Origin of the sequence: Pseudomonas mohnii, assembly GCF_900105115.1 — a bacterium.
GTDB classification, from domain to species: domain Bacteria; phylum Pseudomonadota; class Gammaproteobacteria; order Pseudomonadales; family Pseudomonadaceae; genus Aquipseudomonas; species Aquipseudomonas mohnii.
Genome location: NZ_FNRV01000001.1, coordinates 1204326 through 1425153, shown reverse-complemented (window position 1 = coordinate 1425153; position 220828 = coordinate 1204326). Strand labels below are relative to the sequence as shown.

Below are 220828 nucleotides of genomic sequence, written 5' to 3'. Positions count from 1 at the left end.
CGATACCGCCTTCGGAGAGGATCACCGGCTGCGGTTCACCGATCTGCCCGAGTACGGTGATGGCGACCACCTGGCTCAGCAAATCGATGCGTTTGTTCTGGGACTTGAGGAACGCCGCGAGGTTGCGGTCACGCTCGCTGATCTGGCGCAACAGGTGCTGCGACTCGAATTCGCTCAGGTGCAGTTCACTGAGCACGTTGAAGAGTGGGGAAGCATCCTGCAACACTTCCTGGCCTGCGGCTTCGGGAGCGGACAGGGGCCGAATTTCCAGTGCGATCGTGTCCTCGATACGGTAGTATTCGCGGCGATCTTCTTCATCTAATGTCGACATGGCGAACCCATGGTAGCGGCGGTGGTCTGAGTGTAAAGCTGGTTATCAACCCCCGCCACAAGGACGTTCCTTTTCCCTCCGAACAAGCCCCGACATGTTCAGACCTCTCTTCGTATTTATCGGCACGCGTTATACCCGTGCAAAGCGTCGCAATCATTTTGTGTCATTCATTTCCCTGACCTCGATGATCGGACTCGCCCTCGGCGTGGTCGTGATGATCGTGGTGCTGTCGGTGATGAACGGCTTCGATCATGAGATGCGCACCCGCGTGCTGGGCATGGTGCCCCATGCGACCATCGAGTCCGGCGAGCCGATCAGCGATTGGCAAAGCCTTGCGACCAAGGTCAAGCAGAATCCGCAGGTGACGGCCGTTGCGCCGTTCACGCAAATGCAGGGGTTGCTGACCAACAACGGCAAGGTCTCGAAAGTCCTGCTCAATGCCATCGACCCGGCGCAAGAACGCCAGGTGTCGATCATTGATAACTTCATGCAGCAGGGCAAACTCGACGACCTGGTGCCGGGCGAGTTCGGCATCGTCATCGGTGACAAGGCGGCGGCCAAACTTGGCGCGGCGATCGGCGACAAGCTGACCTTCGTGGCGCCGGAAGTCACCGTGACCCCCGCCGGGATGTTTCCGCGCATGAAGCGTTTCACCGTGGTCGGCATTTTCCACGTCGGCGCCGGTGAGCTCGACGGTTACCTGGGCGTCACCAACCTGCAGGACCTTGCGCGGTTGCATCGCTGGAAGCCGGACCAGGTCCAGGGCCTGCGCCTGAAGTTCGATGACCTGTTCCAGGCGCCGCGCACCGCGTGGAGCATCGCCCGCGAACTCGGCGAAGATCGTTACTACGCCCGCGACTGGACCCGTACCCACGGCAACCTGTATCAGGCGATCCGCATGGAAAAAGCCATGATCGGCCTGTTATTGCTGCTGATCGTCGCCGTGGCCGCGTTCAACATCATTTCCACGCTGGTGATGGTGGTGAACGACAAGAAGAGCGACATCGCGATTCTGCGTACCCTCGGTGCCACGCCTGGCACGATCATGCGCACGTTCATGGTGCAAGGCACGGTCATTGGCGTGGTCGGTACGGCCATCGGTGCCGTGGTCGGGATCTTCGCCGCGCTGAATGTCAGCGCCGCGATCTCGGCGCTGGAAGGCCTGATCGGGCACAAATTCCTCAACGCCGACGTGTATTTCATCGATTACCTGCCGTCGCAGGTGCAGAGCCAGGATGTGTTGATGGTCTGCGCCGCCGCGTTGGTCCTGAGTTTCCTCGCCACCCTGTATCCAGCCTGGCGTGCCGCGCGCACCCAGCCTGCGGAGGCGCTACGTTATGAGTGAGTCGGGCATGAGTGATAAAGCAATCTTGAGCTGCCGCAACCTGGGCAAATCCTACGAGGAAGGCCCGGAGTCGGTGCAAGTGTTGGCCGGCCTGCAACTGGAGTTGCACCCGGGTGAGCGCGTGGCAATTGTCGGCACCTCGGGTTCGGGCAAAAGTACCTTGCTCAATCTGTTGGGCGGCCTCGACACGCCGACCAAAGGCAGCGTCTGGCTCGACGGTGAGGAACTGTCGGCCCTCAGCGAGAAGAATCGCGGCCTGCTGCGCAACCGGTCATTGGGTTTCGTTTATCAGTTCCACCACTTGCTGCCGGAATTCACCGCGCTGGAAAACGTCTGCATGCCGCTGCTGATCGGCAAGACCGCTATCCCGGAAGCGCGCCAGCGTGCAACGGCGCTGCTGGAGCGTGTGGGGCTGGGCCATCGCCTGGAGCACAAGCCGGCCGAACTGTCCGGTGGTGAGCGTCAGCGTGTCGCCATCGCCCGCGCCCTGGTGAACAAGCCAGGCCTGGTCATGCTCGACGAGCCGACCGGCAACCTCGACTCCCACACCGCCCAGGGCATTCAGGACTTGATGCTGGAACTCAGCACTTCGATGCGCACGGCGTTCCTGGTGGTGACCCACGACATGAACCTGGCCCGCCAGATGGATCGCGTCCTGCATTTGCAGGAAGGTTGTCTGACGCCTATCTGATTGGCTGAAACCCGGCGGGGATGAAAATCACGTCGGGTCTTTTATTTTTATACGGTGCCCCAGCGAATGTTCAGACCGTTATCGATCTTTATCGGCACGCGCTATACCCGCGCCAAGCGCCGCAATCGCTTTGTTTCCTTCATCTCGATGACCTCGATGATCGGCCTCGCCCTGGGCGTGCTGGCGATGATCGTGGTGCTGTCGGTGATGAACGGCTTCCAGCGCGAAATGAGCTCTCGCATCCTCGGCATGGTGCCGCACGCCACTATCGTCGGTGTAAACCCTATCGATGATTGGCAGCCGGTAGCCGCCGCCGCGATGAAAAATCCCGAAGTGACGGCGGCCGTGCCGTTCACCGAGATGGAAGGCATGCTGTCCTATAAAGGCACGATGCAGCCAATCCAGGTCAGCGGCGTTGATCCGGCGCTGGAAGGCCAGGTGTCGATCGTCGCCAAGCACATCGTCCAGGGACGTCTCGATGCGTTGAAGCCAGGTGAGTTCGGCGTGGTGATCGGCGAAATCACCGCACGGCGCTTCCGTTTGAACGTGGGCGACAAGATCACCCTGATCGTGCCGGAGGTCAGCAATGCGCCGGGCGGTATCACCCCGCGCATGCAGCGTCTGAACGTGGTCGGCGTGTTCAAGGTAGGCGCCGAGCTCGACGGCACGATGGCACTGATCCACATGGCCGACGCCGCGCAAATGCAGCATTGGGCGCCGAATCAGGTGCAGAGCGTGCGCCTGGCGGTGAAGGATCTGTACGCCGCGCCGCAGGTTTCCAGCGATATCGCCAGCGGTCTGGGGGCGGCCTACAAGGCTGACGACTGGACCCACACCCAGGGCAGCCTGTTCAGTGCGATGAAAATGGAAAAAACCATGATCGGCCTGCTGTTGTTGATGATCGTCGCAGTGGCGGCGTTCAACATCATCGCGACCCTGATCATGGTCGTGAACGACAAGGGCGCGGACATCGCGATCCTGCGCACCATCGGCGCGACGCCGCGTCAGATCATGGCGATCTTCATGGTGCAGGGCACGGTCATCGGGATTGTCGGCACCCTGATCGGTGGTGTACTTGGCGTGATCGCGGCGCTGAACGTCAGTGAAATGGTGGGTTGGATCGAGCGGGTCAGCGGGCAACACATCTTCAGTTCCGACGTGTATTTCGTCAGCAACCTGCCGTCCGAGTTGCAGGGCGGGGATGTGTTGTTGATCTGCTCGGCGGGGTTCGTGTTGAGCTTCCTGGCAACGGTTTACCCGGCGTGGCGTGCGGCGAAGATCGAGCCGGCTCATGCGTTGCGTTATTCGTAAGCGCTGAAATCGCATTCGCCGGCAAGCCGGCTCCTACAGTGTTGTGGACAGCGCAAAAACCTGTGGGAGCTGGCTTGCCAGCGAAGAGGCCGGTCCTGCTAGCCTCATACCTCCTTCGGCAACTCAATCACAAACCGCGTCCAGCCGTTTTCCGATTCGCAATGAATCGTCCCGCCGTGGGCGTTGACAATCGACTGGGTGATCGCCAATCCCAGTCCCGCATGCTCGCTGCTGCCTTCGTGGCGTGCAGGATCCACGCGGTAGAAGCGATCAAACAGGCGCGGCAGCAAATCCTTTGAAATCCCGTCGCCGCTGTTTTCAACTGTCAGGCTCAGGCCTTTGGGTTGATCGATTATCTTCACCCGTACCTCGCCATCAGCGGGCGTAAACCGCAACGCATTGTCCAGTAAATTGGAAAGCGCCCGTCGCAACATGTTCCGATCACCCATCATGTGCCCGTGACCTTCGCGGTTCAGCGTCACCCGAACGTCCTCGGCCAGCGGTGCGAAAAATTCCAGTAACACATCCGCCTCTGCCGCCAGATCCAGCGCTTCGCGTTTGGGCATCAACAATCCATGGTCGGCTTTCGCCAGGTACAACATGTCGTTGACCAATTGCGCCATCCATTGCAGTTCTTCGAGGTTGCTGTGCAGCGCTTCGCGGTAGTCCTCGATGGGGCGAGGGCGGGTGAGGGTGACTTGGGTGTGGGTCAGCAGGTTCGACAGCGGTGTGCGCAGTTCATGGGCAATGTCGGCGGAGAACGCCGAAAGCCGTTGAAAGGCGTCGTCGAGTCTTCCAAGCATTTCGTTGAAGCTGTGGGCCATTTCCGCCAGCTCCGACGGCATGCTCTCTTCCGGCAGGCGTGCGTTGAGCGAATGCGCTGAAACACCGCTGGCGATCGTGCTCATGCGTCGTAGTGGCCGCAACCCGCTGCGTGCCGCCCAGGCGCCGAGCAGGGCGGTGGCCAGGGCCGACAGGCCGACCGTCATCCAGATCAAATGCTGCATGCGTTGCAGGAAGTGTTGGTGATGGGTGATGTCCAGCAGCAGGGTCAATTGCGGTGAGTCGGGTTTGTCGTCAAACAAAGGTGCATTCAGGACGCGGTAGTCGGTTCCATGGTCGTTGATGGTCGATAACCCCGGTTTTTGCGGCAGCAGGTCCGGCAGGCTTGCGGAACTGTCATACCAGCGCCGGCCGTCGCTGCCGGTGATGCGCAATGAGAGATCGGCCTGGGGGCTTAATTCATCGGCCAGTTTGACTTCACTGTCCCGCGACTGAATGTCATGCAGCGCTCGCCGTACGCCGATCAGCTTGCTGTCGAGCAACTGCTGATCAAGCTCAACGAAGTGCGCCTCGCTGGCGCGGCTGAACAGCACCCCGGCGAACAACGACACCACCGCCGTGCACGCCGCGAAAAGCAGTGCCAGGCGACTGCTCAGTGAAAGTCGTGGCATCAGGCTGGACGCTCTTCGAGTACGTAACCCATGCCGCGTACGGTGTGGATCAGTTTGTTGGGGAATTCATCGTCGATTTTCAGGCGCAGGCGGCGGATCGCGACTTCGATGACGTTGGTGTCGCTGTCGAAATTCATGTCCCAGACCTGGGAGGCGATCAGCGATTTGGGCAGCACTTCGCCCTGGCGTCGCAGGAGCATTTCCAGCAAGGCGAATTCCTTGGCGGTCAGGTCGATGCGCTGGCCACCGCGTTCGACCCGACGGCGGATCAGGTCCAGGCGCAGGTCGGCCAGTTGCAGGCTGGTTTCCTGGGGCGTCGCGCTGCCACGACGCAACAGGCTGCGAACCCGGGCGAGCAACTCGGAAAAGGCGAAAGGCTTGACCAGGTAGTCGTCGGCACCGAGTTCGAGGCCGTGAACCCGGTCTTCCACGGCATCCCGCGCCGTCAGAAACAGAACCGGCGTGTCCAGGCCGGCACTGCGCACGGCCTGCAGAATCTGCCAGCCATCGCGACCTGGCAGCATCACATCGAGAATCAGCAGCGCGTAGTCGCCGCTCAACGCCAATTGCTGGCCGGTGCTGCCATCGGCCACCAGTTCGGTGTTGAAGCCGGCCTCGCTCAGGCCTTGGCGCAAGTACTGGCCGGTTTTTGGTTGGTCTTCGACGATCAGCAGTTTCATGGGCGACTCGGGCTAAATGGAACGACAGCTTTATACCGTGGGCGGCAACGGGGCAGGCCAAGCTGACAAAGTTGTAATCTGGCTGTCAGGTTGCGGGCAGCGGTAGCAGTCTAGAGTTTTCCACAGGCTGAACCTTATCTTGTTGGAGTACGACCATGTTTTTGCGCAAATCTTTGGCATTGGCCGCTTGTGTGTTGGCACTGAGCTCACCGGTCTGGGCCGCGCCAGCGAGTACCTACGACTTCGGCCAACCGGCACCCGCGTCCAAGGCGACCCGCAGCGTCGAGGTGGTGATGGGCGACATGTCGTTCACCCCCAAGGCCATTGATATCAAGGCCGGGGAGACCATTCGCTTTGTCCTGGTGAATAAAGGTCAATTGCTGCACGAGTTCAACCTCGGTGACGCGGCGATGCATGCCAGACACCAGCAGGAAATGTTGCAGATGCAGCAAAGCGGCATGATGACGCCTACAGGCATGATGAACATGGATCACGGGTCGATGGCCGGGATGGATCACTCATCTCAAGGGCATGCCATGAAGCACGACGACCCCAACAGTGTACTGGTAGAACCGGGTAAAACCGCCGAACTGACCTGGACCTTCAGCAAAGCCGCCAACCTGGAATTTGCCTGCAACGTCCCCGGTCATTACCAGGCCGGCATGGTAGGTAAATTGACAGTCAGTCAGTAAGCACTCAAAGGCGGGAACAAAGGCTGGTAGAATCCGCTGATTCTTCAGTCAGGTTTCCGCCATGCATCCCGCAGCCGAACACTCGCCGCTGGGCAAATCCAGCGAATACATCGCCACTTACACGCCGTCCTTGCTGTTCCCGATTCCGCGTACTGCGAAGTGGGCCGAGCTGGGCCTGACGGCTGAAACCCTGCCGTACAAGGGCGTGGACTTCTGGAACTGCTTTGAATTGTCGTGGCTGTTGCCGTCGGGCAAGCCGGTGGTGGCCATCGGTGAGTTCAGCATTCCGGCGGATTCGCCGAACATCATTGAGTCGAAGTCGTTCAAGCTGTACCTCAACTCCCTGAACCAGACACCGTTCGCCGACACTGCGAGCCTCGAAGCGACGCTGGTCAAAGACCTGTCCGCCGCCGCCGGCAAACCGGTCGGCGTGCGTATTCGCAGCCTGAAAGATGTCGAGGCCGAAGGCGTCGTGGCGTTGCCGGGTGTGTGCATCGATGAGCTGGATATCAGTGTCAGCAACTACGAGCATCCACGTCCGGAACTGCTGCGGTGCGATGAAAGCCGCATTGTGGAGGAGAGCGTGCACAGCCATCTGCTCAAGTCCAACTGTCCGGTCACCCGTCAGCCTGACTGGGGTAGCGTGGCGGTGGAATACCGTGGCGCGGCGCTGGATCATGCGAGCTTGCTGGAATACATCGTCAGCTTCCGTCAGCACTCGGATTTCCATGAACAGTGCGTGGAACGCATCTTCCTTGATCTGCAGCGCTTGCTGAAGCCGGAGAAGTTGACGGTTTATGCGCGTTACGTTCGTCGTGGCGGACTGGATATCAACCCGTATCGCAGTACTGAAGAGGTGCAGTTGCCGAACCATCGTCTGGTCCGTCAATGACGATCTAATGAAGGAGCGAGCAAGCTCGCTCCTGCAAGGTTCTTTTTCAGATCCCCATGTTGCCCAAGGCTTGCGCGATGTTGCGCAGGGTGCCGGCCAGGGTCGGGTGTTCGAGTTCGAAGCGTTCCACCGCCAGATTGACGCCATCGGCGAGGTTGACATCCTTGGTCTTGGTTTCGAGTTCAAGTTCAAGCGAGATCTGTTGCATCAGCGCGTGCAGGTCTGCGCGCTCGGCTTCTGTCAGCGGAGGATTCTGTTCCAATTGCTCGCGCAGGGCATTGAGCTGTTCTTGCAGTTCGCGGGCAGGCATTGCGTTCTTCCTTTTATCGATTGGCATTGGCATAGACCGCGATGGCGCGCCAAAGGTCTATGGCTGACCTTTAGATTAATCCACTCCCGCCTAACCTGCATGATCTCGATCAGGGCTTTTCGCCTTTGAGCCGGCGCAGGCTGATATCGGCCAGGCAGGTGTCGAGCTCATCCAGGTGATCGATCACCGAATGCACGCCCAGGGCGAAAAGTTGCATCGTTGCCTTACCGCGTTTCAGATCGCGCTCTTGAGGCGACAGCGCCTGCCATTCGATGGGCGACATCCCGCAAAGCGAGCCGCAGGACGCCAGGCCGATCGTCCACAGGCCGGCATTGAGCCCGGCTTGCAGCAAGCGCGGTTCGCCGCTGACCAGCACGCAGCCATCCAGCTTCTCGACGTTCAGCGCCATCAACGCTTGCCAGCAGGCGTGCGGCGCCGGCCAAGGATTGATTGTTTCGAGGTGTTGCGAAGGTTTGATCCATTCCGGCAGGGCGGCGGCCAACGGAAGGCTGAGGGAGGAGGGCAGTTCGTCGAGCCAGGCGCAGGGAATCTGTTGATGCTGCAAGCTGCGCAGACTCTTCAGGGCGCCGGGCGTGGCCTCGGCGTGCTCGGCCGCGTGGCCACCGTTCAGGCGCGTACGGGCGCCGAAATCCACCAGGCAGCCACTGAGGCCGAACAGCACGGCGGTCAGGCGCGGCGCAGGTTGAGGTGAGGTTTCAGCGTGCGGCATGTCAACGTCCCTGAAATAGCCTCAAGGCTAAGCGACGACGGTGACAGTTGAGTGACATGGGTGTGAATGGCTCGCAATCGATGCAGAATCATCTGCGGCGCCAGTGGCCTGATGATGCCTAAAGCAGTCTTTCCGTCTTATACTGATGGTCTTTCCGCCGGGCCAATGCGTCCGTGTCAGTACAATCCAAGGAGTTTTTCTATGCGCTGGAGCAATCATCTAGCTCAGCTTTGTGTGTGCGCCAGCGCGTTGCTGGTTCCGTTCGTTGCCCAGGCAGCGTCGGAAGACGATCCTTGGGAAAGCATCAACCGCCCGATCTACAAGTTCAACGACGTACTCGACACCTATGCGCTGAAGCCTTTGGCCCAGGGCTATCAGTACGTGACGCCGCAGTTTGTCGAAGACGGCATTCATAACTTCTTCCAGAACATCGGTGATGTGCGCAACCTGGCCAACGACCTGCTGCAAGCCAAGCCAGCCGCCGCCGGTGTCGATACTGCACGCCTGATTTTCAACACCACCTTCGGCCTGTTGGGTTTCATCGATGTCGGCACCAAGATGGGCTTGCATCGCAATGATGAAGACTTCGGCCAGACGCTTGGTTATTGGGGCGTGGGCAGTGGTCCTTATGTGATGCTGCCGTTCTTCGGCCCGAGCACCGTGCGTGACGCGCCCTCGAAATTCGTCGACACCTACACTGGCGCTTACCGCTATGTGAATGACGTGCCGGTGCGTAACTCGTTCTTCGTCCTGGATGTCACTGACACCCGCGCCAACCTGCTGTCGAGCGAGAAATTGATCACTGGCGACAAGTACACCTTCATCCGTAACGCGTACTTGCAGAACCGCGAATTCAAGGTCAAGGACGGTCAGGTCGAAGACGATTTTTAAATCCTGACCGATAAAACAAAAAAGCGGCCGTCATCGGGCCGCTTTTTTTCGTCTGGAGCGACGTTATTTCATTCTCAATATTGTAAGGCCGAGTTTCTGATTGCCGTCTTCCGGTTCGTTCACCCACACCACCTCGGTGTCGGCTTCGAGCCCTTTCAACGCTTGATGCTCGGATTCGATGCGTACAAGTAGCCGGTCACCGACCCTGAACGAGCGCTGCGCCTGAAGCTGCATGCCACTGCTGGAAAGGTCGATACAGACGGCTGGCACCTCATCCCCCTCATGAATCAGTGACACATCGGCATCGACCCGCATGCGGATGTAATCGCGCTTTTCGCTATAGTCTCGACGGGTTTGGCTCATGGGTTTGATCCTTCCATTGGGTTACGGTTTTGACGGTTCTTATAACTCTCGGTGATTTGACAAGTGTAGACCTCAAGCGACCATCGGCGTGAGCTTGAAACGCCTCGCGGATGGGAGTACCGTCTGCGCCTTAGAAGGGCACCTCTGGTGTACATGCGTGTAGGGCAAATGCTCGAAAACAGTGCGACAGAGAGGCTAGAAAGCGAATCCAGTAGTTTGAGCCGGGCCAAAACCCGAGCCGCTACGCCAACCTAATTCTGGCGCCGTTTGCCCACATGCCAAAAACCAGTGCCACGCTGCTGATAATCGATGATGACGAGGTAGTGCGCGCGAGTCTCGCCGCCTATTTGGAAGACAGTGGTTTCAGCGTCTTGCAGGCCAGCAATGGCCAGCAGGGCCTTCAGGTATTCGAGCAAGACAAGCCCGACTTGGTGATCTGCGATCTGCGCATGCCGCAGATGGGCGGGCTCGAACTCATCCGCCAGGTGACCGAGCTGTCGCCGCAAACGCCGGTGATCGTGGTGTCGGGCGCCGGTGTGATGAACGACGCGGTCGAAGCGTTGCGCCTGGGCGCAGCGGATTACCTGATCAAGCCTCTCGAAGATCTGGCCGTGCTCGAGCACTCTGTGCGTCGGGCCCTGGATCGTGCGCGCCTGCTGCTGGAAAACCAGCGCTACCGCGAGAAGCTGGAGAAGGCCAACCGTGAGCTCGCCGCCAGTCTGAACCTGCTCCAGGAAGACCAGAACGCCGGTCGCCAGGTGCAGATGAACATGCTGCCGGTCAGCCCCTGGACCATCGACGAGTTCAAGTTTGCTCACCAGATCATCCCGTCGCTGTACCTGTCGGGTGATTTCGTCGACTATTTCCGCGTCGACGAGCGCCGGGTGGCGTTCTACCTGGCGGACGTTTCCGGGCATGGCGCCTCTTCAGCCTTCGTCACCGTGCTGTTGAAGTTCATGACCACGCGCCTGCTGTTCGAGTCCAAGCGCAGCGGTACATTGCCGGAATTCAAGCCTTCAGAGGTTCTTGGTCATATCAACCGGGGCCTGATCAGTTGTAAGCTGGGTAAACACGTCACAATGGTCGGTGGAGTCATCGACGAGGAGACAGGTTTGTTGACCTATAGCATCGGTGGTCATTTGCCGTTGCCAGTGTTGTACACACCCGACAGTGTTCGTTATCTGGAAGGGCGTGGCCTGCCGGTGGGCCTCTTCAACGAAGCCACCTACGAAGACCACGTGCTGGAACTGCCACCGACCTTCAGCCTGACGCTGATGTCCGATGGCATTCTGGACCTTTTGCCAGAACCCACACTCAAAGAAAAAGAAGCTGCATTGCCCCAACGGGTCAAGGCGGCGGGCGGCAGCCTGGATGGTCTGCGGCAGGTTTTTGGATTGGCCACGCTAGGGGAGATGCCGGATGATATCGCCCTGTTGGTGTTGAGCAGGAATCTTTAATGAGTACCGGTAGAATCCAGTTCGCCGAGCAGGACGGCACCTTCGTCCTCAAGTTCGTCGGTGAAGTTCGCCTGACCCTGTGTTCGGCGTTGGATGCGACTATTGATCGGATCTTCACGGCGTTGAATTTCAACACCATCGTGATCGACCTGACTGAAACCCGCAGCATCGACAGCACCACCCTTGGCCTTCTGGCCAAGCTGTCGATTCTCTCGCGGCAAAAGGTCGGTCTGCTGCCGACCGTCGTCACCACCCACGAAGACATCACCCGGCTGCTGCAGTCCATGGGCTTCGAGCAAGTGTTCAACATCGTTGACAAGCCCGTGCCGTGCCCGGAATGCCTGGACGACCTGCCGGATCAGGACCAGTCGGAAGAAGTGGTGCGAATCAAGGTGCTGGAAGCGCACAAGATCCTCATGGGGCTGAACGACCATAATCGCGAAGCGTTCCATGATCTGGTGAATGCGTTGGAGCGGCATTGATCCCCTGAGGCCCTTGCGAAGCCAACCTATTGCCTGATGCGCAAAAAAAGGGCGAACCCAATGGTTCGCCCTTTTTGCACGTGCGCTGAACTAGATCACAGCTTGGCTTGCAGCAATGCTTCGAGTTTCTCCTGATCGCGCGCGAACTGACGAATACCTTCAGCCAGTTTCTCGGTCGCCATCGCGTCCTCGTTGGACAACCAGCGGAACTGCGCTTCATTCAGGCTCAAACGTGCTTCGCCGGCATGCCCTGGCGCCAGTTTGCGCTCCAGCTTGCCAGTGTCCGCCGCCAGCTTGTCGATCAGGTCCGGGCTGATGGTCAGACGATCGCAGCCGGCCAGTTGTTCGATCTGGCCCAGGTTGCGGAAGCTCGCGCCCATCACGACGGTTTTGTAGCCGTTGGCCTTGTAGTAGTTGTAGATGCGCGTCACCGACTGCACGCCCGGATCGTCCGCGCCGGTGTAGTCGTTGCCGTTGGCTTTCTTGTACCAGTCGTAGATACGGCCCACGAACGGCGAAATCAGGAACACCCCGGCGTCAGCGCAAGCAGCCGCCTGAGCGAAGGAAAATAGCAGGGTCAGGTTGGTCTGGATGCCTTCCTTTTCCAGAATCTCCGCCGCGCGGATGCCTTCCCAGGTGGAGGCGATCTTGATCAGCACACGGTCGCGGCCGATGCCGGCCTTTTCGTACAGTTCGATCAGACGATGCGCGCGCTTCAATACGGCGTCAGTGTCGAACGACAGGCGCGCATCCACCTCGGTGGAAATGCGACCCGGGATCACTTTCAGGATTTCTTGACCCACTGCAACGCCAAACCGGTCGCTGGCCAGGCCCACATCGCCCTTGCAGTCGTTGGCGCAAGCGTTCAGCAATTCGGCGTAAGCAGGAATCGCCGCCGCTTTGAGCAGCAGGGAAGGGTTGGTGGTGGCGTCTACCGGTTTAACCCGAGCGATTGCTTCGAAGTCGCCGGTGTCGGCAACGACGGTGGTCATTTGTTTGAGTTGTTCCAGCTTGGAAGTCATGGGCGTGCTCTGTCCTATGGGTCTGATGACATTACCCGAGCGCTGACAGCCACTCAAGGGCGCTTACGTGTATCGATGGCCCCTGCGGCAACAACCTGAAAACGGCTGTTTGAAAGGCGGGGCGCGGTATCGGTAAATACGATGCCAAAACAGACCACAGGTTCAAAGCAACCGACCGTCAGCGCCCTTCGAGCAACGCCGCCGCCTGATCCAGCAACGCCAGCGGGTCTTTGGCCTTGTGGATATCCACCGACAGCAACTGCCGGAATTTGCGCGCACCCGGAAACCCGGTGCCCAGGCCGAGCACATGCCGGGTAATGTGGTGCATCGAACCGCCGGCATTGATGTGCGCAGCAATATAAGGCCGCAATTGCGCCAACGCCTCGGCGCGAGTGATCACCGGCGCCTTGCTGCCGAACAACTGCTGGTCCACCTCGGCCATTACATAAGGGTTGTGATACGCCTCACGACCCAGCATCACACCGTCGAACGTCTGCAAATGCTCGTGACAGGCTTCCAGCGTCTTGATGCCGCCGTTGAGAATGATCTCCAGCTCCGGAAAATCCGCCTTCAACTGCGCCGCCACGTCATAACGCAGGGGCGGAATGTCACGGTTCTCCTTCGGCGACAACCCCTCCAGAATCGCAATCCGCGCATGCACGGTAAAACTGGTGCACCCGGCATCCCGAACCGTCCCCACGAAATCACACAACTCTTCGTAACTGTCCCGCCCATTGATACCGATGCGATGCTTCACCGTCACCGGAATCGACACCGCATCACGCATCGCCTTCACACAATCAGCCACCAACTGCGGATGCCCCATCAGGCACGCACCGATCATGTTGTTCTGCACCCGATCACTCGGGCAGCCGACATTCAGGTTCACCTCGTCGTAGCCGTGGTCCTGGGCCATGCGGGCGCAGGCGGCCAGATCCAGCGGAACGCTGCCGCCGAGCTGCAACGCGAGCGGATGCTCGGCTTCGTTATGGCGCAGGAAACGCTCGTGATCGCCATTGAGCAGAGCGCCGGTGGTGACCATTTCGGTGTAGAGGAGGGCGTTTTTTGAGAGTAGGCGCAGGAAGAAACGGCAATGGCGGTCGGTCCAATCCATCATCGGTGCGACGGAAAAACGACGGGAGAGCGGGGCAGGCTTGGCGTTGGTTACGGACATTGGGGATCTGGAATCGGTGAGGCTGGGAGGTGGGGGAGTTTAACAGGATTGGGCTATTCGCTGAGATTCACGTTCGAGGTAATGCAACCGCGCCTTGTGAACTTCCACGCCGTTGATGCCATATCGCAAATGTAGGAAATCTCCCTCAACTCGCGTCGACATTGCCCATATTGTTATTCCTCTAGCCACCCCGATAGATACCCTTCTACAGTCGCTGCAAAATCAGCGACAAGGGTGTGGAAGCCCTTCACAAGATCTAGGCGCACAAGGCGCCACCTGAATTTAAGCAGGCGCTTTTTTCATGTCTGCTGTTAAATTATGGCGGCTGTGCGCGGGGCACTTTCGGGTGCGCCGGGTTCCTAGATCTCCGGTCTTCCACACCTACGCACAGCTGCCACCCATCATGTGGAAGTGATGCTGGCAGTTCCTTTATCAATTCTAGGAACGATACTGATGAAGAAGATCACTCCTTTTTTCATTCAGAAACTGCACTACCTGAACCAACGCTGTAACCAACAAAAGTTTCATAATCCCCGACACACCTGCGGCCTAGGATGAACGGACAAGACCCAGCCTCCGCTTACCCACCCCACAGGAACCCGAAAAATGATCTCAAACCTCTTCAAAGTCTCGCTCATCGCCGGTGCTTTGCTGTTGAGTGCCTGTTCGGGTGTGACGTCTCATGAAACGTATTCGGCCGAATCCGTGCCGTCCGCTGGCTTTGGTCCGGGGCCTACCAATAGCAACCCCAACAAGATGAGTTTCCATGGCAATGCGTTGAGCAACAGCTTCGGCGAGTACAGTTCGGGGTTGCTGCACGACGACTGACGGTGTTCGGTTTGACCTCTGTAGGTGCCGGCAAGCTGGCTCCTACAGTGCTGTGTTCTTTCACCGTAGTCAGGCGTGACGCGTTACTTCGCGTCAGGCACCGCCAGCCACTGCCGCAGAATCTTCTGGTAATTGCCTGTCACCTTGGCCAGGTGCAGCCACTGATCGACGTATAGTTTCCAGGTCATGTCGTCGCGGGGTAGCAGGTAGGCTTTTTCGCCGTATTGCATGTATTGCGTCGGGTTGACCGCGCACAGCCCCGGTTTGAGTTTCTGCTGGTACAGTGCTTCCGAGGCGTCGGTGATCATCACGTCAGCCTTCTTGTCCAGCAGCTCCTGGAAAATGCTCACGTTGTCGTGCAGTTGCAACTGCGCCTTGGGCAGCAATGCGTGAACGAAGGCTTCGTTGGTGCCGCCGGCCGGTTCGACCAGGCGAACCGAGGGTTGGTTGATCTGCTCGAGGGTCTGGTACTGCGCCTGGTCTTCGCAGCGCACCAGCGGGATTTTGCCGTCGACGTCTAGCGTGGTGCTGAAGAAGGCCTTTTTCTGCCGCTCGAGAGTGACCGAGATACCGCCCATGCCGATGTCGCATTTGCCGGCGAGCATGTCCGGCATCAGGGTTTTCCAGGTGGTGGGCACCCACTCGACCTTGACACCGAGGCTGTCGGCCAGGGAGCGGGCCATGGCGATGTCGATCCCGGCGTATTCGCCGTCTTCGCCTTTGGAGGTGTAGGGTTTGTAATCGCCCGTCGTGCAGACGCGCAGTTGGCCTTGTTGGATGACGCTATCCAGGTGTGAGGTGCCTTCCGCCGACGCACCAAGGGATAGAGCGAGCAGGCCGCTGAGCATTATCGCGCTTTGTGGGATTTTCATTTTTTCGGGCTTTTGTGAGGGTCGAAGAGGACTGAGTGTAGTGAACCCGTCTCTTTGCTGTCATTGGCAACAAAAAGGGCGTTCCACTTCTGTGGAACGCCCTTGTTCAAGTGCGGTTGCCGTCTGGATGATCGGTTTTACAGGCGACGCGGTTTTAGTGACAGCAGCAACCTGAACCGCCGCAGCCAGGCTTTTTCTTCGAGCCTTCGCAATGATCTTCTGTCTTCACGCTGGCCGGATAGCCGGCGTCCTTCAGTGCCGACAGGAGAACATCGCTTTCGGCATTCCCGGTGACCTTGACTCGACCGGACGCTAAATCGACGTTGACCTCACCCACTCCAGCGAGCGGTTGCAGTGCAGCGGTGATGTGTTTGACGCAGCTACCGCAGCTCATGCCTTCGACTTGCAGTTCAGTACCGTTCATTGCGTAAACCTCTTTGAGCGTGAGTAGCGGGCAGTGCCTGCCAGCGCTGTGATGACGTGAGGTGATGTTTGGCCTTGCCACGATGGCAAGGTCAAGCGCTGTTCTCGGGAGGCTATTGCCCCATCGGCATCTTCATCATGCTCGATTGCTGATCCATCATTTTCATCATCATGTCCATCATCTGGTTCGAGCGGTCCTGGCCACCGGCCATGCCTTTGCCCATCCCCATGCCTTGGCAATGGCCGTGCATCATGCCCATGCCGCCGCGCATCGCGTCCATGCCTTCCTGCATGGCGATCTGACGTTCAGCCGGGGTTTTGGCAGCGGCCATTTTATCGTGGGCGGCCTGCATTTTTTGCATCTGCTCGCTCAACGCCTTGTCTTGCGGGGTGGCGGTGGCCGATGCGGTTGGCGAGGTGCTGGCGGGCGGTTCATTCGCCGCCAAAGCAATCAATGGGCTGCAGATGAGCAGCGCGGCGACGAGTGATGTGAAGTGCTTGTGCATGGCCGTGTACCCTGACGGAGGAAGTGTTCTGAGCTTATTCCCCGGCGAGTGGCTGCCATTGATTCATATCAAACGATGCCTTTTTGATTACTGGCGTTTAGTGGCCTGTTCTGACGACGCCACGGTGCCGCTCCCACAATTAATGTAGGAAGAAGACTTCAGCCAACGCTGATCCGGGTAGTAGGAAAACAGCAGTTGCCCATCTTTCATCGAGTCGATTAGCCGATGGGCAATCGCCGGCCTGACCGCCGGGCAACCCAGGCTTCTGCCGATGCGGCCGTTGGCGCGTGCCAGGACCGGGCTGACGTACGGTGCGCCATGAATGACGATTGCTCGCTCGAACGCGTTATCGTTAAAGCCTGGCTCCAGGCCTTCCATGCGCAATGAGTAACCGTTCGAGCCGAGGTAGCTTTCTTGCGTGCGGAACAGGCCCAAGCTAGTGGCGTAACTTTCATTCTGGTTAGAGAATTGGGTGGCCATGTTTTCGCCGCTGTTGCGGCCGTGGGCGACGAGTTCGTGAAAGAGCAATGTGCGCTTTTTCAGATCGAACACCCACAGGCGTTGTTCGGTCGAAGGCAGTGAGTAATCGATCACTGCCAGTCTCTGCGCGGGGGCTGCGCCTTGGGCGCGGGTGCATTGGGTGGCGTGTACCGCCAGGGCGATGACTTTGGCATTGGCATTTGGCGCGGCTTTGGCCAGAGCGATTTCAAGAGAATCAGCGTAGGCTGCTGGCAGGAAAGCCGACGTCAACAGCAGGGCTGTGAGCGGGAGGCCAAAGCGATGTAGCGCCATAAGTCAGTCTCATCAGGAATAGTTCGAGTCTAGCAGCGAATAGGACGCTAGCCTTTTGATTTGCAGGAGATTAAGGATTATCCATGGGGCAATTAACAAGGTTATTCGTCATAAGCCGCGTATTTTTTATGGTCTTTCTGATCAGCGGCACGGCACTCGGTGAAACTTCGGCAATCATGCCGGAAACTCCGCCAATCGTGGTTCAGGGCGCCGGGCCCAATGATATCGTTGGCCAAGCCATACAAGCGGTGCTCGAACCCCTGCAATCGGCCTTTCCTCCGTTGCTCACTGCGCGCAGGCATCAGCGGCTGGATATCAATCGGGTCGTCCTGGATTTCTATTCCCATCGCAACTATCGCGCGGCGTGGACGGATGGGCGCGACGTCGCCCAGTTGCTGAAGAGCCTCAACGACACGCAAATCGACGGTCTGGTCCCGCAGGATTTCCGGATTGCCGAACTGGAGCAGGCACGACTGGCGTTGCAGGCTTCCGCGCCGACCCCCGCGCAATCGGCGGCGTTCGACCTGGCGGCAACCCGTACCTACATCACGGCGTTGCTGCAGTTGCGACGCGGTAAAGTCGACCCGTCGCGGCTGGACTTCCACTGGAACTTCGACCCCGTCGGTGTCGATCCTCGCGAGGACATGAACAGTTTCTTCGCCGCACTCGATGCCCACGATGTCGCCCGGGCCTTCGCCCAGGCACCGCCGCAGGAAACGGTTTATCGCAACATGCGTGAAAGCCTGGCGCAGCTGCGCAAGGTTCGGGACGCTGGCGGTTGGCCGAAAGTTGCCGAAGGGCAGTCGCTCAAACCCGGCATGGACGGCGTGGCGGTCGCGCAGTTGCGTGCCCGTTTGGTGGCAGCCGGCTACCTGGCCCCGACCAAGGGCAAACGAAGCGACTACGACGACAGCGTCATTGCTGCCGTGAAGAAATATCAGACCGAACAATACCTGGGCGCCGATGGCGTGGCGGGGAAGACGACGCTGGAGGCATTGAATGTGCCTGTTGAAGCGCGGATCGATCAGGTCCGGGTGAACATGGAGCGGGCGCGTTGGTTGCTCTACAAACTGCAGGGCACCTTTGTGGTCGTCGACATCGCCGGCTACAAGGTCGCGCTGTACCGAGATGGCCAGCCGATCTGGCGCTCCCGGGTACAGGTCGGCAAGCCGTTTCGCAGCACGCCGGTGTTTCAGTCCGAGATTACCTACGTGACGTTCAACCCGACCTGGACCGTGCCGCCGACGATTCTGGTCCAGGATATGTTGCCCAAGATTCAACAGAATCCCGGCTACCTGGCCGCCAACCGGATCCGCGTGCTCGATCGCCAGGGCAACGTGCTCGAACCGTCAACCGTCGACTGGTCCAGCGCAAAGGGCCTGACCTTGCGCCAGGATGCCGGCCCCGAGAACTCCCTCGGGCAGGTGGTGATTCGTTTCCCCAATGACTACGCCATTTACCTGCACGATACGCCGCACCGCGAGCTGTTCGCCAGGTCCGTGCGGGCCACCAGTTCCGGATGCATCCGGGTGGAAAACCCGCTGCAACTGGTCGAGTTGCTGTTCAACGACCCGGTGCGCTGGAATAGCGAAGGCATTCAAAAGCAGCTAGCCAATGGACGAACCGAAAACATTATGCTGCCGGTCAAGGTGCCGGTGCTGCTGGCTTACTGGACCGTCGACCTGAGCAAGGATGGCCGGGTGACCTTCAAACCTGACGTCTATGGCTATGACTCCCCGGTACTGCGAGAGTTGAACCTGCCCACGAAGCTGCCAGCCCTGGAGTTGCCCCGAACGGAAACGGCGTTGGTGGTGACTGAACAAAGCAAGCAGTGAGCGGAGTGTTGGACCGGTAGGGTCCGGCTTGCCGGCGAAGGCGCTCTCAATGACGCTTTCGCCGGCACGCCGGACGCCTATGAAAAGCGGTGACCCGCTACAGTTCCAGCCCTTGTTGCACCACCGACAGCAGTCCGTTTTCAGTCAAGGCCACCGCATCCGCTTGTTGTGCGGCTTGCTCGACGACTTGAAGCCACCAGTGGGTTTCACCGTGTTCGTCAAGGGTGCGCAACAGTGCCATTTCGTTGCTATCACAGTGGATCTCGACACGCCCTTCGCCATCTTCCGTGAAGCGGGCGACGGGGTCGAAGATCATGCTGTGGTCGTGGCCGGTGATCACCAACTGATCGATGGCATAGTCGTACGTCTCGCCATCGGGGTGGCGCTCGAACACGTGCGTGGGATTGCGCCGCAGGGTCAAGCCGGCCTCTATCAAGGGCTGCAGCCAGGTCTCGATGCGGTGATACAGCTCGTAGACCTGGCCCGGCCAGCTGTCGATGACCTGATCAGCGCTGGTATGCCGGGTGTGTTTGAGCTTTGCGGCGAGTTCGTCTGCCTTGGTCATTTCGATTCCCTGTCTTGATGTATGACTAATCGTAGCTCCTCCCGGGGGATGCAGCTTTTGCCTTGGGTCATGTCCGCGTCACCACCGGGCAAGTGGTTGCCATTTATCCCCGATAAACCCGTAGACTGCGCGCACAAAAATGAGGGGGTTTTGGGCCGGTGCCCATGCATTGCCCCTACAGGATGATTTTTTTGCTCTTACGCCCAGATGATCCGCATCACGCCCCGAGCGTCGCATCGAAACGCCTGCCGTTGCGCAAGGCTGCGGTGCTTTTCATCGCCGCCGTGTGTCTGTGCCTGTGTGGTTTGCTTTACCTGCAACTGGAGCAGTCCCGCAGCCACGACCTGCGCCAGGCCCAGATCGCTTCGTCGAACCTGACGCGAGCCATGGCGCAGCAGGCTGAAGATACGTTCATGAAGGCCGATCTGGTGCTCACCAGTCTGGTGGACTGGATTCAAATCGACGGGTTTGGCCCGCCCCAGCGACCTCGCCTGCAGAAAACCTTTGCCCGACGCGTGCAGGCGCTGAATCAATTGCACGGCATCTTTCTGTTCGATCAGAAAGGGCAGTGGGTGGTGACTTCGTTCGACAACATGCCTCGCGGTTCTGGCGTCGCGGATCGCGAGTACTTCAAGTTCCATCAGCAAAATGTGTCGACCGTGGCGCACATCGGCCCGGCGATTCGCAGCCGGGAAAACGGTGAGTGGATCATTCCGGTTTCCAGGCGGGTGAACGACAAGAACGGTCAGTTCCAGGGCGTGTTGATGGCCGGGATCAAAATGTCGTACTTCGACCAGTTCTTCAAAAGCTTCAGCATCGACGACAACGGCTCGATGTTCCTCGGGTTGACCGATGGAACGTTGCTGGCACGCCGGCCCTTCATCGAGTCGAAGATCGGCACGTCATTGGCCAGGAGCGAAGTCTTCGAGAAATTCCTGCCCCGGGCGCCCTCCGGCAGCGCCATGTCGACTTCGTTGGTGGACGGCGTTGTCCGCTTGTTTGGCTACCGACAATTGGAGGCTTATCCACTGGTGGTCTCGGCGGCTTCGTCGAAGGACACGATTCTTGCGGGGTGGTACGAAACCGCGTTTCATTCCTGCCTCATCGTTGCCCTGGTCATGCTCGGTGTGGGGGTGTTCGGTTGGGTGTTCATTCGCCAGGTGCGCGTCGGCGAGCGAGTCGAGGCGGATCTGCGCAAGGCCCAGGAAGCGCTGGAGCTGATTGCCACCCATGACAGCCTGACCGGTCTGGGCAATCGCCGCTTGTTCGAGCGTGCGCTGGACATCGAGTTCGGGCGTGGCGCCAGGCAGCAGAGTGCGCTGAGCCTGATCATGATCGATATCGATTTTTTCAAGCGCTACAACGACACCTATGGTCATGTGGTCGGTGATCACTGCCTGGCCCAAGTGGCGCGATCGGTGAAAAATTGCTGCCATCGCAAGGCCGATCTGGCGGTGCGGTATGGTGGTGAAGAGTTTGCCGTGCTACTGCCCGACACGGACATCCACGGCGCCATGACCATTGCCGAACACATTCGCCGCAGCGTCATGGACAAAAACATCAAACACAGCGGGTCGCCTACCGGTTATGTGACGGTCAGCCTCGGTTGTTACTCGTTTGTGCCGACGGGGCACGACAGCATGGAAGTGTTCATCCAGCGGGCCGATGCGGCGCTCTATCAGGCCAAACACTCGGGGCGCAATCGCTCGGCGGTGCTGTCGATGGAGGGCGGTGTCGAGGTGTTGGCGCGTTCGGATCGTTGAAGTCCGCCCGTGGCTGTTTCTACCCTGCAACACATTGAGCAACCGATTGTCTGCCTGTCAGATCTCGTTCATTTGATCGTCTAGAGTTCGGTTAGCTTTGCCGAGCCCGGCAGACCTCCTTATGCCTCTGACGATCGCTAACAGGATAGATCGCCGACCTGCAGGCCAGTCAGGAACCCTGTGGGAGCGAGCTTGCTCGCGATGATCGTCAACGATGGCGCGTGCTTGCAGGTTAAACGCGGTGTCCTTGGGTCTATCGCGAGCAGGCTCGCTCCTACGTTGGTCTTGGTCGAGCCCGGAATCCAATTCTTCTGTGGGAGCTTGCTCGCGAAGGCCGTGCTGTTACGCCGTATACGCGCCAGCCAGCGCAACCACTGCGAGCCATCAGGGTCACAATCAGGACACCCTTGGTAACAGGACTGATGGCCATGAAAAAGTTGCGAATCGCGACGTTCAACGTCAACGGCATGCGCGCCCGGTTGCCGAACCTGCTGGCCTGGCTCGCACGTGAGCAACCGGACATCGCCTGTTTGCAGGAACTCAAGTCGGTGGACAGCATGTTCCCCGCCGCTGAGCTGGAGGCCATCGGTTACGGTGCCGTCTGGCAGGGGCAGACCGCGTGGAACGGCGTGGCGATTCTGGCGCGGGATGCGCAGCCCTTGGAGAGCCGGCGAGGCTTGCCGGGCGATGACGGCGATAGCCAGAGCCGGTACCTGGAAGCCGCCGTTCACGGCGTGCTGGTGGGCTGCCTGTACTTGCCCAATGGCAACCCGCAGCCGGGGCCGAAGTTCGACTACAAGCTGGCGTGGTTCGAGCGCCTGATTACCTATGCCAGGGACCTTCAGCGCAGCGAGCATCCGGTGGTGCTCGCCGGTGACTACAACGTGGTGCCCACTGACCTGGACATCTACAACCCGCGTTCGTGGCTCAAGGATGCGCTGCTGCAACCCGAGAGCCGCGAGTGTTATCAGCGCCTTCTGGATCAGGGCTGGACCGACGCCTTGCGACACCTGTATCCGCAGGATCGGCTCTACACCTTTTGGGATTATTTTCGCCAACACTGGCAGAAGAATTCAGGCTTGCGCATCGACCACCTGCTGCTCAATCCGGCCTTGAGCCCTTATCTGCAGGCGGCTGGCGTCGATGCCTGGGTGCGCAACGAAGCCCACGCCAGTGATCACGCACCGACCTGGATTCAACTGGATTCGCGCAAACGTCGTTGACATTAGGAGTGGGGGCGATTGGTTAATTCAATTGTCGGCCACGGCGGTTCTTCCCTTATACATAGCGCCCATCGGCGGAACGATCCGCAGCCTGCGTGCATAAGGACTGAACAATGAGTGAGCCACGCCTGACCGACCTCGCGTTATACCTGCGACGCCTGGGTTTTGGCGCGCCCCCGGCGCCGACCCTGGAAACCCTGCGACAACTGCAATTGCGCCATACCGGCGTGTTCCCGTTTGAAAACCTGACCACGTTATCCGGCGAACCCGTGCTGATCGACTTGCCCTCGGTCGAGAAGAAAGTCCTGCACGAGGGGCGAGGCGGGTACTGCTACGAACTCAATAATCTGTACCTGGCCTTGCTTCAGTCGCTCGGATTCGAGGCGCGTGGGATCAGCGGCCGGGTGGTCATGGGCCAGCCCGAAGGCGCGTGGACAGCCCGCACTCACCGCTTGAGCCTGGTCACCCTGGACGGCGTGCGTTACATCAGCGACGTTGGCTTCGGCGGCATGGTGCCGACTGCGCCGCTGCTGCTTGATATCGCCGATGAACAACTCACGCCACATGAGTCGTATCGCATCGAACAGCACGCCGATGGCTACATCCTGAGCGCCAGGGTCGCGGACGAATGGCGAGCGATGTACATCTTCGACCTGCAGCGCCAGGAAGACATCGATTACGCCGTCGGCAACTGGTATGTCTCGACTCACCCCGAATCAACGTTCGCCAGGCAATTGATGGTGGCGCGGACCGGGGAGGGGTGGCGACGTACGCTCAACAACGGCAGTTTTGCGATTCATCGCCTGGGACGTGACAGCGAACGCCGGCAGGTGGCCGATGTACAGGAGTTAATCGACTTGCTGGAAAGCGAGTTCGATATACGTGTGCCACCCCAAGCGACGTTGGTGCGCACACTTGAGCGATTGATAGTGACGCAATAGGCGGTTAATCGTGCACACAAGAAATGGGCGAACTGGATCATTCTGCCCCTTTTTCGCGCTTTTTCAGGACTGAGCTTGAGGCGCCATCACCTTATGAATTTCACTGAGGGCTTGCCAAAGCCGGTTTTCAGGCTTTCCAGACCCTGTTGGTCTCTGCTTTGTCAGGCTCGGTCAGCACGCCCGGAGCACTTGATGTGCCGATGAAAACGGCTGATGGTCGCCAGGAACTCAAAAGACAGGTGGACGCAGGAGTGATGGGCGCGACGGATATGTTCCGTGGTTTTTTGGATATTGCACACAGTGGCACACAGACTGCATGGGCAACCGTTCATAATTTGACTTGCCAGTTGTATACAATTCTATAGACAGTTGTCGTGAGTCTTGAATACAGTGTGCGCATAACAAAAACCAGGGAACCCCCTAACATGAAAACGCCCCATGTTTCACACCAACGGCCTGAAGATGAGAATCTCGGGGTCGGCGCGAATATGGCTTACGGCCTGCAACATGTTCTGACCATGTATGGCGGCATCGTCGCGGTGCCTTTGATCATCGGTCAGGCAGCCGGGCTTTCGCCGGCGGACATCGGTTTGTTGATTGCTGCTTCATTGTTTGCGGGGGGGCTGGCCACGTTGCTGCAAACCCTGGGTCTACCGTTTTTCGGCTGTCAGTTACCGCTGGTACAGGGCGTGTCGTTCTCGGGTGTCGCGACCATGGTGGCGATTGTCAGCAGTGGCGGCGAGGGCGGGTTTCAGTCGATTCTGGGGGCGGTGATTGCGGCGTCCTTGATAGGTTTGCTGATTACCCCGGTGTTCTCTCGAATCACCAAGTTCTTCCCGCCGCTGGTCACTGGCATCGTGATTACCACCATCGGTCTGACGCTGATGCCGGTGGCTGCACGCTGGGCCATGGGCGGTAACAGCCATTCGCCCGAATTTGGCAGCATGGCCAACATCGGTCTGGCTGCGGTGACGCTGGTGCTGGTGCTGTTTCTGAGCAAGATTGGAAGCGCGACCATCTCCCGTTTGTCGATCCTGCTGGCCATGGTCATCGGTACGATCGTCGCGGTGGTGCTCGGCATGGCGGATTTCTCGTCCGTGACCCAGGGCCCGATGTTCGGTTTTCCTGCGCCGTTCCATTTCGGCATGCCGACTTTTCACTTTGCCGCGATCCTGTCGATGTGCATTGTGGTGATGGTGACCCTGGTGGAAACCTCGGCCGATATCCTGGCCGTCGGTGAAATCATCGGTACCAAGGTTGATTCCAAGCGCCTGGGGAACGGTCTGCGTGCCGACATGCTGTCGAGCATGATCGCGCCGATTTTTGGCTCATTCACCCAAAGCGCCTTTGCCCAGAACGTCGGGCTGGTGGCGGTGACCGGAATCAAGAGCCGCTTTGTCGTGGCCACGGGTGGGCTGTTTCTGGTCATCCTCGGCTTGCTGCCGTTCATGGGGCGAGTCATCGCCGCAGTGCCGACCTCTGTTCTTGGTGGTGCCGGTATCGTGTTGTTCGGCACAGTGGCCGCCAGCGGTATCCGTACGCTGTCCAAGGTCGACTACCGCAACAACGTCAACCTGATCATCGTCGCCACCTCCATCGGCTTCGGCATGATCCCCATCGCCGCGCCGAACTTCTATGACCACTTCCCAAGCTGGTTCGCCACCATTTTCCACTCCGGCATCAGCTCCTCGGCAATCATGGCCATCGTGCTGAACCTGACGTTCAATCACCTGACCGCCGGCAACTCCGACCAGCAGTCGGTGTTTGCCGCAGGGACCGAGCGGGTGCTGCGTTATCAGGACCTGGCAGCGTTGCGCGAAGGGGATTACTTCAGCGACGGCAAGCTGCATGACTGCGATGGCAAGGAGATTCCGGTGGTGGAGCCCGACCATGGACATGGAGAGCCGCGGGCGATGCATGCGAAAAGTAGCGAGCATGTCTGACACGTTCCGCGAATGAAAAGAGCCGATCTGTTGAATAGACAGATCGGCTTTTTCTTTGTGGATCAAAAAAACGCAGCCACAAAAAAGCCCCTGATCTTTCGATTCAGGGGCTTCTTGATGTTGCTGTCTGGCTCCACGACCTGGACTCGAACCAGGGACCCAGTGATTAACAGTCACTTGCTCTACCAACTGAGCTATCGCGGAATGGCGCCTATGTTACTGATTCAGAAAGGGAAGTCAAGCGTCTGATAGCAAAATGATGGATTCGTCGGGACGGACGGTGGTTTATCGGTGATTGGCAGTTACCAGAACCGCAGCAGAGGACTACCATGACCGCCCGGAAGCGGTTACACGCGCTACCGGCCATTCGCCGAAAAGGTACGCACCATGAATCACCCTGCCACCTCACCCCGACAAAACGGGGTACTCGCATGAGCATCGCTCAGATCAGCCTGCCCAAGGGTGTCGGCCCGCACGCCGAAAAACTGTTTGATGCGATCGTCCAGGCCAGCAGTGCCGACGAATTGAATCGCGCCGGCGGCAAGGCCGAAGGTTTTGTCCTCGGCCTGGAAAGCACCAAGGCGATCAAGAGTCAGGTCGCTGAATCGCTGTACGTCGCCTACGATGACGCGGCCAGCCAGCGGGCGACCGAACTGGCCTAGCCGCCGAAAGTAAAGGTGCCGAGCATCAGCTTGGCGTAAAGCGCTGTGGCGCCCAGTTGCACCAGCCACAGCGCCAGGCCGCCGAGGAATACGCCGGTGGCGACTTGCATCACCAGGTTGTTGCCGCGTTTGGCCGGGGCGCGGGGGACGAATTCATCCAGGTCATCGCGGTCAGCGCGTAGGTCATCGTTTTTCATGTGGGATCTCGTCGAATCTCGGGTGGGCATCAAACCTTTAGGGGCGAGCCGGGTGAAGTTTAGAGGGCTGGGCCTCTGCTTTGAGAATTATCTGCGACAAATAAAAAACGGGAAGCCAAAAGGCTTCCCGTTTTTCGTATCAGCGCGCGATTCAGATCACCTGAACAATGGCATCCGTCACGACATGGATGTTGCTCTGGTTCAGCGCCGCCACGCAGATGCGGCCGGTGTCCAGGGCGTAGATGCCGAACTCGTTGCGCAGACGATGAACCTGCTCAACGCTCAGGCCGGAGTACGAGAACATGCCGCGCTGACGACCAACGAAGCTGAAATCGCGCTGCGGAGCGTGTTTCGCCAGCAGTTCCACCATCTGAGTGCGCATGCCGCGAATCCGCAGGCGCATTTCGGCCAGTTCCGCTTCCCATTGGGCGCGCAGTTCCGGGCTGTTCAGTACGGCGGCGACGATGCTTGCACCGTGAGTCGGCGGGTTGGAGTAGTTGGTGCGGATGACGCGTTTGACTTGCGACAGTACGCGCGCGCTTTCTTCTTTTGATTCGCTGACGATCGACAGGGCGCCGACGCGCTCGCCGTACAGCGAGAAGGATTTGGAGAACGAGCTGGAGACGAAGAAGGTCAGGCCCGATTCAGCGAACAAGCGTACAGCGGCGGCATCTTCGTCGATGCCATCGCCAAAGCCTTGGTAAGCCATGTCGAGGAACGGCACGTGACCCTTGGCTTTCACCACTTCCAGCACGTTTTTCCAGTCCGCCGGGCTCAGGTCGACGCCGGTCGGGTTGTGGCAGCAGGCGTGCAGCACAATGATCGAGCCGTTTGGCAGCGCGTTCAGGTCTTCCAGCAGGCCGGCGCGGTTCACGTCATGGGTCGCGGCGTCGTAGTAGCGGTAGTTCTGTACCGGGAAACCGGCGGTTTCGAACAGCGCGCGGTGGTTTTCCCAGCTCGGGTCGCTGATGGCCACGACGGCGTTCGGCAGCAGTTGCTTGAGGAAGTCAGCGCCGATTTTCAGTGCGCCAGTGCCGCCAACGGCCTGGGTGGTGATGACGCGGCCAGCGGCGATCAGTGGCGAATCGTTACCGAACAGCAGTTTTTGCACGGCCTGGTCGTAGGCGGCGATGCCGTCGATTGGCAGGTAGCCACGAGAAGCGTGTTGAGCGACGCGAATGGTTTCGGCTTCGACAACGGCGCGCAGGAGTGGAATTTTCCCCTCCTCGTTGCAGTAAACACCGACTCCCAGGTTGACCTTGTTGGTACGGGTATCGGCGTTGAATGCTTCGTTGAGGCCCAGGATTGGATCGCGTGGTGCCATTTCGACAGCGGAGAACAGGCTCATTTTTGCGGCGGCTCTGAATGGAGAGTGGAGGGACGTGTCGCGCTCCAGCCGAATGCACTAGAGCGGTGCACAAACGGGGAGCTAGTATAGAGGCCATCTGCGATTGATGGCGACAGACGATTCAGCTTTTACGGTAAGTTTTTCCGATTATTTTCCGACCGTTAGTCGATTGGCATCGTCAAAGACTTCGAGGGATGTAGGACGTTTGCCTTGAAAGCGAGTGCAATCGGCTCCACATTGAGCACAATCCAGTTTTTTCCTCGGGCGACGTGCGTCGTTTGCGGCCTTTTTCGTTCCTGCCAGTTTGACTGTGCAGGCGCGAATTCCTGCACCGAGAACCGAGAGGTACTACATGTCTGAATTTCAGCTAGTCACCCGTTTCGAGCCCGCCGGCGATCAGCCGGAAGCCATCCGCCTGATGGTCGAGGGCATTGAAGCCGCGTTGGCGCACCAGACGTTGCTCGGTGTGACCGGCTCGGGCAAGACCTTCAGTATCGCCAACGTCATCGCCCAGGTGCAGCGCCCGACCCTCGTGCTGGCGCCAAACAAGACCCTGGCCGCGCAGTTGTACGGAGAGTTCAAGGCGTTCTTCCCGAACAACGCCGTGGAGTATTTCGTTTCCTACTACGACTACTATCAGCCCGAAGCCTATGTGCCGTCGTCCGACACCTTCATCGAGAAAGACGCGTCGATCAACGACCACATTGAGCAGATGCGGCTGTCGGCAACCAAGGCGCTGCTGGAGCGCAAGGACGCGATCATCGTCACCACCGTGTCGTGTATCTATGGCTTGGGCAGTCCGGAAACCTATTTGAAGATGGTGTTGCACGTGGATCGCGGCGACAAGCTCGATCAACGGGAATTGCTGCGGCGTCTGGCCGACCTGCAATACACCCGCAACGACATGGAGTTCGCCCGTGCGACCTTTCGTGTGCGCGGCGATGTGATAGATATCCACCCGGCCGAATCCGACTTCGAAGCGATCCGCATCGAGCTGTTCGATGATGAAGTGGAAAGCCTGTCGGCCTTCGATCCGCTGACCGGTGAAGTCATCCGCAAGCTGCCGCGCTTCACCTTCTACCCCAAAAGCCACTACGTGACGCCACGGGAAACCCTGATGGGCGCCGTTGAAGGGATCAAGGTCGAATTGAAGGAGCGCCTGGAATACCTGCGTTCCAACAACAAACTGGTGGAAGCCCAGCGTCTGGAGCAGCGCACCCGTTTCGATCTGGAGATGATCCTCGAGCTGGGCTACTGCAACGGCATCGAAAACTACTCGCGCTACCTGTCCGGTCGTGAAGCCGGCGCGCCGCCGCCGACCCTTTACGACTACCTGCCGGCCGACGCGTTGCTGGTAATCGACGAGTCCCACGTCAGCGTGCCGCAGGTCGGGGCGATGTACAAAGGTGACCGCTCGCGTAAGGAAACCCTGGTCGAGTACGGCTTCCGTCTACCGTCTGCGCTGGATAACCGGCCAATGCGTTTCGACGAATGGGAAAGCATCAGCCCGCAGACGATTTTTGTCTCGGCGACCCCGGGCAACTATGAGGCCGAGCACGCGGGGCGCGTGATTGACATGGTGGTGCGTCCGACCGGGCTGGTGGACCCGCAAATCGAGATCCGCCCGGCACTGACCCAGGTCGACGACTTGTTGTCGGAGATCAGCAAGCGTGTCGCCGTCGAGGAGCGGGTGCTGGTCACCACACTGACCAAGCGCATGGCCGAAGACTTGACCGACTACCTGGCCGACCACGGCGTGCGCGTGCGCTACTTGCACTCGGACATCGACACCGTGGAGCGGGTTGAGATCATCCGCGATTTGCGCCTCGGCACTTTTGACGTACTGGTGGGGATCAACCTGTTGCGCGAAGGCCTGGACATGCCGGAAGTGTCGCTGGTGGCGATTCTCGATGCGGACAAGGAAGGCTTCCTGCGCTCCGAGCGCTCGCTGATCCAGACCATCGGCCGGGCGGCGCGTAACCTCAATGGCCGGGCGATTCTCTATGCCGATCGCATTACCGGCTCCATGGAGCGCGCGATCGGCGAAACCGAGCGCCGTCGCGACAAGCAGATCGCCTTCAACCTGGCCAATGGCATTACGCCCAAGGGCGTGTTCAAGGATGTGGCCGACATCATGGAAGGCGCCACCGTGCCGGGCTCGCGCAGCAAGAAACGCAAAGGCATGGCCAAGGCCGCCGAGGAAAATGCCCGATACGAAGCCGAGTTGCGGTCGCCGGGTGAGATTGCCAAGCGGATCAAGGCGCTGGAAGAGAAGATGTACCAGCTGGCACGTGATCTGGAATTCGAAGCCGCAGCACAGATGCGTGACGAGATTGCCAAGTTGCGCGAGCGGTTGATTACGGTCTGATGGCGTGTGGCGAGGGGGCAGCCCCTCGCCACAGTGTTGAGCGCATGATCGGTATCAATGCGCTTCGCCGGCTTTAAGCCCCGCTGGCAACTTCCTGGTCAGTAACACCGCCAGCATGCTGACCCCCAGCGCGATCCCGACAAGATGAAACGCATCGTTGTAGGCCATGATCGACGCCTGTTGATGGGCAATCTCGCTGAGCTTGCCCAGCGCCGCTGTTTCATTGCCCAGGGTGTTGGTCAAAGATGCCAGGCGCTCGGCCACCTGCGGGTTACTCGGCACGATGTACTCGCGCAAATAATCGAAATAGGTCTTGGTTCGCGCATCCAGCAGGGTGGCGAGCAGGGCGATGCCGATGGCGCCGCCGAGGTTGCGCAGGATGTTGAACAGGCTCGACGCCGAGCCCGCGTCCTGGGGCAGGATGTAGGCCGTGGCGATCAACGAGATGGTGACCATGATCAGTGGCTGGCCCAACGCGCGCACGATCTGAATCTGATTGAACTGCGGTCCGGCGAAGTCCGGGTTCAGCACGCCCGATGAAAAACTCGCGAAGCCGAACAGGCCGAAACCCAGCGCGCACAGCCATTTTGGCGAGATGTATTTCATCAGCTTGGGCACCAGCGGAATCAGAAACAGCTGCGGCACGCCCATCCACATGATCACTTCACCGATCTGCAGGGCGTTGTAGTTCTGGATCTGCGCCAGATACAGCGGCAACAGATAAATCGAACCGTACAAGCCGACCCCCATCCCGACGCTGGAAATGCTCGATAGACCGAAGTTGCGATTGCCGAGAATGCGCAGGTTGATCAGTGGATTGGGCTTGGAAAACTGCACGATCACAAAGGTAATCAGACTGAGTAACGCGATGCTGCCGAGGCTGACGATCAGGTTCGACTCGAGCCAGTCCTTGCGATGGCCTTCTTCCAGAAATACCTGCAAACAGCCAAGGCCCATGCCGAGGGTGACGATCCCGGCGTAATCGGTGCTTTTGAGCAGTTCCCAGTGTGATTCCTTCTTTTCCAGGCCGTACATCAGGCCCGCGATCATGAGCAGGCCGGGGGGGATGTTGATGTAGAAGATGTATTCCCAGCCCCAGTTTTCCGTCAGCCAGCCGCCCAGTGTCGGGCCGATCGACGGTGCGAAGGTGGCGGTCATGGCGAACATGGCCATGCCCTTGGCGCGGTGGTGTTCGGGAAGTTTGATCAGGGTGAGGGTGAACGCCAGCGGGATCAGCGCGCCACCGGTGAAGCCTTGCAAGGCGCGGAAGACGATCATGCTCTCCAGGCTCCAGGCCATGGAGCAAAGGAGGGAGGCGGCGAGGAACCCAAGGGACACCCACACCGCCAGGCGTCGCGCCGACAATAACTGCACCAGCCACGCGGTCAGCGGGATCATGATGATTTCCGCCACCAGGTACGAGGTGGAAATCCATGAGCCTTCTTCCAGGGTCGCCGACAGCGCACCCTGAATATCCTTGAGCGATGAGTTGGTGATCTGGATGTCGAGCACCGCCATGAAGGCACCGAGCATCGCGCTCATGACCGCGATCCAGTCCCGCCGGGTCGGTTCCCCGGCCGGACGGATCAGCTGATCACCGGCCATTGTCAGGGGCGTCTTTGATATTCACTTTGACCGTGACCGACATGCCCGGCCGGATTTTGCCGCGCAGGGGATTGTCCGCGGCGAAGGTCAGTTTTACCGGAATCCGTTGTACGACTTTGGTGAAGTTGCCCGTGGCATTGTCCGGCGGCAACAGGCTGAACTGCGCGCCCGACGCGGCGAACAGGCTGTCGACCCGCGCTTCGATCGGGGTATCGCTGTAGGCGTCGAAAGTCAGCTCGGCTTTCTGACCGGGTTGCATATGGCCGATCTGGGTTTCCTTGAAGTTGGCCTGAATCCAGATGTCTTCATCCGGCACGATCGACAGCAAATAGGCGCCGGCCTGTACGTACTGACCTTCGCGGGCGGCGCGTTGGCCGATCAGACCGCTGATAGGGGCGTGGATTTCGCTGCGGGTGAGGTTCAGTTCAGCTTGGGCCAGATCGGTTTTGGCGTTGGCAATTTGCGCGTCGAGGCGTTTGATCTCGGCGGTCAGTGCGTTGATTTGCTGGCGCTGACCCTGGGCATCTGCCTGGGCCTTGGCCAGTTGCGAGCGGGCAATGTGGGCGTCGGCGGAGAGGGTGGTGACCCGTTCCTCCGAGACGTAACCGGGCTTGCGCAAGGTCTCGGCGCGGTTCAGGTCGATCTGTGAGCGACCCAGGCTCGCTTGCGTGGACGCGACTTGCGCATCGCTGGCGGCAATCAGGCTGCTTTGTTGCGTCAGTTTGCTCTGGGCTTGCAAGCGTTCGGCTTCGCGAGTGGCGAGGGCTGCGTTGGCGCGGTCGACGGCGAGGTGGAAATCATCACCTTCGAGCTTGATCAGTAACTGACCTTTCTCGACATGCTGGTTGTCCTGGACCAGCACCTTGTCGATGCGTGCCCCCAACTGGCTCGACACGCGGGTGATCTCGCCCTGCACGTACGCGTTGTCAGTGCTTTCGTAAAAACGCCCCTTGAAAAACCAATGGGCAAAAAAGCCTCCGGCGATCAGCAGGACAATTAACAGGAAAATAGACAGGCGACGCTTGAGTTGGGCAGGCATGGGGCAAACTGTAGTCGAGAAATTGTCAGGAAAGTTATCAGCAGGCGAATCTTGCATACAGCCGATAAACGGTAAATGCCATTGGCTGATATTCAGTCATTCACCGCGGCAAACGGTCGTTGTAGACGCAACCTTGGCTTAAATGCCCTGCTGACTGGAGCCGGGCGGGTGTCGCCTGTTACCATTCGCCCCTTGTCTGATCCTCGCTTTCTATTCTTTTGTTGAGACTTGCCATGACCACCGTCCGCACGCGCATCGCGCCATCGCCTACAGGGGACCCCCACGTAGGTACCGCTTACATCGCATTGTTCAACTACTGCTTTGCCAAGCAGCACGGCGGTGAGTTCATCCTGCGGATCGAAGACACTGACCAGCTGCGTTCGACCCGTGAGTCCGAACAGCAGATTTTCGACGCCTTGCGCTGGTTGGGCATCGACTGGAGCGAAGGCCCGGACGTGGGTGGCCCGCACGGTCCTTACCGTCAGAGCGAGCGTGGCGAGATTTATCAGAAGTATTGCCAGCAGTTGGTCGATATGGGCCATGCCTTCCCGTGCTTCTGCACCGCCGAAGAGCTGGACCAGATGCGCGCCGAGCAGATGGCTCGCGGCGAGACGCCACGTTACGACGGTCGTGCGCTGTTGTTGTCCAAGGAAGAAGTCGCGCGTCGCCTGGCCGCTGGCGAGCCGCACGTGATCCGCATGAAGGTGCCGAGCGAAGGCGTCTGCGTGGTTCCGGACATGCTGCGTGGCGACGTCGAAATCCCGTGGGACCGCATGGACATGCAAGTCCTGATGAAGACTGACGGCCTGCCGACCTACTTCCTGGCCAACGTGGTCGATGACCACCTGATGGGCATCACCCACGTGTTGCGTGGTGAAGAGTGGCTGCCGTCGGCGCCGAAACTGATCCTCTTGTACGAATACTTCGGTTGGGAGCAGCCGGAGCTGTGCTACATGCCGCTGTTGCGTAACCCGGACAAGAGCAAGCTGTCCAAGCGCAAGAACCCGACCTCGGTGACGTTCTACGAGCGCATGGGCTTCATGCCGGAAGCAATGCTCAACTACCTGGGGCGCATGGGCTGGTCGATGCCGGACGAGCGCGAGAAGTTCTCCCTGCAGGAGATGGTCGATAACTTCGATCTGAAGCGTGTGTCCCTGGGCGGGCCGATTTTCGACATCGAGAAATTGTCGTGGCTCAACGGCCAGTGGCTGCGCGACCTGCCGGTGGAAGAATTCGCCGCGCGCGTCCAGAAGTGGGCCTTCAATTCCGAATACATGATGAAGATCGCGCCGCACGTGCAGGGCCGCGTCGAGACCTTCAGCCAGGTTGCACCGCTGGCCGGATTCTTCTTTGCCGGTGGCGTGAATCCGGACGCAAAACTGTTCGAATCGAAGAAGCTGTCCGGCGATCAGGTTCGTCAGTTGATGCAGTTGATCCTGTGGAAGCTGGAAAGCCTGCGTCAGTGGGAGAAGGACAGCATCACCGCGACCATTCAGGCCGTGGTCGAGTCCCTGGAGCTGAAGCTGCGTGATGCCATGCCGCTGATGTTTGCCGCGATCACAGGTCAGGCGAGCTCGGTGTCTGTGCTCGATGCGATGGAGATCCTCGGTCCGGACCTGACGCGTTTCCGTCTGCGCCAGGCGATCGACCTGCTGGGCGGCGTGTCGAAGAAAGAAAACAAAGAGTGGGAAAAGCTCCTGGGCGCTATCGCCTGAGCACGTCTGACTCTGCGGTAGCCGTCGGAGGCCGGGATCTTTTGCTCCTGTCCTCCGGCGTTTTCTCCTGAATTTACGGGGGAAGGGCGGTAAGTGGTTGTTATGCCGACAAAAAATTTTGAAATTTTTCAAAAATAAGTTTGACAGGCTTTCGATACACCCTTAAGATTCGCCCCGTCCTCAGCGATGACATCAACGATGAGGGGCTATAGCTCAGCTGGGAGAGCGCTTGCATGGCATGCAAGAGGTCGACGGTTCGATCCCGTCTAGCTCCACCAATTTACACTTCAAGGTCTGGCCACACCGGCCTTGAAGCGATCAACACTCAGCGTTGATCAGTTGTATAGAAGGGTTTGCGTCCCCTTCGTCTAGTGGCCTAGGACACCGCCCTTTCACGGCGGTAACAGGGGTTCGAGTCCCCTAGGGGACGCCAGTTTTACAGAAGCGATGTTGCAAGATGTCGCTCCGCCGCGAGGCGAAAAATCCGGGGCTATAGCTCAGCTGGGAGAGCGCTTGCATGGCATGCAAGAGGTCGACGGTTCGATCCCGTCTAGCTCCACCAATTTTACAGTTCAAGGTCTGGCCACACCGGCCTTGAATCGATCAGTTCTCAGCACTGGTCAGTTGTATAGAAGGGTTTGTGTCCCCTTCGTCTAGTGGCCTAGGACACCGCCCTTTCACGGCGGTAACAGGGGTTCGAGTCCCCTAGGGGACGCCACGATTACCCGCTCTGCGGGATTTTATAAGGGTCATTCAATTATTGAATGGCCCTTTTGTTTGTCTGGCGTTTAGCCAAATTCCCCCATTTCTTTCAAACTGTTCTTCAGACCAGCGGTCACATCTACGACTTGCAGAAAATTATTATGAGAATAATATTCTAGTCGTAATATTCGGAGGCAACGATGAACGATAAAAAAGCTCAAACCCGTGAACGCATCCTCAAGGCTGCCAGCGCAGCGCTGATTCAGCGCGGCCCGGCCGAGCCTAGCGTGGGCGAAGTAATGGGCGCAGCCGGCCTGACCGTCGGCGGCTTTTATGCGCACTTCGAAAGCAAGGACGCAATGATGCTGGAGGCGTTCAAGCAATTGCTGGGTCGCCGCCGTGACCTGATTGCTGACATGGATGCCGAACTGACCGGTGAAGAGCGTCGCGCCCTGGTCGCGGCGTTCTATCTGTCGCGCAAACACCGTGATTCCAGCGAGTCTGCGTGCCCGATTCCGGCCTCGATCGGTGAGCTCGGACGTCTGCCCGATGCCTTCCGGATCGCACTGAATGAACACATGGAACTGATGGTCGCGCAGTTGGCGGCCAGTCCCGAAGACACCGATAAAGCCCTGGCCGACATGGCCTTGATGGTGGGCGGTCTGGCGCTGGCACGGGCGCTGGGCCCCGGTGATTTATCCGACCGATTGCTTCGCGCTGCCAAGTCAGCAGTGCGTTGACCTGAAGGCTACAGCCTGAGGAGAGAGCGATGAGCGCGTTAAAGTGGGTTCGTGGCGTCAATGGCACCTTGGGTTGGTTTGCTCCAAAACTGGTTGCAAGAAAAATGCGACTGGCGTTCATGACGCCGCGAGATTTGCCGCCGCGTGATTGGGAATTGCCGCTGCTGGCCAAATCCGAACGGATCACTTTGCGTTTCGGTCTCTCGGCATTGCGCTGGGGGCAGGGCCCGGCAGTGCTGCTGATGCACGGTTGGGAAGGCCGGCCGACGCAGTTTGCCAGTCTCATCACTGCCCTGGTCGATGCCGGGTACACGGTGGTTGCCCTCGACGGCCCGGCGCACGGTCGCTCGCCGGGAACCGAGGCGAATGTCGTGCTGTTCGCCCGCGCCATGCTCGAAGCCGCCGCCGAGCTGCCACCGCTTCAAGCCGTCATCGGTCACTCCATGGGCGGGGCCAGTGCCATGCTCGCTGTGCAACTGGGCTTGCGCACCGAAACTCTGGTGACAATCGCAGCTCCGGCGCGAATCCTCGGTGTACTACGTGGCTTTGCGCGCTATGTCGGGTTGCCGCCAAAAGCTCGCTCGGCATTCATCCGTCAGGTTGAGAAAGACGTCGGCATGCGCGCTGCCACGCTGGATGTGGCGCACTACCAACTGGACATGCCCGGCCTGATCATCCATGCCGAAGACGACAAGTTTGTTTTGGTGAAGGAATCGCAGGCGATCCACGAAGCCTGGTTCGACAGCCGTCTGTTGCGTCTGCAAGAAGGCGGTCATCAGCGAGTATTGGCCGACCCTCGGGTGATTGATGGCGTGCTATCACTTCTGGCCGGACGAAGTCTGCAATCGCGCCAATCGGCCTGAGCATCCGTTACACTGCCCCGGTCGACATCATTTGACCGGGAGTGGGGCATGGGCTGGGATCGGGCAACGCCATTTATCATTGATCTGCAAGTGGGCGCCGAGGACATCGACGGGCTCGGGCACGCCAATAATGCGGTGTACGTCACCTGGCTCGAGCGCTGTGCGTGGCGCCACTCCCAGCGCCTGGGCCTGGATCTGGTCGAGTATCGTCGACTGGACCGGGCGATGGCGGTGGTGCGGCATGAGATCGATTACCTGGCGGCCGCTTATGAGGGCGACGAGCTGCAATTGGCGACCTGGATCGTCGATTGGGATCAGCGCCTGAAAATGACCCGACACTTCCAGTTGAAGCGCCCGAGCGACAACACCACGCTGCTGCGGGCGCAAACCACCTTTGTTTGCATCGAACTGTCCACCGGTCGGCCCAAGCGCATGCCAGTGGAGTTCATCGAGGGTTATGGCCCGGCGTTGCTGTCGCTCCAACTATCGTAGGAACGAGCTTGCTCGCGATGGTGGTCAACGATCACGCGGACTGTCTGGTTCCCCGTGGTGTTTTTGAATCCATCGCGAGCGAGCTCCTCCTACAAAGGATCTGCGATGTTCTGCAGATTTCCTGCGTAATCCAGTAAACTGCCGCACGTTTTTCGTTGAGTGTGTTTTTCATGCAAATTGCCTTGGCGCCCATGGAGGGGTTGGTTGACGACATCCTGCGCGACGTGCTGACCCGCGTGGGTGGCATTGATTGGTGCGTAACCGAGTTCATTCGTGTCAACGATCAGTTGCTCACGCCTGCCTATTTCCACAAGTTCGGCCCGGAATTGCTCAACGGTGCTCGCACCGCTGCCGGTGTGCCGCTGCGCGTGCAGTTATTGGGTTCCGATCCGGTGTGCCTGGCAGAGAACGCCGCGCTGGCCTGTGAGCTGGGGTCCGAAGTGATTGATCTGAACTTCGGCTGCCCGGCCAAAACCGTGAACAAGTCTCGTGGTGGTGCAGTGCTGCTCAAGGAGCCGGAGCTGCTGAACCAGATCGTCGAACAGGTCCGTCGCGCCGTTCCGTCGCACATTCCCGTGACCGCCAAGATGCGCCTGGGCTTCGACAGCCCGGATGGCTCACTGGTGTGCGCCACGGCCCTGGCCGAAGGTGGCGCTGCGCACATCGTGGTTCATGCACGAACCAAAACCGACGGCTACAAGCCTCCAGCGCATTGGGAGTGGATTCCGCGGGTTCAGGACGTGGTCAAGGTGCCGGTGTTTGCCAATGGCGATATCTGGAGTGTCGAAGACTGGCGCCGTTGCCGCGAAATCAGCGGTGTGGAAGACATCATGCTCGGTCGCGGCCTGGTTTCACGTCCGGACTTGGCTCGGCAAATTGCTGCGGCAAGGGCCGGTGAAGAGGTCATTGAGATGACCTGGGCCGAGCTGCTGCCTCTGATTCAGGATTTCTGGCTGCAAGCCAAGGCGCAGATGACGCCTCGCCAATCACCGGGCCGTTTGAAGCAATGGCTGGCGATGCTGACCCGCAATTATCCCGAAGCGGTGGAGCTGTTCAGTGTCCTGCGTCGTGAGACCGAGCTGGATCAGGTCTCGCGCTTGTTGGGGCTGCAGGTCGCTGAAGCCGCCTGAAAATCGTTAAAAAAAATTTGAAAAAAATCTCTTGAAAAGCAATTGGCGGTCCCTATCTAAGGGTTACGCGATGCCGAATTCGGGTCGCGGAGACAAATAACTTGCTGATTATTTTCAGGAGATTTGAATCATGAGTACTGCATTTTCCCTGGCGCCTCTGTTCCGTTCCTCGGTAGGCTTCGATCGTTTCAACGACCTGTTCGAAACCGCCCTGCGCAATGAACCAGGCAGCACTTACCCACCGTACAACGTCGAAAAGCACGGTGACGATCAATACCGCATCGTCGTGGCGGCGGCCGGTTTCCAGGAAGAAGACCTGGAGCTGCAAGTCGAGAAGGGTGTGCTGACCATTAGTGGCGGCAAACGTGACAGCAACGAAGGCGTGACCTTCCTGCACCAAGGCATTGCCCAGCGTGCGTTCAAGCTGTCGTTCCGACTGGCGGACCATATCGAAATCAAGGCTGCTGGCCTGAGCAACGGTCTGTTGAGCATCGACCTGCTGCGGGTGATTCCGGAAGAGGCGAAAGCCAAACGCATCCCGATCAACGGGACGGAAAAACCGGCTCTGCAGCACTGAGTCAGAGCAACAAGAAGGGGCGCCATGGGCGCCCCTTTTTTGTATCCCATTCCCGCAAAGATCTGATTACCTCAGGAGTTTCTGAAACTCCTCCACCGGCAACGGCTGGCTGTGCAGGTAACCCTGATAGAAATGGCACTCCAGCCCCTGCAGGAACGCCAGTTGCTCCGGCGTCTCCACGCCTTCGGCAATCACCTTCAGATCCAGGCTGCGAGCCATGGCGACGATGGCGCGGATGATTTCGGCGTCGTTGGGGTCGGTGGTGGCGTCGCGGATGAACGATTGGTCGATTTTCAGCGTGTCGACCGGCAGGCGCTTGAGGTAGGTCAGCGAGGAGTAACCGGTGCCGAAGTCGTCCATGGCGAAGCTCACGCCGAGTTTTTTCAGGCGGCGCATCTTATTGATGGTGTCTTCCAGGTTCTGGATGACGATGCCTTCGGTGATTTCCAGTTTCAGCAGCGAGCAGGGCAGGCCATGGCTGGCGAGGCTGTTTTCGATGCGTTCGACAAAGTCGTTCTGGCGGAACTGCCTTGGGCTGATGTTGACGCACAGGCTGAAGTTCAGCGGGTCGATCAGGCGATTGGCGATCAATTGCCGGAAGGCCTGACAGGCTTCGTCGAGAATCCAGGTGCCGACCTCCAGGATCAGCCCGCTGTCCTCCAGCACCTTGATGAATTCGGTTGGCGATTGCGCGCCGAGTTCGGGGTGGGTCCAGCGCACCAGGGCCTCGGCACCGACGATACGGTTATTCCGGGCGTCGAGCTGGGGTTGGTAGTGCACGCGAAACTCACCCCGGGACAGCGCCAGGCGCAGATCGGTCTCCATGCGCAGGCGCTCGCTCGCGGCCTTCTGCATGGTGTTGTGATACATCTGCGCGATGTTGCGCCCCGAATCTTTGGCGCGATAAAGGGCAATGTCAGCGCGTTTGAGCAAATCCGTCGGCGTGGAGCCATGGTCGGGAATCAGAGCAATGCCAATGCTCGGCGTCACTTGCAGGCGCTGGCCATCGAGGAACATCGGTTCTGACAACAGTTCGCGCAAGGTGTCAGCCAGTTCGCGCACCTGCTCACTGACTTCACTGCGCGAGCCCTCTAGACCGCTGAGCAGGACGACGAATTCGTCGCCGCCCAGGCGCGCGACGGTATCTTCCATGCGCACACTGGCTTCCAGGCGTGCGGTGATGATCTTCAGCACCGTATCGCCCACCGGATGGCCGAGGGAATCGTTGATGTGCTTGAAGTGATCAAGGTCGAGAAACATCAATGCGCCGCGCAGGTTGTGGCGTTTGAGCAGGGCAATCTGCTGGCTCAAGCGGTCCATCAGCAGCGCGCGGTTGGGAAGGTTGGTCAGTGGGTCGTGGTACGCCAGGTGGCGGATCTGCGCTTCGGCGTTTTTCAGCAAGCTGACGTCTCGGGCGGTCAGCAGCAGGCACGCGGTTTCGTTCAGGGTGATCGGTTCTACCGACACTTCCACCGTCAACAACTCGCCGCGCTTGTTGCGCCCGAGCATTTCCTGGTGATGAACCCGGCCCTTGATCTGCAATTCAGCCAGCAATGCCGCGCGTTGTTTTTCTTCGGCCCAGATTCCGACCTGATACACCGTGCGCCCGATCACTTCGTCGGCGCGGTAGCCGGTCAGGCGGCAGAACCCGTCGTTGACCTCCAGGTAGCGGCCGGTGTCGCGTTCGGTGATGGTGATGGCGTCGGGGCTTGAGTGGAACGCCTTGGCGAACTTCTCTTCGCTGGCCTTGAGCGCTGCTTCCGAGCGTTGTTGCTGGGTGATGTCGCGTAACGTAGTGACGATGCATGGCTGGTCGCCGACGTTGATCTGACGGCTGGAAATCACGCAGGTCAGCGACTGCCCGTCCTTGTGCTGGACGAGGATGGCCACGTTATTCAGGCTTTGCTCGCGGATGACCTGTTCGATGCGCTGCAGGCTTTTGGCCGAGGCGTCCCACAGGCCGATTTCATCAGCGCTGCGGCCAATCACATCGGCGGTGCCCCAGCCAAAGGTCTGGGTGAAACTGGAATTGATCTCGATGAACTGACCGGTGTCCTGGCGGGTGACGCAGATCGGGTCCGGGCTGACCTGGAACAGGGTGGCGAATTTTTCTTCGGAGGCCACCAGCTGTTGTTCGCGTTCGACTTGATCGGTGATGTCCAGCAGGGTCCCGGCCATGCGCAGCGGCGCGCCATTTTCATCGCGGTACAGCCGGGCGCGACTTTCCAGGTAGCGCGAAGTGCCGTCTTCCAGTTGTACGCGGTAAGTCAGTTGATAGTTGCCCGCCGGGCCTTCGCGCAAGCTGCGGTAAGCGTCGCGCATGTTGTCGCGTTCTTCGCCGGGAACCCCTTCGAAAAATTCGTCGAAAGATTCATGAAAAGGCTTCGCATCCATCCCGTGCAATTGGGCGGCGCGGGCCGAACCGTAAAGCATGCCGCTGGGAATGTGCCAGTCCCAAGTGCCCAGCTGTGCCGAATCCAGTGCCAGGTCGAGGCGTTCCTGACTGTCTTTCAAGGCGTGCTCGGCGGCTTTGCGTTCGGTAGTGTCGAGGAAGGTGCTCAACAGGTACGGCTGGCCTTCGAGCTCGACCTTTTGTGCGCTGAGGATGCCGTCGTGGATCTGGCCATTGCTGGCGCGAAACTGCACCTCCATGTTGATCAGTTCGCCCTTGGCCTTGGTGGCTTTGACCAGTGTCGCGCGTTGTTCGGGATTCACCCAAAGGCCCAACTCCAGGGTGGTGCGGCCGATCGCGTCTTGCACCGGCCAGCCAAACAGGCTTTCGAAATACTGATTGGCTTCGGTGATCAGGCCGTCTTCCTGGCGTGTCAGCAGCACCATGTTCGGGCACAGATGGAACAGGGTGGCGAACCGCTTTTCCGAACTGCTCAGCGCCTGCTCGCGCTGACGTTGGTGGGTGATCTCGCGAATCACGCCGATCATGCGTGGTCGGCCGTTTTTGTCCGGCAGCAGGCTGCCGTTGATCTCCAGCCAGTGCAGGCTGCCGTCGGGCCAGCGAATGCGGTGGTGCATCGCTTGCTCCAGCGGTGCGCCGGCGATCACGGCATGGAAGGCACGAATGGTTTTCGCCCGGTCTTCCGGCGGCAGCAAATCGAGGTATTCCAGATCGGCGGGCAACGGTTGGCGCGGATCAAAGCCGAACAGCGCCTGAGTACCCCGTGACCAGCTGATCTGACCGCGTTCGATGTCCCAATACCAGGCACCCAGCCGGGCGCCGTTCAAGGCGGCCAACAATTGGGGGGCACTTTCCCAGCTCTGCTCGGATCGTTGTGGATCAAGTGCCTGAATACGCGGCATCGGCGGAATACGGTCAACAGATTTCGGCATTGGCAAGCCTTAGGCTGATTTGGGCATTTTGCACAGGAATTTGCGGCTCTATAGCACTAGCACAAGTTAACCCTGAATCCCTGGCAGATCGATTTGAGCATCCAGCAAGGCCATGAAGGCCCGTGCTGCATTCGATAGCGTCCGTTCTGTGTGCAGGATATAGCCTAGCTGGCGAGACAGTTGTATGCCCGGCAGGGGTATTCGTGCAACTTGATCGTCGAGCATGGTGCGCGGCAACACGCTCCAGGCCAGGCCAATCGACACCATCATCTTGATCGTTTCCAGATAATTGGTGCTCATGGCGATGTTCGGCGTCAGCCCCTGGGCTTCGAACAGGCGCTGGACGATGTGGTGGGTGAAGGTGTTGCCGCCGGGGAACACCGCCGGATGCCGGGCAATGTCCGCCAGGCTGACCGGGCCATTGTTGAGCAGCGAATGCTCCGGCGCGACCACGAAGTCCAGCGGGTCGTCCCACACCGGCGTGGCCTTGACCAGTGCGTGGGGTTCCGGCGCCAGGGTGATGACGGCCAATTCGGCACGACCATGAAGGATTTCTTCGTAGGCCACTTCCGAATCGAGGAATTGAATATCCAGCGCGACGTCGGGGTAGCGTCGAGTGAACTCCCTGAGTAACGGAGGCAAACGGTGCAGGCCGATGTGGTGACTGGTGGCCAGGGTCAGACGGCCGGTCACTTCGCCGGTGAGGTTGGTCAGGGCGCGGCGAGTATCATCCAGTACGTTCAGAATCTGATAAGCACGCGGCAGCAGCGCGCGGCCTGCCTCGGTCAGGCCGACTTCACGACCCAGTCGATCGAACAGCCGCACCTTCAATTGCTGCTCCAGCCCGGCGATGCGTTTACTGATGGCGGGTTGGGTCAGGTGCAGGCGCTCGCCGGCGCCGGAGAAGCTTCCTGTCTCGGCGATGGCAATAAAGGCATTGAGGTTGGCCAGGTCCATGGTTGTATTCCAGTTGGTTATCCAAAGCATAAAAAATATGAATTTGAGTTATTTAATGTAACCCCATAGGATCAGCCTCACAAGCCAAGGGGTTATTGAGAAATCAAAGCCCGGGGCATAGAAACAAGCTGATGAGGAAAACGTCTGATGGCCGGCAAAACGCTCTACGACAAGCTCTGGGATTCGCATTTGGTCAAGCAGCGCGATGATGGTTCTGCGCTGATCTACATCGACCGTCACATCATTCACGAAGTGACCTCGCCGCAAGCCTTCGAAGGCCTGCGTCTGGCCGGGCGCAAGCCTTGGCGCATCGATGCCAACATCGCGACCCCGGACCACAACGTACCGACCACGCCGGAGCGCAAGGGCGGCATCGACGCCATTGTTGACCAGGTCTCGCGCCTGCAGGTCCAGACCCTGGACGACAACTGCGATGAATACGGCATTGTCGAATTCAAGATGAACGACGTGCGCCAAGGCATTGTCCACGTCATCGGCCCGGAGCAGGGTGCAACCTTGCCGGGCATGACCGTGGTCTGCGGCGACTCCCATACGTCGACCCACGGCGCCTTCGGTGCCCTGGCTCACGGTATCGGCACCTCCGAGGTCGAGCACGTGCTGGCCACCCAGTGCCTGGTCGCCAAGAAAATGAAAAACATGCTGGTGCGCGTCGAAGGCCAGTTGCCGTTCGGCGTGACCGCCAAGGACATCGTGCTCGCGGTGATCGGCAAGATCGGTACCGCCGGCGGTAACGGCCATGCCATCGAATTCGCCGGCAGCGCGATTCGTGACCTGTCCGTCGAAGGCCGCATGACCATCTGCAACATGTCCATCGAGGCCGGCGCCCGCGTAGGTCTGGTGGCGGCCGATGAAAAAACCGTGGCCTACGTGAAGGGTCGTCCATTCGCCCCGAAAGGCGCGGAATGGGACCTGGCGGTCGAAGCCTGGAAAGACCTGGTGTCCGATGCCGATGCCGTGTTCGATACCGTGGTCGAGCTCGACGCGACCCGGATCAAGCCGCAAGTCAGCTGGGGCACTTCGCCTGAAATGGTCTTGGCCGTTGATCAAAACGTGCCGGATCCAGCCAAGGAAATGGACCTGGTCAAGCGCGGCTCCATCGAGCGCGCCCTGAAATACATGGGTTTGACCGCCAATCAGGCGATCACCGACATTCAACTGGACCGCGTGTTCATCGGCTCCTGCACCAACTCGCGGATCGAAGATTTGCGCGCGGCTGCCGTCATTGCCAAGGGCCGCAAAGTGGCCTCGACCATCAAGCAGGCCATCGTCGTGCCGGGCTCGGGTCTGGTGAAGGCGCAGGCTGAATCGGAAGGCCTGGACAAGATTTTCCTCGAAGCCGGTTTCGAATGGCGTGAGCCGGGTTGCTCGATGTGCCTGGCGATGAACCCGGACCGTTTGGAGTCCGGCGAACACTGCGCCTCGACGTCCAACCGTAACTTCGAAGGCCGTCAGGGCGCGGGTGGCCGTACCCACCTCGTGAGCCCGGCCATGGCCGCGGCCGCCGCCGTGAACGGTCGTTTCGTCGACGTCCGTGAATTGATCTAAAGGAGCGCAGCATGAAAGCTTTTACCCAGCACACTGGACTTGTCGCGCCTCTGGATCGTGCCAACGTCGACACCGATCAGATCATTCCGAAGCAATTCCTGAAGTCGATCAAGCGCACGGGTTTCGGCCCGAACCTGTTCGATGAATGGCGCTACCTGGATGTGGGGCAGCCGTATCAGGACAACTCCAAGCGCCCGCTGAACAAGGACTTCGTCCTCAACGCCGAGCGTTATCAAGGCGCCAGCGTGTTGCTGGCCCGCGAGAACTTCGGTTGCGGTTCCAGCCGTGAACACGCGCCGTGGGCCCTGGAAGAATACGGTTTCCGCAGCATCATCGCGCCGAGCTATGCCGACATCTTCTTCAACAACAGCTTCAAGAACGGCTTGTTGCCGATCATCTTGAGCGATGCCGAAGTCGACGAACTGTTCCAGCAGGTAGAAGCCAATCCGGGCTACCAGTTGCAGATCGACCTGCAAGCCCAGACCGTGACCCGCCCGGACGGCAAGGTCCTGAGCTTCGAAATCGACGCCTTCCGCAAACATTGCCTGCTCAATGGCCTGGACGACATCGGCCTGACCTTGCAGGACGGCGACGCGATTGCGGCGTTTGAAACCAAGCACCGTGCGAGCCAGCCTTGGTTGTTTCGCGACGCTTGATTGATTCGAGATTTTTGTAGTCAGGGCCGGCCCCATCGCTGGCAAGCCCGCTCCCACAGGGATTTACGGCGTTCAAAAAACCTGTGGGAGCGGGCTTGCCAGCGATGAGGCCGTAACAGGCGCCACAAGACTAAAAGGAAGTGACCATGACCAGCACCGCCCAGCACAGCCAGGTAGTCCAAAAGCAATTCGGTGAACAGGCTTCGGCCTACCTGAGCAGCGCCGTACACGCTCAAGGCACTGAATTTGCGCTGCTGCAGGCCGAACTGGCGGGGCAGGGCGATGCCCGCGTGCTGGATCTGGGTTGCGGTGCCGGTCATGTGAGTTTTCACGTGGCTGGGCTGGTCAAGGAAGTGGTGGCTTACGACCTGTCGCAGCAGATGCTTGACGTGGTCGCCGCAGCCGCCACTGATCGTGGATTGAGCAACGTGTCCACGGTCAATGGCGCCGCCGAACGCTTGCCGTTTGCCGACGGTGAATTCGATTTCGTCTTCAGTCGCTATTCGGCGCACCATTGGAGCGATCTCGGCTTGGCCCTGCGGGAAGTGCGTCGGGTGTTGAAACCGGGTGGCGTGGCGGCGTTCATCGATGTGTTGTCACCGGGCAGCCCGTTGTTCGACACTTACCTGCAAAGCGTCGAAGTGCTGCGTGACACCAGCCATGTGCGTGATTATTCCGCCGGTGAATGGTTGCGCCAGATCAGCGAAGCGGGGCTGCACACCCGTAGCACCACGCGACAGCGCCTGCGTTTGGAGTACAACTCCTGGGTCGAGCGCATGCGTACGCCGCAGGTGATGCGTGCGGCGATTCGCGAGTTGCAACAGTCAATGGGCAACGAAGTACGCGAATATTTCGAGATTGAGGCCGATGGTTCGTTCAGCACGGATGTGTTGGTGCTGTTTGTAGAAAGATAGGTACCGATCGATAGATTTTTTCCGGGCGCGCCCCAGGGTGCACCGACTGATGACATGAGGAAAGCATGAGCAAGCAGATTCTGATTCTCCCGGGTGACGGTATTGGCCCGGAAATCATGACCGAAGCGGTCAAGGTGCTGGAACTGGCCAACGACAAGTACGCCCTGGGCTTCGAGCTGAGCCACGACGTGATCGGTGGTGCCGCCATCGACAAGCACGGCGTGCCGTTGGCCGATGAAACCCTGGAACGTGCCCGCGCAGCCGATGCCGTGCTGCTGGGCGCTGTTGGCGGCCCGAAATGGGACACCATCGAGCGTGACATCCGCCCTGAGCGTGGTCTGCTGAAAATCCGTGCGCAACTGGGCCTGTTCGGCAACCTGCGTCCGGCGATCCTGTACCCGCAACTGGCCGAAGCTTCGAGCCTGAAGCCGGAAATCGTCTCCGGCCTGGACATCCTGATCGTTCGTGAACTGACCGGCGGCATCTATTTTGGCGCGCCGCGCGGCACCCGCACCCTGGAAAACGGCGAGCGTCAGTCCTACGACACCCTGCCGTACAGCGAAAGCGAAATCCGCCGTATCGCCCGTGTCGGTTTCGACATGGCCATGGTCCGCGGCAAGAAGCTGTGCTCGGTCGACAAGGCCAACGTACTGGCCTCCAGCCAGCTGTGGCGTGAGGTGGTCGAGCAAGTGGCCAAGGATTATCCTGAAGTCGAACTGAGCCACATGTACGTCGATAACGCCGCAATGCAGCTGGTGCGTGCGCCGAAGCAGTTCGACGTGATCGTCACCGACAACATGTTCGGCGACATCCTGTCCGACCAGGCCTCGATGCTCACCGGCTCCATCGGTATGCTGCCATCGGCGTCCCTGGACACCAACAACAAAGGCATGTACGAGCCGTGCCACGGTTCGGCGCCGGATATCGCGGGCAAAGGCATTGCCAACCCGTTGGCGACCATTTTGTCGGTATCGATGATGCTGCGTTACAGCTTCAACCAGCAGGCCGCGGCCGATGCCATCGAAAAAGCCGTCAGCCTGGTGCTGGACCAGGGCTTGCGTACGGGCGACATCTGGTCGGCCGGTTGCACTAAAGTCGGTACGCAGGAAATGGGTGACGCAGTAGTCGCCGCGCTGCGGAATCTGTAATCTCTCGGGCCCGCTGCCACTTTCATCCCCGAAAGCAGCGGCCCACTTTTCAAGAAGGTGTAGTTGCGATGAAACGTGTAGGTCTGATCGGTTGGCGCGGTATGGTCGGTTCCGTGCTCATGCAGCGGATGCTGGAAGAGCAGGATTTCGATCTTATCGAGCCGGTGTTTTTCACCACTTCCAATGTCGGTGGCCAAGGCCCGTCCGTGGGCAAGGACATTGCTCCGCTCAAGGACGCTTACAGCATTGAAGAGCTGAAAACCCTCGACGTGATTCTGACCTGCCAGGGTGGTGACTACACCAGTGAAGTCTTCCCGAAACTGCGCGAAGCCGGCTGGCAGGGCTACTGGATCGACGCCGCTTCCAGCCTGCGCATGCAGGATGACGCGGTCATCGTCCTGGATCCGGTCAACCGCAAGGTCATCGACCAGCAGCTGGACGCGGGCACCAAGAACTATATCGGCGGCAACTGCACCGTCAGCCTGATGCTGATGGGCCTGGGCGGTCTGTTCGAAGCTGGCCTGGTGGAGTGGATGAGCGCCATGACCTATCAGGCGGCGTCCGGTGCCGGCGCGCAGAACATGCGTGAGCTGATCAAACAAATGGGTGCGACCCACGCAGCGGTCGCCGATCAACTGGCCGACCCGGCGAGCGCGATCCTCGACATCGACCGTCGTGTCGCCGAAGCCATGCGCAGCGACGCCTACCCGACCGAAAACTTCGGCGTACCGCTGGCCGGCAGCCTGATCCCGTGGATCGACAAGGAGCTGCCGAACGGTCAGAGCCGTGAAGAGTGGAAGGCCCAGGCCGAGACCAACAAGATCCTCGGTCGCTTCAAGAGCCCGATCCCGGTCGACGGCATCTGCGTGCGCATTGGTGCCATGCGTTGCCATAGCCAGGCGCTGACCATCAAGTTGAACAAAGACGTGCCGATCGCCGATATCGAAGGGCTGATCAGCCAGCACAACCCTTGGGTCAAGCTGGTGCCGAACAACCGCGAGATCAGCATGCAGGAGCTGAGCCCTACCAAGGTCACGGGTACCCTGAATGTGCCGGTTGGCCGTCTGCGCAAGTTGAACATGGGGTCGCAATTCGTCGGTGCGTTCACCGTCGGCGACCAACTGCTCTGGGGCGCGGCCGAACCGCTGCGTCGCATGCTGCGGATCCTGCTTGAGCGTTGATCGATTGAAGCTGTGAAGGAACCCGTGCCTTGAAAGAGGCGCGGGTTTTTTATTCCAGGCCGTCAGATGTTGATGAGGTACCTGATGTTCCGTGATCGCGGGCAGAACAGACGCCACATAATTGCCTGCATCCCCACCACCCGGTAAAGTGCCGCTCCCCCGTTTCGCCTGAGGTTGAACCATGAGCCAGTCCTTCGATATTGCCGTGATCGGCGCCACCGGTACTGTCGGCGAGACGCTCGTGCAGATTCTTGAAGAGCGCGACTTTCCGGTCGGCAACTTGCACTTGCTGGCCAGTAGCGAATCCGCCGGGCACTCGGTGCCGTTTCGTGGCAAGAACGTTCGGGTGCGGGAAGTCGATGAGTTCGACTTTGGCAAAGTCCAGTTGGTGTTCTTCGCCGCGGGCCCGGCCGTGACCCTGAGTTTTGCCGCACGCGCCACGGCTGCCGGTTGCTCGGTAATTGACCTGTCCGGCGCGTTGCCGGCCGACCAGGCGCCACAAGTGGTGCCGGAAGCCAACGCGCAGGTGTTGGTCGGCCTGAAAAAGCCATTCCGGATCAGCAGCCCGAGCCCTTCGGCTACGACGCTGGCGGTGGTGCTGGCGCCGTTGCTGGGTTTGATCGATTTGCAGCGCATCAACCTGACCGCGTGCCTGGCGGTTTCCGCCCAGGGCCGCGAGGCCGTGACCGAGCTGGCCCGGCAGACCGCCGAGTTGCTTAACGTGCGCCCATTGGAGCCGACCTTTTTCGATCGACAGATGGCGTTCAATTTGTTGGCCCAGGTCGGCAAGCCGGACGAGCGAGGTCATACGCTGCTGGAAAAGCGCCTGGTGCGTGAGTTGCGCCAGGTCATGGCCCTGCCTTCATTGAAGATTTCCGTGACTTGCATTCAAGCCCCGGTGTTTTTTGGCGATAGCTTTAGTGTCAGTCTGCAATCAGCGAGTGAGATTGACCTGGCTAAAGTCACCGCCGCTTTGGAAGACGCCCCAGGCATCGAGCTGGTTGAAGCCGGTGATTACCCGACGCCGGTAGGTGACGCGGTAGGGCAGGATGTGATCTACGTTGGTCGGGTACGCCAGGGTATCGACGACCTGTCGGAACTTAATTTGTGGCTGACGTCAGATAACGTACGCAAAGGTGCTGCGCTCAACGCTGTGCAGCTGGCTGAGTTGTTGATAAAAGACCTGCTGTAAAAGATACTTGGCAACAATTTTTCGAATGGTTCCGACCCAGCGCTATGCTTGGCAGGAATGCTGAAGGCGAGCCACCCTGTGGGGCTTTCCGGGGCATGCATGAAACGATCGCGCGCGGCGACTTCTCGCCGCCGCGCAATGCCTTACGGCAGCGGCTATCAACACCTTCTCGCTGGCCGAGGAATGTTCAAACTAAGGATGAGCTATGGTTCAAGTTCGCAAACTGGTGTTAGCAATAGCGGCCGCCTCGGCGCTGTCCTCCGGTATGGCGCATGCCCTCGGGCTTGGGGAGCTGACCCTGAAATCGACGCTGAACCAGCCGTTGGTGGCAGAAATCGAATTGCTCGACGTCAAGGAACTCACCGCTGCCGAAGTGGTGCCGAGCCTGGCTTCACCTGAAGATTTCGCCAAGGCCGGTGTCGACCGCCAGGCGTTTCTCAACGACTTGACCTTCACTCCGGTGCTGAGTACCGGTGGTAAAAGCATCCTGCGTGTCACTTCCAGCAAGCCGCTCTCCGAACCCATGGTGAAATTCCTGGTTCAGGTGATGTGGCCCAACGGTCGACTGCTGCGTGATTACAGCGTTTTGCTCGACCCGTCCAAATTCTCACCGCAAACCGCTGAAGCAGCCGCGCAGCCCACGCCGACTCAGGGTGTGACCGCGCCCGTCACCGGTGCGACCAAACCTTCCCAATACACCACTACGCCGCGCGATACCCTCTGGGAAATCGCGGCGAAGGCGCGTAACGGCGGTTCGATTCAACAAACCATGCTGGCCATCCAGGCGCTGAACCCGGATGCCTTTATCGACGGCAACATCAACCGGCTGAAAACCGGGCAGGTGCTGCGTATGCCGGATCAGGCGCAAAGCACCAGCATGCGGCAACCCAAGGCGATTGCCGAAGTCGCTGCTCAGAACACTGCGTGGCGTCAGGGGCGTCGCTATGTCGCTAAGCCGGCCGCGGGGCAGCAGCAACTCGATGCCACCAAGCGTGTTCGTGGTGAAGCGACTTCGTCGCAGCCCGCTCGGGACAACCTGAGCCTGGTCTCGGCCGAGTCGGGCAAGGCCCGTGGCAAAGGCGCCGCAGGCGATGCGAAAGCCTTGAACAACAAGCTGGCGGTGACTCAGGAAAGCCTCGACACCACCCGCCGTGACAATGCAGAGCTGAAAAGCCGCATATCTGATCTGCAAAGTCAGATGGACAAACTGCAACGTCTGATCGAACTGAAGAACAATCAGCTGGCCAAGTTGCAGGCTGAGGGGGCGGCGGGTGCCCCGGCACCGGCTGCTGCGCCGACGCCGGCGATGACGGCTGAACTGACGCCTGGAGCTGTGCCAGCGCCAGCGCCAGCCGAGATGACGCCTGCAGCGGTTCCGGCGCCCGTTCCGGCCGAGACACCTGTCGAACCGACCCCGGCAGCTTCCGACGACAAGCAATTCAACGAGCTACTGACTAATCCTTGGTTGTTGGGCCTGGCCGGTGGCGGGGCCTTGGTTGTGTTGCTGTTGTTGCTGTTGCTGGCCCGTCGTCGCAAAGCCCAGCAAGAAGCCGAGAAACACTTACGCATGGCCCGCGCCCTGGCAGAGGAACAGCCGTTTTCTGCCGATCTTGACCTGCCGGAAAGCAGTTTCGAAGGCCTGGAGGTCCCCCCTCCGAGCGTAAAGCTGGCCACCGCGCCGACTCCTGCGCCCGTTCCGGCTCCGGCTCCGGCCCCGGTTGTGGTCACGCCACCCATCGCCGCGCCACTGGTGGCGCCAGCCGCCGACCGCTCGGACGACGTGTTGGACAAAGCCCAGTCGCACATCGCCGCCGGCCGTCTGAATCAGGCTGCAGCCCTGCTGGAAGAGGGCATCAAGCAAGAGCCTCAGCGCAGTGATCTGCGCCTGAAGCTGATGGAAGTCTACGGCCAGCAAGGCGATCGCGATGCGTTCGTTGCCCAGGAGCGCCAATTGGTGGCCAACGGCGACAATTTCGCCCAGGTCGAAAAACTGAAGAGCCGTTTCCCGGCCATGGCGCTGATTGCTGCCGGAAGTATCGCCGCCGCAGCGGTCGCGGCCGAACTGGACGCGCAGTACGTCAAGGACCTGTTGCAGGACGAGTCGCCAGCACCGGCACCAGAGCCAGCGCCAGAGCCAGCGCCGGCTCCGGTCGAAGACGATTTCGACAGCGCTTTCGATCTGAGCCTGGATGACCTGGAAAACATTACTCCAGCAGTCGTTACGCCTGCGCCGGAGCCTGAAGCATCGACTGTGGCCGATCTGGAAGATTTCCCTCTGGACGATGACCTGAGTTTCGGGTCGGTGTTGCAGCAGGCTGAGATCAAGGAAAACCTCGACGACCTGTCGGAGTTCGATCTGGACATGGATCTTGGTGCGGAGCCGTCGACAGCGACGCTGGCTGAAGATGACTTCCTGCTCGACCTGGACGAAGGCGTGAAGGATTTGCCAGTCGTCGAAACACCGGCAGCCCCCGAGTTGGCATTGGATGATCTTGAGCTGCCGGCCGATTTTGATCTGTCGCTGGCTGAAGAAATGGATGCGCCGGATGCTTTCGCCGCGGAGCTGGATGACGTCAACGCCGAGTTGGAAAGCTTGTCTGGCAGCATCGGTGAGCCGACATTCACGGAGCAAGACGCTTTGGCTTCTGCCGAAGACGAGCCGGAATTCGATTTCCTTTCCGGCACCGACGAAGTCGCCACCAAGCTCGATCTGGCCCAGGCCTACATCGATATGGGTGACAACGACGGCGCCCGGGATATCCTCAATGAGGTGGTGGTAGAAGGTGATGACGGCCAGAAGAGCGAAGCCAAGGAGATGTTGGCGCGTCTGGCCTGAGTGATCGGCTCTTGGTAAACAATGCGGCAGCCCGGTGAGGCTGCCGTTTTTGTTTTATCGCGGGGCGATGCTGTTGTACTGGTATCCACGTCCCACGGCTTTATAATGCCCGCCTTCGCGTACATCAGCAGGCTGTCACTCCTTGGCAAATATAGATAACCCGGCCGCCGAAATGGCGGCCGACGGCTTTTTCCGGATCGCGTTGGGCGTTGAATACAAAGGCTCGCGCTATCGCGGCTGGCAGCGCCAGGCCTCCGGCGTGCTCACGGTGCAGGAAACCCTCGAAAACGCCTTGTCGAAAGTCGCCGACTCGCCTGTGTCGCTGCTGTGCGCAGGGCGCACCGATGCCGGTGTGCATGCCTGCGGACAGGTGGTGCATTTCGATACGCCGGTCGAGCGCTCGATGAAGGCCTGGGTCATGGGCGCCAATATCAACTTGCCGCACGACGTCAGTGTTAGTTGGGCCAAAGTCATGCCGGCGCATTTCCATGCGCGGTTCAAGGCCATTGCCCGGCGCTATCGCTACGTGATCTACAACGATCAGATCCGCCCGGCGCACCTGAACGAAGAAATCACCTGGAACCACCGTCCGCTGGACGTCGAACGCATGGCCGAGGCGGCGCAGTACCTGGTGGGTATCCATGACTTCAGTGCCTTTCGCGCTGGTCAGTGCCAGGCCAAGTCGCCGATCAAGGAGCTGCATCATCTGCGCGTCACCCGTCATGGCAAAATGATCGTATTGGATATCCGCGCCAACGCTTTCCTGCATCACATGGTGCGCAACATTGCTGGTGTGCTGATGACCATTGGGGCCGGCGAACGCCCGGTCGAGTGGATGAAGGAAGTGCTGGAGAGCCGAATCCGCCGCTCAGGCGGGGTGACGGCTCACCCGTTTGGTCTGTATCTGGTGCAGGTCGAGTACCGCGACGAGTTCGAATTGCCCGAGCGTTACATCGGCCCGCATTTCCTGACCGGTTTCACCGAACTTGACGGCTGACGCCCTCGAACGCTTTTGTTACCATCCGGGACTTTCTCGGATTTGCCGTGGGGTTTTATCGACATGTCAGCCGTTCGCAGCAAGATTTGTGGGATTACCCGCATAGAAGATGCGTTGGCGGCGGTTGAGGCCGGGGCCGATGCCATCGGGTTTGTGTTTTACGCCAAGAGTCCGCGGGGGGTGACCTGCCAGCAGGCGCGCGCGATCATCAAGGCGTTGCCGCCATTCGTCACCACCGTGGGCCTGTTCGTCAACGCCGGTCGCGAAGAGTTGGCAGAAATCCTCGAGGCGGTACCGCTGGATCTGTTGCAGTTCCATGGTGACGAAGGCGCGGCAGAATGTGAAAGCTGGCATCGCCCGTACATCAAGGCGCTGCGGGTCAAGGCCGGTGATGACATTGCGGCAGCCTGCGACGCCTATCCGAGTGCCAGCGGCATCTTGCTCGATGCCTATGTCGAAGGTGTTCCCGGTGGAACCGGCGAAGCGTTCGACTGGTCACTGATACCGCAAGGTTTGAGCAAGCCCATTATTCTGGCGGGAGGCCTGACCCCGGATAACGTCGCCGAGGCAGTTGACCGGGTTCACCCGTATGCGGTGGATGTCAGCGGTGGGGTAGAGGAGAGCAAGGGCATCAAGGATCATGCGAAGATTCGGGCATTCATCAACGCGCTACGTTGATGTGACGGCTGGCAGACTGCCGCCGTCCACTGCTCTGTACAAAAAGGCTGAGGGTTGTTGGGTGGTACGCAGGTCACGTCTCGCTGACCCGGCCATCGACTGATCATCGCCGCACACATGAATTTAGCTCAAGGGCATACACGGGGCTGCGAACCAGAGCGTTCGGGCCGCCGGTACTGGAGAAAGAAAGCATGAGCAACTGGTTAGTAGACAAACTGATCCCTTCGATCATGCGTTCCGAGGTCAAGAAGAGCTCGGTGCCTGAAGGTCTTTGGCACAAGTGCCCGTCTTGCGAGGCTGTGTTGTATCGTCCGGAGCTGGAAAAGACCCTGGACGTTTGCCCCAAGTGCAATCACCACATGCGTATCGGCGCACGCGCCCGTATCGACATTTTCCTCGACGCCGAAGGCCGTGCCGAGCTGGGGGCGGACCTGGAACCGGTTGACCGTCTGAAGTTCCGTGATGGCAAGAAGTACAAGGATCGCCTGACTGCTGCGCAAAAGCAGACTGGCGAAAAAGATGCGCTGATCTCCATGAGCGGCACCTTGCTGGGTATGCCCGTGGTGGTTTCGGCGTTCGAATTCTCCTTCATGGGTGGGTCGATGGGCGCCATCGTCGGCGAGCGCTTTGTTCGCGCCGCCAACTACGCGCTGGAAAACCGCTGCCCGATGATCTGCTTCTCCGCCTCCGGTGGTGCGCGGATGCAGGAAGCGCTGATCTCCTTGATGCAAATGGCCAAGACCTCCGCGGTGCTGGCGCGTCTACGTGAAGAAGGCATTCCGTTCATCTCCGTGCTGACCGACCCGGTCTACGGCGGTGTTTCGGCCAGTCTGGCGATGCTCGGCGACGTCATCGTCGGTGAGCCGAAAGCGCTGATCGGCTTTGCCGGCCCACGCGTGATCGAGCAGACCGTGCGCGAAAAACTGCCGGAAGGCTTCCAGCGCAGCGAGTTCCTGCTGGAGCACGGTGCCATCGATATGATCATTCATCGTCAGGAGCTGCGTCCGCGCCTGGGCAACCTGTTGGCACAGATGATGGGCCTGCCGACGCCTAAGTTCGTCGCGACCCCCATCGAGCCGATCGTGGTTCCACCGGTGCCAGCCAACGTATGACCCAACGTACCCTTGGCGAGTGGCTCGCCTACCTCGAGCAGTTGCATCCCTCGGCCATCGACATGGGCCTTGAGCGCTCGCAACAGGTAGCGTCCCGCATGGGGCTGGGTAAGCCGGCGCCTCGGGTGATCACGGTCACCGGCACCAACGGCAAGGGTTCTACCTGTGCGTTCGTGGCCTCGTTGCTGCGGGCCCAGGGCCTGAAAGTCGGTGTCTACAACTCTCCGCACCTGCTTCGTTACAACGAGCGGGTGCAGGTCAATGGCGTTGAAGCCACTGACGCCGAGCTGTGCGAAGCCTTCGCGGCGGTCGAGGCGGGGCGCGGCGACACGTCCCTGACCTATTTCGAGATGGGCACCCTGGCGGCGTTTTGGCTGTTCCAGCGTTCCGGGCTCGATGCCGTGGTGCTGGAGGTGGGGCTGGGCGGACGTCTGGACACGGTCAATGTGGTGGACGCCGACATGGCACTGGTCACCAGTATCGGGGTCGATCACGCGGATTACCTCGGTGATACCCGTGAGTCCGTGGCCTTCGAGAAGGCCGGTATCTTCCGCCAGGGCGCGCCCGCGCTCTGTGGCGACCTGAATCCTCCGCAGCCCCTGCTGGATAAAGCACGAGAGCTTAAATGCCCGTTTTTCCTGCGCGGGCGCGATTTCGATCTCGGTATCACCGATCACGACTGGCAATGGCGAGGTCTGGACGCTCAGGGGCGCGTGGTCGAGCTGCATGATCTGCCGTTGCTTGATCTGCCGATGGAAAACGCCGCGCTGGCGTTACAGGCTTATCTGTTGCTCGGGCTGCCGTGGGTGGATGCGCAGATTATTCAGGCGCTGCAGGCGACGCGGGTGGTCGGTCGTCTCGATCGTCGGTCGTTCGATTGGCAGGGCAAACGTCTTAACCTGTTGCTGGATGTGGGGCATAACCCCCATGCAGCGGAGTATTTGGCCCGGCGTCTGGCCAGTCGGCCACTGGCTGGCAAGCGTCTGGCGGTGTTCGGGTTGCTGGCGGACAAGGATCTGGATGGCGTCATTGCTGAGTTGAGTGCTAGTGTCGAGCACTGGGCTGTCGCGCCACTGGATTCGCCTCGGGCGCGGCCAGTGGCCGATTTGCGCGAAGCGCTGCATAAGCGCGGCGCTTCGGTAACGTCCTATGACAGCGTGGCCGCCGCCCTGGAAGGGCAGTGTGCGCTGGCGACGAGCGACGATGAAATTCTGTTGTTCGGATCATTTTATTGTGTCGCCGAGGCCCTTGAGTGGTTGGCTCGGCGCTCCACGGAGGAAGCGGCAAATGGCATTGCTGGATAAGGCTTACAAACAGCGCATGGTCGGCGCCCTGGTTCTGGTCGCGCTGGCCGTGATTTTCCTTCCGATGCTGTTTTCCCGTCAGGATGAGCAGCGCCAGGTGACTGTCGAGGCACCGACTGCGCCGCAAGCGCCGGCGATGGCACAAGTGCAGGTTGAACCGGTGGTCGTGCCTGAGCCCCAGGTTTTGCCGCAGGAGCCGGTGCCCAGCGACGATGAGATTGCCCAGGAAGCCAAGCCGACGCCACCTGTCGCGCCGAAAGTACCAGCCTTGCCGGTTCCGGCCGTAAAACCGGTCGCTCCTGCTCCGGCGCTGGCCGCCAAGCCTGCGACCGCACCTGCCCAGCCAATCACGGCCGCTCCGGGCAAGCCGGACACCACGCAAAGCCGTGTCGACGCCAATGGCCTGTCGATCAGCTGGTCGGTGCAACTGGCCAGCCTGGCTAATCGCGAAAGTGCGGAAAAGCTGCAGAAAACCCTGCGCAGCCAAGGCTACAACGCCTATATCCGTTCCACCGATGGCAAAAATCGGGTGTTTGTCGGTCCGCTGATCGAGCGTGCCGAGGCCGATCGCCTGCGCGATTTGTTGAACCGCCAGCAAAATCTCAAGGGTTTTGTGGTGCGTTTTCAGCCTGAGCGCGGCTAAATCTATCGCCTCGATTTGAAATGCACTGACAATCGCAGCTTACCGATAAGCATGGGCTCTGCTAAAATGCGCCGCCTTATCCGTCTGTAGGCTGCACTGTGCCATTTACCTGGGTTGACTGGGCGATCGTTGCAATCATCGCCATCTCCGCATTGATCAGTCTGAGCCGCGGCTTCGTCAAAGAAGCGCTGTCGCTGGTGACCTGGATCATCGCAGGAGTCGTTGCCTGGATGTTCGGTGGCGCATTGTCCGAGTACCTCGCCGGATACATCGAAACGCCGTCGGCCCGTGTGATCACGGGCTGTGCCATCATGTTTGTCGCCACGTTAATCGTAGGCGCAATGATCAATTATCTTATCGGCGAGTTGGTACGCGTCACCGGGCTTTCCGGGACCGATCGATTCCTCGGCATGGCCTTCGGTGCCGCGCGTGGCGTGTTGCTGGTGGTCGTGGCGGTCGGGCTGTTGAGCCTGGGGCCGGTACAGCAGGACGGGTGGTGGAAAGAGTCCCAACTCGTGCCAAAGTTTTTATTGGTCGCAGACTGGTCCAAAAACCTGATTCTCGGGTGGAGCAGTCAGTGGCTTGCCAGCGGTATCAGCGTACCCGCTGAAATACCGTTCAAGGAGCATCTCTTGCCGACGGCGAAAACGCCTCAGTGAGTTGTGTTCAGTTCAGATCCATTAAGTAGGGGTTGCGTCGCATGTGTGGCATCGTCGGTATCGTCGGTAAGTCGAACGTCAATCAGGCGCTGTATGACGCGCTAACCGTCCTCCAGCACCGCGGCCAGGACGCTGCCGGTATCGTGACCAGCCATGAAGGCCGGTTATTCCTGCGCAAGGACAACGGTCTGGTGCGTGACGTGTTTCATCAGCGTCACATGCAGCGTCTGGTCGGTCACATGGGCATTGGCCATGTGCGCTACCCGACTGCGGGCAGCTCGACCTCGGCCGAAGCTCAGCCGTTTTACGTCAACTCGCCTTATGGCATCACCTTGGCGCACAACGGCAACCTGACCAACGTTGAACAACTGGCCAAGGAGATTTACGAATCTGACCTTCGCCACGTCAACACCAGTTCCGATTCGGAAGTGCTGCTCAACGTGTTCGCGCACGAACTGGCCCAGCGCGGCAAGTTGCAGCCAACCGAAGAAGACGTATTCGCCGCCGTGACTGACGTGCACAACCGTTGCGTCGGTGGTTACGCCGTCGTGGCGATGGTGACCGGCTATGGCATCGTCGGTTTCCGCGACCCGCACGGCATCCGTCCGATCGTGTTCGGCCAGCGTCACACTGACGAAGGCGTCGAATACATGATCGCCTCCGAAAGCGTTTCCCTGGACGTACTCGGTTTCACCCTGATTCGCGACCTGGCACCGGGCGAAGCGGTCTACATCACTGAAGACGGCAAGCTGCACACCCGTCAGTGCGCGACCAACCCGTCCCTGACCCCGTGCATCTTCGAACACGTCTACCTGGCGCGTCCGGACTCGATCATCGACGGCGTGTCGGTCTACAAGGCCCGTCTGCGCATGGGCGAGAAGCTTGCCGAGAAGATTCTTCGTGAGCGTCCCGAGCACGACATCGACGTGGTCATCCCGATCCCGGACACCAGTCGCACGGCTGCTCTGGAGCTGGCGAACCACCTGGGCGTGAAGTTCCGCGAAGGCTTCGTGAAGAACCGTTATATCGGCCGCACCTTCATCATGCCGGGCCAGGCCGCGCGGAAAAAATCCGTACGGCAGAAACTCAACGCCATCGAGCTGGAATTCCGCGGCAAGAACGTGATGCTGGTGGATGACTCCATCGTGCGCGGCACCACTTGCAAGCAGATCATCCAGATGGCGCGTGAAGCGGGTGCCAAGAATGTCTACTTCTGCTCCGCAGCGCCGGCCGTGCGTTTCCCGAACGTCTACGGCATCGATATGCCGAGCGCCCACGAACTGATCGCCCACAACCGTTCGACCCAGGACGTGGCTGATCTGATCGGTGCCGATTGGCTGATCTATCAGGACCTGCCTGATTTGATCGAAGCGGTCGGCGGCGGCAAGATCAAGATCGAGAAGTTCGATTGTGCAGTCTTCGACGGCCAGTACGTGACCGGCGACGTCGACGAGGCCTACCTGAACAAGATCGAGCAGGCACGTAACGATGCCTCCAAGGTCAAGACCCAGGCGGTCAGTGCGATCATCGATCTGTATAACAACTGAATCATTACCGGCCCCTAGGGGCCGGTTTTGTATCTACCAACGAATTCTTATTTTTCAAGAACGGGGCAAGGAGTGACAGCATGAGTCAGGATTGGGATGCCGGTCGGTTGGACAGCGACCTCGAAGGCGTAGCGTTCGATACCCTGGCCGTACGTGCCGGTCAGCACCGTACGCCGGAAGGCGAACACGGTGATCCGATGTTCTTCACTTCCAGCTACGTATTCCGCACTGCCGCCGACGCGGCCGCACGTTTTGCCGGGGAAGTGCCGGGCAACGTTTATTCGCGCTACACCAACCCGACCGTTCGCGCTTTCGAAGAGCGCATTGCCGCGCTGGAAGGCGCCGAGCAGGCCGTGGCCACCGCGACCGGCATGGCCGCGATCATGGCGGTGGTGATGAGCCTGTGCAGTGCTGGCGATCACGTGCTGGTATCGCGCAGCGTGTTTGGCTCGACCATCAGTCTGTTTGAAAAATACTTCAAGCGCTTCGGCGTCGAAGTCGATTACGTCCCCCTGGCGGATTTGTCCGGCTGGGATGCGGCAATCAAGGCCAATACCAAATTGCTGTTTGTCGAGTCGCCGTCCAACCCGCTGGCCGAGCTGGTGGATATTGCCGAGCTGGCGAAAATCGCTCACGCCAAAGGCGCGATGCTGGTGGTCGACAACTGCTTCTGCACCCCGGCGTTGCAACAGCCGTTGAAATTGGGGGCGGACGTCGTCGTTCACTCGGCAACCAAGTTCATCGACGGCCAGGGTCGTTGCATGGGCGGTGTCGTGGCCGGTCGCAGTGAGCAGATGAAAGAAGTGGTCGGTTTCCTGCGTACCGCCGGGCCGACCCTCAGCCCGTTCAACGCCTGGATCTTCCTCAAGGGTTTGGAAACCCTGAATCTGCGGATGAAGGCGCATTGCGCCAATGCCCAGCAACTGGCCGAGTGGCTGGAGCAGCAGGACGGCGTCGAAAAAGTCCATTACGCCGGGCTCAAGAGCCATCCGCAGCATGAGTTGGCCCAGCGTCAGCAGAAGGGCTTTGGTGCGGTGGTGAGTTTCGAGGTCAAGGGTGGCAAAGAGGGTGCCTGGCGTTTTATCGACGCGACCCGCCTGATTTCGATCACCGCCAACCTGGGCGACAGCAAAACCACCATCACCCACCCGAGTACCACCTCTCACGGGCGTCTGGCGCCCCAAGAGCGTGAAGCTGCGGGCATTCGGGACAGCCTGATCCGCGTTGCGGTGGGGCTGGAAGACGTGGCTGACCTGCAAGCCGACCTGGCGCGCGGGTTGGCTGCCTTGTGATCGAAATGTCCACGCCAGCCGGCTCCAATGGCCGCGTTGCACTGGTTACCGGTGCCGCGCGGGGCATCGGCCTGGGGATTGCCGCCTGGCTGATCAGCGAAGGCTGGCAAGTCGTGCTGACGGACGTGGATCGGGTGCGTGGTTCGAAAGTGGCGAAGGTCCTTGGCGAAAACGCCTGGTTCATCGCCATGGACGTGTCGAACGAAGGGCAGGTGGCGCTGGGTGTTGCCGAGGTGTTGGGGCAGTTTGGGCGTCTGGATGCGTTGGTGTGCAATGCGGCGGTAGCCGATCCGCATAACATCACCCTGGAAAGTCTCGACCTGGCGTACTGGAATCGGGTATTGGCGGTGAATCTCAGTGGGCCGATGTTGTTGGCCAAGCACTGTGCGCCTTACTTGCGTGCTCACAGCGGGGCGATCGTCAATCTGGCCTCGACCCGCGCCGGGCAATCGGAACCCGATACTGAGGCTTACGCAGCGAGCAAGGGCGGTTTGCTGGCCTTGACTCATGCGTTGGCGATCAGCCTTGGCCCGGAGATTCGCGTCAATGCGGTCAGCCCCGGCTGGATCGATGCGCGAGACCCTTCGGTGCGACGCGCCGAGCCGTTGACCGATGCCGATCATGCGCAGCATCCGGCAGGCCGGGTAGGGACGGTCGAGGACGTGGCGGCGATGGTCGCGTGGCTGTTGTCGAAGAACGCCGGTTTCGTGACAGGCCAGGAGTTCGTGGTCGACGGCGGCATGACCAAGAAGATGGTTTACGAGTAGCCGCTGCAGGTCTCACGCTTCAAGCTGCCAGTTAAGGCCGCCCGAGTCAGTCCTGCTTACGCAGCTCCGCTCTACTCTTGCAGCTTGAAACTCGTCGCTAAAAGCTGTTTCTGAAAAAAACTTCAATCCTGCTATTGACTTAGGTTCGCTACCTGCGTAAATTTCGCGGCCTCGGAGATGCAAACGGGTGATTAGCTCAGCTGGGAGAGCGTCTGCCTTACAAGCAGAATGTCGGCGGTTCGATCCCGTCATCACCCACCACTCTCGAGAGTCTTGCGAAAGCAAGATGGAAGCTGAAATGCCTCCACCGACGCGCAGCGGTAGTTCAGTCGGTTAGAATACCGGCCTGTCACGCCGGGGGTCGCGGGTTCGAGTCCCGTCCGCTGCGCCATATTTTCCGAGTCAGATTCATCTGGTTCGAGATTGAAAAGCTACTGAGTTTTCAATCAGACGAGTTACCTGGACGCAAGTCCACAGCGATACGCAGCGGTAGTTCAGTCGGTTAGAATACCGGCCTGTCACGCTGGGGGTCGCGGGTTCGAGTCCCGTCCGCTGCGCCATATCTGCTCCGAGGCCCACTGAACGCCTTGGAGCTACGAAGAAAGCCAACTGCGCTACTTCGAGTCGATAGCAAAGACCCTGGTCGAAAGACCGGGGTTTTTTGTGTCTAAAATTTGACCTTTCTCCTGTTTTCCTCCTGGCTGCAACCCTTTATCCAGCACGCATCCCTGTAGGAGCGAGCTTGCTCGCGAAGGCGTCGGCACATTCAAAATTTACATCAGCTAGAACGGCGCTTTCGCGAGCAGGCTCGCTCCTGCAGGGAGGGTAGATGTGAGTTAGTTCAGTGGTTTGCTGCGGTGCAAAGTCGCAGTTTTTTGATTCTTTAGTCAGTTTTTTGTGTCTGGTTATTTGCCGCGAGCGCATAAGCCTATAAACTTAACCTTTCGGTCAGCTTTGCACTGCCACTACAGCCCTTTGCAGCGTCAAGGAAGGGCTTCTGCAAGACTCGAGATTTCCAGTACATAACCAGAAGGGCGGACCCCATAACCGCCCAGAGGATGATCCATGTCCAACCGTGAAATATCCCGGCGTTCGTTCCTTCAGGGCGGGCTGGTAGCGGGTGTGAGCGTGACGCTTACACCGCTCAGCAGTCAGGCGCTGGCCGCCTTGATGGAAAACAGCGTGACCGTGCCATCCGAGCAATGGCTCGGCAACAACGGCAAGGCGCGTGCCCGTAACGATGCCTTGTCCAAGGTCTGTGGCAGCAAGGTTTTTGCCCGTGATATCCGTTCCAGGGACATGCCGGGCTGGCCGCAACAACAAGGCCACGCGATGCTGCTGAAAACCGTCAAGGCTGATCGCATTTACGACGGTTACGACCTGTCATGGCTCGCTACCGATCTGCAGCCGGACCGCATCGTCACCGCCGAGGATCTGGTCAAGGACGGCATCGTCTTCCCGGAAGAACACGCCCCCGATCCATTGTTGCCGGTCGGCAAGGTACCCATGTTCATCGGTCACCCGGTGGCGATCCTTATCTGGAATGACTTCGAGCGTTTCCGCCAGGCCAAGGCCAAACTCAAGTTCAATGACAAGGCGATTCGCTACGGGGCCCAAGTGCCGTACTACGAAGGCGATCCCTATGGCAGCTTCCGCTACGTGCGGGTGGGCGGCGCGACCTCTGCGGACGAAGACGAATTCGCCAGCCTCAAGGATTCGATCCTGTTCCCGATGCTGCGCAATCGCCGTCCGGTGTGGAATTCCCAACCGAACCTGCACGGTAACCTGACCGAGCGCGGCTTGTTCTACGCCGAGCGCATGAAGCAACAGCTCGAGACGCCGCCAGACAACTGGCTGGTGTTCGACGAGCGCTACAAGACCCCGTCGATCGAACCGGCGGCGATGGAGCCGGACAACGGCAACGGCTGGTATGACCCGGCGAATAAGACTCTGCATTTCGTGGTGGCGACCCAGTGCCCGCTGGAAGCTGCAACCGAGACCGCGAAGATGATCGCGCCGTCGCGTTTCGGCCTGGCGAACCTGAACATGCACCCGGGTTACACCGTTGGCTACGGCTCGAAAGACCACAACATTTTCGTTTATTACGCCGCCTTGGCAGCGCTGTACGGCGCCGGTGTGCCGGTGCGTCTGGCCAACGATCGCTACGAGCAGTTCCAGAGCGGCATCAAGCGTCACCCGTTCGACATTCGCTATCAGCTGGCGGTCGACAAGAACGATCACAGCTTCAAGATTTTCCGCGCCGACATGAGCGTCGACGGTGGCGGACGGGTCAACTACAGCCCTTCGGTGGCGGCGGTGGGGGCCACGGCGGCGCAGTCGATCTACTACATGCCGCAGAACGATTTACAGGTCACGGCCTATCATTCCCGCGCCGTTGAAGCCGGGTCGATGCGTGGCTATGGCACCCTGCAGAGCATGGCGTCGACCGAGATGATGGTCGACGAAATCGCCGGTCGCTTGGGCGTCGATGCCATCGACCTGCGCAAGAAAAACGCCCTGCGTTCGGGCATGAAAAACACCCAGGGTGCAGTGCCGGCAGGGGCGTTGCGTCTGCACGAGATTCTCGACAAGGCGGCGGTTCACGAGGTCTGGAAAAACCGCGACGCGATCAAGAAGCAGCGCGAGGCGGCTGATCCGGATCACTGGTATGGCATCGGGTTCGCCATTTGCCAGAAAGACTTCGGCACCGGCTCCGAAGCGCCGATGGCCAGCATCGAATTCACTGCCGAAGGCCGCATCACCCTGCGCCACATAGGCATCGAAATCGGTACCGGCATGTCGACTTCGCAAGCGATGGTCGTGGCCGATTTCCTCGGTAACCCGGCGCACGAAGTAAAGACCGGCGAAACCGAATGGAAAGAGATGCAGCTGATGACCGGCGGCAACCCTTACATCATGAGCCAGGCCGAGCAGGACAACTTCCTGCGCAATCCGCGCTGGGTCGGCAAAATCGCTTCGGCCTCGTCGGCTACCAATTCGGCTTACTACTTCAGCCACGCCACCCGTGAAGCGGCACGTGTGCTGTTCAACCACGGTTTGTGGCCGGCGGCGCTGGAGATCTGGCGCCAGGGCCCTTATGGCGGCCAGGCCAACCCGTATGTGGTGCGTCGCGAGGATGCTCATTGGGTCGATGGCAAGCTGACCGCCAACGGCATGGAGCCGTTGCCGTTCGAAGTGCTGGCCAAGCGTGCTCACGAGCGCGGTCTGGTGACGGCCGCCACGGTGCACGGTTTCAACCGCTGGAGCTGGGCCGAGGCCGAGTTCAGCATCGATGGCGTGCGTGAGCGCTTGCCGCTCGATGGCCTGGCGGTCAAGTACGGCGACGGTGCACCGAAGGCGAAGCTGGCGCAAATGAACAGCGCCGGTTTCCATTTGCTGGATCGGCAGAACATCGCCTACCCGGCGACCCAGTTGAACAACGCAGCCGTGACCTACTACAGCCCTGTCGCCACGCTGGTCGAGTTGAAAGTGAACAAGGGGTCGGCGGAAGTCGAAGTGCTCAACCACCACTCGTGGGTCGAGTGCGGTCGGGTGCTGGTGCCCGAGCTGGTCAAGGGTCAGATCGAAGGCGGCATCGCCATGGGCATCGGCCATGCGCTGATGGAAGAAATGCCTCTGTACGAAGGCGGACCGGGGGAGGGTGACTGGAACTTCAACCGTTACCGCCTACCCATGGCGCGACACGTGGCGGTGTGGAAACAGACTGCGGAAATCCTGCCGCCATTGTCGCCGAGCGACCCGTCCAAGGGCATCGCCGAGGTGGTGATGATCCCGGTGGTCGGTGCCATCGGCAACGGTGTGGCTCACGCCATCGGCAAACGCGTACGCGACCTGCCTATCACTTCTGCACGCATCAAGGAGGCCCTCAATGGCTAACCGTCCACTTCAACTGACCCTCAACGGTCAATCCGTCGGCCCGGTGGACATCCCTGATGACCTGCCGATGATCGACTACCTGCACGAATACAAGAACCTTACCGGCTCGCGCCTGGGTTGCGGCCAGGGCATTTGCCATGCCTGTGTGGTCATCGTCGACAACCCTGACGGCACCAGCGAAGAAGTGCGCACCTGCATCACTGGCGCGCATTATTTCGAAGGCAAGAAAGTACGGACCATCGAAGGTCACGCGACCCGCGACGAGCAGGGCAAGGTCACCGAGCTGAATCCGATCCAGCAGCGTTTCGTCGACGAGTTCGCCTTCCAGTGCAGCTACTGCGCGCCCGGTTTCGTCAACGCGGCGACCGTGCTGGTGGAAAAGCTGCAGCGCCAGCCCATCGTCAAAAGCCAGTTGGAAAAGGTCATCGAGGACAGCCTTGGCCACCACATCTGCCGCTGCACCGGGTACGTGCGCTACTACAGCGCCACGCGCAACGTGCTGACCGATCTCGGCCTGGTCAAGGAGGGTTAAGCATGAAGCACCTACTTACCCGCCTGGCGCTGGCGGTCGGCTTGGCTGCGCCGGTGTTTTTGGTTCATGCCGATGATCAGGTTAAACGCGGCGAATACCTCGCTCGCGCCGCCGACTGCATGGCCTGTCACACCGCGCCGGGTGGCGCGCCGTTCGCGGGCGGTCTGCCGATCGTCTCGCCGTTCGGCACGATCTACGGCACCAACATTACCCCGAGCAAAGAGCACGGCATCGGTCTGTACAACGATGACGAATTCTTCGCCGCGTTGACGGAAGGCAAGCGCCGCGATGGTGCGAATCTGTACCCGGCGATGCCGTACACCTCGTATCACTTGATGCCGCGCGAGGACTCCGACGCGATTCATGCGTACCTGAAGACCGTCGAGCCCATCGAGCGTGCTGCGCCGGTGACCCGCCTGAGCTTTCCGTTCAACGTGCGCCTGGGCCTGATGGGGTGGAACATGCTCTACGGCAATGGCGTGAAACTGGCGCCGGCTGAAGGCAAAAGTGAAGCCTGGAAACGTGGCCAGTACATGGTTGACGTACTCGGCCATTGCGGCGAATGCCATACCCCACGCGGCTTGCCTGGTGCGATGCAACAGGACAAGCGCATGACCGGCGGTCTACTCAATGGCTATCTCGCGCCGAGCCTGCTGGCCACTGACCTGGCGGCTCGCGGCTGGAATCATCAGGACCTGAGCTCGTTCCTCAAGCACGGCATGAGCGCCCAGGGCACGATGTTCAACGAGATGTTCCCGGTGTTCCACAACAGCACCCAAGGCCTCAATGACCCGGACCTGGCAGCCATGGCGACCTTCCTGCTCGGCGATCAGCCGCCGACGGCAAAAGTGCTGACCGAAGTGCCATTGGAGCAATTGACTGCGAGTGCCCAGCGCGGGCGTCAGGAATATTTAAATGTTTGTGCCGGTTGCCATGCGGTGGGTGGTGAAGGCAAACCGCACATCGCTGTGGCCATGCGCGGCAACACAACGCTGCGCCTGGAAGATCCGCGCAACCTGGTGCGGGTGATCGACGATGGTATCGGCGAACAGAAATTTACCGGGTTCGAACACATGCAACCGATGCCGGGTTTTGCCCGGAAACTCAGTCAGGAGCAGCTCACTGATCTGCTGAACTACCTGCGTCAGGGCTGGGGCGGGCAATCGGGTGACCTGGCGGTAAACGACGTGCAGAAGCTGCGGGCAGAAGCTTCGCCGCTCGAGCACAAGGCGCACTGACATGCAGCATCTCGACCTGCAAGTGGTGCGCCGGGCTCTGGAGTGGTCGGCGGCCGGTCAGCGCGTCTGGCTGTGCACCGTGCTCGCCACCTACGGCTCGGCGCCCCGAGCGCCGGGCTCGCTGCTGGCGGTGAACGCCGAAGGGCTGTGGATCGGATCGCTGTCCGGCGGCTGCGTCGAGGAGGACTTCCTTGAGCGCGTCGCCGAGGGCGCCTTTGAGCAGGCGGTCAGCGTCGTTCGCTACGGTGAAGGCGATGACCCGCGCTCGCGGGTGAGCCTGCCCTGTGGCGGCGTGCTCGATGTGCTGGTGGAGAAGCTCGAGCCCGGTTGCGAGGAGCAAGCGCATTTGCGGGCGTTGGAGGCGGCGCTGTTGGGTCGACGCCGGTTGATCCGCGAAGTCGATCTGGCCAGCGGCGCGCGCAGTCTGGTCGATGATCGCGAGCAGGGCGTGCGGGTCGAGCGTGAGATCGACCGGGTCCGACTGCGCATCGGCGCGGCTCAGCGTTTGTTGCTGGCCGGGTATTCCAGCGTGGCGCACGCCTGCGCGGAGTTTGCCGTGGGCCTGGGCTTTGAAGTGATCCTCTGTGATCCGCGCGACGAGGTGCTGGAAGGCGTGGTGCTGGAGGACGTGGAGATCCGTCGCCAATTGCCCTCGGTGTTCATCGCCGATGGCGGCTGCCATAGCGATACGGCGGTGGTGGCACTGACCCACGATCCGCGCATCGATGACCTGGCTATGATGGAAGCGGTGCGCACCGAGGCGTTTTACATCGGTGTGATGGGGTCGGTGCAGACATCGCAAAAGCGCTTCGAACGGCTGCGGCGCATTGGCGGGCTGGGGGATGTCGAGCTGGCGCGGATTCATGCGCCGATCGGTCTGAACCTGGGCAGCAAGACGCCGGCGGAAATTGCGCTGGCCGTGCTGGCAGATATCTTGCGGATTCGCAGTGGAATTGCACGGGATCGACTTTGACGCGCTGTTAAAAGAAGGGGCCGCATCAAGCGGCCCTTTTCGTATCTGACGATCAGTACCCGAACTTGTCCCGCAATCCGTAATACCAGGCGCCCAATGCCGCAAAGGGTGTGCGCAGCAATTGGCCGCCAGGGAACGGGTAGTGCGGCAGGTCGGCAAAGGCGTCGAAGCGCTCCGCCTGACCGCGCAATGCCTCGGCCAGCACCTTGCCCGCCAGGTGCGTATAGGTCACGCCATGGCCGCTGCAACCCTGGGAATAATAGATGTTGTCGCCCAACCGTCCGACCTGAGGCAGGCGGGACAGGGTCAGCAGGAAATTGCCGGTCCAGGCGTAATCGATCTTCACGTCCTTGAGTTGCGGGAAAGCCTTGAGCATTTTGGGTCGAATGATGGCTTCGATGTTCGCCGGGTCGCGCGCGCCATACACCACGCCGCCGCCGAAAATCAGGCGCTTGTCACCGCTGAGGCGGTAGTAGTCGAGCAGGTAGTTGCAGTCCTCGACGCAGTAATCCTGAGGCAGCAGACTTTTCGCCAATGCATCGCCCAAGGGTTCAGTCGTAATGACCTGTGTGCCGCACGGCATCGACTTGGCGGCCAGCTCGGGTACGAGATTGCCCAGGTAGGCGTTGCCCGCCACGATGATGAATTTGGCCCGGACCTTGCCCTGCGGCGTGTGCACCACCGGGTTCGTGCCGCGTTCGATGCGCACTGCCGGCGATTGCTCGTAGATCGTGCCGCCCAGCGACTCGACCGCAGCTGCTTCGCCCAGCGCCAGGTTAAGCGGATGAATGTGCCCGCCGCTCATGTCGAGCATGCCGCCGACGTACTGATCGCAGGCCACTACCTCGCGGATGCGTTTTTGATCCATCAGCTCAAGCTGCGTGTGACCGAAACGCTCCCACAGGCGCTTCTGGGATTCCAGGTGACCCATCTGCTTGGCGGTGATGGCAGCGAACACGCCACCGTCCTTCAAGTCGCACTGGATGTTGTACTTGGCCACTCGCTCACGAATGATCCGCCCACCTTCGAACGCCATTTGCCCCAGCAACTGAGCCTGCCTGGGGCCGACACTGCGCTCGATCACGTCGATATCGCGGCTGTAGCTGTTAACGATCTGGCCGCCGTTGCGTCCCGACGCGCCGAAACCCACCTTGGCCGCTTCAAGCACCGTTACCCGAAAGCCGTTCTCCAGCAGAAACAGAGCCGAGGACAACCCGGTATAACCGGCGCCGATCACACAGACATCAGTCTCAACGTCATGCTGCAAAGCCGGACGCGGTGGGGTCGTATTGGCCGATGCGGCGTAGTAGGACTCTGGGTAGGGGGTGTGCGCCATCCTGCAGCCTCTGTTTAATATATTTTACGAGTGTGTTGATCCTACCCGAGTTAAAAAACGACCGCCAGCCACCGGAAAATCTTCTTTGCAGCAGCAAAATTAAATATTTTGCATATTCATAGGGTTAGCTCGAAAAAAGGTGTTGACACCCCTCCGGAATTCCGTAGAATGCCGCCTCACAGCAGGCACGTAGCTCAGTTGGTTAGAGCACCACCTTGACATGGTGGGGGTCGTTGGTTCGAGTCCAATCGCGCCTACCAAACAAAATCCGCTCTGCTGGGCGGTCTAGAGGGGTCACCGGAAACGGTGACCCCTTTTTGCTTTCTGCGTTTTGCAAAACTTTTGCAAAACTTTTGCAAAACCCCCACCTCAGAACGCCAATTCGGCGCCCACTTCGACGTACTCGATCGTCTTATCTCCGTGTCCTTCCTGATAATGCTTCGTCATCTTCTCGTCCGCATGACCCAACAACGCCTGGATGTATTCCATCGGGAAATTCTGCTGCTCATATAGCCATGCCCCTAAAGCGCGGATCTCGTGAAAAGTGGGGCGCTCGCCGGTCGGCAATTCTTCGTCAGCCTTCGAATCGTCCCGCGCCTGGGCGAAGGACTTGGTCAGGTAGTCAGGCGTCACCGCATTCCAGTGTAGCTTGGCGCCCCGCTGTGTCCGTTTGCGTGCCTTCGGCGAGTAGTGGGGACGATCAGCCTGCAGCAGCATAAAACCAGTCAGGTACAGGCCGGTACCGGAACGAGTGGGGTACCTGTGCCATGAGATACCGAAAGCTCGACGCCAACGGTGACTACACCTTTGGCCACCAGCAGGCTGACTTCTACCACGACACACCGCAGGCCCCGGCCCAGGCCGTGAGCACACGATTGAAGCTCGAGCAGGGCGAATGGTTCCTCGACAAAACCGAGGGTATGCCGTGGAGCACCCAGGTGCTGGGTGAACGAACTGTTGCCACGCGTGACTCTGCCGTTCAGCGGCGTGTGCTTGGCACGCAAGGCGTTACCCAGATCGACAGCTACGACAGCACCTTCGATCCAGAAACCCGAACCTTCATTCCCACGGTGGAAATCACCACGGACTTCGGGCAGACGACCATCAGCGAGACACTTTAAATGGCCTCTCCAACTGCACCGACCATTTCGGCGACCGGTATTTCCGCGCCGACTTACGCCGAAGTCCTAGCCTATCTCCAGTCAAAGTACCGATCGATCTACGGTGACGACATCTATCTTGAATCCGATTCGCAGGATGGTCAGTTTCTCGGTGTGATCGCCCTGGCCATCAGCGATGCCAATGCCGCGACGATTGCTGCCTATCTGTCGTTCTCGCCGGGCACCGCGCAAAAGGCCGCGCTTTCCAGCAACGTGAAGATCAACGGCATCAGTCGGGCGGTGCCGACGAACTCCCAGGCAGATCTGACCATTGTTGGCCAGGCGGGCACCGTGATTACCCAAGGTTTCGCCCAGGACCAGAACAACAACAAATGGGTGCTTCCGGCGACAGTGACCATCCCGCCTTCGGGCTCGATCATTGTTACGGCAGTTTGTGCGACGGCCGGCGCCATTTCGGCCGGGCCTGATCAGATCAACAAGATCGCCACGATGACGCGCGGCTGGCAGAGTGTTTCCAACGCCTTTCCAGCCAGTGAAGGCGCGCCAGTCGAAACTGATTCAGCGCTTCGCCAGCGGCAGAAGACATCTACGGCATTGCCGTCCCGAACCGTGCTTGAGGGCACCATCGGGGCCGTAGCCGGTGTTGCCGGTGTAACCCGGTACGTCGCTTACGACAACGACACCAAAGTCACCGACGTGAACGGAATTCCCGGAAACAGCCTGGCGATGGTAGTGGAGGGTGGTGATGTATCCGCTATCGCCTCAGCCATCGCAGGCAAAAAAGGCCCGGGTGGCGGGACCTACGGTACAACATCAGCGACGGTGATGAATGTCTACGGTATGCCGATCCCGATCAACTTTTTCAGGCCGACTTATCGCGCCATCACAGCGGCGGCATCCCTCAAGGCTTTGCCTGGATACACCTCGGCTATCGGCACTGCGCTTCAGCAGGCCGTATCCGACTACGTCAACCTGGTGGCAATCGGTGGCGGCCCCAGCGGAACGGTCGAATGGGCGGACGCGCTCACAGCGGCGAACAGCATTCCAGGCAGCAACACGTTCAAGCTGACCGCGCTCACGCTATCAGGCCCGGGCGGCCCCGGCACTCCTGACGTGCCGCTGGCATTCAACGAAGCAGCCTCCTGCACGCCGGCGAGCATTGTCCTAACGGTGACCTGACATGGCAGATATCAAGGACTACACCGGGAAAATTACCAGCCAGCACGCGGATAAGCCCAAGTACATGGCGATGGTTGAGGGCATTGCCCAGTGCTTTGTTGACACGAATGAGGTCGCCGCGGGGCTGCCTGAAGACTTTGATCTCGATAGTGCTGAAGACGCGCAACTTGATGATGTAGGTTTGTGGGTCGGGATATCGCGGAACATTTCTACACCGCTGACCAATGTTTATTTTGCGCTGGACACTGACGGCCTGGGGTTTGATCAGGGAGCATGGAAAGGGCCATTTGATCCGGATTCGGGCATAACCACGCTCGACAACGAAACCTATCGTACGTTGCTCAAAGCCAAGATTGGCGCCAACCGCTGGGATGGCACGCTCGAACAGTCGAAAGAGATTCTGGATTCGGTGTTCAGTGGTGATTCGCAGGTGTTCATCCAGGACAACCAGGACATGACCATCACCATTGGTGTAGCCGGCAAGGCGCCAAGTGCGATCGAGCTGGCACTGCTCACTGGTGGGTACATCCCCATCAAGCCACAAAGCGTCGGCGTTCTCTATTACATCGCACCAACCACTGACGGCCCGCTCTTCGGGTTCGATGTCGCCAATCAATACGTCGCCGGCTTCGATCAAGGAAGTTGGGGAAAAGTCTACTCATAACTCGGGGTTTTTATGCCAACGAATGACTTCTTGCCGTTCGGCTCTGCCGTGGGCGCCAATGTTATGTCTCAAGCAGACTACTTGGCTCTTGCAGCTCGTCTTAACGGATTTTCTTCGGGTACCGCCAACTCTGCTCAGTTGAACAAGGCCTGGCGCCAATCATCCATTGTGGCTGCCGTGATCGGGCAATTGATCGCCAACCGCTCTGGGCAGAACGCAGTCGACGACGGTACTACCGCTACGCTGCTGGCCAACCTCGAACTGGCAATCAACGGCCTATCGCAAATTGGCAGCGGTTCTTACGCCGCTGGAGGTGGCACGGCGAACGCGCACACAGCGGCGTTCAACCCGCCGGTTGCCGCGCTGACTGACGGCATGGTTCTCAAGTACAAAGCCTCCGTAGCCAACACCGGTGCCTGCACGTTCAACCCAAACGGCTTGGGCGCAAAACCCCTCGTTGGCTTCGGGCACAGCGCCCTTCAAGGTGGCGAAATCGTCGTCAACAGCGATGTTTGGCTGCAGTACAACACTTCGATTGGTGGCGGATCATGGGTTCTGATTGACAGTTCCGGGGGGGGCGTTGCAGGTCGCACCAGCAACCCGAAGCCAGCATGCTGTTCAATTCAGCCAGGTTGCGGGGGTTGTTGGGCAGGCCAGAAACCTCAGGATGTCAGTAGCAGCTGCATCCGCGACTGCGACGCTGACTGCTGATGAGATCGTCGTAGAAACCGCGCTTGGCGGACTGCGTTACTGTCTCGCAAGCTTCAACAAGACAATCAACCTGGCGACCACAGGCGCTGGCGGTATGGATACCGGCACAGCTCCGGTAAGTGGGTTTGTGGCCATTTATGCCATTTCCAATCCCACCACTGGGGTTTCAGCGCTTCTCGCGTCGAATGCCACGGCCGCGGCAGCAGCAGAGGTCTATGGCGGTGCAAATATGCCGGCTGGTTACACGGCGTCGGCGCTATTAACCGTTGTTCCAACCAACGCAAGCAGTCAGTTTGTGGCGTGTTACATAGCTGACAGACAGATCTTCATAGTTGGCGTGTACATTATCACCACAACAACGCAATCAGGGTCGCCAGTTCCGTTCTCGATTGCCGGTGTTGTTCCGAAAAATGCTAGGACTTGTCGAGGGAATATTCAGGTGGTTTCCAGTATTTCGGGTGCTACTATTGCAGCTACGTTTATGGGGTCAACTTCTTTTATTGGTAGTGGCGGAATTAACACAAACAACACTGCCGTGAATGGCGGACTAAACGTTCCATTTACAGATGTTCCTATAGTCACAGCGCAAACACTATTTTACACTGGTACGTCGACAGCCGGTACAATGACTATTTCCGGGACTATCACCTGCTACTCTATTTGAAGGATGGATTATGTTTGTACAATTTGAAGATGATAGTGAATCGGTTATTTTCTCGCTTTTTAGTTGTCCCCAAGATACTGATGTGTGGCTTAATCAAGGAGAGGTGCAAACATCTGACCCCCGTTACAAGACCTTCTATGAGTCACAAGCAGGATCTATACAGGCGATGCTACCATCTCCCGTATAATCCATAAGATATTTTTGTGTGCTATACGGCAAGGTAGCTATTAAGTAGTTCGATTCTAGGAACCATTTGGCGTTCGAAGCTAAATTCTCGAAGGATTGCCAGGCGTCCAGTTTGGCCGAGATTGCGCAACGCTTCCCTATCTCCGATGTAATACTGGAGTCGGTTGCAGATCATTTCGCAATCACGGGTAATAATCTCCATCTCGGCTGACGAGAAAATTGGCGTTCCGTCCAGATTCTGGTTCATGTTCTGATAGTCCGTCAAAAACATCGCTACTCCTTGCAGGCTAGCCTCGACGACGCAGGTTGTCGGGAATCCATCGAAGGTTTCTGGGTGGGACGGATCAAGTGCTGAGCGCTGGATGTTGGGAGACAGTATGACGTCCATAGATGCGTAGAACTCAGGGAAGAATGTCGACGGCCTTGTACCATAAAAGGTTACGTTGCGAGCATCTCCAAGATCTATCACTGAAGCGTCGAATCCGCCAACGATATGGAAGTTGATAGAAGGGTTGTTAGAGAATTTTTTTATGACATCGGCAAAAACGTCATACCCCTTTTCCGCTCCTATAGCTGAATAGCGTTGCGCAACGAAGCAAACATTGATCGCCGTTTGATCGATCGGTCGCGGTAAGGGTGGGGTATTGGTATATAGTTCTGGGATAATTCCGCCGAAAATATGAACGATTCGTTCAGGACTGCAAAAACGGTTGTCTACCAGATAGCGATATGATGTTATTTGAGTGGTTATGATCTTGGAGACCTTTGGGTTATCACAAAGTCGACGTAGCGAAGCATCAGATCGCGGACAGTTCGGAGCGAAACCACCACCTGGATAGAGGGTAAATATTAAATGCTGAGCTGAGGGGACCCCGATTTGCGTAAAGAAAAGGTCGGCGAGGTTCAAGAATACGCAATAGGCAACCTTAGGATTGCCAATATTATTTATATCAAAGCGCTTTATTCTTTCGTTGCTAACATCGCTTTTTTTTGCGAAGTCGTCAATCTGAGTTGCCAGCGCGCTTGATTCCCCGAAGTTGAACAGGTTTCCGTCAGGACGGCAATGAATCTCGCTATCTTCGATTGCAGTAAGATATGTTGAAAATTCCCCAAATCGGAAAGACGAGATCTTCGACGGAAACGCCGAATCCAAAAGAAGGAGTCCTTTATCTGAGGCTGATCGAACATTTACTGCTTCTGCATCCAGAATCTGCCGCATTGCGCGTTGGCAAATATCAGATATCTCGGGCGGCAGGTTCTGCATTGTTTGATTCTTGAAAAATTCTTGCTGTGCTAAGTGAAGTTCGCCTCGCTCGAACAACAAAATCGCATTCAGAGCAGATAGGACCCTTGACTCTGGGAAAATATTTAGAAGGTTTGAAATCAGTTCTTTTACGTCATTGATCCCATGCAGGCATTCATGCCTTATCCAACGTCCGACGACGAAGAACGCGGCCTGTTCGAAGTGCCCAATTAGCGATGGTGACTGCGAGAAGTCTTTTAGGGCGTCTTTGTATAGTGTAGCGGCAGCAGAAACTCGGTCGACGTCCCCAGACTCTAAGTCCAAGACAATACGCAATGTAATTGTCATCTGATCTGCTGGATTGTATTCGAGTGCGCGAGCAATTTTCGATTCAGCGTTAGGGGCGCGCAGGTTGAGTGGGTGCCTCCCCTCGGCATGTCCTGCGTCAATATAGTGTTGGAGCGGATCGACGCCCGCTGCGCCAATATCTGGATATTGCGTAAGGTAAAAATCTTTATCGAAAAGCGCTTCGCACATCAGGACATGCGTGCTAGGTGTGACGGTTAAAACTTCTTGCGCTGCCGGAGCAGAAGAGCTCTTCGTAAGCAGGCTATAAGCTTTGTTGGCACGCCCAAAGAGAAAGCGAAGTAACCTGTTCATTGTGCAGCTTTCCATAACGGATAAACCGTCGATCGTAGCACGCCACCCTCTATCTGAATTTTCACGACCGCCATCGCGTAGGTATTCCCTGGAGAAAAGCATGCCCCTCACCGCTCAGCAGTTGCTGCAGAGCCTCCCGAACGCCCGCAGCCCAGCGGGCGTTTTTGTTTCCGCGCTCAACACTGGGATGCGGCATTACCAAGTCGTAAGTCCAAAGCGCATGGCTGCCTTCATTGCCCAAATCGGTCATGAGTCAGGCCAGTTGCAGTATGTGCGAGAAATCTAGGGGCCTACCCCGATCCAAGCCAAGTACGAGGGCCGGGCAGATCTGGGTAATACCATGAAGGGCGACGGCTCCAAGTACCGGGGGTGGGGCCTGATCCAGATAACCGGCCGGGCCAACTATGCCGAGTGCGGCGAAACGCTTGGCCTGGACCTGATAAATCAACCCTAGCTGCTGGAACTGCCACAGCATGCGGCGATGTTGGCGGCCTGGTTCTGGGCAACGAGTGGCAGGCGAAGTGGGATAAGCTGGACGCCGACGATGCACAGGCAAAAGCAACCAACGAGGCCACCGAGCGCACCAGAACGCCGGAGACGGGTGGCCAATCTTTCGGATGGATGCGGACGACCTGGGGAAGGTGCAAGGATTTTATGGTCGCCAGAAGAAGCGAGATTACTGTAGGAATATACAACGCTAAATTATTGATTCTTATAGGGTGATTTGTCTGATTTTTACCTATGGAAAAAATCGAATATATCTTTAAAAATCAACACGTTGTGTTCGTGTCTTGGACACCTTGACGTGGTGGGGGTCGTTGGTTCGAGTCCAATCGCGCCTACCAAACAAAATCCGCTCTGCTGGGTGGTCTAGAGGGGCTCACCGAAAGGTGGGCCCTTTTTTGTTGCCTGGTGTTTGGACAAACGTCGGGAATATTTTGGGCACACGAACCACCGCGCGACATCTTCAGGTGGGCTTTCACGTTCATGAGCGCTGCTTGGCTATCGCTGCCCCGTCTTGGTATTGCGTACTCACGGAAGGTCGCCTGGTTGGTCCTGGGGGTCATTGCAGGCGTCGCGAGACCTGTCCAGTGGATGATCGTCATGGCGACCACGACCTATAAAGATGGCGTGATCGGTTAAGACGCCTGCGTCTTTGTTTCTCTTTACTGGGGCTGCAGGTGAGGTCAGCGAAGTGAGGAGGGCAGCTTTGAGCCTTTCGCAAACTCGACTGCCGCGGTAATGGCAGCCCGGGCTTGAGGGCTATTCTTCCAGCATGTCGAGCCTGACGCTGCGGATGCCTGGGCCAGGATGTCACCAACATTCGATGTGCCGAGTTCGGCAAGCGATTTGATCCCCATCTGTTCAAGCCGGGCAATGACAGCCGGGCCTACACCCTTGAGCGCTAAAAGAGCGGTTCTTTCTTCCAGTGAAAATGGCATCCGTGAAGTCCTTTTGATCAGTGAGCCCTATTAAGTTGGCCCAACGCTGCGGGTAAAGTCGGCAGGTTGCCGAATAATTAATGCAAAAACCAGTAGATGTCACTGTCGTCGCGCAGACTGGCCCTCGGGCCTTGAGCATTGATGAAAAACTGAATAAAAATCAGTTCCAGCTACATTGAACTGTCATCGTTGAATTGCATCCAACTAAAACAGACCACCCAACGTTTGTTTCGCGAAATTAAGCGGGAGGGCAAGTTGATGGGGCGGCGAGCGATGATTCGTTTTTTTGCGGCTTACTTGTCCATTTGCCTCTTGCTCCAATGGGCGGTGGTTCAGGCGTCCCCCTGGATTGCCTCTCGTGTTCTTTTGAGGTGGATCCTCTAACGCCGTAATTCAGGCGTAAAATGAGCCGTGCTACCTCCCCACGAGGAGTCTCCCATGATTTGCGACCCAACAAACAAACAGGCATCCGACGACAAGCTCGTCTGGGATCAATACTTCTGCGCTGCCTTGATTGCCGAAAGTCACCTGACCGCTCCGGTCGTCGGCGGCACCACTGGCGCTACTCACGAAGACAGACAGAATATGTTGATCGAAAGGGCCAAGGCGCTCGCCGACAAAATGATGGAAAACAGAAAGTGAACAGAGCCCAGCCATCGCGCTGGGCTCGTTTTTTCTACGGCCTGCCATGAATGGCTTTTCGGCTCAGGCGATCAGCTCGACTTTTCCGGTCGCCAGGCGATAGATGCCGCCCACTATTTTCAATTTGCCTTTGCTCAGCGCATCAGTCAGCAGGGGCGTGGCCTTCTTGAGGCGTTCGACCGAGTTTTTGACATTTTGCACGGTCGCATTTTCCACCAGATCCCCTGGTTGTTTGAGGACGGTCTCGACAGATGACTTGAGTGCGTCAGTCAGTTTCGGAATATGCCCTGGGAATACGGTGTGGTCTTTGACGGCTTTTATGCCGGCTTCGATGGCGCCGCAACTTTCGTGTCCCAGTACGAGAATCAGTGGTGCACCGAGCACGGCGACGCCGTATTCAATGCTTGCCAGTCCTTCGTCGGTAACGAAGTTACCGGCAACGCGTATGGCGAAAAGATCACCTCGCGCGGTATCAAATGCGTATTCGGGTGCGATACGCGAGTCAGAGCAACTCAGTACGGCCACGAAGGGATTCTGGCCGGAAACCAGTGCTTCGCGCTCGTCCTTGAAGTCGTGGGTCTTTGAGTTGCCGCTCACGTACCGTTCATTTCCCTGGATCAGCCGTTGCAGTGCCTCGTCAGGGTTGATTGCATTTTGTGGTTTTGGAGGGGTGGATGTTTTTTCGGCTGCCTGGATGATTCGGTTGGGCAGTGCGCCGGCGAGAAGCAGAGCGCCTGCTCCCAGTCCGGCAAGCCGAAGAAAACGGCGGCGATCATTTGTGGGTGGAGCAGAGTTTGAATCACATGATTCACACATGATTTTGTGTACTCAAGTCAACACGGTGGGAGTGACTGCTGTTGGGGGGGTGGTGGCTGCAGGAGCCTGCAATTGCCAGCGTGTTGGAGTCTAGTCGGTCCGGGGCGCCGCGTTCTCCAAGGGTGGGCCTCGAATGTCGACAGTTTGCGAGGCGGCGCAATCCATCGATTCATGGGCTACTACTGACAGGCTGTTTCAACTTTGTCCTGACAGGAGTTTCTCGATGCTGATTCACTGGATCCTTGCCGCCGTTCACCTATTGGCTGTTGCGCTGGCTTTTTCGGCGGTCCTGGCCCGTGGCACGGCATTTCGGCGGTTGATGGCTGGTACGGGGGAGGTGCGCAGCGTATTGCTTGCCGATAATCTGTGGGGGATTTCGGCCCTGATTTTACTGGTTAGCGGCGGGATGCGAGCCTTCGGTGGCTACGAGAAAGGCACGGACTACTATCTGCACCAACCGTTGTTCCACCTCAAGATAGCGTTGTTTGTGATCATCCTGCTGCTGGAGATTGCGCCGATGATCACGCTGATCAAATGGAGGATCGCGTTGGCGCGCGGCACCGCTATCGACATCGGGCGCGCGAAGCTGTTTGCCAGGGCCAGTCACATCGAAGCGCTGCTGGTATTGCTGATCATCGTGGCGGCCACGGGCATGGCGCGGGGGGTGACCTATGGTTGAGCGTTGGGAGGGGGCGGCGAGAATATCTGGCCGTCATGGCCTGCGACTTGGCCTGAATCAGCCAGGTCAGCGACTGAGCGGAGTTTGTGGTGACACCTGAATCTTTAGCCAGCCGTCGTTACGGAGCGAACGGGCTGGCTACTGACGGCGCAGGGTTCAGGGGGTTTGCGGTTTGTCGGGCGCGGTCAGGCCGGCCTGAATGCGCTGGTAAATTTCTTCGCGATGCACCGCAACGTCTTTCGGAGCGTTGATGCCGATCCTGACTTGCTGGCCGCTTACGCCCAGGATGGTGATCGTAATGTCATCACCAATGTTTATGCTTTCACCGACTTTGCGGGTGAGTATCAGCATGGTCTTCTCCTTGATTGCTTTGTGGGGCACCTGATTCGGACAGTGCAGAGGTCGGTGGTATGTATAGATTAGTGCGAAGTCTCAAAGTTTGGGTGCCTCTTTCTGACGTGCAGATGCAGCATTAATTCCCAAGGCGTAACTATACAGAGGCCGCATCCATCATTCTCGTTGTTTTAAGCCCATTTTGCGGCACTCGAGAAGTATTCATGAATGTTAAAATCGCCGGTTTAGGCATTCAGAGGGAAACGCTGTGCGCAAAATGGTCTTGGTTATGGCAGTGCTGGCGCTGGCGGGATGCGGTGAGGGCAAGCGCGTTGAACCACCTAAGCCTGTGCCGGCAACGGCCGCTGCTCCAGTGCAGGCCTCAGGTCCTCAATGGGATCTCGAGGTTCGAGGTGAAACGCCTCAGGCTGTCAGCGACCTCAGCGGCTGGTTGATCGAACACAATTTCATGTCCAGTGTCGTCAAGGAGAACGGCAAGGTCCGCATTCTGATGGGCCCATACAGTTCGAAAGCCGAAGCCGAGGCTAAACAGGCCGAGGTGAATGCGGCCATCGTCCGTGCGAAGAAACAGAATGTTGAAGTGCTGGTCCTCGAGCGTCCGACAGCTCAGTAACGATCCATTTTACGGGTGATGTTCGGTGGAGCCTCTTGGAGGATGTCCACAGTGACTCGTTTTTCGGCGGTCTGAAAACAACAAGGCCTCGGGTGTTGAGCCCGAGGCCTTGTTCGTTTCGCAAAGCGCTTAACCGCAGGCTTTCATGTCTACCGGCCCGACAAACTCGTTACCGCGCCCCATCACGCACGCCACGCTCTGGTTACGCTGACGTTCCCAGGCCTGGACCGGATAGGTTTTGTCCCAGGCTTCGTACAGTTGCCGATCCTGTTTCGATAAACGCAAGCCGTACTGTTTGCTCATGTAGAAATAAGTCCGGGCGATCATGCCGCGAATGGAGGGGCGCGGCATGACTTTCTTTGCCTTGAAATCGATTTGGGTCAGGCACGAGCCATATTGGCCAGGCTGTTCCGGCAGCCAGCCGAAACTGAAGTTGCTGCGATCGCCATTCACCTCCCCGATGCTCGGCACCAGGTTATGCAGATCCGCCTCGGCCTTCTGATAGGTCGGATCGTAGCGCGTGCAATTCTTGCGGCCTCCCTCCTGCCAGCACTGGCGCTGGTGACCGATTTGCCAGGCTGGAACAATGTGTTCCCACTCGATGCGCGCCGCGCGTTTGGCATTTTTACGCGGCACATAGCCGCAGGCCGAGAGATTCACCCGGTTACCGGTGTATTTGCAGCCGCAATAAAATTCGGTGGACTGTGGGGCGTACAGCTTCCAGGCAACTTTCTTGGCTTCGTTGAAGGTGCGCGGTGCGTCAGCCTGGGCCCCCATGGCGAACAGCAGCAACAGCAAAGCAAAACAGCGGACACTCATTGACTCAGTCTTCCTTCGGCACAACCCAAAAAATCTGCACGCCGCCATCGTCGCGATAGGCGAGGGTCACGTTGTCGTTCTCGTCAATTTCTTCGAGCAAGCGCTCCCACTCATCCACCGGCTCATCGGGAAGTCGGAAGATCAGTGCGGCCTTGGCTTTTTGGGCAGTCGGGGAGTTGATGATTTTCTGAACGCGCAGACCCATGCGTACATAGGCGTCATGTGAGGCGGAGGTGGTGTCCACAGAATTATCCTTATTAAGCTGTACGTGCATACAGTATTTAACTGTAGGCAATTTCGCAACTGCTTAAAATTCAAGAAAATCCTCTGACAGCATTTTTTTCGATTTGGTGTAGGGCGCTGTTTTTTTTTCAGGAGAGGTGCGAGCCACTCGCCAAACATCGGCGAGTGGTGAAGCAGTGCCCGACCGGGACCGGTCAGGCGAGGACGAATCAGTATTCCCAGAACATCCGTTGCAGCTCTTTGCTGTCGTTGGTCTTGGTCAGGGCGACCATGGCCAGGATGCGGGCTTTTTGCGGGTTCAGGTCATGTGCCACGACCCAGTCGTATTTGTCGTCAGGCTGTTCGGCGTTACGCAGGACGAAACCACCGGCATTGACGTGGGACGAACGAATGATCTGCACGCCGTCCTTGCGCAGTGCCTGCAGGGCTGGAACCACACGCGAAGAGACCGAGCCATTGCCGGTGCCGGCGTGGATGATGGCCTTGGCGCCTGACTGAGCCAGTGCCTTGTAAGCGGTGTCGCTGACGTTGCCGTAGGAGTAGGCGATTTCAACATCGGGCAAGCTCTTGATGGTCTTGATGTCGAATTCCGAGTCCATGGTGTGGCGCTTGGCCGGCAGGCGGAACCAGTAGGATTTACCTTCAACCACCATGCCGAGAGGCCCCCAAGGGCTTTTAAACGCCTCGGTCTTGATGTTGATCATTTTGCTGACGTCGCGACCCGACTGGATTTCATCGTTCATGGTCACCAGGACGCCTTTGCCCCGCGCATCTTTACTGCTGGCCACGGCCACGGCGTTGTACAGGTTCAGCATGCCGTCGGCGGACATCGCGGTACCTGGGCGCATGGAACCGACGACGATGATCGGCTTATCGGTTTTTTCCACCAGGTTCAGGAAGTAGGCGGTTTCTTCCAGGGTGTCGGTGCCGTGGGTGATCACGATGCCATCGACGTCATTGCTGTCGGCCAATTCGGCCACGCGACGGCCCAATTGCAGCAGGTTCTCGTTGGTGATGCTCTCGGAGGCGATTTGCATGACCTGCTCGCCGCGAACGTTGGCCACTTGACTCAGTTCGGGGACGCCGGCGATCAATTTGTCGATACCGACTTTTGCCGCTTGGTAGGTCGCGCTGTTGGCGGCGCTGGCGCCCGCGCCGGCGATGGTGCCACCGGTGGCCAGAATGACCACGTTTGCCAGTTTTTGTTGGGTTTCAGCTTCTTTTGCCTGAAGAGCGGTCGGCAAAAGCAGAAGGAGGGCCAAGGCGCCCGGCACAAAGGTCTTGAAAGCAGATGTCATTATTTTTCTCTCTAGGGGTGACGGTGCAGATGCAAGTTCATCTAGATGTGCCCCAAACGAATCTGAACGCCTGGGGTGTCGGGTCAAGAGCAGGATCTGTACCAGACACTCTTTGAATGGAGAAAATGGCTTAACTGCCTGATTTTTATAATGAATTTAACAATCTGTCGGCGCGCGATGGCCGTTGAGTGTCCGGGTTTCCGATTTTTTGCAGCTTCCGTGTTCGGCTCTCCGACAGCCTTGTTGAACTCCCCCTGTTTCAATTGTGAATCATTGCTAAAGAAACTCGCGCTCAGGTCGATGCTCTTTCAATGGATTTTATTTAAGGAGTTCACATGTCGTTATCTGTAGGTTTTCCAAACGCGGCGGGCATCACCATTGGTGGACAGTCAGCCGCGACGCTTCGTGCACTGAGTGATGCGGCGGCCGATGCCGCTGCTCAAGCGCTAGGCACGAAGGAGGATGACGACAAACAAGTCAGGACCGGCCCTGTTGGTTTGGACAAAAGCGCAGACACTCAAAAGTCCGAAGCCGACGATAACACCAGTGTCGCCGTGAAAGTCTTGCTCAAGCGTCTGAAAGAGCTGCAGCAACAGTTGCGCGAGCAGCAGCAAACACTGGCGGCAGCTCAGGCAGCGAGCTACCCCACGCCGGAAACCAAGATAGCCATAGTGTCAGGCATTCAAGGGCAGATCGCGCAAACCAACAGCGCCATTCTGGAAGTCAGCGCCAGCTTGATCAAAGAAATGGCCAAGGGCAGCGGCACTGGGTCGGTGGTCAATACAACGGCCTGAGGTGAATGCCGGCCGTCGCGCTATTCAGCGCGTTACGGTCGTTGACAAATGTCAGCAGGGTTCGCATAGTCCGATCTACGCAAACGTTTGCGCGGCGTCATCGATGAGTTAAATCCATCGCCGGGCGCCATCAAGCCAAACGCCAGCGCAAGCATTGCTCAAAATAATCATAAGATCGGAGTGAACCCATGAAGCTGCCATTCGCTGGACGCCTTCTCGCTGTCGCTATGCTGGCTGCCGCATCCGTCGCGCTGCCTGTTTCTTCGGCCTTCGCCGAGACGCCTGCAAAACCAAAAGTCGCGCTAGTGATGAAATCCCTGGCCAACGAATTCTTTCTGACCATGGAAGACGGCGCCAAGGCCTATCAGAAAGGCCACTCCGATGAATTCGATCTGATTTCCAATGGCATCAAGGACGAAACGGATACGGCCGGCCAGACACGTATCGTCGAGCAAATGATCCTGGCCAAAGTCAATGCGCTGGTCATCGCCCCCGCTGACTCAAAAGCCATGGTGCCGGTAATCAAGAAAGCCGTTGATGCGGGTATCACCGTGATCAACATCGACAATCAGCTGGATCCAGCCATCGTCAAAAGCAAGAACATCAATGTCCCGTTCGTAGGGCCGGATAACCGCAAAGGTGCGCGTCTGGTCGGCGAGTACCTGGCCAAACAGCTGAAGGCCGGTGATGAAGTCGGCATCATCGAAGGCGTGTCCACCACCACTAACGCTCAGGCTCGTACTGCAGGTTTCAAGGACGCGATGGAAGCGGCGCAGATCAAGGTTGTGTCCGTACAGTCCGGCGACTGGGAAATCGACAAGGGTAATAAAGTCGCCGCTTCGATTCTGAGCGAGTACCCGCAAGTGAAAGCCCTGCTGGCTGGCAACGACAGCATGGCCGTGGGTGTGGTGTCTGCCGTGCGTGCCGCAGGCAAGGCCGGCAAGGTGCAAGTGGTGGGGTATGACAATATCAACGCCATCAAGCCGATGCTCAAGGATGGCCGGGTCCTGGCCACTGCCGACCAGTTTGCGGCCAAGCAAGCGGTGTTCGGCATCGAGACTGCGCTCAAGATCATCAAGGGTGAAAAAGTCGACATCGGCGCCAATGGTGTGATCGAGACCCCGGTAGAGCTGGTTACCAAATAAGCCCTTGGCGACACAAAGGTGCTCGCCCGTCCGGGCGAGCGCATGGAGAGTTTTTATGTCCGTTCGCGACCCGAACGCTGTCCTCTCGGTCAGCGGTATCGGCAAGACCTACGCCCAACCGGTCCTGACCGGCATCGACCTGACGCTCATGCGCGGTGAAGTGCTGGCGCTGACTGGTGAGAACGGCGCTGGTAAAAGTACGCTGTCGAAGATCATTGGTGGGCTTGTCACGCCCACCACCGGCCGGATGCAGTTTCAGGGGCAGGATTATCGCCCTGGCAGCCGGACCCAGGCTGAAGACCTGGGCATACGTATGGTCATGCAGGAACTCAATCTGCTGCCGACCCTGTCGGTGGCGGAAAACCTGTTTCTCGACAATCTGCCGAACAATGGTGGCTGGATCAGCCGCAAGCAACTGCGCAAGGCCGCCATTGAAGCCATGGCTCAGGTCGGCCTCGATGCAATCGACCCGGACACGCCGGTCGGTGAGCTGGGTATCGGTCATCAGCAAATGGTCGAGATCGCCCGCAACCTGATCGGCGATTGCCATGTGCTGATCCTCGACGAACCCACGGCGATGCTCACGGCGCGTGAAGTCGAAATGTTGTTCGAGCAGATCACCCGCCTGCAGGCACGGGGTGTATCGATAATTTACATCTCCCATCGCCTCGAAGAGTTGGCCCGGGTGGCGCAGCGCATTGCGGTACTGCGAGACGGCAACCTGGTGTGCGTCGAGCCGATGGCCAATTACAACAGCGAACAGTTGGTCACCCTGATGGTTGGCCGTGAACTGGGCGAACACATCGACATGGGGCCGCGCACCATCGGCGCTCCGGCGCTGACGGTCAAAGGGCTGACCCGCTCCGACAAGGTTCGCGACGTGTCCTTTGAAGTGCGTGCCGGTGAGATCTTCGGCATTTCCGGTTTGATCGGGGCAGGGCGCACCGAATTGCTACGGTTGATCTTTGGCGCCGATATCGCCGACAGCGGCACCGTTGCCCTGGGCTCCCCGGCGCAGGTAGTCAGCATCCGGTCTCCGGTGGACGCGGTCGGTCACGGCATCGCCCTGATCACCGAAGATCGCAAGGGTGAAGGCCTGCTGTTGACGCAATCGATCGGCGCCAACATTGCGCTGGGCAACATGCCCCGCATTTCCAGCGGCGGCTTCGTCAACAATGGCGAAGAGTCTTCCCTGGCCCAGCGGCAAATCGACGCCATGCACATCCGCAGTTCCGGCCCTGCACAACGGGTGTCCGAATTGTCCGGCGGCAACCAGCAGAAAGTCGTGATTGGCCGTTGGCTGGAGCGCGATTGCTCGGTGCTGCTGTTCGACGAGCCAACCCGTGGCATCGATGTCGGCGCCAAGTTCGACATCTACGCCTTGCTCGGCGAACTGACACGGCAGGGCAAGGCGCTAGTGGTAGTGTCCAGCGATCTGCGCGAGCTGATGCTGATCTGCGACCGCATCGGCGTGCTGTCGGCAGGGCGCCTGATTGACACGTTCGAGCGCGACAGCTGGACCCAGGATGACTTGCTTGCGGCCGCTTTTGCCGGCTACCAAAAACGTGATGCGCTGCTCAACGAAGCAGCGCCTAGGGATCTTCAATGAAAACCGCATCTTCCGCCGGCAAACGCAGTGGCAATTTTTACGGTCTCGGCACTTACCTGGGCCTGGCCGGTGCCTTGCTGGCGATGGTGGTCCTGTTCTCGCTGCTGAGCAGCCACTTTCTTTCTTACGATACCTTCAGCACGCTGGCCAACCAGATTCCGGACTTGATGGTCCTCGCGGTCGGCATGACGTTCGTGCTGATTATCGGTGGCATCGACCTGTCGGTCGGTTCGGTGCTGGCGCTGGCCGCGTCGACAGTCAGCGTGGCGACACTGGGCTGGGGCTGGAGTGTCCTGCCCGCTGCTCTGCTCGGCATGGCGGCCGCCGCATTGGCCGGGACCATCACCGGTTCCATTACCGTGGCGTGGCGAATTCCGTCGTTCATCGTGTCACTCGGCGTGCTGGAGATGGCGCGTGGCGTGGCGTATCAGATGACCGGCTCGCGCACCGCCTACATTGGTGACGCCTTTGCCTGGCTGTCCAACCCGATCGCCTTCGGCATTTCACCGTCCTTCATCATTGCCTTGCTGATTATCTTCATTGCCCAGGCCGTGTTGACCCGCACGGTGTTTGGGCGATACCTGATTGGCATCGGCACCAATGAAGAGGCGGTTCGCCTGGCGGGCATCAATCCCAAGCCCTACAAGGTCCTGGTGTTCAGTCTGATGGGGCTGTTGGCCGGTATCGCGGCGCTGTTCCAGATTTCGCGTCTTGAGGCGGCGGATCCGAATGCGGGTTCCGGTCTTGAGCTGCAGGTGATCGCGGCCGTGGTCATCGGCGGTACCAGCCTGATGGGCGGCCGTGGTTCGGTGATCAGCACGTTCTTTGGTGTGTTGATCATTTCCGTGCTGGCGGCCGGCCTGGCGCAGATCGGCGCGACCGAACCGACCAAGCGCATCATCACCGGCGCGGTGATCGTGGTGGCGGTGGTGCTCGATACCTACCGCAGTCAACGCGCTAGTCGGCGGGCATGAGTCATGGCAACGATCAAGGATGTAGCGGCACTTGCGGGCATTTCCTACACCACGGTTTCCCATGTGGTGAACAAAACCCGGCCAGTCAGCGAGGAAGTACGGGTCAAAGTCGAGGCTGCCATCAAGACCCTCGACTACGTACCCAGCGCCGTGGCCCGTTCCCTCAAGGCCAAAACCACCGCGACCATCGGCTTGCTGGTGCCCAACAGCCTCAACCCGTACTTTGCGGAGCTGGCGCGGGGCATCGAGGATTACTGTGAGCGCAATGGCTACTGCGTGATTCTCTGCAACTCCGACGACAATCCGGACAAGCAGCGCAACTACCTGCGCGTACTGCTGGAAAAACGCATCGACGGGCTGATCGTCGCGTCGGCCGGCGGTGACAGCAGCCTGGCCCAAGGCCTGGCGGGCGTGCGTACACCGATGGTGATCGTCGACCGAGGCCTGGAAGGTGTCGATGTGGACCTGGTGCGCATCGACCACGAATACGGCGCGTATCTGGCGACTCGACACCTGCTGGAATTGGGGCATAGGGATATCGCCACCATCAGCGGGCCGACCACCACCAGTGTGGCGCAAATGCGACTGGCCGGATTTTGCCGTGCACTGACGGACGCAGGTATCGAGGTGCCACGCGAACGCATGCTGGAAAGTGACTTCACCAGTACCGGCGGTTACAACGCTGCCGCGATCCTGCTGGAGCGCAATCCGCCCAGTGCAATCTTCGCCGCCAACGACATGATCGGCATCGGTGTGCTGCGAGCCGCCGCCGAGCGCAACATTCGCGTACCGACACAGTTGTCGGTGATCGGCTTCGACGATATCCAGATGAGTCGCTATGTCTATCCAGCATTGACCACCGTCGGCCAGTCGATCCTGCAGTTGGGCGAGATGGCGGCCGAAGTGCTGCTACGACGGATCGCCAAGCCGCAACTGAGCACTGAGCAACGGATTGTGACGCCCAGCATCGTGATGCGTGAATCGACGGCGCCATTAGCAGGCGTGTTTGCCGAATATCGCTGAAACAGAACGAATGAGTAGTGATGTATGCCAGCAAAAGTAGTGGTAATAGGCAGTCTGAACATGGATTTGGTCACCCGCGCGCCTCGGCTGCCGCGGGGCGGGGAAACGCTGATTGGTGAATCCTTTACCACGGTTTCCGGCGGCAAGGGCGCGAATCAGGCCGTAGCCGCCGCGCGACTCGGGGCGCAGGTGTCGATGGTTGGCTGCGTGGGCAGCGATGCCTACGGTAAGGAGCTGCGCGAAGCGCTGTTGGCCGAACGGATCGATTGTCAGGCAGTCAGCACCGTGGACGGTTCCAGTGGCGTGGCGTTGATCGTGGTCGATGACAATAGCCAGAACGCGATCGTGATCGTCGCCGGTGCCAACGGTTTGCTGACGCCAGCCGTGATTGGCTGCTTCGACTCGGTGCTGCAATCGGCCGACGTCATCATCTGCCAGTTGGAAGTGCCGGATGCGACGGTCGGCCATGCGCTCAAGCGTGGTCGAGAGCTGGGCAAGATCGTGATCCTCAACCCCGCGCCGGCCAGTCGTCCGCTTCCGGCGCACTGGTACGCGAACATCGACTATCTGATTCCTAACGAGAGCGAGGCGTCGGCACTGAGTGGCGTGTGGGTGGACTCTCGGCAATCGGCGCAATCAGCCGCTAACCGATTGATCGAGATGGGGGCCGGAAAAGTGATTGTCACGCTTGGGGCCGATGGCGCCCTGTTCAACGATGGCACGCGTTCCGAGCATTTTCCGGCGCCAGCGGTGAAGGCGGTTGACACCACCGCGGCCGGCGATACCTTCGTCGGCGGATTCGCCGCCGCGCTGGCGTCTGGCCAAAGTGAGGCTGAAGCGATTCGTTTCGGGCAGTTCGCTGCGGCGCTGTCGGTCACCCGTGCTGGTGCGCAACCCTCCATTCCGACCTTGTCCGATGTACAGGCTTTTAATACACCATGAAAAAGACACCTTTGCTCAACGTCGCGCTGTCGCGGCTGATTGCTTCACTGGGCCACGGCGACAAAGTGGTGATCGGCGATGCGGGGTTGCCGGTGCCTCCGGGGGTCGAGCTGATTGACCTGGCCTTGACCCACGGCATTCCGGACTTCATCAGCACTTTGAACGTTGTACTCAGCGAAATGCAGGTCGAAAGCCATGTGTTGGCGCAAGAGATTCTGGAGAAAAAGCCGTCGGCGCTGGTCGCGCTGGACAAGCTGAACGCCGAGGGCGCGCTTGGCCGGCGTGAGCTGCTGAGTCATGAACAATTCAAAGTCCTCAGCCGGCAAGCCCGGGCGATTGTTCGTACCGGTGAATGCCAGCCTTACTGCAATATCGTCCTGGTCGCCGGAGTGACGTTCTGAATCGCTTGGTTTCTCTGTTTCTGTCCTGCACAAGGCATGGGTCATGTGTCGCTATACTCGGAAACTGTACCTCTTGCGTCGGAGTCTGTTGCTTTTGTCCCTGATTAACCCAAGCAGCGTTCAGGCTGTGGAAAAGATCGACTTGATCATCGATACCGACCCCGGTGCTGACGACGTGATCGCATTGTTGTTTGCGCTGGCATCGCCGGACGAACTCAATATCCATGCGTTGACCACGGTCGCTGGCAACGTTCGGCTGGACAAGACGTCACGCAACGCACGATTGGCCCGGGAGTGGGCGGGGCGCGAGGACGTGCCGGTCTACGCCGGGGCACCGACACCGCTGCAGCGAACGCCTATCCATGCCGAAGATATTCATGGCAAGGAGGGTCTGTCGGGTGTCCTCGTTTACGAACCGAAGAAAGGTTTGGCCAAGGGCGGTGCGGTCGACTTCCTGATCGACACTCTGAAGGCGGCCAGGCCCCACAGCATCACCATCGCCATGCTGGGGCCGCAAACCAACCTGGCGCTCGCGCTGATCCAGGACCCTGAAATCGTCCAGGGCATCAAGGACGTCGTGATCATGGGCGGTGCGCATTTCAATGGCGGCAACATCACACCTGTCGCGGAATTCAACCTGTTCGCCGATCCACACGCTGCCGAGGTTGTACTCAAAAGTGGCGCAAGGCTGACTTACCTGCCGCTGGATGTGACCCACAAGATCCTCACCAGTGATGCGCGCCTGCAGCAGATCGCGGCGCTGGACAACAATGCCAGCAAACTGGTCGGCGATATTCTGAGTGAGTACATCAAGGGCGACATGGAGTACTTCGGTATCCCGGGTGGCCCCGTGCATGACGCTACGGTCATTGCTTACCTGCTCAAGCCGGAGCTGTTCAGCGGTCGCCATGTCAACGTAGTGGTCGACAGTCGCGAGGGGCCGACCTTCGGTCAAACCATTGTCGACTGGCATAACGGCCTCGGGGCGCCGAAGAATGCGTTCTGGGTGGACCGCGGCGACGCCCAGGGATTCTTCGATCTGCTGACCGAACGCCTGGCCCGCCTGACGTAACCCTTACGAGCGTTCGGAATGTCCGCCGCCCTGATGGGGCGGGTATTTCTCGAAAATCTGTTGGATAAAGGATTGGGCAGCTTCGGTGCCCAGTTCCTTGACCAGTAAATCGATACCGATGATTGCGAGCTCTTCCGGGCTGCCGGGGCTATAAGAGCTGTGGCCCTCTGACCACTTGGCGTTAATGGCGGCGTCGATGCTTACGGTGGTCATTGTGGTGCTCGTGCGGTCGGGAAGGTCTGAGTGTCGAGTTAACCATTTTGCAGGACTTTTGGCACTCCGACTTAGGCATCAATGGAGGGCTATGCGACACTTGGTCTTTAACGACTTTTCAAGGACTGCGCTGTGCAGATCGATTTGAATACGCCTGATGGCTTGACCCTTGAGGCGGTGCGTCAGCTGCTGGCTGCCGCCAGCGATGATGAGCACACCCAGTTGCGAGTGACCAAGGGCGGTATCGCCTATATTTCATCGGGTGTCGTGGGCGGCACCGATATCGACGGGTTGCTGTTTCGCCTGGAGACTTGGGCCAAGGGTTCTGGTTATGTCGGACGGGTCGCGGCCAGTGACGAGGTCTGGGTCATGCAAATCTTCAATGCGCTGAAGCAGAACTGGCCGAAGCCGGCATTCGATTACATCGACGTCTATTGACCCGTTCATATTCAGTCACGATTAAGGCATGAAGGGCAGGGCAATGCTCAGGCAAACTTGCCGTTTGTCTGCGGCGGCGGCCTTGTTGCCAGAACGCTCGATGAACCAAGCGCCGGATTGGCGGTCGCACAAATTTAGGTTAACTATCGAAAAAGGAGGCGTCATGCCTTGGAAGCTCGCGTCATTGGGTGCTCTGTTGGCCGTTGCCACGCTGGCCGGTTGCAGCACTGCCGCTACCGATTCGGCAACTGACCCTGTAACGACGACTGACACAGGTCACAGCCGTTGCGAAGCGAAAGCGGCCGAATTCACCCTGGGCAAAACGGCTTCGGCTGAACTGCTGGAGCAGGCGCGCAAGCGTGCAGGTGCACAGAATGCGCGGTTCCTGTCGCCAAATGACATGGTGACCCTGGAGTATCGCTCCGATCGCCTCAACCTGAGCACCGACGCCAATAAAGTCGTGACTCGCGTGAACTGCGGCTGATCGCCCACTTTTGCGTTATCCATAAAAAACCCCGTCACATGGACGGGGTTTTTTTAGTGCGCCTGGAAATTACTCTGGGCGAACTTGAGCAGCTTGCATACCCTTTTGGCCTTTCTCAGCCACGAAGGAAACGGTTTGGCCTTCTTTCAGGCTTTTGAAACCGTCGCTTTCGATAGCTTTGAAGTGTACGAACAGGTCGTCACCGCCACCTTGAGGAGTGATGAAGCCGAAGCCTTTTTCATCGTTGAACCATTTAACGGTGCCGGTTTGGCGATTAGACATGGTGTATCTCCAAGAAACATATATTTTCAGTAGTACTGTGCTGCTCAGGCCAACTGGGCACACCGGGGTATCATAGTCGAAATGTTCGCTTTGGGAGCCCCCCACGGGTGCTGTTTGCCCTACAGTCGCACATTCTTTGTTGGCTGATATCGCTGAAAGCCCTGATTTAAAAGGCTTTCAGCCGAAAGTAAAGGTGATAAAAAAAGCTGTAAAACCTGCATAAAATGTCCGAAAAAGCGATTTTCAGGGGCTGTTTGCTGGCTGAAAATGCCTTTTTGAAGCTTGGGCGGGCTTATTTTTGCGTCGGATTGGTGGCCTTGCACTTGGCAATCTGGGTAAGGGCCTGCTGTTGCAGTTCATTGCTGGCCTTGTTGTCCATCAGGGCCTGTAGATCTTTGGCGGGGTACGATTTGATTGCATCGGCACCGCAAGCACAGTGGGCCTTGGCCGCAGCGTCGCCGATCCTTTGTGCGGCCGCAGGGACGCACTGAGCCATGTATTTTTCGCGCGCGCCTTTGGGCCATTCAGCGTGGGCGGCCAGCGGCAACAGCAGGACGATGGGTGCGACTACAGCGAATAAACGATTCAGACGCATGCCGAGGATGCTCCTTTGTGGGTCGATGACTTGATGTTCGAGGGGTAAAGCGGGGATCAAGTTCAGCACTCTGGCATAAAAACGTAAGATTTACCCTGTTGGTAAAGCTCTGTACCGCGACGACCATTCATCTGTGCTAGCATGCCTGGCTCGGGCGTTTGCAGGCTCCGGTCGACCTTCAGTCCCGGTCGCGGCAGGCGCACGAATAACCCTGATTTGAATCCCAGTCACTCTGGTTCGGTTTTCCGGTTGGCCGCAAGGCTCCTGCCGCTGTAAGGCAGGCGTTCGTCAGTGAATGGCCTGGATCGGATCTTGTACTGGCTCATCCCAACCCACGTGACCTTTGGTAGGGGTCACCACTAGGAGAGGAGGCGCCATGCCAACTATTACTCTTCCCGACGGCAGTCAACGTTCATTCGATCACCCGGTATCCATCGCCGAGGTCGCAGCATCCATTGGTGCGGGCCTGGCCAAGGCCACGGTGGCCGGTAAGGTCAATGGCAAGCTGGCCGATGCCAGCGACATCATCGACAGCGACGCAACGCTACAAATCATTACGCCAAAGGATGAAGAGGGGCTGGAGATCATTCGCCACTCTTGCGCCCACTTGGTCGGCCACGCGGTCAAGCAGCTGTATCCAACCGCCAAAATGGTGATTGGCCCGGTCATTGACGAAGGCTTCTATTACGACATCGCCTTCGAGCGTCCTTTCACTCCGGACGACCTGGCCGCCATCGAACAGCGCATGCAGCAGCTGATCGAAAAAGATTACGATGTCATCAAGAAAGTCACTCCGCGCGCCGAAGTGATCGAAGTGTTCAAGGCTCGCGGTGAAGACTACAAGCTGCGTCTGGTCGAGGACATGCCGAACGAACAGGCAATGGGCCTGTACTATCACGAAGAATACGTCGACATGTGCCGCGGTCCGCACGTGCCGAACACCCGTTTCCTGAAATCATTCAAGCTGACCAAGTTGTCCGGCGCCTACTGGCGTGGCGATGCCAAGAACGAGCAGTTACAGCGCGTTTACGGCACCGCATGGGCTGACAAAAAACAGCTGGCGGCGTACATCCAGCGTATTGAAGAAGCTGAAAAGCGCGATCACCGCAAGATCGGCAAGCGTCTGGGCCTGTTCCACACCCAGGAAGAAGCGCCAGGCATGGTGTTTTGGCACCCGAACGGCTGGACGCTGTACCAAGTGCTCGAGCAGTACATGCGCAAGGTTCAACGCGACAATGGTTACCTGGAGATCAAGACTCCCCAGGTCGTTGACCGCAGCCTGTGGGAAAAGTCCGGGCACTGGGCCAACTACGCCGACAACATGTTCACCACGCAGTCGGAAAACCGCGACTACGCCATCAAGCCAATGAACTGCCCTTGCCATGTGCAGGTGTTCAACCAGGGCCTGAAGAGCTACCGCGAGTTGCCAATGCGTCTGGCCGAGTTCGGTGCTTGCCACCGTAACGAGCCATCGGGTGCCCTTCACGGCATTATGCGCGTTCGTGCGTTCACTCAGGACGACGCCCACATCTTCTGCACCGAAGAGCAGATGCAGGCCGAATCCGCAGCGTTCATCAAACTGACCATGGACGTTTACGCCGACTTCGGCTTTAAAGATGTCGAGATGAAACTGTCCACTCGTCCGGAAAAGCGCGTCGGTTCCGACGAGTTGTGGGATCGCGCCGAAGCTGCATTGGCTGCAGCCCTTGATAGCGCAGGCTTGCCGTACGATCTGCAGCCCGGTGAAGGTGCGTTCTACGGTCCGAAGATCGAATTCTCTCTGAAAGATTGCCTGGGTCGTGTCTGGCAGTGTGGTACCCTGCAGCTCGATTTTAACCTGCCAGTCCGACTGGGTGCCGAATTCGTCTCCGAAGACAACAGCCGCAAGCATCCGGTGATGTTGCATCGGGCGATCCTGGGATCCTTCGAGCGTTTCGTCGGAATTCTGATCGAGCACTACGAGGGTGCATTCCCTGCGTGGCTGGCGCCGACTCAGGCAGTGATCATGAATATCACTGATAAACAGGCAGATTTTGCCGCCGAGGTCGAAAAAACTCTCAACGAAAGCGGGTTTCGTGCCAAGTCTGACTTGAGAAATGAAAAGATCGGCTTTAAAATCCGTGAGCATACCTTGCTCAAGGTTCCCTATCTCTTGGTTATCGGAGATCGGGAAGTCGAGATGCAGACTGTCGCTGTGCGTACTCGCGAAGGTGCTGACCTGGGCTCGATGCCCGTCGCCCAGTTTGCTGAGTTCCTCGCGCAAGCGGTTTCCCGGCGTGGTCGCCAAGATTCGGAGTAATTATTATTAAGCGTGAAATGAGACAAGATAAACGAGCTGCACCGAAAGCCCCGATCAACGAGAATATCTCGGCACGCGAGGTTCGGTTAATTGGGGCTGAAGGCGAGCAGCTTGGGATTGTGTCAATTGAAGACGCGCTTCTTAAGGCTGAAGAGGCCAAACTGGATCTGGTGGAAATTTCCGCCGATGCAGTACCCCCTGTTTGCAAACTGATGGACTACGGCAAGTCGATCTTCGAGAAGAAGAAGCAGGTTGCTGCGGCCAAGAAAAACCAGAAGCAGATTCAGGTTAAAGAAATCAAGTTTCGTCCAGGGACGGAGGAAGGGGATTACCAGGTAAAACTGCGCAACCTGGTACGTTTCCTGAGTGACGGGGACAGGGCCAAGGTATCCTTGCGATTCCGCGGCCGTGAGATGGCCCACCAGGAGCTGGGGATGGAACTCCTCAAGCGAGTTGAAGGTGACTTGCTCGAGTACGGTTCGGTCGAACAGCATCCTAAGATGGAAGGACGCCAGCTGATCATGGTCATCGCCCCGAAAAAGAAGAAGTAATCAACAGGGCACGGCAGGCCTTCTGATTATGTTTATCAACTGAATGCGGAGTATCCGAACATGCCAAAAATGAAGACCAAAAGTGGTGCTGCTAAGCGGTTTCTGAAAACTGCTAACGGTATCAAGCACAAGCACGCTTTCAAGAGCCACATCCTGACCAAAATGTCGACCAAGCGTAAGCGTCAACTGCGCGGTAGCAGCTTGCTGCATCCGTCTGACGTGGCAAAAGTCGAGCGCATGCTGCGCCTTCGTTAATTTTAGTCAAGAATAGAGGAAGTAACTCATGGCTCGTGTAAAGCGTGGCGTCATTGCCCGTAAACGTCACAAAAAAATTCTGAAACTTGCTAAAGGCTACTACGGCGCTCGCTCGCGCGTATTCCGTGTTGCCAAGCAAGCGGTAATCAAGGCAGGCCAATACGCCTACCGTGACCGTCGTCAGAAAAAACGTCAGTTCCGCGCTCTGTGGATCGCTCGTATCAACGCTGGTGCTCGTATCAACGGTCTGTCCTACAGCCGTTTCATCGCCGGCCTGAAAAAAGCGTCCATCGAGATCGACCGTAAGGTTCTGGCTGATCTGGCAGTGAACGAAAAAGCGGCGTTTGCTGCGATTGTCGAGAAAGCTAAAGCCACCTTGGCTTAAGTACCCCCGACAGTCACCCGGTCTCACCTCTGTGGGGCTAGGTGTTAAACGTCATAAATAGGGGAAGAGCCTTCAAGCTCTTCCCCTATTTTGTATCTGGAGTCTGTACATGGAAAACCTGGATGCGCTCGTCTCGCAAGCTCTAGAGGCTGTGCAAAGCGCTGAAGATATCAATGCCCTGGAGCAAATCCGGGTTCACTACCTTGGCAAAAAGGGTGAATTGACTCAGGTGATGAAGACCCTGGGGAATTTGCCGGCAGAAGAGCGTCCGCAAGTCGGTGCGCTGATCAACGTTGCCAAGGAGCGTGTCACAGACGTTCTCAATGCGCGCAAGGCATTGTTTGAAGAGGCCGATCTGGCCACCAAACTCGCAGCCGAGTCCATTGACGTGACCTTGCCTGGCCGTGGTCAGACCTCTGGTGGTCTGCATCCGGTTACTCGCACTCTGGAACGCATCGAGCAGTTCTTTACCCATATTGGCTACGGTATTGCCGAAGGCCCTGAGGTCGAAGACGACTACCACAACTTTGAAGCGCTCAACATCCCAGGCCATCACCCGGCCCGGTCGATGCATGACACCTTCTATTTCAATGCCAACATGTTGCTGCGCACCCATACCTCGCCGGTACAGGTCCGCACCATGGAATCCAAGCAGCCGCCGATCCGCATCGTCTGCCCTGGTCGTGTGTATCGAAGCGACTCGGATATCACCCATTCGCCGATGTTCCACCAGGTCGAAGGCCTGCTGGTCGATCGCGACATCAATTTCGCCGACCTCAAAGGCACCATCGAAGAGTTCCTGCGCGTGTTCTTCGAAAAAGAACTGGCCGTGCGATTCCGCCCTTCGTACTTCCCGTTCACCGAGCCATCCGCCGAAGTCGACATGGAATGCGTGATGTGCAGCGGTAAAGGCTGCCGTGTCTGCAAGCAGACAGGCTGGCTGGAAGTGATGGGCTGCGGCATGGTTCATCCGAACGTGCTGCGCATGTCCGGGATCGACCCGGAAGAGTTCTCGGGCTTTGCCTTCGGCATGGGCGTTGAGCGTCTGGCCATGCTGCGTTACGGCGTGAACGACTTGCGTCTGTTCTTCGACAACGACTTGCGGTTCCTCGCGCAATTTCGCTAGTCGTAACGAATTCTTAGGAGAGCAGGATGAAATTCAGTGAACAATGGCTGCGTGGCTGGGTAAGCCCGCAGGTAAGTCGTGACGAGCTGGTTGCTCGTCTGTCGATGGCCGGTCTTGAGGTCGATAGCGTCACGCCGGCCGCCGGTGTATTCAGCGGCGTCATCGTGGGCGAGGTGCTGAGCACCGAACAGCACCCGGACGCCGACAAACTGCGTGTTTGCCAGGTCAGCAATGGTTCGGAGACGTTCCAGGTCGTTTGTGGTGCGCCAAACGTACGCCCGGGCCTGAAGATTCCGTTCGCCACCATCGGTGCCGAGTTGCCGGGCGATTTCAAAATCAAGAAAGCCAAGCTGCGTGGCGTTGAATCCAACGGCATGCTGTGCTCCCAGGCCGAACTGCAAGTCGGAGAAGGCAACGACGGCTTGATGGAATTGCCTGTCGATGCGCCTGTGGGCCAGGACATTCGTGAGTATCTGAACCTGGACGACACCAGCATCGAGGTCGACCTGACCCCGAACCGCGGCGACTGCCTGTCCCTGGCGGGCCTTGCTCGCGAAGTCGGCGCGCTGTACGCCGCCCAGGTCACTCGCCCCGTAGTGGCTGCGGTTCCAGCGGCGCATGATGAAGTGCGCTCGGTTGAAGTGCTGGCACCTGCCGCCTGCCCGCGTTACCTGGGGCGTGTCATCCGTAACGTCGACCTGTCCCGGCCTACGCCGCTGTGGATGGTTGAGCGCCTGCGTCGCTCCGAGGTGCGCAGCATCGACGCTGCTGTCGATATCACCAACTACGTCATGTTGGAGCTGGGTCAACCGCTGCACGCCTTCGACCTCGCCGAAATCAACGGCGGCATCCGCGTGCGGATGGCCGAAGAGGGTGAAAAGCTGGTTCTTCTCGATGGACAGGAAGTCAGCCTGCGTAGCGATACGCTGGTGATTGCCGACCATACCCGTGCGCTGGCAATTGCCGGTGTCATGGGTGGTGAGCACAGCGGTGTCAACACCGCGACCACTCGCGACATATTCCTGGAAAGCGCGTTCTTCGATCAGATCGCTGTCGCTGGCAAGGCCCGTTCCTATGGCCTGCACACCGACGCGTCGCACCGCTATGAGCGTGGTGTGGACTGGCAACTGGCCCGTGAAGCCATGGAGCGCGCCACTGGCCTGCTGCTGGAAATCACCGGTGGCGAAGCGGGTCCGATCATTGAAACCGTCAGCGAGCAGCACCTGCCGTCGATCGCGCCGGTGACCCTACGTAGCCAACGCATTGCCCAGATGTTGGGGATGGAAATGGATTCGGCCGAAGTCGAGCGTCTGCTCAGTGCTTTAGGCTTGGGAATTACCGCCGACGGAGCAGGGCAGTGGCGCGTAGAAGTGCCAAGCCATCGTTTCGACATCAGCCTGGAAGTCGACCTGATCGAAGAGCTGGCTCGTTTGTATGGCTATAACCGCCTGCCGGTTCGTTACCCGCAAGCGCGTCTGGCGCCGCAAGCCAAGGCTGAAGCCCGTAGCGATCTGCCCGAACTGCGCCGACTGCTGGTAGCTCGTGGTTATCAGGAAGCGATCACCTACAGTTTCATCGATCCGAAACAGTTCGAGTTGTTTAATCCGGGTGTTGAACCGCTGCTGCTGGCCAATCCGATTTCGAACGACATGGCTGCGATGCGTTCGTCCTTGTGGCCTGGCCTGATCAAGGCGCTGCAGCACAACCTGAACCGTCAGCAAGATCGTGTACGTCTGTTTGAAAGCGGCCTGCGCTTTGTCGGTCAACTTGAAGGCTTGAAGCAAGAGCCAATGCTCGCGGGTGTGGTTTGCGGTAGCCGTCTGCCTGAAGGCTGGGCGCAAGGTCGCGACACCGTGGACTTCTTCGACGTCAAGGCTGACGTGGAAGCGGTGTTGGGCTTTGCCGGTGCGCTGGACGCGTTCACGTTCGTGCCGGGCAAGCACCCAGCATTGCATCCGGGTCAAACTGCGCGTATCGAGCGTGAGGGGCGTTTGGTCGGTTTTGTCGGCGCGATCCACCCTGAATTATCGAAAACGCTTGGGCTGGACCGTCCCGTGTTCGTTTTCGAACTGGTTCTGGCAGAAGTCGCGTCGGGCAAAATGCCTAAATTCCAGGAGTTATCGCGTTTTCCTGAAGTGCGTCGTGACTTGGCATTGATTGCGGACAAAGACGTTGCAGCCGCGGCTGTGCTGGACGTAATCCGTGAAAATGCAGGCGAATGGCTGACAGACCTCAGGCTATTTGACGTGTATCAGGGTAAAGGCATTGATCCTGATAGAAAAAGCCTCGCAGTTGGCTTGACCTGGCAGCATCCATCGCGCACTCTTAATGACGATGAGGTGAATTCTGCGACGCAAAACATCCTCACCTCGCTCGAACAAAGGTTGAACGCCACGTTAAGGAAGTGACGTATGGGGGCTTTGACGAAAGCTGAGATGGCGGAACGTCTGTATGAAGAGCTGGGCCTGAACAAGCGGGAAGCCAAGGAATTGGTCGAACTGTTTTTCGAGGAAATCAGGCACGCTCTTGAAGACAACGAACAAGTCAAGTTGTCCGGTTTCGGCAATTTTGACCTTCGGGACAAACGCCAGCGGCCTGGCCGCAATCCGAAAACGGGAGAAGAAATCCCGATCACGGCTCGCCGTGTGGTCACCTTTCGTCCAGGGCAGAAGTTGAAGGCCCGAGTTGAGGCTTATGCTGGAACCAAGTCATAACGACGAGCTACCCGTCATCCCAGGCAAACGCTACTTCACCATCGGTGAAGTCAGCGAGCTATGTGCGGTAAAACCGCACGTGCTGCGCTATTGGGAGCAGGAGTTTCCTCAACTCAACCCCGTCAAACGCCGCGGAAACCGCCGGTATTATCAGCGCCAGGACGTGCTGATGATCCGGCAGATCCGAGCGCTTCTTTACGATCAAGGATTCACCATCGGCGGCGCACGCCTGCGTTTGTCCGGTGATGAAGCCAAAGACGACACCACGCAATACAAACAAATGATTCGCCAGATGATCGCTGAGCTGGAAGATGTTCTGGTGGTCCTCAAGAAGTAAATTCCTGCTTTTAAATACTTCCAGTTTTCAAAAGCTTGCGATATATTCTTGAGCGTTCCTCGAGATGAGGAACAGGTTTCACACCTAGTCGGGGCGTAGCGCAGTCCGGTAGCGCACTAGCATGGGGTGCTAGGGGTCGAGTGTTCGAATCACTCCGTCCCGACCATATTTTTCAATGACTTAGCCCAATCTTCTTAGGTTGGGCTTTTTCATTGGTGGGGAGTTTTTCGGGACTTCATCCCGTTTTCCTCTTCAAGATCGTCAGCACCGGTCCCCGCGAGTCGGTTGCTGATACCATGTTCGCAGCTTCAATCAGATGCCCGAGCTCTGCGCCCGAGTAGTGACTGGTGATGCTGCCGTTCTTGTGTCCCAGAAGTGCCTTGCGGTCCTCCTGTGTGACACCTGCCGCCCGAAGGCGACGACCAAACGTGTGTTTCAAGTCGTGCACCCTGATGGATGCATACCCAGGGTGAGCGGGGCGAAGGTTTTCCTCCTGCCAGAGTTTCGCCGCTCTCACCCGCGCTTTCTTCCAGGCCGAGTCGTTCATTCGATTCAACGCGCTGCCGTTGTAAGGGAAAACCCAGTCCTTGCTCAGGCCTCGCTGCTTGTCGATGATCGATTTCGCCACGCTATTGAGCACGACCAGTCGCTCATCTCCGTTTTTTACACCTGACCGTTCATTTCGGCCGCCGAAGTCGGACGGGATCAGGAATACGCTGGTGCCAAGCTCCGGCACCGAAATCTCCCAGTCCCACCTCAACTTGCAGACCTCCTGCTCGCGGCAACCCGTGTTCACCTTGAACAGGGCCATCGTCTGCAGGTGCGCCGGCAACTCCCCGAAAAGGATCGATTGCTCTTCCCATGTCATGGGGTAGGGCTCTCGCACCTTTTTCTTCAGGTCCAGCTTCGCCAGCATTGGCACCGAATCAAGCCAGGGCCGCCGCTCCTCATCCCGCCATTTCCTTGCACAAAGCGACAGAACCCGTATCACCCGTTCGATCGAGATATTGATCGTGCGTGGCGCTACCGGCTTCAGCTGCTTCCCGTCTGGCGTCACCATTCCCTTCAAACGGTCCTTCACGAACGGTTCAAGTGCCTGGTCATCGATATGAGTCAATGGCAGGTCCTTGAGATAGGGGTGAAGCTGCTTCAGGTGGTGCGCCGTCAGTTTGATTGAGGGCTGGTCTTTGCTCTCGATCAGAAATCTTGTCGCCGCTTCCTCCCAAGTTCTGGTGCGGCGTACGCCGTATACCTTCTGCTGTCGAAGTTGCTCCAGCCGGTGAATCAGGTACTGCTCGGCTTCTTGCCGGTCACCAGTTCCAGTGCTTTCTCGAAGTCGCTCACCCCGGAAAACTTTGTCGATTTGCCAGACTCCACCTTTTTGATAGAGACCAGAGATCGCTTTTCTCGCCATGGTTTACCTCCTTTGGCTTCACCCTGGCGCTCGCTGCGAGGGCGATTGTTGTCCTGATTGGCTGCCTTTTCAATCGACTTGCTCTCGACGTAGGCATCAGCCCACGCGTCCAGCTCGATGCGATCGAACCCCACGCCCTGTTTTCCGATGGGAAACTCCCGGACATTCGGCCTGACCGTTTTGTTGAATTCGTCCTTGCACATGCCGAGATAGCCGGGCGCATCCATGAACCTGATGAACCTCGGTGGAATAGTGGTGGTCTTGGCCGCTGTTGCGTTTGCCATGTACATGCTCCATGCCGCGCGTGGCGGCAGAAGGTGGGGTGGGGATTAGGCGGCGACCGCGTTTTCAAAGCGGACAATCCGGTGTCGACTGTCGTCCAGGCAGCCGTCTTCCTTGACCAGGTAGGAGGCCGGCGAGTAATCGTAGATGCCGGTAATCAGCCCTTCCTTTATTCGTGTCCCGACTGGGACTGGAGGCTGGATATCGTTCTCGGCGAACCATGCCTTCTCGGCATCCCTGACAGCCTCGTCTACAAGGTGTCCAACTTCGTCGAGCGACTCCATCTCGTCGCGAGTTGTGTCCCACCCAGCCCATTTATCCAGCTCTTTGGCAAGGTCGTAGCCGTCCATATGTGGCTGGAAGTGTTGAGCGATAGTCTCGGCATCTGCATTAATCTTGGTCGCCACTATCTGAGCTGCCGCCAGGATGATTTCCTTGCTGGCGGAAGGACGCTTTGGTATTTCAGACATAGGAATTCCTCGCCCGCCGTTCACCGGCAGGCTTATAGGGGAATGGATTAGTAGCGTTTTGCCCAGATTCCATGGGCGTCAGGATGGGTGTAAAAATATGCGTTCAAACTGATATGTCTGTGGGAGGTCGTGTGTCACACAATCTGGATGTGCCGATCGCGCATGTGTACCGGGGCCACACAATGTTCCTCAAGTTCGCCTGGAAGAGACCGAACGACTTGGTACCCGAATCAGCAATAATCATTGAGCCAGCGCAAATCGTTGGACTGGGCGAAGTCGCGGCTGAGCTGTCAGGCCCGTGGACTGATTACCCGACCGCTTTGGATGCAGCGATGTCGGCCGCAGAGCGCTGGGTCGATAGTCAGCTGCCTTGACGCCGTTCACCGGCAGACTTGTAGATGGATTGTGAAATCGGATGAAGGGTGAGAGGGAGGCGGAGCAGGCGAGCTATGGTTTATTCGTTCGCCTCGCCAGTTGCGTACACGCTTTCTCCCCTGAAGTGGCTGGCGGGGTGAACCCTTATCGCCATTGCTTCGCCCATGACAAACTGATCAAGTGAGCTATTGTTTAGGTTTACGTCTCATCAGCTGCCGAACTCCTGTCCGGTTCATTCGGTGGCTGATGGGGCGATTTTTATTCCCCGCAGCTCCTTGTAGCAGTACACGCAGACGAACCAGGCGAGGGCTGGCGCTGTGAGCAAAATCATCAGCAATACCCCCAGCCCAGTCCCTGGATGTGCTCGTTCGGGATGATCAGCTTGTCGGCGACGGGCGCCTCATTGGTCACGGACAGATCACCGAAGTAGCCAAGAGCCGCACGGGCGCGCTCCAACGTCAGTTCTGCATGCCCCAGCTGACGCGACTTGCGGATCTTGTAGGAGCGCAGAGCATGCGCCTTGTCAGGGTAGGCGAACCGCTTGCCGCCGGAATCCTTCGATACGCGCTTGCGGCGCTTCTTCACGGCTTCAGCGGTCCAGCTGTGCTGGTAGCCGTTGATCATGTTCACCGTGTAGTCATCGGCGATGTACCAGCACTGCGCGGTTTCACCGATCACCTGATAGGTGATGCAATGAACCTCAAGGCCATCGGGGCCGATTTCATCAACGTAGCGATAATGGTCCGGGCCGAGCTTTTTCTTTTCCATGGTCGAGCGCGTCCTTGCCGCTATAGCGGCTGACTTTGAAGGGGGAGGGGGTTACGGGTTATAGCGCGGCGGTAGCATCGAGCAGTGCGTCGATCTCTGGATATTCTGGGCGAGCCGGGGATAGGCCGGCGCCGTCATGGCCTGGTCAATGGCCGCCCGCAGGTTCTCGCTGTAGTTCTCACCGATTACGCGCTCATTCGGTTTATCCATCCATTGACCGACGATTTCGATACTCGAGGTGTAGTCACCCGTATCGGCAAGTGCGTCGCTGTGATGGCGCACGTCCCAGAAGTTCGCCTCGATGGCGTCCAGGCGGTCTTTGTCACGCTCGAGCTCCTCAATCCGCTGGTTGCGGCGAGCGATTGCGGCCTGAAGGTCGTCGATGGTCTGGTCTGCGGTGGTCAGGCTCAGCTGTAGGCCATCACGCTCGGCGGTTACCCGGTCGAAGTCTGAAGCCATGACAACCGCCGGGCCGTGAGGGTCGTAACCGATTCGGTTGCCGCTTTCAGAAAGCATCGTCACGACGTTATAGCGATGAACTTCGCTCATCCTGCAATCTCCATCGATACCAGATCGTGGGCATTCACTGCCGGCTTCGGCGTGTAGGTCAGCGTGCCATCGAGGATCGCAGCCTTGATCGCTTCGAACTCCCAGGCGTAATACTGCGATTCGACGTAGACGCGCAGGCCACGACGATAATCGTGTTTCTTGCGCTGAATGAAGGCTTCAGCCCCTGCATAGGTCAGGTGAGCATTCACGTAGACCCACTCTTCCTGCCAGCCGGTGACGGTGTGATCTTCCAACTCGCCAAGGACGTGCCACTGATCATCCTCACTGGCTTTCATGAACTGGCATTCCGACCAGAGCTGCATGGCCTTGTTCAGTCCGGCCTTTTCATGCCGGTCACACTGGTCCCAGTACTCTTTCGGACTGAAACATTCGCTCTCGCCGCTGTGGAAATAAACCAGTCGTTGCTCGGTGTAGTCCATGTCCAGACCGCAGACGATGCGGCGTTGCTCCACGATGAAGATGGCCGCCGCGGTGCTGTGATCCCGGACCCGGGGGCCATTGCAGTCATAGCGCAGCCGCGCCACGAAGTCAGACCAAGTCGCAGCGTTGAGTTCGTGACCGGTCGCCAAGCTTGGAGCAGGCTCGGCCGGTTTGTTTTCTGTGAGCATGGGGATACCTCACTGCAGGCAGCTATAGTTGAAAGGTTGTTTTCCGGGAGTAGCAGTTGTGGACCATATGACATGCATAATTTGCAGAACTAATATCGCGCAGCAGTTGAGGCGCGATGACGACTGGTATTCAGGTGTGTGCGCTGACTGCGGGCCGTACAAAATCGATAAGCAGGTCATGAAGATCATGCAGCAGGGGCGGCGATTGAATTCAGCCTTGATGAAAAAGTGGATAGCTAAGGAGTACGATCGGGATAGCAACCAGCATCCTGCAATCACCATGAACACTGCTGTCTGGGCAGACTAGGCTTACCGGATCAAGCCCTAAAGGATGGTCATGCTGCTCTCAGCAGAGCTTCGATTACTCGTTGTCCTGCAAGCGGCGGCACCGCGTTGCCCGCCATATGCATGGTCAACCGATGGTTGTCCGGGCGCTTCGTGTCGGCTGGGAACGACATGGCGGCAAGTGCCTCGTTCGCCGAGAGCATCCGCATCTCATCGCCACGCACCAGGGCCCACCGATCCAGTGTGGTGATGGTGCCGATCGGCCGATCCAGGCTGCGGCCAGTAAGTCCCGACCCTGACCCGTAGTAGGGCATGATGAATCGATCGCCGAAGCGTTCGCGGCCGTTCTTCACCCGGAGCAGCGTCGATTCGGCGCGCCCAGGCTTTTCAACTGCACTCCATTTGCCAGCATCAAAGTCGATGAACGATGAAGCAGGGACGTGTTCGCGCTGATGCAACTGCAGGTTGAGCGGAGCCTTGCTTCGGGTGCAGACCAGAAACAGGCGCACGCGATGCTGCGGTACGCCAAGGTCCGCGCAATCAACGACATGGGGCGCGATCATGTAACCGAGCGCCGCCATTGCCTGTGACCAGGCTGGGTATAAGGCCCAGGCCGTGAATTCTTCGACGTTCTCGACCAAGACCACTTCCGGCCGGTGGAACTCGGCGGCGGACACGACGGCCCAGGCTGTCGATCGAGATGCATCGTGCTGAGCGCTGCCTGACTTTTTGCCGCGGGCTTTCGAATGGCCTTGGCAGCACGGCGAAGCCAGCATGATGTCGTGGGCCGGAACCTTCGACCAATCCGCTTGGTGCAGGTCCTGGCAGATGTGAATTGCATCCGGGTGATTGGCGCCGTGCCACTCAACCGCGACCGGCCAGTGGTTGGCGGCCCAAAGAACATCGATACCAGCATTGCGGGCACCGGTTGACCATCCGCCGAGACCGGCGAACAAATCGATTGCTGTAGGCATAGGGGATCCTTTCCGGGTCATGCCCGGGCGGTGGAGTTATTCGTAGAGGCGGGGTATTGGTTAAGATGAGATACGGAATAGGGCCGAGGAGGGCTCAATGATTGACAAGCATAAAAAAATAATTGGAATTCCAGAGGGCCATAAGCTAGTCCGCAATGACTTTGAATGGTTGGGACCGGATAGCGAGCAAGATACCGAAGTGCACTATTACGAAGAGCTCAATGCTTTAGGCGAACCAGTCAGGAAGTACGAGGTTTCTGTGGTTACATCAATGCGTCCTCCATACGGAACCAGAACGCATATCTCGATAGCTGGCTGACCCAATCGTGTTGGACGACTTCTCGCGCCTTCTGGTTGGTGTTCGGGTGAGTAGGTGAGGGTGGCTCACCGCGACATCTCCTTAGCCTGCTTCTTCGACCAGGCCAGAACATCCGCAATGACGTTCTTCTTGAACATGCTGCGCTGGCGGTAATAGTCGACAGCGTGGCGGGACACGGAGAAGCAAATCCCCTCTTTGAATCCCTGCTTCACCAGCTCGTCGTGAACGTTCTTCTCGATGAATTCATGAGGTGTCATAGCGGCACCCATTCGTTCTTGGCGTTGTAGTGACCGCGCCATTCGCCAAGCTTGAATACCAGAGTGCCGGGAGTGCACAGCCAGGCTCTTGTGATCGGTCCGCCAGTTAGGCTGTAACTCGATTTGAGAGCGCGCAGGACGCGCCGACGGATGCGCGGACGTGACAGGTCAATCCGCTTGATGCGGAGGGGGGGGGTAGACATTGATTGCCTCCAGGTGCGCGCCTGCCTCGCCGGCTGGCGTGATTTAGTAAAGTGCGAATTCGGGCTACGCTTAAAACGTCAGTTTGAGGCGTGTTTTATGATTGATAGCGAAAACAAGGAGTTGGGAATGTCGGATTGCGCATACTGCGGTTTAACGATGGACTTCGTTCCCGATAATGACAGGCAACGGTTCGAGATACAGTGTGAGCACTGTCACAAGATCAACATCGTGAGTTGGAAAGTTTGGCAGACAGGCGTTTGGTATACAGGGGTTAAGCAAGACTAAAGCGCAGTAAGTGAGTCAGTCGCCGCTCTTGGTGGCTGGCGTGATTCGTTGAAGTGGGGTATTGGTTGATGGTTCGGTATAACGCCGAATAAAGGAGGTCGCGATGAGCTACAAAACCAGAGTCGCCTTTACGGTCAAGGAGACGGTCGACGGGCGACCCTTTTTGATTATGGCGTTTCAAGACGACATCCCAGGACTTCCGGCTGATCCGCCCTTTTTCGATCTGAGAGAAGGCGCGACCATGGAGGAGGCAGAACTGGTTGCTGAATTTTTGAACGCTAGAATCGCTTCCTATCGCCCGTTCCCTATGATTCCAAAGGATGTCTGAGTGATAGATTTCGCTCAGTGCAATAGGTGATGGGGAGCTGCGCAGCCTGGCGCGCACTTTCGCCGTGCGGCAGGCGCGCCAGCTCCTGCCGCGCCGCTTCAATCTCTCCAGTGTGGCGTCCGCGCTCGCTGTCGATGTTCACCTCAGATCCATTTGGCCGGCGAATCGTCCGTGCTCCGCGCGGCCCACGCTCAACGGCGTAACCAAGACGCCGCCATAGCCCGTTGGGGCTTTCGAATTGTGGGGTCAAGGTTATCTCCGGGTGGGCGCCGCCCTCCGTGACCGGTGGTGGCAATTTGGTAGGGGATGGTGTTTTATGCGATCGGTTACCGGCACGGAGCTGGTTCAAGGAGTTTCAGGTGGATATAGTAGAATTTTTTCAAGAATATAACGGGACTTTGGCTGTTCTGATATCGATAGTGATTGCTCTTATCGCTTTTTATAATTACATAGTTGTAAGGCGTTCTGAGGAAAGAGGGAGGCAATACGATCGTTATCATAGATTGCTAGAGGATTTGAATATAAGAAATCAAGGGGATGCTCCATTTATCGATAGGCAGATTGCTGTTGTTTATGAGCTTAGAAATTTTCCCGAATATTATCCTGTTACTTTAAGAATTTTAAAGCGCTCTCTTGCCCACTGGAGATATCTTGAGCAGACGTCTAAGATTCTGAATGATAGGGTCAACACACTTTTTTCCGAGGCGGAATTAACTATAAGATTTATTAAGGAGTATTACGAGGTTAGAAGTTATCTCTGTCTAGATAATGGTGAAGGGTAAGGTTTCATCCCCGGGATTGCGTCGTAATTCCTTCAAGCTCTCCTCTCGGAACATTCGCGACACCTTTTCTGGTATCTCATAAGGTGTCGTGACACTCCGCAACATCCAGGCCTGGGCTTCGAAGTCGGCAGCGATCAAGTTGATCAGCAGCCGCTGGTGTATGTCCTGCTGGTTGTTTATGCCGTGGGCCTTCATTACTCGCTTCAGGTCAGGCTTGAACACCCCGGCAACCTCAACAGTGAATTTCTCGATGCCCAATGCAGCATCCCTTGCTGCGGCCTTCTCGCGTTTCTTGCGCTGCTTCTTGGCTTCCGCCGTCAGCTCCTGTTCCTCGGCCATGACCTACCTCTTCTATCCCACTGGCCGGCAATGCCAGCCAGGTTTGTCGTTTGCGTTGTTGGACGCGGGCTATGCGGCGCATCAACTCGCCGCCGGGAAGTCGAGCGCGTAATCGGCGATCAACCGCCGGCAAAGCGTCTCGCTGATGCCGATATGCTTGCTGGCCTTGTAGCGCGTCATGCCGGCCGCTTTGCATTCCATGAGCCGGGCAGCCAGTGCAGCCTTTTCATCATCAGTGATGAGCCTGCCGCGCTTTGTCGGCTTTGCGGCGATCTTGGCGTAGCCATATTTGGGAGGCTCGGCGCCTGGTGTGGCCAGGCTATCTTTCCCCACGCCGATAGGGATTAACTGCTGCCGGCCTCCAGATGCAAAAAAGGCAGCTTTCGCCGCCTCCAGTTTCATCTGTGCGATGTTGTTTCTGTCGATTGCTGGGTCCATATCAGGCACCGTTCAGGTGGTGGAGGGGCGCAAAGGGAATGTCATCGTCGAAGCTGTCGTAGTCCGGCCCATTCGTTCCTTGTTGATTCTGTGCTGGGCGAGCGGCGGCCTGCTGCCGGGACTGTTGAGGCCTCGGCTGCTGCGCTGGCTGATTGGCGGCCTGAGGCGGCGAGCCGACGAACTTGATTAGGATGATCTTGCCCGTCAGCTTGAAGCCTTCGCCGCCATTGGTCTTGGCGTAGGTTTCGATATGGGCATCGTCCATGGTGAAGTAGATCTGCTGTCCCTTGAGCAGGTAAGGCGCCATGACCTCGGCCTGCTTACCCCAGAGGGTGGCGTCGACCCATTGAGTGGGGCGCTTGCCGTCCTGTCCTTTGCGACCGTAGTCGCAGGCCAGGGCCAGATTGATCACGGCGTCACCGCCCGGGGTATAGCGCAGCTCAGCATCACGACCAATGCGGCCGACGTCGGTAAGTGTTGGCATGGGCTTTCCTTAAGCGGCGATGCCGAGCACGCGATTCATGCGCTCGTCTAGGATTTCGTAGAAGGTTTTGACGCGCTCGCTCATCTTGCGAATCATCACCTCGTCACGGTAGGCGCGCTTCACGAACAGCTTCATGCCTGGCCAGTAACTGACGAAGTCGATCCACTCGCGATCCGACACCCACAGGCCGCCCTGGCACTGCGCGACATGCTCCTTGGGGATCTCGCCGGACAAGATCACTTCCACCTGAAACTTCGGCAGTTTGGTCTTGATCTCGCACAGGCCGTCTTCGCCGATCAGCGAGTCAGGCGAGTAGCCAATCCCGTGATTCAGGATGATGCCGACCTGCTCGGTGGTGACGTCGAGCTGCGACTGATACAGGCCGCGGGCGACGCCCTCGTATTCATGTCCGCGCTCGGTGTGGCGGTTTCCCTGGAACGGATCGGCAGCTTCGCCGGTGATGCGCTCGCCGATCAGCGTGTTCATGTAGGTGAATGCTCCGGCGCCGAAGCCTGCTTCGCCCTTACCATTGACCAGCAGAGTGTCCAGCTCCGAGCAGGTCACGATGCCCAGGCGCAGATCCAGCCACTCTTGAGTCCCTTGCTCTACGTTACTGATGATTTTCATTGTCTTTATCCTCGGCTGGTTTGCTGTTTTGGGTCGCTGATTTGGTGAGCATTGCGAGCACTTGGTCGAACAGAGATTTCTCAACCGATGCCGGGGTGCCGTGCATCTTTTTGAAGGCTTCTTTCGCCTTATCGCTGCACTTCTCCAGCAGCATGGCGAGTTGCGCGGCCTGGGCAGAAGTCACGCGCGGCGTCACCTGCGCGGCCGGGCCGTTGCCGTCGTCGTCTTCGCCGGTCGTGGTGATGTTGAGCAGCAGGCCTGCGGTGTAGCGCTTGCCGTAGCTGACGCTGGAGGCGACAGCTTGGACGCCGTTTTTGCTGCCCGACGTATCGACTGGCAGGACTATCGAGGTCACTTCCCGGTGCCCAGCGCGATGACTCAGAACGCCTTCGACTTCGATGCCTCGCTCGTTGCGCGGGGTGCGGAAGGTGAGGGCAAAGCCATACTTGGCCATCACTGGCTTGATCATCTCGTTGATGTCTTCCCAGAGCGCGTAGGTGCTCTGGATCCGGCCGTTCTTGTCCTTGATTCCGCCGCGTTCGCCGATCACCGGCATTTCTTCCTGCATCTGGGCCAGCGCATCGTCGTACTGCTGTTTGGCCTGCTGTGCCTGGAAGCGCTCATGCATCGCCATCAAGCGTTCCATCTTGTCGATGTCAGCGTCCGGCGACATGGCCACCTGCTGGATGATCGACATGATGGTTGCCGATTCGGTTTGAATGGCCGGCATGCGCTCGACCTGGTCTTTCACTGCAAGATTGCTCATCGCGACCTCAGTACTGAATGGAAATGGCGGGGATCTGGCGGCTGGCGATCAGTGTGATTGCTTGCTTCGCGCACTCTTCAGTCATGCCGCCTTTCACGAAGGCTTGAAGGGCTGCAAGGTTGATTGAGCGGCGATGCTCTTTGTCCTGCTCGCGCAGTCGTTCCTGTCGCAGGATTTCGTCGGCCGCTGCCTGTTGCCGGGCGATCTCGTCCAGTCGAGCCTGCTCTATGGCCTGCTTCTCCCGCTCCACAGCTGCCAGCCTGTCGCGCTCAGCCTTCTGCTCGGCCTCGATCTTTTCGCGCCTGGCTTGCTCGGCGAGGCGTTCAGACTCTGCGGCCTGAAGCTTCAGGTCGCTTTCGCGCTTCTCGGCTGCTGCCTTCTCATCACGGGCGCGCTGGGCTTCGGCGTCGCGCTCACGCTGGGCCTTTTCTTCCGCCTCGCGGGTGGCTCGCTCGGCAGCTTCTCGGGCAATGCGCTCTTCGTGATCCTTCTTATCGCGGTCTTCTTTTTCCTTTCGAAGGCGAGCCAGTTCAAGCTGCTCAGCTTCGTACTTCTGGCGAGCAGCAAGGGCGGCGCGAAGCACGCCCAGTGCTTTGTCCTTGGCGCGGGCAGCTTCCGGCTCGAACTCTTCCCAGTCGGCGCCCATGGCAACTGCTTCGAGATTTGTCATGCGGTCGGCCAGGTCTTCGGCGGTGATACCGTCCAGGTCCACGGCCAGCACCCGGATGCGTTCAATCGCATCGTTGTGCTTGTCGACCCTGGCGTCCTCAGCGGCCTGCCATTCGTTCAGCGGACGGCGAACCTCTTCCTGCCATGAGTCCAGAGTGTCGCGAACGCGCTTTCGCTCGGCGTCGATCTTCTTCGGGACTTCCTTCAGGTCGGCGACCAGCTTCTTGCCGACATCGTCCAGAGCGGTCTTGGTCCGGGCAACCTTGTAGGCCATAGAAGCGATCGCATCGCGACCCTTTCGGGTGCTGATATCAGGCGTGAAGCCGTCAATTTCGGTGCGGATCTTCTGTAGCCAGGGCTCAAGGCCCTTTTCAGTGCTGTAGACGGCAAGGGCGGTTTCTTGCGGCGGTACTACGGCCAGTTCGGTATTTGCGGACATGAGGAATCCTTGCCGCGATGCACGCAGCGTTTGAAGGTGTTGGGTTATTGAGTGAGCTGGGCGCAGTAAGAGCTGGCCAGCATCCAGGCAGTGAAGAACAGAAGGGCGATGGCAGAGCCACGCCAGAACCAGAAGCGCTTGGCGCGTTGGTAGGAGGTCATGGCGAGCACGCCGGTAAGCTGCTGTAGCAGTAGAACCGGCGATCCGAGCCGTCGTCGTAATTCACCTCGCCTTGGGCGCCGCAGCTGCATGTGGCAGTTTCAGGCTCATCCGGCTCTGGCTGATCGACCAGATGGCAGTTCGTGCCACCGCAGTGCGGGCATTCGGTATGGGGGAGCCGACTCATCGGACCCATCCACCGGATTCCGAACTGGCCGCAATTACCGCAAATCATGGTCATGGTCGTGGCCTCACGGCGATTCGCCCAGCCTTAACAGCTTCAACAAGCTTTGGCGGCAGCGCGGACACCGGCAATTCGCGGGGAAGGCCTGCGCCGATGACCGCTAGGCTGCGTTCGATCTCGTCGAGCTGCTCGTCGATCAGGGTTTTGACTGGTGGTGTGGTCATGCTGCTACCTCTTGCTTGATCGATGCGTTGTAGTCGGCGTAGATCTGATCAATGCGCGCCCGGTAACAGCGATGCTCCTCCTCACTGATTGCGTGGAGCAGGAAGGCGAGGGTGATGGCTGAAGTCGCTGCAGCGCTGGCGTTCGGCTTGCCGAGGTCGCGGATCATGTTGTTAATTTCACCCTCGATCCAGGTGACGGCTGTCTGATGGTCTTGCTGTCGCTGGCTCATGCTGCCCACCTACGCCGGCGCTGGTTCGCGTCGATCTCAATCCACAGGGCGGTTTCGATCTGCGGCCCGTACTGCTTGGCCAGTAGAGGCAGCAGGTGCCGTTCGACATCCATTCGGGCGCCGTCTTCGTCGTAGCAGATGCCTGATACCAACTTGAACTCCAGTTCCCGGGAGCCCTGCGCATCCCAGTCGCTGTCCCAACTGCTCGGGCAGGGCGGCGTGTTCTCGCAGTGGGTTACCTCCACCTGGAGGACAAAGCCTTCAACAATCACTTCGTAATTCATGGTCGCCTCCAGAGTGGCGGTGTTGATCCAACAAAACACGGCTGCACTCATCCATTCCGCTGGTTGCCGTTGGGCGCGGAGGGGAGTGCATGCGGGTGGTGTCGGGGGAGGGTGGGTGCAGATGGCCGGGCGCGATTCCGGCGAGAGCGGACCCTTTCGGGACGACCGCTCGGAGGGGCAACCAGCATTATCTGGCGCCGTATTAACCTGCGTTTCTCCAGGGCCGCCGAAGCGTTCAACCCAGCTTTCAACGCCGCATCTGCTTGCCGGTCACGTCTCCGGCGCCGAGTTCCACGGCCGTATTCAGTTCGCCAGCGCTCGATAACAACCGATTCTGGGATGACGCAGGTGGGCGGTTATAGGCCGCAGTTTCGTCCGCATCGGGGTGTGATCTGGCAGGAGCCAATCCCTGCATCGACCCGTGTTCATTCCTCCGAATCTCGCTGGATGGAAGCTGTGCTGCTTGGCGGCAGGATTCAGATCACACCCCGATGCGCTCTCATAGAGAGGATCGGGCAGTTAACGACAGGCTGTCGTGCAGTGATTCTGTGTCCGAAGTAGGTCGGACCGGCATGCAAGGCCATTACGCCATTCACCCACCTATCGGGCACTGTCACCCCTTCATGACGCGTTCGGGGCTTTACGCGGCGATCCAGACTTATTTGAAAAGATTCCAGGGTCGCATCTCTCTTTTTTCGTTGGCTTTCGCCTAATTCGTGCGGTGCATCAGTGAGAGGATCAGGGCCTTCTCATAGCCCGGAACGTCACAGTTGCAGGCGGTCGGGTTGATGCAGTCAAACTTCACTGCGACGCGGGCCTTACGAAATTGCTTGCGATTCATGGTCTTGCCCTCCGGTTGATTTCCAATGCCGCCTCATCGAAGCGGCATCAGTAAATCTGTGGGTGTTGCTCAGCAAACCTGCGAGCCGATATATCGCGCAAGGAAGCATGCTGTGCTGCGTACTGTTCCCCGGACTCAAACGCCGTCTGGCGCCAGGGTACGTCTTCAGGTTGTTAAAGAGCGGCAGGCCTCTCGGCCCTTCGCAGTGGCTGTGTGTCGCTGCGATGGGTGCAAATCTACAACCTGCAGTTACAGAGTGCAAGCTATTGGTTGTAGATATTTTTCTTAAAAGTTGTAATTTCACGGAATTCAGTAATCTATGGTTGTTTTTTCACGCATAAAAAAGCCCGCGCTAGGCGGGCTGTTTGGGTTCGTTAGCAAATCACGATTTTTTCTTGGTCTTTTTTTCTAGGTTGGAAATGCAGGCCAAGAAAAAGGTGTTCTGAAAATCAACGACGGCACGCTGCTGCATCGGCTCAGTCGAATACTGAGGGGTCTCATACGCATTTTTGGCGAGCATTTTATACATAGCCTCCAAGTAGTCGTCATGAGTGTCCTCTGCAACTTTCCATATTTTTGACATCGGAGCGCCAGCCTGGCGCGCCCGCATTACTAGCTCTGCTGAGCTTTCCAGGCGCTTACAGTCATCCATGCCTTCACTTGCCGATGCGGCGATGGCGACAATAGAGGTGAGGCTTAGGCCTGTTGCAAGGCTAAGCAAGGCGACCTTTATCTGTTTGGCTTTCAAAGGCAAAGCGTTTCCCTCCTAAGTTGAAACGCAATTTTATCATGGCTCACTGCCATCATGGCTGCGCGAAACAAAAAGCCCGCGCTCGGCGGGCTTCAGCCATTCGCTTTGATCAATCGTCTTTCGGCACTACCCACGAGATCTCGACGCTGCCGTCGTCCAGGCGCTCCAGGGTCACGCCCTCCGCATCGCCGATCTCAGCTTCTGGGCGGCAGGTGAATTGATGATCTTCTGGATGCGCAGGCCTATCAGTTCGCAATCCGTGGGCTGGGCATGGGTTGCCATGCCGGAAATCGGTAATGATATTTTTACCTTGCTTGATCTGGGTCAATGTAAATCACTAACGGCGGGGGGCTATCTGGCCGTGACTCCTGTCCAGTGAGACAATTTTTTTGCATACCATCGCCGAGCTCGAGCAATTATGAAAAACACCGCTATGGCCGAGTGGCGCCTGATGCTGTCGCGCCCATTGAATGGCGATATCGAGAAACGCTACGACGAACTGATCAGCGTTGCAGATAATCTACTGGCCCGTGGGATCATTGACTGCTCCGAGTGGCGAGAGCTGGTGCGGACAGCCGGAAGCTATCTTGTTGGGAGTCCAGGGCACAAATATCATTGAGGCAGGGCAGTCAGGCAGCCAAGGTCACGAATCTGTATCGCAAGCAAAGAAAAGCCCGCACATCGGCGGGCTTCAGTCATTCGTTTTGATCAATCGTCTTTCGGCACGGTCCAGAAAACCTGGACGCCTCCATCATCCTGGTGAGCGATGGTCACGTTGTCCGCTTCATCAATCGCCTCGAGCAACTGCTCCCAATCATCCTGCAGCTCGTCCGGGGCTTTATAGATGACCGCTCGCTTTGCAGTCTGCGCACCAGTCGAATTGATGATCTTCTGCACACGCATGCCCATCAGATCGTAGGAGGAGGGCGGAGTAGGAGGGGTAGGTTCTTTCTTTGCCTTTGCCATGATGGATCTCTGATTTACTGTATGAATAAACAGTATTTTATCCATCGCTAAAAGGCAATACGGAAGGAGTACTTTTGTACTCTTTTGGGTCGTGGGCTTCGACTAGCTTCAGGTCGACCGAAAATCAGCAGGCCGTTGCGTTATGTGCAGGTCGATGCCGGCAAGAGGGGCGGGAGGGCGGAAACAAAAAGCCCGGCGCCGTTGCGCTTCATACCGTATGTCCGGACCACTGAATTTCCCGAAGTCTTCTGAGCTCTACCAAAAAAATTTCGGAGTAGGCCATGTACGATGACGCGAAAGCACAGGCGCTTTACGCCTGGCATGAGTTACTGACGAACCCAGAAGACCAGATGAATGCGCAGGAGCAGTACGACGAATTGCTTCGGCTCGCTGACAATTTTCGGGAGAAGCGGATTATTGATCCAGAAGAGCGCAAGACCTTGATAGGGGTGGCGACGCTATCCTATGCGCGCGCGGTGGAAGGCACGATCTGTGAGGGATAGAGCTTGATAGCTTTTGCAGTTGGTAGTGCAGTGTCAAAAGCTAGAGGACTTCCGAGTGATAACCATCTCTTCCAGGATCTCCCGTACAAGCCTGTTGATTCCAGCCGCCCCGTGATATTGGAGACGGTCGACGTTTATGACAGTAAATTGCTGTGAGGATGGTCCTGTCAACGCCACCGCCAGCGTGCCATCTGGATTTATCGAGCAGGAGACAGTGCAGTTCGGTAGTCGATCCGAGAGTATCACTTCGATTTGTTGCTTGGTCATGGTATCCATGGGATGCCACCATTTTAAATAGAGCCCGAGCGGTAGCTGCTGCGAGCCACCGGCCTACTGAGCAAATAAAAAAGCCCGCGTAAGCGGGCTGTCTTTTTCACCGAGAGCCGCTCCTTCAGCTAATTTTTAGCTTAGTCGGAGCTTTCATGGTTTCAAGTCGGGAACGAAAGGCCCGGCACTTGACTGGGCTCTTGATGCACGGGGCCAAATCCCTTTGGCTGCCCGCATTGTGCGGGATAGCTGTGACGAAGGCGTGACAGGGCGGATACGAAAAAAGCCGTCCAGATGTACGGGCCGGATGAAATCAATGGAGCATAGGGGAAAAGAGCGCCCTGGCCATCTCGCCCATCTCGGCTTCTTTGATGCCAATCGCGCATTCGTAGGCGCAGATCATGAGCTGCAGCAGCTCAAAGTCTGAAATCTTCGCAAGATCATCTTTCAGGTTGGGGTGCTGGCTGAGCAGCAGCGCTCGCATCTCTTCTGCGTTTTTCGGCTTGTCCATGCGTAATCCCTCCATCGCTCAACCCGATTTTAGTCCATGGGAACATGGAAGAGTGGCCGCTGATCGCCAGGTTATGGGAGGGAGGTGGTGCCAGATACGAAAAGCCCGGCGCTGGGCCGGGCTTTTTACTTGGAGGTGGTTGGTTGTGGAGCAACCAAAGCCTTCTGCTGCGCTTGAATTTGCTCGAGCAGCTGCCGGGTTTCTAATGACTGCTGCTTAGCCTCTTGCACAAGCGCAGAAGTTTCGCGCCCAGAGTCAAAGGCAGTAAAGGACAGGCCAACAACAGCGATGATGGTGCCAACCATAACTGCTGTCGCCGACCAGATATTCGTCTTCATGCCTTTCAAAGGCTGAATCTCAAGCCGAAAGTCACTCACAGCCTGGCGCATATCGCTTTGAAAATCTGCGATGCGACGATCCATCCGCGCTTCTACGGCGGATAATTTTGCATCGAGTTCTTCGCGGGATATGTCATTCATTGTGCCAGTATCCTCCACGGGATCAGCTTTGTCATGATGCCCTCCAATCAAGGGCCATATCGTGCGAAATGCCCCGTCAGCCAGAACGGCGTCTCGGAGCTCAGGGTCGCTTTTGGCTTGCGCGATCACAATGGAGAAGGTAGCAAGATTAGCTTGCGCGCGCTGATCGGGCTTCATCATGGTTAGCGACCCGTCTTGCCCTTAGCCAAGTCCAGTATAGCTTCGGCCATTCGCACGGCTTCGGACGAATCAATAGTGATGTTCGCAAAGGTATGCTGGATCGTGCTAACGATACTGTTGCCTCGCGTCGATCCGTCAGAAAGCTCGACAGCATCCCTTCCGAACTGAAGAACCAGTCGCTGACCTTCTGGCGTCCCCATAGCCATGACAAATACAGCGGTACAGTGTTCATTAATGTGATTTGCCGTCCTCTTCACCACTGGCGATTGGGGTGGCACATCGTTGCGCTCGTATTCTCTGGTCATCTCACTTCCCTTATGATTGAAAACTGCCCTAAAAATCTCCACCAGCCCACCTACCCAGCCTTCCCCCGCACAATCCTTCCCGCCATCACCTCATCCGCTAGCGCCGACAGCCGATCTCCCGCATAAAGCCCGCTGATCAGCATCATCAGTGCCAGGGTATCGGCATGCTCAAGAGCGGCGGCAGCGTCTTTCAGGTCGCGCTTTAGTTCTTGTTTTGGATTGTTGAGCGGCATGGCGTCCTATCACTTATTCAGATCTCGAAGCGCTGCAATGGCTTCAAGCAATCGTTTGTGCTGCGCCAATACTTGGTCGGCCAGTGCCGGCCGTCCCGCCTCTCTAAAAATCAATTCCTGCTCAAGCATCTTTTCGGCCTGAGCCTCCAGATCCTTCGCCAAGACCTCGGCCTGGAATTTCACCGAGTGACCCATGGCTACCTCCTGTAAGTTGTCGTTACGCAGTTCCTAGCGCGCCAAAATCTCATTTCGCCGCCGCTGGTACTCTTCAGGAGGCAGCTTCTGCCCATTGAGCAGCAACAGCTCTGATTCTTGGTACTCCCGCTCCGTCATCGGCATGTTGCCCTGCGGGAGGATGGGAGGTTCAGGCTTGTGAGTACTGCAGCCTAAAAGCAGCGCCAGCATCGATAGAGCTATTGTCTTTTTCATACCTATCCTTGGAATTAATGGAGCTCCGTGTTTTACAAAACCGCCACGCCCATTCAGGCTTGGCTCGCGCAATCTTTCCCCAACTCAAGCTCGGCTTTCACCCCGATGCAGCAATTCTCAGCGCTATCGCAACCTCAAGAAGCTTCTGCACCTGAACCAAGACAGTATTAGACAGATCTTCATTTCCGGCTTCTTTGAGGCTGTCCATTACGTCCAGCAGTCGCTCCGCCTCGACCTCAATGGCACGGACGGATTCGCCTATGTGGTATTGAAGCGAGTGCGCCATCTTGATAGGCCCTTGATTAAATCACCTGCTTCTCACCGCTGTTCCAGTTATTCAGCCTTCACCCTGGTAACAAGCCCTATTTGTACCTCTGCGGCATAAGCCACCAGCTTGTCCTCGGCATCCGGAAAGCTCGCCACTATCTTGAGCAGCTCCCGCGCCTCAGCCTCAAGCCCCGACTCGGATAACCGTACAGTCATCCCCGTCAGGTCGACCCCTGACCACTTGAGCAGGGCAGCGACTTCTTTCAGATCACGGCGTAACTGTTGGTTGGGCTTGGTGAGGGGCATAACTTCCTCGCTGGATTTTTTACAGGCTGATCAGCGGCACTACCAAAGTACGGACGACCAGAAAACCCTGCCTTTGATGTGAATGTTCCGCTCGGCCATCTCTTGCGCCGTGTACTCCTCATCAGGGTGCTCGTCCCGATTGAAGCTGCGCATACGGACGCCTCCACCTGGCAGACGGTAGAGGGTTTTTACCCGGAGCTGGCCGTCGTGATCGATGGCATACATCTTTCCGTCCACAACACTTGTGCTGCCCTGGTCAACACCCACGGTGCTTTTGTCCGGCAGCACAGGCTCCATGCTGTTCCCGCTTACAGTTACACATACAGCCTCGCTCGGCTGTACGCCTTGGCGTCGCAGGGTCAGCTTTCCAAAGCGCAGTTTCTGCTTGTGGGATTGCTCAACGACGGTCTTCCCGCTCCCTGCCGACAGCTCCACTTCCTTAAGGAACGGCACGTAAACCTCATCATCGTCCAGCGGGGTGTCGTCATCCCATACGTCAATTGAGCCGATCATTGTGGCGTTCGATTCAATCTTGCGCTGAGCCTCAGCTGCAGCCTCGCCAGTGACCAAAAAACCGACCGAAGTCGAAAGGGCGCCTGCTATTTCGTCGAGCCTCCGTCCTCGCGGAACCGAAGCCTCCGACTCCCATTTCTGGATTGCTTGAGGCGACAAGCCAAGGCGGCGAGCCAGCTCAGACTGACTCAACCCTGATTGCTCTCGTTTTTGCGCTATGCGCTTACCTAATGTGCTCATAGCTCAATGATGCAACCGGTAGTTGTAATTTTCACTGTGAATGTAAGTTGTAAGTTGGCTTATCATACGATAACCTCTGGTTGTAATTGTAACTTTGAGGTTCAAAATGGAAGAGCTACTTATCGAAGACCTGCCTATCTGCAGGGCGGCTAAAGCCGCTGGCGGGCAGTCCGCCCTAGCTCGCCTCCTCAAGGTCACTCCTCAGGCGGTGCAGAAAATGTGCGCCTCCGGGCGTGTCCCTGCCGAGCGAGTTCTCGAAATCGAAAAAGCCACCGGCGTGTCGCGCCACGAGCTGCGGCCGGATCTCTATCCGACTGAATCACTTTCCGCCGCCTAACCCACAACCCGCTGCGAACTGAGTGATGCAGTCGCCCGCTCAAACCCTCGCAGCTCTTCACGACCAAGCCGACCCCGTAACGGACCGGCAACCCTCTCAAACGCAGGCCAAAGCCTGAGTTGAGACGACAAGGGAAGGGTGGAAGCCAGTGCGACTACCAAGCAGCAAAGGGCGGCTACCTCGCCTTGTAGTTCGGAAGAGTCGGTCATGGATGCGTCCTTGATCATTTCGGTGATGGCATTTTGGCCGTATCAGCACAAAGGAAAAACTAGGACATGAAAACGCTCGTACTAGAGACCCGTCGCCAAGTGATGGCTGCCGTATCCACCGCCTTCCCAGGCGGCATGGACTGCGCTGCCGCTCGCCTGGGCATCAAGGACAAACGCCTCGAAAACCAGATCTACGAGACGGCGGGTTGCAAGCCTTTGAGCGACACCGAAATCTTCGTCCTGGAAAGCGAAACCAAAACCGAACACCTGCCCAACTACATCTGCGCCATGTACGGCGGTGTGTTCGTTCGACTGCCCGAGGCAGGCCAGCTGGATAACGTCGACCTGTACCAGCGCTCACTGAATGCCTCGGCACAGCGCGGCGCCCTGGATCAGATGGTGGCGACTGCACTGGAAGACGGCGAGATCGATGCCGCAGAAGCCAAGAAGATCCGCGCCCTGCATGCCAAGTACATGTCGGCCAGCCTCGAGGCTGTAGCTGCGGTGATAGAGCTGCACAAGGCCGGGTAAGTAATCGCAACACATCGGCGGGGGCCGAAGAGCAACACGGGCGTAGCCGGCAGTTAAGCCGCTCGCACCAGGACGACCATCAGGGGAAAGGAAATGGACAGCAAGACAACAGGACGCTTGAGGACATTGAACGCTGAGGGCAGAAGCCCTGCCGACGGGATTAGTTGCGCCTGCGGAAAAGCAATCGACTGAATTTCAGACATGAAAAAGCCGGGGTAGTGACCCGGCTTATTCGCACAACGTGATGAGGTAAGCATGAACAACCAAATTTCCCACGTCAATACTCCAGCCAATGTCGCGACACGTTTTGTTAATTCTGAAAACGTGTCGCGTACCACGATGTCCTCACTCGAGATCGCCAATGTCACCGGCAAGCGTCACGACAACGTGAAGCGCGACATCGTGGCAATGCTGAAAGACCTGAAAGTAGATGTACTCAGTTTTGAGGACATCTATCTGGATGGTCGCAACCGTGAGCAGGTGCAGTATTTGCTCGACCGCGAGCACACCGACTGCCTACTCACCGGCTACAGCGCTCCGATGCGCATGAAGGTGATTCGCCGCTGGCGCGAACTGGAACAGCAACAGGGCGCGCGCGCGCAGGTCTTGCTCAATGGCACGAAGGTCGTCGGTGAACTGGCAATCATGGAGTGCTTCACGCGCCTCCTAAAGCCTGCACCATCCAGCCAAATGCTGATGCTCACGAAGATCGCCCAGAACAACGGGCTTGATCCGAAGTTCCTGCCTGGCTACGCCGTCGATGCCGCACCAGACGCCACCGGTGGCAGCTCCATGCCCACTAAGGCCATTACTGCCCTGATCAAAGATCACGGCATCGCCAGCACAGCGGCCGCCTTCAATCGCGCACTGGCCGCCAAGGGCTTCCTCAGGCAGCTCCCGCGCAAGAACTCCAAGCAGGAAACGGTCAACTTCTGGTGCGTGACCGACAAGGGCATGACCTACGGCAAGAACCTCATCAACCCTCAATCCCCTCGCGAGACGCAGCCTCACTGGTACGTCGATCGCTTCCTCGAACTGGCCGCACTGGTCGGGAAGGCCTGACATGCAATTCACCGTGACGATCAACCAGGCGAAGGCGCTTGAGTGGGGGCTCAACTCCCAACAAGCGTTGCTGTTCGCGTTCGTCTACGGCTGCCCAAGCTGGGCCAAAGCGCTCAAGACTGATGACGGGATCTTCTTTGCTTTGAGCAAGGCCAAGATCGTGGAAGAGCTGCCTTTGCTGACCGACAAGCCGGACACGGCGTATCGCATGCTGAAGGCCCTGGAAGAAGCTGGTTTGATCGAGCTTTCCAGCACTTCGAACATCACGCTTTTTCGCCTGACCCAGAAAGCCGCCGAGTGGAACAAGAAGCAGGATGGGTCGGAAAAATATCCGACCCCGCCAGAATCCAAGGGTCGGAAAAAAATCCGATCTACCTCGGAAAAATATCCGAGCAAGGTCGGAAAAAAATCCGATCTAGGGTCGGAAAAATCTCCGACAAATCAGGATACCAATAATCAGGTTACCAATCAGGAGACCAGTCACAGCTTGCAGGATGGCTCGGACAAGCCGACCCAGTCCCGCGGCTTGGTGCTGGTGGTTGATCGCTCTGACGCTCCACGGGTTGAGATCCCCGCAGACATGCCGGGCCCCAAGGACCAGACCTGCAAAACCTTCAAGGTCTGGGCGAACTACGCCATGGCCTACCGCAAGCGCTACGGCACCTGGCCGGTGTGGAATGCCAAGGTCGGCGGCCAACTCGGCCAGTTGGTCGACCGTCTCGGCGCTGACGTCGCCCACCACGTTGCAGCCCACTTCCTGAAAACCAGTGATGCCGCCGTCATACGCAAGTGTCACAGCCTCAACGAGCTGTTGGCGAACGCTGAGAGCTACCACACCCAATGGGTAACCGGTCAGCGCGTCAACGGAACCACCGCCCGCCAGATGGAGCGCACCGAAGCGAATCTGTCCGCAGCGGAGCAGGCCGCCCAAATGGTCTTGGCCAAGCGCCAGGCAGGAGAGCGCAATGAATACCTCTGAAATGAACGACCAGCAGGTTGCTGGGTTGGCTGCGGCGATCTGTGCCACGGCCGAGGCCATGGGCCAGGAGATGAACCCAGGCACTGCGGCAATGATGGCCGAGGATCTGTGCGCTTACTCGGTGTCTGCCGTGAAAGCCGCGCTGAAGGCTTGCCGCTTTGAGGTGAAGGGCAAGCTGGCTATGGCCGACATCCTGCAGCGTGTTCAGGCTGCTGATGGCCGGCCTGGCAAGGACGAAGCATGGGCCATCGCCATGACCACGAACGACGAATTCGAGACGGTTGTGCTGACCGACGAGATCCAGCTCGCCTTGGCCGCGGCAAAACCTGTCCTCGATGCCGGCGACAAGATAGGCGCTCGCATGGCGTTCATTAGTGCTTACGAGCGATTTGTCGCCCAGGCCCGAGGCGACGTTAAGCCGGTGAACTGGCATGTGTCTGTAGGGTTCGACGCAAGCCGGCGCACCGCGGCGATCACCAAGGCCGTGCAGATGCAGCGCATTCCACAAGAGCGCGGACAGTTGTATCTGGCGGACCTGAGCGTGGCGCCAGTGACCGAAGACGGTCGCGCTCTGGCGGGCCTGATCACCGGTGAAGTTACCCGGCCGACTCCGGCAGTTCGCGAAAGGCTTCAGGGGGTAAAAGCTTCCATGATGAAAATGCGTGCGGCAAGCGCCGAAAGGAAGGACGAGATGCGGATCGAAGCGGCCAATGAGTTGGCAGATCGTCGAGCCCTGCTATTGAGGCAGGTTGAGGAGTTGGCATCGGGGAGGGTATCCCATGGCTGAACTCGCATTGATCCGCACCGCCCAAGGTTTGGTGCCAGCCACCGAGGCCGACCGCGAACTGGTCCAAAAGTGGAAGGCTGGCCAGGTCATTCACGGCAAGTTCACCCGCATGCGCAACGGCAAGTTTCACGGCAAGTTCTTCTCGATGCTTGATCTGGCATGGGACTACTGGGAGCCGGTTGGCGGCCTCATCCCGCGCCAAGAGATGCGTGGCATTCAGGGACTGGCCAAGTTCTTCGAGGCGCAAAGCGGCAAGCCGGGGCAGCTGTCTCACGCGGTCGCGGCTTACGTCGCCGGCCTGGAGACGGCACGCGCTGAACGCTTCCCGGCGGTGGACAAGAGCCGTGAAGCATTCCGCGAATGGGTGACGATCGAGGCCGGCCACTTCCACCTGGTGCACACGCCGGAAGGTATCCGCAAAGAGGCCAAGTCGATCAGTTGGGCAAATATGGACGATACGGCCTTTGAGCCACTTTACCGCGACGTGTTTAACGCCTGCTGGCGATTGGTGCTGTCCGCGCACTTTGAGAGTGAGGCTGAGGCGCTGTCTGCTGCTGATCAGCTGGGGAGCTATGCATGAGAGTCGCCCTCAAGGAAGCCAAGGCGAAGAAGTGCCGGAATCCGGCCTGCGGGGCGAGCTTCAAGCCGTCATTCTCCACCGCGCAAAAGGTGTGCAGCTGGGCATGCGGCCTGGCCATCAAGGACGTGAACCAGGAGAAGGCGCGCAAATCGCTGGCCCAGATCGAGCGCCGTGAGATCAAGGTCCGCAAGGAGAAGCTGAAGAGTAGGGCGGATCACCTCAAAGACACGCAGACCGCCTTCAATGCCTGGGTTCGCGCCCGGGATGCCGAGTTACCGTGTATCAGCTGCGGCCGGCATCACCAGGGCAAGTACGACGCCGGCCATTACAGGACGGTTGGGAGTAACCCGGCCTTACGTTTCGAACCACTCAACTGCCACCGACAATGCTCGCCCTGCAATACCCAGCTATCCGGAAACATCGTGAACTACCGCATTGAGCTGGTGAAGCGAATCGGGGCTGAGGCGGTCGAGTGGCTGGAAGGTCCACATGAACCGAAGAAGTACACCGTCGAAGAATTGAAGGCGATGACCGCCGAATACCGGGCAAAGACCAGAGAATTGAAAAAGGAAGCAGCATGAAACTGATCAGCGCAAGGCAAGTATGGACAGAGTCGCAGCACGAATCGAATGCATCGATCAGCGCCGCGGCAATCGAAAAGGCCGAGTCGGCACCGGTGAAGACTGGCAATCGCATGCGGCGTCACGAGGCTGTGTTTGCAGCGCTGGGGGACGACAAGGAGGAGCGCATTCAAGTTGTCCGTCAGCGGATCAGTATCAGCGAGACGCGCCGCACGCCGGTAGGTCGATCCACCGCCCGCGCTGCGCACCTGGCCACAATCGGCAAGGTATTGCGCGCCATCGACACGCTGCCATTCCAGGTGCAGCAGTTCGGACACTTCCTGTATCACCCGATGATGACCATGCAACACGTGATGAACGCCGTGCTGCTGATCACCGCCAAAGCACAACTGCCAGACCTGACCTCAGCCAAGCGAGTGAAGGCCCAGTATTTGGTCACCATGGCGTTGCAATCCTACAAGGGTGAGGTTCATGGCGCGGCGGAATGGGGCCCAGCCCGGGTAGCGGCGGAGATGAGCGCCTTCTTCGGGGTGACCATCGACCCGAAAAACTGGACGCGCGACTGGCTGGACTTGTGGGACTCCCTGAAAGAAGCGGTTAAGGAAGTGGATATTCAGGCGCAGCAGCCGTTGTGGCAGGTGATCCACGCGGAAAAAGATCAAGAGGCGGCATAATCATATTGACATGACGGGATTTTGCGCGTACTTTTCCCATAGTGCACAAGTAACGCGAAACGCACACGAAACCCTGAACCCGGCCATCGCGCCGGGTTTTTGTTTTTCTGATTTCTGGGATTTCCCTGCGGCGGGCCTTCCAGAAGGTGAAAGGCTGATAGGCGTCTCTTTGCCCTAGAGGACGTCGATGATCAAGCCAAAGTGTCTGCTTCGGCGGCCTCTGTGAGCAACGTGAGTGCATCGCTATAAGCGCTCAACTCAGCGCGGATGCTACGAACGCGATTGTCCGAAATCAATGCTCCGCGAAGGTGCAATATGTGGCCGTTCACGTGCTGTCTGTACGTGCTGTACTCGGCTATGACTGAGTGGGGGATTGATACGGCCTCAACCACTTCGTATGACTCATTGAAAACCACTGCTACCAATTCGTCGAAGTCGTTTTTTTCCAAATTCCGTATAACGCCTAGCTGTCTTGATTTGTTGGTGGGGTTTACCCGGCGCGCTTTTATTTGGATCTTTTTGCCAGTTTCAGATTCTGCGTCGTGACCTGCTGCTGAGTTATTGGCGAGCTTCAAACCTAGAGCCGATGCAACCAGCCACTCTGCATAGTCGCCGGTAGGGTTATTCATGGTTCTCAAGATTCCTCGATTTCTAAGCTCGCCTATCACATCAGACTGAAGCTTGAGCAAATCTTTGGTTTGCATGCTGGTGAGATTCATTCTTGAGTGTCCTTTGGCTTGGCCTGGTGGAGCCTTCGCTTTAGCGATTGAAGAGAAACGCAGGGCGATTAAGCCGTTTCGGCAAGCTCACACTGTCGCTTAATTAAGGCCAAGATCGTGAAGTCCGCGGCCGACAAGCTCGAACCGGGCAAGGCGTATTACATCGACTTCACCATTGCCGAGTAAAGATTTCCCCTCGCTGCTCCGTGCTGCACTTGGCCGCCACCTGACGGCCTTTTTTATTCAGGCTGCCTCTACAGAGATAGCCAGGCGCTTGCCGAGAGCGGACAGGGCGGCTTCTAGCTGCTCCATCTTCGATGTGTGCAGGAAGTCGACCAATCGATCACCTTGGGCCTGGTGCACGCCGAGCAACCGGCACAAGTCAGCCTTGCGCATATCTCGATCCATCATGGCGTTCCACAGAGCGATCTTGGCAACGGTTACCGCTGGCAAGTGAACAACGCGCTCGCCAGCCTCTGGTGCAGACGCTGCCGGAATTGCACGACGCTCATCGACATAGATCGACAAGGTTGTCTCGATACCATCCACCGCTTCGCTCAGCGCGTGCTGCTCGTCATCGCCGTAGCTGTGGAATTGCGGCAGGTCACGGCAAAACACGGCGAGCCCTGGTGTGTCATCTCGCTCAAAGCGAATTGCATAGTCGTACATGGTCACTCCTCGGAGGTGATCGTCCAGCATTCAGATGTGGTGAAGGGGCTCTTCAGAGCCCCAGTTGTTTGATGATCGCCTTGCGGGTCGGTTCTGGCATTTCCTTACTACCGTGATCCGCGAAGGTGGTCTTGTTGCCGTTTGGGGCGGTGATCTTGAAGTGGCTTCCTTTGCCTGCTTCGAAGGTCACCCCTTGGGCCTTCAACCATCGTCTGAACTCGCTGAACTTCATCACCTCGCCTCGTTGTTTGGATGAGTTCATTATACAACAGTTATGTAGTAATACAACAATTATGTTGTAAGTGTTCTAGGCCTGAGCAAGCACTTGGGCTTTGTCGTTTCCGGGTCTGTGCATCCTCTAGCCGCTTCGGTGGGGAGTTGCACGGGCGCCGGCCCAATTCCTTCGCCTAGAAACCCGAGGCGCGTATGAGATCACTACCTATGTCCGAGCCCGGCCCATTGACCGCCGCTGGCGGGATTGCGTTGTACAAACTGGGGGCCTTTGGCTTCGTTGCGGTATTGGCTGCTGTGGTTGTCATGGCGATGACGCTGCCCAAGACCGTGCGCGAGTTCGTTGTCGCCATGATCAGCACCACCGTATCCAGCATCTGCGGCGGCGCGTTCGTCGTGCGCTGGCTGGGGATTGGTGACTGGGCGAATGACGACGTTGGGTTGATCGCCATCGGCGGGCTGATCTTCGTGTGCGGCCTGCCTGCTTGGGTTCTGGTCCGCGCCTGGTTCAAGTGGGCCGAGAAGCGCCGGGACAAGGATCTGGGTGAGATCGCTCAGGACCTGGCTGAGATTCGCCGGAACCTGAATGGGGCGAACCAGTAATCCGCGACACGTTTCGCGAATCAGCAAATTGTGTCGCGACATGGGAGTAGGGCATGACCAACATCACCCGCCTGCATCACGCATTGCCACTGAGCCCAGCCATCAACAAGGCCGTCACTGAGCTGGATACCGCCATCGCCAAGGCGATCGATGCTGCCAAGGCAGCCGGCCTACCTCAGGGATTGGTTGTGTCCATCCTGCACGGGCATGCCCATTTGCAGACGAACATCATGGTGAGCTGACTCAAGCGTATGCAGACTGTATGGATTGAAGGCGCTCAAGATTGAGTCGCTCACATTCGGTCTCAGCTTCTTGGCGGGTTGAATAGGCTGGCACCAATCTCTGCTTTTCCTGATTGTCGTAGAGATTGAATCCGCTCGAGACGGTTTTGCAGTAATAGCGATCACCCTCACGCACGGCTTCTGTTGCCACAGGAATTGCCGGAACAACCACGTATTTATTCAGCATCCTCTTCTCCTTAAGTATCACTGCAGGCAATGACTTTAAGGAATAGCGGCTACTTGCCATCGGATCAAGCAACTCTGATAGGTATCCGATGAGCAGTCTGTTGCAACTGAAATGCGTTCGAAATCACAAATGAGAGCAATGCTCAATCATGCGGTGCCTTGGTGTATTGGCTGGGTAGGCAGAGGCTGATTGATGTGCTGCTGGACAGCCAAGACTAAGGATCCCCCATGACAACCAAGCAACCCGACTGGGAGGCGATCGAACGTGCCTACCGGGCCGGGTCGCTTTCACTGCGTGGAATAGCTGAAAAGTACGACACCAACGAAGCAACGATCCGCAGTCGAGCCAAGAAGAATGGCTGGCAGCGTGACCTTACCGACCAGGTTCGTACGGCGACCAAGGAAAAGCTTTCACGCAACCCTTCACGCACCGACGTCACGCAGCGTGAAGTGCGTGACGATGCGCAGATTGTTGATGAGGCATCCGATGAAGCCGCCTCAGTTGTATTGGCTCACCGGGCCGACCTTGGGCAGTGGCGTGAAATCTCTAACAAGCTTCGCGCAGCCCTGAGTGATATCGAGATCGACGAGGACAATCTTGGCGACTTCTCCCGCGCGCTGAACGCTGGAGTCGACGCCCAGCTCAAGGTGATCAAGGGCGAACGCCAGGCCTACAACCTCGACACCGAGGAAGGCGACAAGACAGTCAGCGGCCTGTCTGACCTGATGGATGAATTATCGAAGGAAGCCTGACATGAAGCCCGAGCACTTGAAGCTGCTCAGGGATCGGTTCTGGCGCCTGAACAATCTCTACTGGATCACCGACAAGAACGGTAAGAAAGTCCGCTTCCGCATGACGCAGGAGCAGATCGACTACTTCCAGGGCATGCACACCCGAAACATCATCCTCAAGGCGAGGCAGCTGGGGTTTACGACTCTGGTCTGCATCGTCCAACTGGATGCTGCGCTGTTCGAGGCTGCCAAGTGCGCGCTGATCGCTCACACCCTGACGGACGCCAAGCGCCTGTTTCGGGAGAAGATCAAGTACGCCTATGACAACCTGCCGGCTGAGATCAAGGCGGCCAACCCGGCGCGCAATGACGCGGCGGGCGAGCTGGTATTTAGCAAAGGCGGCTCGCTCTACGTCAGTACCTCCTTCCGGGGCGGCACGCTGCGCTATCTGCACGTTTCCGAGTTCGGAAAGATCTGCGCCAAGTATCCACATAAGGCGCGGGAGATCGTCACTGGCGCCTTCGAGGCGGTGGCAGCAGATTGCTTCGTCACCATCGAATCGACTGCGGAGGGTCGGGCCGGCTACTTCTTCGACTACTCGCAGAGCGCCGAGAAGCAGCAGCTGTCCGGCACGCCGCTGGGCCTTCTCGACTGGAAATTCTTCTTCTTCAGCTGGTGGCGTAACCCGCTGTACTGGCTGGACCCGGCGACGGCGGTTATTCCGCAACGCCTGACTGACTATTTCAACGACCTGGAGGCCAAGCACGGCATCCAGACGAACCCCGGGCAGCGCGCCTGGTACACCGCAAAGGAAAAGACCCTCGGCGATGACATGAAGCGCGAGTACCCGTCGATCCCGGTCGAGGCCTTCCAGCAGTCGGTAGAGGGCGCCTACTACGCCCAGCAGTTCACCAGGCTTTACGCAGAAGGCCGCATAGGCGCGATACCGAACAACTCGCACCTTCCGGTCATGACCTTTTGGGACATCGGCGTCGGCGACTCTACGGCCATCTGGTTCGTGCGCCAGGTCGGCACCGAATACCACGTCATTGATTACTACGAAAACTCAGGCGAGGGCCTGCGGCACTACATGAAGGTGCTCAAGAACAAGGGTTATACCTATTCCGAGCACTGGGGGCCGCACGACATCGAAAACCGCGAGTTCGGCAGCGATGCCAAGAGCCGCAAGGACATCGCCAAAGAAGGCTATGAGATCGATGGAGAGCGGTACTCGATCAAGTTCCAGGTCGTGCCCAAGACAGGCGTTGACACCGGCATCGAGGCGGCTCGGGAGATCCTGCCGCGCTGCGTGTTCGACGAATCAAAGTGCGAAGAAGGCATCACCCACCTTGAGAACTACCGCAAGGAATGGGACGACAAGCGCGGCTGCTGGAAAGACAAGCCGCTGCACGACAAGACATCCCACGGCTCTGACGGCTTCCGCTACTTCGCGGTCGCCATGACCAAGCGCAAGCCTGTACCAACCTCCACCCAATCCCTGAGAATCTGACCATGAGTGATGACCCAAGCGCCACGCTTCCGGCGGTGGACCGCATGCGTGCCTACTGGGACATTGTTGCGCCGCTGATGGGCGGAACATCTGCCATGCGCGCAGTTGGCAAAGTTCTGCTGCCGCAATACCCCGCAGAGCAAGATGACACTTACAAGGAGCGCCTGGCACTGTCCACGCTGCTGCCGGTATATGCCGAGACAGTCAGCAACATGACGTCGCGAGTGTTCGCCGAGCCCCTGCAGTTGGGTGAGGATGTTCCTGATGACATCAAGACCCTGTGTGGCGACATTGACCTGGCCGGCAACGATCTCAACTCATGGTCGGTCGAACTGTTCCGCAATGGGTTGAGTCACGGGCTGTGTCACGCGCTCATCGATTACCAGCCGACCCAAGATGCAGAGGGGAATCCGCTCTACAAGACGCGGGCCGAAGAGATCAAGGCGGGCGTGCGGCCCTATGCGGTCATTGTGAAGCCTGATCAGGTGCTGGGCTGGCGATTCACTGCAGGCAAACTGACCCAGTTTCGCTACATGGAGTCCGTCGAGGTGCCGGATGGTGAGTTTGGCACCGCCAGCGTTCAGCAGATTCGCGTGCTGGAGCCTGGCTCTTGGCGAACCTACCGTAAACCTGACAAAGGCGGGGCGTGGGAGCTGCATGAGCGAGGCGCGACCAGCCTCTCGTACATTCCGCTGGTGACCTTCTACACAGGCCGCACCGGCGCGCTCACCGCCAAGCCCTCATTGCTGGAGCTGGCCTACCTCAACGTCAAGCACTGGCAGTCGCAGAGCGATCAGGACAACCTCCTGCACGTCGCCCGGGTGCCGCTGCTGTTCGTGTTCACCGATGACGATCAATTCAAGCTGGTCATCAGCTCCGGCAGCGCAACCCGCATGCCGAAGGATGGCAGTGCTGAGTATGTCGAACACACCGGCGCCGCAATCGAGGCCGGCCGCCAATCACTGCAAGACTTGATTGATGAGATGCGCATGGCAGGGGCAAAGCTGCTGCAGCGCGACAAGCAGCAGGTGAAAACGGCAGCCCAGGCCAATGAAGAGGCCGCTCAGGAATTGTCGCCTCTGGCGCGAATGGCCGGCCAGTTCGCCGACTGCCTCGCTCAGCTACTCCAGATCCTTGCCGACTATCGCGGCCTGCCTGATGGCGGGCATGTCGAGATGCGCGGCAACTTCGATAGCGACTTTGCTCCCGAGGTCAGCCTTCCATCCCTGATCAGCATGGCTTCCGCCGGGAAGATCAGCGACGAGACCCTCTACTCCGAAATGCAGCGCCGCGGCGTTATCAGCGACGAGCTGGATTGGGCGGTGGAGAAGGACCGCATTGAGATGCAAGGCCCTGCACTGGGTACGCTGTAATGAGCATTAATCAGCAGTTGCGTGACGCCATGCTTGGTCACGCTATCGACCTGACGCATTACAGTAACGCCCAGGCGAGGGCGATCATCGCGATCCTCAACGGCCGGGACGCCGAACTCAAGTCACGCCTGATTGACGCAATGGAGAATGTCGGCACGGTCTTGACGGTCGAGGCGATGAACCAGGTGCTGTCGGCTGTATTGCAGGTGAATGCGACAGCCTTCCTTGAGGTCAATGAGGCGCTGAATCGCAACCTTGATGACTTGCTTGTCTACGAGTTGAGCTTTCAGCAGGCCTTGGTCGAATCCGTTCTTCCGCGTGCGGTGCAGGTTCAGTTTCCAGTGGTGAGCGTTGCCTTCAGTGCGGCCAAGGCGATTGTTCAAGCCAGACCCTTTCAGGGGCGATTGCTCAAAGAATGGATGGCTGGCATTGAGGCTGATCGAGCCGCACGCATCCGCGATGCAATTCGCTCAGGCGTGGTTGAGGGGCGTACGACCAGCGATATCGTCAAGCAGATCGTCGGACGTAAAAGCGAGAACTTCGAAGACGGGTTGCTGCAACGCTCCCGGCGCGACGTCGAAACGATTGTGCGCTCAGCTATTGGCCACACCGCCGAAACAGCCAGTGACGCCGCGTACGAGGCAAACAGCGACATCATCAGCCATGTGCAGTGGCTAAGCACCCTGGATAACAAGACCTCCAGCACCTGCCGCATTCGCGACCAGTTGCCTTACACGCTCAAGACCTACAAGCCGATCGGCCACAAGATCCCCTGGCTGGCGCGGCCGGGGCGCATTCACATGTGCTGCCGCTCAACCAAGTTCCCGGTGCTCAAGAGTGCCGCGGCGCTCGGCTTCGACGATGGCGCAACCCGAGCCAGCATGGACGGCCAGGTGCCGGCGAGCACGACCTACGCTGAATGGCTTAGCAAGCAGTCGGCAGGGCGACAGGATCAGATCCTTGGGGTGACGCGGGCGCAGATGATGCGCGAGGGCGGTCTGAAGCTGGACGCCTTCTACAACGACAAGGGCAAGCTGCTCACGATGGAGCAATTGCGCGAACGCCTCAAATAAATGCGCGCCACGAAATGCGATATCGCCAAAACGTGGCGCGAACACCTTTAAGCCTCGGCATCCGCCGGGGCTTTTTTATGCCCGCTGTTCGGATGGACGGGGCGCACTGAGCCGGATGGCTCGCAGGAGACAAGATGAAGCTCAAGACTGTTGAAGTGGACGGCAAGCAATACGCTGAGATTCAGGACGGCAAGCCGGTATACACGCACGACGACGGCAAGGACATTCCGTTCGATGCCGCCTCTGCCGTATCCCGCATCACCGCTTTGAATGCCGAAGCCAAGAATCACCGCGAAGGCAAGGATACTGCCGAACGAGCTCTCAAGGCTTTCGAGGGTATCGATGACCCAGCGGCGGCCAAAAAGGCTCTCGACACCGTCTCGAAACTCGATCAGAAGCAGCTGGTGGACGCCGGCGAGATTGACACTGTTCGCAACGAGATCAGCAAAGCCTTCCAGACCCAGCTGGATGAAGCCAACGGCAAGGCGCAGACCTTCGAACAGCAACTGTACGCCGAGAAGATCGGTGGCAACTTCGCCCGCTCGAAGTACATCGCCGAAAAGCTGGCAGTTCCAGCCGACATGGTCCAGGCCACCTTCGGGCAAAGCCTGAAGATCGAAGACGGCAAGGTCGTCGCCTATGACGCCCAAGGCCAGAAGATCTTCAGCCGCTCCCGCCCGGGTGAGCTGGCCGACTTCGACGAAGCGATTGAAACCCTTGTCTCGCAGTACCCCCACCGCGACCACATCCTGAAGGGCTCCGGCGCCAATGGCGGCGGCGCTCCGAACGGTGGTGGTGGCAATTCCGGCACCCCGAAAAAGCTCGCCGACTGCAAGACCGACGCCGAAAAAGTGGCCTGGGCTCAGTCGCAAGCGTAATCCATCACTGAGAGGGCTCTATGCCATTCGATCTTCAGGTATTCAACAAGCAAACCTACTCCGCCATGACCGAGGTTGTGGATCAGCAGGTGCAGCTGTTCAACGCGGCCTCTGGCGGCACCTTGGTACTGGCTGCGGGCCAGAATCAGGGCGACTTCTCGCTGGACGCTTCCTTCAAACAAATTGCCGGCCTGGTTCGCCGTCGTAACGCCTACGGCTCTGGCGCTGTGGCTGCCAAGCGCCTGGAGCACCTGCTGAATGTGTCGGTGAAAGTCGCCGCCGGTACGCCGCCGATTGAGTTCGAAAAGCAGCAGTACACCTGGATCCTCCAGAACCCTGAACTGGCGGCAATCAAGATCGGCGAGCAGCTGGCCATCGCTCAGGTGCAAGACCAGCTTAACGCCGGTATCCGCGCCCTGGTGGCGGCAACGTCGGGCAACGCGGCGGTGGTGCACGATGGCACGGCGGCGGCTCCAACGTTCCGTGTCCTGAACAAGGGTTCCGCGCTGTTTGGCGATCGCGCCGGCTCACTTCGCGCCTGGTTGCTGCACTCCACCGTGCTGCACTCGCTGTACGACAACGCGCTGACAAACGCCGAGCAGCTGTTCAGCTTTGGCACCGTCAATGTGATGCGCGATGCCTTCGGTCGCTTGTTTGTGGTGACTGACTCCGACGCGCTGATCAACCCGGGTGCGACTCCGACCTACAACACCCTGGGCTTGGTCGAGGGCGCGGGCATCGTGCAACCCAATGGCGATTTCCACGCCATTCTGCAGGACACCGCAGGTGGCGAGAACATCAAGACCACCTACCAGGCCGAGTGGACCTACAACGTAGGCCTGAAAGGCTATGCGTGGGACATCGCAGCCGGCGGTAAATCGCCGACTGACGTTGCGCTGGGCACTTCGACCAACTGGGACAAGGTGGCCACCTCCAACAAGGACACCGCCGGCGTTCTCGTCAAAACCAAGTAACCCTGAAGAGCGCCGGGTTCGCTCGGCGCCGGTGAGGCATTCATGATCAAGCAAAAGATTCTGTGGTTTATCCCTGGGGTTGCCACTGCCGAACAGAAGGCTGCGGCCCAGGCCAATGGCCTGACCATTCGTAACCCGTTGGCATATAGCGACGGTGCCGGCCTAGAAGAATGCGACGGTGTCACCGGCATGGCGCCGAAGGCATATGCCGAGAAGTTCGGCGTGACCGACGAGCCTGAAGGTTGTTCGTGGCAGGGCGCCGCTCTGCGTGAAGATGGTCCGACTGTGGCCGAGTTCGTAGCTGCGGGCTACCCGGCAGCGAACTACCCGCCAGAAGGCTACGTCTCGCGCAGCACCGCTCAAGAAATTGCCGACGCGATTGCCGAGCAAGATGCTGACAACAACGCAGACGGCAAGATGCCCATCGCCAAACTGCGCGAAGTCCTGACCGCAAGAGGTATCGACTTCGACCCGAAAGCGAAGAAACCGGACCTGCAGGCATTGGTGGATCAAGCCGAAGTCGCTGAAAAGGTCGTCGAGCTGAAGGTTGCGCTGACCGAAAAAGGCATCACCTTCAACGACGACGTAACCCTGGACGAGCTGAAAGCGCTCCTGCCGGCGGAGTAACCCATGCTGATCATCGAAGACGGTTCCATTGTTTCCGGCGCCGACTCGTTTGTCAGCGCCGCGGACTTTGCGGTCTATGCCGCCAATTACGGCGTGGAGGTGCCAGATGCTGAACCTGCTCAAGAAGCTTTGCTACGCCGTGCTGCTGTGCAGCTTGATGGTCTTCGCTGGGCGGGCAGCCCAGTGTCTGGTGACCAGGCTCTTTCATGGCCTCGATCGGGCGTGGTGCGCAATGGTTTCGCGGTCAAGCTCGATGCGATTCCCGCCCAGGTCAAACAAGCGCAGATGGCTCTGGCGGCTGAGCTTCATGCCGAGGATGTAGCGGCAGCCAAGGTCGTGAAGGGAGCCATCACAAAGGAGGCGGTGGACGGGGCTGTAACTCGCGAGTACGCGGCGCCGGTCGTGAAGACTTCCGTGTCTACACGTCCGTGTGTTGCCTTGCTTACAGGTTTCCTTGGAAGCTCAAGCCAGATTGCACTAATCCGGGGGTAGACCATGGAGTTCTATGACGAAATGGCTCAAATGACCCTGGACATGATGGCGGAGTTTGGGCGGCCGCTTACGCTTCGGCGGACTATCGCAGGCAAGTACGACACCTCGATCGGGAAGAACCGCCCAGGTGTCGTAGAGGAGCAGGTGATTACGACGATCGTACGCCCAGCGAGCCAGGGCACCGTTCAGGCGTTCGATCAGAAGTTCCAAGAGGGCACGCTAATCGAATCGAACATTCGAGCTCTCAAGATTGCCGCGAAAGGCATGCTGTGGCCGCCAGCGCCAGGCCATGTCGTGATTCTTGATGGCGAAGAATGGAAGGTGATTGGCGTTACGCCTGTGTCACCCGCGGGCATTGATTTGCTGTATTCAGCCTCGGTGATGCGATGAACAAGTATTCAGGATTTAGCGGTGGCTTTTCTGCTCAGCTCCAGGCATTTGCTGATGAGGCAAAGAAGGACATTGACCTGAGCTTTCGCGAAATCGTGATCAAGGTTGGGGAGGCACTGATTAGGCTCTCTCCGGTGGGCAACCCAGAGTTATGGGCCGAGAACGCGGTAGCTGCCCAGCACAACCAAGAAGTAGCCAATCACAACGCAACCCTGCGCTCTGATCCTGCCAATGTCACTAAGGGCGGGAGACTGCGTAAAGGCTTGAAGGTCAACGACTCGATGGCGATCAAGGGGGCTGCTGGTTACGTGGGAGGCCGATTCCGGGGGAATTGGCAATTCACTATTGGCAGCCCTGCAAGTGGTGAGCTTGAGACCATTGATCCAAATGGCGCGGATACGCTCGGCAGAATCATTGCCGGGGTGGGTAGCCTGGAAGCAGGGGATGTCGCCTACATCGTGAATAACCTGCCGTATGCGATCCCCCTCGAGTATGGACACTCGGAGAAGCAGGCGCCGGGCGGGATGGTCCGCATCACCGTCGACCGATTCCAATCCATCGTCAGCGAGATTCTTGCTCGCAGGAAAACCTAATGTCCCAAGCCCTGATCAAGCGCGCCTTCGAGGCCGCACTGGAGGTCTACGCCAATGACAAGGCACTGCCAGTGGCCTATCCGGGCCAAGCCTTCGAAAGGCCGTCGGGCATGTACTTGTCTTGTCATGCCATTCCGGCGTTGACGGATAGCCTCACGCTTGAGGGGGACCATCGCCTGTACTCCGGGACATTCCAAATCAACGTCATCTTCCCGGCGGGTGATGGCACTGGGGACGGCGACGAAATTGCTCAGGAGCTCGCCGACCACTTCCCGCTCAATGCCAGGTTTGGCGCTGTAGGCGTGCAGGTGATGACCCCGATGAGCATTGTCGCCCCGATTATTACTGATGGCCTGATCAGCATCCCGGCGTCATTCAGCTACCGGCTCGACACCAACTGACCCAGTTGCCGCAACACCACAACCCGCCTTGAGCGGGTTTTTTATTGCCCGTTCGGGCGAAACTCAGCGTCGGTCCATGCGGCCGCAAAGGAACTACCATAGCTTTCTCGATCCCTGACGGCACCACCATTCACCTGGGCACCACCTTCGGCACCCCGGTATCGATCACCGCGATCAGCAACGCCACAACCGCCGTTGCAACCGCAGCCGGTCACAGCCTGTCGGCTGGCGACATCATCACCGTAAAGAGCGGCTGGCAGCGCATCAACGAGCGCGTATTTCGCGTAGCCAACCCACTGGCCAGCACCTTCGAGCTTGAAGGCCTGGACACCAGCGATACCACCGCATTCCCTGCTGGCACCTCGGCTGGCAGCGCAACCAAAGTGCTGACCTTTACCCAGATCACCCAGGTGATCGGCATCAGCACCTCGGGCGGCGATCAGCAGTACGCCACCGTGTCGCCGCTGGAAGCAGACTTCGAGATCCAGATCCCGACCATGTACTCGGCGCAGAGCCTGTCCATGGAGATCGGCGATGACCCATCTTTGGTCGGTTATCAGGCCCTGAAAAAGGCTGCTGATGCCCGCGCCATTCGCCCTCTGATGATGGTGAACAAGAACGGCTCGAAGATTTACTACTACGGCTATGTGTCGTTGAACGAGACGCCGACCAAGAACAAGGGCCAGGTCGACACCGTTAACTCGTCCTTCTCCCTGCTGTCCCGTCCAACCCGTTACGCCTCTTAAATAGCGGCAAAGGTGGGGGAGACGTTCCCCCGCCTTATTTTCTGACCCCATAAGGAGCCACACATGGCCAAGTTCAGCCTCGCAGTAAAGCCAACCTTCAAAGCAAAGATCCAGATGCCAGTACACGGCGGCGAATCCGTCGAGCTTGAATTCGAATTCAAGCACCGCACCCGTGATCAACTCGCGGCGTGGGGAAAAACCATGGCGAAGATGACCGATCTGGAAATGCTTGAAGACATCCTGGTCGGCTGGAACATCGAAGACCCATTCAACCGCGAGTCGCTGGAATTGCTGATCCAGAACTTCTACGGTGCGCCGATGGTTCTGCTGGTCGCCTATCACGATGAGCTGAAGCAGGCTCGCCAAAAAAACTGATCGCCTCGGCTCGCGCCCTGTATCAGGGCGCGGCGGCCGAGGATGAAATGGCGGCGTTCGGATTCAGCGCTGAAGACTTCGAGGTAGAAGTCGAGGTGTGGCCGGATTGCTGGGCGTCCTTCGAGTGCTTTGCAGCGATGCAGACACAGTGGCGTACGGGCATGGCTGGGGCTACCGGCCTCGACTACGTGGCGCTTGAGCCTGTAATGCGACTACAGGGTATCCCCAAGGCTGAGCGAATCCACACCTTCGAAGATATCCGCACCATGGAAATGGCGGCGCTTGAGGTAATGCAAGTCAAACGTGAGAGATAGGCGCGTTTTGGAGGTGTCTCGCGATAGTGGTAGATTGCCGGAACTTAATCGAGGATGTCGCCATGAAGGGAATTGTTGCGCTGTGTCTGGTTGCTTTGCTGGCTGGTTGTTCTGCTGTTCAGATCGCGCCAAAGCCGAAAGGTCAGCAGCTAATTGTCACACCTGTGAAGGGTGCAACAGCTCAGATTGTGGCTGGCCAGCAATTCCAGCAGAAGGTCATCCAGGTCAAGCCTGTTGGCAATAAGTGGAGTTCGGCAAAGCTGGATGTAGCCGTAGGCTCCCCGCTGACTAAGTCGATTCAGTCCTACGTATCTTCGGCCATGCCTGACACTCGGATTGGTGACCGGGACGACGGCGCTCCGGCTTCGGTAAAGATTGAGCCCGTCAGTGCTGACATTGAGCTTGGTACAGACGACGCTGCGGCCCACCGCACCGGGATGTTTATCCCTCTCGCGTCGTTCGCCATGACTGCTGACACGGTGGCAATGATCAAGGTTGGCGCTGATGTTTCGTATTGCGGCGGCGAAAAGCAGCGGCTTTCAGTAGTAGGCCGTAGTTCCAAGAACATGAACTACGCAGCCATAGGCTTTCCCGAGCTTGAAGAGGCAATGGCTGTGGCTATCGATGACGCTGCGCGCCAGTTGAGCGAGCAGGTTTCAGCTGGAGCGATGCGCTGCAAGATATAGAAGCAATACCCAGAACCACCGAACCCGCTTAGGCGGGTTTTTTATTGCCTCAAAGCCGGCCTCGAGCCGGTTTTTTATTGCCCGGAGAAACACATGACCTCGATTGCCGAGCTAGGGATTCGCGTCGATTCCTCCGATGCCGCGCAGGCCGCTGACGACCTCGACAAGATGACGGAGGCCGGCAAGCGGAGCGAGGACAGCGTCAAGCGCACCGGCAGGGCCTGGGAGCAGGCAATCGGCGGTATGGCAACCAATACTCAGCAGATTGCCAAAGAGCTACAGACACTCAACGCCAAGCAAGACGCTACCGCCAAATTGATGGCAGATATCGGGCGCTCTATTTCGGCGGCGTCCAGTTCGTTTCAGTCCGCTGCCGCCTCAATGGGCAGCTACCGGGCACAGAGCGAGGCGGTGAGCGCTGCACAGGACAAGATTGCTCAGTCCAGCGAAAAGACTGGGAAGGCTGCAGCTGGTATTGCCGCTGGGTTTGATAAGGCTGCAGCTGCCGCTAATGGCCTGTCATCTGCCGAAGGCAAACTGTCCGAGTCGGCTGATGCTGCACTGGCCCGTCTTACCGCCATGGCCAAATCATCCCTGGACGCTAGCGAGTATTACCAGCGAGTCACGGCCAGCATTAGCAGCAATACGTCTGCACTTGAAGCGGCGAAATCTTCAGGCACTGATTACGCTGCGATGCAGAAGCGCTTCAAGGCGGAGTCTGATGCTCTCGCCGTTGCTACAGATCGAAGCACTGCATCCTCGCAAAAGGCGTCTGCTGCTACGGAAGCGCAAGCGAGGGATCTCGCAGAGCTGCTCGGCAAGATCGATCCGACAGTTGCGGCACTGAAAAAGCTCGACACAGCCCAGGACCAGCTCTCCAAATTTAACGCCGCTGGAATTTTGCCTGACGGAGAGTTCGCCAAGTACACCGCGAAGCTGGATCAGGCCCGACAACGACTCGGCACTTTCGACGACAGCCTTCAGAAAACCGGTGTTTCTTCCGCGCAGACAACTGCGGCGCTGCGTCAGCTCCCTGCGCAGTTCACGGATATTTTCACCAGCCTGCAAGGCGGCCAAGCGCCGATGACTGTCCTCATCCAGCAGGGCGGTCAGCTCAAGGATATGTTCGGCGGCATCGGCCCAGCGGCGAAGGCCATGGGTGGCTATGTCGCTGGCCTGATTAATCCATTCACTCTGGCGGCAGCAGCCGCTGTGGGTCTTGGAGTCGCCTACTACAAAGGCAGCCAAGAGGCTGATGCGTACAGCAAGTCGCTGATCCTAACTGGTAATTCTGCCGGCATGACCGCCGGCCAGCTTGGTGACATGGCTCGCCAAGTTAGCGCAACAGTTGGCTCGACCGGGGCGGCGGCTGAAGTTTTGGCTAGCCTTGCTTCCGGCGGAAAGATCGCAAGCGACAGCTACCTAGATGTTGCTAAGGCGGCAGTTTCCATGCAGGAGGCAACCGGCAAAGCAGTAAGCGAAACAGTTGCCGAGTTCAACAAGCTTGCCGGCGACCCAGTCAAAGCCTCGGCAGCACTCAATGAGCAGTACAACTATCTTACTGCATCGGTTTACTCACAAATCGTAGCTCTGGAAGAGCAGGGCAATCATGCCGGCGCAGTCAAGCTTGCCACTGAGCAATATGCCGACGCGATTAATGACCGCACGCCGAAGATCTTGGAAAACCTTAGCCTTTGGGAGAAGGGCTATAACGCAGTGGCGAGGGCTGCTGATAGCTTAAAGAATGTCGGTCGCGCACCGACTAACTCTGAGCGAATCCAGACGGCAAAAGATACCTTGTCGAGGCTTGAGACTCGCGGCGGCAGTGAAATGATTCCCGGCGAGGATCTTGTTTATATTGGTGAAAAGGGCAAGCAAAGCCTCAGGGATTACATTCGCGGCCTTGAAGTGAAGGATGCTGCCGAGGCTGATTACGCAACAAAACAGAAAGAGCGCGCCGCAGTTGAGCTGGCTGGACAAAAGGCAATTGATGCCCTTGATGCCAGAAAGAAGGCGACAAGATCAAACAGCGACAAGCGTAAGGATGAGATCGACAGCCTAAATAAGGAGATTGCTGATCTACGCAAGTCAGATCCCAATAATGCAAGGCTTACACAAGCCAGCATTGACCAGCAAAGGGAGGCTATTAACGCCAAGTACAAGGATGCCAAGACGACTGCAGGATCTGTCGATCTGTCCGGATTCAACGACGCCCAGAACAAGCTGAAACTGATTACCAGCGAGTACGACAACGCCCAGCAGAAACTGAACGCTGCGCAGAAAAGCGGCCTGCTCTCGCAAAAGGACTACAGCGAGCAGAGCGCGGCCCTGGTCGAACAGGAAAAAGGAAAGATCACTGCAGCCTATCAGGCTGAAATTGACGCGCTCGAAGCGGCCAAGGGCAAAAAAAGCACTTCGGCCGAGCAGCGTATCGCGCTTGACCAGAAGATCGCCGACGCGCGTACCAACATGGTCAAGGCTCAGCAGGACGCTGACACCCAGCTCAACGTCCTGTCGACAAATGAAGAGGGCCGGCTCAAGAAGCAGGCCGCTGCCGTCCAAACCTACATTGACGCGCTGGATGACCAGCTTGCGACTACCAAGAAGCAATTGGCCTTGTCGGTGGCCGGTGTCGGCATGGGTGACGAGGCGCGCAAACGCCTGCAAGAAGACATCAAGATCCAGCAGGAGTATCAGGACAAGCTCGACAAGCTGCTGGCTCAGAAGAACAAAAACCAGATCGATGACAGCGTTTACCAGCAGGAGACGGCCGCAGTACGCGAGGCCCTGGCTCAGCGCCTGGCAATGCAGAAGGAGTACTACGGCGCTGTAGAGGCCGAGCAAACCAACTGGCTCAACGGTGCCTCATCGGCCTACGCGACCTATCTGGAGCAGGTCAAGGACGTAGCAGGGCAGACGAAGTCGGCATTCACCAGTGCATTCAAAAGCCTGGAAGATGTGTTGGTCAGCTTCGCCACGACTGGGAAAGCGTCCATTAAGGACTTTGCTGATTCGATCATCGCTGACTTCGCACGGATTGCGATCAAGTCGAAGGTGATGCCGTCCGTTCTTGGAATGTTTGGCGTATCTTCAAGCTCGACAGCAGGCGCAAGCTCTGCGGGGTCTAGTGGATCCGGCGGATCGATGGATTTCGAGTCCATGCTTAGCGCTGGGCGCGGGATCTACAGCACTGCTACATCTGGATTTGGCAGCACTGTCGCTGCAGGCTGGAATGCTGGCGAGGGATTCCTTGGCGGCATGAAGGGCGCGCTGAGCAATGGGTCCAGCTACGTCAATAGCGGGCTGAGCAGTCTGTTCGGCAGCAGTGGAGGGGCTGCAAGTAGCGCTGCGCAAGGAGCGACGCAGGCCGGATATACCGGTTCGCAAATGGCGAACTGGTCGGCAGCTCAAACAGGATCAACATGGGGAGGTGCGGCCGCTAGCTTTGGAGCTGCTGCCGGCGGTATTGGTGGCGCGATTCAGGGCTATCAGAACTCTGGCGTGAAGGGCGCAGTTGCTGGAGGGCTTGGCGGATGGGGTGGCGCAACGGCTGGCACGATCGCCGGCACAGCTGCAGCAAGCGCCTTGAGCGGTACGGCAATGGGTGCAGCGATGGGCTCTGTTCTGCCTGGTATCGGTACGGTCATTGGTGCGGCATTGGGTGCGGCATTCGGCTCAAAGTTGTTTGCCGGCGAATGGACAACTAAGGACCAAGGCATCCAGGTAGGCGTAGAGGGTGGCGACCTCAATGCCAGCCAGTATGAGTACCAGAAGAAAAAGGGCGGCCTCTTCGGCAAGAACAAGAAACGCACTCGGCTTTCTGTGCTCGATCCTGAAATGCAGGCGGCGCTCGATAACACCTACGACGCCACCGAGAACTCTGTCCTAACGCTGTTTGATCGTCTCAACGTCAAGCTGAATGACGGAGTGCTAGATGGCCTGAATGTCGCCTCCACTCAGATCAGCACCAAGGACAAGACGGCCGAGCAGATCCAGGAAGAGATCGCTAAGTGGTTTGGCGGCGTTGCTGACTCGATGGTTACCGCTGTCGATTCAGCGGTTGGCGCAGGACTTGGCGGCCGAACTTTCGAAGGGCTGACCACCTTCGTTAACAACCTTTACAGCGTCAACGATGTACTGGAAAACCTGAACGTCGATCTGTACGACTTCAGTGTGAGCGGCGGCCTGCTGGCTGAGCGGCTTTCGGCGATGGCCGGCGGCCTTGAGTCGTTGACCAAGAACGCAGGCACCTACTACGAAAACTTCTTCAGCGACACCGAGAAGGCGGACGACACGCTCGCCGCAGTAGGCAAGCAGTTTGCTGCGCTCGGCCTGGCGCTTCCTGATACGCGCGATGCGTACCGGGCCGTCATTGAAGCGCTGGACATGACGACAACTGCCGGTCAGCAGATGTTTGTCACGATGACAGGTCTGGCCGGCAATGCCTCGCAGGCTTACACGATCCTTGAGCAGCGTGCTACCCAGGCTGCTCAAGCAATCGCTGACGCTCTGATGGGGGCGGTTACTGGATCAAACGGAGCCCTACAGCGAGCTATCGCAGCTGAGCAGAAGAACGTGACCGCGGCCTATAACGCCCGGGTCACCTCACTCAACGACATGGCCAGCACGGCAAGCAAGAACGTCAGCGACCTGACCGGTGTCAGCAATAGCCTGGGCTCTGCGCTGAAGCAACTGCGCGGCGACTCAGACGAGACGGTTAAGGCGCTGCGCAACCAGGCTCAGGCCACGCTGCAAAGTGCTTTGAGCAAGGCGCGGGCAGGCGGGTCTCTCGCGGAATTTGCTGGGCTGAGCGATGCGCTCGACACCCTCGGAAGCAACAACACCGACCTGTATCGCTCGATGGAAGACTTCCAGCGGGACCAGGGTCGGACTGTCAACGAGGTCGCCGAACTCAACAAGCTGAACGGCAAGCAACTGACCACCGCCGAGCAGACGGTCGAGTACTTGCAGGATCAGCTAGACCTGGCCGAGGACGACTACAAGCTGCAAATGGCCAAGTTCGACGATCAGCTTGCCTTCGCCCAGGCGCAGATGGATGCGCTCAACGGCATTGATAACTCGGTCAAGAGCGTGGCAGATGCAATCAGCGCTATGAACATGGCAGTTATAGCGGCACTGGCCGGCATGGGCGGGAAGGGTACAACGAACTCCGCCACCACCAACGGCGCCTATATCGACACCATCTACACGGAGCTACTCGGGCGCGACGCTGATAAAGCTGGCAGGGATTATTGGCTGGGCCAGGTTTCCAAGGGGGATATCACTCTTGACCAGCTGGCCCAGGCAATCGCCAATGCAGCCAAGGAAAATAAAGAGAAGGTCAAGGCCGGCTACGCAACTGGCGGCCTGATCTCGGGACCGGGTACTGGCACCAGCGACAGCATCATTGCTCGCCTTTCCAATGGCGAATACGTGCTGACTGCTGACGCAGTGCGCACCTACGGAACCGACCTTCTGGATCAAATGAACGGCCGCAAGCTGCCTGCATTCGCGGGTGGCGGAATTGCTGGGCCAGGTGCGAAGTCAGCAACACCGACCCGGGTCTACAGCGTCACCCAGACGGCAGCAACGCCCAGTGGTTCCGGTGATTCAGCCGCAACCATCGCCGAGCTGCGCCAGTTGCGCGCGGATATTCATAACGACTTGGCGTTCCTCACCAAGCACATGGAAAAGACGGCCTACAACACGACGCAGATTAATGAGTCGGGCGTGCAGGTCGTCAACACAGTTAAAACGGAGGCCGCATGAGCGTTATGAAGGTCGTTCCACCGGTCGAGATAGCGCCTGTCGCCATGATCAGCAACAACGTGCCGGAGACGGATAACGCGCTGTGGCTGGTCGCCACGGCATACAAGGTCAGCGACAAGGTGATGCTAAACCATCGCAACTACGAGGCCTTGGTCGCAAACACCGGGAGAAACCCGGAGACGGATACCGTATCCCCTCCGGCATGGCTCGACCTCGGGCCAACCAACCGCTGGAAGATGTTCAACAAGCGGGCCGGCAACACATGGACCATCGGCACGTTCACATCAAACCCCGAAAGCATCGATCTGACCGTTCGCCCCGGCAAGCGGATCAACTCCATTGGGCTGGTTGGGGTTCGCGCCGCCTCTGTGCAGATCCAGATGATTGTTGGCGGATCGGTGGTTTACGACCAAACCTTCGCCATGTCTACGAAGGCAGGGGGAAGCTGGTATCAGTACTACTTCGGCGAGTTCAAGACGAAGGACAACGTCGCACGCTTCGACCTTCCGCCATTCAGTGGCGCTGATATCCGGGTCATTGCCCTGGCGCCAGGAAGTACGGCCAGGATCGGCATGATGGTTATCGGCATGGCCAAGACGATTGGCACTGCCGTGCACGGGAGCAGCATTGCCGACGAAAGCTTCTCAAGCGTCAAGGAAGACGACTTCGGCAACGTCACCATCATTCCGCGCGGCAAGAGACAAATGATCAGCTTCGACATCGTCCTCTCATCGGAAGAGGTCTCAAGCGTCAGGCGAACTCTCGTTCCGCTCAGCGATACCGTCGCGCTGTACGTCGGCAGCGAGAATCTGGATTACACAATTATCGCCGGGCGCTTCGAGCGCCTGGCTATGGGGCTTCCAACCTATGGACGCGCCAACTACTCCCTTGAAACACGGAGCCTTAACTAATGGCAGTCACAGCGCCTGTAATCGATCTTCTTCCAGATCCGCCACTGCCAACTGACCCGGAATCGGTATTTGACATCAAGTCCGGCGCATCGCTTACCGCTCAGCAGTTGATGGTCCCTCAGCTTAATATTTCGCTTTCCTGGGTCGCCACCCAGGTGAATGCGGCTGAGAGCTACAAAAATGCCGCCGCCACTTCTGCCGGCGCAGCGGCCGACTCAGCTGCTGCCGCGAACTCCTCGAAAAATGCCGCGGCGCAATCGGCCATCGACGCTACCAACAATGGCGCGGAGCAGGTGGCCTTGGCTGCTGCCCAAGCCAATAAAGCAGCCGTGCAGGCCAGTAACGCCGCCGCATCCGCCACAGCCGCTGAGTCCGCGCAAGGCTCGATTGGCAACCTCGCCCTTATGCACTCCGTCGCTCTGTCATTCTAAGGAACCATCATGCCAAACACATTCACTGCTCCCTTTGCTCAAACTCCGAAGACAAACGCTGTTGATCTCACTGCAGCTACCGCCGTGGGGACTGCCGGGACGATTCTTGTGACTGCTGGTGCAAACGGTTGCGTTGTTACAAGCATCCGAGCAACACCGAAGGGTACTGTTACGGCAAGCGGCATCAACGTGAATAAAGCGGGTAAAGTTTTGCGCTCTGAAACTCTACCCGCTTATACGTCTGCGCTCACCGCAAAGCTGCCACAAGTAGCGTTTGATATCACTCCATCGACTCCTATTGAGCTTGGCGCAAACGAAACGCTCGACGTTTCACTGCTCGTTGCACAGGCGGCTGGCGTAACTTTCTCCGCAACTTGGAAGGATTACTAATGGCTTACGGTAACCCTTTGGGGAATCCGCTTGGCAATCCTTTGGGGATTCCTCGCAGCGCGATTAGCTCTATATCTGCGGTAGGAACTGTAATGGCTCACGCTGGCATTGCTGCGGCGAATGAGTTGCCCGCCGATGGGCGGAGTTTGCTGAAGGATAACTACTCGGCCTTGTATCGCGCGATTGGCGATGCTTATACGCAGGCGGTTACAACCAACTCGTTTACCACGGTTTCCCTTCCTGCGACTGCTACATGGGTAAGTGTCGCTTACGGAAATGGACTGTTCATTGCCATAAGTTCCACCGGGTTATCCGCTGTCTCTTCAGACTTTGGGGCTACATGGCAGGCTGGTGGTGCATTGCCGGCGGCAACCTATACAGGTATCGCATACGGAGGTGGGGTTTTCGTCGCTATCGCTACCGGCGTAGCTTTCAGCGCATCGACTAACGACGGTGCGGTATGGACGCAAAGAGTCATGCCGTCCGCGGCAGCGTGGTCGTCTATCGCCTACGGGGGAGGAAGGTTTGTAGCATTCGGGGGTAATATTGCGAATGGTGCAGGTTATTCACTAGATGGCATTGCTTGGGTGGCCAGTAACAATACTGCTGGGATTGGTACTGGCCAATCACGGATGGCATACGGCTCCGGTCGTTTTGTCGTTGGCGACCTTTCGAATAATTCGGCATATGTATCTAGTACAGCAGACGGTGTAGTTTGGACTTCTAGTGCATTACCAACCGCGCGGCGGGTAACAGGGCTGGCCTACGGTAACGGTTTCTTTGTTGCGACGTCTAACACTACAGGCGCGGCAGCAACATACTCTTGGGACGGGCTCTCTTGGTTCTCAGGCACCGCCACCGGGTTAAACCTACTAGCTGCTTTTGCCTTCGGCAGGTTTTTCTTATTTCCCGTAACAGGACAGTCAGTAGTTAATTTTGACCTTCCCGAGAAATTTGGTACTGCCATTACTTCACCAGCTAATTCTTACAACCAATCCTACGCGGTAGGAGGTGGCTACATGGTTGTTCTTTCTACATCATCCTTAAATCTGGTTGCGCGAATCAGTCTTCTCCCTGCCACAAGCTTCAACCTTCCGAGCGTGCAAGCACTCGACCCCGATAAAACAGCATTCGTGAGGGTTTCATAATGATCAAAATTGAAAACGGTAACGCCGTCCGAGAGCCTGTGCCCGAGTTCCTTGACCAGTCCGGCACGCCCGAGTCAATTGCAGCGCTCGCCGATCTGTCGTGGACCGATCCATCGCTGGGAGTGCAAAACCTCGCATGGTGGCCGGAAGAAAACGGCGACGGCGAACTGGGGGCGAACAAGAAGTGGGGTGCCGAGGTGCTTACCCTGGATGCCGAGCGCCAGGTCGTACTGGTGACCCGCAAACAGGTAGCTATGACGGCGGCAGAGAAGGCGGCGCGGGAGGCGTTGATTCAGGCTGAGATCACGGCGGCTTTCGAGCAAGCGATACAGGCCAGGCTCAACGAAGCCGCTATTGCGGCCCGCTACGACAGTATTGCCACGGCTGTGAGCTATGCCGAAGAGCCAGCGGTGCCCAAATTCCAAAATGACGGCAAGGCCTTTCGCGCTTGGCGATCTTTGGTCTGGGCCTATGCCTATGAACAATTGGCCGCCGTAAAAGCGGGAGAGCGAACGCAGCCGACTGTTGAGGACTTCCTGCTGGAGTTGCCGGAACTGGAGTTGCCCGCATGAGCCGATTTGTCACCACCCTGAAAACCGACCAGACCGACCGCCGCACCTACAAACTGCTCGACGACCTAGTGCTGGCCGATGAGGAGCAACGCACGATCATCGTGCCGGCCGGCTTCGTCACCGACTTCGCCAGCGTTCAGGTGCTGCACAACGTCTTTCTGTTTGTACTGTTCGCCCTGGTGGCTGGTTACGGGAACTACGCGGCGACTGTGCACGACTGGCTTTATTTTGGCGGGCAGGTCACTCGCAAGGAGGCGGACGCGGTCCTTTACCGGGCATTGCGCGCGGAAGGCGTAGCTCGATGGCGATCCTGGCTGTTCTGGGCCGGCGTCCGAATAGGCGGCGCCAAGCACTACACCAAGACCCCGACCCGTTCGGGGTTTTCTTCGTCTGGAGATCAGTAAATGCCCATCACCGCGCAGCAGCTGCTGCAGATCCTCCCGAACGCCGGCGCCAAAGCCGGCGTTTTTGTTCCTGTCCTCAACACGGCCATGGGTCGGTTCCAGATTATCGGCTCCAAACGAGTGGCTGCTTTCATTGCCCAGATCGGACATGAGTCCGGTCATTTGGTCTACGTTCGTGAAATCTGGGGGCCAACCCCTGCCCAGGCCAAGTACGAAGGTCGCAAGGACTTGGGCAACACCGTCCCGGGCGACGGCTTCAAGTATCGCGGCCGGGGCCTGATCCAGATTACCGGTCGGGCAAACTATGCGGCGTGCGGCGAAGCCCTGGCCCTCGACCTGATCAATCAGCCAGAGCTGTTGGAGCAGCCGAAGAACGCGTGCTTGTCGGCCGCATGGTTCTGGGCAACCAATGGGCTGAACGCCCTGGCTGATGCGGGCGACTTCGAAAAAATCACCCGGCGGATCAATGGCGGGCTCAATGGCCAGGCTGATCGGCTGAAGCTTTGGAGCAAGGCGACGGCGGTGCTGCCATGACGACCTATGCCAAAGCCGGCGCGATCCTGCTGCTGATTGCTCTCGCCGTCGGCGCGCTGTTCGGCGCCTACCATCACGGGCTATCAGTGAAGGATGCTGAGTGGAAAGGGAAGTGGGAAGCGCGCGACGCCCTGGACATCGCCGCGAAGCTGGCGAATGAAACCGCCGAGCGCGCCAAGGAACAAGCCCGTCAACAGTCAATCAACAAGGCAATCCAAAATGGACAACAACGTATCGATGAGGCGATTGCTGATGCTGCTGCCGCTCGCGCTTCTGCTGACGGCCTGCGCGGGGCAGCCGACAACCTTGCCGCTCGGCTCGCAACCAGTGATGCCAGCGGCCATTCCTGCACTGCCGCCGCAAGCCAGGCAGCTGCCCGCGCCGCAATGGTGCTTGCCGACGTGCTCAAGCGCGCTGACCAGAGAGCGGGAGATCTGGCTGAAGTTGCTGACCAAGCCCGAGCCAGGGGAGTTATCTGTGAGCAAGTTTATGAAGGCGTCCGATAGCCGATAGCCCGCGGTATATGATCAAAAACCTGTCTACTCATCGAATTCGTTTGGTCTTGTGGAGTGGCACGGCAAGATGCCATCATCGCTAATCTTTATCAGGGATTAGGTTATGCGCAGGGGCGACCATTTGGTGAGCGTAAGGTGCGGATATACCCACCATGGCATCTATATTGGTGCCGGTGAGGTGCTCCATTATTCTGGTTTTGGGGATAGTGTGTCTGGACCTATCTGCAGAGTAAGCCTCGAAAAATTCAGCGGTGGCATGCCCACCGTTGTGGAGTCGCATCCATTGGCGGTGCATGACGCTGAAGCGCGCATTGCTCGAGGGTATACGCGACTGGGTGAAGACTCCTACAATCTGGTCACGAACAACTGTGAGCATTTTGTGGACTGGTGCATCTATGGCACCACCACCAGCGAGCAGGTCCGGTCCGTATTCTCCATGGCGGGAAATACACTTGCTCATATCGTCCCAGGTGGTGCTGCTGTGGTTACTGCAATTGCCTCCGCATCAGCATTAAAAAATGGATTCGATGCTGCCTCTGAGTCAGAGAAGCCAGTAGAAGCAGCCTTAAAAGTTACGGCGAAATCTGCATTAATTGGCGCAGCTGCAGTAGTTGGTGGACCTGTAGGAATCGCTGGCGCGGTTGCAGTCTTCGCGGCCAAGAAGCTTTTTTTCAAAAAGTGAGTGGTGGTTAAGCACTCCTTGGGGGGGCGCGACCAAGATAACGCGCCCGACTTGACCCAGCGCATGCTCAAAGAATTATCGGAATCACCGACGAGGGTGACCGGGGATTGACTGCGCTGGCGGCGTGCCAAGCGTACGTCAGGGAAGTTTCGCGCTGAGGTTGAAGGGCTATAATCGACCCTTTGCTGCCGGTCAGCACCCTTGGCAAACACATCAGCACCCCCTCAGTCTCAGCTAAGTATTGCGCTGTATCTTTTCTTTCGCGAAAGTTGAGCGTCGCTTAACGTCGCGGCACAGCTCGCTGATTGTTCCCATGCGTAATTCATAACTGATTCCTCAGCGCGATACCCACTTACCCTTTCCCGATCAGGAATGCGTCTTCTTCATGAGCACCAATATCAACCTGAACAAGCTGCCGGAAATAACCCTGGCTTTCTGGGTTATGAAAATCTGTGCCACTACTCTCGGCGAGACCGCCGGTGATCTGCTTTCAATGACCCTGAACGTGGGCTACGCCATGAGTTCGCTGATCCTGATCAGCGCCTTTCTGGTGACGCTTGGCATGCAGCTGTTTTCCAAGAGTCATAACCCGGTGCTGTACTGGATCGTGATTCTCTCCACCAGTACCGCGGGCACGACAATGTCGGACTTTATGGACCGCACCCTAGGCCTTGGCTATGCCTCTGGATCGCTGATTTTGATCAGCCTGCTGATCACGATTTTTGCGGTTTGGCGCCTGAGCGAAAAAAGCTTATCGGTGAATAGCATCCACACCACTAAGGGTGAATTGTTCTACTGGACAGCTATTTTGATCTCCAACACCCTGGGCACTGCGCTAGGTGACTATTTGGCTGACGACTCCGGTCTTGGCTTTGCCGGTGGCGCACTGCTGATCGGTTCGGCGATCATCGCCGTGGTGCTGGCCAGGTTTTACACCCGTATCTCCGGTGTACTGCTGTTCTGGATGGCATTTGTCCTCACCCGTCCGTTCGGTGCAACCCTCGGCGATTTCCTGACCAAACCGCATGAAAAAGGAGGCCTGGACTTTGGTACCGTAGGTTCCTCGTTGGTACTTGCCGCAGTCTTGGTGGTCTTGGTTGCCTTTGCCGCAAAAGCTCGCCGAGTGGAAGCGGTGTACGGTTAATGGCCACCGTAGGTGTAGGCCGTTATTGAGTAAGGGATTACAGCGATAACTTTACCTTGGTAGCGACCAGAGAGCCCGCATACGCGGGTTTTCTGCTTGCGCTGAATTTAGTTGTGTTGCGTCGACCGGTTGAATCCACAGCCGTTATCGATCACTCCGGCGTCATCATCACCGCCAGAGTCATTTTGATGAATTCCTCGTTCCGGTCGATTGCGTCCAAGGCGCTGCGAACGTTGTCAGCTACATCGGCTGCGCCACGCTGCTCAACCCAAAGCGTGAGCTCCATGATGGCGGCTTCAAGGGCGAGTTGGTTTTCGTTGATCTTGAATAGCAGGGAAGGGAGCAGGTCTGAGTTGGGCATGGAATTTCCTCCGCGGAGGAAATGAGCTTAGCAGGGGAGTTTGAGGTCGGCAGAACGCCAAGGACAGGCCAAATAGGCGTGGGGACTTTTTCGGGGATTCGCTATTACCTGTTCGCCTCTGTAAGGCACCGTTTGCAGCGAGCGCCAGAGGGAGAGCCAGTAAATGCTGGGCCTTGTGCCCATTTTCAAGCATGGGGTGCTAGGGGTCGAGTGTTCGAATCACTCCGTCCCGACCATATTTCCTGAGTAAAATCAGGCACTTAAGCCGATCATCTAGATCGGCTTTTTTGTGTCTGCGCAAAACCCGCGCAAAACTGGCGCAAAACTATCCGGTGATTTCGCTGATATTCAGGTCCGGAATCACCTCTGACCAGATGATTTCTTCGTGGTCGCGCTGGTAGTTTTTGGTCATACCCTCGCTCGCATGACCTGCGATTTTCTGACCGTCCTTTCCGGCTTTCTTGTACAGGTGCAGTGACAGCGCTCGCACTTCGTGGAAGCCAGGCATCTCTTCTTCCTTCCATCCTGCGTAGCAGTTTGCCACCTCCCTGGCTTCCTTGAATGCTCGCGTCAAATACCGTTCCTCAACCTTCGTCCAGTGGTCCTTGGTCTGCGCCTGTTTCTGTTTCAGGCGATCAGGCTTCCGGTGCACCAGGTAAGGTGATGCGGTGTCGTCACGGCAGCGGCTGATGACTGCCTGCAGCTCGGGCGTCACCCGGAAGCGAATCCACGCCGCGTCACTGGCCTTTGCGGTTTTCTTCTGCACCAGATAGAGAAACCCATCACGCACTCCGTCGAATCGCATATCGAGGATGTCGGTGCGGCGCTGGGCAGTGATCAGGGCCAGGTCAATTGCGTTCTGAACCCAGACTGGCGCCTTCTCCCTGATGGCCTTTAGGTCTTCTACGGTGTGACGTTTGCGCTGCTTCTTCTCGATGCGGTTTATGGTGCTGGCGGCGGGGTTGTCCGGGCACAGCCCCTTTGCTGCGGCGTGGTTGAAAATGTCGATCAGCAGGGCTCGGCACTGGTTCGCCGTGCGCGGGGTGAGGGCGTCCAGCATCTCCGCGATCATTCGAGTCGTGATCTGGTCTACAGCCTTGCCCTCAAACTGCTTGCGAAACCGCCTAAAGTGCACCGCGTACAGGCCCAGGGCTCCCTTGGCCAGCTCTCGAGGTGGCAGGACATCGCGCTCGTAGGTGTCGAGGAAACCGGCAAATGTTTCTGAGGTGTTATTCAACACTGCGCCGACCAGATCGGCGCCGTGCATAAACTCAAGATTCAATTGCTTTGCTGCGTCGATCGCCTTGATGCGGTCGGTGCCAAACTGGAACCACTTCCCGTCGGTAGGCCGCCGGTAGCGATAGGTCGAGCGGCCCGCGTCATAGTACAGATTCTGCGCAAGAGTCCCTTGTTCGCAGGGCTGTGCGGCCGTGGCACCATCATGCAGCTCATTTCAATACCATAGCGACGAGGTCGTTGCCCTGCGAGCGGCTGAATGCTGCCCAGTCAACGTGCCAGAGTCTTCCGATCTGCTCCCCAGGCACATCGCCATTGCGGATGTGGTTGCGGATGGCCTGTGGGCATTGCGGTGTACCGTTTTCGCCCCAGCGCCGGCGCTGAAACTCGCTGATCTTTATCAGTTCTCGCTTCATTGAATACCTATGGCCGGTTCGGGCGGCGTTGCTCCATGCCGCGTGGCGACAGAAGGTGGGGAGGGGGGGGAGGCTGTTGCCTCAAACAATTCGATTTGCGGCACCGTGGTATCGCGGAGAGTTACCGCGCCGGCGATTCGCCCTTGAGCGGTACCGAAGATTTCGGCGTCCTGCTCAATACCGATGAACTGGCGCCCTAGCTGCACGCAGGCCACGCCAGTGGTGCCGCTGCCCATTGTGTTATCCAGCACCACTTGCCCGGGGTTGCTGTAGGTGCTGATCAGGAAAGCCATCCACGCAACCGGCTTCTGTGTCGGATGGAAGCTCCCAGACTGCTTGTCGCTCGAGAAGAACTGCACCGATCGTGGGTACCGCTCTGTCGAGTCGTATTCGGTGAGCGCCAATGCTTTGCCATAGCACTCCGAGTTGACCGTCTTGCGCTTGCTCGTCTTCCGCTCATGTCCGGCCGACATCTGCGGGTTGTACACGGGGGCTGCTGGCGGTAGAAGACCTGGGCGCTTTCGTGTTCCCGAAGGGGTTGCTTCTTGGCGTTCAGGAAGCCGGTGGCGTTGCCTTTCTCCCAGATCCATTCGTAACGATAGTGCTTCGGGTTACTTGCGACCACCATCGAGGCGAACGGCTGGGCCGCACACAGCACGATGGCGGCCTCCGGCTTGGCGATTCGCAAGAACTCACGCCAGAGCGGCTCGAAGGGGATAATCACGTCCCAGACACATTGGGTTGTGCCGTAGGGCAGATCGGCCAGCACCATGTCGACACTGGCATCTGGCAGCTGCCTCATTACCTCAAGACAGTCGCCTAGGTGCAGGCTGATTTCAGGCATAGGAATTCCTCGCCCACCGTTCACCGGCAGACTTGTAGATGGATTGTGAAATCGGATGAAGGGTGAAAGGGAGGCTGAGCAGGCGAACTAAGGTCTATTGGTTCGCCTCGCCAGTCGCGTAACTCGCAGCTCCCGGCAGGAGAACCATCAGCAATCCCCCTGCCTAAGCCCTAACTGTATTCGTTTGGGGGTGATCAGCTTTTCGGCGACGGGCGCGCTCCAGGGTAGGCACGGCATGGCCAAGCTGACGCGAGTCGCGCAGGGAGGTACTGTCAGTGCGGAGCGCTGATCTACTCTTGTTGTCATTCGGAAGGTTTGAGTCCGGCAATTGCCTTGGCTAACCATGGTTTTTATGGGGATGCCGGCACCTCATTCCGAAAGTAATGGCAAAGTAATTCAAGTCGAAAGGGGAGAAATTATGACTGTGGATGCGATGATGCTTGGCGTATACAGAATCCCTGAAATTAAGGTTGACTCCGGCACTGACTGGCTAGGCTTGGCTGGCATTATTTTGACCGCGTTTATTGTCGTTTTAGGTACATGGACTACAGTAAGAAACTTCAAAATTACTACCGATTCGCAAGAGAAAATTTCAAAAGATAGTGCGGATAAACAGTTGGAGCGCAGTAAGGCAGAAAATGTAGCCAAGAATAGGCAGGAATGGATAAATGGTTTGCGGTTAACGATTTCAAACTTTATTGCATCCTGCTTTGAGGTTCGATCACTACACGTGCTTAATCAGCGTCGCACAAAATTGAATCCTGAGACGTTTGATGATCTTATGGCAGTAGAGCATCGTGATCGAGAGTTAAGGGCAAAGATAGTATCGGCAAATGGCGAGGCAAGAAGGTATCTTTCCTTAATTGAGCTGTATATAAACCCGGAAGAATCTGACTCTCAATATTTAGTCCGCATATCTCAAGAAATTTGTAATCGTGCCGCCGATGAAGGTTTTATGCTTTCCGGAAAATGTGATGATCTTGTAAAAATATCTCAGAGCATATTAAAAAGTGAATGGGAACGAGTGAAAAAAATGGTTTAGCGCTAATTGCTAAAGAAACCGGCTATGGCCCGGTCGAGATTGGCATATTCTCGGACGAACTCGAGCACGGCGGGTGTTCTTTGCCGGTTTTGGCGACGGTGACAACCAGATCGCAGAGGTCATCGTCGTTATCCAGTACCTGGTGCAGCATGTAGGCGCTGGTCCGCCCGCCGGAGAAGATCACGACGGTCGTCCCTGAGGTTCTATATGGCGACATGGGACCCTCGCCGGCTGGCGTGATTTGAGTTTGTGGGCTTTGCTTTAGTTTCTGGCAGTGACTGCCAACACTTACATTTGGGAGGCTGCTATGGGCGGCACAGGTGACGGAGGTGGTTCGCACGTTTGGCCATGGAGTAATACAAGGCCGGTTCCTTTCCCTCTTTCAGGCGTTCCTACGACAATCAAAGATCTGATTGGTAGGAAGTGTCGGGTTGTGCGAGCTGGTGATGCGGTAACCGAGAAGATAGAACCGGGAAGAATCACCATTTTCCTCAATGAAAGTGGGTGCATTATTGATTTGTACCTTGATCCAGACAATTCCGTTATCTCGACAGTAGCGAATGGCGGCGGGGGAGTTGACTCTGGTGGTTGATGATTCGTAATCAATCCGGGTTTAAGAGGGTAAAGCGATGGCTATAGATAGGCCGCCAGGATTCTTTCTCTCACATGCCAGCGGAAAGCAGGCACTTGTGCGCTTTAAGTGGGGCGTGGATAGCGATCCTGTGCCCGTCGGCGTTCGGGTTGTGGCGCAACTAGATCCAAGTGGTGAAAGCCTGATAGGAGAATCAGACGGCCCACTCCAGAGCATTGACGATGCCAGAATGTGCGGGATTGAGCTGGCCACCAATTGGTATGACCGAGGTAATGGCTAAGTCTCTGTTCAATAGGTGAGGCCGGGTCAAGCGAAGATGTAGAGATGCGCCGCCTGGCGCGCACTTTCGCCGTGCGGCAGGCACGCCAGCTCCTGCCGCGCCGCTTCAATCTCTCCTGTGTGGCGTCCGCGCTCGCTGTCGATGCACACTTCCGATCCGTCTGGGCGGCGAATCGTCCGTGCTCCGCGCGAACCTCGCTCAACCAAGACGCCGCCATATCCCGTTGGGGCTTTCGAATTGTGGGGTCAAGGTTATCTCCGGGTAGGCGTCGCCCTCCGTGACCGGATGCGACTTATTGGTAATTTTGGGGGAATGGTCTTTTATTGTGCAGACGGTTTGCTCAATAAGATGGGAGCGCAACGTGATGAACGGTAATGCCAATCCGACTTATGATTATCTATTGGACAAAATTGTTAAGTTAGTAGGGATATTTGGACTGTTAATTGGTTTTGCATACCTCGTGGGGCTTTCTCAAAACTATTTTTTTTACTCCGGTCTACAGGCGTCATGGGTCGTTAGCGCAATTGAGCCTCAAGGCTTAGTTAAGGATGGCTTGCCCTGGACGGGAGGTATGACATTGACAAGCATTTTTTTGTCTTTTTTAATGACTGATAATAAAATGGTTCCCGATGCAAGGAAGTGGGTTACTTATTTTTTAATTGTGGGGACGATATTGGTACTTGGTGTCGGAGTGTTGTTAAAAAAAGAAGTAATGGATTCAATTTTGTTCGAGTTTTCACTAAGGGCTCCCGGAACAGTTTTTCCTAGTACGTTTTTATCGCTAGCATTGGTTCAATATTTTGAAGGCGGTGGCGAAAGGCTGGTGGGTGCTTCGACATTGTTATTCATGTTATGGTCGCTTATATTTCTTCCTTATGATGAGTCGGGTTCAAGTTTGCAAAAGTTAAGGCTGTGTTCGGAAAGAACGCCATTGGTGGTTGATAGTGCAGGGGTCGTTAAAGGGGTGCTAATAGGTACTATTTCTGATAGGTATGTAGTTCTAGAGAGCTTTGAAACTAATCGAATTGTAATGACTGATATGAAGTCTGGCGTTAAAATTAGGCCTTCCATCGGGAAGTGTGAAATTATCTCAGGCTGATGCTTATAACGCCCAACGGCCGCCCCCCCCCCCCCCCCGTGGCCTGATGCAATTGGCAATTGGCAATTTGAGTTGTGTTGGGGTATTACGAATGCCCGGCAAGGGGCCGGCACAAGGAGGTCGACATGGCTATTGATTACAGCGATGGGGCATACATTCTTTACGGGAAGGAGCCGGAAAAGCCGCGAGTAGGCTGGGCACAAAATGGCTTTGCTTACTCAGACAATGGAACGTGGAATTTTCTCCTGGATGTCGAAGAGGTCTACGGTCCTGGCGGGGACATTGTGGGCTGGGTGGAGGCTGGCGTTGCAACTACGAACGACGGCCAGTTCCTCTTCATTATCGAGTCCGATGCGTGATCGCTATACGGGCTCGACGATTTCGTCTTCTGGCTCGCCCGGGTCGCCTGCAGGTGTTTGAGGCTGGCCGCTCTTAGAATGCGCGACACCTTTTCGCTCACTACATAAGGTGTCGTGACACTCCGCAGCATCCAGGCCTGGGCTTCGAAGTCGGCAGCGATCAGGTTGATCAGCAGCCGCTGGTGAATGTCCTGCTGGTTGTTTATGCCGTGCGCCTTCATTACTCGCTTCAGGTCAGGCTTGAACACACCGGCAACTTCGATCTGAAACTTCTCGACGCCCAATGCAGCATCCCTTGCTGCGGCCTTCTCGCGTTTCTTGCGCTGCTTCTTGGCTTCCGCCGTCAGCTCCTGTTCCTCGGCCATGATCTACCTCTTCTATCCCATTGGCCGGCAATGCCAGCCAGGTTTGTCGTTTACGTTGTTGAACTCGAGCTATGCGGCGCATGAGGTTCAGCCTTGGCGTGCTTTCGGGTAGTCGATGCCGTGGGCCGCAATGATTCGCTCGAAGGCTTTATTGCCGATGGCCAGCTTTCCGCAGCACTGGCGCCGGGAGATTCCAAGCTCCATGAAGGCCCTGATCCGCTCGGCATATTTCGCGTCTCTGGCATCTGCTTGCTCCTTGCGCGGCGCGTCATTCGCGCCGCCGCGGGTTGGGCGCTGGAATGTGATGTCATGCTCTTTGGCGATGTTGTAGATAGCCTTCCTGCTGATGCCGATGGCTGCCGCAACTTCCACTTGGGTGTGTGCTGCTCAACCTACGAACTTGATCGACCAGTCTTTCGCGCGCCTGCTGGCGGGCATCGAATGCAGTGGGTGGCGGGGGAGGCGCTTCAACCCGGCGCCGAACGAATGGCTTCGGCGCCGGCGGCATCTGGTTGCTGTAGCTGATCGGTTTGGGCTTGTAGTTGTAGGGCTCGGCTTCTTCGATCTTGCCGCCAGCTGCCAGGTACTGCTCGACCTGGTCCGCCAGTTCGCTTGACCTGGGTCGAAGCTGCTCGACCAGACTGAGGTGGTTGCTGATCATGCGGCTTTACTCCGCAGTATCTCCTCATAGCCGTCAACCAGGAGCTTGAACTGCCAAAGGTCTTCTTCGAGCTTTTCGATGTAGTCGTCATCGCGCTGGAACTCTTTCCACCAGAGCTGGCGACCAACCACCTTCAGGTCCGGGCAGTACATCCCGATGTGCCACCATTTGCGCCCGGTGATCCACATACAGCCTTGGACTTGGTCCATGATTTCGCTGGCATCATTGTCGATGTGGAACGAGCGGAGCTTTTCCGGCGCGAGGAAGCACTTGTATTCTGCGCCGCCATCTTCGCCGATGAAGCCGTCGGCACTGGCTCCGAACACACCATCATCAGTCTTGACCAGCCCCACCTGAGTAACTATCAGGCCAGTCTGGATTTCGTGCTCCATCCTCGCCTCAGGTTCCAGTTCGTGCCCCCGGCGCATTTGCCAGGTTTCAAAGCCGTTATCCAGCGGCTTGCCACCGATCCGCTCAACGGCAAGGCGGAATGCGTAATCCAAAGCCTTCTGTAGGCTCGCCCTTGTTTGGGCCTGACTTCAGGCGAGCTCGGGCGTCGCCGAACATGCTGGCGGTGATCACCCCGGCCCGCTCCTGGTGCTAAGCCTCTGAGCCCTGGGCGCAATTTACGATAATCATGCTGACACCTCCTCAAATTCGACCTCTTCGTCTGTGCCTGTATCGCCGGCTGTTTCGGCGTCAGCCACTGGCTCAGGTTTCGTTTCGGCGGACTTCAGTGCTACACCGCGAGCTCCAACAGTCGCAAGGAAGCGGACGCCATTCTGTACCGGGCATTGCGCGCGGAAGGCGTAGCTCGATGGCGAGCCTGGCTGTTCTGGGCCGGCGTCCGAATAGGCGGGGCCAAACACTTCACCAATACCCCGACCCGTTCGGGGTTTTCTTCGTCTGGGGATTGAAAAGACGAAGCCCCGAGGTTGGCCCTTCGGGGCTTCTATTTTCTCCCGCATCCCTTAATACATGGAGAACGTGGGCGGGATGATATCAACGCCGCCTCAATGCAACACCACAGGTATGGACTACAGATTTACGCTATTAGGTTTGTGTTGAGCAACCTTGCCTTGGCAACAAACACTGCTCTTAGGTGCTCGCCGTTACAGCGCCCAGGGCTTCCAGTGGCTGGCACCGTAGTGTCAAAATGACACTACACGAACAAACCACATGGAAGGCGCTATGACCGAAGTTGAATCGCAAAAACTCGCAACCGTAATGTACGTCGCTGCTTTCGGCCGGGCGCCGGATAAGGATGGACTTGCCTACTGGTCGGGCCAGCTAACAAATGGTCTCTCATTTGATGACTTGGTAACCAGCTTTCTCACCAGCAAAGAGGGTAAGTCGCTCTACGGAGACGAGGTATCGGATACTGACTTTTTCACCAATTTTTACAGCACGGTCCTTAACCGCAGCCCCGATGCTGCAGGCACCACATATTGGCAGGATCGATTTGCAGATTTGGGCAATCGAAAAGACCTGATCAAGGAAATGATCTTTTCAATCCAGGATGGAAAGGGCGACGATCATCAGTTGCTGCAAAATAAGGTCGACGCGGGATTTAATTTTGCGAAGTCTTTGTCTGGTAATGATTTGACATACGCGAAGTCGTTGCTGGCATTTGTCACCAGCGATACCAGTTCGGTGGCTACTGCCAGCTTGATCAACAATTATTGGGATCATCCTTCATCACCAGTTACACCAACTACTCCGAAAGTTTTAGATTTTATGGGGAAAAATCTAGAGGTTAGTTTTAATTATTTGAAGGCGTCCTTTGATCATCAGGCCTTCACGGTTGGAGATGATGTTGAACTAACAGATTTTACCAAAATGGATATTGATGTTAGTGCTGGAAATTTTGTATTAACGTTTCCTGACTCGGACTTCTCTTACGCAGGTGGCGTGACGTTGACATTTTCTGATGTGAACAAGGAGTTGGCGTCGTTTAAAGATGTTGTGCTAAATTCCTCCACTTTTACCAATACGGATCCGTCCAAGTCATTTGGTAAAAGTAATATTGTAGTAAGTGATGATGTTGTTACGATTGATATGTCTGGTGTTCAAGTCATCGCCGGACAGTCAATTGATTTCAGTATTTTGGGATAGTTTTAATCTTTTAAGAAAGCCCGCCAAGTGCGGGCTTTTTTTCGCCTGGAGAAAAGTATGCCAATCACCGCGCAGCAGTTGCTGCAGATCCTCCCGAACGCCGGCGCCAAAGCCGGCGTTTTTGTTCCTGTCCTCAACACGGCCATGGGCCGATTCCAGATTGTCGGCTCCAAACGAGTGGCCGCGTTCATTGCCCAGATCGGGCATGAGTCCGGCCAGCTGGTTTACGTCCGGGAGATGTGGGGGCCGACTCCGGCCCAGGCCAAGTACGAAGGCCGCAAGGATCTGGGCAACTCCGTCCCGGGCGACGGCTTCAAGTATCGCGGCCGGGGCCTGATCCAAATCACGGGCCGGGCGAACTATGCGGAGTGCGGCGAAGCCCTGGCCCTCAACCTGATCAATCAGCCAGAGCTGTTGGAGCAGCCGAAGAATGCCTGCTTGTCGGCCGCATGGTTCTGGGCAACCAATGGGCTGAATACCTTGGCTGATGCTGGCGACTCCGAAAAAATCACTCGCCGGATCAATGGCGGGCTCAATGGCCAGGCGGATCGGCTGAAGCTGTGGACGAAGGCGACAGAGGTGAAACTTCTACTCCGAATCCTTCCTTATATCTCGGCGGTGCTGCTAGTGGCCGCTGCGCTGTTCGGTGCATATCGCTACGGAGTGACCGTAATGGATGACAAGTGGGAGGCGAAGTGGGTAGCGCGAGATGAGGCTGATGCTGCAGCTTCGCTCAGAGCAGGATCTTTTTGAAAGTGGCTCTGTACTGTGGGGGAACCGCTTGAGTGCTGGCCTCAAGCGGCGCGCGGTCTGGTTTTTCTTTTTACATAATCATATTGTTAGTGCTAATGGTTCCTATGTTGCCGGTCAATTGTATGAAAAAGTCGGTACTGTCAAGTTGTGCCGTATTTGATCCGGTATTTTGGAATAGGTAGGTGCCGGCTGCACTGCCTGTCTGTACCGTAATCAAATAAGCTTGGGCGGTATTGTTTAAAACGACGGACAGCCCTGCGGCCATGGTGGACAAATAGTTTCCAGTGTCGGCATTTCCAATGATATAAGAGCCTACGGAGGCTGCATTGACTCCGGTTTTGAAGTAATCCGTTCCGCTGGCATTGAAGTTGCTCACCACGTCAATTTGCGTATTGTTTGACATGTTTGGGCCAGTGGCGATCAAGGTTTCCGAGCCAGAATCGGTAGAGCTCAGTACTATATGGTCAACTGCTGCGCCGCCCGTAATGAAGGCGGACGAAGAGGAGTTACCTAGCAAATTCAATGTTTGACCGCCGCTGCCCAGGTTGATCATGGTGTCACCTGTACTCTTAGTGTAGTTCAGGGTAACGCCCGCACCATTCACATTCGTAAACGTTGCGGTACCTGTACTCCCCGCCACATTGATCGTTTCGATATTACTTATTTTGGTGCTCAGGTCTATGGTTTGTGTTGTGGTGGCACCGATATTAAGCACATCATTATCGAGCCCGCCATCTAGCGAGGTTAGAGAGTTTACAATCTGGTTAGCAGTAAAGTTAAACGTATCACTCCCGGTTCCGCCCACCACTGTTTTTGTGGAATTTGTGGCGGTGAAGTTGTTACTGCCATTTGCCAGGTTGTATTTTTCTATATTGTTCAGACCGGTAAACGTGCCTGCGGTGGACAGGTTGAAGGTCTCGGTACCGGCCGCGTTGATGTTGCCAGTGAATTGCGAAAGCTGTTCAGCTTTCAGGGTGACCGAGGCATTATTGACAATGGTCAAGTTTTCAAAGCCTGTGATCGTTGCCAAACTTACATCCGGTGTTGCAGAAAAGAAGGCCAGACTATCGGTACCGGTGCTGCCACCTGTATAAGTGCCCTTAATGCTGACGCCATTGATGGCCAAGGAATTGTTGCCATCGCCGAGCGCCACAGAAGAGGTCACGGTGCCATTTACGGTGACGTTGTCATTACCAGCACCTCCCGTGTATTCGACGCCCGCCGTTGCGGAGTTCATATTTACGGTGTTGGTGCCGGTGGCACTGCCTTTGACGGTCGCCCTGTCGATCAGTGACGAGGAGCTCCAAGTAAAGCCGCCGAGGGTAATATTACTGGCATCCACCAAGGTCAGTGCGGTGCTCGAAGCGCTCAGGGTAAGGCCTGCGTTCCCGCTGATGTTAATGGTTTGGATCGAGTTGCCCAGCCAGGTAAGCGTGTCGTTGAAAGCGCCGGTGGGTGTCACTTGATTGTCATTGACACTGATATTGACCGTTTCAACTCCGGAAGCTGCAATACCCACAGAGGCAAAGGCCACGCCGACGGTGCTGGCGTCGTTCAGCGAGAGATTGACAGTATCATTCACGCCACCTGCAAAATCTGCATTGGAGAGGGTCATCGCCGTGCCAGAGCTGGTCAGCGTCACATGGCCATTATTGGTAAGATTGAGCAGTGTCAGGCCATTCGGCCCGTTGCCCACAGTCACATTGCTGTAATTGCCCAAGGCTTGGAGATCGATGGTCTGGTTGGTCACGCCGGTGAGGCGCAATTGTTCGATGTTCGTCACATTGCTGGCAAAGGTATTGCTGCCTGAAACGGAAGCCGCATAACTTGCCGACAGGACAATGGTGTCGGTACCGCTGCCACCATTGATCGTAATCGGCAACAAGGCGGTGTTGGGAATAAAGGTATCGTCGCCCGTACCGCCGTTGATGTTGGCAAATCCAGCCGAAGTGTTATAGGTGATGGTGTTGGTGCCGTCGGCCAGATTCAATACCTTGATATTGCTAAGGGTGCCACCTGTAGTGCCATTATTGATGGTGACCGTGCCAGCAGTGGTCAAGGTTAGGATATCTGCGTCTGCCGCATTGCCGGTGAGGGTAGATCCATCGAGGTTGGCGATGCTGGATTTGAACAGATCATTGACCACTGGAATACCATTATATGTACCGCCTGCAGATACCTGAATGGTGCTGACAACCGGCCCGCTGCTCGGAGTCGAACCACCGACGATGTCGACTATGACAGGTCCCAGCCCTGATAGTGCCGTTGTGAGGCCGTCCGGGGTCAGCGCCCCGCTAAGCCAGTTGCTGGCTAAGGCGAACGCTCTATCGGTGGTATAGGCTGCGATCTGTTCGGCGGTAGTCAGGTGCGCTGTGAACTGAGTTGCCGCCAGCGTCTTGTTGGTTACTGCCACACTGTCGCCATTCTGCGCGCCGTTAAAGATGGCAATGACGATGTTGCCGAGGTTGAAAGTACCGTTGTCCAGGCGCGAGCTCCAGTATTGCAGCCCATCAGCCTCGGCGGCACGACCGAATAGATTTTGGTAGATCTGATTAACGATGGCTGTGCTGTTTTCTTCAGCGAAGGTCTTTTTGTACTCGGGCGAAGCGCTGAATGCGTTGGCGATGGCTGCTGTGTTCTCGCCGTTTTGATTGCCTTGGTTGATCCAATAAGCCAATCCGCCTGGGTCTGCCGGGCGATTGAAGTAGCTGATGTAGAGTTTTTGAATCTCGTCGGAAAACGCCATCGCAAGGTCCTTTCAGGGATGATTGTGGGAGTGCTAGATTCAGGTATTCGTTAGCTATAAGCAATATTGATACCTTAACTCGACTGTATCGACCCCCGTTGCTCATTCTCGAGACAATCTGTACGTACGACTGTGGTTATCCTGCTAACGCGCTCCCTCTCCATCCCATTGTCGGCACTGATTAGCTTGCTTATTTATAGATGCCGTCATCACCACCAGCGTCATCTTGATGAATTCCTCGTTCCGATTAATTACTTCCGGGGCTCCGCGTACATCGTCTGCGACCAAGGACTGATCGCGTTGGCTGCGTGTCAGGCGTACGTGCGGGGCGTGTCCCGCTGAAGTTGAAGGGCTACAATCGACCCAAAGCTGCCGGTGGTGAAGTGCAGAAATCGGCCACAAACTGACGGTCGTGATAGGCCACTTACGGATAGTTCAAATCGTGTAGACAGCCCAAATGGTCAAACATGAGTCACTGTTCCGTGTTCCGGTTCCGTCAGTTCGGGAGGTGTTTAATGTGGGTTTCGTCACTTCACCCGAAGTAAGTGACGTGGCGGCCAGCAATCCAGGCTGACCTATACCGACCGGTCGTAGCCAGCAGATATTCCCAGCGAACAGCTAAGATGGATATGTCTCATTGCTTCGTCCCGCAGCCGATTCAGTCCGACAGTGAAGCCGCATCAAGCTCTGCGAACAAGAATGCCGATAAAGACGGTTCTGGTAAATTCCAGGTTCCAGGATATTGAAAAATTGAGCGCAGAACGCGAGCGCTCAGGTGTAATCTGCTTCTATCGATTAAGCTTGGCTACTTCTTATTTGGTGAGCGCGGAGACGTGAGCCACGTCAATTTTTTATTCCCCCTTATAAGCACAGTGCACGATCGTATTGCTACAGTCAGTCAATTATACGTATACCTCGCAGGATCTGAACACGATTCAGAAAATTGCCGAACAGGGCGAGATCTCTGCCAGATTCAATCTGGGCATCACCCCATTCTTTAAATGGTTGTTCAAAAAGTGTTAGGCTTGGTCATCGAGCTAAATATGTCACCTTGCAGAGGGGTTGCCGTGGGCACCATACAAGATCAGTCAACTAACAATACCGCCGCCAGCATAATAGTGTTCGAGGCCTCAGTGGTTTCACAAGACTGTGTTGATGCATTGCAAACCCTTGGCTTTTTAGTGACGTATCTACCTTTTACGGAAACGAACGTCATGAACCTCATGACTGCTCGACCAGATTATGTGCTTACTGTTAATTTTAATAGATATATTTCAGAGGCCTGTGAGTTACTGAAGATTCCTTATTTGGCGTGGGTTATCGATACACCTTGTTATCCAATTTATGATAAAGCTATTAATCATTCGTACAGTTTTACCTTTATTTATGATGCCGCAGTCGCGCAAAGGTTGAGAAGTAACGGCGTTTCACAGGTATATCACCTTCCAGTCGCTGCAAATTTGGAGCGAATTGACAAACTTCCATTACGAAATGAAGAGACTTCTCTCTCCAGTGATATCAGCTTTGTTGCCAATCTGACCAAGACAGAATATAGGATCTGGATAAAACCAAGTTTGTCAGAAAAAACTATGGATCGATGCGCTGGCTTGATTAAATCTCTTGAGCAACCCAGTGCGAATTTTATACTGGCGGAGCAGATTGATGATGATCTGATTAACGCGATCAAACAAGAATCAGGCTACAAATTGTCTGGTGATTACTACCTTAGCACGGCTGAAAAGTTGGCTTATCTACTAGGTCGAGAGCATTCTTGGCAGGAGCGGATTAGTTTGATTAGTCGGATTGAAGAGCGTTTCTCAGCTTGCGTTTATGGTAACGCTGAGTGGCAAGATCATATAAATTGTTACGCTGGATATGCTGACCATTTCAGCCTGATGCCGAAGATATTTCGACAATCCAAGATTAATATTAATCTTAGTCGTTCGTTTGTAGAGTACGGGCTTCCCATGCGCGTATTTGATGTGCTGAGCTGTGGTGGATTCCTTGTTACCAATCATAAAAATGATATTAATAAGCTGTTTGTCGATGGAAAGGACTTGGTTGTTTTTCGGGATAGTCAAGATTTGATAGAGGTCTGTGAGTATTACCTTCAGCATGAAAGTGAGCGCCGGGCTATTGCGGAGCAAGGCTACTCGACTCTGGCAGAAAATCATACGTTCCAACAAAGAATGATAGATATGTTTACTACTGTGCAAAGTGAACTTCGTGGAGAGCCTGTCCCTTTAAGTCGTTGGTATCCTTAATTTGTCACTAAGGTGTAGCTCCGAGCATGGGCTCTCATGCGCTTAAGCCATCCAATGGAAGTATGAAACTTGCCTGTGAACAAAATCTTCACGACTACAAGGAGCATAATATGAGCCGCTATCTTGAATATTGTAGTCGTAAAGTACTGAGCAATATGATCAGTCCGTGCGCTGAGCTGTTTCAAGGACTAATTATGTGTGCGGACTGTGCACTGCGGTTTCGATGGTAGAAATCGAACGTTCGGATAACTGCATTTGGCCGATTTCTGCCTGTGAGCGATCACTCCGGCGTCATCATCACCGCCAGCGTCATCTTGCTGAACTCCTCATTCCGGTCGATTGCGTCCAAGGCGCTACGAACGTTGTCGGCTACATCGGCCGCGCCACGCTGCTCTACCCAAAGCGTGAGCTCCATGATGGCGGCTTCCAGGGCGATCAGGCTTCTGGTGCACCAGGTAAGGTGATGCGGTGTCGTAACGGCAGCGACTGATGACTGCCTGCAGCTCGGGCGTCACGCGAAAGCGAATCCACGCCGCGTCACTGGCTTTCGCCGTTTTCTTCTGCACCAGATAAAGGTATCCATCCCGTACGCCGTCAAATCGCATGTCGAGGATGTCGGTGCGGCGCTGGGTAGTGATCAGGGCCGGGTCAATTGCGTTCTGAAGCCAGACTGGCGCCTTCTCCCTGATGGCCTTCAGGCCTTCCGCGGTGTACCGTTTTCGCCCCAGCGCCGGCGCTGAAATTCGCTGATCTTTATAAGTTTTCGCTTCATTGAATACCTCTGCCCGGTTCGGGCGGTGTTGCTCCATGCCGCGTGGCGGGCAGAAGGTAGATAGATTGATACCGTTCGTCGGAACTCGTGCACGATCGGACAGTTAGAAAGTCGACTTAGTAGCCCAACAAATAGGTTTCTATGCGCCCTCTAATTCTCGATATGCCAAATGGCCGGGAACTCGTCGATGAGCTTGATCTTGCGACCTCGCAGATGATGTCCATCCCGGTTGATCTCATCGGTAGCGCTCAGTGGCTTGAAGCCTCAAGCAGGCAGTACCAAGCCTTTAAAAAATGGCGGGAGTATCTTCATTGCATGGCTGATGGGCGAGGGCGTATCGAGACACTTAAGATCGCCTGACCGCCCTGTCCCGTGTAGATGAGCCAGGCTATGTCGGCGAACCAGGCGAGGGTGATCATGGGGTCACCTTGCATGGCGCGAGCACCGCGTCGACACGCTCGTCCAGGTCGCTACCGTTGATCACGATATTGTCCGGCGTGAGGCCGGCGACCAGGCCTCCGTTGTGGATGGTATCGACGTCAGCTTGGCGCAGGACGAGGTAGCGCTCGGCGTTCTTGCGCAGCCCCTCGTTTTCAGCGATCAGGAACTGCTTCGGGTGAACATCCCTTGAGGAACTGCTCATCGCAGTGCAACAGGTCGGCATCTTCGATCATCCCCGCCCAGCCGTACGATCGAATAACATCGTCGCGGCAGCCTTCGGCTTTGAATGGTCGATCATGGCGTCACCCGTGCTGCTGCGATTTCATCAATGAGTGCCTGAGGGGGCTGCGCGGTATACTTCCCCCCCGACCACGACAGCGGCTCAGACTGGCGGATCATCTCGTTCAGCAGGTCGAACGCCGACCCAGCCGGTGACGGTTTGAATGCTGGCTGCTTCGGGGGAATCGTACATCACGACATTTTCTTCAGGTATGACTTCGTCCTTGCCGCTATAGCGGCTAAAAGTTGTACAGGTAATTTGAGTTCGTACAGCTGTTGAGACCAACTGTCCGATATCGGTTCTGCTTTGTTGAACTTCTCTCGCGTGGGTCTGGTTTTGGGCTCTACTGTCCATCACAGAGAGCAAACGGGAGGGCTCTATGAGACTTCGAGGCGATGTTTTTTGGGAATGGGCAGACCCTGAACTCCACACCAGAACACACGATGAAACTCTCAATGATGGGACTTTTATTGACGTGCAGGTCAGGCTATCGCGTGCCGGAAAGACTGAAATGTTCATTGGGATTTATGCTCCCGATGGCGTGGCGTTGCATGAAGAGGCTGACGACTCACATTCACAAGAATCAATGACAAGAGTTCTGGCTTGGGGTGTCGGTCGCGCTCGTCAGTTGGCCGCTAGCGGGGGTGCCAACACTTGCCAATCAGCGACCTCGAAATAGCGGCTGACTTTGAAGGGGGAGGGGTTACTGCGGGGTGATGCGGTTAGCGCGCTTGCGGAACTCGAACACCATGCTGCGCAGATCTACCAAGGCTTCCTGCAGGTCTTGACGTGCGGAGTCGATCGCTTCGAATAACTCGCCTTCTCCTTCATCGCCACCTTCATCAGCTGCGATCAGAGCCAACCCGTCAGCCTGGAATTCGGCTAACACATGATCGGCGGACTTCGCCATGTACTCCGCGTGTTCAATGGCGTAGTCCTTTGGCGAGCGATCAGCACGGGTTCCGGCCAGCTCATCAATCCCCTGATCCGCTGTGCTCAGGCGCTGCTGCAGGGCCTCCTCGCGAGTCCTGATATCCTCGAAGTGCTGAGCCAGGGTGCACTCGAAGTCGCCGGCCCCGTTTGATCGTTTCGGCGCTCGGCTCCCAGGACAATTCGAACTCCTCGCGGGAGTAGGGCGTGAACCCGAGGCGCTCGGTAAATCCCGATCGCGTGACTGGATCCTGCAGGACGCGAAACAGGTTCACGATATCGCCGTCTAGATCGTTGTACACCTCGCCATACGATCGAGGCTTCTGCATCAGTACTCCGGCCGCTCCGCCGAATGACTCGACGTAGCAGGTGTGTGGCGGGAAGTGTTGAAGCACCCAAGGCGCAAGCCGGAACTTGGCGCCGTGGTAGCGGATGACTGGTGCTGTGATGGTCATAAGTAATTTCCAGGCATACGCCTGCCTCGCCGGCTGGCGTGATTCGTTGAAGTGGGGTATTTGTGTTCGGCCCGGCATGGAGCCGGAAGGAGAGACAGCAAGTGAGCGATGAGTTCTACAAGAGGCTATTGGGCATACCAAAGCAGAATCAACTTGTCTCGGGTGACTCGATTTACGGTATTACGACAGGGGAAGACATTCTGAATTTCTCTGAAAGGGATGCAGCAGGCAGCACTGTTGCTCACTACCGCGTGGTCGAGCAGCGAATTGATTACTTAGGGGAAGGCGGCTCAATTACCTGGCACAGAACAGAAGTCAAATCCAAACAGGATTAAATCCAACAGGTGAAGGTGGGTCAGGCGAAGCTGTCGAGCTGCGCCGCCTGGCGCGTGCTTTCGCCGTGCGGTAGGCGCGCCAGCTCTTGCCGCGCCGCTTCGAATGACAGCCAAGAACTCGGCCACTGAGCCGGGTTTTTATTGCCTGAATTTTGCGTGGGAGAGCTGTGGCCAAGTTATTGAACGCCTAATCCGAAGCTTGACGATATAAAATGCCCGGCACATGTCCGGGCCTTTTTTGGGGCGAGCAGTACCGACTGGCCTGCAATTGCAAACTTGCGCGTATCAAGAATCAGCATTCAATCCATTTGAATTCGTGCCTAATGTTCTCCTTGATTTTTGCACTTGAGCCGTATTCGTTGTAGTCAGCTTTTGAATTGTGAATCAAGCCAGTGGTCTAGCTCAGACACTGAATGGCGTTCGCGCATAGGCACGTGACTGAGGCTGTCTGCGATCTTGAGTCTATTTTGGTGCGTCGTCTCATAACCTCTTGTTATTAAAAACGTTTCAATATACTCAGATACGCTGATGATCTTATTGTCAGAGGTGAACACTGCACTGAAACCTGGTTTGTCTCGCGAATCGTTTTGATCTTTATATTCCAATTTGCTCACCTTTTTAAAAAGGGAATTTGGTTTCCCTTTTTAAAATATGATCCTGTTTTGCTTAGTTGACTCAAAAGTCAGCTATTTTATTTTTTAATGGGTGTCAGGCAGCGTGTCAAAAATGTAACGTTCTTTATATGACTCTTTCGAATAACGAAAAGCCAAGAGGGTCCTGCTGGAAGGCCTTTGGCTTCGTTGCGGTATTGGCGGCTGTCGTGGTCATGGCGATGATGCTGCCCAATGGGACCTGGCTGAGCTTCGCCGGAACCTGAATGGGGCGAATCAGTAGTCCGCGACAGGTCGTAAGAATGCGGGCAACGCGGTTTGTCCGTTGCCGGTGTCGCGGTGAGTCAGCGGGGGAAAAGGCATGATGGTTACCCTCCGACAAGAGAAAAGCGAGTTTTCTCCTGTCGGACCCTGTTGGGCATTGGAGCTGTCAGCGCTCTTCAAAGCTGTACGCTAATGAGCGCGCCCTCTGCTTTACGATATTGGTGGGATTACTTCTCGACCAGGATTTTCGGGTTGGCACTGCCCCAGACGGTGTAGAGGTCGGCCAGTAGCGCACCGTTGATCTCTTCGACTTCAGCCTGGCTGACTTCGGTTGCGCCTTGTTTGCCAAATAACACCACTTCATCACCCGCCTTGACGTCGGGTGCATCCGTGACATCAACCATCACTGTGTTCATCGAAACCTTGCCCACCACTGGCACACGATGACCATTGATCAACACCACGCCTTTATTGGTGAACACACGGCGATATCCATCGGAGTAACCGACCGTGATGTTGGCCAGCTTCGAATCACGTGTCAGGGTGAACGTGCGGTCGTAACCCACTGTGTTCCCGGCAGGGTAGCTATTGACCGAGGCCACATGCGACTTGAACTGCATCACGCGTTGATACTCAGTACGCGAGAGGACGGTATCGCCAAACAACGCGCCGCCCGTGCGCACCATGTCCAGGCGCGACTCGGGTACTTCCAGGGTGGCGAAGGAGTTAGCTGCGTGCAGGGTTATCTTGCTGCGGTCGAGTTGCGCGACATCCATCAGCCAGGCGGCTTGCTCATTGAAGGTAGCCAGCCCTTTACGCACATCGTCCTTATCCTCCACGGCGAAGTGGGTCATGATCGCTACCACTTCGATATTTGGCAGTTTGGTGATCGCTAGCGCGTCTTGCTTACCCAGCTTGGTGGCCATTTCAATGCCGTTACGGCTCATGCCGCTTGAGTTGAGGCCGATGTGCACCTGCAATTTGCGACCATGTTTATGTGCAAGATCGGCCGCTTGACGGGCGAAATCGAGATTACCAACCAGTTCTTCGACGTTGTACTGCAAAGCATTTTCGAGCTCCCCCAGGGAGGCGGTGCGAACACGGATCAACTGACCTTTAAATCCGCTTTCTCGAACCACTCGCGCCTCTTCATTACTGGCGACCGCCACACACGGTACACCCAGCGCAATCACCGAAGGCATCGCCAACCCTATGCCATGACCATAAGCGTCGGCCTTCAGTACCGCGCAGAGTTTCGACTTGCCAGCCAGTTCGGCTTGCAGGGTTTGGATGTTGTGCTCGAGCGCGGCCTTGTTGATTTCAATCCAGGCATTACTGATTTGAGCCGTCAGCTCGGTATTGCCGTTTGTGAGTGACAGTGGTGGCGCCGCTTGGACCTGGCTTTGCAAAAAGATCAGGCCGAGAGACAACGCTAGAGCAGTACGGGTAAAGGGCATTTGAAACTCTCCATGTAATCGGTCTTTTTTTTATTATTCCGGTACCGATTATTGGAAGGCTGTGTAAGTTACCGTTGTACGCTGGGTTCAAAGATGTAAAAACATGTAAGGAATTTGTACGCGCTCACCTAGGCCCTATGCGATGGCATCAGGCGATTTGCCGCCAAGACCATAAAGGCGCATGAAGAAATCACTCGAGGCACGACCATCGCGCTGTTCAATGCAGTCATTCAGGGTACGCCCGTGGATGAAGGTCGACTGCGCGGAGACTGGCAAACCACGGTCGGCCAGCCTCGTAGCCCCCAGCCCCCTTTCCGGGCGACTGATACGACCCTCCGACGGTGGAGGTGTGGCAGAGAAGGGAATTCGCCCGCTTTTTCGCCCCGTCGAGCTAGCCACACCCCCATTTGAGTGTAGATCAGATGTCTGAAACCAAAATCAACGGCGCATTGATGGCTGACCAAGCACAAACTTCGGGAGCTGGATATTCCGGCCATGCCCGAGGGCATGGGCTATCTGGCCGGCTTGTACTGGGAGCTCAAACGCACCAGCGATCCGCTGACCTGGCAGGAAATGGACGCCTGGACGCGGATGATGCATCGGCAGATCGAGCCGGAAGAGGCCCGGGTGTTGATGAAGATGGACGGTATTCACTGCCAAGTGATGAATGAGCCCTAATAGTTATTGCGATATCGAGCCTGCGGCTTTTAGGTAATGTTTCAACATCACGTGGATCTGTTCTTCATAACCCGGCTCAGGTTCAGTGCTTAAATCAGGGCCAATCTCTTGCATAACCTGCGCGAATAGCGAAGCGTCGAGCGCATTGGAGCGTCGAAGCGTTTCAATGAGAGCTAAAATCGCATAGGTGGCAGCAACTCCATTGGCCTTGGCGTACAGGGGATTGTCTGCATACTCGAGGGGCATTTTTGACTATCTCTCAGCAAGGGGAGCCACCAAGCTACTACGGGGTAGTAGCGCGCTGCCACTGAGCATTCAGACAGGCTGGATGGGCGACCAGCCAAATGCTAAGGTCAGGATTCAATCGAGCGAAGGAGACGCATCGTGGCAGCAGTAAAGACCTACGTGTTTAAGCTGAAAGCAAAAAATGGCAGCGGCATGAGTAACGTGCTTCAGAACGGAACCGATGCCCGGGATGCGGAGAGAAAAATTCTGCAGAAGCATCCTGGTGCGACAGTCCTGGAAGTGAGAGAGCAGTGACAGGAAGCCCAGCCCCGCGCTGGGCTTTTTGCATCTGGCGATCAGTATCCTGTCCGCGTGCAATACCGACGCTTGCCGTGCGGCGGCTATCATGAGCCTGATCCAATCGGCGCGCATGAATGGGCATGATCCGTACGCTTATCTGAAAGATGTGCTAACGAGACGACCGACGCAACGCGCAACCTACGTACATCAACTGCTACCACATTTGTGGTCAGAATTCCGTCTGATACAGGAAGCCGTGCCTTCAGGTATGGATGGGCAGCGCCAACCCGAAAAGTACAAAAAATCCACCACAGACTTTATTGAATCGGCGCCCGGTTCGAGCTAACCAAGGCCTGACCCGATGCGCAGCGCTGGCCACTAAATACTCAACGGCGAACTCCACGACGGCGTAAGTCAGCGCGATGGCGGCCGTCTGCGCGACGATGCTTCTGTGGGGATCCAGGAATGGTGGGATAAACGCCGTGAATAGCAGCAGTGCCTTGGGGTTTGAAATGGCTGATACCAGCCCTTGGCGGAACAGTGACCAACGTCGCATGATGGTAGTGCCGGTCGTATCAAGGCTGACGGGTGCAGCCCGCCACAGCCCGAAGCCCAACCAGATCAGATAGAGCCCGCCGACAACCTTCAAGGCTATGAACCAGGTGGCCGACGCCTGGATCAGTGCGCCCAATCCCAATGCGCAAAGCGAAAGCACGACTGCAAAGCCGAGCACGCCACCGGTGATAGTGAACAGCGTTTTCCGACTCCCGTGAATAGCTCCATGGGTCAGCACCAATAATGCATTGGGCCCCGGTACTACCGCGATGCCGCAGCAGGTAAACAGATAGAGCAACCAGGTCTCAAATGGCATGATCAGATCCAGTATGTGTTGATTCAGGCCAGCATCTTGCGGATGAGCTGTCATCATGAAAAGCGCATAATTCACGTCGTAGCCATTCGATTAACGAATAGAGGTAACAGCGATGCCTGCCAGTGATTTGCAGATCGATTGGCTCAAGTGCTTCGTGGCAGTGGTGGATGCAGGTTCGCTATCTGGCGCAGCCCACGAGGTAAACAGATCGCAATCCGCCGTCAGCATGCAGATGAAGAAACTGGAGGCCGCGCTTGGGCGGCAGTTGTTGAGTCGTGGCCCGAGGCACCTACAACTGACCGCTGACGGCCAGATACTGCTGAGCTACGCTCGTCGCATGCTCGCACTGCACGCTGAGACCCAAGCCGCTTTTCACGGTGAAGAGTTAACCGGACGAATCCGCCTTGGCGTCGCGGAGGACTACGCGGCAAAGTATCTCACGCCGGTTCTGAAACGCTTTTCGCCGCGCTACGCAGGCGTGGAAATAGAACTGACCTGTGAGCAGTCGACCACGCTTATCCCGCGTGTGCGAAGCGGCGATCTTGATCTTGCGCTGGTGTCTAGGGACTCGCCTCAAAGCGGCACATTTCTCTTCAAAGAACCCATGGTTTGGGTGGGCTCACTCCAGTTCGAACTGTGGAGGCGAGACCCGGTGCCTATCGCCGTCTACGAAAGTGAAAGCCTGGCCCGGCGTTATGCAGTGAACTCACTGACCCAACAGGGACGCGAATTCAAGGTGGTATACAACAGCTCCAGCCTGGCTGGTCAGGTGGCCGCAGTTGAGGGTGGGCTCGCTATTGCCGCGATCACTCAGTGCAGCGTGCAGGCATCGCTTCACGTCTTAAGTAGCGAGCACGGCTTAGGAAACATTGAACCTATGGAAGTCTCGATTTTACGTAGCCGAGCCTCTCGCGGGTCTAAAGCGGTCAATAGCCTTCATGCTTTCATCATCAGCGCGCTAAGACCTCAGGCGTAGTCAAATGCTATCCCTGTGATTCGCGAGCTTCGTATCTCGAACGAGACGAGTGATCGTTTCGTCAGTGCGGGCAGTCAATTTGTCCGCAGGGTTGATCAGCTCACTCGGCGCGTTGCGCTACTGTGCAATCCAATACAACCACATCACGAGACACCAGCAACGGACCCATACATTCCTTGAAGTGCTGGTGTACAGGTTCGTAGTAATGCGCATCTCTGACAATCGGTTGGACAACGTAGTCGTTACGGTCGTCCTGAGAGCGGAAGGTCACCACAATGCCTTGTGTCAGTACGCCTGGGTGAATGCGTCGGGGACGTACGATCAGCCGATCTCCGTTTTTACATCATCATATTGATATACCGAAGCACTCCAATATCGGCTGCCGTTACGTCGTTGGCGAGTCCACCCGTTTGCCAGCAGTCGTTGGGAAATCATTCGATTCATAACGCCATGACCGACGAGCAGAACCGGCCCTTCACAGGCAAGGGACTGCAGTCGTTGAGTTGCCGCGCTGGCGCGCCGCTTCGCGGCGCCGAAGGATTCGACGCCGCTCGAATAACCGCACAGCCATAAGACTCGAAAGATAAATGCCCAAGAAAACGGCGATAGTCGGGGAAATCTCCAACGACCATGAGGCAGTTGTGCTTCGCAGAAAAGTGCGTCGACGACAGCAGGCTTCAGCCCGAGCACCTCGACAGAGGTCAGCGCACGAGGCGCGCTGCTTGAAACAATCATGGTGGCGGCTGCGGCGAGTCGCAGGCTGGCGTCCGGAGCGGAATGGCGGATGATTTCGGATCGGTTGTATTGCTCGATCCAGTCTTTCATCTCGAGCATTGAGATTTTTTCGGTCGTAGCCATATTTGGCTGGCCGTGACGCATCAGGATTATTGTCTTGCTCACAGTTTGTTTTTGTCCTCGTTATTCTTAAACCAGCCATGTAGCCGATACCACGCCACCGTGTCAAAAATGGTCTGCTCCAGCACTCGAAAACTCAGGCCAAGATCTTGTTCACTCTTACGGTGGTTAAAACAGGTACGGTGCTCCTCTCGTATCAATAGGCGCAATGTCGCCATGCTCAGCAAAACAGGCTTGCCGGTAAGGCGCGCGTAGACCTCCTGCACCGCCGCCAATAGGTATAGCGCGGGCAGTGGCAGTTGCCTGATAGGGGTTTTGACGCCCGCTATACGGCCCAGGACCGGTGCCAACTGGCGCATGGTTAAGTTCCGACCTGCCGCGAGATAGCGTTCTCCTCGTCGTCCATGTTTGGCCGCGGCAATCTGGGCCCATGCCACATCACGGGCATCGACCACCGAGAAGGTGCCGGGGATCAGCCCGGGCAACTTGCCGTTGACGACATCCTTGACCAATTGTCCCGAAGAGGTCGGGCCCATATCGCCAGGTCCCCACATCCAGCCGGGCAGAACCATGCAGGCATGCATTTGCGGATGGGTTTCAAGAAACGTCAAGACGACACGGTCAGCGAGGATCTTGCTGCGGTAGTAGTCATCCGCATCGGCTTCGGACCGCAGACATGTCTCATCGATAGAGGTGCCAGGTTCCCCGTCGAGCACGGCAATCGAAGAGGTATGGATAAACCGGCGTATCCCCGCGCGGTAGGCCTGGTGAAGCAACTCTCGCGTACCGGCGACATTGATCTTTTCGAGTTCTTCCCAGTGGCGGCCACCCTTGTAGTTATCGCGAAAGAACGCCGCCGTATGAAACACGGTATCGCAGCCTTGCAGCGCCGATGCGAACGCGTTGATATCGGCCATGTCACCCACGACCAGTTCCACACTCGGGAGGTCGTTGAACTGCTGCTCGCCTTTGTCTCTTGAACGGACGAGAGCTTTGACGGCGTAGCCACGTGCGACCAGTTCCCGCACCAGGTTGTTTCCCAGCAAGCCGGTTGCGCCAGTGACGAATGCGTTGCGCATGGGACCCGTAGTCATACATTCCATTCCCGTAGTTTCGAAGGCCTGTAGATATACCGTTGAGGCCGGTCCTGAAAAACAGCGACTACTGCATAATGGCTTTGCATATATGCAGACCAAGGAGGATGGGAGGTATGGCGTTGCAGGCAAATTGGGATGATCTTCGTCTGCTGTTGGCGGTCTCGCGGCGTGGCAGTTTTCTTCAAGCTGGCCAACTGCTAGGTCTCGCGGCGTCTACCGTGTCCCGTCGCCTGACCCAACTGGAAGCTGCCCTGGGTGAGCCGCTCGTTGAGCGAGGCGTTGAAGGCTGCTGGTTGACCTCGCGGGGCCAATCCCTGGTGGAAGTCGCTCTGGCTGCGGAAGCGGGCTTGAGGCGTCAAACGGCGGCGGACCTGTCCGGGGAGCGCGCAGAGCTATATGGCAGTGTCCTGGTCAGTGCCGGTGAGGGGTTTTCTTCTTGTGTGTTGGAGGCCGCAAGTCGTTTTACTTCCCTGCATCCGCGCTGCTCCGTGGAGTTACTGGTCACCGCCGACTTTCACAAGATCGTTCGCGGTGTGGCGGATATCGCTATACGCACAGCGCATCTGGGCGAGCCATCGCTGATTTATCGACCCATAGGCAAGCTCGCCTACGGCGTCTTCGCTGATGCAGGGTACCTGAAGCGATCTCCAGAGGTGACCCCGGCAACAGCGCTCAACATCGCCTTGCTTCCTCCGCTGGATATGTTGCCTCAAATGCGTGCCGCAAAGGCTGCGGGTCTGGACCGAGCACACATCAGCGTGAACTCGTTCGCCGTACAACTGGAGTCGGTGAGGCAAGGTATGGGTGTGGCTGTACTGCCGCGTATTCTGGCGAAGGACCTGACCGAGTTGTTCCCTGAGCTTGAACTCCCAGAGATGGAGGTCTATCTGGTAACCCGGCCTCAGGCGTTGAAACAGGCGCACATCAGATGCTTCTTTGACATCCTGGAGCAGGTGTTGCTCGAAGGCCTCTGCGTTGAAAACGTCGAAAATTAAAGGTGGCGCGCGCTCACTTGAACGCTCAACGCCCAAAACAACCAAGAGCGTATGGCTCATCCGGCGATGTACAGCCCCCGTTTACGTGCAACGGGTGCAGCCCATGTTGGCGCATCAAAGGTTTTGATTGTCGAGGCGTCGTTTAAAAGCGCCGAGCGCAGTACCAATCAGTGGGCCCGTCACCGGGTCGGTGGCAATGCTCTCGGCGCTTGATCGACTGGACAGGAGGTTAACAGTGATTGACGCTTCCTCGATGATGCGAGCCGACATCGTATCCAGGACCAGCCGCAATGCAGCTTGGGCGTGACTGGCTCTGGGTGATGAGTTGAAAAGCGCGACAGGCTTGCCCGGGAACTCTTCACTGCTCACGAGCCAATCGAGCATGTTTTTGAATGCGCCAGGAATACCTCGAGCGTACTCGGGGCAAGAAAACAACAGCCCATCCGCCTGCCCGATAATTGCACGTAACTCTGTGACTGCCTCGGGGGGATCCTCGAGCAGATCCGGGTTGAAGTGAGGCAGTTGAGCCAGGCCTTCGTAATGCACGACCAATACCCCTTCGGGGCATAGTCGCTCAGCTGCTCGTAGCAAAATTGAGTTGGAGGAGGCCTGACGCAAACTTCCAGAAACAGCCAGCAGACGCACCATTTCAACACCGTTCGTGATTCGTAAGTCGGTGAAGTTTCGCACGAGCCGGACCTCATGCACCATTGCTGCGTAGCAATGCAAAAATGGCAATCTGATCCTTTGTTTTATGTTGGATCTGAGCCTTTTTTTGGCTGGTCGGTGCTCTATACAGTGCGCGACCGACACGCTAGTGGACAGTAATCGGCCGCCCACTATTCCAGGCTCTCTGAAGACCGGACGACCTTGAGAGTCTTCAGGAACTACCATGAATACTCGTCGCACGAGCTTTCACAGCAAGACACTGCGCGAATCGCAACGTGACATTCTCGGTATGATCGCGACCGATCATCTTCTAGGCGACATACTCTGCGCCATCTGCCAGATGCTTGACGATCAGGCGCCCGAAACCTTCTGCTCGATACTGCTCACGGATGCCGAGGGCAAACGCTTGCTGAGCGGTGCGGCGCCCAGCCTGCCGGTCGAATACAGTGAAGCGATTCATGGAATGGCCATTGGTCCACACGAAGGAACCTGTGGCACCGCAGCGTTCCGGCGCGAGCTGGTGGTCACCGAAGACATCGCCCGTGACCCAAGCTGGGAGCGTTTTCGCGGGATAGCGCTGGGGCATAACCTGCGTTCCTGCTGGTCGGTGCCTTTGCTCTCCCATCAAGGAAGCGTGTTGGGTACATTTGCCCTGTACCAGAGCCGCGCCCATGTGCCGGACGAGGCGCAGATTCAACGACTGGCCTGCGCGGCCCAACTGGCAGTCATTGCGATCCGCCGTGAGCGTGACGGCCAACGTCTGGAGGAAAGCGAACAACGTTTTCGTTCATTGTTCACCTACAACCCCAACCCGGTGTTCGCCCTCGATCTGGCCGGCAACATTCAGAGTGTGAATCCAGCAGGCCTGAAGCTCAAGCCGCACACCGCAACCGACTTCATCGGTCATCACTTTGCCAATCTGGTGCTCGAAGAAGATCTGCAACGGGTCAGTCGGCATTTCTCTGCAGCCAGGACCGGAGAGCCCCAGCGCTTTGAGGCACGGGTTCGCGACGAGAACGACAAGCTGTTGACCATGGACATTTCCAACCTGCCGATCATGATCAATGGCGAGATCGTAGGGGTATTTGGAGTGGCCAGGGACATCAGCGAGCAAAAGCATTACGAGCGCCAGTTGAGCTTCAACGCCTGCCACGATCGTCTGACTGGTTTGCTTAACCGTGTATCTCTTGAAGACCGCCTTATTCTGGATTGTCACATCAGTCGTCGGCGCAAGCGTCGTCTGGCGGTGATGTGCATTGATCTCGATGGATTCAAATCCATCAACGATTCGATCGGACACTACTTTGGCGATCAGGTGCTGGTTGAGGTGGCGCAGCGTATGACCCAGCAGGTTCGTCCCGGAGATACCATCGTGCGCATGGGCGGTGACGAATTTATCGTTCTGCTGCCGGACCTGCTTCGTGATGAGGACGTTGTACCGGTGGCCGAGCGATTGATGGCCAGCATTGCCAGACCCTACTGCATCCAGGGGATTGACCTGCACGTGAGTGCAAGTATCGGCATCACCCTGAGCGATGGTCACATCGAGCAGCCGATGCAGCTGATCCAGCAGGCTGACATGGCCATGTACAAAGCCAAACAGCAAGGGCGCAACAACTTTCAGTGGTACACCCGCGATCTTAATCAGCGCGTTTGCGAGCACGCGAGCCTGCGCAATGACCTGCAGAAGGCGATCGAAACTCAATCGTTAACGCTGCATTATCAACCGCAGATAGAGGCACGCACGGGGCGGGTGGTCGGGATCGAAGCGTTGCTGCGCTGGGAGCATCCGGAAAAAGGATTTATCTCTCCAGCGGTGTTTGTGCCGGTGGCAGAGGACAGTGGTCAGATCATTCCACTGAGCCTTTGGGTGCTCGATACGGCCTGCGCGCAGCTGCGCCAGCTAGGCGAGCAGGGCATCACGGGCATCTCGATGGCCGTGAATATTTCGCCGATGCATTTTCAGCGTGGCCATTTCGTCCAGTGTGTCCAAGCCACACTGGAGAAGCATGGTCTCAGTGGCGAGCAGCTGGAGCTGGAGATCACCGAGTCGCTTCTGTTGCATAACGCTGAACAGGCGATCGATACGTTGCACCGGCTCAAGGCGTTGGGGGTACGCATTGCGCTCGATGATTTCGGCACCGGTTTTTCCAGCCTCAGCTACCTCAAGCGTTTGCCGATCGACAAGATCAAGATCGACCGCTCGTTCATCCAGGAAATCGCCACCGATCATCACGATGCAGCGATCACCCAAGGCATTATTTCCATGGCCCATCACCTCAGCCTGACGGTGGTCGCCGAAGGCGTGGAAACGACGTCTCAGGTGGATTTTCTGAAGGGCAGTCGCTGCGATATTTTTCAGGGGTATCACTTTGCCAAACCGATGCCCTATACAGAAATCGAAGCTTTTCTGAGCCATCCCGCGTCCCATCCCTGACCGGCAATTCGGTCTGGTCCCAGTCCTGTAAATCAGACGCTAAGGCAAATTTTCAGACCCCAACGCAGAACTCCCTCTCCCCAGGCAAGGCGCTCCCGGCGCCTTTCTCACACACTCGGCTCTAACGCTATCGCGCTGCATAACAACAAGAGCCGCGAAAAAAATGACGAGTTTCCAACCTGCTACCGAAAGCCAGACCGGCCACATCGGCGCCCGCCAGACCCGTGTCGAGGACGCTGCATTGTTGCGCGGCCTGGGCTGCTATGCCGATGACGCTGCGATCCCTCCGGGTACGCTACATGCGGCGATCATTCGTTCACCCCACGCTCATGCACGGATCACCTCGGTGGATTTTTCCGATGCATTGCTGATGAAAGGCGTGCACGGCGTGCTGGTCGGCGAAGATGTCAAACGCTGGGCGCTGCCGTTCCCGGTGGGTGTGCGTCAGCCGATGGAGCACTGGTGCGTCGCCGTGGACAAGGTGCGCTACGTTGGAGAGCCGGTGGCCGTGGTGATCGCCGAGAGCCGCTATCTGGCCGAGGACGCCATCGAAGGGGTGCGCGTTGAATACGAGCCGCTGCCCCCGATCATCGATTCCGAACTGGCCGCCGCCGAACAGGCGCCGATCCTGCACGAAGCGGTCGGCAGCAATGTGGTCAACGAACGGCGCTTTCGTTATGGCGAGCCGGAGCAAGCCTTCGAGCAGGCGCCGCACAAGGTCTCGCTCAAAGTGAAGTTTCCGCGCAGCTCTTGCACACCCATTGAATGCTATGTGGTGCTGGCTCAGTACGAGCGCGCTACCGGCATTTATGACGTGCTGGCCAATTTCCAGGGCCCCTATGCGCTGCATACGGTCATGGCCCGAGCACTGAACGTGCCCGGCAACCGCTTGCGTTTGCGCACACCCAAAGATTCCGGCGGCAGCTTTGGCATCAAGCAAGGGGTTTTCCCTTATGTGGTGATGATGGGTCTGGCGTCACGCAAGGTTGGCGCACCGGTGAAGTGGGTCGAGGACCGTCTGGAACACTTGCAGGGGGCTTCTTCGGCAACCAATCGAGTGACCGAAATAGAAGCGGCGGTAGAAGCGGATGGCCGCATCACCGCTTTGCGCTATGACCAGATCGACGATTGTGGCGCCTACCTGAGGGCGCCCGAACCGGCAACTTTTTACCGCATGCATGGCAACCTGACGGGTGCCTACGCGATTCGGCATTTGCAGGTGCGCAACCGGGTGGTGCTGACCAATAAAACCCCTTCCGGCCTGAACCGTGGTTTCGGTGGCCCGCAGGTGTATTTCGCCCTGGAGCGGCTGCTGCAACACATCGCCGTGCAGTTGAAGCTTGATCCGTTGGACGTGATCCGCCGCAACCTGGTGCCGGCCGATGCCTTCCCTTATCGCGCGGCCGCCGGTGCGTTGCTCGACTCCGGCAATTACCAGGCAGGCATTGCCTTGGCGGTGGCTGATGGCGGTCTCGACGAGTTGCTCAAACGTCGTGATCAGGCGCGTGCCGAAGGCCGAATCTATGGCATTGGTTATGCCGCCGTCATCGAACCGTCGATTTCCAACATGGGTTACATCACCACCGCGATGACACCCGAAGAGCGGCGCAAGGCCGGCCCGAAAAACGGCGCTGTCGCAACCGCAACCATCAACGTCGGCCCATTGGGTGACGTCAGCGTGCACGTATCCTCGGCACCGCAAGGGCAGGGTCATCAAACCACCGTCGCTCAGGTCGTCGCCGAAGTGCTTGGGGTTGCGCTGGAATCCATCGTGGTCAACGTCGAACTGGACACTCAGAAAGACGCCTGGTCGATTGCCTCGGGCAACTATTCCAGTCGCTTCGCCGGCGCTGTGGCCGGTGCCGTCTACAAGGCCGCGCTGAAGATCCGTGATCGCCTTGCCGCGATTGCCGCCGAGCAATTGCAGGCCAGTCCCGAAGATATTCGTTTCGCGGGCGGCAAGATTTTTGTGGTCAATGGCGGGGCGGTGGCGCCATTCCATCGGATTGCCGGTGCGACCCACTGGTCGCCGGGGCTGCTGCCGGAAGGTGAAAGTGGCGGTCTGCGCGAAACCGCCTTCTGGAGCCCGCCGCAATTGGTGGCACCGGACGATCAGGATCAGGTCAATAGTTCGCTGTGCTACGGCTTTGTCTTCGACATCTGTGGTCTGGAAATCGACCGCATGACCGGCGAGATCCACATCGATCGCTACGTCACCTGTCATGACGCCGGCCGCCTGCTCAACCCCGCGCTGGTCGATGGCCAGATTCGTGGTGGCTTCACCCAAGGCCTCGGCGCGGCGCTGATGGAAGAGTTTGCCTATGGCGAGGACGGCAGCTTTCTCTCCGGGACCTTCGCCGATTATCTGGTGCCAACCGCGCCGGAAGTGATCGAGCCGGTGATCCTGCATATGGAAACGCCATCACCGTTCACCCCACTGGGCGCCAAGGGGGTGGGCGAGGGCAACAATATGAGCACGCCGGTGTGCATCGCCAACGCGGTGGCCGACGCCCTTGGTCGCTCGGACATTCGTCTGCCACTGACACCCTCGAAAGTACGCACGCTCATCGGCATCGACGAGCCGCCACGGCCCGCCGGTATGGAGCCCGATGACAACCTGGACGCAGCACCTGCCGGTGGACCGGCACTGCGGGCCAACGACTCGGTGGTGATTCCTGCTTCGCCGCAACAGGTCTTCGATACCTTGCTCGACCCGCAGACGTTGGCGGCGATCATTCCCGGTTGTCACGACCTCGTGCTTGAAGGCGAAAACCGTTACCGCGCAGACGTCACCGTGGGCGTCGGCATGATCCGCGCGCGCTTCGAGGCCAAGGTTGCCCTGAGTGATCTGGACCCGCCGCATTCATTGCGTCTGTCCGGTTCCGGCAGCAGCTCGATGGGCTCGGCTCAAGGCCAGGCCAAGGTGCGTTTCGTCGAACTGGAAAACGGCCACACACGTCTGGAATACCAATACCAGGTGGCGGTCAGCGGCAAAGTCGCCGCGGTCGGCGGCCGAATGTTGCAAGGGGCCTCGAAAGTGATCATCGGACAAATCTTTACTCGCCTGTCGCAACGGATCAGTGGCCAAGCCATCTCCACCGGCTGGTGGGCGCGATTGCGTGCCTCGCTTGGCGCGCTGTTTGGCAAGGGAGGTGCGCAATGAAACCGGCTGCTTTCGATTACGTTCGGGCTGACACCCGTCGTCAGGTGGTTGAGTTGCTCGCCGAGTACGGCCAGGAGGCTCGCATCATCGCCGGTGGCCAATCGCTGATGGCGGTGCTCAACATGCGTCTGGCTCAACCCAAGTTGCTGATCGATATCAATCATGTGGCTGACCTGGCCTATATCGAACGGCGCAAGGATTGCCTGGCCGTAGGTGCCGGGGTGCGACAGGCGCAGTTGCTGGCACGTTCGACCCTGATGGACGAAGTGCCTTTATTGGCCCTGGCGATGCCTTGGATCGGTCACTTCCAGACGCGTAATCGCGGCACCGTCTGCGGTTCGGTGGCTCACGCCGACCCCAGCGCCGAGTTGCCGCTGTGCCTGGTGACGCTGGGCGGCGAGATCGTTCTCGAGTCGAAAAAAGGCAAGCGCATCGTCAAGGCTGCCGACTTCTTCCAAGGCATTCTCACCACCGACAAGCGTGCGGATGAACTGGTCGTCGAGGTGCGTTTTCCGCTCAAGCGCGAAGGCATCACCTATCGCTTCCGCGAAATCGCCATGCGCCACGGCGACTTTGCAATTGTCTCCCTGGCTGCGGCCATCGGCACGGACCAGGTCGAACTCGGCATCGGCGGGGTCGCCGACCGTCCGCAACGTCGCAGCCTGCCACGGGGTGCGGCGCTGCCGGACGCGCTCAATCAAACCGCCTGGTCGCTCGATGCACAAGACGACGTGCAGGCCAGCGCTGCCTATCGCCGCCAACTGATTCGCGAGCTGGGTCATCAGCTGATCGAAGGAGTCTGAACATGCGTGTAACTGCCGACCAAACCTTTCCGATTCGCCTGGAACTCAATGGCCGCTCCCGCGAGGCGTTGGCTGAACCGAGGACCCAACTCTGCGACTTCCTGCGACACGACCTCGGTGCCACCGGTGTCCATGTCGGATGCGAACACGGTGTCTGCGGTGCCTGCACAGTGCTGGTGGACGGAGTCGCCGTGCGTTCCTGCCTGATGCTTGCGGTACAGGGGCACGAGCGGCGTATCGAGACCGTCGAGTCGCTGGCCGATGACGACACGCTGAGCGACCTGCAACAAGCCTTTCGCCGTCATCACGCCTTGCAGTGCGGCTTTTGCACTGCGGGCATTCTCATGTCCTGCGTGGATTTCCTCGAACGGGTACCCAACCCGGACGAGACCCAGGTACGCGACATGCTTTCGGGGCATCTATGTCGCTGCACGGGCTACACCGGCATCGTCCAGGCCGTGCTCGAAGTCGCTGCCCAGCGCCAAACGAACAAAGGGGTATAACAATAATGTTCGATCTCGGACGCAGCTTCCTCGCTGCCGTTGAACGCAGACCGCACGCGGTGGCGGTCAGTGACGGTGCGTTGAAGAAAACCTATGAAGACTGGTTCGTCGATATCCAGAGCGCAGCTCGGGGCCTGCAACGTCTCGGGCTGCAACGCGGTGACCGACTACTGGTAGCGATGCAAAACCGCTGGCAGATGGCGACCCTGCATTGGGCCTGTCAGTTTGCGGGCGTCGTCATGACCCCGTTGAACTGGCGTTCGACTGCCGATGAACTGGGCTACTGCATCGAAGATGCGCAAATCCGCGCGCTGGCTTACGACGACGCTACCGTAGCCGCCGTGGCCGGTTGCAGCGCCGCCACAAGGCTGCCACGGATCGCCACCGGTATCCGTGCCGCCGACACCGACCTGAGTTTTGAGGAGCTGTGTTCGCAGCGCCCCTCCGGCATCATTTTGCAGGCGGGCGCCGAAGACTTTTCACTGCTGCTGTACACCTCCGGCACCACCAGCAAGCCCAAGGGCGTGCCCCGTCGGCACCGTTGCGAACGCGCCGCGGCGGTTGCCCACGTGGCGCAAAACCTCTACCGCCAGAGCGAGTGCACGCTGGGTGTCATGCCGCTTTACCACACCATGGGCGTGCGTTCGTTACTGTCCATGGCGCTGATCGACGGGCAGTTCGTCTGTGTGCCGAAGTTCGACGTGGAAGCCACGCTGCAGGCCATCGAGCGGGAAAAGGTCAGCAACCTGTACCTGGTGCCGACGCTCTACCACATGCTCATCGAACACCCGGCCTTTGCCCGCGAGCGCGTCGCCAGTGTGGAGAAAATCGGCTTTGCCGGTGCGCCGATGAGTGACGGCTTGATGCGTCGCGTCGAGCAGGCGTTCCAGCCGCAATTGTTCGTCAATCATTACGGCAGCTCGGAGATCTACACCTTCACCATCGACCAGCAAGCCAACCGTAAACCCGGTTCGTCAGGGCGCAGTGCAATGAACCAGCGAGTGCGCGTGGTGCCGATCGATGCAGAAACGGTAGACGTGCAGGCCAAGCCGCTGGAGGAGGGTCAGATCATCGCCGACCTGGCGAGTGACGAGGCGTTCGAAGGCTACCTGAACCGCCCCGAAGCAACCGCCAAGGCGTTGCGAGACGGATGGTATTTCACCGGTGACATCGGCTACTTCGATCTGGAGGGCGATCTGTTCGTCACGGGTCGTGTCGATGACTTGATCATCACCGGCGGCGAAAACGTCAGCCCGGCAGAAATCGAGAACATGCTCTCTCTGCACCCGGCAGTAGAAGAAGTGGTGGTGGTCGGTCTGCCGGACGAGCAGTGGGGCAAGATCATTGCTGCGTTTATCAAGCTGCGCGCCGAAGTCTCGGAAGGCGACCTCGATGCCCATTGCATCGCCTCGGGCCTGGCCAAATTCAAGCGGCCACGCCGTTATCAGTTCATCGATCAGATTCCCAAATCTCCAGTCGGCAAGGTGCTGCGACGCGTGCTGCTGGCCCAATTCCAGGAACAGGCCTTGAAGGCCATCAGCTAATCATCCAGAGGACACTCACATGCAACAACAAGCGATCCAGCAATTTCTCGACACTCAGTTCGATGGCTTCCAGGTTGAAGTCGATGTGTCCCGCGAGCGCGCCGACATCATCCTCAACCGGGCACCGTTGAACGTCATATCCATGGGGCAGCGCGATCAGCTGCGCCTGGTCTTCGAAGCCCTCGATGCACACCAAGGCGTGCGCGTCATCGTGCTGCGCTCGGTGGGTGAGCACTTCTCCAGCGGCGGCGACATCAAGGGCTTCCTCGAAGCGTCGCCGGAGCACGTTTCGAAGCTGGCCTGGAACGTCGCGGCACCGGCACGTTGCGAAAAACCGGTGATCGTTGCCAACCGTGGCTACACCTTCGGTGTCGGTTTCGAACTGTCCCTGGCCTGCGATTTCCGCATTGCTTCGCAAACCACTCGCTACGCTTTGCCTGAGCAGAACCTGGGTCAGATCCCGGGTTCGGGTGGCTCCGCACGCTTGCAGAAGATCATCGGCATCACCCGCACCAAGCACATGGTGATGCGCGCCAAACGCATTACGGGCGACCAGGCCTATGCCTGGGGTATCGCTACCGAGGTCGTGCCGGATACCGAACTGGAAAGCACCGTCGATGCGTTGGTCGATGAACTGCGGCGCTTCTCGCCGCTGGCTCAACGCACGGCGAAAAAACTGATCAACGACAACGAAGATGCGCCGCTGACCGTTGCGATCGAAATGGAAGGTCACTGCTACAGCCGTCTGCGTAGCTCCAAGGACTTCAAGGAAGGCGTCGAAGCGTTTCACAGCAAGCGTGCGGCCGTGTTCATCGGCGAGTAAATCGTACCGGCGAGCAGGCCCGGGAGTCTGTCGGTAACGGCGTACGCCCCTCCGGAACAGGGCCTGCCGCGCCTTCAATGCAACTGAAAGGACCCATCAAGGTATCACCGCTGAACGGCTGACTACCCGCAACCCGCGCACCGGGATGCAGAACGTTTCGATTCACCGCTTGTGTGAGGCAACCATGACTACGACAACAACAATAACTGCATCACCCACCATTGCCGCTATCGATACACCGCAGATTTCACCGGGCAAGGCCTTGCTTGCGGCATTTGCCTCGACCTTCGGCTGGGCGCTGGATCTGTTTGACCTGTTCATCCTGCTCTACGTGGCACCGATCATCGGCCGCCTGTTCTTCCCCTCGGACACCCCGACACTGTCGCTGGCCGCGGTGTATGCCTCGTTCGCCGTGGCCTTGCTGGTGCGTCCGCTGGGTTCGGCAATCTTCGGCGCGTATGCCGATAAACACGGCCGCAAGCGTGCGTTGATGGTGTCGATGGTCGGCGTCGGTATTTCCACGGCGCTGTTTGGCGCGTTGCCGACCATTCACCAGGTCGGGGTATTGGCCCCGATACTGTTTTTGGTCTTGCGGGTCATTCAGGGTGTTTTCGTTGGCGGCATTGTCGCCTCCACTCACACCATCGGCACCGAATCCATCTCGCCGCGCTATCGCGGCTTGATGTCCGGGTTGATCGGTGGCGCCGGCGCCGGCATGGGCGCGCTGTTGGCGTCGGTCACTTATCTGGTGTTGTCGGAGATTTTCACCGGGGAAGAATTTGATGTCTGGGGCTGGCGCTTCATGTTCTTCTGCGGCCTGCTCAGCACGTTTTTCGGCCTGGTGATGTTCCGTTACCTGGAAGAAACCCCGGTCTGGCAGCAACTGCAACAGGCCCGAAAAAACAAGGGGCCTGCAATAGTGGTCGTGTCGCCACTCAAGCGTCTGTTTGGTCGCGAATATCGCGGCGTGATGATGGTCAATCTGTTGATTACGTTCGGAGGCGGTGCCACGTATTACCTGGCTTGCGGTTATTTGCCGACGTTGCTCAATGTGGTCGCCAAAGTGCCTCATACGCAGACTTCGCAGATGCTCATGTACGGATCGGCCGCAACCATTGTCGGTGCACTGGCCTTCGGTTACCTGAGTGACCTGATCGGTCGCAAGAAGACCTTCATGCTGCTGGGTTTGATCAACCTGGTGAGCCTGCCCATGATGTTCCTGGGTGTCGCCGAACCGGGTTCGCTGACCCGCACTGCGCTGTATTGCATGGGCATAGGCTTCATGGGCGGGGCGATCATCGCGCCGATTCTGATCTTCCTCAATGAACGCTTTGCCACCGAGCTGCGAGCCAGCGGCACCGGCTTGTCATGGAACATCGGTTTCGCCCTCGGCGGCACCATGCCGACCTTTGTGTCCCTGGTCAGCAGTAGCCCGGCGCAGATACCCATGGTGCTGGCGATTTTCGCCGCGGGTCTGTCGGTGATCTACCTGATCGGCAGTGTGGTGATTCCGGAAACCCAAGGCAATTTCAAATAAAGGCGGGGAGGCGCTCCAGGAATTCGCAGATTAGCTGCAAGGTCCGCTCGGTCGCTTCGGTCTGGGGAAAGTGCCGGCAGTCATCCAGCAACACACAGCGGCACGGTCCAGGCACCTGTCGCTGGATGATCACCAGTTGCTCGGGCGTGGCGTAATGGTCTTCGCGACCCTGAATCACCAGCAGCGGTTTTTCGATATAAGCCAATTGCGCTTCGAGATCGTCCAGGGAAAAGTCCGGGTGCAACCAGCTGTCGCTCCAACCGTGAAAAGCGCCGTCGACATTGGCCCCATGGTGGCGTGCCAGGCGTTCGCGCAATGGGCCCTGATGCCAAACTTCAGTGGTGTGGCGAATGCCATCGAGGCTCTCGGTCTCGACAATCACGTGAGGCGCCAGGGCAATGCTGCCCAACACGCGTGGATCGTTGGCAGCGGCATAGGCGAGGACGATGGATGCGCCGTCACTGTGACCGAGCAAGACCACTTGCGGCAGTTGCAAGGCATCGAGCAATTGCCGCAGTTCACGAGGGCCGTCGCTGGTCAGGTAGTTCAGTGGACGCGGCAGGGTTACCGGGCTCGATTGCCCGTAACCCTGCCGGCTGTAAGTGACCACACCGCAACCGCTGGCCTGGGCCAGGCGCAGGGGGAAGTCTTTCCATTGGCCGGCGCTGCCGAGGCCTTCGTGCAACAGCACAAGCGTCGGTCGCGATGGGTCAGTCGCAGGCAGTTGGCGATATTCCAGGCGCAGCGGCCCAAGTTGCAAAAATTGCTGTGGCGACATGTCGAATCAACGATTGAACAAGATTGCTCGCAGGTTACCGTAAACGTAACCCTGCAGGCAGCACCACGCTTCGCTTGAGGTACAGAAAACATGCGTCATCTCGATGTTCAGGTGATCGACCAGGCACTGCAATGGGCTCGCACCGGGCAGGCCCAGTGGCTGTGCACGGTGCTCTCCACCTATGGCTCGGCGCCGCGTGCGCCGGGTGCGATGCTGGTGGCCAATGGCGCGGGCGAACACGTTGGCTCACTGTCGGGTGGCTGCGTCGAGGAGGCGTTTCTTGAAAGCCTGACACGCGGTGAATTGCGCGAACCGGCGCAGATCGTCAGTTATGGCGACAGCGTCGAGCAACGCCACCGTCTACGATTGCCCTGTGGTGGCGTGCTGATCGTGCTGGTCGAGCACCGCGCCGCCAGTCTCGAATGGATCGCGCATCTGGAGAGTCTGCAAGCGGCGTTACTCGGCCACCGACGTCTGCAGCGTCATGTCGAACTGAGCAGCGGTGCGTTGCGCCTGGACCCGGACACCGGACACGGCAGCGAGCGGGTGCAAGTCGTCGACGAGACGGTGCGCATCAGCATTGGCCCGGCGTTACGACTGATTCTGGCGGGGCTATCGCCGGTCGCGGAAGTCTGCGCCAGTTTCGCCCGCGCCATCGGCTGCGAAGTCATCGCCTGCGACCCTCGGGAAGAGATGCTGCATGTACAGCTCGAAGGCGTGGAGATGCAACGTGTGCTGCCCTCGATGTTTATCGCCGCTGGAGGTTGCCACGCAGCGACCGCGGTGGTGGCGCTGACTCACGATCCGCGAATCGATGATCTGGCGCTGATGGAAGCGGTGCACACCCCGGCGTTTTACATCGGCGCCATGGGGTCTGAGGCAACCTCGGCCAAGCGCGCCGAGCGGCTCAAACGCATTGGTGGCCTGACGGATGAACAGATTGCCCGTTTGCACATGCCCATTGGCCTCGATCTGGGCAGCAAGGCCCCGGCGGAAATCGCTCTGGCGGTGGTGGCCGATATCCTGCGCGTTTATCACGGGAAAGAACGCCATGCCTTGTAAGGCGGTTTTTCCGACGAGCATGGGGGCTGCGAAAGTCGGGATAGACGCTCGTTCACCCACGCGCGATAGTGGCCAGCCAAGTGTTGCTGAACCATTGAGCGATCGCCGGGGTCGAGAAATAGATAGACGCCGCGATGATCCTTCATTGTGGTCGATAACAATATTGCTTCAAGCGAGCAGAGGAATCTGATGTCGATTGCCCAACGGGTTTTCCACGGCAGGTTTGGCCGGGTCGCCTTGCTGAATATGGATCGTTCGCTGGTCACCCACACCCATTCCGAATGCCATGTGCTGGTCAAAGTGTCCGGCGAAGACACTTACTTCAACGTCAACGGTCGGCGGGTTCCGCTTAGCGATCGCACGGCGGTGCTAGTCAACGCCTGGGAGCCGCATTTTTACGATCCGCAGCCGGGTGCCGGTGCCACCGTAATCCTGGCGCTTTACATCGAGCCTGCCTGGTTGGCCACTGCACAGCAGTCGCTGGCGCTGAGTGGTCGGCCGGATTTTTTTGTCCAGTCGTGTATCGAGCTGTCGAGTCGCAATCGCACCTTGGCCGACATCCTGGTCGCCGAAGCGCATGGCTGCGGGATCGTGCCGAAAGAGCGTATGGAATTCATGCTGTTCGACTTCTTGATCGAACTGATCGAGGACTTTTCCAGCTGGCGGCATTTGTCGTTACTGGGGGCGCCGAACTCAGCTGAGTTCCGGGACGCGCGGGTGCGTCGTGGCACCGCCTGGTTGCTTGAGCACCTCGATGATCCGAACCCGATCGACAATGCCGCGCGGGCTTGTGGTCTGTCTCGGGCGCACTTCTTTGCGCTGTTCAAGAAAGATACCGGCATGACGCCGACCCTGTTGCTTAACGACGCGCGCATGCGCCGGGCTTTTGCCTGGCTGGAGCGTGAGCGCAGTGGAACGTTGGGCCTGTTATCGGAGAATCTCGGGTTCTCCGAACAAGGTCATTTCACACGGTTTTTCCGCCAGCACATCGGAGCTTCTCCCAGCCAGTACCGGCGTGTAGTGGATTGTTATGCGGCGGTTTGAACCGACAGGAGGGCGGGAGGATTGGGCAAGCCTCCCGCCGATGAAGTTAATCTTTCATATTGAGAGATGGCGGCGTGTATAGGCGACGAAAGTTATAAGGTGTACTAATCGTCCAGCAAGTCATAAATCTCTTTCATGCGCTCTTCACGCATCAACTCAAGCTCTTCCTTGGTTTCGGCTACCCACTGCAGAATAAAGTCCCAGCAATCGCATTCGTGAGCGTCTGCTTCTGCTTCAAATGCTTCTTGCAGACATTTCAGTCGATATTCTTCTGGCGAAAGTCCGCAGTTCTCAGCGAGGCTGTAGTTCAGCTCGCTGAGTTCAAGCTGGATCCATAAGTTGGCGTCCAGGAATTTTTTCAGGGCGAGTTCGGCCCTAAGTTCTTTTGCGATCATGAAGGCTCTCTTGTGGCATGCAATAAGTAGCGGGTGTTCGAAGTCGGCCCAGCACTAAATCGGGCTGTGTCAATTTCCAGCCATCATCCATCCTCTAACGCCATGTCGTTCGCTCAACTCTTTCACGACTCGAGCCGCGTCCTGCTTTTGTTTATACGGGCCGATGACGACAAAGTTGTTTTCTTTACGCGCTACCGGCAACTCCAGCTGCTGAATGGCTTTTACTGCTCGATGGCGGCTGGGTGTGTTCAAAGCAATTTCGACCACCCATAGGCCGGATGAAGGCGTGGTAGATGGTTCTTTCCTGGCCTGGAAAATGTAGCCGCCGCACGTCAAGCACGGGCGTTCCAGCGTGATCAGCGAACCTGGTACGGTGCGAAAGACATGCCATTGCGGATCAAAGGTTTTTTTGCGGGCGAATACGGCCAGGAGCAGGCCGATAACAGTGATCAGACCGCTGAGAATAATCGTCCATTTATATGACTGTGCGGGCAATGAAGGCAGCGTAACTGGAGTTTCGTCTGGTTTTTCGACCAAGAACTGTGCGGCGTCAGCCTTCGTTGAATTGGGTATGTGGGATCCGTTTTTTGCAAGGGGCGTGAGTCCGTCGAAATGTTTTGTATTGAACTCCGTCGCAACTTTATTGACCGTGTCATCGAGTAGTTGTTCGAGTGTTGTCACTTTTTGCTGGATGTATGAATTGTTGACGTTATTTTGACAGTTGGGTCCCGTAGACATGTAGGTCCATAGGAGTGCAGACAGTTGCCCCAAAACGCCAGTTATCAGGAAGCCCAAGCCCAGCTTTCGCACAGAGGCCATCTCCAAAACAAGTGAATAGTGATTTATCCCATTCTTTCTAATAAACGGGGTTCTATTGTTGATCCTGGGATGGTCTAAATTCTTGAGCGCGTCAGTGTGCCCAAGAGCCAAAATTAGTTGGCTGCTTTTTTGTTGTTTTAAAGAGCATCGGGCGTGCACTTTATAGACTGTTGGTTGACGAAAAAGGCTCAGGCGATCGAAAAAAAACCATATCAGATGGGTTGCAGGGTGATACATTAAAACACTTGTATTTAAGAAGAATGTCGTGGCCAAAGTGCCTGACTGTTGCAATGCTGCGACGATATCCACCGATATCAATCTGGTGCGCGTAGGCAACGTTTTTGTCGACGTCAAAATTAACGAATTTCCGAGCAGCGTTCTTGCCGGATGTTCTTGATGCTTAAAAGCGAAACGTGGCCGCCGTCCAATTGGCGTTGGCCTGATACAGGGTGCCCAAGCGTTTTCCACTGCTGGTGGTTGTTCCGGGGGGCTGTGGTCATGCCTGACCGTAGAAGGCGCTCTTGGGAAACAATGGATCAAAGGTACCGGCCCTCTGATCGACATCCTCATCACCGCTCGCGGCATCGACACGCAAACCCGTACGCGCTTTCCAGGGACCCGCAAAGGTATAACCGCTGTCGCTGGAACCCGCCCAGGCATCGATGTCGGCGCTGGCTTCAGGAATTACGCGATCAATGCCTGCCGGTGCGCCAGCAGAACGCCGCAGGCCAATGATGGACACTGGGCTAAAAAAGGTTGAATCGAGCGATGACGCTCTGTTGATTCTTCGGACCCTTGGCTTCAACTGATCTTCGCCGGCTGGCGTGATTCGTTGAAGTGGGGTATTTGTGTTCGGCCGGCTCAAGGTGATCCGGGTATAGGAGGCAGAGTGACTATTTCCAGCGATACGCTATCCAGGCTTTCCAGTGCAGTAGAGGTGTTGGCAACTGCGGAGGGCAGCAGAGAGCATCGCGCTAAAGTGGCATTGAGTTTTTTGTCAGAGATCGACGGGGCGGAGTTTGTCGGTGATCCCGCCGAGGTTCACTGGAACTACATTGAGTCAGTCGCTGAAGCTATCGCTAACGGAACTGCCGAAAAGGGCCTGGTTGGAAGGTATATCAGTGCGATTTGGCTGGCGTTCAGTGCGCATTGTCCTATCCAGGCTCGATAGGTGAGTGTGGGCCAGTCAACGCTCAACGGCGTGGCCTCGGGGGTGCGTGCCTTTGTGCAGGCCAGCTTTGATCGGGAGGCTGTGCTTCTCTCGGCGCAGTGGTCGACGGTTCGATCACCGCCGAGAAGCCGGAACAGGGGTGGCCCGTAGAGACGCTTTGTCACCACGGCCAGGCACCAGCGCGCCACCGAATACCAAGACCCCAACCCGTTCGGGGTTTTATTCGTCTGGAGATGGAAAAAACGAAGCCCCGGCGATTCGTGGTCGCCAGGGCTTCTCATTCCTTCAAGCATCTCAACATGGCGGAATGTGAAAACAAGATAGCAGGCTAACTAATAAGAGTCACGATCTGTCCATTGATTTCAGTATTTTTGGATAGCTTTGATTTTTGAAGAAAGCCTGCCAAGTGCGTTTTTTTTTCGCCTGAAGAAAAGAATGCGCGCGTCACCCAAGGCCAGTGGAACGCCCTGATGAGCTTCACCTGCAACCTGGGCGCGGCAGACCTTGGGTCGTCGACGCTGAAAAGATTTAGCCAATCTGTGGCATCGACCGGTTGAGTCGACAGCTTAGCGTTTCACGTTGAGCGGATGTCACTGCCACCTGATGCAAATGGCACGCTATGACAGTGCATCCGTTTTGGGACGAGACGTTAAATGATGAAGTCCCAGTTCGCCGCCAGAACGTTGTGCTGGTTCATCTCCGCCGCTTGCACGAAGTTGCTGGCGACCTGTTCCAGGGTCATGCCTTTTTGCATGGCGTCAACCCAGTAAGCCAGGCCTGCGCTATCGCTTTGACGGCCATAGATGCCCTGATACACCAACTCCAGGTCATGCGGGGCGTTACCGTTCAGGGTGACGGCCTGCTTATCGTGAGCTTCGTTCGAAGTGATCAGCGACAGGGCGATGCTGCCCATGCTCATGCCATTCTTGGCCTGGACCGCCCAGTAATCGAAGCCCAGATAGTCAGCCTGGCGGCCCAGAACCGATTGGTAAAGGCCTGCCAACTGGGTTTGAGGCTCGCTGGTTTGAACGCTAATGGTCGTGTCGGAGAAAGTCAGGTTTTCGGCATTCACCAGCAGCGTGTGTTGTCCTGGCTGCGCTTTGGAAGTGACCAGGACATAGCCCTCGTGATTTTCCACCAGGTAGTCCGAACTGGCGCCGTTGAGCACCACGGCATCGTTGCCTTGGCCGCCGTGCAGAAGAGTCGTGCTGTTGGATAGCTCCGTGCTGCTGCCTGCGAAGTTGATGTTCAACGTGTCGTTGCCACCACCGGCGAACACCGAACTGCCGCCACCGGACGATATGCTGAACTGTTGGCTGGCGGAGTCGCCGGTGAGTATCTGGCCGTTGGTGTTACCGATGATGTTGGCGGTGCCGATGATTGCTGCGAAGTCGACGGCGTTTAACACCAGCGTGCTGCCGCTGGCCACGTGTGTAGCGTCGATGACCAGCGCGGTGTGTTGGCTGTCGCTGCTGGTACCGGTCAAGGTTAGCGGGCTGGTCGGTGCGGTCTCGCCAGTGGTCGGTGTAATCGTCTCGACCAGCAGCGGTACGCTGGCAGCCAGTTTGTTGAGGAAGGAGACGCCGTTACCGGTCAGGTGACCTTGGTCGCTGGCGGCATGATTCGGCGTTGCCGCCAGGATATCCTGGATCAGATGTTCAATCGAACTACCCGCCGGCCGGCTGACACCGCCAACAGCCGTCAGGCCAAAGCCGGGTGTCAGCTGTGCCAGCAGGAGGTTGTTCGCGCCGCTGGTGGCCAGTGGAATGTCGGCCACAGCAGCGCTGCCGCTGGAGTCGGTGCGGTCGGTGCTGACAATCGGAACAATGATCTGAGTGCCACTGCCGCCGCCCGGCAGGCTGACCTGCTGCTGGGTGACGGCAACGCCGTCGATAGGGGTCATTGTGGCTGGTGACGAGGGTGGTGTCGGTACCGCCTCTACGGTCAGTGCCAGTGAGGCGCTAGCTGCTGACAGGTTTCCTGCCGGGTCGATTTGCTTGGCGGTCAGCGTATGGCTACCCAGCGACAATGTGCTGCTGGTGATGTTCCAAATGCCGGTACCGTTAGCAACCGCGGTGCCCAGTACTGTGCTGCCGTCGGTGTCGTAGAGTTTGACGGTTGCGTTGGCGGCTGCGGTCCCGGTAATCACGGGCTTGGCAACACTGGTAATGCCGTCACCCTGAATACCGCTGTCGCTGGCAGCGCTAAGTGCCGGCAGGGAGGGCGCCGACGGCGACAGATTGTTGACCGTCAGCGCAAGACCGGCGCTGACGGACGAGATGTTGCCTGCAGTGTCGGTCTGCCTGGCGGTCAGCGTATGGCTACCATTGCTCAAGGTCGTCGAAACGATACTCCAGTCGCCGTTTCCGTTGGCAACAGAGGTGCCCAGCACGGTGGTCCCATCGGTGTCGTAAAGCGTGATGCTGGCGTTGGCTTCGGCGGTGCCGGTGATGGTCGGCATTAAGACATTGGTCAGGTTGTCGCCAGGGACACCGCTGTCGCTGCTACTGGCCAATACGGGCGCAGGCGGGGCCGCCACGCTGTTGTCAATTGACACTGACACGCCACTGCTGGCTGCAGATTCATTACCCACGGCGTCGGTCTGTTTGGCCGTCAGTGTGTGGCTGCCGGTCGCCAACGTCGCGCTCATGATACTCCAATTGCCGGCGCCGTCGGCGACGGTGGTGCCTAGCAAAGTGGCACCATCGGTGTCATACAGCTTGATCGTGGCATTGGCTTCAGCCGAGCCGACAAACACGGGTGTCTGGTTGCTGGTGATCGCATCGTTGTTTGACTTGCCGGTATCGGTGCCGGCCGTCATGACCGGCACCGAAGGTGATGCGGGGGCGGTATGGTCTACCGTGTACGTTTGACCGGCTGTATAGCCGCTGGTGATGGCGAAAGATAAATCGTTCTGAATCCCGGTGCCACTCCCTTTGAGATCCAGGCGCAGGGTACCATCGCCTCTGATTCCGCTGACTGTCAGGGTGTACGTGTCACCACTACCGGTGACTGAGGCGATGGTCGCGCTGGCGTTTCCGGTTGTAGCCAAGGTGAAATCCGAGGCGTCCACGCCAGTCACGGACTGGCTGAATTTCACCGTGTAATCCACTGAGGGGCTAGTGGCTGGCACCGTGCTGCTGGCGCCCATGGCCCGCTCGATAGCGGCGACGGTTGGCGCGTCCACCACATTGACGCTGAAAAACTGGAACGCATCGTTACCGGCGGCGTCGGTGGCTTTCAGATAGAGGTGGTAGGTTCCGGCGGCGAGATTCTGCGCGGCCACCAGTTGGTTGCCGGATAAGCTGAACTTGCCGTTGTCCGCATCGGTTGTACCGTTGCCGATGGCAAAGCCGTAGCTGACGGCAGTGGCATCGGTGGCCGACAGCGTTGCCACGGTGGCGCCATTGCCAGCGTTGCTCATGGCAACCTGGGTGTTACTCAGGGCCATGGCGATTGGCCCGATAGTGTCGAGTGTATAGGCGTAGCCGCTGGAGGCGCTGGAAACGTTGCCAGCCACGTCGGTCTGTTTGGCGGTAAAGGTATGTGAGCCGTTGGCCAGTGTGCTGCTGGCGATGCTCCAGTTGCCAGAGCCATCGGCCGTCGTCGAGCCAAGTAGGGTGCTGCCGTCGGTGTCGAACAGCTTGACGGCGGCGTTGGCTTCGGCGTGGCCGGTGACGGTCGGTGTACTGTCGTTGGTGATGCCGTCGCCCAAGGTGCCGCTGTCGCTGCCGCTGCTCAACGTCAAAGCGCTGGGGGCCGCGACTGTCGAATCGATCCTCAAGGCTAACGCTGTGCTGAGTGGCGAAGTGTTATTCCCACCGTCTGTCTGCGTTACCTTCAGCGTGTGATTGCCGTCTGTCAACGTGCTGCTGGTGATGGACCAGTTGCCAGAACCATCCGCACTCGTGGTCCCCAGTAGCGTGGTTCCATCGGTATCGTACAGTTTGACAGTTGCGTTGGCCCCGGAAGTGCCGGTGAGTGTAGGGGTAGTATCGGAAGTGATGCCGTCGCCCAAGGTGCCACTGTCGCTGCCGCTGGATAGCGCGGGCACCGGCGGGGCTGATGGCCCGGGTCTGCCACCGACCACGATAGTGGAGGCACTGAAGGTACTCGAATCGGTTCCATCCAGCCCCTGGAGCGCACTGACATCATTCCCCCCAGTGGGGTCGGAATACGAAAATTCGATGTTGGCCCCGGCAGTCAGCGCGGGCGCTGAAAAAGTGAGTGTCACGGTCTTGCCGGTACCATCGACAGTCACTCCGGTAACTGAAGTGCTAGTTCCGTTGATCTGAACGGCAAAGGCGTTGGTCGGTGGTGGATTGGCGGCATCCAGGGCAACGTCAAACTGCATCGTAAAAAACTGCTCACCAATATAGCCGTATGAGCCTGAATAGGTAGGTTGCGCCATGACCATAAAATGCTTTCCCTGATTTGCAGAAAGCATAATTGCCAACTGCCTGTCGACCTTGTGACTTAGGCGATACTAGCGATAGAAGCAAATGGCCACAAGCGAGGTTCGTCACTTCGATTTAAGTGCCGATTAGAAGGGTTTCAGGGTCGCTCCATGCCGCGACTCCCAATAACTGCCCTGAAAGGTCGCAAGCGGGGCAATGGGTATGGGGTGGTGAATATGGGGTGAGAAGGTGGTTAGAGAATAGCTTTTTAGCGCCCCTGCAAGCATGGAGTGCCAGGGGCGAGTGTTCGAATCACGCCGTCCCGACCCTATAATTCAAAGGGTTGCGAGATTTTATCTCGCGACCCTTTTTTTATTGGTCGTTTTTACCCCTGTAAAACCACCGGCTCCGGGGAGGAATCCTCACCGCTTTCGTGTGAGCTGACGCCCACTTTTGCAGCGTCTAAGTGTTCTGCGGTTCACCCCGTTTCTGCCAAGCGTCAGACGGTCGTCCCATCCATTGCCAGCCCGGAAAACTCCTGCATTGCATCCAGCAACGCCTCTCGGAAATACACCTTTGACGCCCGATCGCAGAGGATGTGCAAGCTTGCCTGCTGCGCCGTACTTGAGTTGATCACGATCACGTTGATCCGTGCCGCAGAGGTTTGCGCCACTGTACCCGGGCCGAACGCCTGCGGGCTCAAGTCGACGCCGCAGAGTTTGGCCATCACCTCGCTCAGGTGTTCGCCCGTTAGTTGAAAGCAGGCGTGGCTGTCCTGACGCGGCAGCAGATAGTTGGCCTGGTGGTCCAGTTCCCACCGGGCTTCTTCGTCGGCGATGCGTTGGCCCTGATCCTCGGGGCTGCCCAGCAGTAGGTACTCGGCCTGGGACAGGCGCGCTACCTGACTGCCATCGGCTTGAATCAGCGCACGGTTGGGCGCATCTGGCAGGGCGAAGCCGCGGCTGCGCAGGTACTCGGCGCTGTGGGCGCCACGGAAACCGACCCGGGGCAGGTCGGTCAAGTCAGCCAGGCGGCACCCCGGCAACGGCGTCAGGGCTTGCCGGGTGATGCTGTGTTGTTCTCTCAGACTGGTCATGACTCAAAGCTCCTGGCGTTGGTTGTCGGGATCGAAGAAGGGTAACTGCACCACCTCGGCCTGGACCACGATGCCACCCTCGACGCGGATTGGAATGCGCTGCCCCGGCGTGCTTTGGTCGATGCCGGCGTAAGCCAGGCCGATGATCTTGCCCAGGCTTGCGGAATATTCGCAGGAGGTGACGTTGCCGCTGATCTCCAGGCCGTTAAGCACCAGATGGCCTTCCAGCGGTTGCAGGCTGCCTTTGGGCAGGCTGAAACCCACCAGTTTGCGTTTTTGTGGTTGGGCTTCGAGGATATCCACCGAGCGCCGGCCGACGAAAAATGGCTTGTGGCGACTGACCGCCCAGCCCATGTCGATTTCTGCCGGATGGGTCATGCCATCGGTGTCCTGGCTGATGATCACATGGCCTTTTTCCAGGCGCAGCAGACGTTGGGTTTCGACGCCGAAGGGACGTATGTCGTGTGCTTTTCCAGCCTCGATCAGCGCGTCCCAGAGTTTAAGCCCGTGGCGCGCGGGTACATGGATTTCATAACCCAGTTCACCGACGAACCCGACCCGCAATAACCTGGCCTTGATACCGGCAACCGTACCCAGGCGGACGCCCAGATAAGGGAACGCTTCAGCGCTCAGATCCAGATCGGTACAGACTTTCTCCAGCACCCGGCGTGAATCCGGACCGGCAACATTGACCGCGCAAATGGCCGCAGTGACGTTGGCGACGTCCACGTCCAGGCGCCATTGTGCGTTCCACTTGAGCATTTGCTGATAGATGCGGTCGACGCCGCTGGTGGTGGCGGTGACGTAGAAATGGTTCTCGGCGAAACGAGCGCATACACCGTCATCGATCACGACCCCATGTTCATTGGTCATCAGCGCATAGCGCGAGCGGCCGACCGGCTGCTTGAGGAAGGCAAAGGTGTACATGCGGTTGAGCAGTTCGGCGGCGTCCGGGCCTCGCACGTCGAGACCGCCCAATGTCGACACATCGATAATCCCGACCTTGTTGCGCACGTGCAGTGCTTCGGCCTGCATACAGGCGTCGCGATCCCTGGCAGTGCCATAGTAGGCCGGCCGCTGCCAGATCCCGGCGGGCATCATCTTCGCCCCGGCTTGTACATGTCGGGCGTGCATCGGTGTTTGCCGGTACGGATCGAACGCTCGACCGGCCACGTGCGCCAGCTTTTCCGCCACAAACGGTGGGCGTGCCGTGGTGACTCCGGTTTCGCTGATGTTGCGCTGGGTTGCCCAGGCGACCAACCGCGCGGTTGGCAGCGCCGAGTGACGTCCCTGGGAGGGGCCCATGCCCACGGTGGAGTAACGCTTGACCAGTTGCACATCGCGATAGCCAATCCGGGTGGCATTGACGATGTCCGCCACTTGCAGGTCCTCGTCGAAGTCGACGAAGTCCTTGCCCTTGGGATGGGGGAAGATCGGCCAGTTGAAGTTGACCCGAACCTCGCTGCCCAAGGGTGCGCGTTGTGCGCTGACTGTCAGCCCTAGCGCGAGCGCGGCATCAGCTCCGGCATTCATGCCATCAGCGATCACGTTGTCCAGGCGGTGACGACCATTGACCGAGCCTGCGACCGCGAGATTTTGCGGCAGGCCACTGAGGGTGAATTCGGCGCGCTGATCGTCGTAGGCGAGTTTACCGCCCGCCTGACAGAGCAATTGATAGACCGGCATGTAACCGGCGGACATGCACAGCAAGTCGCAATCCAGGCGTTGTCCGCTTTCTGCGACCTGACCCTGGGCGGTGATCTTGCGCACAACGACGCCGTTGATATGACGCATGCCTTTCTCGTGCAGCGCTTCATACACGGTGCTGTTGCGCTGGCAAGGGATCTTGCGCTGAGCCAGTGCCTGCAGCATGGACTCATCGCCAGGACCATGACGCAAGTCCACCACGGCGGCGACTTCCACGCCCTGATCGTACAGATCCAGAGCGGCGAGGTACCCGTCATCATTACCCGTCAGCACCACCGCGCGTTTGCCCGGCTTGACCGCATACAACCTCATCAAGCGTTGCGTAGCGCTGGTCAGCATCACACCCGGCAAATCGTTGTTGCGAAACACCACCGGCTGGTCGAACGCGCCACTGCACACCAGGCATTGGCGGGCACGCACCTTGTACATGCGCTTGCCCTGGATGACCGGCAGGTAGTTGTCGGTGAACCAGGCATTGCAGGTCGCGTCGGTCAGGATCCGGATATTGGCGTGTTGCTCCACCGCAGACAGTAGCTCGCGACGCAGGTCTGTGGCTCTTTTGCCTTCGATATCGAAACGGGCATAGGTCAACGACCCTCCGAGAATCGGTTGTTGTTCGATGAGCAACACCTTCGCCCCGGCATTGGCCGCTGTCAGCGCCGCCTGCAGCCCGGCTGGCCCGGCACCGATCACGGCGATGTCGGTGAACAGATAAGCCTTGTCGTAATACTCGGGCTGGAACTTCAGGTCGAGAACACCGAGTCCGGCCTTTTTGCGAATGATCGGCTCCCAGACTTTCCACATGCCCTTGGGCTTGTAGAAGGAGCGGTAGTAAAAGCCCACCGGCATGAATTTGGAGAACTTGCCCAGGTAGGCGTCACGGTCGTTGTCCAGCGAGCCGTTGACGTTCTGCGCCGTGACCTGCAAACCGGCCGACAGCGCGTACGCATCGGCCAGCACATTAGGCTCCTGGGGCAGTTGCACCAGGCTGTTGGCGTCTTGTCCGGCCATGGTCAGCGGGCCGCGCGGACGGTGGTATTTGAACGAGCGCGAGATCAGGAAGCGACCATTGGCCAACAGGGCGCTGGCGATGCTGTCACCTTGCAGGCCTTGATAGCGATGACCGTCGAAACTGAAATCCAGCGGCTGATCACGGTCGATCAGCAGGCCCATCGGGGCGGGTAGGCGGTTCATCCTGCGATCTCCTTGGCGGCGCTGAAGTCGACGCGGGCGGTGAAAAGTTCTTTGGGGTCGAAGGTACGAAGAATTTCATCGCTGACGGTGTGACGCTCCGCCAGAAACCAGTAGCTCGACGGCGTATGCATCCACCATTCGCGTACCACTCCGGCGAGGTTGTCGGTGTTGAACACGTAGTCCGCCCATTCGGCATCGGTGCAGCGGACGGGATCGGGCATGGGCTTGAACTCGCCGCCATAAGTGAATTCGCTGATGTTGCGTGGCCCGTTGAGCGGGCAATTGATGATTTTCATGGTCCGCTCTCCGTCAGTGGCTGGCCGCCGTAGCGCCCATTTCGTTGACTTGCTGGAAGGTCGAAAAGCGCTCGAGGCCGAAAGGCTTGATCAGATCCGGCACCTTGCCGCCGCTGGCCACCAGTTCTGCCATGGTCTTACCGCAGATCGGTGTAGCCTTGAAACCCCAGGTGCCCCAACCGGCGTCGAGGTAGTAATTTTTCACCGGCGAAAGCCCCATGATCGGGCTGTAATCCGGTGTCATGTCGGTGATCCCGGCCCATTGGCGCATCAGCTTGGCGTTGGCCAGAAACGGGAACATTTCGATGGCGTGCGCCAGCAGGCTCTCCTTCAGATCGAGCGTGGAGCGGGTGTTGAACAGCGGATAAGGATCGGAGCCGCCGCCGAACACCACCTCGCCACGGCTGGTCTGCTGTACGTAGCAATGCAGCGCCGAAGAGCTCACCAGCGGATCAAGGAACGGTTTGAATGGCTGCGTAACCATCGCTTGCAGCGGAAAGGTCTGGATCGGCGAACGAATCCCGGCCTTGGCCATCAGCAGCGAACTGTGCCCGGCGATTGCCTGCACGGCGCAGCCGCACTTGATGGTGCCTCGATTGGTCTTGACCGCCGTGATCGCGCCGTTCTCGATGATCAGGTCCTGAACTTCGGTGAGTTGATGGATCTCCACGCCGCGTTTGGCCGCCTGCTTGGCGTAACCCCAGGCGACAGCGTCGTGGCGCGCGGTGGCGCCGTCGATGTGCCAGAGGCCCGCGATGACCGGCAGGTGACCGGGGTCGAGGTTGAGGCTGGGCACCAGCTCGCGAATCTGCTGGCGGTCGATCATTTCGGTGCGGCCACCGAAGTGCTTGTTGACCTCGGCCCGCTGACGGAACGAACGCACGGTGGCATCGGTGTGGGCCAGGGTCAGTTGGCCACGCTCGGAGTACATGATGTTGAAATCGAATTCGTTGGACAGGGACTGGAACATCCGCACCGACTCGGCATAGAAACGCACGCCCTCACTGGTCAGGTAGTTGGAGCGGATCACCGCCGTATTACGTGCGGTATTGCCACCGCCCAGATAGGACTTCTCCAATACCGCGATATTGGTAATACCGTGGTACTTGGCCAAGTAATAGGCGGTGGCCAGGCCGTGGCCGCCGGCACCGATGATCACCACGTCATAGCTCGGTTTGAGTTCCCGGGGCGGCGGTAGATCGACTTCCACCGGGTACTCCGAACTCAGCCCGTACTTCAATAGATTGAACGGCATAGGGCCTCCGATTGGCTGCGTTGCGCCTGATGTTGCATCTGGGCTGCGGTTACGGTGTTTTTCATCAAAAAGGCAATAGTCATCGGGCCGACGCCACCGGGAACCGGGGTGATCGCCGCGACGTGGGGCAGGGCGCTGTCGAAATCCACGTCGCCCACCAGACGGCTGCGGCCCTGGTCGTCGATGCGGTTGATGCCGACATCAATGACCACGGCGCCGGGTTTCAGCCAGCTGGCGTCGATCAGTTTCGGCCGCCCTGCGGCGGCGATGACGATGTCGGCCTGACGGCACAAGGCCTGCGGGTCCGGGCTGCGCGAATGCAGCACGGTCACTGAGCAATCAGCCTTGAGCAGCAGGGCGGCCATGGGTTTGCCGACAATATTCGAGCGGCCGATCACCACGGCGTGTTTACCGCGCAGATCGCCGCAGGTTTGCTCCAGCAGGTACAGGCAGCCGCTGGGTGTGCAGGGGGCGAGCACCGTGCGGCCCTGGCTGAGGCCACCGACGTTTTCACTGTGAAAACCATCGACGTCCTTGGCCGGGGCGATGGCCTCCAGGGCGCGTAATTCGTCGATGTGAGCCGGCAACGGCAATTGCAGCAAAATGCCGTTGATCGAACGGTCGGCATTCAACGTGGCAATCAGGTTCAGCAGTTGTTCGGTGCTGGTGTCGCTGGACAGTCGATGCTCCACGGAGCGAATGCCCACCTCTTCGGCGCGCAGAATCTTGTTGCGCACGTAAACCTGGCTGGCCGGGTCGCTGCCTACCAGAATCACCGCCAGGGCCGGTTGAATGTCTCGCTCGCGCAGGCCGTCCACGTCCTGGCGGACCTGAAGCAGAACGCGGGCGGCGGCGGCTTTGCCGTCAATCAGTCTGGGCGTGTTCATCGAAAGATCACCGTTCTGTCCTGGTTGAGGAAAACCCGGTGTTCCAGGTGGTACTTGACCGCCTTGGACAGGGCCACGGTTTCGGTGTCACGACCGGTGGCGACCAGGTCGTCCGGCAGATACACGTGATCGACGCGCTGCACTTCCTGTTCAATGATTGGCCCTTCGTCGAGGTCGCTGGTGACGTAGTGCGCCGTAGCGCCGATCAGTTTCACCCCGCGTTGGTAGGCCTGGTGATAAGGCTTGGCACCTTTGAACCCCGGCAGGAACGAGTGATGGATGTTGATCGCCCGGCCCGAGAGTTGCTTGCACAGGTCATCGGAAAGGATCTGCATGTAGCGCGCCAACACCACCAGTTCGGTGCCAGTGTCGTCGACAACTTTCATCAGCTCGGCCTCCTGCCGGGCCTTGGTGTCTTTGGTCACCGGCAGGTAGATGAAGCGGATGCCCTCGCGCTCGGCCATGGGCCGCAGGTCCAGGTGGTTGGAGACGATGGCGGTGATGGTCATGTCCATCTCGCCCTTGTGGTAGCGGTAGAGCAGGTCGGTCAGGCAGTGGTCGAACTTGCTGACCATCAGCAGTACACGCATCGGTTCGCGGGTGTCGTGCAGTTCCCAGGTCATGTCGAATGCCTTGGCGACGTCGCTGAAGCCTTCCTTGATCTGCTGGATATCACCCAAGTGGCCGTCGTTGAAACGGAACACGGCGCGCATGAAAAAACGGCCGCTGAAGTCGTCGTCGAATTGCGCCATCTCCCCGATGTAGCAACCGTTGTCTGCCAGGTAGGTGGTGACGGCCGCGACGATACCGGACACTGCGGGACAGGTGATCTTGATGATGAAATGGTTTTTTTCGTGTTGCATGACACGTCCTCGGGAAGATGGCGGCAGCTCATCGCATAGCGAAAAAAACAGGGCAAACAGCAATCTCGTCCGTGAGTGAGTTTTCTTATGGGGAATAAAATATTCCTGAAGTTGGCTTTATAGGGGAATGCCCGCGCCGCGTCCAGAATTTTTGTGAAAGTTTTTTAACTGGCAGGAAAACGCCTGAGGCCGACACAGGTCGGCCTCAGGGTTGGAATCAAGCAGGGATTGGGGCGGGGATTATTCTTTGTCGTTGCCGTAATTCATGATCGACAGCAGGCGGATCGGTACTTGCACCAGTTGTTCCGGGCCATGGGGGATTTCCCCTTCGAAAGTCAGGCTGTCACCGGCTTCCATGCGGTACAGCTGATTGCCATGGCGATAGATCAGTTCGCCTTCGAGCAGGTGGAGAAACTCGGTGCCCGGATGGGAGAAGGTCGGAAACTCCTCGCTGGCGTCATCCATGCTCACCATGTAGGCCTCGAAACTCTTCTTCGGCCCGCGCGTGTGATTGAGCAGATGGTAGGTATGGCCTTTCTCGGTTCCGCGGCGAACCACCTCCATGCCTTGATCGGCCTTGACCAGCTGCGCGCTGCCGTCTTGCTGGTCGTATTCACTGAACAGCTTCGACAGCGGCAGGCCGAGCACATCGCACAGGCGGCTCAGGGTATCGAGGCTGGTGGAGACCTGGGCGTTTTCAATTTTGCTCAACATGCCCTGGCTGATGTCGGCAATTTTCGCCACATCGGACAATTTCAGATCCTGCGCCTGGCGCTGGCGTTTGATTTGCAAACCCAGGTATTGCTCAAGCTTGAGGCGCGGGGCAGTTTCGGTCGGCATAGTCTTTAGATCCTGCACACTTTCTGTTCAGTAATATTAGTTTCGCACTGAGAAAGTGCAAATCACGGCGTTCCTTTCCATCCCGGTGGGCAATATTCCCTCCGGGAAAAGAATATTCCCATATATACAGCACAAAAGCGCTGGTTACGGCACTTCGGCTTTTCATTCGCGATTCTGGCAAGGGCCTTGCATTCCTGTTGGGAAACTTACTTTCTTTTCAGGAATATCAAAGGAAAGTGACGCCCATCCCCAATGATTTGCCCTTTTTCGCCAGGAGTGACGAGCAATGTTGCCAGCAGAAACCCAGCGCATCATCGACAAGCACGGGATCAAGTATGTGCTTGCGCAGTTTGTCGATATCCATGGTTCGGCCAAAACCAAATCGGTGCCGATCTGTGGACTCAAGGCCGTGGCCGAGGACGGCGCAGGTTTTGCCGGTTTCGCCATCAGTGGCATGGGCATGGAACCCCACGGCCCGGACTTCATGGCCCGTGGCGATTTGTCCACGCTGATGCCTGTGCCCTGGCAACCGGGTTATGGCCGGATCGTGTGCATCGGTCATGTCGACGGCAAGCCGCATCCTTATGACAGCCGTTACGTGCTGCAGCAGCAGGTTCGTCGCCTGGAAGACAAGGGCTGGACGCTCAACACCGGCCTGGAGCCTGAGTTCAACCTGATGCGCCGTGACGAGCAGGGCAAACTGCAGCTGGTCGATGCCAGCGACAACCTGGACAAGCCTTGCTACGACTACAAAGGCCTCTCGCGCTCCCGGGTGTTTCTCGAACGCCTGACCGAGGCGTTGCAAGCGGTGGATTTCGAGGTCTATCAAATCGACCACGAAGACGCCAATGGCCAGTTCGAGATCAATTACACCTACAGCGACGCCATGACCTCGGCGGATCGATTCACGTTCTTTCGCATGGCCGCCGGCGAGATCGCCAATGACTTGGGCATGATCTGCTCGTTCATGCCCAAGCCTGACCCGAAACGCGCCGGCAACGGCATGCACTTTCACCTGTCGATCAGCAGCGCCGAGAACAAGAACCTGTTCTTTGATGCCAGCGATCCGAGCGGCATGGGGCTGTCGAAAATGGCCTATCACTTCGCCGCTGGCCTGCTTGCCCATGGCCCGGCGCTCTGCGCTTTCGCCGCACCGACGGTCAACTCCTACAAGCGTCTGGTGGTGGGCCACTCGTTGTCCGGCGCGACTTGGGCGCCAGCCTTTATAGCCTTCGGCGCCAACAACCGTTCGGCGATGGTGCGGGTGCCCTACGGTCGCCTGGAATTTCGCCTGCCGGACGCCGGTTGCAATCCTTATCTGGTCAGCGCGGCGATTATCGCCGCGGGCCTCGACGGTATCGACCGCCAGCTGGAAATCGACCACGTCTGCAATGAAAACCTCTACAGCCTGAGCCTTGAGCAGATCGCTGCAAAGGGCATCAAGACCCTGCCGCAATCGCTCAAGGAAGCCTGCGACGCGCTGGAGGCCGACCCGCTGTTTGCCGAAGTGATGGGGCCGCAGATCGTTGGCGAATTCATCAAGCTCAAGCGCATGGAGTGGGTGGAATACAGCCGCCACGTTTCCGACTGGGAAGTGCAGCGCTACACCGAGTTTTTCTGAGTCTGTTGGGCGGCAGCTACAAGCTGCAAGCGTCAAGCCGCAAGTCAAAGCGAGTGGGCGGCGTATCGAAAATTTTCATGTCCATGCGGTCAGCTTGCAGCTTGCCGCTCCCGAACGAAGTGAGGACTGTTTTTATGTGTGGAATCGTAGGCCTTTACCTGAAAAACCCGCAGCTGGAATCCCGGCTCGGCCAGCTCTTCGAACCGATGCTGCAGGCCATGACCGATCGTGGCCCGGACAGCGCAGGCTTCGCCATTTATGGCGATGAAGTGGCCGATGGCTGGGTCAAGCTGACCTTGCAGGCGACCACCGAAGCCTTCGACTGGAAAACCCTGATGGGCGAGCTCGAAGGCCGTCTGGGCTGTTCGCTGGACTGGTTTCAGAACGCCAGCGCCGCCGTATTGAAGATCCATTCGGAAGAAGCGCCAGTCCGTCTGGCCCTTGCCGAACTGGCCCCGAGCGTTCGCATCATGAGCGCCGGGCAGAGCATCGAAATCCTCAAGGGCATGGGCTTGCCCCAGGAAATTTCCCAACGCTTCGGCCTGGCCAGCATGAAGGGCAGCCACATCATCGGCCATACCCGCATGGCCACCGAAAGCGCGGTGACCATGGAAGGCAGCCATCCGTTTTCCACCGGCGCCGACCTGTGCCTGGTGCACAACGGTTCGCTGTCCAATCACTTTCGCCTGCGCCAGGAACTCAAGCGCGAAGGTATCCATTTCGAAACCGACAACGACACGGAAGTGGCCGCCGGCTACCTGACCTGGCGCCTACAACAAGGCGACTCGCTCAAAGAAGCGCTGGATCATTCGCTGGAGGACCTGGACGGTTTCTTCACGTTTGCCATTGGCACTCGCAATGGCTTTGCGGTAATCCGCGACCCGATTGCCTGCAAGCCGGCGATTCTCGCCGAGACCGACGATTACGTCGCCATGGCCTCCGAATATCAGGCGCTGTCGAGCCTGCCGGGTATCGAACACGCCAGGATCTGGGAGCCGGCACCGGCCACCCTGTACATCTGGGAACGCGAGTCAGCTTAAGGAGCGCACACATGAAAACCATCGATCTTTCCACTGCCACCGTGCGTGACCTCAATCAGGCGCTGCATGACCAGGCCAACAACGTCGAAGACCGCGAGTGGGTGGTGACTCATTCCAACGGCAAGCACAACCTCGCGGTTGGGGTGAACCAGGCCGTGTCCATCGATATCCAGGGGCACGCCGGCTACTACTGCGCGGGCATGAACCAGAAAGCGTGCATCACCGTGCATGGCAATGCCGGTGTCGGCGTCGCGGAAAACATGATGTCGGGCATGGTGCGGATCAAGGGCAGTGCGTCCCAGGCCGCAGGCGCCACCGCCCATGGCGGGTTATTGGTGATCGAAGGCGATGCCGGTGCCCGGTGTGGCATTTCCATGAAAGGCATCGACATTGTGGTCGGCGGCAGCATCGGCCACATGAGCTGCTTCATGGGTCAGGCCGGACGCTTGGTGGTGTGTGGCGATGCGGGTGATGCCCTGGGCGATTCGCTGTACGAAACCCACATCTATGTGCGGGGTACCGTCGCTTCCCTGGGCTCGGACTGCATCGAAAAAGAGATGCGCGCCGAACACCTGGAAGAACTGCAAGTCCTGCTCAACCGCGCCGGTTTCGAGCACAAGCCGGCTGAATTCAAGCGCTATGGCTCGGCCCGTCAGTTGTACAACTTCAAAGTCGATAACGCGTCCGCGTACTGATCCACGCGAGGAGAACAGATATGAGCGACAAGACCACTCCGGTGCTGCGCGAGTCAGCCACTTTCGACCGCCTGACCATCCAGGAAATTCAGCGCGCCGCGGAAACCGGCATCTACGACATTCGCGGCGGCGGCACCAAGCGTAAATTGCCGCACTTCGACGACTTGCTGCTGCTCGGCGCCAGCGTCTCGCGCTACCCGCTCGAAGGCTATCGCGAGAAGTGTGGCACCGATGTGATCCTCGGCAACCGGTTCGCCAAGAAGCCGATTCACCTGAAGATTCCGGTGACCATCGCCGGCATGAGCTTCGGTGCTTTGTCGGCCAATGCCAAGGAAGCCTTGGGCCGTGGTGCGACCATTGCGGGCACCAGCACCACCACGGGTGACGGCGGCATGACCCCGGAAGAACGCGGCCAGTCGCAGCATTTGGTTTATCAGTATTTGCCATCGCGCTATGGCATGAACCCGGACGATCTGCGCAAGGCCGACGCCATTGAAATCGTCCTGGGGCAGGGCGCCAAACCCGGTGGCGGCGGAATGTTGCTGGGCATGAAAGTCACCGAACGCGTGGCCGGAATGCGCACCTTGCCGATTGGTGTCGACCAGCGCAGCGCCTGCCGTCACCCGGACTGGACCGGGCCGGATGACCTGGCGATCAAAATTGCCGAGATCAGGGAAATCACCGATTGGGAAAAACCGATCTACGTGAAAATCGGCGCGAGCCGACCGTACTACGACGTCAAGTTGGCGGTAAAAGCCGGGGCTGACGTCATTGTGCTCGACGGCATGCAAGGCGGCACTGCAGCCACTCAGGAAGTGTTCATCGAACACGTCGGGATTCCGATTTTGTCGGCCATTCCGCAAGCGGTACAGGCTTTGCAAGAGATGGGCATGCATCGCAAGGTTCAGCTGATCGTTTCCGGAGGAATTCGCAACGGTGCCGACGTCGCCAAGGCGATGGCGCTCGGTGCGGATGCGGTGGCCATCGGGACGGCGGCGCTGATTGCCTTGGGCGATAACCATCCACGCCTGGACGAGGAACTGAAGAAAATCGGCTCGGCCGCCGGTTTCTACGATGACTGGCAGAACGGCCGCGACCCGGCCGGTATTACCACGCAGGACCCGGAACTGTCCAAGCGCCTGGACCCGGTGGAAGGTGGTCGCCGTCTGGCCAACTACCTGCGCGTCATGGTGCTGGAGGCACAGACCATGGCACGGGCCTGCGGCAAGTCGCACCTGCACAACCTCGATCCCGAGGATCTGGTGGCGTTGACGGTAGAGTCGGCGGCCATGGCGAGGGTGCCGCTGGCGGGGACCAACTGGGTTCCGGGCTCTGGGTACTGAGACGAAACCTGTGGGAGCGAGCCTGCTCGCGATAGCGGTGTATCAGTCAGCTAAAAGGCTGCTGAACCAACCCCATCGCGAGCAGGCTCGCTCCCACAAGTCCTGTTCATGGCATTTATATTCGAGAGGCCGAAAAGGCCCGTGTCTCATTCTTTATTGCTCGCTGCCAGACACTTTCCATTCTTTTGCAGGAGCTTTGAACATGATCAATCGTCTTCTCGGCAAAACCCTTCTCGGTGTACTGGCGGCCGGCGCACTCGCGCCGCTCGCCCAGGCGGCCGACGCACCCACCTTGAACACCGGCAGCACCGCCTGGATGGTGACCGCCACGGTGCTGGTGCTGTTCATGTGTCTGCCGGGCCTCGCATTGTTTTATGGCGGTCTGGTGCGGGCGAAAAACATGCTCTCGCTGTTTACCCAGTGCTTCGGCATCGCCGGCCTGGTCGGCGTGCTGTGGGTGATCTATGGCTACAGCATGGTGGTCGACAGTACCGGCATGGTTGAGGGGCAGGTGACGTTCAACAGTTTCGTCGGTGGCTTGAGCCGGGCCTTTCTGGCCGGCATGACCCCGGATAGCCTGGTCGGTGACATCCCGGAAGGCGTGTTTGTCACCTTCCAGATGACCTTCGCGATCATTACCCCGGCGCTGATTGCCGGTGCATTCGCCGAGCGCATGAAATTCTCGGCAGCGCTGTGGTTCATGGCGCTGTGGTTCACCCTGGTTTATGCGCCCGTCGCCCACATGGTCTGGGGTGGTTCGGGCGCGTTGATGCATAACTGGGGCGTTCTCGATTTTGCCGGCGGCACGGCGGTGCATATCAATGCCGGCGTTGCGGCTTTGGCGGCGTGCCTGATTCTCGGCAAGCGCAAGGGCTACCAGAATGCGCCGATGCCGGCCCACAACCTGAGCCTGACCATGACCGGTGCGGCGATGCTCTGGGTGGGCTGGTTCGGCTTCAATATCGGTTCCGGCGGCGGTCTCAATGGCACTTCGGGCATTGTCATGCTCAACACCCAACTGGGTGCTTGCGCGGGGATTCTCGGCTGGATGTTCACGGAGTGGTTCAAGGTCGGCAAGCCGAGTGCCTTGGGCCTGGCCAGCGGTGCTTTGGCCGGTTTGGTCGGCATTACCCCGGCGTGTGCGTATGTGGGCGTAGGCGGCGCATTGGCCATCGGTCTGCTGTGCGGGGTGTTCTGCTACCTGAGCGTCACCGTGCTGAAACGCCGCTTCGGTTATGACGACAGCCTCGACGTGTTTGGCTTGCATGGCATCGGCGGAATGATTGGCGCGGTATTGACCGGCGTGTTCTGCGTGCCGTCCCTGGGCGGTTTGGTGGAAGGCGTGAGCATGGGCGCTCAGGTCGTGGCGCAGATCAAGGGCGTGTTGCTGACGACGGTGTACTGCTTCGCCATCAGCTGGATCATTCTCAAGGTGATCAACGCCGTCATCGGCTTGCGTGCCGATGAATCGGTGGAAGACATGGGGCTGGATCTGGCTGAGCACAACGAGAGTGCCTACAACCACTGATCATTGCGATTGAACGACACGGCCCACCTTCGAGTGGGCCGTTTTCGTGGTGCTCAGCTCAACGCTGCATCGCTGATCGACTTTTGCTAGCGCGCTTGGGCGGCACGCTGCAATTGACTGGCGATCAGGGTGTTCTTCAGCAGATACGCAATGGTCATCGGCCCCACACCTCCCGGAACCGGCGTGATCGCACGGGCAACAGTGCGCGCGCTGGCGTAGTCGACATCGCCCACCAAATGATTGCCGCCTTCGTCGGTGATGCGATTGATGCCGACATCGATCACCACCGCTCCGGGTTTGAGCCAGCTCGCATCGATCAGCTTTGGTCGACCCACCGCTGCAACGACGATGTCCGCCAGTCGGCACAGCGCCGGGGCATCGACGCTGCGCGAGTGGACCACGCTGACCGAGCAGTTGGCCTGCAACAGCAAGGTCGCCATGGGTTTGCCGACAATGTTCGAGCGGCCGATGACCACCGCGTGCAAGCCGCTCAAGTCACCGCAGGTTTCGTGCAGCAGGCGCATGCAGCCGCTGGGTGTGCAGGGGGTCAGTACTTCGATGCCTTGCACTAGGCCGCCGACGTTTTCCCGATGGAAGCCGTCCACGTCCTTGATCGGATCAATGGCATGAATCACCGCTCCTTCGTCGATATGGACCGGCAATGGCAGCTGCACCAGGATGCCGTTCACCGTGGCATCGGCATTCAGTTGCGCAATCAGTTCCAGTACTTGCGCCTGGCTGGCGGTTTCCGGCAGACGGTATTCAAGAGAGCGGATGCCTACGTCCTTGGCCCGCAGCAGTTTGTTGCGCACGTAGACCTCGCTGGCCGGGTCTTCACCGACCAGCAGCACGGCCAGTGCGGGGTAAATCTGCTGTCCGGCCAGGACCAGAACCTCTTCTCGAACTTCGTCGAGAACCTGGGCAGAGATGGCTTTGCCGTCGATAACGCGGGCAAGAGCGGGGGTGGTGCTGAGCAAAATAGTCACCGTCGTCTTGATTGATAGGGGGGGCGAAATGATCATCGAGGCGTCGTTGCGCCCCGATGATCCATCAGAGACCTGCAGGCAAGGGCGTTCAGGCTACCAGTTGATGGCAACCGTACACCACCAGTACACCTGCGATCAGCGTGGCATAAGGCAACCAGCCGGCGCGTTTTTGACCGGCATCGGCCTGAATGTACAGGTCGCTGAGCATCGCTTCCGGGAAGCGCCCTTTGTCCTGCACGTAGTGGCGGTAGCAGAACACCGGAAGAATCAACAGCGCCAGCAACAGGCCGGTCACCAGGGTGCCGGCGCCCCAGATATCGGCTCCCAGCCCCATGCACGCCAGGTTGACGAAGCTCAGTACGCCACCCGCGGCCAGGAGCACGGTCGGGGCCTTGTACGGGCGTACCCAGTCGGGACGGTCCAGGCGATGGATCCAGCCGGCATTGAGGTTGAGGAAGTTGAAGATGATGTAGCTGACGTTGGACGCGGCCAGCACGAACACATAATCGGACATCAGCAACAGCAGCAGGTTGAACGACAAGTCGGTCCACATCGCTGCGGTAGGCGCGCCGTGTTCGTTGGTGCGGCCCAGGTATTTCGGCAGCCAGCCATCGACTGACGCCTGATACAGGGTGCGCGAGGAGCCGGACATCGAGGTCATGATTGCCAGCAGCGTGGCCAGGACCAACATGATCAGCACGATGTTGGCCACCAGCTTGCCGCCGCCGATGCTGTCCGCCATGACCTGCCCGACGCCCATGCCGCTGTAGATCGCGGGTGACAGCAGACCGCTGTAGACCGCCGGTGTGACCACCGCGCCGCTGGCATCGAGCACCGCCGGGGTCACCAGTTGCCCGAGACCGAGGCTGCCCTGGAATGCCAGGGGCACCAGGGTGAACACCAGAATGCACAGCAGGCCGGCGTAGAAGATCGCCTTGAAGGTGTCACGCTTGGGGTCCTTGAATTCCCGGGTGTAGCACACGGCGGTTTCGAAGCCGTAAGTGGACCATGCGGCCATGAACAGGCCGCCGGCCATTAACGACCAACCGGACATGTCCCAAGGCCCGTCGATCACTTGCCCGGCCGCGTCATGGGCCAGCGGGTACAGGGGCAGGAAGTTGGCCTGGGCCGCGTCCCCGGTGAACAACGGCACCACACCCACTAACAACAGAGGAATCAGCGAGGTCACCCCAAGCACCAGCGTCAGGCGTGCCGAGCGCAAGATGCCGCCATGCTGCACGGCGAACACCGTCAGTAAAATCAACAGGCCGATGGCGAACGTCGCGTTGATCCTTAGCGACAGACCGCTCTTGACCCAACCCAGATCGAGCAGGGTCAGTTGCCAGGTATTGATCAGCGCATCAGCGGGGAACAAGGCGGTGAGGATGTAACCGGCTGCCAGCCCAGAGCCAATGGACAAAACCGGGGACCAGGCCAGCCAGTTGCACCACACCGAGACCGGTGCGATCAGTTTGCTGTAACGCACCCAGGCCACCGCGCCGTAGACGGAGGCACCGCCGGACTTGTGCGGGAACAGTCCGGCAATTTCGGCATAGGTAAAGGCCTGGATAAACCCGAACAGGATCGACACGATCCAGACAATCCAGGCCGGTTTGCCGACCGTGGCGGCGATCGCGCCGATAGAAAACAGCACCAGGGCGGGCACGCCACTGGCAACCCAGAACGCCCCGCGCCAATCGATCTTGCGCTGCAGGCTGCCCACTGAACCGGCGGCCTGCGGTACGGCCTCGAACGTAGTCGCTTCCATCTTCGTATTCCCATGTCTGAAAAAAAGCAGGACCCTGCAGGAGCGAGCCTGCTCGCGATGGACAACCAGGCACCGCGAACAGTCAGGCAACCCGCGTTATCGTTGACGTTCATCGCGAGCTGGCTCGCTCCTACAGGTGTGTATGGGCAGTCAAAAGGTTAATCAGCTGCGTACCCGGCTCTTGTCCGGGTCGTAGAAAATCGCGGCGGTGACCGTGGCGCTGATGCGCTTCTGCAGGCCATCGACTTTGCCGATCTCCAACGCTGTGCCGATATCGGCGCAGGCCACGTCGACCCGGCACAGCGCGATATTGCTGCCCAGCAGCGGTGAGCGGCAGGCACTGGTGACGACGCCGACCTGGGCCCGGCCGCGGTACACCGGGTCGCCGTGGTGGGCGCCTTCGTTACCGCTCAGCTGCAGGCCCACCAGTTTGTGAGCGGGATGGGTACTGCGCCGTAACAGGGCGTCGCGACCGATGAAGTCATCGGTTTTGCTTTTTAGCGGCACACTAAAACCGATGCCCGCTTCAAAGGGGTCGGTCTGGTCGCTGAACTCGTAGCCGGCAAAGATCAGCCCGGCTTCGATGCGCAGCATGTCCAGGGCCTCCAGGCCCAGTGGCACCAGGCCCAAGGGCTGGCCCAGAGCCCAGATCCGGTCCCAGACCCGTTCGGCATCCTCGGGCTGGCACCAGACTTCGTAGCCCAGTTCGCCGGTGTAGCCGGTGCGCGAGATCATCAGCGGGCAACCGTCGTAACCGTCCAGGCGGCCAACAAGAAAACGGAACCAGCCCAGTGTCTCCAGACTCGGCTGGTTGGGCGCGGTCCAGACCATCTGTTTGAGCAACTCTCGGCTCATCGGGCCTTGCACCGCCAGGTTATGGATCTGCTCGCTGGCGGATTTGATCCAGACCTTCATGCCGAGTTTTTGCGCCTGCTCGCGCAGCCACACCCCGGCGTAGTCTTCGCCGCAGATCCAGCGGAAATTGTCCGGGCCCAGGCGTAGCAGGGTACCGTCGTCGAGCATGCCGCCGTGTTCGTGGCACATCGCCGAGTACACCACTTGACCCACCGCCAGGCGCCGCACGTCGCGGGTCAGGCAGTACTGCAACAAGGCTTCGGCGTCCGGGCCGATGATTTCGAATTTGCGCAGGGCGGTCAGGTCCATCACCGCCACTCGTTCGCGGCAACCGAGGTATTCCTCGATCGCGCCATAGCCGTCATAGCGCAGCGGCAGCCACCAGTTGCGGTAGTCGACGAAGCTGCCGGTCAAGGCGCTGGTGCGTGAGTGGAACGCGGACTCACGGGTAAGAATCGGGTCGGCATCAGCCGTGGGTCGAGTGCTCATGGCGATGGAAAAACGCTCCTTTTCGCTATAGATGCGGACATGGATATCGGTTGGGTTCCAGCCATTGGCCGGGTCAATGTCATCCGGGCACGAAGTACTGCCGCACACCAAGTCGGTCATGGCGCGCAGCAGCACGTAGTCGCCGGGACGCGACCAGGGTTCGTCAAGGGTCATCTGCTGGTGTGCGTCGATCCCGGTATTGAAGAAAAAATTGATCGCCGGCCAGCCATTGCGGGCCTTGACCCCATGGGACGCGAGCACGCGGCTGAGGTTGTCACTGCAGTTGTCGTGCCCGAAGTAGCCATGGCTCTCGTAATAGCGCGCGGCGCAGGCCAGGGCGAAGGCGTCGTGGCGGCCGACGGTGTCGCGCACCACCTCCAGCATCGGTTGCATCTGCCGGTCGAAAAACTTTGAGAACAGTCCCGGTGCCGGGTAGGCGCTGCCGTTCAGGGTGCGGGTCACGGTCTGGTCCAGGTCCAGTTCCAGACCGCGATCCAGTGCCCGTCGATCCAGAGCGACGAAGTCCGAGCACTGGCGACCGGCGACATCCAGCACCTGCACATACTGACCTTTGCCAACGGTGTAACTGTGGGCGGTGCCGGCGCCGAGGGTGAACTCGTCGAGCAACTCGCCCAAGGGTTCGGGCAACACGGGGAGCAGCAGCGGCGAGGGATTGGATCGAGTCACCAGCAGCCGCAGCTCGCTGGGCCGGTATTGCCGGTCAACGGCGGTCGGTCCGTCGGGGGCCGCGACGATCACCAGTAGCTCATCGCTGGCGACGAAGCTCCGGCTGAAGTCGGCAGGGCTGTCCTCGTCCCAGAGTGAGGCGGCGCTGGGCAGCTGTTGGGGATCAATCGCGCGTTGGATCAGCGCCTGGCCAATGCGACGCGACTGCAAGGTCGGTTCAGCGAGCCGCGCACCGATAAACCCGCAGGCCGTCGAACCGCTCAGTGCCCAGGCCGCCAGGGCGCTACGACCGAGCCTATCCACGACCAGCAATTGACAAGGTTGCCGGCCTTCGAGGTCGATCACTTGCAGGCTGTCGCCAGGCTGCAACGCGACAAGGGTCAGGCCACCGGCAGCCACTCGATAGCGCTCCAGGGCCGGGGCCCGGGCAAAGAGTCCGGGTTCCCGCGGGCGGGAAACACGAGGTGCGTTCATGGTGAGGCTCCCGGGTCAACCGATCGACTTGACGGACATCGGCGGCTCAGCGAGGTACGCCGCCATGGAGTCGTCAAGGGCATGCAGCCAGGGCGTGTGGTGGGGGGGCGATTGGGTGCCGGTCATCAGCGATCGGTAGGACTTGTCACGGTAACCCATGATGTCGTGGGCCTTGTCGTGCTTCCAGTGCATGAAGGTGTCGTTGACCGCGGCGATATCGAAGTTCGGGTAGTCGGTGGCGTCCACCAGGTGCTGGATATAGGCCCCCTGGTATTCGAACATCTGCTGGTTGGTTTCAAGCTGCTGTTCACGGGCATGCCATTGCTGGCTATCGGCGGCTCTTTGTGCCTGGTCGGGTAGGGCGATGCGTTGCAGGATCACGTCGCGGGCGTACCAGGCCTGGGCGTCGAACATGTTGAACGAGTACCACTGGTCCTGCATGCCGAGGTAAATCAGTTGCGGGTTGGGTTCCCAGAAAATGCCTTTGTAGAGGTTCATCGGCCATAGCCGATTGTCGGTCTTGAGGCGCAGTTCGTCGGGCAGGAAGGGGAAGTGATGTTGGTAGCCGGTGCAGAGGATCACCGCATCGATGTGTTTGTGGGTGCCGTCGATAAAGTACGCGCGGTTTTTTTCCAGGCGCTGCAACAGCGGTTTTTCTTCCCAGTTGGCGGGCCAGTCATAGCCCATGGGCGCGGTGCGATAGCAGCTGGTGATGCTGCGGGCGCCGTACTTGTAGCACTGTGAACCGATGTCTTCGGCGGAATAGCTGCTGCCGATGATCAACAGATCCTTGCCCTTGAACTCCAGCGCCTCGCGGAAATCATGGGCGTGCAGGATGCGCCCGCCGAACTGCTCGAATCCGGGGAAGTACGGCATCTTTGGCGTCGAAAAGTGCCCGCAGGCGTTGATCACGTAATCGAATTGTTCCGAGGTCTGGGTATCGCTGCCGTGGTCGTGGGCGACCACCGTGAAGCGGCGAGTCTCTTCGTCAAAGGTGACAAGGCGCACCACATGGTTGAAGCGGATGTAGTCGCGAACC

Annotated in this window: 232 protein-coding genes, 10 tRNA genes and 8 pseudogenes (2 of these 250 only partly in view); 148 read left to right on the top strand and 102 right to left on the bottom strand. The window is 58.0% G+C overall.

Annotated elements, in window-relative coordinates:
• On the bottom strand, positions 1-331 hold the 5' portion of the coding sequence (locus tag BLV61_RS06755; RefSeq protein WP_047531332.1) for a PilZ domain-containing protein. 251 nt of this gene lie to the left of the window's left edge; the window shows 331 of its 582 coding nt (coding positions 1-331); it begins with the start codon at positions 329-331; its stop codon lies off the left edge, out of view.
• A 94-nt stretch (positions 332-425) separates the two neighbouring features.
• On the opposite strand from BLV61_RS06755, the gene BLV61_RS06750 reads away from it, so the two are divergent.
• From BLV61_RS06750 to BLV61_RS06740, 3 genes are all read left to right on the top strand, one after another.
• Entirely contained in the window at positions 426-1676 is a 1251-nt protein-coding gene (locus tag BLV61_RS06750; RefSeq protein ID WP_047531331.1) for a lipoprotein-releasing ABC transporter permease subunit, read from the top strand.
• Positions 1677-1683: 7 nt separating this feature from the next.
• Complete coding sequence (gene lolD, locus BLV61_RS06745; protein ID WP_167361784.1) at positions 1684-2367, top strand: lipoprotein-releasing ABC transporter ATP-binding protein LolD; 684 nt, start codon at positions 1684-1686, stop codon at positions 2365-2367.
• Between the two features lie 66 nt (positions 2368-2433).
• A complete protein-coding gene (locus tag BLV61_RS06740) occupies positions 2434-3678 on the top strand; it encodes a lipoprotein-releasing ABC transporter permease subunit (RefSeq protein WP_047531327.1) in 1245 nt (414 codons plus the stop codon).
• A gap of 104 nt (positions 3679-3782) precedes the next feature.
• On the opposite strand, the gene BLV61_RS06735 is transcribed toward BLV61_RS06740, so the two are convergent.
• Positions 3783-5132 (bottom strand): heavy metal sensor histidine kinase, encoded by a 1350-nt coding sequence (locus BLV61_RS06735; protein ID WP_090463751.1) that lies wholly within the window; start codon positions 5130-5132, stop codon positions 3783-3785.
• Positions 5132-5812 (bottom strand): heavy metal response regulator transcription factor, encoded by a 681-nt coding sequence (locus tag BLV61_RS06730; protein WP_047531323.1) that lies wholly within the window; start codon positions 5810-5812, stop codon positions 5132-5134. The genes BLV61_RS06735 and BLV61_RS06730 overlap by 1 nt, the downstream gene beginning before the upstream one ends.
• A gap of 155 nt (positions 5813-5967) precedes the next feature.
• On the opposite strand from BLV61_RS06730, the gene copI reads away from it, so the two are divergent.
• Positions 5968-6504, top strand: a complete 537-nt coding sequence (gene copI / locus BLV61_RS06725; protein WP_090463748.1) for a copper-resistant cuproprotein CopI — start codon at positions 5968-5970, stop codon at positions 6502-6504.
• A gap of 61 nt (positions 6505-6565) precedes the next feature.
• A complete protein-coding gene (gene queF, locus BLV61_RS06720) occupies positions 6566-7396 on the top strand; it encodes an NADPH-dependent 7-cyano-7-deazaguanine reductase QueF (protein WP_090463745.1) in 831 nt (276 codons plus the stop codon).
• Positions 7397-7442: 46 nt separating this feature from the next.
• On the opposite strand, the gene BLV61_RS06715 is transcribed toward queF, so the two are convergent.
• Both BLV61_RS06715 and pcrP read right to left on the bottom strand, forming a co-directional pair.
• Entirely contained in the window at positions 7443-7706 is a 264-nt protein-coding gene (locus BLV61_RS06715; protein ID WP_090463742.1) for a DUF4404 family protein, read from the bottom strand.
• Positions 7707-7815: 109 nt separating this feature from the next.
• Positions 7816-8436, bottom strand: a complete 621-nt coding sequence (gene pcrP, locus BLV61_RS06710; RefSeq protein WP_047531315.1) for an HAD superfamily inactivated hydrolase PcrP — start codon at positions 8434-8436, stop codon at positions 7816-7818.
• 201 nt (positions 8437-8637) lie between these two features.
• Between pcrP and BLV61_RS06705 the strand changes: the two genes are divergently transcribed.
• A complete protein-coding gene (locus BLV61_RS06705) occupies positions 8638-9327 on the top strand; it encodes an MlaA family lipoprotein (RefSeq protein WP_047531313.1) in 690 nt (229 codons plus the stop codon).
• A gap of 63 nt (positions 9328-9390) precedes the next feature.
• On the opposite strand, the gene BLV61_RS06700 is transcribed toward BLV61_RS06705, so the two are convergent.
• A complete protein-coding gene (locus BLV61_RS06700) occupies positions 9391-9690 on the bottom strand; it encodes a PilZ domain-containing protein (protein ID WP_047531311.1) in 300 nt (99 codons plus the stop codon).
• A gap of 275 nt (positions 9691-9965) precedes the next feature.
• Here BLV61_RS06700 and rssB point away from each other — a divergent pair, with 275 nt between their 5' ends.
• Positions 9966-11147, top strand: coding sequence for a two-component system response regulator RssB (gene rssB / locus BLV61_RS06695; protein ID WP_047531309.1), 1182 nt, complete (start codon positions 9966-9968; stop codon positions 11145-11147).
• Entirely contained in the window at positions 11147-11629 is a 483-nt protein-coding gene (gene rssC / locus BLV61_RS06690) for an anti-sigma factor antagonist RssC (protein WP_047531307.1), read from the top strand. The genes rssB and rssC overlap by 1 nt, the downstream gene beginning before the upstream one ends.
• Positions 11630-11724: 95 nt before the next feature.
• Here the strand turns inward: rssC and tal are convergent, their stop codons facing one another.
• Entirely contained in the window at positions 11725-12651 is a 927-nt protein-coding gene (gene tal / locus BLV61_RS06685; RefSeq protein WP_090463739.1) for a transaldolase, read from the bottom strand.
• 178 nt (positions 12652-12829) lie between these two features.
• Complete coding sequence (gene dusA / locus BLV61_RS06680) at positions 12830-13825, bottom strand: tRNA dihydrouridine(20/20a) synthase DusA (protein WP_090463736.1); 996 nt, start codon at positions 13823-13825, stop codon at positions 12830-12832.
• 606 nt (positions 13826-14431) lie between these two features.
• Here dusA and BLV61_RS06675 point away from each other — a divergent pair.
• The gene (locus BLV61_RS06675; RefSeq protein WP_090463733.1) at positions 14432-14653 is read left to right on the top strand and encodes a hypothetical protein; all 222 of its coding nucleotides are present in this window, start codon (positions 14432-14434) and stop codon (positions 14651-14653) included.
• Between the two features lie 83 nt (positions 14654-14736).
• Here the strand turns inward: BLV61_RS06675 and BLV61_RS06670 are convergent, their stop codons facing one another.
• The 4 genes from BLV61_RS06670 to BLV61_RS06655 form a co-directional block, all read right to left on the bottom strand.
• Positions 14737-15501: a transporter substrate-binding domain-containing protein gene (locus tag BLV61_RS06670; RefSeq protein ID WP_425272115.1), complete on the bottom strand. Its 765-nt coding sequence runs from the start codon at positions 15499-15501 to the stop codon at positions 14737-14739.
• A 178-nt stretch (positions 15502-15679) separates the two neighbouring features.
• Positions 15680-15949: a heavy-metal-associated domain-containing protein gene (locus tag BLV61_RS06665; protein WP_047531299.1), complete on the bottom strand. Its 270-nt coding sequence runs from the start codon at positions 15947-15949 to the stop codon at positions 15680-15682.
• Positions 15950-16061: 112 nt separating this feature from the next.
• On the bottom strand, positions 16062-16454 hold the full coding sequence (locus BLV61_RS06660; protein WP_090463726.1) for a hypothetical protein: 393 nt from the start codon (positions 16452-16454) through the stop codon (positions 16062-16064).
• Positions 16455-16541: 87 nt separating this feature from the next.
• Complete coding sequence (locus tag BLV61_RS06655) at positions 16542-17246, bottom strand: murein L,D-transpeptidase catalytic domain family protein (RefSeq protein WP_047531295.1); 705 nt, start codon at positions 17244-17246, stop codon at positions 16542-16544.
• Positions 17247-17329: 83 nt separating this feature from the next.
• Between BLV61_RS06655 and BLV61_RS06650 the strand changes: the two genes are divergently transcribed.
• The gene (locus BLV61_RS06650) at positions 17330-19081 is read left to right on the top strand and encodes a L,D-transpeptidase family protein (RefSeq protein WP_090463723.1); all 1752 of its coding nucleotides are present in this window, start codon (positions 17330-17332) and stop codon (positions 19079-19081) included.
• A gap of 97 nt (positions 19082-19178) precedes the next feature.
• Here the strand turns inward: BLV61_RS06650 and BLV61_RS06645 are convergent, their stop codons facing one another.
• Positions 19179-19646, bottom strand: a complete 468-nt coding sequence (locus tag BLV61_RS06645) for a hypothetical protein (RefSeq protein WP_047531291.1) — start codon at positions 19644-19646, stop codon at positions 19179-19181.
• Positions 19647-19837: 191 nt separating this feature from the next.
• Between BLV61_RS06645 and BLV61_RS06640 the strand changes: the two genes are divergently transcribed.
• The 4 genes from BLV61_RS06640 (at position 19838) to BLV61_RS06620 (ending at position 25516) form a co-directional block, all read left to right on the top strand.
• The gene (locus BLV61_RS06640; RefSeq protein ID WP_236693111.1) at positions 19838-21409 is read left to right on the top strand and encodes a sensor domain-containing diguanylate cyclase; all 1572 of its coding nucleotides are present in this window, start codon (positions 19838-19840) and stop codon (positions 21407-21409) included.
• Positions 21410-21837: 428 nt separating this feature from the next.
• Positions 21838-22632 (top strand): exodeoxyribonuclease III, encoded by a 795-nt coding sequence (locus tag BLV61_RS06630; RefSeq protein WP_090463717.1) that lies wholly within the window; start codon positions 21838-21840, stop codon positions 22630-22632.
• Positions 22633-22745: 113 nt separating this feature from the next.
• Entirely contained in the window at positions 22746-23573 is an 828-nt protein-coding gene (locus BLV61_RS06625) for an arylamine N-acetyltransferase family protein (protein ID WP_090463714.1), read from the top strand.
• A 425-nt stretch (positions 23574-23998) separates the two neighbouring features.
• Positions 23999-25516, top strand: coding sequence for a nucleobase:cation symporter-2 family protein (locus BLV61_RS06620; RefSeq protein ID WP_090463710.1), 1518 nt, complete (start codon positions 23999-24001; stop codon positions 25514-25516).
• Between the two features lie 128 nt (positions 25517-25644).
• Here BLV61_RS06620 and BLV61_RS06615 read toward each other — a convergent pair.
• Positions 25645-25720: transfer RNA gene (locus tag BLV61_RS06615), tRNA-Asn, on the bottom strand.
• A gap of 227 nt (positions 25721-25947) precedes the next feature.
• Between BLV61_RS06615 and BLV61_RS06610 the strand changes: the two genes are divergently transcribed.
• On the top strand, positions 25948-26178 hold the full coding sequence (locus tag BLV61_RS06610) for a hypothetical protein (protein ID WP_090463707.1): 231 nt from the start codon (positions 25948-25950) through the stop codon (positions 26176-26178).
• Here BLV61_RS06610 and BLV61_RS06605 read toward each other — a convergent pair.
• Positions 26175-26375 (bottom strand): hypothetical protein, encoded by a 201-nt coding sequence (locus BLV61_RS06605; protein ID WP_047531280.1) that lies wholly within the window; start codon positions 26373-26375, stop codon positions 26175-26177. The two genes, BLV61_RS06610 and BLV61_RS06605, sit on opposite strands and share 4 nt — an antisense overlap.
• A gap of 151 nt (positions 26376-26526) precedes the next feature.
• Positions 26527-27723 (bottom strand): amino acid aminotransferase, encoded by a 1197-nt coding sequence (locus BLV61_RS06600; protein WP_047531278.1) that lies wholly within the window; start codon positions 27721-27723, stop codon positions 26527-26529.
• 352 nt (positions 27724-28075) lie between these two features.
• On the opposite strand from BLV61_RS06600, the gene uvrB reads away from it, so the two are divergent.
• The gene (uvrB, locus tag BLV61_RS06595) at positions 28076-30091 is read left to right on the top strand and encodes an excinuclease ABC subunit UvrB (RefSeq protein ID WP_090463704.1); all 2016 of its coding nucleotides are present in this window, start codon (positions 28076-28078) and stop codon (positions 30089-30091) included.
• Between the two features lie 54 nt (positions 30092-30145).
• On the opposite strand, the gene BLV61_RS06590 is transcribed toward uvrB, so the two are convergent.
• Positions 30146-31696, bottom strand: a complete 1551-nt coding sequence (locus tag BLV61_RS06590) for an MDR family MFS transporter (RefSeq protein ID WP_090463701.1) — start codon at positions 31694-31696, stop codon at positions 30146-30148.
• Complete coding sequence (locus tag BLV61_RS06585; RefSeq protein WP_047531272.1) at positions 31686-32735, bottom strand: HlyD family secretion protein; 1050 nt, start codon at positions 32733-32735, stop codon at positions 31686-31688. Before BLV61_RS06585 ends, BLV61_RS06590 begins: the two co-directional genes overlap by 11 nt.
• Positions 32736-32968: 233 nt before the next feature.
• Here BLV61_RS06585 and gltX point away from each other — a divergent pair, with 233 nt between their 5' ends.
• From gltX to BLV61_RS06535, 10 genes are all read left to right on the top strand, one after another.
• Positions 32969-34450: a glutamate--tRNA ligase gene (gltX, locus tag BLV61_RS06580; RefSeq protein WP_090463698.1), complete on the top strand. Its 1482-nt coding sequence runs from the start codon at positions 32969-32971 to the stop codon at positions 34448-34450.
• A gap of 202 nt (positions 34451-34652) precedes the next feature.
• Positions 34653-34728: transfer RNA gene (locus BLV61_RS06575), tRNA-Ala, on the top strand.
• Positions 34729-34807: 79 nt separating this feature from the next.
• Positions 34808-34883, top strand: a tRNA-Glu gene (locus tag BLV61_RS06570).
• A gap of 53 nt (positions 34884-34936) precedes the next feature.
• A tRNA-Ala gene (locus BLV61_RS06565) sits at positions 34937-35012 on the top strand.
• A gap of 80 nt (positions 35013-35092) precedes the next feature.
• Positions 35093-35168 (top strand) — tRNA-Glu (locus BLV61_RS06560).
• Between the two features lie 184 nt (positions 35169-35352).
• Positions 35353-35892 carry a TetR/AcrR family transcriptional regulator gene (locus BLV61_RS06555; RefSeq protein ID WP_047531265.1) on the top strand — a complete coding sequence of 180 codons (540 nt, stop codon included), beginning with the start codon at positions 35353-35355 and terminating at the stop codon, positions 35890-35892.
• A 29-nt stretch (positions 35893-35921) separates the two neighbouring features.
• Complete coding sequence (locus tag BLV61_RS06550) at positions 35922-36755, top strand: alpha/beta fold hydrolase (protein ID WP_090463693.1); 834 nt, start codon at positions 35922-35924, stop codon at positions 36753-36755.
• A 48-nt stretch (positions 36756-36803) separates the two neighbouring features.
• Positions 36804-37247: an acyl-CoA thioesterase gene (locus BLV61_RS06545; RefSeq protein WP_047531261.1), complete on the top strand. Its 444-nt coding sequence runs from the start codon at positions 36804-36806 to the stop codon at positions 37245-37247.
• A 170-nt stretch (positions 37248-37417) separates the two neighbouring features.
• On the top strand, positions 37418-38377 hold the full coding sequence (locus BLV61_RS06540; RefSeq protein ID WP_090463689.1) for a tRNA dihydrouridine synthase: 960 nt from the start codon (positions 37418-37420) through the stop codon (positions 38375-38377).
• 130 nt (positions 38378-38507) lie between these two features.
• Positions 38508-38954 (top strand): Hsp20 family protein, encoded by a 447-nt coding sequence (locus BLV61_RS06535; protein WP_047531258.1) that lies wholly within the window; start codon positions 38508-38510, stop codon positions 38952-38954.
• A gap of 66 nt (positions 38955-39020) precedes the next feature.
• Here the strand turns inward: BLV61_RS06535 and BLV61_RS06530 are convergent, their stop codons facing one another.
• The gene (locus BLV61_RS06530) at positions 39021-42299 is read right to left on the bottom strand and encodes a PAS domain S-box protein (RefSeq protein WP_090463686.1); all 3279 of its coding nucleotides are present in this window, start codon (positions 42297-42299) and stop codon (positions 39021-39023) included.
• A 66-nt stretch (positions 42300-42365) separates the two neighbouring features.
• Entirely contained in the window at positions 42366-43256 is an 891-nt protein-coding gene (locus BLV61_RS06525; RefSeq protein ID WP_047531254.1) for a LysR family transcriptional regulator, read from the bottom strand.
• Positions 43257-43403: 147 nt separating this feature from the next.
• On the opposite strand from BLV61_RS06525, the gene leuC reads away from it, so the two are divergent.
• The 23 genes from leuC to BLV61_RS06410 all read left to right on the top strand — a co-directional run bounded on the left by leuC (position 43404) and on the right by BLV61_RS06410 (position 68388).
• Complete coding sequence (leuC, locus tag BLV61_RS06520) at positions 43404-44822, top strand: 3-isopropylmalate dehydratase large subunit (RefSeq protein ID WP_090463682.1); 1419 nt, start codon at positions 43404-43406, stop codon at positions 44820-44822.
• Positions 44823-44833: 11 nt separating this feature from the next.
• The gene (gene leuD / locus BLV61_RS06515) at positions 44834-45478 is read left to right on the top strand and encodes a 3-isopropylmalate dehydratase small subunit (protein WP_047531250.1); all 645 of its coding nucleotides are present in this window, start codon (positions 44834-44836) and stop codon (positions 45476-45478) included.
• A 146-nt stretch (positions 45479-45624) separates the two neighbouring features.
• Positions 45625-46392 carry a class I SAM-dependent methyltransferase gene (locus BLV61_RS06510; RefSeq protein WP_090463679.1) on the top strand — a complete coding sequence of 256 codons (768 nt, stop codon included), beginning with the start codon at positions 45625-45627 and terminating at the stop codon, positions 46390-46392.
• Positions 46393-46457: 65 nt separating this feature from the next.
• A complete protein-coding gene (gene leuB, locus BLV61_RS06505) occupies positions 46458-47540 on the top strand; it encodes a 3-isopropylmalate dehydrogenase (RefSeq protein ID WP_090463676.1) in 1083 nt (360 codons plus the stop codon).
• Positions 47541-47608: 68 nt separating this feature from the next.
• A complete protein-coding gene (gene asd, locus BLV61_RS06500; protein ID WP_047531244.1) occupies positions 47609-48721 on the top strand; it encodes an aspartate-semialdehyde dehydrogenase in 1113 nt (370 codons plus the stop codon).
• A gap of 181 nt (positions 48722-48902) precedes the next feature.
• Entirely contained in the window at positions 48903-49913 is a 1011-nt protein-coding gene (locus BLV61_RS06495; RefSeq protein ID WP_047531242.1) for an aspartate-semialdehyde dehydrogenase, read from the top strand.
• Positions 49914-50118: 205 nt separating this feature from the next.
• Positions 50119-52749 (top strand): FimV/HubP family polar landmark protein, encoded by a 2631-nt coding sequence (locus BLV61_RS06490; RefSeq protein WP_090463672.1) that lies wholly within the window; start codon positions 50119-50121, stop codon positions 52747-52749.
• 172 nt (positions 52750-52921) lie between these two features.
• The gene (gene truA / locus BLV61_RS06485; RefSeq protein WP_047531238.1) at positions 52922-53746 is read left to right on the top strand and encodes a tRNA pseudouridine(38-40) synthase TruA; all 825 of its coding nucleotides are present in this window, start codon (positions 52922-52924) and stop codon (positions 53744-53746) included.
• Between the two features lie 63 nt (positions 53747-53809).
• On the top strand, positions 53810-54424 hold the full coding sequence (locus BLV61_RS06480) for a phosphoribosylanthranilate isomerase (protein WP_090463668.1): 615 nt from the start codon (positions 53810-53812) through the stop codon (positions 54422-54424).
• 191 nt (positions 54425-54615) lie between these two features.
• Positions 54616-55536, top strand: a complete 921-nt coding sequence (gene accD, locus BLV61_RS06475) for an acetyl-CoA carboxylase, carboxyltransferase subunit beta (RefSeq protein WP_047531234.1) — start codon at positions 54616-54618, stop codon at positions 55534-55536.
• Complete coding sequence (folC, locus tag BLV61_RS06470; protein ID WP_090463665.1) at positions 55533-56840, top strand: bifunctional tetrahydrofolate synthase/dihydrofolate synthase; 1308 nt, start codon at positions 55533-55535, stop codon at positions 56838-56840. The genes accD and folC overlap by 4 nt, the downstream gene beginning before the upstream one ends.
• On the top strand, positions 56824-57483 hold the full coding sequence (locus BLV61_RS06465) for an SPOR domain-containing protein (RefSeq protein ID WP_090463662.1): 660 nt from the start codon (positions 56824-56826) through the stop codon (positions 57481-57483). The genes folC and BLV61_RS06465 overlap by 17 nt, the downstream gene beginning before the upstream one ends.
• A gap of 98 nt (positions 57484-57581) precedes the next feature.
• Complete coding sequence (locus BLV61_RS06460; RefSeq protein ID WP_047531228.1) at positions 57582-58142, top strand: CvpA family protein; 561 nt, start codon at positions 57582-57584, stop codon at positions 58140-58142.
• Between the two features lie 41 nt (positions 58143-58183).
• A complete protein-coding gene (gene purF, locus BLV61_RS06455; RefSeq protein ID WP_047531226.1) occupies positions 58184-59689 on the top strand; it encodes an amidophosphoribosyltransferase in 1506 nt (501 codons plus the stop codon).
• Positions 59690-59769: 80 nt separating this feature from the next.
• Positions 59770-60981, top strand: a complete 1212-nt coding sequence (locus tag BLV61_RS06450; protein WP_090463659.1) for an O-succinylhomoserine sulfhydrylase — start codon at positions 59770-59772, stop codon at positions 60979-60981.
• A 5-nt stretch (positions 60982-60986) separates the two neighbouring features.
• The gene (locus BLV61_RS06445) at positions 60987-61748 is read left to right on the top strand and encodes an SDR family oxidoreductase (protein ID WP_161793936.1); all 762 of its coding nucleotides are present in this window, start codon (positions 60987-60989) and stop codon (positions 61746-61748) included.
• Between the two features lie 185 nt (positions 61749-61933).
• Positions 61934-62009 (top strand) — tRNA-Val (locus BLV61_RS06440).
• Positions 62010-62062: 53 nt separating this feature from the next.
• Positions 62063-62139: transfer RNA gene (locus BLV61_RS06435), tRNA-Asp, on the top strand.
• Positions 62140-62231: 92 nt separating this feature from the next.
• Positions 62232-62308, top strand: a tRNA-Asp gene (locus BLV61_RS06430).
• Positions 62309-62813: 505 nt separating this feature from the next.
• Entirely contained in the window at positions 62814-65645 is a 2832-nt protein-coding gene (locus BLV61_RS06425) for a xanthine dehydrogenase family protein molybdopterin-binding subunit (RefSeq protein WP_090463656.1), read from the top strand.
• A complete protein-coding gene (locus tag BLV61_RS06420; RefSeq protein WP_007982256.1) occupies positions 65638-66177 on the top strand; it encodes a (2Fe-2S)-binding protein in 540 nt (179 codons plus the stop codon). Before BLV61_RS06425 ends, BLV61_RS06420 begins: the two co-directional genes overlap by 8 nt.
• 2 nt (positions 66178-66179) lie before the next feature.
• Positions 66180-67415: a c-type cytochrome gene (locus BLV61_RS06415; protein ID WP_090463652.1), complete on the top strand. Its 1236-nt coding sequence runs from the start codon at positions 66180-66182 to the stop codon at positions 67413-67415.
• Position 67416: 1 nt separating this feature from the next.
• Positions 67417-68388: an XdhC family protein gene (locus BLV61_RS06410; protein ID WP_090463648.1), complete on the top strand. Its 972-nt coding sequence runs from the start codon at positions 67417-67419 to the stop codon at positions 68386-68388.
• A 52-nt stretch (positions 68389-68440) separates the two neighbouring features.
• On the opposite strand, the gene BLV61_RS06405 is transcribed toward BLV61_RS06410, so the two are convergent.
• On the bottom strand, positions 68441-69724 hold the full coding sequence (locus tag BLV61_RS06405; RefSeq protein WP_090463644.1) for an NAD(P)/FAD-dependent oxidoreductase: 1284 nt from the start codon (positions 69722-69724) through the stop codon (positions 68441-68443).
• Positions 69725-69907: 183 nt separating this feature from the next.
• Between BLV61_RS06405 and BLV61_RS06400 the strand changes: the two genes are divergently transcribed.
• Positions 69908-69984: transfer RNA gene (locus BLV61_RS06400), tRNA-Val, on the top strand.
• Positions 69985-70093: 109 nt separating this feature from the next.
• Here BLV61_RS06400 and BLV61_RS06395 read toward each other — a convergent pair.
• Positions 70094-70441 (bottom strand): tyrosine-type recombinase/integrase, encoded by a 348-nt coding sequence (locus tag BLV61_RS06395; protein ID WP_090463641.1) that lies wholly within the window; start codon positions 70439-70441, stop codon positions 70094-70096.
• A gap of 50 nt (positions 70442-70491) precedes the next feature.
• On the opposite strand from BLV61_RS06395, the gene BLV61_RS06390 reads away from it, so the two are divergent.
• The 5 genes from BLV61_RS06390 to BLV61_RS06370 are packed head-to-tail and all read left to right on the top strand — an operon-like array spanning position 70492 to position 74063.
• Entirely contained in the window at positions 70492-70845 is a 354-nt protein-coding gene (locus BLV61_RS06390; protein ID WP_090463638.1) for a contractile injection system sheath initiator, read from the top strand.
• Positions 70846-72024 (top strand): baseplate J/gp47 family protein, encoded by a 1179-nt coding sequence (locus tag BLV61_RS06385; protein ID WP_090463635.1) that lies wholly within the window; start codon positions 70846-70848, stop codon positions 72022-72024.
• 1 nt (position 72025) lies between these two features.
• Entirely contained in the window at positions 72026-72688 is a 663-nt protein-coding gene (locus BLV61_RS06380) for a DUF2612 domain-containing protein (RefSeq protein WP_090463632.1), read from the top strand.
• A gap of 12 nt (positions 72689-72700) precedes the next feature.
• A complete protein-coding gene (locus BLV61_RS31425; protein WP_208604202.1) occupies positions 72701-73399 on the top strand; it encodes a hypothetical protein in 699 nt (232 codons plus the stop codon).
• Positions 73356-74063 (top strand): phage tail protein, encoded by a 708-nt coding sequence (locus BLV61_RS06370; RefSeq protein ID WP_090463629.1) that lies wholly within the window; start codon positions 73356-73358, stop codon positions 74061-74063. The genes BLV61_RS31425 and BLV61_RS06370 overlap by 44 nt, the downstream gene beginning before the upstream one ends.
• A gap of 208 nt (positions 74064-74271) precedes the next feature.
• Here the strand turns inward: BLV61_RS06370 and BLV61_RS06365 are convergent, their stop codons facing one another.
• Positions 74272-76152: a glycosyltransferase family protein gene (locus BLV61_RS06365; RefSeq protein ID WP_090463626.1), complete on the bottom strand. Its 1881-nt coding sequence runs from the start codon at positions 76150-76152 to the stop codon at positions 74272-74274.
• Positions 76153-76252: 100 nt separating this feature from the next.
• Between BLV61_RS06365 and BLV61_RS06360 the strand changes: the two are divergent.
• A pseudogene (locus BLV61_RS06360) lies at positions 76253-76666 on the top strand (glycoside hydrolase family 19 protein); the annotation flags it as partial.
• Between the two features lie 673 nt (positions 76667-77339).
• Here the strand turns inward: BLV61_RS06360 and BLV61_RS06355 are convergent.
• Positions 77340-77594: a Pathogenicity locus gene (locus BLV61_RS06355; RefSeq protein ID WP_090463623.1), complete on the bottom strand. Its 255-nt coding sequence runs from the start codon at positions 77592-77594 to the stop codon at positions 77340-77342.
• Between the two features lie 438 nt (positions 77595-78032).
• On the opposite strand from BLV61_RS06355, the gene BLV61_RS06345 reads away from it, so the two are divergent.
• Complete coding sequence (locus tag BLV61_RS06345; protein ID WP_090463620.1) at positions 78033-78236, top strand: hypothetical protein; 204 nt, start codon at positions 78033-78035, stop codon at positions 78234-78236.
• A gap of 63 nt (positions 78237-78299) precedes the next feature.
• Here BLV61_RS06345 and BLV61_RS06340 read toward each other — a convergent pair whose 3' ends face one another.
• Positions 78300-79052, bottom strand: coding sequence for a carbonic anhydrase (locus BLV61_RS06340; RefSeq protein ID WP_047531196.1), 753 nt, complete (start codon positions 79050-79052; stop codon positions 78300-78302).
• A 223-nt stretch (positions 79053-79275) separates the two neighbouring features.
• On the opposite strand from BLV61_RS06340, the gene BLV61_RS06335 reads away from it, so the two are divergent.
• Complete coding sequence (locus tag BLV61_RS06335) at positions 79276-79731, top strand: DUF2214 family protein (protein ID WP_047531194.1); 456 nt, start codon at positions 79276-79278, stop codon at positions 79729-79731.
• A gap of 156 nt (positions 79732-79887) precedes the next feature.
• On the opposite strand, the gene csrA is transcribed toward BLV61_RS06335, so the two are convergent.
• A complete protein-coding gene (gene csrA / locus BLV61_RS06330) occupies positions 79888-80082 on the bottom strand; it encodes a carbon storage regulator CsrA (protein WP_007938114.1) in 195 nt (64 codons plus the stop codon).
• 250 nt (positions 80083-80332) lie between these two features.
• On the opposite strand from csrA, the gene BLV61_RS06325 reads away from it, so the two are divergent.
• Positions 80333-80698 (top strand): penicillin-binding protein activator LpoB, encoded by a 366-nt coding sequence (locus tag BLV61_RS06325; RefSeq protein WP_090463617.1) that lies wholly within the window; start codon positions 80333-80335, stop codon positions 80696-80698.
• Between the two features lie 129 nt (positions 80699-80827).
• Here BLV61_RS06325 and BLV61_RS06320 read toward each other — a convergent pair whose 3' ends face one another.
• The 3 genes from BLV61_RS06320 to BLV61_RS06310 all read right to left on the bottom strand — a co-directional run bounded on the left by BLV61_RS06320 (position 80828) and on the right by BLV61_RS06310 (position 83058).
• Positions 80828-81517, bottom strand: coding sequence for an endonuclease (locus BLV61_RS06320; RefSeq protein WP_090463614.1), 690 nt, complete (start codon positions 81515-81517; stop codon positions 80828-80830).
• A 4-nt stretch (positions 81518-81521) separates the two neighbouring features.
• Positions 81522-81791, bottom strand: coding sequence for a DUF1654 domain-containing protein (locus BLV61_RS06315; protein WP_052193599.1), 270 nt, complete (start codon positions 81789-81791; stop codon positions 81522-81524).
• A 178-nt stretch (positions 81792-81969) separates the two neighbouring features.
• Positions 81970-83058, bottom strand: a complete 1089-nt coding sequence (locus tag BLV61_RS06310; protein WP_047531181.1) for an asparaginase — start codon at positions 83056-83058, stop codon at positions 81970-81972.
• Positions 83059-83393: 335 nt separating this feature from the next.
• On the opposite strand from BLV61_RS06310, the gene BLV61_RS06305 reads away from it, so the two are divergent.
• From BLV61_RS06305 to BLV61_RS06270, 8 genes are all read left to right on the top strand, one after another.
• Positions 83394-83852, top strand: a complete 459-nt coding sequence (locus BLV61_RS06305) for a hypothetical protein (RefSeq protein WP_047531180.1) — start codon at positions 83394-83396, stop codon at positions 83850-83852.
• Between the two features lie 188 nt (positions 83853-84040).
• Entirely contained in the window at positions 84041-84997 is a 957-nt protein-coding gene (locus BLV61_RS06300) for a sugar ABC transporter substrate-binding protein (RefSeq protein WP_090463611.1), read from the top strand.
• A gap of 55 nt (positions 84998-85052) precedes the next feature.
• Positions 85053-86606 carry a sugar ABC transporter ATP-binding protein gene (locus tag BLV61_RS06295; RefSeq protein ID WP_090463608.1) on the top strand — a complete coding sequence of 518 codons (1554 nt, stop codon included), beginning with the start codon at positions 85053-85055 and terminating at the stop codon, positions 86604-86606.
• The gene (locus tag BLV61_RS06290) at positions 86603-87580 is read left to right on the top strand and encodes an ABC transporter permease (RefSeq protein WP_090463605.1); all 978 of its coding nucleotides are present in this window, start codon (positions 86603-86605) and stop codon (positions 87578-87580) included. The genes BLV61_RS06295 and BLV61_RS06290 overlap by 4 nt, the downstream gene beginning before the upstream one ends.
• Before the next feature lie 3 nt (positions 87581-87583).
• Positions 87584-88603, top strand: coding sequence for a LacI family DNA-binding transcriptional regulator (locus tag BLV61_RS06285; protein ID WP_047531173.1), 1020 nt, complete (start codon positions 87584-87586; stop codon positions 88601-88603).
• Between the two features lie 24 nt (positions 88604-88627).
• On the top strand, positions 88628-89545 hold the full coding sequence (rbsK, locus tag BLV61_RS06280) for a ribokinase (RefSeq protein ID WP_090463599.1): 918 nt from the start codon (positions 88628-88630) through the stop codon (positions 89543-89545).
• Positions 89542-89946 (top strand): D-ribose pyranase, encoded by a 405-nt coding sequence (rbsD, locus tag BLV61_RS06275; protein ID WP_047531171.1) that lies wholly within the window; start codon positions 89542-89544, stop codon positions 89944-89946. Before rbsK ends, rbsD begins: the two co-directional genes overlap by 4 nt.
• A gap of 43 nt (positions 89947-89989) precedes the next feature.
• Entirely contained in the window at positions 89990-91018 is a 1029-nt protein-coding gene (locus BLV61_RS06270) for a nucleoside hydrolase (RefSeq protein WP_047531170.1), read from the top strand.
• Between the two features lie 3 nt (positions 91019-91021).
• Here BLV61_RS06270 and BLV61_RS06265 read toward each other — a convergent pair whose 3' ends face one another.
• Positions 91022-91231, bottom strand: a complete 210-nt coding sequence (locus BLV61_RS06265; protein ID WP_047531169.1) for a hypothetical protein — start codon at positions 91229-91231, stop codon at positions 91022-91024.
• A gap of 132 nt (positions 91232-91363) precedes the next feature.
• On the opposite strand from BLV61_RS06265, the gene BLV61_RS06260 reads away from it, so the two are divergent.
• Positions 91364-91669 carry a hypothetical protein gene (locus BLV61_RS06260; protein ID WP_047531168.1) on the top strand — a complete coding sequence of 102 codons (306 nt, stop codon included), beginning with the start codon at positions 91364-91366 and terminating at the stop codon, positions 91667-91669.
• A gap of 163 nt (positions 91670-91832) precedes the next feature.
• On the top strand, positions 91833-92153 hold the full coding sequence (locus BLV61_RS06255; protein WP_047531166.1) for an I78 family peptidase inhibitor: 321 nt from the start codon (positions 91833-91835) through the stop codon (positions 92151-92153).
• 69 nt (positions 92154-92222) lie between these two features.
• On the opposite strand, the gene BLV61_RS06250 is transcribed toward BLV61_RS06255, so the two are convergent.
• Both BLV61_RS06250 and BLV61_RS06245 read right to left on the bottom strand, forming a co-directional pair.
• On the bottom strand, positions 92223-92435 hold the full coding sequence (locus tag BLV61_RS06250) for a cold-shock protein (protein ID WP_003179963.1): 213 nt from the start codon (positions 92433-92435) through the stop codon (positions 92223-92225).
• Positions 92436-92727: 292 nt separating this feature from the next.
• Positions 92728-93030 (bottom strand): hypothetical protein, encoded by a 303-nt coding sequence (locus tag BLV61_RS06245; RefSeq protein ID WP_047531162.1) that lies wholly within the window; start codon positions 93028-93030, stop codon positions 92728-92730.
• 376 nt (positions 93031-93406) lie between these two features.
• Between BLV61_RS06245 and thrS the strand changes: the two genes are divergently transcribed.
• From thrS to BLV61_RS06200, 9 genes are all read left to right on the top strand, one after another.
• Entirely contained in the window at positions 93407-95329 is a 1923-nt protein-coding gene (gene thrS, locus BLV61_RS06240) for a threonine--tRNA ligase (protein ID WP_047531159.1), read from the top strand.
• Positions 95329-95880 (top strand): translation initiation factor IF-3, encoded by a 552-nt coding sequence (gene infC / locus BLV61_RS06235; protein ID WP_172668659.1) that lies wholly within the window; start codon positions 95329-95331, stop codon positions 95878-95880. Before thrS ends, infC begins: the two co-directional genes overlap by 1 nt.
• A 60-nt stretch (positions 95881-95940) precedes the next feature.
• On the top strand, positions 95941-96135 hold the full coding sequence (gene rpmI / locus BLV61_RS06230; protein ID WP_002553160.1) for a 50S ribosomal protein L35: 195 nt from the start codon (positions 95941-95943) through the stop codon (positions 96133-96135).
• Between the two features lie 28 nt (positions 96136-96163).
• Positions 96164-96520 carry a 50S ribosomal protein L20 gene (rplT, locus tag BLV61_RS06225; protein ID WP_007905879.1) on the top strand — a complete coding sequence of 119 codons (357 nt, stop codon included), beginning with the start codon at positions 96164-96166 and terminating at the stop codon, positions 96518-96520.
• A gap of 109 nt (positions 96521-96629) precedes the next feature.
• Positions 96630-97646 (top strand): phenylalanine--tRNA ligase subunit alpha, encoded by a 1017-nt coding sequence (pheS, locus tag BLV61_RS06220; RefSeq protein WP_047531155.1) that lies wholly within the window; start codon positions 96630-96632, stop codon positions 97644-97646.
• A gap of 26 nt (positions 97647-97672) precedes the next feature.
• Positions 97673-100054, top strand: a complete 2382-nt coding sequence (gene pheT / locus BLV61_RS06215; RefSeq protein ID WP_090463596.1) for a phenylalanine--tRNA ligase subunit beta — start codon at positions 97673-97675, stop codon at positions 100052-100054.
• A gap of 3 nt (positions 100055-100057) precedes the next feature.
• Positions 100058-100360 (top strand): integration host factor subunit alpha, encoded by a 303-nt coding sequence (gene ihfA / locus BLV61_RS06210; protein WP_002553164.1) that lies wholly within the window; start codon positions 100058-100060, stop codon positions 100358-100360.
• Positions 100341-100697: a MerR family transcriptional regulator gene (locus tag BLV61_RS06205; protein ID WP_003179985.1), complete on the top strand. Its 357-nt coding sequence runs from the start codon at positions 100341-100343 to the stop codon at positions 100695-100697. Before ihfA ends, BLV61_RS06205 begins: the two co-directional genes overlap by 20 nt.
• Positions 100698-100786: 89 nt before the next feature.
• A tRNA-Pro gene (locus BLV61_RS06200) sits at positions 100787-100863 on the top strand.
• 69 nt (positions 100864-100932) lie between these two features.
• Here BLV61_RS06200 and BLV61_RS06195 read toward each other — a convergent pair.
• The 7 genes from BLV61_RS06195 to BLV61_RS06160 all read right to left on the bottom strand — a co-directional run bounded on the left by BLV61_RS06195 (position 100933) and on the right by BLV61_RS06160 (position 106443).
• Complete coding sequence (locus BLV61_RS06195) at positions 100933-102060, bottom strand: tyrosine-type recombinase/integrase (RefSeq protein WP_244159967.1); 1128 nt, start codon at positions 102058-102060, stop codon at positions 100933-100935.
• Positions 101982-102395 carry a hypothetical protein gene (locus BLV61_RS31580; RefSeq protein WP_244159833.1) on the bottom strand — a complete coding sequence of 138 codons (414 nt, stop codon included), beginning with the start codon at positions 102393-102395 and terminating at the stop codon, positions 101982-101984. The genes BLV61_RS06195 and BLV61_RS31580 overlap by 79 nt, the downstream gene beginning before the upstream one ends.
• Before the next feature lie 45 nt (positions 102396-102440).
• On the bottom strand, positions 102441-102863 hold the full coding sequence (locus BLV61_RS06190; RefSeq protein ID WP_090463590.1) for a hypothetical protein: 423 nt from the start codon (positions 102861-102863) through the stop codon (positions 102441-102443).
• A 705-nt stretch (positions 102864-103568) separates the two neighbouring features.
• Entirely contained in the window at positions 103569-104006 is a 438-nt protein-coding gene (locus BLV61_RS06180) for a hypothetical protein (RefSeq protein ID WP_090463587.1), read from the bottom strand.
• A gap of 51 nt (positions 104007-104057) precedes the next feature.
• Positions 104058-104555 (bottom strand): phage scaffolding protein, encoded by a 498-nt coding sequence (locus BLV61_RS31575; RefSeq protein ID WP_244159823.1) that lies wholly within the window; start codon positions 104553-104555, stop codon positions 104058-104060.
• Positions 104552-105184, bottom strand: a complete 633-nt coding sequence (locus tag BLV61_RS06170) for a hypothetical protein (RefSeq protein WP_090463584.1) — start codon at positions 105182-105184, stop codon at positions 104552-104554. Before BLV61_RS06170 ends, BLV61_RS31575 begins: the two co-directional genes overlap by 4 nt.
• Positions 105185-105519: 335 nt before the next feature.
• Positions 105520-106443 (bottom strand): DNA cytosine methyltransferase, encoded by a 924-nt coding sequence (locus BLV61_RS06160; protein WP_090463578.1) that lies wholly within the window; start codon positions 106441-106443, stop codon positions 105520-105522.
• A gap of 97 nt (positions 106444-106540) precedes the next feature.
• Here BLV61_RS06160 and BLV61_RS06155 point away from each other — a divergent pair, with 97 nt between their 5' ends.
• On the top strand, positions 106541-106762 hold the full coding sequence (locus tag BLV61_RS06155) for a hypothetical protein (RefSeq protein WP_047528583.1): 222 nt from the start codon (positions 106541-106543) through the stop codon (positions 106760-106762).
• Positions 106763-106827: 65 nt separating this feature from the next.
• Here BLV61_RS06155 and BLV61_RS06150 read toward each other — a convergent pair whose 3' ends face one another.
• The gene (locus tag BLV61_RS06150; protein WP_090463575.1) at positions 106828-107019 is read right to left on the bottom strand and encodes a hypothetical protein; all 192 of its coding nucleotides are present in this window, start codon (positions 107017-107019) and stop codon (positions 106828-106830) included.
• Positions 107016-107222 carry a hypothetical protein gene (locus BLV61_RS06145; RefSeq protein WP_090463572.1) on the bottom strand — a complete coding sequence of 69 codons (207 nt, stop codon included), beginning with the start codon at positions 107220-107222 and terminating at the stop codon, positions 107016-107018. Before BLV61_RS06145 ends, BLV61_RS06150 begins: the two co-directional genes overlap by 4 nt.
• 389 nt (positions 107223-107611) lie before the next feature.
• On the opposite strand from BLV61_RS06145, the gene BLV61_RS06135 reads away from it, so the two are divergent.
• Both BLV61_RS06135 and BLV61_RS06130 read left to right on the top strand, forming a co-directional pair.
• A complete protein-coding gene (locus BLV61_RS06135; RefSeq protein WP_090463566.1) occupies positions 107612-107836 on the top strand; it encodes a hypothetical protein in 225 nt (74 codons plus the stop codon).
• A 359-nt stretch (positions 107837-108195) separates the two neighbouring features.
• Positions 108196-108618: a hypothetical protein gene (locus BLV61_RS06130; protein ID WP_090463560.1), complete on the top strand. Its 423-nt coding sequence runs from the start codon at positions 108196-108198 to the stop codon at positions 108616-108618.
• Here BLV61_RS06130 and BLV61_RS06125 read toward each other — a convergent pair.
• The 12 genes and pseudogenes from BLV61_RS06125 to BLV61_RS30800 all read right to left on the bottom strand — a co-directional run bounded on the left by BLV61_RS06125 (position 108598) and on the right by BLV61_RS30800 (position 115335).
• The gene (locus BLV61_RS06125; RefSeq protein ID WP_090463557.1) at positions 108598-108957 is read right to left on the bottom strand and encodes a hypothetical protein; all 360 of its coding nucleotides are present in this window, start codon (positions 108955-108957) and stop codon (positions 108598-108600) included. The two genes, BLV61_RS06130 and BLV61_RS06125, sit on opposite strands and share 21 nt — an antisense overlap.
• 81 nt (positions 108958-109038) lie before the next feature.
• Positions 109039-109395, bottom strand: coding sequence for a hypothetical protein (locus tag BLV61_RS06120; RefSeq protein ID WP_090463553.1), 357 nt, complete (start codon positions 109393-109395; stop codon positions 109039-109041).
• A 1-nt stretch (position 109396) separates the two neighbouring features.
• Complete coding sequence (gene ssb / locus BLV61_RS06115; protein WP_090463550.1) at positions 109397-109879, bottom strand: single-stranded DNA-binding protein; 483 nt, start codon at positions 109877-109879, stop codon at positions 109397-109399.
• A gap of 9 nt (positions 109880-109888) precedes the next feature.
• Positions 109889-110506 carry a lambda exonuclease family protein gene (locus BLV61_RS06110; RefSeq protein WP_090463547.1) on the bottom strand — a complete coding sequence of 206 codons (618 nt, stop codon included), beginning with the start codon at positions 110504-110506 and terminating at the stop codon, positions 109889-109891.
• Positions 110490-111272 carry an ERF family protein gene (locus tag BLV61_RS06105; protein ID WP_090463544.1) on the bottom strand — a complete coding sequence of 261 codons (783 nt, stop codon included), beginning with the start codon at positions 111270-111272 and terminating at the stop codon, positions 110490-110492. The genes BLV61_RS06110 and BLV61_RS06105 overlap by 17 nt, the downstream gene beginning before the upstream one ends.
• Before the next feature lie 7 nt (positions 111273-111279).
• The gene (locus BLV61_RS06100) at positions 111280-112380 is read right to left on the bottom strand and encodes a V-type ATP synthase subunit I domain-containing protein (protein WP_090463540.1); all 1101 of its coding nucleotides are present in this window, start codon (positions 112378-112380) and stop codon (positions 111280-111282) included.
• A gap of 396 nt (positions 112381-112776) precedes the next feature.
• The gene (locus BLV61_RS31270; protein ID WP_167361783.1) at positions 112777-112947 is read right to left on the bottom strand and encodes a hypothetical protein; all 171 of its coding nucleotides are present in this window, start codon (positions 112945-112947) and stop codon (positions 112777-112779) included.
• Positions 112944-113177, bottom strand: a complete 234-nt coding sequence (locus BLV61_RS06095; protein WP_090463538.1) for a hypothetical protein — start codon at positions 113175-113177, stop codon at positions 112944-112946. The genes BLV61_RS31270 and BLV61_RS06095 overlap by 4 nt, the downstream gene beginning before the upstream one ends.
• Entirely contained in the window at positions 113174-113461 is a 288-nt protein-coding gene (locus BLV61_RS06090; protein ID WP_090463535.1) for a hypothetical protein, read from the bottom strand. The genes BLV61_RS06095 and BLV61_RS06090 overlap by 4 nt, the downstream gene beginning before the upstream one ends.
• A 709-nt stretch (positions 113462-114170) precedes the next feature.
• Positions 114171-114302, bottom strand: coding sequence for a hypothetical protein (locus BLV61_RS31850; protein ID WP_279627439.1), 132 nt, complete (start codon positions 114300-114302; stop codon positions 114171-114173).
• 382 nt (positions 114303-114684) lie between these two features.
• Positions 114685-115056, bottom strand: a complete 372-nt coding sequence (locus BLV61_RS06085; protein WP_090463532.1) for a hypothetical protein — start codon at positions 115054-115056, stop codon at positions 114685-114687.
• Positions 115057-115162: 106 nt separating this feature from the next.
• Positions 115163-115335, bottom strand: a pseudogene (locus BLV61_RS30800) (DUF1654 domain-containing protein).
• A gap of 136 nt (positions 115336-115471) precedes the next feature.
• Here BLV61_RS30800 and BLV61_RS06080 point away from each other — a divergent pair.
• Entirely contained in the window at positions 115472-115672 is a 201-nt protein-coding gene (locus BLV61_RS06080; RefSeq protein ID WP_090463528.1) for a hypothetical protein, read from the top strand.
• Positions 115673-115761: 89 nt separating this feature from the next.
• Here the strand turns inward: BLV61_RS06080 and BLV61_RS06075 are convergent, their stop codons facing one another.
• A complete protein-coding gene (locus BLV61_RS06075; protein WP_090469791.1) occupies positions 115762-116019 on the bottom strand; it encodes a DUF1654 domain-containing protein in 258 nt (85 codons plus the stop codon).
• Positions 116020-116300: 281 nt separating this feature from the next.
• Between BLV61_RS06075 and BLV61_RS06070 the strand changes: the two genes are divergently transcribed.
• Entirely contained in the window at positions 116301-116522 is a 222-nt protein-coding gene (locus tag BLV61_RS06070; protein WP_090463525.1) for a hypothetical protein, read from the top strand.
• 33 nt (positions 116523-116555) lie between these two features.
• Here BLV61_RS06070 and BLV61_RS06065 read toward each other — a convergent pair whose 3' ends face one another.
• From BLV61_RS06065 to BLV61_RS06020, 8 genes are all read right to left on the bottom strand, one after another.
• Positions 116556-116798, bottom strand: coding sequence for a hypothetical protein (locus tag BLV61_RS06065; RefSeq protein WP_090463522.1), 243 nt, complete (start codon positions 116796-116798; stop codon positions 116556-116558).
• 304 nt (positions 116799-117102) lie between these two features.
• Positions 117103-117300, bottom strand: coding sequence for a hypothetical protein (locus BLV61_RS06060; RefSeq protein WP_090463519.1), 198 nt, complete (start codon positions 117298-117300; stop codon positions 117103-117105).
• A 125-nt stretch (positions 117301-117425) separates the two neighbouring features.
• Positions 117426-117959 (bottom strand): hypothetical protein, encoded by a 534-nt coding sequence (locus tag BLV61_RS06055; protein WP_090463516.1) that lies wholly within the window; start codon positions 117957-117959, stop codon positions 117426-117428.
• A gap of 355 nt (positions 117960-118314) precedes the next feature.
• A complete protein-coding gene (locus BLV61_RS06045) occupies positions 118315-118497 on the bottom strand; it encodes a hypothetical protein (protein ID WP_090463510.1) in 183 nt (60 codons plus the stop codon).
• 9 nt (positions 118498-118506) lie between these two features.
• Positions 118507-118692: a hypothetical protein gene (locus BLV61_RS06040; RefSeq protein WP_090463507.1), complete on the bottom strand. Its 186-nt coding sequence runs from the start codon at positions 118690-118692 to the stop codon at positions 118507-118509.
• A 33-nt stretch (positions 118693-118725) separates the two neighbouring features.
• The gene (locus tag BLV61_RS06035) at positions 118726-118926 is read right to left on the bottom strand and encodes a hypothetical protein (protein ID WP_090463504.1); all 201 of its coding nucleotides are present in this window, start codon (positions 118924-118926) and stop codon (positions 118726-118728) included.
• 333 nt (positions 118927-119259) lie between these two features.
• The gene (locus BLV61_RS06025; RefSeq protein WP_090463498.1) at positions 119260-119499 is read right to left on the bottom strand and encodes a hypothetical protein; all 240 of its coding nucleotides are present in this window, start codon (positions 119497-119499) and stop codon (positions 119260-119262) included.
• A 39-nt stretch (positions 119500-119538) separates the two neighbouring features.
• Complete coding sequence (locus tag BLV61_RS06020) at positions 119539-120252, bottom strand: XRE family transcriptional regulator (RefSeq protein ID WP_090463495.1); 714 nt, start codon at positions 120250-120252, stop codon at positions 119539-119541.
• Positions 120253-120358: 106 nt separating this feature from the next.
• Here BLV61_RS06020 and BLV61_RS06015 point away from each other — a divergent pair, with 106 nt between their 5' ends.
• From BLV61_RS06015 to BLV61_RS05975, 8 genes are all read left to right on the top strand, one after another.
• Positions 120359-120589: a transcriptional regulator gene (locus BLV61_RS06015; RefSeq protein ID WP_090463492.1), complete on the top strand. Its 231-nt coding sequence runs from the start codon at positions 120359-120361 to the stop codon at positions 120587-120589.
• A gap of 275 nt (positions 120590-120864) precedes the next feature.
• The gene (locus tag BLV61_RS06010) at positions 120865-121329 is read left to right on the top strand and encodes a YmfL family putative regulatory protein (RefSeq protein WP_090463489.1); all 465 of its coding nucleotides are present in this window, start codon (positions 120865-120867) and stop codon (positions 121327-121329) included.
• Positions 121330-121668: 339 nt separating this feature from the next.
• Positions 121669-122391, top strand: coding sequence for a Rha family transcriptional regulator (locus BLV61_RS06000; protein ID WP_090469787.1), 723 nt, complete (start codon positions 121669-121671; stop codon positions 122389-122391).
• Position 122392: 1 nt separating this feature from the next.
• Positions 122393-123370, top strand: coding sequence for an SIR2 family protein (locus tag BLV61_RS05995; RefSeq protein ID WP_090463483.1), 978 nt, complete (start codon positions 122393-122395; stop codon positions 123368-123370).
• Positions 123357-124157, top strand: coding sequence for a hypothetical protein (locus tag BLV61_RS05990; protein ID WP_090463478.1), 801 nt, complete (start codon positions 123357-123359; stop codon positions 124155-124157). The genes BLV61_RS05995 and BLV61_RS05990 overlap by 14 nt, the downstream gene beginning before the upstream one ends.
• Positions 124150-124737: a DUF1367 family protein gene (locus BLV61_RS05985; RefSeq protein ID WP_047528612.1), complete on the top strand. Its 588-nt coding sequence runs from the start codon at positions 124150-124152 to the stop codon at positions 124735-124737. Before BLV61_RS05990 ends, BLV61_RS05985 begins: the two co-directional genes overlap by 8 nt.
• Positions 124734-125318 carry a recombination protein NinG gene (locus BLV61_RS05980; RefSeq protein ID WP_090463475.1) on the top strand — a complete coding sequence of 195 codons (585 nt, stop codon included), beginning with the start codon at positions 124734-124736 and terminating at the stop codon, positions 125316-125318. Before BLV61_RS05985 ends, BLV61_RS05980 begins: the two co-directional genes overlap by 4 nt.
• Positions 125315-125992 (top strand): hypothetical protein, encoded by a 678-nt coding sequence (locus BLV61_RS05975; RefSeq protein ID WP_090463472.1) that lies wholly within the window; start codon positions 125315-125317, stop codon positions 125990-125992. Before BLV61_RS05980 ends, BLV61_RS05975 begins: the two co-directional genes overlap by 4 nt.
• Before the next feature lie 191 nt (positions 125993-126183).
• Here the strand turns inward: BLV61_RS05975 and BLV61_RS05970 are convergent, their stop codons facing one another.
• The 3 genes from BLV61_RS05970 to BLV61_RS05960 all read right to left on the bottom strand — a co-directional run bounded on the left by BLV61_RS05970 (position 126184) and on the right by BLV61_RS05960 (position 127612).
• A complete protein-coding gene (locus BLV61_RS05970) occupies positions 126184-126711 on the bottom strand; it encodes a DUF6998 domain-containing protein (protein WP_090463469.1) in 528 nt (175 codons plus the stop codon).
• Between the two features lie 243 nt (positions 126712-126954).
• Positions 126955-127380: a type II toxin-antitoxin system HicB family antitoxin gene (locus BLV61_RS05965; RefSeq protein ID WP_090463466.1), complete on the bottom strand. Its 426-nt coding sequence runs from the start codon at positions 127378-127380 to the stop codon at positions 126955-126957.
• 52 nt (positions 127381-127432) lie between these two features.
• Positions 127433-127612 (bottom strand): type II toxin-antitoxin system HicA family toxin, encoded by a 180-nt coding sequence (locus tag BLV61_RS05960; protein WP_090463463.1) that lies wholly within the window; start codon positions 127610-127612, stop codon positions 127433-127435.
• Positions 127613-127806: 194 nt separating this feature from the next.
• Here BLV61_RS05960 and BLV61_RS05955 point away from each other — a divergent pair, with 194 nt between their 5' ends.
• Together BLV61_RS05955 and BLV61_RS05950 are read left to right on the top strand one after the other, a co-directional pair.
• On the top strand, positions 127807-128214 hold the full coding sequence (locus tag BLV61_RS05955; RefSeq protein WP_208604201.1) for a hypothetical protein: 408 nt from the start codon (positions 127807-127809) through the stop codon (positions 128212-128214).
• A gap of 53 nt (positions 128215-128267) precedes the next feature.
• The gene (locus BLV61_RS05950; protein WP_090463460.1) at positions 128268-128456 is read left to right on the top strand and encodes a hypothetical protein; all 189 of its coding nucleotides are present in this window, start codon (positions 128268-128270) and stop codon (positions 128454-128456) included.
• 1 nt (position 128457) lies between these two features.
• Here BLV61_RS05950 and BLV61_RS05945 read toward each other — a convergent pair whose 3' ends face one another.
• Positions 128458-128682: a hypothetical protein gene (locus tag BLV61_RS05945; protein ID WP_090463457.1), complete on the bottom strand. Its 225-nt coding sequence runs from the start codon at positions 128680-128682 to the stop codon at positions 128458-128460.
• A 227-nt stretch (positions 128683-128909) separates the two neighbouring features.
• On the opposite strand from BLV61_RS05945, the gene BLV61_RS05940 reads away from it, so the two are divergent.
• The 27 genes and pseudogenes from BLV61_RS05940 (at position 128910) to BLV61_RS05820 (ending at position 152345) form a co-directional block, all read left to right on the top strand.
• The gene (locus BLV61_RS05940; protein WP_090463454.1) at positions 128910-129434 is read left to right on the top strand and encodes a hypothetical protein; all 525 of its coding nucleotides are present in this window, start codon (positions 128910-128912) and stop codon (positions 129432-129434) included.
• A 1-nt stretch (position 129435) separates the two neighbouring features.
• Positions 129436-130923 (top strand): terminase large subunit, encoded by a 1488-nt coding sequence (locus tag BLV61_RS05935; protein WP_090463452.1) that lies wholly within the window; start codon positions 129436-129438, stop codon positions 130921-130923.
• A 2-nt stretch (positions 130924-130925) separates the two neighbouring features.
• Entirely contained in the window at positions 130926-132296 is a 1371-nt protein-coding gene (locus BLV61_RS05930) for a DUF4055 domain-containing protein (RefSeq protein ID WP_090463449.1), read from the top strand.
• The gene (locus BLV61_RS05925; protein ID WP_090463446.1) at positions 132296-133369 is read left to right on the top strand and encodes a structural protein; all 1074 of its coding nucleotides are present in this window, start codon (positions 132296-132298) and stop codon (positions 133367-133369) included. Before BLV61_RS05930 ends, BLV61_RS05925 begins: the two co-directional genes overlap by 1 nt.
• A gap of 134 nt (positions 133370-133503) precedes the next feature.
• The gene (locus BLV61_RS05920; RefSeq protein ID WP_090463443.1) at positions 133504-134247 is read left to right on the top strand and encodes a DUF6651 domain-containing protein; all 744 of its coding nucleotides are present in this window, start codon (positions 133504-133506) and stop codon (positions 134245-134247) included.
• 20 nt (positions 134248-134267) lie between these two features.
• A complete protein-coding gene (locus BLV61_RS05915; protein ID WP_090463440.1) occupies positions 134268-135221 on the top strand; it encodes a major capsid protein in 954 nt (317 codons plus the stop codon).
• 42 nt (positions 135222-135263) lie between these two features.
• Positions 135264-135848 carry a HeH/LEM domain-containing protein gene (locus tag BLV61_RS05910; protein WP_244159819.1) on the top strand — a complete coding sequence of 195 codons (585 nt, stop codon included), beginning with the start codon at positions 135264-135266 and terminating at the stop codon, positions 135846-135848.
• Positions 135849-135851: 3 nt separating this feature from the next.
• Entirely contained in the window at positions 135852-136340 is a 489-nt protein-coding gene (locus BLV61_RS05905; protein WP_090463437.1) for a DnaT-like ssDNA-binding protein, read from the top strand.
• A 3-nt stretch (positions 136341-136343) separates the two neighbouring features.
• On the top strand, positions 136344-136730 hold the full coding sequence (locus BLV61_RS05900; protein ID WP_090463434.1) for a hypothetical protein: 387 nt from the start codon (positions 136344-136346) through the stop codon (positions 136728-136730).
• Positions 136727-137323, top strand: a complete 597-nt coding sequence (locus BLV61_RS05895) for a hypothetical protein (protein ID WP_090463431.1) — start codon at positions 136727-136729, stop codon at positions 137321-137323. Before BLV61_RS05900 ends, BLV61_RS05895 begins: the two co-directional genes overlap by 4 nt.
• A complete protein-coding gene (locus BLV61_RS05890) occupies positions 137323-137724 on the top strand; it encodes a phage tail terminator-like protein (protein ID WP_090463427.1) in 402 nt (133 codons plus the stop codon). The genes BLV61_RS05895 and BLV61_RS05890 overlap by 1 nt, the downstream gene beginning before the upstream one ends.
• 44 nt (positions 137725-137768) lie before the next feature.
• Entirely contained in the window at positions 137769-138470 is a 702-nt protein-coding gene (locus tag BLV61_RS05885) for a phage tail protein (RefSeq protein WP_236693082.1), read from the top strand.
• A gap of 63 nt (positions 138471-138533) precedes the next feature.
• Positions 138534-138845, top strand: a complete 312-nt coding sequence (locus BLV61_RS05880) for a phage tail assembly chaperone (protein ID WP_090463424.1) — start codon at positions 138534-138536, stop codon at positions 138843-138845.
• A gap of 47 nt (positions 138846-138892) precedes the next feature.
• A complete protein-coding gene (locus BLV61_RS05875) occupies positions 138893-139159 on the top strand; it encodes a DUF1799 domain-containing protein (protein WP_090463421.1) in 267 nt (88 codons plus the stop codon).
• 62 nt (positions 139160-139221) lie between these two features.
• Complete coding sequence (locus BLV61_RS05870) at positions 139222-139845, top strand: hypothetical protein (protein ID WP_090463418.1); 624 nt, start codon at positions 139222-139224, stop codon at positions 139843-139845.
• A gap of 93 nt (positions 139846-139938) precedes the next feature.
• Positions 139939-145614, top strand: coding sequence for a phage tail tape measure protein (locus BLV61_RS05865; RefSeq protein WP_090463415.1), 5676 nt, complete (start codon positions 139939-139941; stop codon positions 145612-145614).
• Entirely contained in the window at positions 145611-146525 is a 915-nt protein-coding gene (locus BLV61_RS05860) for a hypothetical protein (protein ID WP_090463412.1), read from the top strand. The genes BLV61_RS05865 and BLV61_RS05860 overlap by 4 nt, the downstream gene beginning before the upstream one ends.
• Positions 146525-146956: a hypothetical protein gene (locus BLV61_RS05855; RefSeq protein ID WP_090463409.1), complete on the top strand. Its 432-nt coding sequence runs from the start codon at positions 146525-146527 to the stop codon at positions 146954-146956. Before BLV61_RS05860 ends, BLV61_RS05855 begins: the two co-directional genes overlap by 1 nt.
• Positions 146957-146965: 9 nt before the next feature.
• The gene (locus BLV61_RS30795; RefSeq protein WP_139213611.1) at positions 146966-147346 is read left to right on the top strand and encodes a hypothetical protein; all 381 of its coding nucleotides are present in this window, start codon (positions 146966-146968) and stop codon (positions 147344-147346) included.
• A complete protein-coding gene (locus BLV61_RS30790; protein WP_139213610.1) occupies positions 147346-148494 on the top strand; it encodes a hypothetical protein in 1149 nt (382 codons plus the stop codon). Before BLV61_RS30795 ends, BLV61_RS30790 begins: the two co-directional genes overlap by 1 nt.
• On the top strand, positions 148494-149066 hold the full coding sequence (locus BLV61_RS05850; protein ID WP_090463405.1) for a hypothetical protein: 573 nt from the start codon (positions 148494-148496) through the stop codon (positions 149064-149066). The genes BLV61_RS30790 and BLV61_RS05850 overlap by 1 nt, the downstream gene beginning before the upstream one ends.
• Positions 149063-149470 carry a DUF1353 domain-containing protein gene (locus BLV61_RS05845; protein WP_090463402.1) on the top strand — a complete coding sequence of 136 codons (408 nt, stop codon included), beginning with the start codon at positions 149063-149065 and terminating at the stop codon, positions 149468-149470. The genes BLV61_RS05850 and BLV61_RS05845 overlap by 4 nt, the downstream gene beginning before the upstream one ends.
• On the top strand, positions 149471-150004 hold the full coding sequence (locus BLV61_RS05840; protein WP_090463399.1) for a glycoside hydrolase family 19 protein: 534 nt from the start codon (positions 149471-149473) through the stop codon (positions 150002-150004).
• Positions 150001-150510, top strand: coding sequence for a DUF2514 family protein (locus BLV61_RS05835; RefSeq protein ID WP_090463395.1), 510 nt, complete (start codon positions 150001-150003; stop codon positions 150508-150510). The genes BLV61_RS05840 and BLV61_RS05835 overlap by 4 nt, the downstream gene beginning before the upstream one ends.
• A 112-nt stretch (positions 150511-150622) precedes the next feature.
• The gene (locus BLV61_RS05830) at positions 150623-151201 is read left to right on the top strand and encodes a lecithin retinol acyltransferase family protein (protein WP_090463392.1); all 579 of its coding nucleotides are present in this window, start codon (positions 150623-150625) and stop codon (positions 151199-151201) included.
• Between the two features lie 41 nt (positions 151202-151242).
• Positions 151243-151359, top strand: a pseudogene (locus BLV61_RS31570) (lysis protein); the annotation flags it as partial.
• Positions 151360-151604: 245 nt separating this feature from the next.
• Positions 151605-152345: a COG4705 family protein gene (locus BLV61_RS05820; RefSeq protein ID WP_090469781.1), complete on the top strand. Its 741-nt coding sequence runs from the start codon at positions 151605-151607 to the stop codon at positions 152343-152345.
• Between the two features lie 151 nt (positions 152346-152496).
• Here the strand turns inward: BLV61_RS05820 and BLV61_RS05815 are convergent, their stop codons facing one another.
• The 4 genes and pseudogenes from BLV61_RS05815 to BLV61_RS31565 form a co-directional block, all read right to left on the bottom strand.
• The gene (locus tag BLV61_RS05815; protein WP_090463389.1) at positions 152497-152706 is read right to left on the bottom strand and encodes a hypothetical protein; all 210 of its coding nucleotides are present in this window, start codon (positions 152704-152706) and stop codon (positions 152497-152499) included.
• 325 nt (positions 152707-153031) lie between these two features.
• Positions 153032-154146 (bottom strand): annotated as a pseudogene (locus tag BLV61_RS05810) (tyrosine-type recombinase/integrase).
• Between the two features lie 8 nt (positions 154147-154154).
• Positions 154155-154358: a hypothetical protein gene (locus BLV61_RS05805; protein ID WP_081997918.1), complete on the bottom strand. Its 204-nt coding sequence runs from the start codon at positions 154356-154358 to the stop codon at positions 154155-154157.
• Entirely contained in the window at positions 154355-154846 is a 492-nt protein-coding gene (locus tag BLV61_RS31565; protein WP_244159818.1) for a DNA methyltransferase, read from the bottom strand. Before BLV61_RS31565 ends, BLV61_RS05805 begins: the two co-directional genes overlap by 4 nt.
• A 714-nt stretch (positions 154847-155560) precedes the next feature.
• On the opposite strand from BLV61_RS31565, the gene BLV61_RS05795 reads away from it, so the two are divergent.
• Complete coding sequence (locus tag BLV61_RS05795; RefSeq protein WP_167361782.1) at positions 155561-156244, top strand: hypothetical protein; 684 nt, start codon at positions 155561-155563, stop codon at positions 156242-156244.
• Positions 156245-156314: 70 nt separating this feature from the next.
• Here the strand turns inward: BLV61_RS05795 and BLV61_RS05790 are convergent.
• A pseudogene (locus tag BLV61_RS05790) lies at positions 156315-156461 on the bottom strand (phosphoadenosine phosphosulfate reductase domain-containing protein); the annotation flags it as partial.
• A 1019-nt stretch (positions 156462-157480) separates the two neighbouring features.
• Between BLV61_RS05790 and BLV61_RS05785 the strand changes: the two are divergent.
• Entirely contained in the window at positions 157481-158215 is a 735-nt protein-coding gene (locus BLV61_RS05785; protein ID WP_090463380.1) for a hypothetical protein, read from the top strand.
• 262 nt (positions 158216-158477) lie between these two features.
• On the opposite strand, the gene BLV61_RS05775 is transcribed toward BLV61_RS05785, so the two are convergent.
• The 3 genes from BLV61_RS05775 to BLV61_RS05765 all read right to left on the bottom strand — a co-directional run bounded on the left by BLV61_RS05775 (position 158478) and on the right by BLV61_RS05765 (position 160103).
• Positions 158478-158939 (bottom strand): hypothetical protein, encoded by a 462-nt coding sequence (locus BLV61_RS05775; protein WP_425272097.1) that lies wholly within the window; start codon positions 158937-158939, stop codon positions 158478-158480.
• Between the two features lie 307 nt (positions 158940-159246).
• Positions 159247-159600 (bottom strand): hypothetical protein, encoded by a 354-nt coding sequence (locus BLV61_RS31560; protein ID WP_139213608.1) that lies wholly within the window; start codon positions 159598-159600, stop codon positions 159247-159249.
• On the bottom strand, positions 159597-160103 hold the full coding sequence (locus BLV61_RS05765) for a YqaJ viral recombinase family protein (RefSeq protein WP_244159816.1): 507 nt from the start codon (positions 160101-160103) through the stop codon (positions 159597-159599). Before BLV61_RS05765 ends, BLV61_RS31560 begins: the two co-directional genes overlap by 4 nt.
• A 177-nt stretch (positions 160104-160280) precedes the next feature.
• Between BLV61_RS05765 and BLV61_RS31845 the strand changes: the two genes are divergently transcribed.
• The 3 genes and pseudogenes from BLV61_RS31845 to BLV61_RS05750 all read left to right on the top strand — a co-directional run.
• Positions 160281-160517 carry a DUF1353 domain-containing protein gene (locus tag BLV61_RS31845; protein WP_279627450.1) on the top strand — a complete coding sequence of 79 codons (237 nt, stop codon included), beginning with the start codon at positions 160281-160283 and terminating at the stop codon, positions 160515-160517.
• Positions 160518-160791: 274 nt separating this feature from the next.
• Positions 160792-161715, top strand: coding sequence for a DUF4214 domain-containing protein (locus tag BLV61_RS05755; protein ID WP_047530925.1), 924 nt, complete (start codon positions 160792-160794; stop codon positions 161713-161715).
• Positions 161716-161772: 57 nt separating this feature from the next.
• Positions 161773-162297 (top strand): annotated as a pseudogene (locus BLV61_RS05750) (glycoside hydrolase family 19 protein); the annotation flags it as partial.
• A 241-nt stretch (positions 162298-162538) separates the two neighbouring features.
• On the opposite strand, the gene BLV61_RS05745 reads toward BLV61_RS05750, so the two are convergent.
• Positions 162539-165214 (bottom strand): DUF4214 domain-containing protein, encoded by a 2676-nt coding sequence (locus BLV61_RS05745; protein WP_090463369.1) that lies wholly within the window; start codon positions 165212-165214, stop codon positions 162539-162541.
• Between the two features lie 1214 nt (positions 165215-166428).
• Here BLV61_RS05745 and BLV61_RS05740 point away from each other — a divergent pair.
• Positions 166429-167478, top strand: a complete 1050-nt coding sequence (locus BLV61_RS05740) for a CgeB family protein (RefSeq protein ID WP_244159814.1) — start codon at positions 166429-166431, stop codon at positions 167476-167478.
• A 280-nt stretch (positions 167479-167758) separates the two neighbouring features.
• Here the strand turns inward: BLV61_RS05740 and BLV61_RS31840 are convergent, their stop codons facing one another.
• The 3 genes and pseudogenes from BLV61_RS31840 to BLV61_RS05725 all read right to left on the bottom strand — a co-directional run bounded on the left by BLV61_RS31840 (position 167759) and on the right by BLV61_RS05725 (position 168893).
• Positions 167759-167893, bottom strand: coding sequence for a hypothetical protein (locus tag BLV61_RS31840; protein ID WP_279627455.1), 135 nt, complete (start codon positions 167891-167893; stop codon positions 167759-167761).
• Between the two features lie 16 nt (positions 167894-167909).
• Positions 167910-168200, bottom strand: a pseudogene (locus BLV61_RS31555) (site-specific integrase); the annotation flags it as partial.
• Positions 168201-168665: 465 nt separating this feature from the next.
• Positions 168666-168893, bottom strand: coding sequence for a hypothetical protein (locus BLV61_RS05725; RefSeq protein WP_090463361.1), 228 nt, complete (start codon positions 168891-168893; stop codon positions 168666-168668).
• A gap of 457 nt (positions 168894-169350) precedes the next feature.
• On the opposite strand from BLV61_RS05725, the gene BLV61_RS31550 reads away from it, so the two are divergent.
• Positions 169351-169650, top strand: coding sequence for a hypothetical protein (locus tag BLV61_RS31550; RefSeq protein WP_081997914.1), 300 nt, complete (start codon positions 169351-169353; stop codon positions 169648-169650).
• A 24-nt stretch (positions 169651-169674) separates the two neighbouring features.
• Here the strand turns inward: BLV61_RS31550 and BLV61_RS05710 are convergent, their stop codons facing one another.
• Both BLV61_RS05710 and BLV61_RS05705 read right to left on the bottom strand, forming a co-directional pair.
• Positions 169675-169881, bottom strand: coding sequence for a hypothetical protein (locus BLV61_RS05710; protein WP_090463358.1), 207 nt, complete (start codon positions 169879-169881; stop codon positions 169675-169677).
• A 64-nt stretch (positions 169882-169945) separates the two neighbouring features.
• The gene (locus tag BLV61_RS05705; RefSeq protein ID WP_244159812.1) at positions 169946-170356 is read right to left on the bottom strand and encodes a DNA adenine methylase; all 411 of its coding nucleotides are present in this window, start codon (positions 170354-170356) and stop codon (positions 169946-169948) included.
• A 101-nt stretch (positions 170357-170457) separates the two neighbouring features.
• Between BLV61_RS05705 and BLV61_RS05700 the strand changes: the two genes are divergently transcribed.
• Positions 170458-170691: a hypothetical protein gene (locus BLV61_RS05700; protein ID WP_090463356.1), complete on the top strand. Its 234-nt coding sequence runs from the start codon at positions 170458-170460 to the stop codon at positions 170689-170691.
• A gap of 1102 nt (positions 170692-171793) precedes the next feature.
• Here BLV61_RS05700 and alr read toward each other — a convergent pair.
• Positions 171794-173023: an alanine racemase gene (alr, locus tag BLV61_RS05695; protein ID WP_090463353.1), complete on the bottom strand. Its 1230-nt coding sequence runs from the start codon at positions 173021-173023 to the stop codon at positions 171794-171796.
• A gap of 495 nt (positions 173024-173518) precedes the next feature.
• On the opposite strand from alr, the gene BLV61_RS05690 reads away from it, so the two are divergent.
• Positions 173519-173701 carry a phage tail assembly chaperone gene (locus BLV61_RS05690; protein WP_047530908.1) on the top strand — a complete coding sequence of 61 codons (183 nt, stop codon included), beginning with the start codon at positions 173519-173521 and terminating at the stop codon, positions 173699-173701.
• Positions 173702-173704: 3 nt separating this feature from the next.
• Here BLV61_RS05690 and BLV61_RS05685 read toward each other — a convergent pair whose 3' ends face one another.
• Positions 173705-173947: a hypothetical protein gene (locus BLV61_RS05685; protein ID WP_047530906.1), complete on the bottom strand. Its 243-nt coding sequence runs from the start codon at positions 173945-173947 to the stop codon at positions 173705-173707.
• 138 nt (positions 173948-174085) lie between these two features.
• Between BLV61_RS05685 and BLV61_RS31265 the strand changes: the two genes are divergently transcribed.
• Positions 174086-174241 carry a hypothetical protein gene (locus BLV61_RS31265; protein WP_158249407.1) on the top strand — a complete coding sequence of 52 codons (156 nt, stop codon included), beginning with the start codon at positions 174086-174088 and terminating at the stop codon, positions 174239-174241.
• A 76-nt stretch (positions 174242-174317) separates the two neighbouring features.
• A pseudogene (locus BLV61_RS05680) lies at positions 174318-174455 on the top strand (transposase domain-containing protein); the annotation flags it as partial.
• 33 nt (positions 174456-174488) lie between these two features.
• Here the strand turns inward: BLV61_RS05680 and BLV61_RS05675 are convergent.
• Entirely contained in the window at positions 174489-175097 is a 609-nt protein-coding gene (locus BLV61_RS05675; RefSeq protein WP_047538887.1) for a LysE family translocator, read from the bottom strand.
• A gap of 112 nt (positions 175098-175209) precedes the next feature.
• On the opposite strand from BLV61_RS05675, the gene BLV61_RS05670 reads away from it, so the two are divergent.
• Positions 175210-176073, top strand: coding sequence for a LysR family transcriptional regulator (locus BLV61_RS05670; RefSeq protein WP_047530904.1), 864 nt, complete (start codon positions 175210-175212; stop codon positions 176071-176073).
• A 321-nt stretch (positions 176074-176394) separates the two neighbouring features.
• Here BLV61_RS05670 and BLV61_RS05665 read toward each other — a convergent pair whose 3' ends face one another.
• Both BLV61_RS05665 and BLV61_RS05660 read right to left on the bottom strand, forming a co-directional pair.
• The gene (locus BLV61_RS05665) at positions 176395-176952 is read right to left on the bottom strand and encodes a histidine phosphatase family protein (RefSeq protein WP_090469778.1); all 558 of its coding nucleotides are present in this window, start codon (positions 176950-176952) and stop codon (positions 176395-176397) included.
• Between the two features lie 17 nt (positions 176953-176969).
• The gene (locus tag BLV61_RS05660; RefSeq protein WP_090463350.1) at positions 176970-178007 is read right to left on the bottom strand and encodes an SDR family oxidoreductase; all 1038 of its coding nucleotides are present in this window, start codon (positions 178005-178007) and stop codon (positions 176970-176972) included.
• A 131-nt stretch (positions 178008-178138) separates the two neighbouring features.
• Between BLV61_RS05660 and BLV61_RS05655 the strand changes: the two genes are divergently transcribed.
• Complete coding sequence (locus tag BLV61_RS05655) at positions 178139-179020, top strand: LysR family transcriptional regulator (protein ID WP_090463347.1); 882 nt, start codon at positions 178139-178141, stop codon at positions 179018-179020.
• A gap of 114 nt (positions 179021-179134) precedes the next feature.
• On the opposite strand, the gene BLV61_RS05650 is transcribed toward BLV61_RS05655, so the two are convergent.
• Positions 179135-179710 carry an NADPH-dependent FMN reductase gene (locus tag BLV61_RS05650; protein WP_244159809.1) on the bottom strand — a complete coding sequence of 192 codons (576 nt, stop codon included), beginning with the start codon at positions 179708-179710 and terminating at the stop codon, positions 179135-179137.
• Positions 179711-179912: 202 nt separating this feature from the next.
• Between BLV61_RS05650 and BLV61_RS05645 the strand changes: the two genes are divergently transcribed.
• The 7 genes from BLV61_RS05645 to BLV61_RS05615 all read left to right on the top strand — a co-directional run bounded on the left by BLV61_RS05645 (position 179913) and on the right by BLV61_RS05615 (position 190499).
• Positions 179913-182126, top strand: a complete 2214-nt coding sequence (locus BLV61_RS05645) for a putative bifunctional diguanylate cyclase/phosphodiesterase (RefSeq protein WP_090463343.1) — start codon at positions 179913-179915, stop codon at positions 182124-182126.
• Positions 182127-182289: 163 nt separating this feature from the next.
• Positions 182290-185289: a xanthine dehydrogenase family protein molybdopterin-binding subunit gene (locus tag BLV61_RS05640; protein WP_090463340.1), complete on the top strand. Its 3000-nt coding sequence runs from the start codon at positions 182290-182292 to the stop codon at positions 185287-185289.
• On the top strand, positions 185286-186092 hold the full coding sequence (locus tag BLV61_RS05635; RefSeq protein WP_090463337.1) for an FAD binding domain-containing protein: 807 nt from the start codon (positions 185286-185288) through the stop codon (positions 186090-186092). The genes BLV61_RS05640 and BLV61_RS05635 overlap by 4 nt, the downstream gene beginning before the upstream one ends.
• Before the next feature lie 2 nt (positions 186093-186094).
• Positions 186095-186595, top strand: a complete 501-nt coding sequence (locus BLV61_RS05630; protein ID WP_090463334.1) for a (2Fe-2S)-binding protein — start codon at positions 186095-186097, stop codon at positions 186593-186595.
• Positions 186596-186600: 5 nt separating this feature from the next.
• Positions 186601-188139 (top strand): AMP-binding protein, encoded by a 1539-nt coding sequence (locus tag BLV61_RS05625; protein WP_090463331.1) that lies wholly within the window; start codon positions 186601-186603, stop codon positions 188137-188139.
• A gap of 19 nt (positions 188140-188158) precedes the next feature.
• Complete coding sequence (locus tag BLV61_RS05620; RefSeq protein WP_090463328.1) at positions 188159-188962, top strand: enoyl-CoA hydratase/isomerase family protein; 804 nt, start codon at positions 188159-188161, stop codon at positions 188960-188962.
• Positions 188963-189146: 184 nt separating this feature from the next.
• Positions 189147-190499, top strand: coding sequence for an MFS transporter (locus tag BLV61_RS05615; protein ID WP_090463324.1), 1353 nt, complete (start codon positions 189147-189149; stop codon positions 190497-190499).
• On the opposite strand, the gene BLV61_RS05610 is transcribed toward BLV61_RS05615, so the two are convergent.
• Positions 190492-191277, bottom strand: coding sequence for an alpha/beta fold hydrolase (locus tag BLV61_RS05610; RefSeq protein WP_090463322.1), 786 nt, complete (start codon positions 191275-191277; stop codon positions 190492-190494). The two genes, BLV61_RS05615 and BLV61_RS05610, sit on opposite strands and share 8 nt — an antisense overlap.
• Positions 191278-191367: 90 nt before the next feature.
• Here BLV61_RS05610 and BLV61_RS05605 point away from each other — a divergent pair, with 90 nt between their 5' ends.
• Together BLV61_RS05605 and BLV61_RS05600 are read left to right on the top strand one after the other, a co-directional pair.
• Complete coding sequence (locus tag BLV61_RS05605; protein ID WP_090463318.1) at positions 191368-192339, top strand: XdhC family protein; 972 nt, start codon at positions 191368-191370, stop codon at positions 192337-192339.
• 189 nt (positions 192340-192528) lie between these two features.
• Entirely contained in the window at positions 192529-193383 is an 855-nt protein-coding gene (locus BLV61_RS05600; protein WP_047530871.1) for a helix-turn-helix transcriptional regulator, read from the top strand.
• Positions 193384-193487: 104 nt separating this feature from the next.
• Here BLV61_RS05600 and BLV61_RS05595 read toward each other — a convergent pair whose 3' ends face one another.
• The 3 genes from BLV61_RS05595 to BLV61_RS31545 form a co-directional block, all read right to left on the bottom strand.
• Positions 193488-193778 carry a DUF6388 family protein gene (locus tag BLV61_RS05595; protein WP_090463315.1) on the bottom strand — a complete coding sequence of 97 codons (291 nt, stop codon included), beginning with the start codon at positions 193776-193778 and terminating at the stop codon, positions 193488-193490.
• A 69-nt stretch (positions 193779-193847) separates the two neighbouring features.
• A complete protein-coding gene (locus BLV61_RS05590; protein ID WP_244159808.1) occupies positions 193848-194906 on the bottom strand; it encodes an SPOR domain-containing protein in 1059 nt (352 codons plus the stop codon).
• Positions 194907-195093: 187 nt separating this feature from the next.
• Positions 195094-195462 carry an alginate export family protein gene (locus tag BLV61_RS31545; protein ID WP_244159806.1) on the bottom strand — a complete coding sequence of 123 codons (369 nt, stop codon included), beginning with the start codon at positions 195460-195462 and terminating at the stop codon, positions 195094-195096.
• A 24-nt stretch (positions 195463-195486) separates the two neighbouring features.
• Here BLV61_RS31545 and BLV61_RS05580 point away from each other — a divergent pair, with 24 nt between their 5' ends.
• Entirely contained in the window at positions 195487-195768 is a 282-nt protein-coding gene (locus BLV61_RS05580; RefSeq protein WP_090463312.1) for a hypothetical protein, read from the top strand.
• A gap of 649 nt (positions 195769-196417) precedes the next feature.
• On the opposite strand, the gene BLV61_RS05575 is transcribed toward BLV61_RS05580, so the two are convergent.
• The 8 genes from BLV61_RS05575 to BLV61_RS05540 form a co-directional block, all read right to left on the bottom strand.
• A complete protein-coding gene (locus tag BLV61_RS05575; RefSeq protein WP_167361780.1) occupies positions 196418-200122 on the bottom strand; it encodes an Ig-like domain-containing protein in 3705 nt (1234 codons plus the stop codon).
• A gap of 542 nt (positions 200123-200664) precedes the next feature.
• A complete protein-coding gene (locus tag BLV61_RS05570) occupies positions 200665-201261 on the bottom strand; it encodes a sarcosine oxidase subunit gamma (RefSeq protein ID WP_090463305.1) in 597 nt (198 codons plus the stop codon).
• A gap of 3 nt (positions 201262-201264) precedes the next feature.
• Complete coding sequence (locus BLV61_RS05565; RefSeq protein ID WP_090463302.1) at positions 201265-204162, bottom strand: 2Fe-2S iron-sulfur cluster-binding protein; 2898 nt, start codon at positions 204160-204162, stop codon at positions 201265-201267.
• The gene (locus BLV61_RS05560) at positions 204159-204458 is read right to left on the bottom strand and encodes a sarcosine oxidase subunit delta (protein ID WP_047530859.1); all 300 of its coding nucleotides are present in this window, start codon (positions 204456-204458) and stop codon (positions 204159-204161) included. Before BLV61_RS05560 ends, BLV61_RS05565 begins: the two co-directional genes overlap by 4 nt.
• A 13-nt stretch (positions 204459-204471) precedes the next feature.
• Positions 204472-205713, bottom strand: a complete 1242-nt coding sequence (locus BLV61_RS05555; protein ID WP_047530857.1) for an FAD-dependent oxidoreductase — start codon at positions 205711-205713, stop codon at positions 204472-204474.
• Positions 205695-206600, bottom strand: a complete 906-nt coding sequence (folD, locus tag BLV61_RS05550; RefSeq protein ID WP_090463300.1) for a bifunctional methylenetetrahydrofolate dehydrogenase/methenyltetrahydrofolate cyclohydrolase FolD — start codon at positions 206598-206600, stop codon at positions 205695-205697. Before folD ends, BLV61_RS05555 begins: the two co-directional genes overlap by 19 nt.
• Positions 206597-207463, bottom strand: coding sequence for a formyltetrahydrofolate deformylase (purU, locus tag BLV61_RS05545; protein ID WP_047530853.1), 867 nt, complete (start codon positions 207461-207463; stop codon positions 206597-206599). The genes folD and purU overlap by 4 nt, the downstream gene beginning before the upstream one ends.
• A gap of 240 nt (positions 207464-207703) precedes the next feature.
• Entirely contained in the window at positions 207704-208303 is a 600-nt protein-coding gene (locus BLV61_RS05540; RefSeq protein WP_008003699.1) for a helix-turn-helix domain-containing protein, read from the bottom strand.
• 286 nt (positions 208304-208589) lie between these two features.
• On the opposite strand from BLV61_RS05540, the gene glnT reads away from it, so the two are divergent.
• From glnT to BLV61_RS05515, 5 genes are all read left to right on the top strand, one after another.
• The gene (gene glnT / locus BLV61_RS05535; RefSeq protein WP_090463297.1) at positions 208590-209924 is read left to right on the top strand and encodes a type III glutamate--ammonia ligase; all 1335 of its coding nucleotides are present in this window, start codon (positions 208590-208592) and stop codon (positions 209922-209924) included.
• Positions 209925-210058: 134 nt separating this feature from the next.
• On the top strand, positions 210059-210964 hold the full coding sequence (locus tag BLV61_RS05530) for a class II glutamine amidotransferase (protein WP_047530847.1): 906 nt from the start codon (positions 210059-210061) through the stop codon (positions 210962-210964).
• 11 nt (positions 210965-210975) lie between these two features.
• Positions 210976-211659, top strand: coding sequence for a GltB/FmdC/FwdC-like GXGXG domain-containing protein (locus BLV61_RS05525; RefSeq protein ID WP_047530845.1), 684 nt, complete (start codon positions 210976-210978; stop codon positions 211657-211659).
• Between the two features lie 20 nt (positions 211660-211679).
• Complete coding sequence (locus BLV61_RS05520; RefSeq protein ID WP_047530843.1) at positions 211680-213002, top strand: FMN-binding glutamate synthase family protein; 1323 nt, start codon at positions 211680-211682, stop codon at positions 213000-213002.
• Positions 213003-213204: 202 nt separating this feature from the next.
• Positions 213205-214530 (top strand): ammonium transporter, encoded by a 1326-nt coding sequence (locus BLV61_RS05515; RefSeq protein ID WP_047530841.1) that lies wholly within the window; start codon positions 213205-213207, stop codon positions 214528-214530.
• Between the two features lie 86 nt (positions 214531-214616).
• Here BLV61_RS05515 and BLV61_RS05510 read toward each other — a convergent pair whose 3' ends face one another.
• The 4 genes from BLV61_RS05510 to BLV61_RS05495 all read right to left on the bottom strand — a co-directional run.
• Entirely contained in the window at positions 214617-215552 is a 936-nt protein-coding gene (locus tag BLV61_RS05510) for a bifunctional 5,10-methylenetetrahydrofolate dehydrogenase/5,10-methenyltetrahydrofolate cyclohydrolase (RefSeq protein ID WP_139213606.1), read from the bottom strand.
• A gap of 52 nt (positions 215553-215604) precedes the next feature.
• Positions 215605-217284 (bottom strand): APC family permease, encoded by a 1680-nt coding sequence (locus BLV61_RS05505; protein ID WP_090463294.1) that lies wholly within the window; start codon positions 217282-217284, stop codon positions 215605-215607.
• Between the two features lie 162 nt (positions 217285-217446).
• On the bottom strand, positions 217447-219789 hold the full coding sequence (locus tag BLV61_RS05500) for a trimethylamine N-oxide demethylase (protein ID WP_090463292.1): 2343 nt from the start codon (positions 219787-219789) through the stop codon (positions 217447-217449).
• Positions 219790-219804: 15 nt separating this feature from the next.
• Positions 219805-220828, bottom strand: partial view of an NAD(P)-binding domain-containing protein gene (locus BLV61_RS05495; protein ID WP_090463289.1) — the 3' portion only. The gene runs 344 nt beyond the window's last position; the window shows 1024 of its 1368 coding nt (coding positions 345-1368); its start codon lies off the right edge, out of view; it ends in the stop codon at positions 219805-219807.

Excerpts from the sequence above, each read along its gene's own strand:
- BLV61_RS06750 (WP_047531331.1), top strand. The coding sequence starts at position 426 with ATGTTCAGACCTCTCTTCGTATTTATCGGCACGCGTTATACCCGTGCA.
- lolD (WP_167361784.1), top strand. The coding sequence starts at position 1,684 with ATGAGTGATAAAGCAATCTTGAGCTGCCGCAACCTGGGCAAATCCTAC.
- BLV61_RS06740 (WP_047531327.1), top strand. The coding sequence starts at position 2,434 with ATGTTCAGACCGTTATCGATCTTTATCGGCACGCGCTATACCCGCGCC.
- BLV61_RS06735 (WP_090463751.1), bottom strand. The coding sequence starts at position 5,132 with ATGCCACGACTTTCACTGAGCAGTCGCCTGGCACTGCTTTTCGCGGCG.
- BLV61_RS06730 (WP_047531323.1), bottom strand. The coding sequence starts at position 5,812 with ATGAAACTGCTGATCGTCGAAGACCAACCAAAAACCGGCCAGTACTTG.
- copI (WP_090463748.1), top strand. The coding sequence starts at position 5,968 with ATGTTTTTGCGCAAATCTTTGGCATTGGCCGCTTGTGTGTTGGCACTG.
- queF (WP_090463745.1), top strand. The coding sequence starts at position 6,566 with ATGCATCCCGCAGCCGAACACTCGCCGCTGGGCAAATCCAGCGAATAC.
- BLV61_RS06715 (WP_090463742.1), bottom strand. The coding sequence starts at position 7,706 with ATGCCTGCCCGCGAACTGCAAGAACAGCTCAATGCCCTGCGCGAGCAA.
- pcrP (WP_047531315.1), bottom strand. The coding sequence starts at position 8,436 with ATGCCGCACGCTGAAACCTCACCTCAACCTGCGCCGCGCCTGACCGCC.
- BLV61_RS06705 (WP_047531313.1), top strand. The coding sequence starts at position 8,638 with ATGCGCTGGAGCAATCATCTAGCTCAGCTTTGTGTGTGCGCCAGCGCG.
- BLV61_RS06700 (WP_047531311.1), bottom strand. The coding sequence starts at position 9,690 with ATGAGCCAAACCCGTCGAGACTATAGCGAAAAGCGCGATTACATCCGC.
- rssB (WP_047531309.1), top strand. The coding sequence starts at position 9,966 with ATGCCAAAAACCAGTGCCACGCTGCTGATAATCGATGATGACGAGGTA.
- rssC (WP_047531307.1), top strand. The coding sequence starts at position 11,147 with ATGAGTACCGGTAGAATCCAGTTCGCCGAGCAGGACGGCACCTTCGTC.
- tal (WP_090463739.1), bottom strand. The coding sequence starts at position 12,651 with ATGACTTCCAAGCTGGAACAACTCAAACAAATGACCACCGTCGTTGCC.
- dusA (WP_090463736.1), bottom strand. The coding sequence starts at position 13,825 with ATGTCCGTAACCAACGCCAAGCCTGCCCCGCTCTCCCGTCGTTTTTCC.
- BLV61_RS06675 (WP_090463733.1), top strand. The coding sequence starts at position 14,432 with ATGATCTCAAACCTCTTCAAAGTCTCGCTCATCGCCGGTGCTTTGCTG.
- BLV61_RS06670 (WP_425272115.1), bottom strand. The coding sequence starts at position 15,501 with ATGCTCAGCGGCCTGCTCGCTCTATCCCTTGGTGCGTCGGCGGAAGGC.
- BLV61_RS06665 (WP_047531299.1), bottom strand. The coding sequence starts at position 15,949 with ATGAACGGTACTGAACTGCAAGTCGAAGGCATGAGCTGCGGTAGCTGC.
- BLV61_RS06660 (WP_090463726.1), bottom strand. The coding sequence starts at position 16,454 with ATGCACAAGCACTTCACATCACTCGTCGCCGCGCTGCTCATCTGCAGC.
- BLV61_RS06655 (WP_047531295.1), bottom strand. The coding sequence starts at position 17,246 with ATGGCGCTACATCGCTTTGGCCTCCCGCTCACAGCCCTGCTGTTGACG.
- BLV61_RS06650 (WP_090463723.1), top strand. The coding sequence starts at position 17,330 with ATGGGGCAATTAACAAGGTTATTCGTCATAAGCCGCGTATTTTTTATG.
- BLV61_RS06645 (WP_047531291.1), bottom strand. The coding sequence starts at position 19,646 with ATGACCAAGGCAGACGAACTCGCCGCAAAGCTCAAACACACCCGGCAT.
- BLV61_RS06630 (WP_090463717.1), top strand. The coding sequence starts at position 21,838 with ATGAAAAAGTTGCGAATCGCGACGTTCAACGTCAACGGCATGCGCGCC.
- BLV61_RS06625 (WP_090463714.1), top strand. The coding sequence starts at position 22,746 with ATGAGTGAGCCACGCCTGACCGACCTCGCGTTATACCTGCGACGCCTG.
- BLV61_RS06620 (WP_090463710.1), top strand. The coding sequence starts at position 23,999 with ATGAAAACGCCCCATGTTTCACACCAACGGCCTGAAGATGAGAATCTC.
- BLV61_RS06610 (WP_090463707.1), top strand. The coding sequence starts at position 25,948 with ATGAGCATCGCTCAGATCAGCCTGCCCAAGGGTGTCGGCCCGCACGCC.
- BLV61_RS06605 (WP_047531280.1), bottom strand. The coding sequence starts at position 26,375 with ATGAAAAACGATGACCTACGCGCTGACCGCGATGACCTGGATGAATTC.
- BLV61_RS06600 (WP_047531278.1), bottom strand. The coding sequence starts at position 27,723 with ATGAGCCTGTTCTCCGCTGTCGAAATGGCACCACGCGATCCAATCCTG.
- uvrB (WP_090463704.1), top strand. The coding sequence starts at position 28,076 with ATGTCTGAATTTCAGCTAGTCACCCGTTTCGAGCCCGCCGGCGATCAG.
- BLV61_RS06590 (WP_090463701.1), bottom strand. The coding sequence starts at position 31,696 with ATGGCCGGTGATCAGCTGATCCGTCCGGCCGGGGAACCGACCCGGCGG.
- BLV61_RS06585 (WP_047531272.1), bottom strand. The coding sequence starts at position 32,735 with ATGCCTGCCCAACTCAAGCGTCGCCTGTCTATTTTCCTGTTAATTGTC.
- gltX (WP_090463698.1), top strand. The coding sequence starts at position 32,969 with ATGACCACCGTCCGCACGCGCATCGCGCCATCGCCTACAGGGGACCCC.
- BLV61_RS06555 (WP_047531265.1), top strand. The coding sequence starts at position 35,353 with ATGAACGATAAAAAAGCTCAAACCCGTGAACGCATCCTCAAGGCTGCC.
- BLV61_RS06550 (WP_090463693.1), top strand. The coding sequence starts at position 35,922 with ATGAGCGCGTTAAAGTGGGTTCGTGGCGTCAATGGCACCTTGGGTTGG.
- BLV61_RS06545 (WP_047531261.1), top strand. The coding sequence starts at position 36,804 with ATGGGCTGGGATCGGGCAACGCCATTTATCATTGATCTGCAAGTGGGC.
- BLV61_RS06540 (WP_090463689.1), top strand. The coding sequence starts at position 37,418 with ATGCAAATTGCCTTGGCGCCCATGGAGGGGTTGGTTGACGACATCCTG.
- BLV61_RS06535 (WP_047531258.1), top strand. The coding sequence starts at position 38,508 with ATGAGTACTGCATTTTCCCTGGCGCCTCTGTTCCGTTCCTCGGTAGGC.
- BLV61_RS06530 (WP_090463686.1), bottom strand. The coding sequence starts at position 42,299 with ATGCCGAAATCTGTTGACCGTATTCCGCCGATGCCGCGTATTCAGGCA.
- BLV61_RS06525 (WP_047531254.1), bottom strand. The coding sequence starts at position 43,256 with ATGGACCTGGCCAACCTCAATGCCTTTATTGCCATCGCCGAGACAGGA.
- leuC (WP_090463682.1), top strand. The coding sequence starts at position 43,404 with ATGGCCGGCAAAACGCTCTACGACAAGCTCTGGGATTCGCATTTGGTC.
- leuD (WP_047531250.1), top strand. The coding sequence starts at position 44,834 with ATGAAAGCTTTTACCCAGCACACTGGACTTGTCGCGCCTCTGGATCGT.
- BLV61_RS06510 (WP_090463679.1), top strand. The coding sequence starts at position 45,625 with ATGACCAGCACCGCCCAGCACAGCCAGGTAGTCCAAAAGCAATTCGGT.
- leuB (WP_090463676.1), top strand. The coding sequence starts at position 46,458 with ATGAGCAAGCAGATTCTGATTCTCCCGGGTGACGGTATTGGCCCGGAA.
- asd (WP_047531244.1), top strand. The coding sequence starts at position 47,609 with ATGAAACGTGTAGGTCTGATCGGTTGGCGCGGTATGGTCGGTTCCGTG.
- BLV61_RS06495 (WP_047531242.1), top strand. The coding sequence starts at position 48,903 with ATGAGCCAGTCCTTCGATATTGCCGTGATCGGCGCCACCGGTACTGTC.
- BLV61_RS06490 (WP_090463672.1), top strand. The coding sequence starts at position 50,119 with ATGGTTCAAGTTCGCAAACTGGTGTTAGCAATAGCGGCCGCCTCGGCG.
- truA (WP_047531238.1), top strand. The coding sequence starts at position 52,922 with ATGGCGGCCGACGGCTTTTTCCGGATCGCGTTGGGCGTTGAATACAAA.
- BLV61_RS06480 (WP_090463668.1), top strand. The coding sequence starts at position 53,810 with ATGTCAGCCGTTCGCAGCAAGATTTGTGGGATTACCCGCATAGAAGAT.
- accD (WP_047531234.1), top strand. The coding sequence starts at position 54,616 with ATGAGCAACTGGTTAGTAGACAAACTGATCCCTTCGATCATGCGTTCC.
- folC (WP_090463665.1), top strand. The coding sequence starts at position 55,533 with ATGACCCAACGTACCCTTGGCGAGTGGCTCGCCTACCTCGAGCAGTTG.
- BLV61_RS06465 (WP_090463662.1), top strand. The coding sequence starts at position 56,824 with ATGGCATTGCTGGATAAGGCTTACAAACAGCGCATGGTCGGCGCCCTG.
- purF (WP_047531226.1), top strand. The coding sequence starts at position 58,184 with ATGTGTGGCATCGTCGGTATCGTCGGTAAGTCGAACGTCAATCAGGCG.
- BLV61_RS06450 (WP_090463659.1), top strand. The coding sequence starts at position 59,770 with ATGAGTCAGGATTGGGATGCCGGTCGGTTGGACAGCGACCTCGAAGGC.
- BLV61_RS06445 (WP_161793936.1), top strand. The coding sequence starts at position 60,987 with ATGTCCACGCCAGCCGGCTCCAATGGCCGCGTTGCACTGGTTACCGGT.
- BLV61_RS06425 (WP_090463656.1), top strand. The coding sequence starts at position 62,814 with ATGTCCAACCGTGAAATATCCCGGCGTTCGTTCCTTCAGGGCGGGCTG.
- BLV61_RS06420 (WP_007982256.1), top strand. The coding sequence starts at position 65,638 with ATGGCTAACCGTCCACTTCAACTGACCCTCAACGGTCAATCCGTCGGC.
- BLV61_RS06415 (WP_090463652.1), top strand. The coding sequence starts at position 66,180 with ATGAAGCACCTACTTACCCGCCTGGCGCTGGCGGTCGGCTTGGCTGCG.
- BLV61_RS06410 (WP_090463648.1), top strand. The coding sequence starts at position 67,417 with ATGCAGCATCTCGACCTGCAAGTGGTGCGCCGGGCTCTGGAGTGGTCG.
- BLV61_RS06405 (WP_090463644.1), bottom strand. The coding sequence starts at position 69,724 with ATGGCGCACACCCCCTACCCAGAGTCCTACTACGCCGCATCGGCCAAT.
- BLV61_RS06395 (WP_090463641.1), bottom strand. The coding sequence starts at position 70,441 with ATGCTGCTGCAGGCTGATCGTCCCCACTACTCGCCGAAGGCACGCAAA.
- BLV61_RS06390 (WP_090463638.1), top strand. The coding sequence starts at position 70,492 with ATGAGATACCGAAAGCTCGACGCCAACGGTGACTACACCTTTGGCCAC.
- BLV61_RS06385 (WP_090463635.1), top strand. The coding sequence starts at position 70,846 with ATGGCCTCTCCAACTGCACCGACCATTTCGGCGACCGGTATTTCCGCG.
- BLV61_RS06380 (WP_090463632.1), top strand. The coding sequence starts at position 72,026 with ATGGCAGATATCAAGGACTACACCGGGAAAATTACCAGCCAGCACGCG.
- BLV61_RS31425 (WP_208604202.1), top strand. The coding sequence starts at position 72,701 with ATGCCAACGAATGACTTCTTGCCGTTCGGCTCTGCCGTGGGCGCCAAT.
- BLV61_RS06370 (WP_090463629.1), top strand. The coding sequence starts at position 73,356 with ATGTCAGTAGCAGCTGCATCCGCGACTGCGACGCTGACTGCTGATGAG.
- BLV61_RS06365 (WP_090463626.1), bottom strand. The coding sequence starts at position 76,152 with ATGAACAGGTTACTTCGCTTTCTCTTTGGGCGTGCCAACAAAGCTTAT.
- BLV61_RS06355 (WP_090463623.1), bottom strand. The coding sequence starts at position 77,594 with ATGCCATTTTCACTGGAAGAAAGAACCGCTCTTTTAGCGCTCAAGGGT.
- BLV61_RS06345 (WP_090463620.1), top strand. The coding sequence starts at position 78,033 with ATGATTTGCGACCCAACAAACAAACAGGCATCCGACGACAAGCTCGTC.
- BLV61_RS06340 (WP_047531196.1), bottom strand. The coding sequence starts at position 79,052 with ATGTGTGAATCATGTGATTCAAACTCTGCTCCACCCACAAATGATCGC.
- BLV61_RS06335 (WP_047531194.1), top strand. The coding sequence starts at position 79,276 with ATGCTGATTCACTGGATCCTTGCCGCCGTTCACCTATTGGCTGTTGCG.
- csrA (WP_007938114.1), bottom strand. The coding sequence starts at position 80,082 with ATGCTGATACTCACCCGCAAAGTCGGTGAAAGCATAAACATTGGTGAT.
- BLV61_RS06320 (WP_090463614.1), bottom strand. The coding sequence starts at position 81,517 with ATGAGTGTCCGCTGTTTTGCTTTGCTGTTGCTGCTGTTCGCCATGGGG.
- BLV61_RS06315 (WP_052193599.1), bottom strand. The coding sequence starts at position 81,791 with ATGCACGTACAGCTTAATAAGGATAATTCTGTGGACACCACCTCCGCC.
- BLV61_RS06310 (WP_047531181.1), bottom strand. The coding sequence starts at position 83,058 with ATGACATCTGCTTTCAAGACCTTTGTGCCGGGCGCCTTGGCCCTCCTT.
- BLV61_RS06305 (WP_047531180.1), top strand. The coding sequence starts at position 83,394 with ATGTCGTTATCTGTAGGTTTTCCAAACGCGGCGGGCATCACCATTGGT.
- BLV61_RS06300 (WP_090463611.1), top strand. The coding sequence starts at position 84,041 with ATGAAGCTGCCATTCGCTGGACGCCTTCTCGCTGTCGCTATGCTGGCT.
- BLV61_RS06295 (WP_090463608.1), top strand. The coding sequence starts at position 85,053 with ATGTCCGTTCGCGACCCGAACGCTGTCCTCTCGGTCAGCGGTATCGGC.
- BLV61_RS06290 (WP_090463605.1), top strand. The coding sequence starts at position 86,603 with ATGAAAACCGCATCTTCCGCCGGCAAACGCAGTGGCAATTTTTACGGT.
- BLV61_RS06285 (WP_047531173.1), top strand. The coding sequence starts at position 87,584 with ATGGCAACGATCAAGGATGTAGCGGCACTTGCGGGCATTTCCTACACC.
- rbsK (WP_090463599.1), top strand. The coding sequence starts at position 88,628 with ATGCCAGCAAAAGTAGTGGTAATAGGCAGTCTGAACATGGATTTGGTC.
- rbsD (WP_047531171.1), top strand. The coding sequence starts at position 89,542 with ATGAAAAAGACACCTTTGCTCAACGTCGCGCTGTCGCGGCTGATTGCT.
- BLV61_RS06270 (WP_047531170.1), top strand. The coding sequence starts at position 89,990 with ATGTGTCGCTATACTCGGAAACTGTACCTCTTGCGTCGGAGTCTGTTG.
- BLV61_RS06265 (WP_047531169.1), bottom strand. The coding sequence starts at position 91,231 with ATGACCACCGTAAGCATCGACGCCGCCATTAACGCCAAGTGGTCAGAG.
- BLV61_RS06255 (WP_047531166.1), top strand. The coding sequence starts at position 91,833 with ATGCCTTGGAAGCTCGCGTCATTGGGTGCTCTGTTGGCCGTTGCCACG.
- BLV61_RS06250 (WP_003179963.1), bottom strand. The coding sequence starts at position 92,435 with ATGTCTAATCGCCAAACCGGCACCGTTAAATGGTTCAACGATGAAAAA.
- BLV61_RS06245 (WP_047531162.1), bottom strand. The coding sequence starts at position 93,030 with ATGCGTCTGAATCGTTTATTCGCTGTAGTCGCACCCATCGTCCTGCTG.
- thrS (WP_047531159.1), top strand. The coding sequence starts at position 93,407 with ATGCCAACTATTACTCTTCCCGACGGCAGTCAACGTTCATTCGATCAC.
- rpmI (WP_002553160.1), top strand. The coding sequence starts at position 95,941 with ATGCCAAAAATGAAGACCAAAAGTGGTGCTGCTAAGCGGTTTCTGAAA.
- rplT (WP_007905879.1), top strand. The coding sequence starts at position 96,164 with ATGGCTCGTGTAAAGCGTGGCGTCATTGCCCGTAAACGTCACAAAAAA.
- pheS (WP_047531155.1), top strand. The coding sequence starts at position 96,630 with ATGGAAAACCTGGATGCGCTCGTCTCGCAAGCTCTAGAGGCTGTGCAA.
- pheT (WP_090463596.1), top strand. The coding sequence starts at position 97,673 with ATGAAATTCAGTGAACAATGGCTGCGTGGCTGGGTAAGCCCGCAGGTA.
- ihfA (WP_002553164.1), top strand. The coding sequence starts at position 100,058 with ATGGGGGCTTTGACGAAAGCTGAGATGGCGGAACGTCTGTATGAAGAG.
- BLV61_RS06205 (WP_003179985.1), top strand. The coding sequence starts at position 100,341 with ATGCTGGAACCAAGTCATAACGACGAGCTACCCGTCATCCCAGGCAAA.
- BLV61_RS31580 (WP_244159833.1), bottom strand. The coding sequence starts at position 102,395 with ATGGCAAACGCAACAGCGGCCAAGACCACCACTATTCCACCGAGGTTC.
- BLV61_RS06190 (WP_090463590.1), bottom strand. The coding sequence starts at position 102,863 with ATGTCTGAAATACCAAAGCGTCCTTCCGCCAGCAAGGAAATCATCCTG.
- BLV61_RS06180 (WP_090463587.1), bottom strand. The coding sequence starts at position 104,006 with ATGGAAAAGAAAAAGCTCGGCCCGGACCATTATCGCTACGTTGATGAA.
- BLV61_RS31575 (WP_244159823.1), bottom strand. The coding sequence starts at position 104,555 with ATGAGCGAAGTTCATCGCTATAACGTCGTGACGATGCTTTCTGAAAGC.
- BLV61_RS06170 (WP_090463584.1), bottom strand. The coding sequence starts at position 105,184 with ATGCTCACAGAAAACAAACCGGCCGAGCCTGCTCCAAGCTTGGCGACC.
- BLV61_RS06160 (WP_090463578.1), bottom strand. The coding sequence starts at position 106,443 with ATGCCTACAGCAATCGATTTGTTCGCCGGTCTCGGCGGATGGTCAACC.
- BLV61_RS06155 (WP_047528583.1), top strand. The coding sequence starts at position 106,541 with ATGATTGACAAGCATAAAAAAATAATTGGAATTCCAGAGGGCCATAAG.
- BLV61_RS06150 (WP_090463575.1), bottom strand. The coding sequence starts at position 107,019 with ATGACACCTCATGAATTCATCGAGAAGAACGTTCACGACGAGCTGGTG.
- BLV61_RS06145 (WP_090463572.1), bottom strand. The coding sequence starts at position 107,222 with ATGTCTACCCCCCCCCTCCGCATCAAGCGGATTGACCTGTCACGTCCG.
- BLV61_RS06135 (WP_090463566.1), top strand. The coding sequence starts at position 107,612 with ATGAGCTACAAAACCAGAGTCGCCTTTACGGTCAAGGAGACGGTCGAC.
- BLV61_RS06125 (WP_090463557.1), bottom strand. The coding sequence starts at position 108,957 with ATGGCCGAGGAACAGGAGCTGACGGCGGAAGCCAAGAAGCAGCGCAAG.
- BLV61_RS06120 (WP_090463553.1), bottom strand. The coding sequence starts at position 109,395 with ATGGACCCAGCAATCGACAGAAACAACATCGCACAGATGAAACTGGAG.
- ssb (WP_090463550.1), bottom strand. The coding sequence starts at position 109,879 with ATGCCAACACTTACCGACGTCGGCCGCATTGGTCGTGATGCTGAGCTG.
- BLV61_RS06110 (WP_090463547.1), bottom strand. The coding sequence starts at position 110,506 with ATGAAAATCATCAGTAACGTAGAGCAAGGGACTCAAGAGTGGCTGGAT.
- BLV61_RS06105 (WP_090463544.1), bottom strand. The coding sequence starts at position 111,272 with ATGAGCAATCTTGCAGTGAAAGACCAGGTCGAGCGCATGCCGGCCATT.
- BLV61_RS06100 (WP_090463540.1), bottom strand. The coding sequence starts at position 112,380 with ATGTCCGCAAATACCGAACTGGCCGTAGTACCGCCGCAAGAAACCGCC.
- BLV61_RS31270 (WP_167361783.1), bottom strand. The coding sequence starts at position 112,947 with ATGACCACACCACCAGTCAAAACCCTGATCGACGAGCAGCTCGACGAG.
- BLV61_RS06095 (WP_090463538.1), bottom strand. The coding sequence starts at position 113,177 with ATGAGCCAGCGACAGCAAGACCATCAGACAGCCGTCACCTGGATCGAG.
- BLV61_RS06090 (WP_090463535.1), bottom strand. The coding sequence starts at position 113,461 with ATGAATTACGAAGTGATTGTTGAAGGCTTTGTCCTCCAGGTGGAGGTA.
- BLV61_RS31850 (WP_279627439.1), bottom strand. The coding sequence starts at position 114,302 with ATGAATCGCAAGCAATTTCGTAAGGCCCGCGTCGCAGTGAAGTTTGAC.
- BLV61_RS06080 (WP_090463528.1), top strand. The coding sequence starts at position 115,472 with ATGAAAAACACCGCTATGGCCGAGTGGCGCCTGATGCTGTCGCGCCCA.
- BLV61_RS06075 (WP_090469791.1), bottom strand. The coding sequence starts at position 116,019 with ATGGCAAAGGCAAAGAAAGAACCTACCCCTCCTACTCCGCCCTCCTCC.
- BLV61_RS06070 (WP_090463525.1), top strand. The coding sequence starts at position 116,301 with ATGTACGATGACGCGAAAGCACAGGCGCTTTACGCCTGGCATGAGTTA.
- BLV61_RS06065 (WP_090463522.1), bottom strand. The coding sequence starts at position 116,798 with ATGGATACCATGACCAAGCAACAAATCGAAGTGATACTCTCGGATCGA.
- BLV61_RS06060 (WP_090463519.1), bottom strand. The coding sequence starts at position 117,300 with ATGGACAAGCCGAAAAACGCAGAAGAGATGCGAGCGCTGCTGCTCAGC.
- BLV61_RS06055 (WP_090463516.1), bottom strand. The coding sequence starts at position 117,959 with ATGATGAAGCCCGATCAGCGCGCGCAAGCTAATCTTGCTACCTTCTCC.
- BLV61_RS06045 (WP_090463510.1), bottom strand. The coding sequence starts at position 118,497 with ATGCCGCTCAACAATCCAAAACAAGAACTAAAGCGCGACCTGAAAGAC.
- BLV61_RS06040 (WP_090463507.1), bottom strand. The coding sequence starts at position 118,692 with ATGGGTCACTCGGTGAAATTCCAGGCCGAGGTCTTGGCGAAGGATCTG.
- BLV61_RS06035 (WP_090463504.1), bottom strand. The coding sequence starts at position 118,926 with ATGAAAAAGACAATAGCTCTATCGATGCTGGCGCTGCTTTTAGGCTGC.
- BLV61_RS06025 (WP_090463498.1), bottom strand. The coding sequence starts at position 119,499 with ATGCCCCTCACCAAGCCCAACCAACAGTTACGCCGTGATCTGAAAGAA.
- BLV61_RS06020 (WP_090463495.1), bottom strand. The coding sequence starts at position 120,252 with ATGAGCACATTAGGTAAGCGCATAGCGCAAAAACGAGAGCAATCAGGG.
- BLV61_RS06015 (WP_090463492.1), top strand. The coding sequence starts at position 120,359 with ATGGAAGAGCTACTTATCGAAGACCTGCCTATCTGCAGGGCGGCTAAA.
- BLV61_RS06010 (WP_090463489.1), top strand. The coding sequence starts at position 120,865 with ATGAAAACGCTCGTACTAGAGACCCGTCGCCAAGTGATGGCTGCCGTA.
- BLV61_RS06000 (WP_090469787.1), top strand. The coding sequence starts at position 121,669 with ATGTCCTCACTCGAGATCGCCAATGTCACCGGCAAGCGTCACGACAAC.
- BLV61_RS05995 (WP_090463483.1), top strand. The coding sequence starts at position 122,393 with ATGCAATTCACCGTGACGATCAACCAGGCGAAGGCGCTTGAGTGGGGG.
- BLV61_RS05990 (WP_090463478.1), top strand. The coding sequence starts at position 123,357 with ATGAATACCTCTGAAATGAACGACCAGCAGGTTGCTGGGTTGGCTGCG.
- BLV61_RS05985 (WP_047528612.1), top strand. The coding sequence starts at position 124,150 with ATGGCTGAACTCGCATTGATCCGCACCGCCCAAGGTTTGGTGCCAGCC.
- BLV61_RS05980 (WP_090463475.1), top strand. The coding sequence starts at position 124,734 with ATGAGAGTCGCCCTCAAGGAAGCCAAGGCGAAGAAGTGCCGGAATCCG.
- BLV61_RS05975 (WP_090463472.1), top strand. The coding sequence starts at position 125,315 with ATGAAACTGATCAGCGCAAGGCAAGTATGGACAGAGTCGCAGCACGAA.
- BLV61_RS05970 (WP_090463469.1), bottom strand. The coding sequence starts at position 126,711 with ATGAATCTCACCAGCATGCAAACCAAAGATTTGCTCAAGCTTCAGTCT.
- BLV61_RS05965 (WP_090463466.1), bottom strand. The coding sequence starts at position 127,380 with ATGTACGACTATGCAATTCGCTTTGAGCGAGATGACACACCAGGGCTC.
- BLV61_RS05960 (WP_090463463.1), bottom strand. The coding sequence starts at position 127,612 with ATGAAGTTCAGCGAGTTCAGACGATGGTTGAAGGCCCAAGGGGTGACC.
- BLV61_RS05955 (WP_208604201.1), top strand. The coding sequence starts at position 127,807 with ATGAGATCACTACCTATGTCCGAGCCCGGCCCATTGACCGCCGCTGGC.
- BLV61_RS05950 (WP_090463460.1), top strand. The coding sequence starts at position 128,268 with ATGACCAACATCACCCGCCTGCATCACGCATTGCCACTGAGCCCAGCC.
- BLV61_RS05945 (WP_090463457.1), bottom strand. The coding sequence starts at position 128,682 with ATGCTGAATAAATACGTGGTTGTTCCGGCAATTCCTGTGGCAACAGAA.
- BLV61_RS05940 (WP_090463454.1), top strand. The coding sequence starts at position 128,910 with ATGACAACCAAGCAACCCGACTGGGAGGCGATCGAACGTGCCTACCGG.
- BLV61_RS05935 (WP_090463452.1), top strand. The coding sequence starts at position 129,436 with ATGAAGCCCGAGCACTTGAAGCTGCTCAGGGATCGGTTCTGGCGCCTG.
- BLV61_RS05930 (WP_090463449.1), top strand. The coding sequence starts at position 130,926 with ATGAGTGATGACCCAAGCGCCACGCTTCCGGCGGTGGACCGCATGCGT.
- BLV61_RS05925 (WP_090463446.1), top strand. The coding sequence starts at position 132,296 with ATGAGCATTAATCAGCAGTTGCGTGACGCCATGCTTGGTCACGCTATC.
- BLV61_RS05920 (WP_090463443.1), top strand. The coding sequence starts at position 133,504 with ATGAAGCTCAAGACTGTTGAAGTGGACGGCAAGCAATACGCTGAGATT.
- BLV61_RS05915 (WP_090463440.1), top strand. The coding sequence starts at position 134,268 with ATGCCATTCGATCTTCAGGTATTCAACAAGCAAACCTACTCCGCCATG.
- BLV61_RS05910 (WP_244159819.1), top strand. The coding sequence starts at position 135,264 with ATGATCAAGCAAAAGATTCTGTGGTTTATCCCTGGGGTTGCCACTGCC.
- BLV61_RS05905 (WP_090463437.1), top strand. The coding sequence starts at position 135,852 with ATGCTGATCATCGAAGACGGTTCCATTGTTTCCGGCGCCGACTCGTTT.
- BLV61_RS05900 (WP_090463434.1), top strand. The coding sequence starts at position 136,344 with ATGGAGTTCTATGACGAAATGGCTCAAATGACCCTGGACATGATGGCG.
- BLV61_RS05895 (WP_090463431.1), top strand. The coding sequence starts at position 136,727 with ATGAACAAGTATTCAGGATTTAGCGGTGGCTTTTCTGCTCAGCTCCAG.
- BLV61_RS05890 (WP_090463427.1), top strand. The coding sequence starts at position 137,323 with ATGTCCCAAGCCCTGATCAAGCGCGCCTTCGAGGCCGCACTGGAGGTC.
- BLV61_RS05880 (WP_090463424.1), top strand. The coding sequence starts at position 138,534 with ATGGCCAAGTTCAGCCTCGCAGTAAAGCCAACCTTCAAAGCAAAGATC.
- BLV61_RS05875 (WP_090463421.1), top strand. The coding sequence starts at position 138,893 with ATGGCGGCGTTCGGATTCAGCGCTGAAGACTTCGAGGTAGAAGTCGAG.
- BLV61_RS05870 (WP_090463418.1), top strand. The coding sequence starts at position 139,222 with ATGAAGGGAATTGTTGCGCTGTGTCTGGTTGCTTTGCTGGCTGGTTGT.
- BLV61_RS05865 (WP_090463415.1), top strand. The coding sequence starts at position 139,939 with ATGACCTCGATTGCCGAGCTAGGGATTCGCGTCGATTCCTCCGATGCC.
- BLV61_RS05860 (WP_090463412.1), top strand. The coding sequence starts at position 145,611 with ATGAGCGTTATGAAGGTCGTTCCACCGGTCGAGATAGCGCCTGTCGCC.
- BLV61_RS05855 (WP_090463409.1), top strand. The coding sequence starts at position 146,525 with ATGGCAGTCACAGCGCCTGTAATCGATCTTCTTCCAGATCCGCCACTG.
- BLV61_RS30795 (WP_139213611.1), top strand. The coding sequence starts at position 146,966 with ATGCCAAACACATTCACTGCTCCCTTTGCTCAAACTCCGAAGACAAAC.
- BLV61_RS30790 (WP_139213610.1), top strand. The coding sequence starts at position 147,346 with ATGGCTTACGGTAACCCTTTGGGGAATCCGCTTGGCAATCCTTTGGGG.
- BLV61_RS05850 (WP_090463405.1), top strand. The coding sequence starts at position 148,494 with ATGATCAAAATTGAAAACGGTAACGCCGTCCGAGAGCCTGTGCCCGAG.
- BLV61_RS05845 (WP_090463402.1), top strand. The coding sequence starts at position 149,063 with ATGAGCCGATTTGTCACCACCCTGAAAACCGACCAGACCGACCGCCGC.
- BLV61_RS05840 (WP_090463399.1), top strand. The coding sequence starts at position 149,471 with ATGCCCATCACCGCGCAGCAGCTGCTGCAGATCCTCCCGAACGCCGGC.
- BLV61_RS05835 (WP_090463395.1), top strand. The coding sequence starts at position 150,001 with ATGACGACCTATGCCAAAGCCGGCGCGATCCTGCTGCTGATTGCTCTC.
- BLV61_RS05830 (WP_090463392.1), top strand. The coding sequence starts at position 150,623 with ATGCGCAGGGGCGACCATTTGGTGAGCGTAAGGTGCGGATATACCCAC.
- BLV61_RS05815 (WP_090463389.1), bottom strand. The coding sequence starts at position 152,706 with ATGCCCAACTCAGACCTGCTCCCTTCCCTGCTATTCAAGATCAACGAA.
- BLV61_RS05805 (WP_081997918.1), bottom strand. The coding sequence starts at position 154,358 with ATGAAGCGAGAACTGATAAAGATCAGCGAGTTTCAGCGCCGGCGCTGG.
- BLV61_RS05795 (WP_167361782.1), top strand. The coding sequence starts at position 155,561 with ATGCCGGCACCTCATTCCGAAAGTAATGGCAAAGTAATTCAAGTCGAA.
- BLV61_RS05785 (WP_090463380.1), top strand. The coding sequence starts at position 157,481 with ATGAACGGTAATGCCAATCCGACTTATGATTATCTATTGGACAAAATT.
- BLV61_RS05775 (WP_425272097.1), bottom strand. The coding sequence starts at position 158,939 with ATGGCCGAGGAACAGGAGCTGACGGCGGAAGCCAAGAAGCAGCGCAAG.
- BLV61_RS31560 (WP_139213608.1), bottom strand. The coding sequence starts at position 159,600 with ATGATCAGCAACCACCTCAGTCTGGTCGAGCAGCTTCGACCCAGGTCA.
- BLV61_RS05755 (WP_047530925.1), top strand. The coding sequence starts at position 160,792 with ATGACCGAAGTTGAATCGCAAAAACTCGCAACCGTAATGTACGTCGCT.
- BLV61_RS05745 (WP_090463369.1), bottom strand. The coding sequence starts at position 165,214 with ATGGCGTTTTCCGACGAGATTCAAAAACTCTACATCAGCTACTTCAAT.
- BLV61_RS05740 (WP_244159814.1), top strand. The coding sequence starts at position 166,429 with ATGAACCTCATGACTGCTCGACCAGATTATGTGCTTACTGTTAATTTT.
- BLV61_RS31840 (WP_279627455.1), bottom strand. The coding sequence starts at position 167,893 with ATGGAGCTCACGCTTTGGGTAGAGCAGCGTGGCGCGGCCGATGTAGCC.
- BLV61_RS05725 (WP_090463361.1), bottom strand. The coding sequence starts at position 168,893 with ATGAGCAGTTCCTCAAGGGATGTTCACCCGAAGCAGTTCCTGATCGCT.
- BLV61_RS31550 (WP_081997914.1), top strand. The coding sequence starts at position 169,351 with ATGAGACTTCGAGGCGATGTTTTTTGGGAATGGGCAGACCCTGAACTC.
- BLV61_RS05710 (WP_090463358.1), bottom strand. The coding sequence starts at position 169,881 with ATGGCGAAGTCCGCCGATCATGTGTTAGCCGAATTCCAGGCTGACGGG.
- BLV61_RS05705 (WP_244159812.1), bottom strand. The coding sequence starts at position 170,356 with ATGACCATCACAGCACCAGTCATCCGCTACCACGGCGCCAAGTTCCGG.
- alr (WP_090463353.1), bottom strand. The coding sequence starts at position 173,023 with ATGCCCTTTACCCGTACTGCTCTAGCGTTGTCTCTCGGCCTGATCTTT.
- BLV61_RS05690 (WP_047530908.1), top strand. The coding sequence starts at position 173,519 with ATGCCCGAGGGCATGGGCTATCTGGCCGGCTTGTACTGGGAGCTCAAA.
- BLV61_RS05685 (WP_047530906.1), bottom strand. The coding sequence starts at position 173,947 with ATGCCCCTCGAGTATGCAGACAATCCCCTGTACGCCAAGGCCAATGGA.
- BLV61_RS05675 (WP_047538887.1), bottom strand. The coding sequence starts at position 175,097 with ATGCCATTTGAGACCTGGTTGCTCTATCTGTTTACCTGCTGCGGCATC.
- BLV61_RS05670 (WP_047530904.1), top strand. The coding sequence starts at position 175,210 with ATGCCTGCCAGTGATTTGCAGATCGATTGGCTCAAGTGCTTCGTGGCA.
- BLV61_RS05665 (WP_090469778.1), bottom strand. The coding sequence starts at position 176,952 with ATGCGTCACGGCCAGCCAAATATGGCTACGACCGAAAAAATCTCAATG.
- BLV61_RS05660 (WP_090463350.1), bottom strand. The coding sequence starts at position 178,007 with ATGCGCAACGCATTCGTCACTGGCGCAACCGGCTTGCTGGGAAACAAC.
- BLV61_RS05655 (WP_090463347.1), top strand. The coding sequence starts at position 178,139 with ATGGCGTTGCAGGCAAATTGGGATGATCTTCGTCTGCTGTTGGCGGTC.
- BLV61_RS05645 (WP_090463343.1), top strand. The coding sequence starts at position 179,913 with ATGAATACTCGTCGCACGAGCTTTCACAGCAAGACACTGCGCGAATCG.
- BLV61_RS05640 (WP_090463340.1), top strand. The coding sequence starts at position 182,290 with ATGACGAGTTTCCAACCTGCTACCGAAAGCCAGACCGGCCACATCGGC.
- BLV61_RS05635 (WP_090463337.1), top strand. The coding sequence starts at position 185,286 with ATGAAACCGGCTGCTTTCGATTACGTTCGGGCTGACACCCGTCGTCAG.
- BLV61_RS05630 (WP_090463334.1), top strand. The coding sequence starts at position 186,095 with ATGCGTGTAACTGCCGACCAAACCTTTCCGATTCGCCTGGAACTCAAT.
- BLV61_RS05625 (WP_090463331.1), top strand. The coding sequence starts at position 186,601 with ATGTTCGATCTCGGACGCAGCTTCCTCGCTGCCGTTGAACGCAGACCG.
- BLV61_RS05620 (WP_090463328.1), top strand. The coding sequence starts at position 188,159 with ATGCAACAACAAGCGATCCAGCAATTTCTCGACACTCAGTTCGATGGC.
- BLV61_RS05615 (WP_090463324.1), top strand. The coding sequence starts at position 189,147 with ATGACTACGACAACAACAATAACTGCATCACCCACCATTGCCGCTATC.
- BLV61_RS05610 (WP_090463322.1), bottom strand. The coding sequence starts at position 191,277 with ATGTCGCCACAGCAATTTTTGCAACTTGGGCCGCTGCGCCTGGAATAT.
- BLV61_RS05605 (WP_090463318.1), top strand. The coding sequence starts at position 191,368 with ATGCGTCATCTCGATGTTCAGGTGATCGACCAGGCACTGCAATGGGCT.
- BLV61_RS05600 (WP_047530871.1), top strand. The coding sequence starts at position 192,529 with ATGTCGATTGCCCAACGGGTTTTCCACGGCAGGTTTGGCCGGGTCGCC.
- BLV61_RS05595 (WP_090463315.1), bottom strand. The coding sequence starts at position 193,778 with ATGATCGCAAAAGAACTTAGGGCCGAACTCGCCCTGAAAAAATTCCTG.
- BLV61_RS05575 (WP_167361780.1), bottom strand. The coding sequence starts at position 200,122 with ATGCAGTTTGACGTTGCCCTGGATGCCGCCAATCCACCACCGACCAAC.
- BLV61_RS05570 (WP_090463305.1), bottom strand. The coding sequence starts at position 201,261 with ATGACCAGTCTGAGAGAACAACACAGCATCACCCGGCAAGCCCTGACG.
- BLV61_RS05565 (WP_090463302.1), bottom strand. The coding sequence starts at position 204,162 with ATGAACCGCCTACCCGCCCCGATGGGCCTGCTGATCGACCGTGATCAG.
- BLV61_RS05560 (WP_047530859.1), bottom strand. The coding sequence starts at position 204,458 with ATGAAAATCATCAATTGCCCGCTCAACGGGCCACGCAACATCAGCGAA.
- BLV61_RS05555 (WP_047530857.1), bottom strand. The coding sequence starts at position 205,713 with ATGCCGTTCAATCTATTGAAGTACGGGCTGAGTTCGGAGTACCCGGTG.
- folD (WP_090463300.1), bottom strand. The coding sequence starts at position 206,600 with ATGAACACGCCCAGACTGATTGACGGCAAAGCCGCCGCCGCCCGCGTT.
- purU (WP_047530853.1), bottom strand. The coding sequence starts at position 207,463 with ATGCAACACGAAAAAAACCATTTCATCATCAAGATCACCTGTCCCGCA.
- BLV61_RS05540 (WP_008003699.1), bottom strand. The coding sequence starts at position 208,303 with ATGCCGACCGAAACTGCCCCGCGCCTCAAGCTTGAGCAATACCTGGGT.
- glnT (WP_090463297.1), top strand. The coding sequence starts at position 208,590 with ATGTTGCCAGCAGAAACCCAGCGCATCATCGACAAGCACGGGATCAAG.
- BLV61_RS05530 (WP_047530847.1), top strand. The coding sequence starts at position 210,059 with ATGTGTGGAATCGTAGGCCTTTACCTGAAAAACCCGCAGCTGGAATCC.
- BLV61_RS05525 (WP_047530845.1), top strand. The coding sequence starts at position 210,976 with ATGAAAACCATCGATCTTTCCACTGCCACCGTGCGTGACCTCAATCAG.
- BLV61_RS05520 (WP_047530843.1), top strand. The coding sequence starts at position 211,680 with ATGAGCGACAAGACCACTCCGGTGCTGCGCGAGTCAGCCACTTTCGAC.
- BLV61_RS05515 (WP_047530841.1), top strand. The coding sequence starts at position 213,205 with ATGATCAATCGTCTTCTCGGCAAAACCCTTCTCGGTGTACTGGCGGCC.
- BLV61_RS05510 (WP_139213606.1), bottom strand. The coding sequence starts at position 215,552 with ATGATCATTTCGCCCCCCCTATCAATCAAGACGACGGTGACTATTTTG.
- BLV61_RS05505 (WP_090463294.1), bottom strand. The coding sequence starts at position 217,284 with ATGGAAGCGACTACGTTCGAGGCCGTACCGCAGGCCGCCGGTTCAGTG.
- BLV61_RS05500 (WP_090463292.1), bottom strand. The coding sequence starts at position 219,789 with ATGAACGCACCTCGTGTTTCCCGCCCGCGGGAACCCGGACTCTTTGCC.